At 68.6% G+C, this 222,978-nt stretch carries 211 protein-coding genes, 2 tRNA genes and 1 pseudogene (2 of these 214 running past the window's edge); 78 read left to right on the top strand and 136 right to left on the bottom strand.

Annotated features, from left to right (window positions below):
* The 5 genes from OVA30_RS10825 to OVA30_RS10805 all read right to left on the bottom strand — a co-directional run.
* Window positions 1–70 carry the 5' portion of a PepSY-associated TM helix domain-containing protein gene (locus tag OVA30_RS10825; protein WP_268175433.1) on the bottom strand. 1,313 nt of this gene lie to the left of the window's left edge, so only the first 70 of its 1,383 coding nucleotides appear in the window; its start codon is at window positions 68–70; its stop codon lies beyond the left edge, outside the window.
* 39 nt (window positions 71–109) lie between these two features.
* Window positions 110–478, bottom strand: coding sequence for a hypothetical protein (locus OVA30_RS10820; RefSeq protein WP_135298629.1), 369 nt, complete (start codon window positions 476–478; stop codon window positions 110–112).
* 179 nt (window positions 479–657) lie between these two features.
* Complete coding sequence (locus OVA30_RS10815; protein WP_003599498.1) at window positions 658–1,065, bottom strand: hypothetical protein; 408 nt, start codon at window positions 1,063–1,065, stop codon at window positions 658–660.
* A gap of 171 nt (window positions 1,066–1,236) precedes the next feature.
* Window positions 1,237–1,896 carry a 3-oxoacid CoA-transferase subunit B gene (locus tag OVA30_RS10810; protein WP_082291547.1) on the bottom strand — a complete coding sequence of 220 codons (660 nt, stop codon included), beginning with the start codon at window positions 1,894–1,896 and terminating at the stop codon, window positions 1,237–1,239.
* Window positions 1,897–2,004: 108 nt separating this feature from the next.
* Window positions 2,005–2,742 carry a CoA transferase subunit A gene (locus OVA30_RS10805; RefSeq protein WP_012254252.1) on the bottom strand — a complete coding sequence of 246 codons (738 nt, stop codon included), beginning with the start codon at window positions 2,740–2,742 and terminating at the stop codon, window positions 2,005–2,007.
* A 385-nt stretch (window positions 2,743–3,127) separates the two neighbouring features.
* On the opposite strand from OVA30_RS10805, the gene OVA30_RS10800 reads away from it, so the two are divergent.
* The gene (locus OVA30_RS10800) at window positions 3,128–5,026 is read left to right on the top strand and encodes an AsmA family protein (protein ID WP_268175432.1); all 1,899 of its coding nucleotides are present in this window, start codon (window positions 3,128–3,130) and stop codon (window positions 5,024–5,026) included.
* Window positions 5,027–5,065: 39 nt separating this feature from the next.
* On the opposite strand, the gene OVA30_RS10795 is transcribed toward OVA30_RS10800, so the two are convergent.
* Complete coding sequence (locus tag OVA30_RS10795) at window positions 5,066–6,322, bottom strand: D-alanyl-D-alanine carboxypeptidase family protein (protein WP_442786096.1); 1,257 nt, start codon at window positions 6,320–6,322, stop codon at window positions 5,066–5,068.
* Window positions 6,323–6,491: 169 nt separating this feature from the next.
* On the opposite strand from OVA30_RS10795, the gene OVA30_RS10790 reads away from it, so the two are divergent.
* From OVA30_RS10790 to OVA30_RS10765, 6 genes are all read left to right on the top strand, one after another.
* The gene (locus OVA30_RS10790; protein WP_268175431.1) at window positions 6,492–6,881 is read left to right on the top strand and encodes a hypothetical protein; all 390 of its coding nucleotides are present in this window, start codon (window positions 6,492–6,494) and stop codon (window positions 6,879–6,881) included.
* A gap of 95 nt (window positions 6,882–6,976) precedes the next feature.
* Window positions 6,977–8,131 (top strand): ribonuclease D, encoded by a 1,155-nt coding sequence (rnd, locus tag OVA30_RS10785; protein ID WP_015951340.1) that lies wholly within the window; start codon window positions 6,977–6,979, stop codon window positions 8,129–8,131.
* Between the two features lie 161 nt (window positions 8,132–8,292).
* The gene (locus OVA30_RS10780) at window positions 8,293–8,580 is read left to right on the top strand and encodes a hypothetical protein (RefSeq protein ID WP_003599487.1); all 288 of its coding nucleotides are present in this window, start codon (window positions 8,293–8,295) and stop codon (window positions 8,578–8,580) included.
* Window positions 8,581–8,629: 49 nt separating this feature from the next.
* Window positions 8,630–9,556, top strand: a complete 927-nt coding sequence (locus OVA30_RS10775; RefSeq protein WP_268175430.1) for a DNA-3-methyladenine glycosylase family protein — start codon at window positions 8,630–8,632, stop codon at window positions 9,554–9,556.
* The gene (locus OVA30_RS10770; protein WP_268175429.1) at window positions 9,553–9,990 is read left to right on the top strand and encodes a GNAT family N-acetyltransferase; all 438 of its coding nucleotides are present in this window, start codon (window positions 9,553–9,555) and stop codon (window positions 9,988–9,990) included. Before OVA30_RS10775 ends, OVA30_RS10770 begins: the two co-directional genes overlap by 4 nt.
* 56 nt (window positions 9,991–10,046) lie before the next feature.
* A complete protein-coding gene (locus OVA30_RS10765) occupies window positions 10,047–10,265 on the top strand; it encodes a hypothetical protein (protein WP_015951337.1) in 219 nt (72 codons plus the stop codon).
* A gap of 15 nt (window positions 10,266–10,280) precedes the next feature.
* Here the strand turns inward: OVA30_RS10765 and OVA30_RS10760 are convergent, their stop codons facing one another.
* The 3 genes from OVA30_RS10760 to OVA30_RS10750 form a co-directional block, all read right to left on the bottom strand.
* Window positions 10,281–11,195, bottom strand: a complete 915-nt coding sequence (locus OVA30_RS10760; protein WP_268175428.1) for a metallophosphoesterase — start codon at window positions 11,193–11,195, stop codon at window positions 10,281–10,283.
* Window positions 11,196–11,232: 37 nt separating this feature from the next.
* On the bottom strand, window positions 11,233–11,448 hold the full coding sequence (locus tag OVA30_RS10755) for a hypothetical protein (RefSeq protein ID WP_003599477.1): 216 nt from the start codon (window positions 11,446–11,448) through the stop codon (window positions 11,233–11,235).
* A gap of 346 nt (window positions 11,449–11,794) precedes the next feature.
* Window positions 11,795–13,186 carry an aminotransferase gene (locus OVA30_RS10750; protein ID WP_268175427.1) on the bottom strand — a complete coding sequence of 464 codons (1,392 nt, stop codon included), beginning with the start codon at window positions 13,184–13,186 and terminating at the stop codon, window positions 11,795–11,797.
* A 122-nt stretch (window positions 13,187–13,308) separates the two neighbouring features.
* Between OVA30_RS10750 and OVA30_RS10745 the strand changes: the two genes are divergently transcribed.
* Window positions 13,309–13,848 carry a hypothetical protein gene (locus OVA30_RS10745; RefSeq protein ID WP_012254242.1) on the top strand — a complete coding sequence of 180 codons (540 nt, stop codon included), beginning with the start codon at window positions 13,309–13,311 and terminating at the stop codon, window positions 13,846–13,848.
* Window positions 13,849–13,947: 99 nt separating this feature from the next.
* Here OVA30_RS10745 and OVA30_RS10740 read toward each other — a convergent pair whose 3' ends face one another.
* A complete protein-coding gene (locus OVA30_RS10740; protein WP_003599472.1) occupies window positions 13,948–14,310 on the bottom strand; it encodes a hypothetical protein in 363 nt (120 codons plus the stop codon).
* A 459-nt stretch (window positions 14,311–14,769) separates the two neighbouring features.
* A complete protein-coding gene (locus OVA30_RS10735; protein ID WP_003599470.1) occupies window positions 14,770–15,573 on the bottom strand; it encodes a response regulator in 804 nt (267 codons plus the stop codon).
* 179 nt (window positions 15,574–15,752) lie between these two features.
* Here OVA30_RS10735 and OVA30_RS10730 point away from each other — a divergent pair, with 179 nt between their 5' ends.
* Window positions 15,753–15,974: a NepR family anti-sigma factor gene (locus tag OVA30_RS10730; RefSeq protein ID WP_268175426.1), complete on the top strand. Its 222-nt coding sequence runs from the start codon at window positions 15,753–15,755 to the stop codon at window positions 15,972–15,974.
* Between the two features lie 78 nt (window positions 15,975–16,052).
* Here the strand turns inward: OVA30_RS10730 and OVA30_RS10725 are convergent, their stop codons facing one another.
* Window positions 16,053–16,229, bottom strand: a complete 177-nt coding sequence (locus tag OVA30_RS10725; RefSeq protein WP_003599466.1) for a DUF1328 domain-containing protein — start codon at window positions 16,227–16,229, stop codon at window positions 16,053–16,055.
* A gap of 699 nt (window positions 16,230–16,928) precedes the next feature.
* Between OVA30_RS10725 and OVA30_RS10720 the strand changes: the two genes are divergently transcribed.
* Both OVA30_RS10720 and OVA30_RS10715 read left to right on the top strand, forming a co-directional pair.
* Window positions 16,929–17,960 carry a DUF2865 domain-containing protein gene (locus OVA30_RS10720; protein WP_268175425.1) on the top strand — a complete coding sequence of 344 codons (1,032 nt, stop codon included), beginning with the start codon at window positions 16,929–16,931 and terminating at the stop codon, window positions 17,958–17,960.
* 79 nt (window positions 17,961–18,039) lie between these two features.
* Complete coding sequence (locus OVA30_RS10715) at window positions 18,040–18,972, top strand: MBL fold metallo-hydrolase (protein WP_268175424.1); 933 nt, start codon at window positions 18,040–18,042, stop codon at window positions 18,970–18,972.
* A gap of 19 nt (window positions 18,973–18,991) precedes the next feature.
* On the opposite strand, the gene OVA30_RS10710 is transcribed toward OVA30_RS10715, so the two are convergent.
* Window positions 18,992–19,771 carry a DUF1499 domain-containing protein gene (locus OVA30_RS10710; RefSeq protein WP_003599460.1) on the bottom strand — a complete coding sequence of 260 codons (780 nt, stop codon included), beginning with the start codon at window positions 19,769–19,771 and terminating at the stop codon, window positions 18,992–18,994.
* Window positions 19,772–19,895: 124 nt separating this feature from the next.
* Here OVA30_RS10710 and OVA30_RS10705 point away from each other — a divergent pair, with 124 nt between their 5' ends.
* A complete protein-coding gene (locus OVA30_RS10705) occupies window positions 19,896–20,369 on the top strand; it encodes a MarR family winged helix-turn-helix transcriptional regulator (RefSeq protein ID WP_268177482.1) in 474 nt (157 codons plus the stop codon).
* A gap of 122 nt (window positions 20,370–20,491) precedes the next feature.
* Here the strand turns inward: OVA30_RS10705 and OVA30_RS10700 are convergent, their stop codons facing one another.
* Both OVA30_RS10700 and OVA30_RS25945 read right to left on the bottom strand, forming a co-directional pair.
* Window positions 20,492–20,680: a general stress protein gene (locus OVA30_RS10700; RefSeq protein ID WP_012254235.1), complete on the bottom strand. Its 189-nt coding sequence runs from the start codon at window positions 20,678–20,680 to the stop codon at window positions 20,492–20,494.
* Between the two features lie 264 nt (window positions 20,681–20,944).
* Entirely contained in the window at window positions 20,945–21,091 is a 147-nt protein-coding gene (locus tag OVA30_RS25945; RefSeq protein WP_326493613.1) for a hypothetical protein, read from the bottom strand.
* Between the two features lie 183 nt (window positions 21,092–21,274).
* On the opposite strand from OVA30_RS25945, the gene OVA30_RS10690 reads away from it, so the two are divergent.
* Window positions 21,275–21,724, top strand: coding sequence for a Crp/Fnr family transcriptional regulator (locus OVA30_RS10690; protein WP_015951328.1), 450 nt, complete (start codon window positions 21,275–21,277; stop codon window positions 21,722–21,724).
* Window positions 21,725–21,769: 45 nt separating this feature from the next.
* Here OVA30_RS10690 and OVA30_RS10685 read toward each other — a convergent pair whose 3' ends face one another.
* On the bottom strand, window positions 21,770–22,030 hold the full coding sequence (locus OVA30_RS10685) for a hypothetical protein (RefSeq protein ID WP_012254233.1): 261 nt from the start codon (window positions 22,028–22,030) through the stop codon (window positions 21,770–21,772).
* An 82-nt stretch (window positions 22,031–22,112) separates the two neighbouring features.
* On the bottom strand, window positions 22,113–22,556 hold the full coding sequence (locus tag OVA30_RS10680) for a VOC family protein (RefSeq protein ID WP_015823188.1): 444 nt from the start codon (window positions 22,554–22,556) through the stop codon (window positions 22,113–22,115).
* A gap of 186 nt (window positions 22,557–22,742) precedes the next feature.
* On the opposite strand from OVA30_RS10680, the gene OVA30_RS10675 reads away from it, so the two are divergent.
* The 5 genes from OVA30_RS10675 to OVA30_RS10655 all read left to right on the top strand — a co-directional run bounded on the left by OVA30_RS10675 (window position 22,743) and on the right by OVA30_RS10655 (window position 28,150).
* A complete protein-coding gene (locus OVA30_RS10675; protein WP_003599448.1) occupies window positions 22,743–23,420 on the top strand; it encodes a L,D-transpeptidase in 678 nt (225 codons plus the stop codon).
* 236 nt (window positions 23,421–23,656) lie between these two features.
* On the top strand, window positions 23,657–23,809 hold the full coding sequence (locus OVA30_RS10670) for a DUF3096 domain-containing protein (RefSeq protein ID WP_003599447.1): 153 nt from the start codon (window positions 23,657–23,659) through the stop codon (window positions 23,807–23,809).
* A gap of 217 nt (window positions 23,810–24,026) precedes the next feature.
* Window positions 24,027–26,693 (top strand): pyruvate, phosphate dikinase, encoded by a 2,667-nt coding sequence (ppdK, locus tag OVA30_RS10665; protein ID WP_012254231.1) that lies wholly within the window; start codon window positions 24,027–24,029, stop codon window positions 26,691–26,693.
* 187 nt (window positions 26,694–26,880) lie between these two features.
* On the top strand, window positions 26,881–27,138 hold the full coding sequence (locus tag OVA30_RS10660; RefSeq protein WP_012254230.1) for a hypothetical protein: 258 nt from the start codon (window positions 26,881–26,883) through the stop codon (window positions 27,136–27,138).
* Window positions 27,139–27,244: 106 nt separating this feature from the next.
* Window positions 27,245–28,150, top strand: coding sequence for a cell wall hydrolase (locus tag OVA30_RS10655; RefSeq protein WP_012254229.1), 906 nt, complete (start codon window positions 27,245–27,247; stop codon window positions 28,148–28,150).
* Window positions 28,151–28,323: 173 nt separating this feature from the next.
* On the opposite strand, the gene OVA30_RS10650 is transcribed toward OVA30_RS10655, so the two are convergent.
* The 3 genes from OVA30_RS10650 to OVA30_RS10640 all read right to left on the bottom strand — a co-directional run bounded on the left by OVA30_RS10650 (window position 28,324) and on the right by OVA30_RS10640 (window position 32,007).
* Entirely contained in the window at window positions 28,324–29,595 is a 1,272-nt protein-coding gene (locus tag OVA30_RS10650; protein ID WP_268175422.1) for a hypothetical protein, read from the bottom strand.
* Window positions 29,592–31,223, bottom strand: coding sequence for an alpha-D-glucose phosphate-specific phosphoglucomutase (locus OVA30_RS10645; protein ID WP_268175421.1), 1,632 nt, complete (start codon window positions 31,221–31,223; stop codon window positions 29,592–29,594). The genes OVA30_RS10650 and OVA30_RS10645 overlap by 4 nt, the downstream gene beginning before the upstream one ends.
* Before the next feature lie 103 nt (window positions 31,224–31,326).
* Window positions 31,327–32,007, bottom strand: coding sequence for an MgtC/SapB family protein (locus tag OVA30_RS10640; protein WP_015823181.1), 681 nt, complete (start codon window positions 32,005–32,007; stop codon window positions 31,327–31,329).
* A gap of 141 nt (window positions 32,008–32,148) precedes the next feature.
* Between OVA30_RS10640 and lgt the strand changes: the two genes are divergently transcribed.
* From lgt to OVA30_RS10615, 5 genes are all read left to right on the top strand, one after another.
* Window positions 32,149–33,039 (top strand): prolipoprotein diacylglyceryl transferase, encoded by an 891-nt coding sequence (lgt, locus tag OVA30_RS10635; RefSeq protein ID WP_012254225.1) that lies wholly within the window; start codon window positions 32,149–32,151, stop codon window positions 33,037–33,039.
* 2 nt (window positions 33,040–33,041) lie between these two features.
* The gene (locus tag OVA30_RS10630; RefSeq protein ID WP_268175420.1) at window positions 33,042–34,127 is read left to right on the top strand and encodes a class I SAM-dependent methyltransferase; all 1,086 of its coding nucleotides are present in this window, start codon (window positions 33,042–33,044) and stop codon (window positions 34,125–34,127) included.
* A gap of 40 nt (window positions 34,128–34,167) precedes the next feature.
* Entirely contained in the window at window positions 34,168–34,935 is a 768-nt protein-coding gene (gene pgeF / locus OVA30_RS10625; protein ID WP_182567929.1) for a peptidoglycan editing factor PgeF, read from the top strand.
* A gap of 396 nt (window positions 34,936–35,331) precedes the next feature.
* Window positions 35,332–36,204, top strand: coding sequence for an outer membrane protein (locus OVA30_RS10620; RefSeq protein WP_003605905.1), 873 nt, complete (start codon window positions 35,332–35,334; stop codon window positions 36,202–36,204).
* A gap of 328 nt (window positions 36,205–36,532) precedes the next feature.
* Window positions 36,533–37,261: a DUF2076 domain-containing protein gene (locus OVA30_RS10615; protein WP_268175419.1), complete on the top strand. Its 729-nt coding sequence runs from the start codon at window positions 36,533–36,535 to the stop codon at window positions 37,259–37,261.
* 79 nt (window positions 37,262–37,340) lie between these two features.
* Here OVA30_RS10615 and OVA30_RS10610 read toward each other — a convergent pair whose 3' ends face one another.
* Window positions 37,341–38,063, bottom strand: coding sequence for a L,D-transpeptidase (locus OVA30_RS10610; protein ID WP_268175418.1), 723 nt, complete (start codon window positions 38,061–38,063; stop codon window positions 37,341–37,343).
* Between the two features lie 229 nt (window positions 38,064–38,292).
* On the opposite strand from OVA30_RS10610, the gene OVA30_RS10605 reads away from it, so the two are divergent.
* The 4 genes from OVA30_RS10605 to moaD all read left to right on the top strand — a co-directional run bounded on the left by OVA30_RS10605 (window position 38,293) and on the right by moaD (window position 42,153).
* A complete protein-coding gene (locus OVA30_RS10605; protein WP_003600613.1) occupies window positions 38,293–39,018 on the top strand; it encodes a protein phosphatase CheZ in 726 nt (241 codons plus the stop codon).
* 95 nt (window positions 39,019–39,113) lie between these two features.
* Window positions 39,114–41,162, top strand: coding sequence for an excinuclease ABC subunit UvrC (gene uvrC, locus OVA30_RS10600; RefSeq protein WP_268175417.1), 2,049 nt, complete (start codon window positions 39,114–39,116; stop codon window positions 41,160–41,162).
* Between the two features lie 85 nt (window positions 41,163–41,247).
* Window positions 41,248–41,847, top strand: a complete 600-nt coding sequence (gene pgsA / locus OVA30_RS10595; protein WP_015951316.1) for a CDP-diacylglycerol--glycerol-3-phosphate 3-phosphatidyltransferase — start codon at window positions 41,248–41,250, stop codon at window positions 41,845–41,847.
* A gap of 54 nt (window positions 41,848–41,901) precedes the next feature.
* Window positions 41,902–42,153 carry a molybdopterin converting factor subunit 1 gene (moaD, locus tag OVA30_RS10590; RefSeq protein ID WP_268175416.1) on the top strand — a complete coding sequence of 84 codons (252 nt, stop codon included), beginning with the start codon at window positions 41,902–41,904 and terminating at the stop codon, window positions 42,151–42,153.
* 121 nt (window positions 42,154–42,274) lie between these two features.
* Here moaD and OVA30_RS10585 read toward each other — a convergent pair whose 3' ends face one another.
* Window positions 42,275–43,204: a metal ABC transporter substrate-binding protein gene (locus OVA30_RS10585; RefSeq protein WP_060770285.1), complete on the bottom strand. Its 930-nt coding sequence runs from the start codon at window positions 43,202–43,204 to the stop codon at window positions 42,275–42,277.
* A gap of 272 nt (window positions 43,205–43,476) precedes the next feature.
* Here OVA30_RS10585 and OVA30_RS10580 point away from each other — a divergent pair, with 272 nt between their 5' ends.
* The 4 genes from OVA30_RS10580 (at window position 43,477) to OVA30_RS10565 (ending at window position 47,804) form a co-directional block, all read left to right on the top strand.
* The gene (locus OVA30_RS10580; protein ID WP_268175415.1) at window positions 43,477–45,270 is read left to right on the top strand and encodes an ABC transporter ATP-binding protein; all 1,794 of its coding nucleotides are present in this window, start codon (window positions 43,477–43,479) and stop codon (window positions 45,268–45,270) included.
* 96 nt (window positions 45,271–45,366) lie between these two features.
* Window positions 45,367–46,407 (top strand): aldose epimerase family protein, encoded by a 1,041-nt coding sequence (locus tag OVA30_RS10575; protein WP_268175414.1) that lies wholly within the window; start codon window positions 45,367–45,369, stop codon window positions 46,405–46,407.
* 87 nt (window positions 46,408–46,494) lie between these two features.
* Window positions 46,495–47,055, top strand: coding sequence for a GbsR/MarR family transcriptional regulator (locus tag OVA30_RS10570; RefSeq protein ID WP_268175413.1), 561 nt, complete (start codon window positions 46,495–46,497; stop codon window positions 47,053–47,055).
* Window positions 47,056–47,108: 53 nt separating this feature from the next.
* Window positions 47,109–47,804 (top strand): DUF4166 domain-containing protein, encoded by a 696-nt coding sequence (locus OVA30_RS10565; RefSeq protein WP_268175412.1) that lies wholly within the window; start codon window positions 47,109–47,111, stop codon window positions 47,802–47,804.
* An 8-nt stretch (window positions 47,805–47,812) separates the two neighbouring features.
* Here OVA30_RS10565 and rsfS read toward each other — a convergent pair whose 3' ends face one another.
* The 4 genes from rsfS to proB form a co-directional block, all read right to left on the bottom strand.
* Window positions 47,813–48,115, bottom strand: a complete 303-nt coding sequence (gene rsfS, locus OVA30_RS10560) for a ribosome silencing factor (RefSeq protein WP_003600601.1) — start codon at window positions 48,113–48,115, stop codon at window positions 47,813–47,815.
* 443 nt (window positions 48,116–48,558) lie between these two features.
* Window positions 48,559–49,116: a nicotinate-nucleotide adenylyltransferase gene (locus OVA30_RS10555; protein WP_442786095.1), complete on the bottom strand. Its 558-nt coding sequence runs from the start codon at window positions 49,114–49,116 to the stop codon at window positions 48,559–48,561.
* A gap of 55 nt (window positions 49,117–49,171) precedes the next feature.
* Window positions 49,172–50,470, bottom strand: coding sequence for a glutamate-5-semialdehyde dehydrogenase (locus OVA30_RS10550; protein ID WP_268175411.1), 1,299 nt, complete (start codon window positions 50,468–50,470; stop codon window positions 49,172–49,174).
* A gap of 124 nt (window positions 50,471–50,594) precedes the next feature.
* Window positions 50,595–51,728, bottom strand: coding sequence for a glutamate 5-kinase (proB, locus tag OVA30_RS10545; protein ID WP_003600598.1), 1,134 nt, complete (start codon window positions 51,726–51,728; stop codon window positions 50,595–50,597).
* 272 nt (window positions 51,729–52,000) lie between these two features.
* On the opposite strand from proB, the gene OVA30_RS10540 reads away from it, so the two are divergent.
* Window positions 52,001–52,375, top strand: a complete 375-nt coding sequence (locus OVA30_RS10540) for a response regulator (RefSeq protein WP_253388373.1) — start codon at window positions 52,001–52,003, stop codon at window positions 52,373–52,375.
* An 86-nt stretch (window positions 52,376–52,461) separates the two neighbouring features.
* On the opposite strand, the gene OVA30_RS10535 is transcribed toward OVA30_RS10540, so the two are convergent.
* The 3 genes from OVA30_RS10535 to ftsE form a co-directional block, all read right to left on the bottom strand.
* The gene (locus OVA30_RS10535; RefSeq protein WP_268175410.1) at window positions 52,462–53,166 is read right to left on the bottom strand and encodes a YdcF family protein; all 705 of its coding nucleotides are present in this window, start codon (window positions 53,164–53,166) and stop codon (window positions 52,462–52,464) included.
* A 241-nt stretch (window positions 53,167–53,407) separates the two neighbouring features.
* Complete coding sequence (locus tag OVA30_RS10530; protein ID WP_268175409.1) at window positions 53,408–54,388, bottom strand: cell division protein FtsX; 981 nt, start codon at window positions 54,386–54,388, stop codon at window positions 53,408–53,410.
* The gene (gene ftsE, locus OVA30_RS10525) at window positions 54,385–55,146 is read right to left on the bottom strand and encodes a cell division ATP-binding protein FtsE (protein ID WP_268175408.1); all 762 of its coding nucleotides are present in this window, start codon (window positions 55,144–55,146) and stop codon (window positions 54,385–54,387) included. Before ftsE ends, OVA30_RS10530 begins: the two co-directional genes overlap by 4 nt.
* Before the next feature lie 109 nt (window positions 55,147–55,255).
* On the opposite strand from ftsE, the gene OVA30_RS10520 reads away from it, so the two are divergent.
* The gene (locus tag OVA30_RS10520) at window positions 55,256–56,011 is read left to right on the top strand and encodes a DUF3426 domain-containing protein (protein WP_268175407.1); all 756 of its coding nucleotides are present in this window, start codon (window positions 55,256–55,258) and stop codon (window positions 56,009–56,011) included.
* 16 nt (window positions 56,012–56,027) lie between these two features.
* Here the strand turns inward: OVA30_RS10520 and OVA30_RS10515 are convergent, their stop codons facing one another.
* Together OVA30_RS10515 and OVA30_RS10510 are read right to left on the bottom strand one after the other, a co-directional pair.
* On the bottom strand, window positions 56,028–56,357 hold the full coding sequence (locus tag OVA30_RS10515) for a type II toxin-antitoxin system RelE/ParE family toxin (RefSeq protein WP_268175406.1): 330 nt from the start codon (window positions 56,355–56,357) through the stop codon (window positions 56,028–56,030).
* Window positions 56,344–56,634 (bottom strand): ribbon-helix-helix domain-containing protein, encoded by a 291-nt coding sequence (locus OVA30_RS10510; RefSeq protein ID WP_268175405.1) that lies wholly within the window; start codon window positions 56,632–56,634, stop codon window positions 56,344–56,346. Before OVA30_RS10510 ends, OVA30_RS10515 begins: the two co-directional genes overlap by 14 nt.
* A gap of 217 nt (window positions 56,635–56,851) precedes the next feature.
* Between OVA30_RS10510 and hpt the strand changes: the two genes are divergently transcribed.
* The gene (hpt, locus tag OVA30_RS10505) at window positions 56,852–57,421 is read left to right on the top strand and encodes a hypoxanthine phosphoribosyltransferase (RefSeq protein ID WP_003600590.1); all 570 of its coding nucleotides are present in this window, start codon (window positions 56,852–56,854) and stop codon (window positions 57,419–57,421) included.
* A gap of 163 nt (window positions 57,422–57,584) precedes the next feature.
* On the top strand, window positions 57,585–57,950 hold the full coding sequence (locus tag OVA30_RS10500) for a response regulator (protein WP_003600588.1): 366 nt from the start codon (window positions 57,585–57,587) through the stop codon (window positions 57,948–57,950).
* Window positions 57,951–58,110: 160 nt separating this feature from the next.
* Here the strand turns inward: OVA30_RS10500 and OVA30_RS10495 are convergent, their stop codons facing one another.
* Complete coding sequence (locus tag OVA30_RS10495; RefSeq protein WP_003600585.1) at window positions 58,111–58,626, bottom strand: TspO/MBR family protein; 516 nt, start codon at window positions 58,624–58,626, stop codon at window positions 58,111–58,113.
* Window positions 58,627–58,723: 97 nt separating this feature from the next.
* Between OVA30_RS10495 and OVA30_RS10490 the strand changes: the two genes are divergently transcribed.
* Together OVA30_RS10490 and OVA30_RS10485 are read left to right on the top strand one after the other, a co-directional pair.
* Window positions 58,724–59,941, top strand: coding sequence for a trans-sulfuration enzyme family protein (locus OVA30_RS10490; RefSeq protein WP_268175404.1), 1,218 nt, complete (start codon window positions 58,724–58,726; stop codon window positions 59,939–59,941).
* Window positions 59,942–60,030: 89 nt separating this feature from the next.
* Window positions 60,031–60,498, top strand: a complete 468-nt coding sequence (locus OVA30_RS10485) for a hypothetical protein (RefSeq protein ID WP_268175403.1) — start codon at window positions 60,031–60,033, stop codon at window positions 60,496–60,498.
* Window positions 60,499–60,589: 91 nt separating this feature from the next.
* Here OVA30_RS10485 and mdoH read toward each other — a convergent pair whose 3' ends face one another.
* Complete coding sequence (gene mdoH, locus OVA30_RS10480) at window positions 60,590–62,521, bottom strand: glucans biosynthesis glucosyltransferase MdoH (protein ID WP_268175402.1); 1,932 nt, start codon at window positions 62,519–62,521, stop codon at window positions 60,590–60,592.
* 34 nt (window positions 62,522–62,555) lie between these two features.
* Here mdoH and OVA30_RS10475 point away from each other — a divergent pair, with 34 nt between their 5' ends.
* From OVA30_RS10475 to OVA30_RS10465, 3 genes are all read left to right on the top strand, one after another.
* Window positions 62,556–64,232, top strand: coding sequence for a glucan biosynthesis protein G (locus tag OVA30_RS10475; RefSeq protein WP_268175401.1), 1,677 nt, complete (start codon window positions 62,556–62,558; stop codon window positions 64,230–64,232).
* Between the two features lie 68 nt (window positions 64,233–64,300).
* Complete coding sequence (locus OVA30_RS10470; RefSeq protein ID WP_268175400.1) at window positions 64,301–64,945, top strand: PRC-barrel domain-containing protein; 645 nt, start codon at window positions 64,301–64,303, stop codon at window positions 64,943–64,945.
* A gap of 43 nt (window positions 64,946–64,988) precedes the next feature.
* A complete protein-coding gene (locus OVA30_RS10465; RefSeq protein ID WP_268175399.1) occupies window positions 64,989–65,225 on the top strand; it encodes a hypothetical protein in 237 nt (78 codons plus the stop codon).
* A gap of 165 nt (window positions 65,226–65,390) precedes the next feature.
* Here the strand turns inward: OVA30_RS10465 and OVA30_RS10460 are convergent, their stop codons facing one another.
* Genes OVA30_RS10460 through OVA30_RS10450 form a run of 3 tightly spaced genes read right to left on the bottom strand, consistent with a single transcriptional unit; the run spans window position 65,391 to window position 67,599 of the window.
* Window positions 65,391–66,218, bottom strand: coding sequence for an extracellular solute-binding protein (locus OVA30_RS10460; RefSeq protein ID WP_268175398.1), 828 nt, complete (start codon window positions 66,216–66,218; stop codon window positions 65,391–65,393).
* Window positions 66,191–66,907 carry an ABC transporter ATP-binding protein gene (locus OVA30_RS10455; RefSeq protein ID WP_268175397.1) on the bottom strand — a complete coding sequence of 239 codons (717 nt, stop codon included), beginning with the start codon at window positions 66,905–66,907 and terminating at the stop codon, window positions 66,191–66,193. The genes OVA30_RS10460 and OVA30_RS10455 overlap by 28 nt, the downstream gene beginning before the upstream one ends.
* A complete protein-coding gene (locus tag OVA30_RS10450; RefSeq protein ID WP_268175396.1) occupies window positions 66,904–67,599 on the bottom strand; it encodes an ABC transporter permease in 696 nt (231 codons plus the stop codon). Before OVA30_RS10450 ends, OVA30_RS10455 begins: the two co-directional genes overlap by 4 nt.
* Before the next feature lie 125 nt (window positions 67,600–67,724).
* Between OVA30_RS10450 and OVA30_RS10445 the strand changes: the two genes are divergently transcribed.
* On the top strand, window positions 67,725–68,765 hold the full coding sequence (locus tag OVA30_RS10445; RefSeq protein WP_268175395.1) for a substrate-binding domain-containing protein: 1,041 nt from the start codon (window positions 67,725–67,727) through the stop codon (window positions 68,763–68,765).
* Between the two features lie 55 nt (window positions 68,766–68,820).
* Here OVA30_RS10445 and OVA30_RS10440 read toward each other — a convergent pair whose 3' ends face one another.
* From OVA30_RS10440 to OVA30_RS10425, 4 genes are read right to left on the bottom strand one after another with little or no spacing between them, the layout of a single operon-like run.
* Window positions 68,821–70,071: a molybdopterin molybdotransferase MoeA gene (locus tag OVA30_RS10440; protein ID WP_268175394.1), complete on the bottom strand. Its 1,251-nt coding sequence runs from the start codon at window positions 70,069–70,071 to the stop codon at window positions 68,821–68,823.
* 3 nt (window positions 70,072–70,074) lie between these two features.
* The gene (gene mobB / locus OVA30_RS10435; protein WP_268175393.1) at window positions 70,075–70,611 is read right to left on the bottom strand and encodes a molybdopterin-guanine dinucleotide biosynthesis protein B; all 537 of its coding nucleotides are present in this window, start codon (window positions 70,609–70,611) and stop codon (window positions 70,075–70,077) included.
* Window positions 70,608–72,584, bottom strand: a complete 1,977-nt coding sequence (locus tag OVA30_RS10430; RefSeq protein WP_268175392.1) for a molybdopterin biosynthesis protein — start codon at window positions 72,582–72,584, stop codon at window positions 70,608–70,610. The genes mobB and OVA30_RS10430 overlap by 4 nt, the downstream gene beginning before the upstream one ends.
* Window positions 72,581–73,666, bottom strand: a complete 1,086-nt coding sequence (locus OVA30_RS10425; RefSeq protein WP_268175391.1) for a molybdopterin-binding protein — start codon at window positions 73,664–73,666, stop codon at window positions 72,581–72,583. Before OVA30_RS10425 ends, OVA30_RS10430 begins: the two co-directional genes overlap by 4 nt.
* Window positions 73,667–73,890: 224 nt before the next feature.
* On the opposite strand from OVA30_RS10425, the gene OVA30_RS10420 reads away from it, so the two are divergent.
* Complete coding sequence (locus tag OVA30_RS10420; RefSeq protein ID WP_268175390.1) at window positions 73,891–75,207, top strand: c-type cytochrome; 1,317 nt, start codon at window positions 73,891–73,893, stop codon at window positions 75,205–75,207.
* 27 nt (window positions 75,208–75,234) lie between these two features.
* Here OVA30_RS10420 and OVA30_RS10415 read toward each other — a convergent pair whose 3' ends face one another.
* The 11 genes from OVA30_RS10415 to OVA30_RS10365 all read right to left on the bottom strand — a co-directional run bounded on the left by OVA30_RS10415 (window position 75,235) and on the right by OVA30_RS10365 (window position 88,365).
* Window positions 75,235–75,408, bottom strand: a complete 174-nt coding sequence (locus OVA30_RS10415; protein ID WP_003606929.1) for a metallothionein — start codon at window positions 75,406–75,408, stop codon at window positions 75,235–75,237.
* Between the two features lie 154 nt (window positions 75,409–75,562).
* Window positions 75,563–77,431, bottom strand: coding sequence for a response regulator (locus OVA30_RS10410; RefSeq protein WP_268175389.1), 1,869 nt, complete (start codon window positions 77,429–77,431; stop codon window positions 75,563–75,565).
* The gene (locus tag OVA30_RS10405) at window positions 77,428–79,161 is read right to left on the bottom strand and encodes a response regulator (RefSeq protein ID WP_268175388.1); all 1,734 of its coding nucleotides are present in this window, start codon (window positions 79,159–79,161) and stop codon (window positions 77,428–77,430) included. Before OVA30_RS10405 ends, OVA30_RS10410 begins: the two co-directional genes overlap by 4 nt.
* A complete protein-coding gene (gene cheB / locus OVA30_RS10400) occupies window positions 79,158–80,216 on the bottom strand; it encodes a chemotaxis-specific protein-glutamate methyltransferase CheB (protein ID WP_015823145.1) in 1,059 nt (352 codons plus the stop codon). The genes OVA30_RS10405 and cheB overlap by 4 nt, the downstream gene beginning before the upstream one ends.
* Before the next feature lie 23 nt (window positions 80,217–80,239).
* Window positions 80,240–82,486, bottom strand: coding sequence for a hybrid sensor histidine kinase/response regulator (locus tag OVA30_RS10395; RefSeq protein ID WP_268175387.1), 2,247 nt, complete (start codon window positions 82,484–82,486; stop codon window positions 80,240–80,242).
* A gap of 24 nt (window positions 82,487–82,510) precedes the next feature.
* Window positions 82,511–84,259 (bottom strand): methyl-accepting chemotaxis protein, encoded by a 1,749-nt coding sequence (locus OVA30_RS10390; RefSeq protein ID WP_015823143.1) that lies wholly within the window; start codon window positions 84,257–84,259, stop codon window positions 82,511–82,513.
* Between the two features lie 81 nt (window positions 84,260–84,340).
* On the bottom strand, window positions 84,341–84,898 hold the full coding sequence (locus OVA30_RS10385) for a chemotaxis protein CheW (RefSeq protein WP_268175386.1): 558 nt from the start codon (window positions 84,896–84,898) through the stop codon (window positions 84,341–84,343).
* Window positions 84,895–86,358, bottom strand: a complete 1,464-nt coding sequence (locus OVA30_RS10380) for a CheR family methyltransferase (RefSeq protein ID WP_268175385.1) — start codon at window positions 86,356–86,358, stop codon at window positions 84,895–84,897. Before OVA30_RS10380 ends, OVA30_RS10385 begins: the two co-directional genes overlap by 4 nt.
* Before the next feature lie 11 nt (window positions 86,359–86,369).
* A complete protein-coding gene (locus tag OVA30_RS10375; RefSeq protein ID WP_268175384.1) occupies window positions 86,370–86,870 on the bottom strand; it encodes a chemotaxis protein CheW in 501 nt (166 codons plus the stop codon).
* A 138-nt stretch (window positions 86,871–87,008) separates the two neighbouring features.
* On the bottom strand, window positions 87,009–87,497 hold the full coding sequence (locus tag OVA30_RS10370; RefSeq protein WP_003600250.1) for a MucR family transcriptional regulator: 489 nt from the start codon (window positions 87,495–87,497) through the stop codon (window positions 87,009–87,011).
* A 571-nt stretch (window positions 87,498–88,068) separates the two neighbouring features.
* Window positions 88,069–88,365, bottom strand: a complete 297-nt coding sequence (locus tag OVA30_RS10365) for a hypothetical protein (RefSeq protein ID WP_268175383.1) — start codon at window positions 88,363–88,365, stop codon at window positions 88,069–88,071.
* 226 nt (window positions 88,366–88,591) lie between these two features.
* Here OVA30_RS10365 and OVA30_RS10360 point away from each other — a divergent pair, with 226 nt between their 5' ends.
* The 7 genes from OVA30_RS10360 (at window position 88,592) to OVA30_RS10330 (ending at window position 98,202) form a co-directional block, all read left to right on the top strand.
* Complete coding sequence (locus tag OVA30_RS10360; protein WP_268175382.1) at window positions 88,592–90,322, top strand: efflux RND transporter periplasmic adaptor subunit; 1,731 nt, start codon at window positions 88,592–88,594, stop codon at window positions 90,320–90,322.
* A gap of 113 nt (window positions 90,323–90,435) precedes the next feature.
* Window positions 90,436–93,612 carry an efflux RND transporter permease subunit gene (locus tag OVA30_RS10355; protein WP_268175381.1) on the top strand — a complete coding sequence of 1,059 codons (3,177 nt, stop codon included), beginning with the start codon at window positions 90,436–90,438 and terminating at the stop codon, window positions 93,610–93,612.
* 26 nt (window positions 93,613–93,638) lie between these two features.
* Entirely contained in the window at window positions 93,639–94,016 is a 378-nt protein-coding gene (locus OVA30_RS10350; protein ID WP_056459242.1) for a hypothetical protein, read from the top strand.
* A 29-nt stretch (window positions 94,017–94,045) separates the two neighbouring features.
* Window positions 94,046–94,432: a CopM family metallochaperone gene (copM, locus tag OVA30_RS10345; protein WP_268175380.1), complete on the top strand. Its 387-nt coding sequence runs from the start codon at window positions 94,046–94,048 to the stop codon at window positions 94,430–94,432.
* An 840-nt stretch (window positions 94,433–95,272) separates the two neighbouring features.
* The gene (locus OVA30_RS10340) at window positions 95,273–95,584 is read left to right on the top strand and encodes a hypothetical protein (protein WP_003600258.1); all 312 of its coding nucleotides are present in this window, start codon (window positions 95,273–95,275) and stop codon (window positions 95,582–95,584) included.
* Between the two features lie 296 nt (window positions 95,585–95,880).
* On the top strand, window positions 95,881–96,624 hold the full coding sequence (locus OVA30_RS10335; protein ID WP_268175379.1) for a carbonic anhydrase: 744 nt from the start codon (window positions 95,881–95,883) through the stop codon (window positions 96,622–96,624).
* A gap of 9 nt (window positions 96,625–96,633) precedes the next feature.
* Window positions 96,634–98,202, top strand: a complete 1,569-nt coding sequence (locus OVA30_RS10330) for a SulP family inorganic anion transporter (protein ID WP_268175378.1) — start codon at window positions 96,634–96,636, stop codon at window positions 98,200–98,202.
* Window positions 98,203–98,349: 147 nt separating this feature from the next.
* On the opposite strand, the gene hflX is transcribed toward OVA30_RS10330, so the two are convergent.
* The 8 genes from hflX to dusB form a co-directional block, all read right to left on the bottom strand.
* Window positions 98,350–99,765 carry a GTPase HflX gene (hflX, locus tag OVA30_RS10325; RefSeq protein WP_012254173.1) on the bottom strand — a complete coding sequence of 472 codons (1,416 nt, stop codon included), beginning with the start codon at window positions 99,763–99,765 and terminating at the stop codon, window positions 98,350–98,352.
* Between the two features lie 97 nt (window positions 99,766–99,862).
* On the bottom strand, window positions 99,863–100,117 hold the full coding sequence (gene hfq / locus OVA30_RS10320; RefSeq protein WP_003600267.1) for an RNA chaperone Hfq: 255 nt from the start codon (window positions 100,115–100,117) through the stop codon (window positions 99,863–99,865).
* Between the two features lie 307 nt (window positions 100,118–100,424).
* Window positions 100,425–101,795: a nitrogen assimilation response regulator NtrX gene (ntrX, locus tag OVA30_RS10315; RefSeq protein ID WP_003600268.1), complete on the bottom strand. Its 1,371-nt coding sequence runs from the start codon at window positions 101,793–101,795 to the stop codon at window positions 100,425–100,427.
* Window positions 101,792–104,191 carry a sensor histidine kinase NtrY-like gene (locus OVA30_RS10310; RefSeq protein ID WP_043766269.1) on the bottom strand — a complete coding sequence of 800 codons (2,400 nt, stop codon included), beginning with the start codon at window positions 104,189–104,191 and terminating at the stop codon, window positions 101,792–101,794. Before OVA30_RS10310 ends, ntrX begins: the two co-directional genes overlap by 4 nt.
* A 63-nt stretch (window positions 104,192–104,254) precedes the next feature.
* Complete coding sequence (locus tag OVA30_RS10305) at window positions 104,255–105,892, bottom strand: DEAD/DEAH box helicase (RefSeq protein WP_253396433.1); 1,638 nt, start codon at window positions 105,890–105,892, stop codon at window positions 104,255–104,257.
* Between the two features lie 127 nt (window positions 105,893–106,019).
* Entirely contained in the window at window positions 106,020–107,492 is a 1,473-nt protein-coding gene (ntrC, locus tag OVA30_RS10300; RefSeq protein WP_003600273.1) for a nitrogen regulation protein NR(I), read from the bottom strand.
* A 10-nt stretch (window positions 107,493–107,502) separates the two neighbouring features.
* Window positions 107,503–108,636: a two-component system sensor histidine kinase NtrB gene (locus OVA30_RS10295; RefSeq protein ID WP_003600275.1), complete on the bottom strand. Its 1,134-nt coding sequence runs from the start codon at window positions 108,634–108,636 to the stop codon at window positions 107,503–107,505.
* Entirely contained in the window at window positions 108,636–109,664 is a 1,029-nt protein-coding gene (gene dusB / locus OVA30_RS10290) for a tRNA dihydrouridine synthase DusB (protein ID WP_268175377.1), read from the bottom strand. The genes OVA30_RS10295 and dusB overlap by 1 nt, the downstream gene beginning before the upstream one ends.
* A gap of 127 nt (window positions 109,665–109,791) precedes the next feature.
* On the opposite strand from dusB, the gene OVA30_RS10285 reads away from it, so the two are divergent.
* Window positions 109,792–111,126 (top strand): bifunctional 2-C-methyl-D-erythritol 4-phosphate cytidylyltransferase/2-C-methyl-D-erythritol 2,4-cyclodiphosphate synthase, encoded by a 1,335-nt coding sequence (locus tag OVA30_RS10285; protein ID WP_268175376.1) that lies wholly within the window; start codon window positions 109,792–109,794, stop codon window positions 111,124–111,126.
* Complete coding sequence (locus OVA30_RS10280) at window positions 111,123–111,650, top strand: CinA family protein (RefSeq protein WP_268175375.1); 528 nt, start codon at window positions 111,123–111,125, stop codon at window positions 111,648–111,650. The genes OVA30_RS10285 and OVA30_RS10280 overlap by 4 nt, the downstream gene beginning before the upstream one ends.
* Window positions 111,651–111,798: 148 nt before the next feature.
* Here the strand turns inward: OVA30_RS10280 and OVA30_RS10275 are convergent, their stop codons facing one another.
* From OVA30_RS10275 to OVA30_RS10265, 3 genes are read right to left on the bottom strand one after another with little or no spacing between them, the layout of a single operon-like run.
* Complete coding sequence (locus tag OVA30_RS10275) at window positions 111,799–114,042, bottom strand: xanthine dehydrogenase family protein molybdopterin-binding subunit (protein ID WP_268175374.1); 2,244 nt, start codon at window positions 114,040–114,042, stop codon at window positions 111,799–111,801.
* Window positions 114,035–115,084: an FAD binding domain-containing protein gene (locus OVA30_RS10270; RefSeq protein ID WP_268175373.1), complete on the bottom strand. Its 1,050-nt coding sequence runs from the start codon at window positions 115,082–115,084 to the stop codon at window positions 114,035–114,037. The genes OVA30_RS10275 and OVA30_RS10270 overlap by 8 nt, the downstream gene beginning before the upstream one ends.
* Window positions 115,081–115,578: a (2Fe-2S)-binding protein gene (locus tag OVA30_RS10265; protein WP_268175372.1), complete on the bottom strand. Its 498-nt coding sequence runs from the start codon at window positions 115,576–115,578 to the stop codon at window positions 115,081–115,083. The genes OVA30_RS10270 and OVA30_RS10265 overlap by 4 nt, the downstream gene beginning before the upstream one ends.
* Before the next feature lie 889 nt (window positions 115,579–116,467).
* Here OVA30_RS10265 and OVA30_RS10260 point away from each other — a divergent pair.
* The 3 genes from OVA30_RS10260 (at window position 116,468) to OVA30_RS10250 (ending at window position 120,910) form a co-directional block, all read left to right on the top strand.
* Entirely contained in the window at window positions 116,468–118,255 is a 1,788-nt protein-coding gene (locus OVA30_RS10260; RefSeq protein ID WP_268175371.1) for an ABC transporter ATP-binding protein, read from the top strand.
* Window positions 118,252–118,590, top strand: coding sequence for a low molecular weight protein tyrosine phosphatase family protein (locus OVA30_RS10255; protein ID WP_268175370.1), 339 nt, complete (start codon window positions 118,252–118,254; stop codon window positions 118,588–118,590). The genes OVA30_RS10260 and OVA30_RS10255 overlap by 4 nt, the downstream gene beginning before the upstream one ends.
* 166 nt (window positions 118,591–118,756) lie before the next feature.
* Window positions 118,757–120,910, top strand: coding sequence for a tetratricopeptide repeat protein (locus tag OVA30_RS10250; RefSeq protein ID WP_268175369.1), 2,154 nt, complete (start codon window positions 118,757–118,759; stop codon window positions 120,908–120,910).
* 190 nt (window positions 120,911–121,100) lie between these two features.
* On the opposite strand, the gene OVA30_RS10245 is transcribed toward OVA30_RS10250, so the two are convergent.
* Window positions 121,101–121,751 (bottom strand): acetyltransferase, encoded by a 651-nt coding sequence (locus OVA30_RS10245; protein ID WP_268175368.1) that lies wholly within the window; start codon window positions 121,749–121,751, stop codon window positions 121,101–121,103.
* A 406-nt stretch (window positions 121,752–122,157) separates the two neighbouring features.
* Here OVA30_RS10245 and OVA30_RS10240 point away from each other — a divergent pair, with 406 nt between their 5' ends.
* A complete protein-coding gene (locus OVA30_RS10240; protein WP_268175367.1) occupies window positions 122,158–123,306 on the top strand; it encodes an aromatic ring-hydroxylating oxygenase subunit alpha in 1,149 nt (382 codons plus the stop codon).
* Here the strand turns inward: OVA30_RS10240 and OVA30_RS10235 are convergent.
* The 5 genes from OVA30_RS10235 to OVA30_RS10215 all read right to left on the bottom strand — a co-directional run bounded on the left by OVA30_RS10235 (window position 123,235) and on the right by OVA30_RS10215 (window position 127,571).
* Window positions 123,235–123,996: an SDR family NAD(P)-dependent oxidoreductase gene (locus OVA30_RS10235; RefSeq protein ID WP_268175366.1), complete on the bottom strand. Its 762-nt coding sequence runs from the start codon at window positions 123,994–123,996 to the stop codon at window positions 123,235–123,237. The two genes, OVA30_RS10240 and OVA30_RS10235, sit on opposite strands and share 72 nt — an antisense overlap.
* Window positions 123,993–125,039, bottom strand: a complete 1,047-nt coding sequence (locus OVA30_RS10230; RefSeq protein WP_268175365.1) for a ketoacyl-ACP synthase III — start codon at window positions 125,037–125,039, stop codon at window positions 123,993–123,995. Before OVA30_RS10230 ends, OVA30_RS10235 begins: the two co-directional genes overlap by 4 nt.
* Window positions 125,040–125,273 carry an acyl carrier protein gene (locus OVA30_RS10225; RefSeq protein ID WP_003597417.1) on the bottom strand — a complete coding sequence of 78 codons (234 nt, stop codon included), beginning with the start codon at window positions 125,271–125,273 and terminating at the stop codon, window positions 125,040–125,042.
* A gap of 19 nt (window positions 125,274–125,292) precedes the next feature.
* Window positions 125,293–126,333, bottom strand: a complete 1,041-nt coding sequence (locus OVA30_RS10220) for a 3-oxoacyl-ACP synthase III family protein (protein WP_268175364.1) — start codon at window positions 126,331–126,333, stop codon at window positions 125,293–125,295.
* A 206-nt stretch (window positions 126,334–126,539) separates the two neighbouring features.
* Window positions 126,540–127,571 (bottom strand): ornithine cyclodeaminase, encoded by a 1,032-nt coding sequence (locus OVA30_RS10215; RefSeq protein WP_268175363.1) that lies wholly within the window; start codon window positions 127,569–127,571, stop codon window positions 126,540–126,542.
* Window positions 127,572–127,701: 130 nt separating this feature from the next.
* Here OVA30_RS10215 and OVA30_RS10210 point away from each other — a divergent pair, with 130 nt between their 5' ends.
* On the top strand, window positions 127,702–128,127 hold the full coding sequence (locus tag OVA30_RS10210) for an Lrp/AsnC family transcriptional regulator (protein ID WP_268175362.1): 426 nt from the start codon (window positions 127,702–127,704) through the stop codon (window positions 128,125–128,127).
* An 84-nt stretch (window positions 128,128–128,211) separates the two neighbouring features.
* Here the strand turns inward: OVA30_RS10210 and OVA30_RS10205 are convergent, their stop codons facing one another.
* The 3 genes from OVA30_RS10205 to OVA30_RS10195 form a co-directional block, all read right to left on the bottom strand.
* Window positions 128,212–128,670: a type II toxin-antitoxin system RatA family toxin gene (locus OVA30_RS10205; RefSeq protein WP_003597433.1), complete on the bottom strand. Its 459-nt coding sequence runs from the start codon at window positions 128,668–128,670 to the stop codon at window positions 128,212–128,214.
* A gap of 6 nt (window positions 128,671–128,676) precedes the next feature.
* On the bottom strand, window positions 128,677–129,696 hold the full coding sequence (lipA, locus tag OVA30_RS10200) for a lipoyl synthase (RefSeq protein WP_268175361.1): 1,020 nt from the start codon (window positions 129,694–129,696) through the stop codon (window positions 128,677–128,679).
* Between the two features lie 133 nt (window positions 129,697–129,829).
* A complete protein-coding gene (locus tag OVA30_RS10195; protein ID WP_268175360.1) occupies window positions 129,830–130,567 on the bottom strand; it encodes a cell wall hydrolase in 738 nt (245 codons plus the stop codon).
* 210 nt (window positions 130,568–130,777) lie between these two features.
* Here OVA30_RS10195 and OVA30_RS10190 point away from each other — a divergent pair, with 210 nt between their 5' ends.
* Window positions 130,778–130,993 carry a hypothetical protein gene (locus tag OVA30_RS10190; RefSeq protein WP_326493612.1) on the top strand — a complete coding sequence of 72 codons (216 nt, stop codon included), beginning with the start codon at window positions 130,778–130,780 and terminating at the stop codon, window positions 130,991–130,993.
* A 21-nt stretch (window positions 130,994–131,014) separates the two neighbouring features.
* Entirely contained in the window at window positions 131,015–132,361 is a 1,347-nt protein-coding gene (locus OVA30_RS10185; RefSeq protein WP_268175358.1) for a PQQ-dependent sugar dehydrogenase, read from the top strand.
* A gap of 166 nt (window positions 132,362–132,527) precedes the next feature.
* Here the strand turns inward: OVA30_RS10185 and OVA30_RS10180 are convergent, their stop codons facing one another.
* The 3 genes from OVA30_RS10180 to OVA30_RS10170 form a co-directional block, all read right to left on the bottom strand.
* Window positions 132,528–133,163, bottom strand: coding sequence for a L,D-transpeptidase (locus tag OVA30_RS10180; protein ID WP_268175357.1), 636 nt, complete (start codon window positions 133,161–133,163; stop codon window positions 132,528–132,530).
* 87 nt (window positions 133,164–133,250) lie between these two features.
* Window positions 133,251–133,511 (bottom strand): hypothetical protein, encoded by a 261-nt coding sequence (locus tag OVA30_RS10175; RefSeq protein ID WP_268175356.1) that lies wholly within the window; start codon window positions 133,509–133,511, stop codon window positions 133,251–133,253.
* Between the two features lie 117 nt (window positions 133,512–133,628).
* Window positions 133,629–134,132 (bottom strand): 1,3-beta-glucanase, encoded by a 504-nt coding sequence (locus OVA30_RS10170; RefSeq protein ID WP_253396394.1) that lies wholly within the window; start codon window positions 134,130–134,132, stop codon window positions 133,629–133,631.
* A 285-nt stretch (window positions 134,133–134,417) separates the two neighbouring features.
* Here OVA30_RS10170 and OVA30_RS10165 point away from each other — a divergent pair, with 285 nt between their 5' ends.
* On the top strand, window positions 134,418–134,930 hold the full coding sequence (locus OVA30_RS10165; protein ID WP_056118924.1) for a hypothetical protein: 513 nt from the start codon (window positions 134,418–134,420) through the stop codon (window positions 134,928–134,930).
* Window positions 134,931–135,026: 96 nt separating this feature from the next.
* Here the strand turns inward: OVA30_RS10165 and OVA30_RS10160 are convergent, their stop codons facing one another.
* The 8 genes from OVA30_RS10160 to eno all read right to left on the bottom strand — a co-directional run bounded on the left by OVA30_RS10160 (window position 135,027) and on the right by eno (window position 143,294).
* Window positions 135,027–135,179: a hypothetical protein gene (locus OVA30_RS10160; protein WP_012753140.1), complete on the bottom strand. Its 153-nt coding sequence runs from the start codon at window positions 135,177–135,179 to the stop codon at window positions 135,027–135,029.
* A gap of 262 nt (window positions 135,180–135,441) precedes the next feature.
* Window positions 135,442–136,881 carry a dihydrolipoyl dehydrogenase gene (gene lpdA, locus OVA30_RS10155; protein ID WP_147018635.1) on the bottom strand — a complete coding sequence of 480 codons (1,440 nt, stop codon included), beginning with the start codon at window positions 136,879–136,881 and terminating at the stop codon, window positions 135,442–135,444.
* Between the two features lie 161 nt (window positions 136,882–137,042).
* A complete protein-coding gene (locus tag OVA30_RS10150) occupies window positions 137,043–138,455 on the bottom strand; it encodes a pyruvate dehydrogenase complex dihydrolipoamide acetyltransferase (protein WP_268175355.1) in 1,413 nt (470 codons plus the stop codon).
* A 33-nt stretch (window positions 138,456–138,488) separates the two neighbouring features.
* On the bottom strand, window positions 138,489–138,767 hold the full coding sequence (locus OVA30_RS10145; protein WP_003597452.1) for a DUF5076 domain-containing protein: 279 nt from the start codon (window positions 138,765–138,767) through the stop codon (window positions 138,489–138,491).
* Window positions 138,768–138,777: 10 nt separating this feature from the next.
* Window positions 138,778–140,226: a pyruvate dehydrogenase complex E1 component subunit beta gene (locus tag OVA30_RS10140; protein WP_268175354.1), complete on the bottom strand. Its 1,449-nt coding sequence runs from the start codon at window positions 140,224–140,226 to the stop codon at window positions 138,778–138,780.
* A gap of 106 nt (window positions 140,227–140,332) precedes the next feature.
* Window positions 140,333–141,382: a pyruvate dehydrogenase (acetyl-transferring) E1 component subunit alpha gene (gene pdhA, locus OVA30_RS10135; protein ID WP_003597457.1), complete on the bottom strand. Its 1,050-nt coding sequence runs from the start codon at window positions 141,380–141,382 to the stop codon at window positions 140,333–140,335.
* 175 nt (window positions 141,383–141,557) lie between these two features.
* Window positions 141,558–141,869 (bottom strand): FtsB family cell division protein, encoded by a 312-nt coding sequence (locus tag OVA30_RS10130; RefSeq protein ID WP_003597459.1) that lies wholly within the window; start codon window positions 141,867–141,869, stop codon window positions 141,558–141,560.
* A gap of 135 nt (window positions 141,870–142,004) precedes the next feature.
* A complete protein-coding gene (eno, locus tag OVA30_RS10125) occupies window positions 142,005–143,294 on the bottom strand; it encodes a phosphopyruvate hydratase (protein ID WP_015951248.1) in 1,290 nt (429 codons plus the stop codon).
* Window positions 143,295–143,586: 292 nt separating this feature from the next.
* On the opposite strand from eno, the gene queF reads away from it, so the two are divergent.
* Window positions 143,587–144,048, top strand: coding sequence for a preQ(1) synthase (gene queF / locus OVA30_RS10120; RefSeq protein ID WP_268175353.1), 462 nt, complete (start codon window positions 143,587–143,589; stop codon window positions 144,046–144,048).
* 329 nt (window positions 144,049–144,377) lie between these two features.
* On the opposite strand, the gene OVA30_RS10115 is transcribed toward queF, so the two are convergent.
* From OVA30_RS10115 to OVA30_RS10100, 4 genes are all read right to left on the bottom strand, one after another.
* Complete coding sequence (locus OVA30_RS10115) at window positions 144,378–144,689, bottom strand: hypothetical protein (protein ID WP_003597468.1); 312 nt, start codon at window positions 144,687–144,689, stop codon at window positions 144,378–144,380.
* Window positions 144,690–144,865: 176 nt separating this feature from the next.
* Entirely contained in the window at window positions 144,866–145,714 is an 849-nt protein-coding gene (gene kdsA / locus OVA30_RS10110; protein WP_268175352.1) for a 3-deoxy-8-phosphooctulonate synthase, read from the bottom strand.
* 10 nt (window positions 145,715–145,724) lie between these two features.
* On the bottom strand, window positions 145,725–146,213 hold the full coding sequence (locus tag OVA30_RS10105) for a hypothetical protein (RefSeq protein WP_268175351.1): 489 nt from the start codon (window positions 146,211–146,213) through the stop codon (window positions 145,725–145,727).
* A gap of 28 nt (window positions 146,214–146,241) precedes the next feature.
* Complete coding sequence (locus OVA30_RS10100) at window positions 146,242–148,083, bottom strand: chloride channel protein (RefSeq protein ID WP_268175350.1); 1,842 nt, start codon at window positions 148,081–148,083, stop codon at window positions 146,242–146,244.
* Window positions 148,084–148,231: 148 nt separating this feature from the next.
* Here OVA30_RS10100 and OVA30_RS10095 point away from each other — a divergent pair.
* Window positions 148,232–148,308, top strand: a tRNA-His gene (locus OVA30_RS10095).
* Window positions 148,309–148,471: 163 nt separating this feature from the next.
* Here OVA30_RS10095 and OVA30_RS10090 read toward each other — a convergent pair.
* A complete protein-coding gene (locus tag OVA30_RS10090) occupies window positions 148,472–148,723 on the bottom strand; it encodes a hypothetical protein (RefSeq protein ID WP_004446489.1) in 252 nt (83 codons plus the stop codon).
* An 88-nt stretch (window positions 148,724–148,811) separates the two neighbouring features.
* On the opposite strand from OVA30_RS10090, the gene OVA30_RS10085 reads away from it, so the two are divergent.
* Complete coding sequence (locus OVA30_RS10085; protein WP_012254137.1) at window positions 148,812–149,483, top strand: spermidine synthase; 672 nt, start codon at window positions 148,812–148,814, stop codon at window positions 149,481–149,483.
* Window positions 149,484–149,672: 189 nt separating this feature from the next.
* On the opposite strand, the gene OVA30_RS10080 is transcribed toward OVA30_RS10085, so the two are convergent.
* The 3 genes from OVA30_RS10080 to OVA30_RS10070 all read right to left on the bottom strand — a co-directional run bounded on the left by OVA30_RS10080 (window position 149,673) and on the right by OVA30_RS10070 (window position 154,217).
* Entirely contained in the window at window positions 149,673–150,182 is a 510-nt protein-coding gene (locus OVA30_RS10080) for a ferritin-like domain-containing protein (protein ID WP_004446487.1), read from the bottom strand.
* A gap of 78 nt (window positions 150,183–150,260) precedes the next feature.
* The gene (locus OVA30_RS10075; RefSeq protein WP_012254135.1) at window positions 150,261–151,118 is read right to left on the bottom strand and encodes a manganese catalase family protein; all 858 of its coding nucleotides are present in this window, start codon (window positions 151,116–151,118) and stop codon (window positions 150,261–150,263) included.
* 234 nt (window positions 151,119–151,352) lie between these two features.
* Window positions 151,353–154,217 (bottom strand): EAL domain-containing protein, encoded by a 2,865-nt coding sequence (locus OVA30_RS10070; RefSeq protein ID WP_268175349.1) that lies wholly within the window; start codon window positions 154,215–154,217, stop codon window positions 151,353–151,355.
* 183 nt (window positions 154,218–154,400) lie between these two features.
* Here OVA30_RS10070 and OVA30_RS10065 point away from each other — a divergent pair, with 183 nt between their 5' ends.
* The gene (locus OVA30_RS10065) at window positions 154,401–154,772 is read left to right on the top strand and encodes a hypothetical protein (protein WP_268175348.1); all 372 of its coding nucleotides are present in this window, start codon (window positions 154,401–154,403) and stop codon (window positions 154,770–154,772) included.
* Between the two features lie 168 nt (window positions 154,773–154,940).
* Complete coding sequence (locus OVA30_RS10060; RefSeq protein WP_268175347.1) at window positions 154,941–155,999, top strand: cytochrome-c peroxidase; 1,059 nt, start codon at window positions 154,941–154,943, stop codon at window positions 155,997–155,999.
* Window positions 156,000–156,023: 24 nt separating this feature from the next.
* Here the strand turns inward: OVA30_RS10060 and OVA30_RS10055 are convergent, their stop codons facing one another.
* Window positions 156,024–157,550 (bottom strand): carbohydrate porin, encoded by a 1,527-nt coding sequence (locus OVA30_RS10055; protein ID WP_268175346.1) that lies wholly within the window; start codon window positions 157,548–157,550, stop codon window positions 156,024–156,026.
* 162 nt (window positions 157,551–157,712) lie between these two features.
* Window positions 157,713–159,602, bottom strand: coding sequence for a sigma 54-interacting transcriptional regulator (locus OVA30_RS10050; RefSeq protein WP_268175345.1), 1,890 nt, complete (start codon window positions 159,600–159,602; stop codon window positions 157,713–157,715).
* A 288-nt stretch (window positions 159,603–159,890) separates the two neighbouring features.
* Here OVA30_RS10050 and cynS point away from each other — a divergent pair, with 288 nt between their 5' ends.
* The gene (cynS, locus tag OVA30_RS10045; protein WP_004446477.1) at window positions 159,891–160,379 is read left to right on the top strand and encodes a cyanase; all 489 of its coding nucleotides are present in this window, start codon (window positions 159,891–159,893) and stop codon (window positions 160,377–160,379) included.
* A 101-nt stretch (window positions 160,380–160,480) separates the two neighbouring features.
* Here the strand turns inward: cynS and OVA30_RS10040 are convergent, their stop codons facing one another.
* The 16 genes from OVA30_RS10040 to OVA30_RS09965 form a co-directional block, all read right to left on the bottom strand.
* On the bottom strand, window positions 160,481–160,750 hold the full coding sequence (locus OVA30_RS10040) for a hypothetical protein (RefSeq protein WP_253396371.1): 270 nt from the start codon (window positions 160,748–160,750) through the stop codon (window positions 160,481–160,483).
* Between the two features lie 160 nt (window positions 160,751–160,910).
* A complete protein-coding gene (locus OVA30_RS10035; RefSeq protein WP_253396369.1) occupies window positions 160,911–161,171 on the bottom strand; it encodes a hypothetical protein in 261 nt (86 codons plus the stop codon).
* 471 nt (window positions 161,172–161,642) lie between these two features.
* Entirely contained in the window at window positions 161,643–166,028 is a 4,386-nt protein-coding gene (locus OVA30_RS10030) for a translocation/assembly module TamB domain-containing protein (protein WP_268175344.1), read from the bottom strand.
* The gene (locus OVA30_RS10025; RefSeq protein WP_268175343.1) at window positions 166,029–168,014 is read right to left on the bottom strand and encodes an autotransporter assembly complex protein TamA; all 1,986 of its coding nucleotides are present in this window, start codon (window positions 168,012–168,014) and stop codon (window positions 166,029–166,031) included.
* 208 nt (window positions 168,015–168,222) lie between these two features.
* A complete protein-coding gene (locus tag OVA30_RS10020) occupies window positions 168,223–168,927 on the bottom strand; it encodes a sensor histidine kinase (RefSeq protein WP_056118876.1) in 705 nt (234 codons plus the stop codon).
* A 51-nt stretch (window positions 168,928–168,978) separates the two neighbouring features.
* The gene (locus OVA30_RS10015; RefSeq protein ID WP_268175342.1) at window positions 168,979–169,713 is read right to left on the bottom strand and encodes a Crp/Fnr family transcriptional regulator; all 735 of its coding nucleotides are present in this window, start codon (window positions 169,711–169,713) and stop codon (window positions 168,979–168,981) included.
* A 285-nt stretch (window positions 169,714–169,998) separates the two neighbouring features.
* Window positions 169,999–170,082 (bottom strand) — tRNA-Tyr (locus tag OVA30_RS10010).
* A gap of 89 nt (window positions 170,083–170,171) precedes the next feature.
* Entirely contained in the window at window positions 170,172–172,007 is a 1,836-nt protein-coding gene (gene recJ / locus OVA30_RS10005) for a single-stranded-DNA-specific exonuclease RecJ (RefSeq protein WP_268175341.1), read from the bottom strand.
* Between the two features lie 94 nt (window positions 172,008–172,101).
* Window positions 172,102–173,502 (bottom strand): NAD(P)(+) transhydrogenase (Re/Si-specific) subunit beta, encoded by a 1,401-nt coding sequence (locus tag OVA30_RS10000; RefSeq protein WP_004446456.1) that lies wholly within the window; start codon window positions 173,500–173,502, stop codon window positions 172,102–172,104.
* 4 nt (window positions 173,503–173,506) lie between these two features.
* A complete protein-coding gene (locus OVA30_RS09995; RefSeq protein ID WP_004446455.1) occupies window positions 173,507–173,959 on the bottom strand; it encodes a proton-translocating transhydrogenase family protein in 453 nt (150 codons plus the stop codon).
* Window positions 173,960–173,980: 21 nt separating this feature from the next.
* Window positions 173,981–175,120 carry a Re/Si-specific NAD(P)(+) transhydrogenase subunit alpha gene (locus tag OVA30_RS09990; protein ID WP_015823086.1) on the bottom strand — a complete coding sequence of 380 codons (1,140 nt, stop codon included), beginning with the start codon at window positions 175,118–175,120 and terminating at the stop codon, window positions 173,981–173,983.
* Window positions 175,121–175,231: 111 nt separating this feature from the next.
* Entirely contained in the window at window positions 175,232–175,525 is a 294-nt protein-coding gene (locus tag OVA30_RS09985; RefSeq protein WP_004446452.1) for an aa3-type cytochrome c oxidase subunit IV, read from the bottom strand.
* A 112-nt stretch (window positions 175,526–175,637) separates the two neighbouring features.
* The gene (locus OVA30_RS09980; protein ID WP_015823085.1) at window positions 175,638–177,008 is read right to left on the bottom strand and encodes an ABC1 kinase family protein; all 1,371 of its coding nucleotides are present in this window, start codon (window positions 177,006–177,008) and stop codon (window positions 175,638–175,640) included.
* A 92-nt stretch (window positions 177,009–177,100) separates the two neighbouring features.
* A complete protein-coding gene (locus OVA30_RS09975) occupies window positions 177,101–177,514 on the bottom strand; it encodes a type II toxin-antitoxin system death-on-curing family toxin (RefSeq protein ID WP_253396355.1) in 414 nt (137 codons plus the stop codon).
* Window positions 177,511–177,936 (bottom strand): hypothetical protein, encoded by a 426-nt coding sequence (locus tag OVA30_RS09970; RefSeq protein WP_182567389.1) that lies wholly within the window; start codon window positions 177,934–177,936, stop codon window positions 177,511–177,513. The genes OVA30_RS09975 and OVA30_RS09970 overlap by 4 nt, the downstream gene beginning before the upstream one ends.
* Before the next feature lie 78 nt (window positions 177,937–178,014).
* A complete protein-coding gene (locus tag OVA30_RS09965; protein WP_268175340.1) occupies window positions 178,015–179,892 on the bottom strand; it encodes a M3 family oligoendopeptidase in 1,878 nt (625 codons plus the stop codon).
* Between the two features lie 328 nt (window positions 179,893–180,220).
* Here OVA30_RS09965 and OVA30_RS09960 point away from each other — a divergent pair, with 328 nt between their 5' ends.
* The 3 genes from OVA30_RS09960 to OVA30_RS09950 all read left to right on the top strand — a co-directional run bounded on the left by OVA30_RS09960 (window position 180,221) and on the right by OVA30_RS09950 (window position 185,619).
* On the top strand, window positions 180,221–181,711 hold the full coding sequence (locus OVA30_RS09960) for a sigma-54-dependent transcriptional regulator (protein ID WP_004446447.1): 1,491 nt from the start codon (window positions 180,221–180,223) through the stop codon (window positions 181,709–181,711).
* Window positions 181,712–181,956: 245 nt separating this feature from the next.
* Window positions 181,957–183,903: a L,D-transpeptidase family protein gene (locus OVA30_RS09955; protein WP_268175339.1), complete on the top strand. Its 1,947-nt coding sequence runs from the start codon at window positions 181,957–181,959 to the stop codon at window positions 183,901–183,903.
* Between the two features lie 225 nt (window positions 183,904–184,128).
* On the top strand, window positions 184,129–185,619 hold the full coding sequence (locus OVA30_RS09950; RefSeq protein ID WP_268175338.1) for a DUF882 domain-containing protein: 1,491 nt from the start codon (window positions 184,129–184,131) through the stop codon (window positions 185,617–185,619).
* 221 nt (window positions 185,620–185,840) lie between these two features.
* On the opposite strand, the gene OVA30_RS09945 is transcribed toward OVA30_RS09950, so the two are convergent.
* The 3 genes from OVA30_RS09945 to OVA30_RS09935 form a co-directional block, all read right to left on the bottom strand.
* Window positions 185,841–186,107 carry a DUF2312 domain-containing protein gene (locus OVA30_RS09945; protein ID WP_268175337.1) on the bottom strand — a complete coding sequence of 89 codons (267 nt, stop codon included), beginning with the start codon at window positions 186,105–186,107 and terminating at the stop codon, window positions 185,841–185,843.
* Between the two features lie 104 nt (window positions 186,108–186,211).
* A complete protein-coding gene (locus tag OVA30_RS09940; protein ID WP_015823079.1) occupies window positions 186,212–186,532 on the bottom strand; it encodes a DUF1244 domain-containing protein in 321 nt (106 codons plus the stop codon).
* Window positions 186,533–186,590: 58 nt separating this feature from the next.
* On the bottom strand, window positions 186,591–187,364 hold the full coding sequence (locus OVA30_RS09935; protein WP_268175336.1) for an N-formylglutamate amidohydrolase: 774 nt from the start codon (window positions 187,362–187,364) through the stop codon (window positions 186,591–186,593).
* Window positions 187,365–187,591: 227 nt separating this feature from the next.
* On the opposite strand from OVA30_RS09935, the gene OVA30_RS09930 reads away from it, so the two are divergent.
* Both OVA30_RS09930 and OVA30_RS09925 read left to right on the top strand, forming a co-directional pair.
* Window positions 187,592–188,905, top strand: coding sequence for a glycerate kinase type-2 family protein (locus OVA30_RS09930; RefSeq protein ID WP_268175335.1), 1,314 nt, complete (start codon window positions 187,592–187,594; stop codon window positions 188,903–188,905).
* Between the two features lie 52 nt (window positions 188,906–188,957).
* A complete protein-coding gene (locus OVA30_RS09925; protein ID WP_003601862.1) occupies window positions 188,958–189,413 on the top strand; it encodes a DUF1036 domain-containing protein in 456 nt (151 codons plus the stop codon).
* A 326-nt stretch (window positions 189,414–189,739) separates the two neighbouring features.
* Here OVA30_RS09925 and OVA30_RS09920 read toward each other — a convergent pair whose 3' ends face one another.
* Window positions 189,740–190,597: an outer membrane protein gene (locus OVA30_RS09920; RefSeq protein WP_003601863.1), complete on the bottom strand. Its 858-nt coding sequence runs from the start codon at window positions 190,595–190,597 to the stop codon at window positions 189,740–189,742.
* A gap of 367 nt (window positions 190,598–190,964) precedes the next feature.
* Between OVA30_RS09920 and pyk the strand changes: the two genes are divergently transcribed.
* Window positions 190,965–192,401: a pyruvate kinase gene (gene pyk / locus OVA30_RS09915; RefSeq protein WP_003601864.1), complete on the top strand. Its 1,437-nt coding sequence runs from the start codon at window positions 190,965–190,967 to the stop codon at window positions 192,399–192,401.
* A 51-nt stretch (window positions 192,402–192,452) separates the two neighbouring features.
* Here the strand turns inward: pyk and OVA30_RS09910 are convergent, their stop codons facing one another.
* The 17 genes and pseudogenes from OVA30_RS09910 to OVA30_RS09830 form a co-directional block, all read right to left on the bottom strand.
* The gene (locus tag OVA30_RS09910; RefSeq protein WP_268175334.1) at window positions 192,453–193,448 is read right to left on the bottom strand and encodes an alpha/beta fold hydrolase; all 996 of its coding nucleotides are present in this window, start codon (window positions 193,446–193,448) and stop codon (window positions 192,453–192,455) included.
* Between the two features lie 10 nt (window positions 193,449–193,458).
* Window positions 193,459–194,067 (bottom strand): tetratricopeptide repeat protein, encoded by a 609-nt coding sequence (locus tag OVA30_RS09905; RefSeq protein ID WP_268175333.1) that lies wholly within the window; start codon window positions 194,065–194,067, stop codon window positions 193,459–193,461.
* Window positions 194,068–194,144: 77 nt separating this feature from the next.
* On the bottom strand, window positions 194,145–194,270 hold the full coding sequence (ykgO, locus tag OVA30_RS09900; RefSeq protein ID WP_003601867.1) for a type B 50S ribosomal protein L36: 126 nt from the start codon (window positions 194,268–194,270) through the stop codon (window positions 194,145–194,147).
* Window positions 194,271–194,422: 152 nt separating this feature from the next.
* Window positions 194,423–195,769 (bottom strand): HlyD family type I secretion periplasmic adaptor subunit, encoded by a 1,347-nt coding sequence (locus OVA30_RS09895; protein WP_076643572.1) that lies wholly within the window; start codon window positions 195,767–195,769, stop codon window positions 194,423–194,425.
* Window positions 195,769–197,517 carry a type I secretion system permease/ATPase gene (locus OVA30_RS09890; RefSeq protein ID WP_003601869.1) on the bottom strand — a complete coding sequence of 583 codons (1,749 nt, stop codon included), beginning with the start codon at window positions 197,515–197,517 and terminating at the stop codon, window positions 195,769–195,771. The genes OVA30_RS09895 and OVA30_RS09890 overlap by 1 nt, the downstream gene beginning before the upstream one ends.
* Window positions 197,518–197,914: 397 nt before the next feature.
* Window positions 197,915–199,024: a photosynthetic reaction center cytochrome PufC gene (gene pufC, locus OVA30_RS09885; protein WP_268175332.1), complete on the bottom strand. Its 1,110-nt coding sequence runs from the start codon at window positions 199,022–199,024 to the stop codon at window positions 197,915–197,917.
* A gap of 7 nt (window positions 199,025–199,031) precedes the next feature.
* Window positions 199,032–199,997 (bottom strand): annotated as a pseudogene (gene pufM, locus OVA30_RS09880) (photosynthetic reaction center subunit M); the annotation flags it as partial.
* Window positions 199,998–200,119: 122 nt separating this feature from the next.
* Entirely contained in the window at window positions 200,120–200,944 is an 825-nt protein-coding gene (gene pufL, locus OVA30_RS09875; RefSeq protein ID WP_003601872.1) for a photosynthetic reaction center subunit L, read from the bottom strand.
* Window positions 200,945–201,019: 75 nt separating this feature from the next.
* Window positions 201,020–201,208 (bottom strand): light-harvesting antenna LH1, alpha subunit, encoded by a 189-nt coding sequence (gene pufA / locus OVA30_RS09870; RefSeq protein ID WP_003601873.1) that lies wholly within the window; start codon window positions 201,206–201,208, stop codon window positions 201,020–201,022.
* An 11-nt stretch (window positions 201,209–201,219) separates the two neighbouring features.
* Window positions 201,220–201,450 (bottom strand): light-harvesting antenna LH1, beta subunit, encoded by a 231-nt coding sequence (pufB, locus tag OVA30_RS09865; protein WP_003601874.1) that lies wholly within the window; start codon window positions 201,448–201,450, stop codon window positions 201,220–201,222.
* Between the two features lie 169 nt (window positions 201,451–201,619).
* A complete protein-coding gene (locus tag OVA30_RS09860; RefSeq protein ID WP_268175331.1) occupies window positions 201,620–201,853 on the bottom strand; it encodes a hypothetical protein in 234 nt (77 codons plus the stop codon).
* A 71-nt stretch (window positions 201,854–201,924) separates the two neighbouring features.
* Window positions 201,925–203,391, bottom strand: coding sequence for a chlorophyllide a reductase subunit Z (bchZ, locus tag OVA30_RS09855; protein WP_268175330.1), 1,467 nt, complete (start codon window positions 203,389–203,391; stop codon window positions 201,925–201,927).
* The gene (bchY, locus tag OVA30_RS09850; RefSeq protein WP_268175329.1) at window positions 203,391–204,917 is read right to left on the bottom strand and encodes a chlorophyllide a reductase subunit Y; all 1,527 of its coding nucleotides are present in this window, start codon (window positions 204,915–204,917) and stop codon (window positions 203,391–203,393) included. The genes bchZ and bchY overlap by 1 nt, the downstream gene beginning before the upstream one ends.
* Before the next feature lie 3 nt (window positions 204,918–204,920).
* Complete coding sequence (locus tag OVA30_RS09845) at window positions 204,921–205,925, bottom strand: chlorophyllide a reductase iron protein subunit X (RefSeq protein WP_268175328.1); 1,005 nt, start codon at window positions 205,923–205,925, stop codon at window positions 204,921–204,923.
* Window positions 205,922–206,860, bottom strand: a complete 939-nt coding sequence (gene bchC / locus OVA30_RS09840; RefSeq protein ID WP_268175327.1) for a chlorophyll synthesis pathway protein BchC — start codon at window positions 206,858–206,860, stop codon at window positions 205,922–205,924. The genes OVA30_RS09845 and bchC overlap by 4 nt, the downstream gene beginning before the upstream one ends.
* A gap of 100 nt (window positions 206,861–206,960) precedes the next feature.
* Window positions 206,961–208,106, bottom strand: a complete 1,146-nt coding sequence (locus OVA30_RS09835) for a methyltransferase (RefSeq protein ID WP_268177480.1) — start codon at window positions 208,104–208,106, stop codon at window positions 206,961–206,963.
* 21 nt (window positions 208,107–208,127) lie between these two features.
* Entirely contained in the window at window positions 208,128–208,994 is an 867-nt protein-coding gene (locus OVA30_RS09830) for a polyprenyl synthetase family protein (protein ID WP_268175326.1), read from the bottom strand.
* Window positions 208,995–209,099: 105 nt separating this feature from the next.
* Between OVA30_RS09830 and crtD the strand changes: the two genes are divergently transcribed.
* Entirely contained in the window at window positions 209,100–210,599 is a 1,500-nt protein-coding gene (gene crtD, locus OVA30_RS09825; protein WP_268175325.1) for a 1-hydroxycarotenoid 3,4-desaturase CrtD, read from the top strand.
* Window positions 210,596–211,495, top strand: a complete 900-nt coding sequence (locus OVA30_RS09820) for a carotenoid 1,2-hydratase (protein ID WP_268175324.1) — start codon at window positions 210,596–210,598, stop codon at window positions 211,493–211,495. Before crtD ends, OVA30_RS09820 begins: the two co-directional genes overlap by 4 nt.
* 6 nt (window positions 211,496–211,501) lie before the next feature.
* On the opposite strand, the gene OVA30_RS09815 is transcribed toward OVA30_RS09820, so the two are convergent.
* Window positions 211,502–212,122, bottom strand: coding sequence for a septation protein A (locus OVA30_RS09815; protein WP_015823064.1), 621 nt, complete (start codon window positions 212,120–212,122; stop codon window positions 211,502–211,504).
* A gap of 142 nt (window positions 212,123–212,264) precedes the next feature.
* Window positions 212,265–213,731 (bottom strand): signal recognition particle-docking protein FtsY, encoded by a 1,467-nt coding sequence (gene ftsY, locus OVA30_RS09810; protein WP_182567371.1) that lies wholly within the window; start codon window positions 213,729–213,731, stop codon window positions 212,265–212,267.
* A gap of 73 nt (window positions 213,732–213,804) precedes the next feature.
* On the opposite strand from ftsY, the gene OVA30_RS09805 reads away from it, so the two are divergent.
* Entirely contained in the window at window positions 213,805–214,524 is a 720-nt protein-coding gene (locus tag OVA30_RS09805; protein WP_268175323.1) for an RluA family pseudouridine synthase, read from the top strand.
* A 40-nt stretch (window positions 214,525–214,564) separates the two neighbouring features.
* Here OVA30_RS09805 and mtaB read toward each other — a convergent pair whose 3' ends face one another.
* Both mtaB and dapF read right to left on the bottom strand, forming a co-directional pair.
* On the bottom strand, window positions 214,565–215,797 hold the full coding sequence (mtaB, locus tag OVA30_RS09800) for a tRNA (N(6)-L-threonylcarbamoyladenosine(37)-C(2))-methylthiotransferase MtaB (protein ID WP_268175322.1): 1,233 nt from the start codon (window positions 215,795–215,797) through the stop codon (window positions 214,565–214,567).
* Window positions 215,794–216,684: a diaminopimelate epimerase gene (dapF, locus tag OVA30_RS09795; RefSeq protein ID WP_268175321.1), complete on the bottom strand. Its 891-nt coding sequence runs from the start codon at window positions 216,682–216,684 to the stop codon at window positions 215,794–215,796. The genes mtaB and dapF overlap by 4 nt, the downstream gene beginning before the upstream one ends.
* A 196-nt stretch (window positions 216,685–216,880) precedes the next feature.
* Between dapF and OVA30_RS09790 the strand changes: the two genes are divergently transcribed.
* On the top strand, window positions 216,881–217,642 hold the full coding sequence (locus OVA30_RS09790) for a GyrI-like domain-containing protein (RefSeq protein WP_268175320.1): 762 nt from the start codon (window positions 216,881–216,883) through the stop codon (window positions 217,640–217,642).
* A gap of 49 nt (window positions 217,643–217,691) precedes the next feature.
* Window positions 217,692–218,456, top strand: coding sequence for an endonuclease III domain-containing protein (locus OVA30_RS09785; protein ID WP_442786093.1), 765 nt, complete (start codon window positions 217,692–217,694; stop codon window positions 218,454–218,456).
* 31 nt (window positions 218,457–218,487) lie between these two features.
* Here OVA30_RS09785 and OVA30_RS09775 read toward each other — a convergent pair whose 3' ends face one another.
* Window positions 218,488–219,603 (bottom strand): SPL family radical SAM protein, encoded by a 1,116-nt coding sequence (locus tag OVA30_RS09775; protein WP_268175318.1) that lies wholly within the window; start codon window positions 219,601–219,603, stop codon window positions 218,488–218,490.
* A gap of 104 nt (window positions 219,604–219,707) precedes the next feature.
* Here OVA30_RS09775 and OVA30_RS09770 point away from each other — a divergent pair, with 104 nt between their 5' ends.
* Entirely contained in the window at window positions 219,708–219,980 is a 273-nt protein-coding gene (locus OVA30_RS09770; RefSeq protein WP_268175317.1) for a hypothetical protein, read from the top strand.
* A gap of 94 nt (window positions 219,981–220,074) precedes the next feature.
* Window positions 220,075–220,404: a YnfA family protein gene (locus OVA30_RS09765; RefSeq protein ID WP_268175316.1), complete on the top strand. Its 330-nt coding sequence runs from the start codon at window positions 220,075–220,077 to the stop codon at window positions 220,402–220,404.
* 21 nt (window positions 220,405–220,425) lie between these two features.
* On the opposite strand, the gene glgB is transcribed toward OVA30_RS09765, so the two are convergent.
* Together glgB and treS are read right to left on the bottom strand one after the other, a co-directional pair.
* The gene (gene glgB, locus OVA30_RS09760) at window positions 220,426–222,780 is read right to left on the bottom strand and encodes a 1,4-alpha-glucan branching protein GlgB (RefSeq protein WP_012254087.1); all 2,355 of its coding nucleotides are present in this window, start codon (window positions 222,778–222,780) and stop codon (window positions 220,426–220,428) included.
* 62 nt (window positions 222,781–222,842) lie between these two features.
* Window positions 222,843–222,978, bottom strand: partial view of a maltose alpha-D-glucosyltransferase gene (treS, locus tag OVA30_RS09755; RefSeq protein ID WP_268175315.1) — the 3' portion only. Its footprint extends 3,131 nt past the window's final position; the window shows 136 of its 3,267 coding nt (coding positions 3,132–3,267); its start codon lies beyond the right edge, outside the window; the stop codon is at window positions 222,843–222,845.

Genomic DNA, 222,978 nt, shown 5'->3' with positions numbered 1-222,978 from the left:
CCGCATCGCGCGAGACGCGCAAAGCCGCCGCGGCGGTGAAACCGGCGGTGCCCGACAGGGTGGGAGGCATGGGTTCGAAATCCGCGTCTGAGGGATCGGAGCGATCGTCTCAGGCGGCGGGCGGACCTCGGGGGCTGGTGCCCTGATCGGGCGGTGCGCGGGCGCGGATCGTCGCCGCGGCGCGCCACGGCAGGGGGGCGGCGCGGGGCGGCCAGATGGCGGTTGCGGAGGCGGCCTGCGCCGGCGGGAGGAAATGGGCTGCCTGGACTTGCGTGCAGCAGGCGTGATGGCCGCAGGGCTGCTCGTCGTCGGCCGGCGTGCCGGAGGCGGTAAGATGCTCCGCGCAGAGAATGCCGCCGTCGAGGCGCGGCAGGGCGGGCGCGAGAGCCGCGAGGAAAGCCTGGAAGACAAGCGCGTAGAGCGCGATCACCCCGATGATCGCGCGGCCGTGCACGGATCGGTGCGGGCGCTCGCGCATGGCCATGCTTCTAGAGCATCACCCCGAAAGGTGGCTACCGGCTTTCAGAAGAAGATGATGCAAAACAAGAGCCCGGTGCATCGTGCCGGATCCGATATCCGGCACGATGCTCTGGGCGGTGCCGCCGCGCCCGGTCAACGTGGACACGCGCGGATGACGCGCGTCCTGCGGCGGCGGAATCAGGCCGGCATGCCGGCCGGCTCGAACAGGAAGTCATCGACGGAAGGGATCGTCACCGCGAGGCTCGCGCCGTAGCTCGCCTTCGACAGGCGCCAAGGCCGCTCGGCGCGGGCGCGGATCGCCTCGGAGGGACGCAGGCGGCGCAGCGCGCCGTCCTCGTCCATCTCCTCGATCGTCAGGAAGCCGTAGACCTGCAGGCGCGAGGCGATGAGCTTGGTCTCGCGGTCGCCCGCCGGAACCCGCAGGCTGCCCGTGGCATAGACCGCATCCATCAGGTTGCGCTGATCGCTCCTCGAGCGGCTGCGGGGAGGCTCGCCCGCTCCGAATGCCGCGTTGATGGCGCCCTGCCGCGCGGCCGCAGGCCGACGGAAGGGAATGACGTTGTCCGTTCCCGGAACGCTACGCATACACAGGTACCTTCGTATCGCGGAAAGCTCCCCGACCGGCGCGCTCTCACGGCGCCGTCCGGTCGATGCGAAGCTTTCGACGATCCCGATTAATGCCTGCTTAGCCATGCCCGGCCGAGGAGCGCGGAAGGCGTCCCGAAACGGGCCGCCTCCCCTGCCGGCCCTCGCGCCTCAGTTCAGGGCGACGGTGAACGCACCTTCGGTCTTGGCGCGGATCTCGTCCTCGGTGACGCCGTCGGCGAGTTCGACCAGGGTCATGCCGCCATCGCCCTTCTTGTCGATGGTGAAGACGCCGAGATCGGTGATGACCATGTCGACCACGGCGGTGCCGGTCAGCGGCAGGTCGCAGGCCTTCAGGAGCTTTGCGCTCTCCGAGCCGTCCTTGCCCTTGGCGACGTGCTCCATCACCACGACGACCTTCTTGACGCCGGCGACAAGATCCATCGCCCCGCCCATCCCCTTCACCATCTTGCCGGGGATCATCCAGTTGGCGAGGTCGCCGTTCTGCGCCACCTGCATCGCGCCGAGGATCGACAGGTCGATATGCCCGCCGCGGATCATCCCGAACGAGTCGGCCGAGGAGAAGTAGCTCGTGGTCGGCAGCGCGGTGATGGTCTGCTTGCCGGCGTTGATGAGGTCGGGATCTTCCTCGCCCTCGTAGGGGAACGGCCCCATGCCGAGCATGCCGTTCTCGGATTGCAACTGCACCGACATGCCCTCGGGGATGTAGTTCGACACCAGCGTCGGAATGCCGATGCCGAGATTCACGTAGAAGCCGTCTTCCAGCTCCCGGGCGGCGCGCTCCGCCATCTGCTCACGGGTCCAGGCCATGGTCTTGACGTTCCCTCGTTTGGCGCATCCTCGGAACGACGATGCGCCGTCCGCCTCATGGGGCGGCGACGCGCCGTCGCGCTCGTGGCCTCTCGGCCGATGGTCGAATCAGATCTGGCCGCCGCCGGCCGCCGCCGCTTCCGGCTCCTTGCGCTTGCGCACGGTACGCTGCTCGATGCGCTTCTCGCGCACCGGCACGTGGAGGATGCGGCCGATGAAGATGCCCGGCGTGTGGATGTGGTCGGGGTCGATCTCACCCGGCTCGACGAGGTGTTCGACCTGCGCGACCGTCACCTCCGCGGCGGTGGCCATCATCGGATTGAAGTTGCGCGCCGTCTTCCGGTAGACGAGGTTGCCCTCGGTATCGCCCTTCCAGGCATGGACGATGGCCAGATCCGCGAACAGCCCGCGCTCCATCACATAGCTCTCGCCGTCGAATTCGCGCACTTCCTTGCCCTCGGCGACCTTGGTGCCGACGCCGGTCTTGGTGAAGAAGGCCGGGATGCCCGCGCCGCCTGCGCGGATGCGCTCGGCCAGCGTGCCTTGCGGGTTGAACTCGATCTCGAGTTCGCCGCCGAGATACTGGCGGGCGAATTCCTTGTTCTCGCCGACATAGGACGAGATCATCTTCTTCACCTGACGGGTGTCGAGCAGCTTGCCCAAGCCGACGCCGTCGATGCCGGCATTGTTGGAGATGACGGTGAGGTCCTTCACGCCCGAGGCCTGGATCGCGTCGATCAGCTCGTCCGGGATGCCGCACAGGCCGAAGCCGCCGGCCATGATCGTCATGCCGTCGCGCAGGAGGCCGGCGAGCGCCGCCTTCGGATCCGGATAGACCTTCTTCATCGACAGCGTCCCTTCCTTAGTCTTCCGCCAGGGCGGGCCATGATTCGTTGGCCACGATACAATGTCCGAGATTCGGTCCGAGATTCGGCGCCGGCCGCGCTCCCGATCGATGGCGATCGGGTGTGCAACGCGAAGCGGGCCCCGTCAAACCGGCGACGCATTTGCGCGCAATGCAAAAGCCCCGCGCCGTAACCGCTTGCCCGGTGGGCGAGGCTGCGGCCGATCCTCATCGAAGCCCGGCCCGCCCCATCCACTGCATTGCGGGCCGGTCTGACCCCGTTCGCGGGACAGGAGAACGGGAAACGGCTAAGGAGTCGGATCGCACGGCTCGCCACGCCGACGCGGTTCGGCCGAACCGATCCGCGTCGCCCGTCCACGGAGTGCAATGTCGCTGCGCCGCACCCTTTCCGCCCTTGGACTCGGACTCGTCGCTGCGGGGTTGGTGGCTGCCTGCCTGCCGTGGTCGATCGAGGCGCCCGGCACCGCCCGCTTCGTCAGCCGGGGCTTGCAGCAGGGCTGGGGCGTGGCGCTGGCGGCCCGGGGGCGCACGGAGGTCGTGCTGCTGCCCCTCCCCCGGATCGTTTTCGAGGATATCCGCCTGACCGAGGGCGATGCCGCCGGCCCGGTCCTGGCCGCGGGCGGAAACCTGTCGCTTCAGCTCGGACTTGCCGCGCTGCTCACCGGCCGAGTCGAGGTCGATTCACTGACGCTCGACGGGTCGGAGCTGGTGCTGCCGCAGGAAGCGGGGGATCCCCGCTGGTCCGCGGCGGCCGAGCGCCTGACCCACAGCATCGCCGGCGCGGACGGTGACCGGCCCCGGCGGATCATTCTCACCCGCTGCGCGCTCAAGGGCCGCGACCCGCGGGACGGGACGCTGCAGACGGCCCGCGACGTCGATCTCACGATCTCCTGGCCGGCCTGGAGCGAGAGCCTCGCGGTGAACGGGGGATTGCGCTGGAGCGACGGCAGTGCGCGGATCACGCTGACGGATCTGCGGCCCTACGCGCTCTTCTCCGGGGGCGAGAGCCCGTTCACCGCCGCCCTGACATGGCCCACGGGTTCCCTGAACGCCCAGGGCAATGGCAGCCTGCGCGACGGCCTCAAGGCCTCGGGCACCGGCAGCTTCCAGACCCGATCCCTGCATAAGACGCTGGCCCTGACCGGCGGGGGGCTCGCCTTGTCGCCCTTCGTCGAGGATTTCGCCGTGGAGGGCAGCTTCGAGGCGGCCGCCGGTCAGATCCAGTTTCCGAGCGTCACCGTGCGCAGCGACGGGAACGTGCTCGAGGGGGCAGGCTCGGCCACCTTCGGCCCGAAGCGCAACGCGGTGCAAGCCACGCTCGCCGCCGAAAACCTCAACCTCTCGCCGCTGCTCGCCGGCCTCCTGCGCCTGACGGGCTTCGATCGTGCCGCCGACGACGCGGCCAGGCACAGCCGGTCCCTCGACCTGCGTCCGTTCACCGGGGGCGACCTCGATCTGCGGATCTCCGCCGGCAATGCCCGGATCGGGCCGGTGCAACTGACGGACCTCGCCTCCAGCGTTCTCGTGCGCGAGGACGGCATCGAGGCATCGCTCGGCCGTGCCAACGTGCGGGGCGGTATGGTCAAGGGCCGGGTTTCCCTCGCCGCCGACGGGGGCGAGGCGGCCCCCACCCGCGTGAAGGCACAGGGCAGTTTCGACGGGCTCGATCTCGGAGCCCTGCTCGACGATCTCGGCCAGTCCCGCTGGGTGCTCGGGGCGACGCGGGGCAGTCTCGCGCTGGAGGGAGCCGGCCACGATGTCGATGCCCTGGCCCGTTCCGTATCCGGCCGGGTCGCGCTGGAGAGTGCGGACGGTGCCCTGTCCGGGCTCGACCTCGCCGACGTGGTCCATCGCGGCGGCGCGGTGGCGCCGGGGGCGCTGGCCCGGCGCAACGGCCGGACGCCCTTCGAGCATGCCGCCGTGACCCTGCTGTTCGCCGACGGCGTCGGCGAGATCGTCGAAGGAAGGCTCGCCTCCCGCACCCTCGGCGCGTCCCTGAACGGGCGCGTCGCCCTGGCCGACCGCCGCTTCCAGGCGCGGGCCGAGATCCTGTCGCGGGCAACCGCCTCCGCCGACGGGGCGTCACCGCCTGCCACGCTGTTCGAGATCGCCGGTCCCTGGGACGCCGTGAGCGTTCGGGCTAGCGCCGGGCCGCGTCCCACCGGGGACGAGGCACGCCAGCGTGCCGCCCCCGATTCCTTCCAGCGGCCCGGCGCCGATCTGCCCCTCGGCATCCGCGCCTACGTGCCGGCGACGGGGCCCTGACATCCGGACCGCTGAGGTCCGGGTGCCAGGGAGACGACCTCAGGAGTTGCCGCTGGCCGTGCCGGCTGTGGATGTGCTGCCGGAGCCGTTGCCGCCCTTGGCCTTCTCGAAGGCGCGGCGGACGAGGTCGGTGCCGACTTCCATCGCCGCGTCGAGGGCCCGCTGCGACAGGGTGCCGGCCTCCACCGTCTCGCCGGCATAGACCGGCTGCTCCAGGGCGAGGCTGTCGCCGCGGGTGACGCGCAGGCGGCCAACCTCGCGGCCCTGCGCCACGGGCGCGACGAGCGGCCCCTGGTAGACCACCTTGGCGGTCACCCGATCCGAGGTGCCGCGCGGCAGAAGCAGGCGCACCGGCTTGTTGGCCACCACCGGTACGGAGCCCTTCTCGCCGCCGAAGACCGAAACTTCGGCAACCGTCTCGTTCGCGGCGAAGACCTGCCGCGGCTCGAAGGCGCGGAACCCCCATTCCATCATCTTGCGGGCTTCCGCTGCGCGGTCACGCGCGGTCTTCAGGCCCGAGACCACCATGATCAGCCGCTGGCCGTTTTGCACCGCCGAGCCGGTGAGCGCGTAGCCCGACTCTTCGAGATAGCCGGTCTTCAACCCGTCGGCGCCGATATCGAGGGTCAGGAGCGGGTTGCGGTTCTGCTGCTTGATCTTGTTCCAGGTGAATTCACGCTCGGAATAGATCTTGTAGAATTCGGGGTAGGTGTCGATGAGGTGTTGGGCGATCCGCGCCATGTCGCGGGCGGTCACCTTCTGGTCGGGGGCCGAGTAGCCGGTCGCGTTGCGGAAGGTCGAGCGCGTCAGCCCGATCTCCTTGGCGCGCTGGTTCATCATCCCGGCGAAGGCGTCCTCGGTGCCCGCCATGTTCTCGGCGATGGTGATCGCCGCGTCGTTGCCCGACTGCACGATCAGCCCGCGCAGCAGGTCGGAGAGCTTGATGCGGCTGTTGACCTGCGCGAACATCGACGAGCCGCCGCCCCCGGCCCCGCCGCGGCGCCACGCGTCCTCGGTCACCGTGAATTCGGTGTCCATGGAGAGGCGCCCCTCCTTGATGGCGCGGAACACGATTTCCGCCGTCATCAGCTTGGCCATGCTCGCCGGGGAGAACGGTTCGTCGGCCGCCTTCTCGAACAGCACCGAGCCGGAATCGGCATCGATCAGGATCGCGTGCGCGGCCGCCGTCTGGAACGTCTGGGCGCGCGAGGGCGCCGGATGAAGGAACGCACTGACGATTGCGGCCAGCATTCCCGCGAGCGCCCAGCGCGCCGCTCGGAACCGTCTCTCACACATCCTGGCCTCTCCCACGATCCCGTTCGCCGCCCGCCCCAGATCAAGCGTGACCTTAGCCCGGATACAATTCGATTTCGAAGGCAAAGTTCGATTCCGTAACGCGTCATGACCGCGCCAAAGGGTCGTGCACATCCTTGTGGAAAACCAGGGGAAATCCCATATCAAGTCCATGGAATTTCGACGCTTTCACCCCAGTGACGCGCCCTCCTCCCGCTCCCGTCGCGCCCCTGCGCCGGCGTCGGACGATGGGGTGCAGGGCGCGTGGCGCACGCTGCCTCTCGAAGGCCGCTTCGAGGTCGTCTACGAGGACGCCCGCGGCGCTTGGACGACCCGCACGCTCGACGCGCGCGAGCTGAAGCTCGGGCTCGGCCGCACCCTGCTCGGCGGCACCGACCGGGCGCACGGGCTCTATCGCGGCCTGCGCGCCGACCGCATCCGACGGCTCACCGAGCCCGCCTCGGGCACGCGGATCGAAACCGGTATCCTGGATTGGCTGCTCACCCGCGCCGAGGCGCAGCGGAAGGCTCGGAGCACGCGCATCCCCCGCCGGGCGGCGTGAAGGAGCGAAGTTTTCGTCGTGAAGCGCAATCGCGTGGGGACAAGAGGCCCCTCGTCGTCTCGCGGTAACGCGCGTCCTTCGGTATAGCCGGTTCTATGGAACTGATCTCCGCAACGCAGGCTCTGTCCGACGCCTGCACCCAATTCGCCGCGCAGCCGTTCGTGACCGTCGATACGGAGTTCATGCGCGAGACGACCTACTATCCGAAGCTCTGCCTGATTCAGATGGCCGGGCCCGACGGATTCGCCTGCCTCGTCGATCCGCTTGCGAAAGATCTCGATCTCAAGCCGTTCTTCGATCTGATGGCCGATGAGAGCACCGTGAAGGTGTTCCATTCGGCTCGGCAGGATCTGGAGATCATCTGGCTGCTCGGCGGGCTGCTGCCGCAGCCGTTCTTCGACACGCAGGTCGCGGCCATGGTCTGCGGCTACGGCGACTCGGTCTCCTACGAGCAGCTGGTCAACGATGTCGCCAAGGCGCGTATCGACAAGTCCTCCCGCTTCACCGATTGGTCGCGGCGCCCCCTGTCCGAGGCGCAGCTCGCCTACGCCCTGTCGGACGTCACCCATCTCGTGACGATCTATCAGGTGCTCGCGGCCGAACTGCTGAGCACCGACCGCGGCCTGTGGCTCGACGAGGAGATGGCGGTCCTTACCTCGCCGGAGACCTATCAGGCCGAGCCCGCCCAAGCGTGGCGCCGGCTCTCGGGGCGGATGCGCAAGCCGCGCGAGATCGCCGTGCTGATGGAAGTGGCCGCGTGGCGCGAGGCGGAGGCCCAGAGCCGCAACGTGCCCCGCGGGCGCATCCTCAAGGACGAGGCGGTGATCGACATCGCCACCGCCGGGCCCCGCAGCGTCGAGGCCCTGGGGCGCCTGCGCACCATCCCGGCCGGCTTCGAGCGCTCGCGCACCGGCACCGAGATCCTCGCCGCGGTCGAGCGGGGTTTTGCCCGCGACCCCTCGCAGATCGCCGTGCCCGAGCGCAGCCGCTCCCGCGGTGGCGGCAACGGCGCGCTCATCGATCTTCTCAAGGTGCTGCTCAAGGCGGTGGCCGAGGCCGAGGGCGTGGCGCCCAAGATCATCGCCACCGTCGATGACCTCGAAGCACTCGCCGAGGACGACGCCGCGGATGTGGCCGTGCTCCAGGGCTGGCGCCGCTCCCTGTTCGGCGACAAGGCTCTGGCGCTCAAGCACGGGCGCATGGCGCTCTCGGTCGAGCGCGGCCGGGTCACCGTGCGCGAACTGCCGTAGCCGTTCACCGTCGCGGCCGACGGCGCCCCGATGTCCCGATGCAGGCTGGGAGAAGCGGGGAACTGTCATTGCAGCATCTTGGCGTTGGAACGCGGGTGCCGTAGTTCGGGATTAAGTGGCAAATCGTTTTGCCTCTCATTCCCGGCTGCTGACCCCACCCCATGTTCGAGCCGAACGAAGTCCTCCAGGTTCTGAGCGGACGCGGTGCCGTGTCCGCTCAGGGGATCGAGCCGGTCGCGGTCCGCTACAAGGTCGTCATCGAGCGCCGTAGCGGCATCGTCGTCGCCCATGGCAGCCTCACCGGCCGGCACGCGGCCCTGCACCCGCTCTGGATCACGCCGGATGCGACGCTTCACCTGAAGGATTCCCGGCGCTTGGCCGTGTCTCTCACCGACCTCGTGGGCGATACCGCGGAGTTCGAGAGCACCGAGCCGGTTGCGCCGGGCTGACGCCGGCCCAACAGTGGGGCCGAATTCCTGCCACGCTCCCCGCTGATCCATGACGTCTACCCCTTCGCCTGCGACCCGAGAGGACGGGGCCCGCTTCACGCTGGCCTGCCCCCAGCCCTACGATTGGCTGCATCTCGAACGCTTCTTCGCCGACCATGCGAGCCCCGGCGTCGAAGCCGTGACGCCCGGGCGCTATGCCCGCACCTTCGCCCTCGACGGGCACCGCGGCACCCTCGCCGTCACGACTGAGGCGAGCACTTTGTTGGTTCGTATCCGCGGCCTCGGCTCGGACGACGACCACGAGAACATCCTCGCGCGGGTGCGGGCGATGTTCGATCTCGACGCCGACCCGCGGGCGATCGCCGCCGGACTTGGCCGCGATCCGTTCACCGCCGCCCTCGTGGGGCGCCGGCCGGGTCTGCGGATGCCGGGCGCCTTCGATGGGTTCGAGCTGGCGGTCCGGGCGATCCTCGGCCAGCAGGTCTCGGTCGCGGCCGCGACACGTCTCGCCGGCCGCCTCGTTGCGGGTTTCGGCACGCCCCTCGACGCGGAGACGTGCGGGAACGAGCCGGGTCTCACCCACCTGTTTCCGACGCCGGAGCAGTTGGTGGACGCCGAGATCTCGCTCGTGCTCAACATGCCCCGCGCCCGCGGCCGGGCGATCCAGGGGCTTGCCGCGGCAATGCTCGCCACGCCGGATCTGTTCGCGCCCGGCGGCGAACTCGACGCGACGGTTGCCCGGCTGAAGGCCCTGCCCGGCATCGGGGATTGGACCGCGCATTACGTCGCCATGCGCGCTTCGGCCCAAGCCGACGCCTTTCCGGCGGGGGATGTCGGGCTGATGCGTGCCCTTGATGTTGGCGCCGGGCGGCCGAGCCGGCTGGCACTTCTCGACCGTGCGGCGGCCTGGCGGCCCTGGCGGGCCTATGCCGCGATCCATCTCTGGGCTGAGGATGCCGCGCGGAGGATGCCATGACGATCCGGGATCCCGCCGCCGCCGACGAGGCCGGATGGCGCCGGCTCTGGGCCGGCTATCTCGCCTTCTACGGTGAGACTCTGCCGGAGGCGGTCACCGCCGCGACCTGGGCGCGCATTCTCGATCCGGCCTCGCCGGTCTTCGCACGGCTGGCGGAACGGGACGGGTCGCTCGTCGGTATGACGGTCAACGTCCTGCACGAGGGGACGTGGAGTACGACGCCGGTCTGCTACCTGGAGGATCTGTTCGTCGCGCCCAAGATGCGCGGAGGCGGGATCGGACGGGCCCTGATCGCCGACCTCGTCGAGCGAGGCAAGGCGCGGGGCTGGTCGCGGCTCTACTGGCACACGCAAGCCGGGAACGCGCAGGCCCGGCGGCTCTATGAGCACTTTGTCGCGGCCGACGACTTCTGCCGCTACCGCCTCGTCCTGTAGGTGTTAACGCCGCGTTTACCATGACCGCGTCACGGTTGGGCTCAGCGGAGAGAGCGATGAACCGACGAGTCGGCCGTACTTTCGATGTCCTCAGCGAGGCGCAACTCGTGGCCGGGCGCACCGTCGCCCGCCGCGTCGCACCGGACGCGCTGGCGCCCCATGCCGGGCCTCGGCCGATCGCCCAGCTTCTCGACACCATCCAGCACGTCGCGGAAGCCGCGACTGGGGAGCGCAGCTTCCTGCATGTCGGCGCGGTGCCGCGTCGGAAGGGCTGAGGGGCGCGCAAGCCCTCAGGCCGCGGGTGGTTCGCCACCGAGTTCGATCAGGACGATTTCCGGCGGCACCCCGACGCGGATGCCGACCTGGCTGACGCCGAGGCCGCCGGAGATGATGAGGTGGCGCCCGTCCTCGACCACATGGCCGTAGGCGAAGCGCTGGCCGTAGCGGGAAGGCAGCACCGGCGAGTAGCCCCACACGCGGATCTGGCCGCCATGGGTGTGGCCCGAGAGCGTGAGAGAGACGCGGGAGGGCACGTTCACGAAGATGTCGGGCTCGTGCGCCATCAGGATCACCGGCGCCGCATCCGTCACCTGTGCCAGCGTGGCCGGAAGGTCGGCGAGGCTCTGACGGCTGCCGAGCGGGCGGAACGGCTCCTGATCCGCGAGCCCGGCGACCCAGAACGGCCGGCCGTCATGTGTCAGACGAATCGCGTCGTTCTCCAGCACCGGAATGCCGCGCGCTTCGAGCAGCCGCCGGATCTCGACGGGGCCCTTGCCCGCACGCATCGCCTCGGGATCGTCCCACCAATCGTGGTTGCCGAGGACGGCGTAGGTGCCGAGCGGTGCGCGTAGATCCTCGGCCAGCCGCGCGAAATCGGACAAGGGCACCCGGTGCCACGTCACCTTTCGGCCGGCCGGGTAATCGCCGAGCAGAAGGATCAGGTCGGGGGCGAGCGCGTTCGTCGCCGCCACGATCTCCGCCACACGGTCGAGCGGCATGTAGGGCTCGCAGACATGGATGTCGGCGAGCACCGCGATGCGCAGTCTATGTCCGGGGTCCCAACCCGGCGGCGTCAGGCCGTAGCGGGTCAGCGCGAGCCGGAACCGCGGTTCGACGATGAAGGCGTAGGCGCCCCCGGAGCCGAGCGTCAGCGCCGAGGCGCCGAATCCGCCGAGAACCTGCCTGCGGGTCGGGAGAATGAGCATGCCGCCAGAGCCGATGGCGTGGCGGCAGCGTCAAGCCTCAATCGACGGGCTCGTCCTCGTGAACGACGCGGACGGCGTTCCGGGCCTCAGCCTTGGCGCGGGCCGCTTTCATGGCAGCGCTGCTGACATGGACCGCGGCGGCAAGCGCCGGCAGAGCGACGGGGCGGAAATTCTCGCGATCCCCGGCCACGGTTACCGGGCGGGCGATGCCCGGCTCGGCCGCGAAGGTCGGGGTTCGGCTGGGGGCGTACATGGATCCTGTCCTGTTTGCGCGTCGGGACGGCCGGTTGGCGACCGCGTCGGCTCGATCGTTGGCCTCGCGAACATGGCGAGGACGACCCTTCAACACCCCGCTCGTGGCGAGATTGCGAAGATGCCGTCCGCCCTTTGATCGACCCAACTACATGAACGGCAGCTTAAGACTTCGGCTGAGCCTGAATTTCGCGCACGGCGACAAATCGGGCACGGCCTATGGTCGCTTTTCGGCCACGCGATAGTGCATTGCAACGTGGCCCATCTTGCAACGCCCTCCGTGGATTTACACCGGAAGAGCCGGTGACTTGAGCCGCCGTCCCGATACGCCGCTCATGATATGCGGCTCATGGGGCGGGCATCGGATCCAAACCCTCCTTCGCGATCCAAGCTGCGGTGCGATCCAGGGCGCGGGTCAGGCGTTCGAACAAGGTGTCGATTTCGTCGGGCTCGATCACCAGCGGCGGGCAAACGGCGATGCGGTCGCCGGCCAGGAAGCGCACGATCAGCCCCTCGTCCTGCGCGAAGGCGACGCAGCGCGCCGCCACCGCCGCCTTCGGCTCGAACTGACGCTTCGAGGGCTTGTCGGCCACGATCTCGAGGCCGCCGATCAGCCCCATGCCCCGCGCCTCGCCGACCAGCGGATGGTCGGCCAGCTGCGCCAGCGCCGCCTGGAAATGCGGCGCACGCTCCCCGGCACGCTCGACGATACGGTCGCGCCGGTAGATGTGCAGCGCGCGGTTGGCCACGGCGCAGGCGACGGGATGCCCGGAATAGGTGGTGCCGTGGCCGAAGCCGCCGAGCTTGACGCTCTCGTCGAGCATCGCCCGGTAGAGCGGCTCGTCGATGCTGATGCCGCCGAGCGGGAGGTAGCCGGAGGTCAGCGCCTTGGCGAAGGAGAGGGTGTTTGGGCGCATGCCGAGCGCCTCGCTGCCGAACCAGGTGCCGAGCCGGCCGAAGCCGCAGATCACCTCGTCGGCGACGAGGCGTATGTCGTAGCGGTCGAGCACTGCCTGGATCGCCGGGAAATAGCCGGCCGGCGGCACGATGGCTCCGCCCGCCCCCATCACCGGCTCGGCGAAGAAGGCGGCCACGGTGTCGGGATCCTCGGCCAGGATCTGCGCTTCGAGTTCCGCCGCGAGACGCTGCGAATAGGCCTCCTCGGTCTCGCCCGCCTCGGCGCCGCGGTAATGGTGCGGGCAGGCGGTGTGGAGGAAGCCGTCGATCGGCAGGTCCCAGTCGGCATGGTTGGCGGGAAGGCCGGTGAGCGAAGCCGTCGCCACGGTGACGCCGTGATAGCCCTTCCTGCGGGCGATGATCTTCTTCTTGCGCGGGCGCCCCAGCGCGTTGTTCATGTACCAGAGAAGCTTGACCTGTGCGTCGTTGGCCTCGGAGCCCGAAGACGTGAAGAAGATCTTCGAGGTCGGGACCGGCATCAGCTCCTTGAGCGTCTCGGCCAGCTCGATCGCCGGATCGTGGCTGCGGCCCGAGAACAGGTGGGCGAAGGGCAGCCGGCCCATCTGCTCGGCCGCGGCCTCGACCAACTCCTCGTTGCCGTAGCCCAGGGCCGTGCACCACAGCCCGGCCATGCCTTCGAGATAGGGGCGCCCGTCCGTGTCGTAGACCCAGACGCCGTGGCCTCGCTCCAGCACCAGCGGGCCGGTCTCCCGGAAGGTGGAAAGATTGGTATAGGGATGGATCAGGGTCTCGACGTCGCGGGCGGCGATGTTCGACAGCATGATGCGGCAGCCGGAAGTCTTCGCCGACGGGGCGCGCCGGCAACCTCGCCACACTAACGGCCGCAATCTCCCTCAGGAAGGCGCCGTTCGCCTCATCGATTGACACAACCGACCCGCTCGCGATGCTCGATCCGGCCACCATCGTCGCCGTGCCCGCTCCGGGCCGCGCCTGCGGCCCCTGCACCCTGTGCTGCAAGGTCTACGACGTACCCGCCGTCGAGAGCCCGGCAGGGCGGTGGTGCCGGCATGTCCGCTCCGGCGGCGGCTGCGGCATCCATGCCGAGCGGCCCGACCATTGCCGGGCATTCCACTGCCTCTGGATGACGGAAACCTGGATCGGCCCCGAATGGCGTCCGGACCGGGCCAAGATGGTGCTCAGCCTCGACCCCGTGACCCGCTTCCTCAACGTGCAGGTCGATCCCGGTCAGGCGGGAGCCTGGAAGCGCGCGCCATATCACGACCAATTGCGGCGCTGGGCTGCGGCCTCGCTGCCGCTGCAGCGCTACGTGCTCGTCCACGTCAACAAGGTGACGACGGTCGTCCTGCCGGATCGGGACGTGGCCCTCGGCACCTTCGGGCCCGGCGACCGGTTGGTCGGCCGCGAACGCATGACGCCGGCGGGAATGACCGCCGACGTGGAGAAAGTCTCGCAGTTGGCTTGAAGCAGGCGGTCGCTCAAGCACGCGAACTTACAGCCCACCGGAAACTCGAAGCCGTCGCGGCTTGGACCGGTCCGTCATGTCCGTTCCGCGGATAGCGCGTCAGGTCATGCAGCGGCCGGGGACCATGCGGCGCGCCTCCGGCCCGACGAGCGAGCTGAGCGGGGCCTCGCAGCCCTCCCGCGTCAGGCGACGGGGCTTGGCCGGCAACTCTTCCTGAGCGGAGCGGGTCGGCATCGACTCCGAACGCGTGGACGGGCGGGGCGCCGTCGCCACATGGATCGGGGTCAGAGCGGTGGAATAGGGACGCATGCCCGGAAGCGGCGTGGCCGGCGCCTCGTAGGCGACGCGCGGAGCCGTCGGGGCTCCCATCGCATCGGCTTCCTGCCGGACCACCGGCAGAAGCAGCAGGGTCATGATCGCAGCGGGAACACTCACACCGAGGGCGAAGCCGGTCCGAAGCATCTTTGCGATCTCCGATGGGAGCTTGACAGGTTGTCATCACAACGCTGCTTTCAGATCTTCGGTTCCTTCACTGTCCCGCTTCGGATCACATCAGTATTTTCATCTTCATCGGCGCGTCCGCTCCCGCAATGCAGCGGATGGAGGGAGAGGGTGAGCGCCGCAAGGTCGTGTTAAAAAAGCACCTGTGGATGAAAAATCTGCGGGGTCCGGAGCCAAATTCGGAACCTGGCGGATGGTCATTCGTTAGAGAATCACCCGGCCACTCTGGTCCTCCCCGCATTCCCCTTGTGCATCGGCCGGAACCTTTTCACGGGTCGGACAATGGTCCGGCCCGTTTTTTCTTGCGCATTTGCATCGAGCCGGCTGCCCGCGGACATTCTCGCCGCGGCGCCCATCGCGCATGAAAAAAGGCGCCAGCCTCTCGGCCGGCGCCCTCGGTCGCTGTTCTGAAGTTTTAGCTCAGGCGTTATGCGCCTCGCGACGGCGCGCGCTCTGCTGGAAGAACAAAGCCTGGCTGATGACGGCCGACACGTTGGCGGGCTGGAACGGCTTGGCAATGAGGAAGGCCGGCTCGGGGCGCTCTCCCGTGAGGAAGCGCTCGGGATAGGCCGTGATAAAGATCACCGGCACCTCGAAGGTCTTCAGCAGATCGTTGACCGCATCCAGACCCGACGAGCCGTCGGCGAGCTGAATGTCGGCGAGGATCAGGCCGGGGCGCTTGCTCTCGGAGGCGATCTTGACCGCCTCGGTGCGGGTGCGCGCCACGCCGATGACATTGTGGCCGAGGCCTTCGACCAGGGCTTCCAGATCCATGGCGATCAGCGGCTCGTCCTCGATGATGAGGATTTCGGTGGCCATGTCGGCGGCGAGCTCGCGGCCCGCCTCGTCCACGAGATCGCGCACCTTGGACACGTCCACATCGAGGATCACGCCCGCATCCTCCTCCGAAAAGCCTTCGAGGCACGAGAGCAGGAACGCCTGCCGGGGAAGCGGCGTGATCTGGCCGAGCCGAACTTCGGCCGGCAAATCGTGCTGCACCTGATCGCTGTGGCCGTTCACGGACAGCGAATTCCAGATCCGCGTGAAGACGCGGAAGAGGTCGGCCTTGACGTTCGTGCTGCGGCCGAGGGTCTCGGGCTCGTTGACCAGCGTCTCGAGGGTGGCCGCGACGTAGGCATCGCCCGCCACCTGACTGCCCGTGAGCGCGCGCGCATAACGGCGCAGATACGGAAGGTGCTGCACGACCAGTTGTGCTGTGGACATGAGTTCCCCTGAGCCTCTTCGCTCTTCGTTTGTCGCTGCGCCCCTAACGCGGGGGCTCGACGTCCGTTCCTGGCCCATGCGGAACCCTAACCGCATGTCGGCGTTGCTGCTGCAGCCATGACTCATGTCAAGCTGCAAGACAATCGCGGCAGATGTGGCGCCAAGGGGATCTTGAACGCATGAATGAGAACGAGCCGGCCGGCGCGTTCCCTTCCGGGGACCGGCCCACTCGAGGGCGTGGCGACAATGGTTTGAATGACCAGACGCAGAGGCGCATCGGAAGCCATCTGCGCACCCTCTACGATTCCGTCGTGCAGCAGCCGATTCCGAATCGCTTTCGCGATCTCATCGCACGGCTTGAGGACGAACCCGCCAATCCGGACGATCCGGCGAGCGCCTGATCGGTCATCTTTGTTTTCGTCAGTGGTGCGAGCCGCTCCCGCTGCTGGGTGCGGCTCGTTTGTCGTAGTCGCGGACGGCTACAAGGTCGGCGAACGACCGCGCATCAGGCCGATCACGGCCGAGATCGCGAACAGGACGATCGCAACGAAGAAGACGAGCTTTGCGGCCTCCATGGCCGTACCGGCGATGCCGCCGAAGCCCAGCAGGGCCGCGACGAGGGCAACCACCAGGAACGTTACAGCCCAACCGAGCATGTCGAACTTCCTTCCAAAGAACTGGCGCGGCCCGTGCCGCGGCCTCTTGGAAGCAATAACGCCAAGTTTTCGCCGCAGGTTCCTTTTGCGTTTCCAAGGCTGTGAACACTTTTTTACCGGGTGCCTGCGACCGTGCTACGCCCCTGGAACCGACTGGCAAATTCGGCAGTTCGTCACCATCTCACCCCTAGACGATCAGACGACAATCAGACTTGATGATGTGAAGGAGGCCCCCAGCGTGCCCGCACAGAAAAAGACACTCGTCCCCGGTATCGCTCAAGCGAAAGCCGTTCTGGAGGCCGCTGCACGGCTCGTCTCGGCCCTCTCACCGCAGCCGGTTCTCCAGCCCATTCCCGTTCGCGTGAAGTCTGTTCACCGCCGCTGAACGGCCGGTTTTCATCGACCCGAATGCTGTCGATCCAAGCGCCGTCCCACCGGGCGGCGCTTTTTTCATGCCATTAGGCTGTCCACAGAGGCGGTGCCTGCCGATGGGCGGCGTCGTTCGCCCTGCGGATCGAAAGAGGGTGCCGCCGCAAGGCTTTGCGGTCTGGCTAATTTTCAGCCGGCGGATGCCGCCGGTCCTGCGTGGTTTGCCGACATTGTCCTCCCCGCAAGCAGCCGACTAGCTGGATCTCGGGCGAAACGCCCGGCCGGTCTCGTCTTCGTGGCGAACGCGCCAGATCGACGGGGGCGGCAACGATGGGGTTCGGCAAGCGTGCACCCGGCGCATGGATGGACAAGAGCAGTGCCGGCACAGCACAAGGGCGGCCGCGCCGCAGTCTCGTCGCCACCGCGCTGGTAGGCCTGCTGATCGGCTTTGGGACGATCAGCGCGACGACGATGGTGCGGGCCTCGGAGCGCGGCCTGCTCGGCGGGCTGTTCGAGACGATCTTCGGAGCAGCGAGCCCCGGGCCGGCGACAATCGCAAAACCGGCGCCGAAGGCACCCCGGCGCTACGCGTCGCTCCCCGATCCACGGCGCATCGCCGGACATCGCTTCGTGCAGCGGACGCCGCGCCTGGATGCGCGTTCGACGCCCATTCGCACCCGAGCGAGGGCAGCCTCTCCGGCCTCCTTCGCGACGGGGACGCGGACCGTCTGCATGCGCCGTTGCGACGGCTACGTCTTCCCCCTCGGCCGCTTGCATGCGCGGGCCGACCTTCCCGTTCATGCGGCGGCCTGCGCCGCGGCCTGTCCGAATGCCCCGACAGAAGTGCTCACCCTCGCGCCGGGGCGGGCCGAACTCGAGCGGTCCGTTGCCCTCGACGGCCGACCCTATCTGCGTGCCGCCACGGCCAACCTCTATCGCCGCACCCGCGTCGAGAACTGCTCCTGTCAGCCGCCTGGTACCGCGGCGCTGTTGATGCCGTTGGCCGAGGACCGAACCCTGCGCCCCGGCGACGTTGTCGCGTCGGAGGAGGGAGCGGATCTCGTCGCGGGCCTCTTCCGCGCCGGGCCGGCGCTCGTCGATTACCGCGTCGCCACCTTGAGCCGGCACCATCGCAACGCCATCGAGGATCGCGTCGGCGCCCTGCGCCGCGATGCGGCGAAAGCGGCGTTTCGTGAGGCTCTAGACGCGAAGGGGAACGGCTCGCGGCGCCTGCGGGTCGCCGAAGCGCAAATCCCAACGCTTCCGGCTGACGGGGCTTCCGCTGGTTTCGCGCCGGTCGTTTCGCGTGGCGAAGGGTTCGCGACGGTCCGCGTGGTGTCACCGTCACCGTTCGGGCATTGATCGCTGGGCTCGACGAGTTGGCGAATGTGCCGGGCTGTCGTAGGCGGACGGCATCCTCGTCGTATCGAAGCCGTCGTCTATGAGTGAATCGTCCGCGGACGCGCAGGCCCCCTCCCCCGGTTTCGAGAGCACGTTGCCCGTCTCGGGGCGGACGGAGGCTTTGAGCCCCCTCGTGCGGCGGCGGATCTGCCCCAATGGCGGCCCGTTCACCGCGAGCGGAACCTGCTCCTACATCGTCGGGCGCGGCCGGGTCGCGGTGATCGATCCGGGGCCGGCGGATGCCGGGCATGTCGAGGGCTTGCTCGCCTCGCTCGACGGCGAGGAGGTGGCGGCGATCGTCGTCACCCACACCCACCGCGACCATTCTCCGGGGGCGCGTCTCCTGCAAGCGCGGACAGGCGCACCGATCGTCGGCTGCGGCCCGCATCGGGCCGCACGGCAGCTCGCCGAGAACGAGCTACCCATCCTCGATGCCAGCGCCGACCGTGAGCATCGGCCCGACCGGGAATTGGCTGATGGGGAGAGCCTGACCGGCGAGGGTTGGACTCTGACCGCCGTCGCGACGCCCGGCCACACCATGAATCACCTCGCCTTCGCCTTGCCCGAGGAGAACGTGCTGTTCTCCGGCGATCACGTCATGGCGTGGTCGACCTCGATCGTCGCGCCGCCCGACGGGTCGATGCGGGCCTACATGGAATCGCTGGAGCGGCTGCGGGAGCGGGGCGAGACGCTGTACTGGCCGGGCCACGGTGGACCCGTGCGCGATCCGCGCCGCTTCGTGCGCGGCCTTGCCGCCCACCGCCGCCAGCGCGAGGCGGCGATCCGCGCCCGGCTGGCCGCGGGTGATCGCGACATCGCAACCATTGTCGGCACCGTCTACCAGGGGCTCGCACCGCACCTGCGGGGTGCCGCCGCCCTCTCGGTCTTCGCCCATCTCGAGGATCTGGTGGAGCGGGGCCTCGCGGTCACCGACGGCCCGCCCCTGCTCGACGGAGCGTTCCGCCCCGCCTGAGCCCCGCTTCTTAGAAGCGCTATTTCAGGGCGATGGCGAGGTTGGCGACCTCGTCGAGATAGGAGCGGATGCGATCGGCATTGTCGCCGAAGTCACGGTCGCCGATCCGGGAGGCCGAACGCACGTCGATGCGCGCGCCGTCGGCCCGCGGGTGCACCCGCACGGTGATGTCGGCGGGCAGGTTCAGAATCCGGGTGCGAGCCACGGCCTCGATGCGGCCGTTGCCGATCCGCCCGCCGGGCCGGATCGCCTCAACGATTTGCCACTTGCGGTTCACCGCCGCCTTGCGGGCGAGTTCGAAGGCTTCGTCGGCCTCCACGTCGAGGGTGAGGGGCGCGATCTGCGGATAGGCCGCCCGCTGTGCCTCTCGGGCGGCAGGGCCGGGTTCGGTCGGGTAGCGGCCTTCGCGGGCGGCGAAGGCAAGGCGCGAGCGTGAGAAGGCGGGCGGGCGCTCGGTGTCCGTCGTCACATCGGTGAGCGCCGGCAGGCGCACGCCTTTGAGCGCGGCATAGGCCGGATAGGCCAGGACCAGGCTCGCCACGAACAGGCCGCCGACGGCGGCACCGAGCCCGCCCGCGCCTTCCCGCCAGACCCGTGCCATCGCGAACAGCGCCAGCGCCACCGCGATGACGGAGAGCGCGACCCCGCTTCCCAGCACGGCGAGGGCCGCTGACGGCTCCGCCGAAGGGCTGCGCACGATCAGCACCGCCATGCCGGTCACGATCAGGGAGAACAGCGCGAGCGTTCGCGCGTAGCGGCCGGCCCGGGTCACCGGTTCATCGAGAAGCTGACGGCGCATGGCCCCGGAGACGAATGAGTTGGAGAAGAAGACGAGGATAACCTGTCCGGCAGTCTACAGGTTGGGGGTGGGGCGCGCCACTCGGCTATCGGGGGTGCATCCCTCTGCTACAAGCTGGACGGACATGTCCGAGCGTCAAGACCGCCCCGCATCGAACGCCGAACCCGTCGATCCGCTTCGGGTCTGGTTTCGCTTCATTCGTCTCAGCCGGCGGGTCACCGCCGCGGTCGCCACCGAGTTGCGGGAACTCGGCCTGTCGATCCCGCAATTCGACGTGCTCTCGACCTTAAGCGAGCGGGAGGGGCTGACGCAGCAGGAGTTGGCCGCCCGGCTCTACGTCACGAAGGGCAACGTCTCCGGCCTTATCGATCGTCTTGTCGAGGCCGGTCTCGTCGAGCGCCGCCCGATTCCTGGCGATCGCCGTTCCCACGCCCTTCACCTCACCGAGGCCGGCGCTAAGGTTGCTGACCGTGGGATCGCGGCGCAGGCTGATTATGTCGCACGCACCCTGGGCCAGCTCGACGAAACCGATCTTCGCGCGTTCGAGGATCTCGTCGTCAAATGGCGTGAATTGGCGCGCGCAGACGCAGCGTCTTGAAAGTTCGCAACCGCTCAAAAAAACAGACGCCCTCAGCGCCTGTGGAATAGAAATATAGTTCTTGTTCTGAGAAGGCTGGGCGGTCGGACGCGGACCCCGCGCCCGTCACCGCCTCAGCCGGGTTAAGCCTCGCCGGTGCGACCGGTCGATTGACCACCCTTGCGGCCGGCCGAAGAGGCCAGTTCACGATCTTGCGAGAACGACCGCTTGTCCGCCGGGACGGAACGACCGCCCTTACTGGCGATCTCGCGCTGCCGTTCGATATTCATGGAAGCGAAACCTCGCTTCGAGGTGGAATTACCAGATGCCATCAGCGCCTCCTCAGGCTAACTCTTCACACCCCTCTCAACCATCATCCCACTCGATTGTTCCTTGGCTGTATCGACGGCCGGGTCCGGGGAAACCCCTGTTTCGTCCAGACGTTAGCTGGGCTCACGCCAGCAGCTCGCGCTGACTTGCGAGCGCGTTTCCACAGGCCATCCACAGCCGAGAGGAACACGGATGACGAACCGATATATGGTAAAGCCTTCACTTGCAGCCAAGTCTGCTGCGGCTTCGGGAAGCAAGGGCGACCCTCAGCCGAACAGGACGCCGATGCCGGCCATGCCGGCGCCCGAGGACTGTCCGACGCCGACCACGCATGAGGAGCCCGTGGATTCGCCGCAGCCCAATGCGAGCGTGAAGCGGGAGGCGCCGGGGCCCAGTGAGATCGGTCTTTCCACGAAACGCTGATCGGTGCCTGCGGCATTATGATGCCGGTCGCAAGAACGATGACGAGGTCGTGTCGGATCTCGTTTTCAGAGACTTCAGAAGGGCAAGCAGACCGCGACTTTGACACGGTTCGCAGGTGCGTCTACCCGCGGCCCTTTCCGCCTGCCGCCCAGGGGGCGCATCGGAGTGAGTCCATGACCCTCGACACCGAGGTGATGTCCCTACGGCAGGTGCCGTTGTTCCGCGAGGTGGAGACGTCCCGCCTCAAGCTCCTCGCTTTCACCAGCGAGCGGGTCCATTTCGAGGCGGGGCAGGCCTTCTTCGCGCGCGGTGAGGCGGCGGACGCGGCCTATCTCATCCTCGAAGGGTCGGCGGCGGTGTCGATCGACGGCCCGTTCGGCCCGGTCCGTCTCGCCCTGCTCGGCCCCAACGCTCTCGTCGGCGAGATGGGGATTCTGGCCGATCAGCCGCGCTCGGCGACCGTCACCGCCGACATGGCGACGACGGCTTTGCGGATCGACCGCGACGTCTTCATCGAATTGCTCGCGCAATTTCCGCAGATCAGCATCGCCGTCATGCGCGAACTCGCCCTGCGCCTGGAGCAGACCAATCAGCGGCTGGCCGAGCGCGTCGGCAACGCCTGAGGCAATCGAAGACGTAAGCTTATCGAGACTGTGCGGCGTGGACGGTCAGCGATACTTCCAGCCCCATTGGCCGTAGATCGGATAACCCCGTCGGCGCGCCTCGTATTCAGCACCCGGATCGTTCGGCCGGTACCCGTTGCGATAGGCGTAGGGGCTCGGCTCGATGTAGTCGGGATTCTGGAGTTCCTGCCGGAGGTAGCCGTCGCCCTCGCCCGATGACCCGCCGCCGGGGCCGAAGGCGAAGGCCGGACCGGCCGAGAGGATCGACGCGGACAGGGCCAGCGTCGTGATCGTCAGGCGTCGCATCGCTCGCTCCATCGTCGTTCTACGCCCCTCACGACGGATCAACGATCGGCCGTCATCGCCGGTTGCGCCATCGATGCTGCATTCACGGCGTCGGATAGGTGATGAACTCCAAGAGCGAGCCGTCCGGATCACGGAAGTAGACGCTCACGCCCTGCCCTGCCGCGCCGTTGCGCTCCACCGGCCCGAGTTCGATTGCAACGCCGTGGGCGGCGAGATGCGCCATCGCGTCCTCGATCGAGCCCGACCAGCGGAAGCACAGATCGCTTCCGCCGGGCATGACCGGCTCGCGCGCCCGCGGCGTGCCGATTTGACCGGGGCCATGCACGTTGAGCTGCACGCCGCCGAACCGGAACACCACGCCTTGGCCGAACGGGATCACTTCGGCCCGCAACACATCCCGGTAGAAGGCTGTCGAGCGCTCCCAGTCGGAGACGTGGATGACGCAATGGTCGAGATGGATCGCCGGCGCGAGCGTCGTGACGTCGGTGCCCGCTTCCGCAACGAGTTCGGTCTCGGTCTCGGGCATCGTGCCCCTCCTCACGCGATCTTGCGCGGGAGATAACGCGGCCTGGACCTGAGGCGAGACGACCTCACGGCAACGTTCCTCCGCCAATGCGGCCTCGAAGTCACACCCGATCCGCTCAAGGGCGGGTAGTCATGGCGCATGATCTGTAACGCCAACCCGCCCCCGCCGGCGGCGACAGGAGCCGCCATGGCAGCCCCCCGAACCGCCGATAGGACGGCGCGCAGCACCCGCCGGGTCGTGCTCGCCGCGCTCTGCCTCATTCCGCTGGCCGCCTGCCAATCCTCGAAGCCGGGCCCGATGGCCGGCGGCGACGACGACGCGGCCTGGTACATCGGCACGATGCCCGACAAGCCGTTCGACGTGCCGCTGGTCGACCGGTCGCGCATCGATCCGAAGTACCGCCGTCAGGAAGTGGCCTATAGCGGTCCCGAGGCGCCGGGCACGATCGTCGTCGATATCGACAAGCGTCATCTCGCCCTGGTGCAGGAGGGCGGCACGGCGCTTCAATACGGCGTCGGCGTCGGCAAGGCGGGCTTCTCCTGGAAGGGCGACGCCCGCATCGGCCGCAAGGGCGTCTGGCCGGATTGGAGCCCGACCACGACGATGGTCTCGCTCAATCCGGGCATCGAGCGCTCGCGCAAGGGCGGCATCGACAACCCGCTCGGCGCGCGCGCGCTCTACCTCTACCAGGGCAACCGCGACACGATGTTCCGCATCCACGGCACCAACGAACCGTGGAGCATCGGCGAGCAGATGTCATCGGGCTGCGTGCGCATGCTCAACGAGGACATCGTCGATCTCTTCGAGCGCGTCCCCGTCGGCGCCCGTGTGGTGGTGAAGCGCAGCAGCAAGTATCGCGCCTGAGGACGCCCTCGCGTCGAAGAGCCGACGCGCGCATCCCGCCCAAGCCGGTCGGCCTCCTTGTGGGGCGCGGCCGCGTGCGGGATCAGAACGGCCGACGGTAAGCCGGGTGGTTCATCCGTGGCACTGGCCGGGGTGCGAACCGTCAGGGACCGCCCTGCGCGATCCCCGGTCAAGGAACTCGAACCGGGGCCGAAGCGTCTTTCGGGTGCGGTCAAGCTTGGCCGTGGAGTGTTCTCATGACCATCACCGTGTCGAACCTGCAGCCGATCATCGCGATCCTGGCGGGCATCCTCATCCTGATCGCGCCGCGGCTCCTCAACTACATCGTGGCGGTCTACCTGATTGTCGTCGGGTTGATCGGCCTGGGTGTGCTGCGTCATTTTTCCTGAACCGACGCGACTGCGACGCAGCGCGATACGCAGCGCTGGGCGCGCTTGCGCTGGGGCACCGTCCTGTGACGCGCGTCGTTTCGTTCCTGACAGCGCCCGCACATCGTCACTCCCCGCCGCGGGGCGACGCGAAGCTAATCCTTGCACTGCGACATGAGATGCGCCACGCCCGCGTGAACGGCGCTAGGGTCGCCAAATCCGTCCAGCGGAGAGCCTGATGACGAAATGGGTCTATTCCTTCGGTGACGGCAAGGCCGAAGGTGAGGCAGCGATGCGCAACCTCCTCGGCGGCAAGGGCGCGAACCTCGCCGAGATGTCCAATCTCGGCCTTCCGGTTCCCCCCGGCTTCACCATCACGACCGAGGTCTGCACCTACTATTACCAGCATGGCGAGACCTACCCGGCCGAGCTCACCGACGCGGTGAAGGAAGCCTTGGAGAAGGTCGGCACGCTGACTGGCCGCCGCTTCGGCGATGCGGAAAAGCCGCTGCTCGTCTCGGTCCGCTCCGGCGCGCGGGCCTCGATGCCGGGCATGATGGACACGGTGCTCAATCTTGGCCTCAACGACGCCACCGTCGAGGCCCTGGCCAAGGATGCCGACGACGAGCGCTTCGCCTACGATTCCTACCGCCGCTTCATCACGATGTACTCGAACGTCGTGCTCGGCGTGGAGCACCACGCCTTCGAGGAGGCGCTGGAGCACTACAAGGAGCAGAAGGGTCTCACCCTCGACACCGACCTGAAGGCTGACGACTGGAAGCACCTGATTGGCGTCTACAAGAAGATCGTCCGCGACGAGCACGGTTCCGAGTTCCCGCAAGGAGCGGAGGACCAGCTCTGGGGCGCGATCGGCGCCGTGTTCGATTCCTGGATGATCCCGCGGGCCAAGAAGTACCGCGAGCTGAACCAGATTCCCGAGAGCTGGGGCACGGCGGTCAACGTCCAGGCCATGGTGTTCGGCAATATGGGCGACACCTCGGCCACCGGCGTCGCCTTCACCCGCAACCCCTCGACCGGCGAGAGCGCGCTCTACGGCGAGTTCCTCATCAACGCCCAGGGTGAGGATGTGGTGGCGGGCATCCGCACGCCGCAGGACATCACCGAGAAGGCCCGCATCGAGGCCAAGTCCGATAAGCCGTCGATGGAAAAGGCGATGCCTGAGAGCTTCGCCGAGCTGACGCGGATCTACGGGATCCTCGAGAAGCACTACCGCGACATGCAGGACATGGAGTTCACCATCGAGCGGGGTAAGCTCTGGATGCTCCAGACCCGCAACGGCAAGCGCACCGCCAAGGCGGCCCTGCGCATCGCCGTCGAACTCGCGGGCGAGGGCCTGATTTCGAAGGAAGAGGCGATCAAGCGCATCGAGCCCGGCGCGCTCGATCAGCTCCTGCACCCCACGATCGACCCGGATGCCGAGCGGACGGTGATCGCCACCGGCCTGCCCGCCTCGCCGGGCGCGGCGGTCGGCGAGATCGTCTTCAACTCGGAGGAGGCGGAGGCCGCCAAGAAGGCCGAGCGCAAGTGTATCCTCGTGCGCATCGAGACCTCCCCGGAGGACATCCACGGCATGCACGCCGCCGAGGGCATCCTCACCACGCGCGGCGGCATGACCAGCCACGCGGCGGTGGTCGCCCGCGGCATGGGCAAGCCCTGCGTCTCCGGCGTCGGCTCGATCCGGATCGACTACAAGGCCAAGACCCTGACCGTCGGCGGCGTGACCCTGAAGGCGGGTGACGTCATCACCGTCGACGGCTCGACCGGCCAGGTGATCCAGGGCGAGGTCAAGATGCTCCAGCCGGAGCTGTCGGGCGACTTCGCCGCCCTGATGGAGTGGGCGGATGCGGTGCGGACCATGAAGGTGCGCACCAACGCCGACACCCCGGCCGACGCCCGCGCCGCCCGCAAGTTCGGCGCGGAAGGGATCGGCCTGTGCCGGACCGAGCACATGTTCTTCGAGGGCGACCGGATCGTGGCGGTGCGCGAGATGATCCTCGCCGACGACACGGAAGGCCGTCGGGCGGCACTCGCCAAGATCCTGCCCTACCAGCGCCAGGACTTCGTCGAGCTGTTCACGATCATGTCGGGCCTGCCCGTCACGATCCGCCTGCTCGATCCGCCGCTGCACGAGTTCCTGCCGCACACCGACGAGGAAATCCGCGAGGTGATGTCGGCCACCGGCATCAGCGAGGACAAGATCCGCAACCGCATCCGCGAACTCTCCGAGCACAACCCGATGCTCGGCTTCCGCGGCTGCCGCCTCGCCATCGCCTTCCCCGAAATCGCCGAGATGCAGGCCCGCGCGATCTTCGAGGCCGCGGTACAGGCCGCCAAGGATACCGGCGCCCCGGTGACGTCGGAGGTGATGGTGCCGCTGGTGTTCACGCGGATGGAGTTCGACATCGTCAAGGCCCGCATCGACGCCATGGCCAAGGCCGTGACCGAGGAGACCGGCGCGACGCTCGAGTATCAGGTCGGCACGATGATCGAGCTGCCGCGCGCGGCGCTGATGGCCGGCGAGATCGCCGAGACGGCGGAGTTCTTCTCCTTCGGCACCAACGATCTCACCCAGACCGCGCTCGGCATCTCCCGCGACGACGCCGCGACCTTCCTTGGCCCCTACACCCAGAAGGGTATTCTCTCGGTCGATCCGTTCGTATCGATCGATCAGGAGGGCGTGGGCGAACTGGTGAAGATCGGCGCCGAGCGCGGTCGTAAGACCCGCGAAGGCCTCAAGCTCGGCATCTGCGGCGAGCACGGCGGTGATCCGGCCTCGATTGCCTTCTGCCAGGAGGTCGGGCTCGATTACGTCTCCTGCTCGCCGTTCCGCGTGCCGATCGCCCGCCTCGCCGCGGCGCAGGCGGCCCTCGGCAAAGACGCCTAAGACGACGCATGACGACCCCGCGGGCATGACCCGCGGGGGCCTTTCCGGGCGGCGGGCCAAGCTTCGCAATAATTTTGCGGACAGCCCGCTGAACCCGTGTCGCACGGGCACGTTACCTGCTAGCGGGAGTCCATAGCGCGGAGAGCGCCTCGGTCTTCCGGCCAGGGCACCCGCGGGACTTCAAGCTATGTCGCATCCCGACTCTCCCTCAGCCCTCCTCGATCATCGCGCCATCGTTCCCGGTCACCGGGCGATGCAGGCGGCCTATCTCTGGATCATCGCGACGCTGACCGCGGCGGCGGGTGTCACAGGGCTCGTCTACCTCGAGGCCGACCGTAACGGCCGCGAGGCGGGCCGGATGATCGTCGCCGCCCAGAACGGCAGCAGCTACGCCGCGATCCTCGTCCACGGCATGGCCCAGCGTCACGGCCGTCCGACACCTTAACCGTCCGGCAACCACGTTCGCGATTAAACTCTCCTCATGAGGAACGGTCGCCCCGGCTTGGTCTAAGCTGAGGCCTCCGGCCGCTCGTGAGTGTGGAGTATCGGCGGTGCGTACGAGGCGCGTTCGAGGCCTGGGGATAGGCCCCCGCTGGATCGTCTCGGCCGTGGTGCCGTGGATGCTGGCGAGCGGCCTGCTGGTTTCCTTCACCGCCACCGCGGGCACCGATGCCACGCTTCGGCCCGCCCAGCTCTCGGAGCGGGATGTCACCGCGACCGGCGCGCTCGTGGCGTCCACCGCCTGGAGCCCGGACGTCATCGATGCGGGTCTCGTGGCGCCCGGCGCCTCCCATGAATCCGAGCCCGGAGAAGACGGCCTCCCCGCGCTCGCCGACTCGGATGGCGCCACCCCCGCCACGCCCCGCGCCGTCGCCCTGTCGTCGGTCACACCCGCGCCCGCCGACGCGACCCCGATCGAGGTCGCGGCGGCGAACCTCGCCCTACCCGGCTTCTCGGCCCGTCTCGATCGCGGCCCTTCCGCCCTCGATCCGCAGATGACGGCGCCGGAGGCCAAGTCCCATTATGCCGACCTGATCGATCCGAATGCGATGGACCGCGAGCAGCGCTGCCTCGCCGAAGCCGTCTACTTCGAGGCGCGCAGCGAGCCCGAGGAGGGGCAGGCCGCCGTCGCGCAGGTCATTCTAAACCGCGTCAAGAGCGGGCTCTACCCGTCCTCGGTCTGCGGTGTCGTCTACCAGAACCGCCACCGCTTCATGGGGTGCCAGTTCTCCTTCGCCTGCGAGGGCAAGGCTTTGCGCATCACCGACGCGGAATCCTGGCGCAGCGCGACCCGTGTCGCCAGCGCGGTGATCGACGGCCGCACCTATGTCAGCGAGGTCGGCGGCGCGACCCACTATCACGCCGATTACGTCCGCCCCGGCTGGTCGCGCCGGCTCAAGCGCAAGGACATGATCGGCCGGCATATTTTTTATCAGCTGAAGCCGAACCAGACCTGATGGTGTCTCAAAACGTCATCCCATCGACGACCTCATCCTGAGGTGCCGCCTGAGCGGCCTCGCAGGATGTTCCAGAGGTCGCGCGAATGCTGGAGGATCCTTCGAGGCTCCGCTTCGCTCTGCACCTCAGGATGAGGGATGGATTGGAAAGAGGTGATCACGCCAAGATTGGCTCACCGCCCCTGCCTCAGATAGTTTGCGCCGCCGATTATCAGCAGCTTGTCCGAACCCCGGTCGGGCGCGAACAGGCTCAGCGCTTCAGTAGTCCCAGCATCGTCCGTCAGAGTCAGCCGGTAACCCGAGACCGTGTAGCGGCCGTTGCGCACCGGCCGTCGGCTGTGGCCGGCGACCACGGTGCCGCCGTCCATCGAGCCGCCGGTCGAGGAGAAGCCGACACCGCCTTCGCGGGTGAAGCGGCCATCCGGCGTCAGGGCAAGCGAGTGCGTGCCGCCGACCGAGCCCATCGCGCCGCTCGATCCGAACGTGTGGCTCCACGTGCCGTCGAAGCGGTACCCGTCCGCGAAGGGCGGCACCGCGACGTAGGTGTCGCCGCCGATGGTCAGCGCCTCCTTGGTGCGGGAGAACGCTTCGCCGGAGCGCGTGACGCGCCCGAACCCGTCCTCCACCTCGACCCGCTCGATGCGGTTGGCCGAGAACCAGCCGCCCTTCAGCGCGTAGGTGCCGCAGGTGGCGGGCTCGGCCCGGCAATGGGCCGCCATGTCGCCGTCGCGCGGAAGCTCCGTGGTGTAGAGGCCGCCCTTGTCGAACAGCAGCGTGTCTTGGTCGGCAGTGAAGTCCATCCCGCCGAAGGCGTTTGGGCGGAGCTGCGTCTTGGTGCGCGTGTAGAGCCCGTCGAGGCCGCCATCCCCCCGGACGGGTGCCAGAACGAGGCCGCGGTCGTCCTTGGCCGGACGGTAGGAGCCTACCAGCGCCTCGAACCCCTCGCGGATTGGGTTCTGCTGCTCGCGTTCGAGCTGGAGGGTGAGGAGCATCAGAAAATGCTCGCTCGTCCGGGTGGCGATCCCGATATGCCAGGCCGCCATGCGCAGGCCGTCGGTCGTGCGGCAGCAGCGCTGCTCGACGCGGATGCGGTGCCCGTCGAGGGTTTCGCCGGCCTTCGCCGTGAGCGGCTTCTCGCCGGGCGGGATCTGCTTGAGGCTGCGGACGAAGGCGCTGAACGTCTCGTCGAACCGGCCCGAGGCCGGCTTCGGCTTGGCGACGATCAGGAGCGCGGCGCCCTTGCGCCCGCGCGGCGCGGTCGGCTCGAAGAGGCGTTCGAACACGAGGCCGTCGCCGGCCTCCCGGCGTGTCCAGCCCTCGAACATGACGGGCAGCTCGAAGCGGGACGACCCGAGGGTCACTTCGGCGGCGCGGGCGGGGAGACCTGCCGCGAACAGCAGGGCGAGGCCGAGCCCCGCCCCGCCTGCGCGGCCGCGTCGCGTCACGTCACGACGCTCGGCTCCGCCCGGCCGGTGATCGCCTCGATGCCGGCCAGTTCCCGCGCCACCGCGACGACGGGTCCGAGCACATCGGCTACCGGCAGCTCAAGCCGGTCGGGGGCGGCTTCGTAGCGTTCGATATAGACACGCAGGGTCGCCCCGGCGGTGCCGGTGCCCGAGAGGCGGTAGACGATGCGCGCATCCTCCGCGAAGGTGACGCGAACGCCCTGCGCCTCCGTCACCGAGCCGTCGACCAGATCGACGTAGCGGAAATCGTCCGCCGCCTTCACGGTGAGGCCGCCGATCCGGGTGCCGGGCAGCGAGCCGATCTTGGCGCGAAGCCCGTCCATCAGCCGGTTGGCGGCGCCGGAATCGATCTCTTCGTAATCGTGGCGTGTGTAGTAGTCGCGGCCGAACTCGGCCCAGTGCGCCCGCACCAGCTCCTGCGCCGGCTTACCGGTCGCGGCCAGGATGTTGAGCCAGAGCAGCACCGCCCACAGCCCGTCCTTCTCGCGCACATGGTTCGAGCCGGTGCCGGCGCTCTCCTCGCCGCACAGGGTGATGCGGCCGGCATCCAGCAGGTTGCCGAAGAACTTCCAGCCGGTCGGCGTCTCGAACGCCTCGATCTTGAGCGCGGCGGCAACGCGGTCCACGGCGCGGCTCGTCGGCATCGAGCGGGCGACGCCCGCGAGGCCCGCGGCATAGCCCGGTGCGCGGTGGGCGTGTGCGGCGAGGATGGCGAGGCTGTCGCTCGGCGTCACGAACAGGCCGGGCGCCACGATCATGTTGCGATCGCCGTCACCGTCGGAGGCCGCCCCGAAATCCGGCGCGTCGGGCCCGTGCATCAGCTCGAACAGTTCGTGGGCGTGAACCGGGTTCGGATCAGGGTGGTGTCCGCCGAAATCGGGCTTGGGCTCGCCGTTGACGACCGTGCCCGGCGCCGCGCCCAGCGCCCCCTCCAGGATCGCCTTTGCGTAGGGGCCGGTCACCGCCGAGAGCGCGTCGAAACGCATCCGGAAGCCCGAGGCGAACATCTTCGACAGAGCGTCGAAGTCGAACAGCGTGCGCATCAGCTCGGCATAGTCGGCGACCGGGTCGATCACCTCCACCGTCATCCCGTCGATCTCGCTGGTGCCGATCCGGCCGAGGTCGAGATCGGGTGCGTCGGAGATGCGGTAATCACCGATCGCCTTGGTGCGCGCGAAGATCGCTTCGGTGACGCTCTCCGGGGCCGGGCCGCCGTTGCTGCCGTTGAACTTGATGCCGAAATCGCCCTCCGGCCCACCGGGATTGTGGCTCGCCGACAGTACGATGCCGCCGACCGCGCCGTGCTTGCGGATGACGCAGGAGGCGGCCGGGGTCGAGAGCAGGCCGTTCTGCCCCACCAGCACCCGCCCGAAGCCGTTGGCCGCGGCGATCTTGAGGGCGATCTGGACAACCTGTTCGTTGAAGAAGCGCCCGTCGCCGCCGATCACCAGGGTCGCGCCCTTCCGGTCGGGGATGCAGTCGATGATCGCCTGGACGAAGTTCTGGACGTAGTGCGGCTGCCGGAAGACGGGCACCTTCTTGCGTAGGCCCGAGGTGCCCGGCTTCTGGTCCGGATAGGGGCTGGTGGGAACCCGCTTCGACGCCATGGTTCGCTCGATTCTCGTGGAAGACACACTGCGCACGTCGTAGCGCGGTTTGCCGGTTCGTATAGGGTTGCGGCGCCGATTTCAGTATCGTCGGACGCGGCGATCAGCCGTCGGAGCCGAGGCGGACCTTTACCACGGCCGGATTTTCGCGCAGGCGCTCGGCGATGGCCGCGACGCTCGTCTGCGAGAGCCGGACAAAGGCGATCGTCACCTCCTCCAGCCCCTCCTCCGCGCCGGGGCGCACCACGAACTGGCGCACTCGCGAGGCCCGCTCGCCGGTGGCGTCCTGCAGCGTGTCGATCGAGAGGCTGCCGGCTTTCACGGTGAGTTGGAGCGTGTGGGTGCGCATCCGGTCGCGCCAGCTCTCCTCGATCGGCTTCACGCCCGCGAGGATGCCGACGACGAGGATCGTCGCCGCGATGCCCGCCACGTAGAGGCCGCCGCCGACCGCGAGGCCGATCGCTGCGACCGCCCACAGGCTCGCGGCGGTGGTCAGCCCCTTCACCACTTCGCCGCGCAGGAGGATCGTGCCCGCGCCGAGAAAACCGATGCCGGAGACGACCTGCGCGGCGATGCGCGAGGGGTCGAGGGTCACGTTCTTCTGTCCGAGCACGTCGGAGAAGCCGAAGGCCGAGACGATCATGAAGAGGCAGGCGCCGACGCAGACCAGCATGTGCGTGCGCAGGCCCGCGGCCCAGAGCAGCCGCTCCCGCTCGAAGCCGATCACGCTGCCCATGGCGCCTGCGAGCACGAGGCGCGCCACCATCTCCGCGTTGCCGAGCATCGCTCCTCCCGATTCAGGCGTGCCACGGAGATTGCGCCCGGTGCTCTCGTCACGCAACGCGAGCCCCCGCCTTGACGCCTCGCCGGGCGCGGGTCCAATGCGGCGCGCATTCCAGAACCGTCAGCCGCTCGTGGGCCGTCGATGCCGCCGCTTCTCGCCCTCCCCTTCCCGGCCATCGATCCGGTCGCGGTCTCGATCGGACCGGTCGAGATCAAGTGGTACGCCCTGTCCTACATCGCGGGGCTCGTCGGCGGCTGGTTCTATGCGCGCCGGCTCGTCGCCGCGGATTCACTCTGGGGCGTGGTCAGGCGCCCGACGCTCGCCGACATCGACGACCTGATCGTCTGGGTTGCGCTCGGCGTCGTGCTCGGCGGGCGGATCGGCTACGTGCTGTTCTACAACCTGCCGCTCTATCTCGATCACCCGATGGAGATCCTGGCGATCCGCAACGGCGGCATGTCGTTCCACGGCGGGTTCCTCGGGGCGATCCTGGCGCTGCTGCTCTTCGCGCGGTCGCGCGGGCTCAACGGCTACACCATGCTCGACATTGCCGCGGTGGTGGTGCCGGTGGGCCTGTTCTTCGGGCGCATCGCCAACTTCGTGAATGGCGAGCTGTGGGGCCGCGCCGCGCCGGACTTCCCCTACGCCGTCGTCTTCCCCACCGGGGGCGACGTGCCGCGCTACCCGAGCCAGCTCTTCGAGGCCGCCACGGAAGGCTTGCTGCTGTTCGTCGTCATGGCGCTCGCCGTGCGCCGCTTCGGCTTCCGCAAGCCGGGGCTGCTCGGCGGCATCTTCGTCCTCGGCTACGCGCTGGCGCGGACCTTCTGCGAGTTCTTCCGCGAGCCGGACCGGCAGCTTGGCTTCCTGTTCGGACAGGACGTCAACGCGCTCGGCGGCGGCGTGACCATGGGGATGCTGCTCTGCGTGCCGATGGCGCTGGTCGGGCTCGTCTACATCGTCCTCGCTGCCCGCGGGGTGACACGACCCCGGAAGACGGGGCCGGAGATCCAGGCCGAAGCGGGACAGATCTGAGCGTGAGCCCCGAGGCGACGCCGTTGCTGGCGATCCTGGCGCGGGAGATCCGCGCGAGTGGGCCGCTCGGCCTCGACCGTTATATGGCGCTCTGCCTCGGGCATCCGCTTCACGGCTACTACGCCACGCGCGATCCCTTCGGCCGGGGCGGCGATTTCGTCACCGCGCCGGAGATCAGCCAGATGTTCGGCGAACTCGTCGGCGCCTGGGCCGCCGCGGTGCTGGCGATGATGCCGACGACGGGCGTGCGTCCCTGCCTCGTCGAGCTCGGACCCGGTCGCGGCACGCTGATGGCCGATGCGTTGCGGGCCCTGCGCGCGGCCGGCAGCGACTTCGAACTGCACCTCGTCGAGACCAGCCCGGTGTTGCGCCGGCTCCAGGCGGAACGGCTCGCCGACGCCGCGCCGACCTTCCACGACTCGGTGGCGAGCCTGCCGGACGCGCCGCTCCTCGTCATCGCCAACGAGTTCTTCGACGCTCTTCCCGCCCGTCAGTTCGTTCGGACGGAGCTTGGATGGTGCGAGCGCCGCGTCGGCCTCACGCCGGACGGCGACGCCCTGGCCTTCGGCCTCGACCCGGAGCCCGATCCGCGCCTCACCGCGGAAGCGCCGGCGGGCGCGGTGCTGACCCTGCCAAGCCAGGGGCTCGCCGTGATGCGCGATCTCGCCCGCCGTTTCGTCGCGCGGGGCGGCGCCCTCCTCGCGATCGATTACGGGCACGACCGGCCCGGCTTCGGCGACACGTTCCAGGCGGTGGCCGGCCACCGCTTCGCCGACCCGCTCGCCCGGCCCGGCGAGGCCGACCTGACGCTGCACGTCGATTTCGGCGCGCTGGCCCGCGCGGCCGCCGCGGAAGGCGCCGCCCTGCACGGCCCCGTGACGCAGCGCGACTTCCTGCTGGGGCTCGGCCTCGCGATGCGCGCCGAGCGGCTGAAGGCGCGCGCGACGCCGGATCAGGCGCAGGCGATCGACGCCGCCGTCCTCCGCCTGACCGATCCGGACCCGCGCGGCATGGGCGCCCTGTTCAAGGTGCTCTGCGCCAGCCACCCCGCGCTTGGACCGCTTCCGGCGCTCCCGCCCCCGTCCTGAGCTCTCCTGCCTGAGCCCTCCTGAAAGAGCCTGCGAGACCATGTTCATCGAAGCGCCCGAGCTCAGCTCGCACTCTTACATCCGGCACGCCTTCTTCACCCGGCAGGGCGGCGTCTCGGAAGGGCTCTACGCCTCGCTGAACGGGGGGATCGGCTCGAACGACGATCCGGCACGGGTCGCCGAGAACCGGGCGCGGATGTGCGCGCAGCTCGGGCTCCCGCGCGAGAACCTCGTCAGCCTCTACCAAGTGCATTCCGCCGAGGTCGTGACCGTTGAGGCGCCCTTCCCTCTGGCCGAGCGTCCGAAGGCGGACGCCATGGTCACGCGGGTGCCCGGCCTCGCGCTCGGCATCGCCACGGCCGATTGCGGTCCGATCCTGTTCGCCGATCCGGAGAATCGCGTCGTCGGCGCGGCCCATGCCGGCTGGAAGGGCGCGCTCGGCGGTGTCGTCGAGGCGACGGTCGCAGCCATGGAAGCGCTCGGCGCCGAACGCCGCAGCATCGTCGCCGTCCTCGGGCCGACGATCGCCCAAGCCTCCTACGAGGTCGGCCTGGACTTCATGGAGCGCTTCCGGGCCGAGGTGCCCGATTGCGAGACGTTCTTCGAGGAAGGGCGGCCGGGCCACGCGCAGTTCGATCTACCGGGCTTCATACTCGAGCGGTTGGCCCAGGCCGGTATCGGCGAGGCGACCGCGCTCGGCTTGTGCACCTATGCCGATCCCGAGCGGTTCTACAGTTTTCGTCGCACCACGCACCGTAACGAACCAGATTACGGGCGCCTCATCTCGGCGATCGCCTTGACGCCATGAGGGTTTTCCTCGGGATCTCACAAAAGTCGTTGCATCCGTGCAACGCTGGTTGTGCAGGTGTCTACGTTCGGGCTTTTGTGCGCGGAAGCACTCGCATCCCGCACTGCATCCATCGTAAGCCTCTTCCCGTCGCGGAACGCCGTGGTTGCATCCCTGCGACAATCTGTACGGAAGCGTAGCCAAAAAAAGCTCGGCCGTATGTGAACCTTGGCCGTTCGGCAGCGTTTCCCGAATGGAACGACGGCGGACGAAGACCACCGCCACAAAGGGGCCGCCTTCGAGACGGTCGGCGTGGTCAAGCCGCAACAGCATCTTCCGAGATGCTGGCATAGATACGGGGCACCGTGCCGCCTCGCTTCTTCGGAAGCATCGGTACAGTCAGAGAGGACCAGAGTAATGAAATCCTTCCTTCGCGCCGGCACGGCCATCGCCGGCATCGCCTTCGCCGGTTCGGCGCTCGCCGCCGACCTCCCGCGCCGCGCGGCTCCGCCGCCGGTGTTCCAGCCGGTGCCGGTGTTCACCTGGACGGGCTTCTACGCCGGTTTCAACGCCGGTTACGGCTTCGGCACCCAGGATGACCGCGTCCCGACCGTGATCGGCGTCGGCCCGGCCTCCCTGCTCGTGCCCCCGGGCACCACCGCCGTGGTCGCGTTCAGCAACCGTGAGTCCAACGAAGGCTTCGTCGGCGGCGGTCAGATCGGCTACAACTACCAGTTCACCCCGGGCTCCGGTGTCGTGATCGGTGTCGAGGCCGACGCCCAGTACGCCGATTTCGGCCGTGACCGGAACCGCTTCCTCTCGACCAGCCCGCTGGCCGCCCAGCAGGTGTTCAACCCGGGTGGTCTGTCCGGCCTCGACTTCTTCGGCACCGTCCGCGGTCGCCTCGGCTACGCCTTCGACCGCACCCTCGTGTACGGCACCGGCGGCTTCGCCTACGGCTCCGGCGGCGGTCGTGAGTTCGGCACCGGCGTGTCGAGCAACGACTTCCAGACCGGCTGGGCCGCCGGTGGTGGTATCGAGTACGCTCTCCCGACCGACTCGTTCCTGAACTTCTTCAAGTCGTCGGCCGTGACGCTGAAGGTCGAAGGTCTGTACGTGAACCTCGACCGCGGCACCGGTGGCCGTGGCGCCTTCGCGACGGACAACCAGGGCCGTACGGTCTCCATCGGCAGCCCGGGCACCGTGCTCGTCAGCGGTGGCCAGCAGGTCCGCGACACCGAGTTCGCCGTCGTCCGCGCCGGCCTGAACTACAAGTTCGGCTCGTACTAGTATCTGGATCTCCGGCGGTCCCTCACCGGACCGCCGGACCTCCTTTGAAAAAGCCCGGCTTCGCGCCGGGCTTTTTTTATGGCCGTTCGGCGCACCGTCGCGAATGCCGGTCGGCCGTTCGCGCGCGGGTAATCGACGCGAGACCCCTGACAAAAGCTCGGCTGGTCCCCATCTCCTAGAGCGCATTCGGACGAAGTGGTCACCGGTTCGTCGATCGAGTGCGCGTCGAAACGAAGACCTAGAGACGACGGCCTGATGCGATCAGGTCGGATACGGCTCTAGCCGCCGCGCGGTCACGATGCCGTCGGCGCCTCAGGGAGACGGCTCCATGAACAGCGAAGAACGCGACATCATCAACGGCATCTTCCAGCGGCTCGAACAGGCGTCCGGACAGGCCCGCGACGCCGATGCGGAGCGCTTCATCGCCGAGAAGCTTCGCAACCAGCCTTACGCGCCCTACGCCATGGCGCAGCTCATCTACGTGCAGGAAGAGGCGATCAAGAGCCTCAACCAGCAGCTTGAACAGGCCCGCGAGCAGGCTCAGTCTCAGCCGGCCGGCGGCGGTGGGTTCCTGTCGAGCATCTTCGGCGGCGGACAGCGTTCCGAGCCGCAGCGTCCCGGCGGACAGGCTTGGGGCCAGCAGGGCGGCTACGGCCAGCAAGGCGGGTATGGTGGTCCGCAGGGCGGCCCGCAGCAGGGCTATGGTGGCGCTCCGCAGGGCGGACCCTGGGGCGGCCAGCCTCAGCAGCCCGCACGCGGCGGCGGCTTCCTGGCGACCGCCCTTCCGATGGCGGCGGGCGCAGCGGGCGGCATGCTGCTCGGCAGCGCGCTCTCTAACGCATTCGCCGGCGGCCACTCCCAGCTCGGCAGCGCCTCGGCGGCGGGCTTGACCGGCGGTGAGACGGGTGGCGGCATGTTTGGTGGCGGCGGCGATCAGGATCTCGGGTCGGCGCTCGGCGGCAGCGATGGCGGCTTCCAGGACGCCTCGTTCGGCGGCGGTGGCGGCGATGATTTCGGCGGCGACCTCGGTGATGGCGGCGACGACGACTGGGCCTGATCTCGCCCGCACGTCCTGAATGTTTGCAAAGCCCGGCGCCGTTCCCACGGCGCCGGGCTTCTGCTTTTGTAAGTTGACGTCAGATGACCTCGACGCGGGTGCCGACCGGCGTGCGCTCGTAGAGGTCGATCACGTCCTCGTTCATCATGCGGATGCAGCCCGAGGACACGTTCTGCCCGATCGTGTGCGGCTCGTTGGTGCCGTGGATGCGGTAGAGCGAGGTGCCGAGATACATCGCGCGCGCACCGAGCGGGTTTTCCGGGCCGCCCACCATATGCCGCGGAAGGTCGGGGCGGCGCCGCAGCATCTCGGCCGGCGGCGTCCAATCCGGCCATTCCCGCTTGGCCGAGATCGTCTTCGCCCCGGTCCAGACGAAGCCCGGTCGCCCGACGCCGATGCCGTAGCGGATCGCCTGTCCGGCCGGCTGGATCAGGTAGAGATACTTCGCGTTCGTATCGATCACGATCTGTCCGGCCCGCCCCGGCCCGTCATAGGCGACGACCTGCCGGGCAAAGCGCGGATCGACCGCTCGCGCGATCATACCTTCCTCAGGTCCCTGCCCGGTCGCCGGCCCGGTCGGCAGCGCCGCGAACCGGGCGCGCGGCTGCACGACCGCCACCGGGCGGGGCTCGCCGAGAGCGCCGTAGCCGTCGACAGCGGGGCGCCGGGCCGGGCCGCGCCCGTCCCCCGTCATCAGGAACTCGATGAAGCCGCCGCCGTAGCGGCCCGGCTCCGCCTGCGCCATCGCGCTCGAACCCATCAGCGCCAGCGCCGCCAGCGCCACGCCCCACTTCGCCCGCATCCCCGACTCCCGCCCTGCCCAAGTGATGCGGCAAGTCTTTTCCGGGTTGTGCCTGCGGGCGATGAACGGACGTGGTGAATCATCCGCTCCGGGGCTTGCGCCCCCGCTAAGTCCAAGTCGTCGTCAACGAGCCGTAAATGCCGCCGTTCCCCTGAAAACTTTCAGCAAATCGAAACGACTGCACGGGATTGTGTCAGGCAAGTTTTTACCTCGAAGGCCTGTCCGACCGATGATCACCAAGCGCTACCGCATCGAGGAAAGCCTGGGCTTGCCCGTTCCGGCGGCCGGTATCTCTGCGGCTCCGGCGGAGTCAGCTCCGAATCCGCGGCTCGACGAAATCCTGACGGCGATCAACGACCTGCGTCGCATCACGCAGGCCAGTGCCGGCGAAACCATCGAGGCCTGCCGCCGCGAACTCGGCGAGGCGTTCGCCATGCGCCACGAACTCGAAGTGATGAAGGAAGCGATCACCCGCACCAAGGGCGAGATCGCGAGCCTCCACCGCTCCGAGACCACGGGCAAGGGCATGCGCCGCGTCGCCGGCGAACTCGATGCGGTGGTTGAATCGACCGAGCAGGCCACTTCGACGATCCTCGGCAGCATCGAGCGGATCGAGACCAACGCCAACATGATGCGCGGCCTACGTCTGACCAAGGCGGCGCAGGAGAATGTCGACGGCATCCTCGACAACGTCATCTCGGCCTATGAGGCCTGCAACTTCCAGGATCTCACCGGTCAGCGCATCAGCAAGATCGTCAACGTGCTGAAGTTCGTCGAGGAGCATCTCGACCGCGTCATCGAGGCCTGGAGCGGGCTCGAAGGCTTCCGCGACCTGCTCGCGGTCGAGACGGCCGCTGTCGATGAGAACGACGAGAGCTCGCTCCTCAACGGACCGAAGCTTCAGGACGATCCCGGCCACGTCGATCAGTCGGACATCGACGCCCTGTTCGACTGACGCTCCCCGTCGCAGGGCGATCGCGCGAAGCGATTGTCCTGGCTCAGGCCGCCGCGGCCCTTTCAACCGGAATCGCCGCGGCTTACATCGGGGCCATGAGCCGCGCGACCCGATCCGCCTTCGACGACGTCCCGCCCGACGGGTTCGACGAGGACGAGACCGAGGCTGCCTCCCTCGACGAGGCGCCCGAGATCGACTTCGATTTCGAGCCCGGTGCCGTCCAGGCGGGCACCGAGATCATCCGCCGGTTCTGGTCGACCCTGCCGAACTCGCCGGGCGTGTACCGGATGTTCGACGCCAAGGGCGACGTGCTCTACGTCGGCAAGGCCAAGAACCTGAAGGCCCGCGTCGGCTCCTACGCCCGCGGTCAGGCGCATTCGAACCGCATCGCCCGCATGATCGCCCAGACGGCGGCGATGGAGTTCGTCACGACGGCGACCGAGACGGAAGCGCTGCTGCTGGAGGCCAACCTCATCAAGCAGTTGAAGCCGCGCTTCAACGTGCTGATGCGCGACGACAAGTCGTTCCCCTACATCCTGCTGACCAGCGACGGGCCGGCGCCGCAGATCGTCAAGCATCGCGGCGCGCGCCGCCGCAAGGGTAATTACTACGGCCCCTTCGCCAATGTCTGGGCGGTCAACCGCACGGTGAACGCGCTCCAGCGCGCCTTCCTAATGCGGACTTGCTCGGACAGCTATTACGAGAACCGCACCCGGCCCTGCCTGCTCTACCAAATCAAGCGCTGCTCCGGTCCCTGCACCGGCGAAATTGCCCTCGAGGACTATAGCGCGCTCGCCGACAGCGCCCGCGCCTTCCTCTCGGGCAAGTCGAACGCGGTGAAGGACCGGATGCGCGAGGAGATGCAGCGCGCCTCCGAGGCGCTCGAATTCGAGCGTGCCGCGCGCTTCCGCGACCGCATCGCCGCGCTCTCGGCGATCCAGGGCGTGCAGGGGGTGAACACCCAAGGGGTCGAGGAGGCCGACGTGTTCGCCATCGACGAGCAGGCGGGCCAGTTCTGCATCGAGGTGTTCTTCTTCCGCAACTTCCAGAACTGGGGCAACCGCGCCTACTTCCCGAAGGCCGACCGCTCGATGAGCGCGGACGAGGTGTTGGCCTCGTTCATCTCGCAGTTCTACGACGACAAGCCCTCTCCGAAACTCGTCCTCGTCAGCCACACGATCGAGGATGCCGAACTCGTGGCCGCCGCCCTGTCGAGCCGGGTTGAGCACCGTGTCGAGGTCCACCAGCCGCAGCGGGGCGAGCGCAAGAACCTCGTCGATTACGCGCAACGCAACGCCAAGGAGGCGCTCGGACGCCGGCTCGCCGACACCGCGTCACAGGGCAAGTTGCTGACGGCTTTGGGCCAAGCCTTCGGCCTCGACAAACCGCCGCGCCGAGTCGAGGTCTACGACAACTCGCACATTTCCGGCACGGCCGCGGTCGGCGGTATGATCGTCGCCGGACCGACCGGCTTCATGAAGACGCATTACCGCACCTTCAACATCAAGTCGGAGGAGCTGAGCCCCGGCGACGATTTCGGGATGATGCGCGAGGTGCTGACCCGCCGCTTCAAGCGGCTGGCCAAGGAGGCGCCGCGCACCCCGCGGGAGGGCGAGGCCGGCGAACTGCAGGCCCCGGAGCAGGCCGTGCCGGCGGTGGCCGAGGTGCAAGACGATCCCGATGCCTTCCCCGCCTGGCCCGACCTCGTTCTGATCGACGGCGGCGCCGGACAGCTGGAGGCCGCCCGCGCCTCGCTCGCCGAGATCGGCGTGACCGGCGTGCCGTTGGTCGGCATCGCCAAGGGCCGCGACCGCGACGCGGGCCGCGAGACGTTCTTCGTGCCCGGCCGCAGCCCGTTCAAGCTGCCGCCGCGCGATCCCGTGCTCTATTTCGTGCAGCGCCTGCGCGACGAGGCCCACCGTTTCGCCATCGGCACCCACCGGGCCCGGCGCAAGCGCGAGATGACGAAAAACCCGCTCGACGAGATTGCCGGGATCGGCCCCACTCGCAAGCGCGCGCTGCTGCACCATTTCGGCACGGTGAAAGCCATCGAACGCGCCGCCTTGGAGGATCTCGCCAAGGCGCCGGGCGTGAACGCCGCCACCGCGCGGGCGGTCTACGACTTCTTCCATGCCAATGCTTGAGCCGAGCCCCGTGCCGAGAGAGCCCGCACCCGATGCAGCGACGCCGCGGTTGACGCCCCCCGCCGCCCGTGATTTCACCCCGGCGATGAACGCCGTCCTCCCCCGACGCCGGTCGCAGGCCTGGACGCTCGCGAACTGCCTCACCTACGGCCGCCTCGTCGCGGTGCCGGTCGTCGTCGTCCTGCTGTTCTGGCCGGACGAGTTCGCCGCGCGCTGGACCGCCTTCGGCGTGTTCGTGGCCGCCGCGATCACCGACTATCTCGACGGCTACGTCGCCCGCGCCTGGGCGCAGAGTTCGGCGCTCGGGCGGATGCTCGATCCGATCGCCGACAAGCTCCTCGTTGCCGCCCTCCTCCTGATGCTGGCGGCCGACCGCACCATCGCCGGCATGTCGCTTTGGGCGGCGATCGTCATTCTGTGCCGCGAGGTGCTGGTCTCCGGCCTGCGCGAGTACCTGGCGGAGCTGAAGGTCGGCCTGCCGGTCAGCCGCATCGCCAAGTGGAAGACGACGGTCCAGCTCATCGCCCTCGGCTTCCTCGTCGCCGGCCCGGCCGGCGAGGCCGTCCTTCCCGGCAGCCTCACCGCCGGCATCGTCCTGCTCTGGCTCGCCGCGGCCCTCACGCTCTACACCGGCTGGGACTACATGAGGGCCGGGATCCGGCACGTGATCGACGATCCGCGCTGATTGATTTGGGATTCTTTGGCGCGGCACTGCGAGGCGCCGCCGGGGATGAATGCGATGAAGCTCGTCTACTTCGCCTGGGTGCGCGAGCGCGTCGGCAAGCCCGAGGAGACGGTGGACCCGCCCGAGGACGTCGCCACCGTCGCCGACCTGATCGGCTGGCTGAAGACGCGGGGCGAGGAATACGCCTACGCCTTCGAGAACGAGGGCGTGGTGCGTGCAGCCATCGACCGGGTCCATGCCAAGCCCGGCAGCACCATCGCCGGAGCGCAGGAGATTGCCTTCTTCCCGCCGATGACCGGCGGCTGAGACAGGGCCGCGGCATTAAAAGGACGGTTCGACCAATCTCTGGGACGCCGGGCAAGAGGAGCGAGCGGCCCGCCCGCCCATTCTGGCGCCAGCCTGATCCCCGGACGGACGCGATCCCCCGTCAGCTCAGCGCGTCCCGGAACGCGCTGAGATTGGCGCGCATCATCTCCAGATAGCCGGGGGCCGGTCCCCCCGGCGCGCTCAGCGCGTCGGAGTAGATCCGCCCGCCGACCTTGGCGCCGCTCTCGCGGGCGATCTGCTGCATCAGTCGCGGGTCGGCGATGCTCTCCACGAACACCGCCGGCACCTTGTCCCGGCGGATCTGGCGGATGATGCGGGCGACATCCTTCGGGCCGGCCTCGCTATCCGTGGAGATGCCCTGCGGCGCCAGGAAGCGCATGCCGTAGGCGGCGCTGAAATAGCCGAAGGAATCGTGCGTGGTGATGATGCGCCGCCGCTCCTCCGGGATTGCACCCAAAGCTGCGCGGATCTCCGCGTCCAGCGCGTCGAGCTTCTGCGTGTAGGCGGCGGCGTTCGCGGCATAGAGCGAGGCGTGATCCGGGTCGGCGGCGCTGAGGCCGTCGCGGATGTTGGCGACGTAGAGCTTGGCGTTCGCCACGTTCTGCCAGGCATGCGGATCGGGGTGGTCGCCGTGATCGTGTCCGTGATCTTCGGCGTGATCGTGGTCGTGGCTGCCCGCGACCGTCTTCACCCCCTTGGAGGCGACGGTGACCGGCGCCTTGGTGCCTGAAGCCTTGATCAGCCGCTCCATCCAGCCCTCGAAGCCGAGGCCGTTGACGACGACGAGATTCGCCTCGGCCAGCTTGCGGGCGTCGCCCGGCGTGGGGGAGTAGCCGTGAGCGTCGGCATCCGGCCCGACGAGGCTCGTCACGGCGACCTGCTCGCCGCCGACCTGCGCCACCAGGTCGGCCAGGATCGAGAAGGTCGCCACCGCCTTCAGCCGCGCGCCGTCCGCCGCGGCCATCGACGGCGCGAGGCCGAGCCACACCAGAACAACGATCGCGACGCCGCGCCCCACGCCCAAACCCATACCGCAACTCCTCCGCTCGGTCGCGGTGATAATGTAACATTATCACATCGCCAAGGGCTGGGTTGCGATTGTTCAGCGGAGAACGGGCAGGGTTGCCAATCCGGAGAAGCTTCCCTGGAGCAGACCGGGTGCGCACTGCCACCGGCACCAGGGCGAGTATGGCGCGGCGGCCGGTTTCGCGGCGGGCTACCGCCTGCGCTTGATCCACGGCCCTTACGGCTGCAAACACCGCGGGCCCCGGCGTTCCGCCGGGGTCAGCACAGACACGGTACATGATGGCGCGCCGGCCGCTCCTGAGAGGCGACACCCTTCCCCTGCTCGGGCGGCTCTGGCGGGAGTGGCTCGCCCCGCACCGCGCCACGCTCGCGGTGGTGCTCGTGCTCATCACCGTCGTCGGTGTGGCGACGGGGCTCTACCCCGCCCTCATCAAGGCCGCCTTCGACGCGTTCGACCGCAAGGACGTGAGCGCCCTCGCCTATGGCCCGCTCATCGTCATCGCGGTCACCTCCGCGCGCGGCTTCGCACTGTTCGGCCAGACGGTGCTGACCAACCGGGTCGTCACCCGCGTCGAGGCCGACATGCAGGCCGCGCTCTACGCCCACCTGATCGATGCCGACCTCGCCCAGCTCGGTCGCGAGAGCCCGGCGGCCTTCACCCAGCGCTTCACCACCGACTTCGCCTTCATCAAGGAGGCGCTGACCCGCATCTCAACCGTGCTGCTGCGCGATGTGGCGATGCTGGCCGCCCTGGTGATCGCACTGGTCTGGATGGACCCGCTGCTGACGCTCGCCGCCGCAGTCACGGCGCCTCTTGTCGCCGGCCCGGTCAACCGGATCGGCAAGCGGCTGCGCCAGGTCTCGACCACGACCCAGGAGCAGATGGGCGCCACGGCGAGCCTCATCACCGAGAGCCTGCAGGGCGCCCGCGTCGCCAAGACCTACGCCCTCGAAGGCTATCTCAAGGACCGCGCGGCGCAGGCGTTGGACGAGGTGCGCCGCCTCAAGATGAAGGCGGCCAACGCGCGCGGACGGCTCGACCCGCTGATGGAGATCGGCGGCGGTCTCGCGGTGGCGGGCGTGCTGGTGCTGGTGGGCCAGCGGGTGATGTCGGGCGACCGCACCGTCGGCGATTTCACCGGCTACGTCGCCGCGCTCCTGCTTGCAGCGCAGCCGGCCCGGGCGCTCGGCACCCTCAACGCCATCCTGCAGGAGGCGGCGGCGGCGCTGACGCGCTACTTCGCCCTGATGGACGAGCAGCCGACGATCCGCGAATCCACATCGGCCCGTCCGCTCACGGTGTCACGGGGCGAGATCCGCTTCGAGAACGTGCATTTCCGCTACCGGGCCGACGCGCCCGCCCTCGAGGGCATCGACCTCGTGGTGCCGGCGGGCTCGACCACGGCGCTCGTCGGGCGCTCCGGCTCCGGCAAATCCTCGCTGCTCAACCTCGTCCCCCGGCTTCAGGACGTGACGGCGGGCCGGGTTCTCATCGACGGCACCGATGTGCGCGACGTGACCATCGCCTCCCTGCGCGCGGCGATCGCGGTGGTGTCACAGGAAGTGGTTCTGTTCGACGACACCGTCGCGGCCAATATCGGCTTCGGCCGACCCGGCGCGACGCAGGACGAGATCGAGGCAGCGGCGCGGGCCGCGGCGGCCCATGGCTTCATCACGCGTCTGGGCGAGGGCTACGCATTCCGGGTCGGGCCGGGCGGCGGCCGGCTCTCGGGCGGTGAGCGCCAACGCATCTCGCTGGCCCGCGCCTTCCTCAAGAATGCGCCGATCCTGCTCCTCGACGAGGCGACCTCCGCCCTCGATTCCGAATCCGAGCATCTCGTGCAGGAGGCGCTGGAGCGGCTGATGCGCGGGCGCACGACACTGGTGATCGCCCACCGCCTCTCGACCGTGCGCGAGGCGAACCGCATCGCGGTGCTGGACGCAGGCCGGGTGATCGAACTCGGGCGCCACGACGAGCTGGTGGCCGCGAGCGGGACCTATGCCCGCCTGCACCGGCTGCAATTGTCGGACGACTCGGGCGTATCGAAAGCCCAGGCGGCCCCGGTCTGAAAGTGCCAGCATGAAATCGGCCGGCGCGAATCGATCGGCCTCATGCCACCCGCGCGGCCTCTCGCGCGTAGTTCCCGGTCACGACGGGAGCCAGAGATGCGGTCAGAGCCATTCGGAACGACGCGGGCGGGTGAGCGCGTCACGCGGCACACCCTCATGCGCGATGATCTGCGGGTTCAGGTGATCGATTACGGCGCGATCGTCACCAGCATCGAGGTGCCGGACCGCGAGGGACGCCGCGCCAACGTCGTCCTCGCCCTCGATACGGTGGAGGGCTACGAGACGGTGAGCCCACATTTCGGGGCGATTGCCGGGCGTTACGCCAACCGCATCGCCAAGGGGCGCTTCACCCTCGACGGCACCCCCTTCGAACTGCCGATCAACGAGCCGCCCAATTCCATGCATGGCGGCCCCGAGGGTTTCGCCAAGCGCCTCTGGCAGATGATGGAGGCGGACGAAACACGGGTCGTGCTGAGGCGGCGCAGCCCCGACGGCGAGGAGGGCTTTCCGGGCAATCTCGACGTCGAGGTCGTCTACAGCCTGCCCGAGCCCGGAACGTTGCGCATCGATTACCGCGCCGAGACCGACCGGCCGACGGTGCTGAACCTGACCAATCACAGCTATTTCAACCTCGCCGGCGAGGGCACGGGCGACGTGATGGACCATGTCGTGCAGATCGACGCCGACGCCTACACCCCGACGGACGCAACGCAGATCCCAACCGGAATCATCGCGCCGGTTGCCGGCACGCCCCTCGATTTCCGCGAGCCGACGCCGCTCGGTGCGCGCATTCGGCAGGGTGACGAGCAGATCGTGATCGCGGGCGGCTACGACCATACCTTCGCTCTGCGCGAACCCGCCGGCACGCTGCGCCGGGCAGCCTCCTGCTTCTGTCCGGCCAGCGGGCGGCGCCTCGACGTCGCGACGACCCAACCGGCGCTGCAGCTCTATAGCGGCAACAATCTCGACGGCTCGCTGGTCGGCCCGTCCGGTCGCACCTACCGCTCGGGCGACGGCGTCTGCTTCGAGACGCAAGGGTTTCCCGATGCGCCGAACCACCCGAACTTTCCGAGCGCGGTCCTGAGGCCGGGAGAGGTCTTCACCTCGATCAGCACCTACCGGTTCTCGGTCGGCTGAGCGGACGAGCCCGTCACAAAGCGAGGACCGAGACGAGCCTGAACCGGGGCGCTTGACATCCCTCTCGTTTGGTCTGAAATTTCTGTCATGACAGAGGCTTCAGATCAGCCGCAAACCCTCGCGCCTGCGGTGGAGCGGTTCATCCTCCACTGGGGGGATCTCGGCGGGCAATGGGGCGTGAACCGCTCCGTCGCTCAGATCCACGCCCTGCTCTACCTCTCCGACAAGCCGCTCGCGGCGGAGGACATCGCGGGTACGCTCGGCATCGCCCGCTCGAACGTCTCGAACTCGCTGAAGGAACTGGCGGGCTGGAGCCTGATCCGGCGGGTGCCGGTGCTGGGCGAGCGGCGGGATTTCTTCGTCGCCGAGACGGACCTGTGGGAGATGGTCACCCGCATCGCCGCCGGCCGCAAGGAGCGGGAGATCGACCCGGCGCTCAAGGCCCTGCGGGAATGCGTAGCCGAGGCGGAAGGCGATCCGCGGGTCGGGGCCGTGGCCGGGCGGCGGCTCAAGGCGATGCTCGACTTCACTCAGACGCTCGACGGCTGGTACGCGCAGATGCTGCACGTGCCCCACAACACCCTGGCCAAGCTGATCCGGCTCGGCGGACGCATCGTCCGCTACCTGCCCGTGAAGTCCGAGGCCTGATCCCCTGCCGGCCGGGCGTCCGGCGTCCGGGGGAGTGTCTGAGGAGGCCCTTGATGCGTGCCGCCGGCAAAGCCGCCATTTCGAACGCAGCCCCGGTCCGCCCGGCGGAACTGCTCGACCTGCGTTTTCGCGCGCTGGTGCCGGAGGCGGATTGGGCGCGGCTGCCCCCTGCCGTGCGGCGGCGCTTCTCCAAGCGGCTCGGCGAGGGCGAAAGTGCGGTCTATGCCGGGCGGGTGGTCGAGACCCAACTGACCCGGCTCGGCTGGCTGCTCGCCCAGATCTTGCGCCTCGTCGGCGCACCGCTGCCGACAGCTCGGATCGCCAACATGCCGAGTGTGGTCGCCGTCACCCAGGACGGCGCCGGCAACGGCCAGATCTGGACGCGGCTCTACGCCCGCGGCTCAGGCTTCCCGCAGGCGATCCACTCGGCCAAGCGCTTCCGGGGACCGACGGGTCTGGAGGAGCGGGTCGGCGCCGGGCTCGGCATGAGTCTGCGGGTTCTGGTGGAGAATCGGGCGCTCGTGTTTCGCAGCGAGCGCTATTTCATCGATCTTCCGGGCTTCCGGCTCATCCTGCCGCGATGGCTGACGCCGGGCACCCTGACGGTCAGCCACGACGCCACCGGCGCCCGCGCCTTCCGGTTCGTTCTGGAAATCCGTCACGCTTGGCTCGGCCGGCTGCTACGCCAAGAGGCGGAGTTCTCCGACCAAGTCGATGCGCGCGACGAGGTGACCGCCGCGCCGCCCTGATCGGGGTTTCAGCCGGCTAGAAGCGCGCCCGACGGCCGGTCGGCGCCCCAGATCTTCTCGAGGTTGTAGAAGCCGCGGACTTCGGGGCGGAAGATGTGGACGAGGATATCGCCCGCATCGATCAGCACCCAGTCGCAGGCCGGCATGCCCTCGACGCGGGCGTTGCCGAAGCCCTTGGCCTTCATCTCTTGGATGATCTTGTCGGCGATCGAGCCGACATGGCGCTGCGAGCGGCCGGACGCGATGATCATCGTATCGGCGAGCGAGGTCTTGCCCGCGAGGTCGATCTCGACGGTCTCCTCAGCCTTCATCTCATCGAGGCATCCGAGGGCCAGGGCCTTCAGCGCGTCGGAGGAGGCAGGCTCGGCATCGGAGCTGACACCGACGTGTGGAATGTGTGCGGACAGGGTCTCGGTTCCTGAAGATCAATTCGCGGCGATCCCGCCACGCGCTGAAATTGGCCGCTTTCGGCCCACTTTTCAAGCGGAAGAAGCGCCCTAAGCCTCGTGTGCCGCGATTGGGGAGGCAAAACGCGGCGTCGCGCGCCCATCTCATAGACGCTTTTGCCACCGATCGAAGGACGGCCACGCTGCGAGCGGGCGCCGTACGGCGAGCGCGGATTCGGCCCGGCGCGACACTGTAACCGGTGGCTTTCAAACGGATGCGACCGTCCCCTTCTGGGTGTCGTAGGCCGCGGTGACGGCGCGCTTCGACGTCATGGCGTCGGCAGGAACTCGGTCGGCAGGAGGCCCGGTTACCGCGTGCGCAGAGCGGTGGAGGATAAGGCGGAGCGCGGGCCGTGGAGGAAGGTCCAGGCCGGCGTGGGGCGGATCGCCAGGGTGGGAGCGTCCGCCTCCGGAATTCGGGCCGACGCGAACGCCTGCGCCGCCCGCGCCGACGGCACCGTGAGCGTGTAACCGGGACGGTCGATTACCGCGACGGGCATCAGCGATAGGATCTCGTCGAAACGGCGCCAGCGATGGAAGGTGCCGAGCGAATCCGCACCCATGATCCACACGAAGTGAAGAGCGGGTTGGCGCTGGACCAGCCAGCGCAGCGTATCGGCGGTGTAGCGACTGCCGATCCCCCCCTCGAAGCCGGTGACTGCGATGCGCGGATCGGTGGCGAGCGCCCGCGCCTGCGCCACCCGCTCATCCAGCGGAGCGAGCACGCCATGGTCCTTGAGCGGGTTGCCGGGCGTGACCAGCCACCAGACCCGGTCGAGCCGAAGGCGCCGCAGGGCGGTGCGACTCACATGCAGGTGCCCCGCATGCGCCGGGTTGAACGAACCGCCGTAGAGGCCGATCCGCATGCCGGGCGCGGCCGGCGGTAGCCTGTGATCGCGCAGAGGAACCGCCGTCAGCGCGTCACGGCCGCGTCTGGCCGCTGCCGTGGACCCGGTACTTGAAGGTGGTGAGCTGCTCGACGCCGACCGGGCCGCGGGCATGCATCCGCCCGGTGGCGATGCCGATCTCGGCGCCGAAGCCGAACTCGCCGCCATCGGCGAACTGCGTCGAGGCGTTGTGGGTCACGATCGCCGAATCGACTTCGTTGAGGAAGCGCGCGGCGGCATCGGTGTCGTCGGTGATGATCGCGTCGGTGTGGTGCGAGCCGTTGGCCTCGATATGAGCGATCGCCGCATCGAGCCCATCGACCACCTTCGCGGAGATGATCGCGTCGAGATACTCGGTGCGCCAATCCGCGTCGGTCGCCGCGCTCACCCGCGGGTCGGCGGCTTGCGTCGCCGCGTCGCCGCGCACGGCACAACCGGATTCGAGCAGCGCCTCGACCAGCGGCTTGAGGTGGGTCTCGGCGACCGCCGCATCGACGAGCAGCGTCTCGGCGGCGCCGCAGATGCCGGTGCGCCGCATCTTGCTGTTGAGGAGCAGGCTGCGCGCCATGCCGAGATCGGCGCCTTCGGCCACGTAGACGTGGCAGATGCCGTCGAGATGGGCGAAGACCGGGACCTTGGCTTCGGCCTGGACGCGCTCCACGAGGCTGCGCCCGCCGCGAGGCACGATCACGTCGACGCAGCCGCCGAGGCCGGTAAGCATCAGACCGACCGCGGCCCGGTCGCGGGTCGGGACGAGCTGGATTGCATCCGCAGGCAGGCCGGCGCGGGCGAGCCCCTCGCTCATTGCCGCCGCGATGGCGGTCGCGGTGCGGTGCGAATCCGAGCCCGCGCGCAGGATCGCGGCGTTGCCGGCCTTGAGGCAGAGCGCGCCGGCATCCGCCGTCACGTTGGGGCGGCTCTCGAAGATGACGCCGACGACGCCGAGCGGCACCGAGATGCGCTCGATCAGGAGGCCGTTCGGCCGCTCGAAGGCAGCGAGCTGGCGTCCGACCGGATCGGCCAGGCCCGCGACCTTTTCCACGGCTTCGGCGATCGCAGCGACCCGGACCTCGTCCAGGGTCAGGCGGTCGATGATCGCGTTCGTGAGGCCCGCGGCCTGCGCGGCGGAGACGTCCCGCGCGTTCTCGCGCAGGATCGCCGGGGCGCTGGCGCGGATCTGCTCGGCGATGGCCCGCAGGCCCAGATCCTTGGTCTGCGCCGGCGCGAGCGCCATGGCCCGGCCGGCGGCGCGGGCGCGCCGGCCGATGCCGGCCATCAGCGTCTCGAGGTCGTCGGCGTCCGCGAGATCGGACTTGAGATTCAGGACAGGCACGCTCGTGCTTCCCGTCTGGCACCGCTGGGGCGGCGCGATTGCGCATTTGAATGCATATGCACCCTCCCGCGCCCCTTTGCACATCGCCTTGGGGTTGAACAAGCGTCGATGTTAAGTTGCCGCGTCAGGCCCCGATCATTGCAAGGTCGTCGCGGTGGATCATTTCCGTCCGTCCGGCCTGGACCGAGGCGGCGGCGATCTCGCGGCTGGAGCGGCCAATGATGGCGGCGGCGTCCGCACTGTCATAGGCCACGAGCCCCCGCCCGAGGATGCGCCCCTCGGGTCCGCGGATCAGCACGGTGTCGCCCTTGGCGAAGCTCCCCTCGATGGCGGTGACGCCCACCGGCAGCAGGCTCGCCCCGCCCTGAAGCGCGCGGGCGGCGCCGGCATCAACGACGAGGGTGCCGGAGGCGTCCAGCGAGCCCGCGATCCAGGTCTTGCGCGCGGCGGTGGGGGTCGAGCCCGACAGGAACCACGAGCAGCGTCCGCCCTCGCGGACCACGCGCAGCGGGTTCTTTCCGCGCCCGTCGGCGATGACCATGTGGGTGCCGCCGCTGGCGGCGATCTTGGCCGCCTCGACTTTGGTGCGCATGCCGCCGCGGGACAGATCGGAAGCGGGCCCCCCGGCCATCGCCTCGATCTCCGGGGTCACCCGCTCGATCACCGGCAGGTGGCGCGCCTGCGGGTCGGTGTGGGGCGGCGCGGTGTAGAGGCCGTCGATGTCGGAGAACAGCACCAGCACATCGGCGCCGATCATGGTGGCAACCCGCGCCGCCAGCCGGTCGTTGTCGCCGTAGCGGATCTCGGCGGTCGCCACCGTGTCGTTCTCGTTGACGACCGGGACCGCGCGCACTTCGAGGAGTTTTTGCACGGTCGCGCGGGCATTGAGGTAGCGGCGGCGCTCCTCGGTGTCCTTGGGCGTCACCAGCACCTGTCCCGCGACGATGTCGTGGTGACCGAGCGCCTCGGTCCAGTACCGGGCGAGCGCGATCTGGCCCACCGCCGCCGACGCTTGGCTCTCCTCCAGGCGCAGCGCACCGGGCGGAAGGCCCAGCACCGTGCGCCCGAGCGCGATGGCGCCGGAGGAGACGACGACGACATCGACGCCGCGACCATGCAGGTCGGCGATGTCCTCGGCGAGAGCGGCGAGCCACGCGTGACGCAGGCGTCCCCGCGCGCGATCCACGAGGAGGGCTGAGCCGACCTTCACGACGACGCGGCGGAAATCTTCGAGAGCGGGAGGGAGAAGCGCGGTCATGCGACAGTCGTTACGGGGAGCCTGGCGAGTGCCGGTGTCGAAGACGGTTCCTGTGCATCAAACGTCCGGTCCTGGCCAGATCCTTGCTGCAGATCAGCCGTCCGCCAAATTCGGGCCTGCACAATTTCTAGGTGATTTTTCGCGAACGAGTGATACGCCAGGCAAACTAGCCCATGTTAATCATGTGGTCTGGAATGATGGTGCCGAGGGGTGGCCTCACGCGAAGCTCGCGTGCATCTCGACGCGCTAAAAAAATCGGAGGAAGTGCCCCCGTGCCGGTCAGTGCCCTCCTGAACCGCCGCATTCTGGTCGTCGAGGACGATTATTTCTGGGCCGATGAGTTGCGCCATGGCTTGGAGAAGGCCGGGGCCGTCGTCCACGGTCCGGTCGCCAGCGTCGAAGCGGCCCTGGATATCCTCGACCCCGCCATCGTTGTGGACGGGGCGATTCTCGATCTCGGGCTCAGGGGCGCGCGCGCCTACGACGTCGCCGAGCGGCTGATCGCCCGACGCACACCCTTCGTGTTCGTGACGGGCTACGACGCCGGCGCCATTCCGGAGGCGTACGCCGCCGTACCACGGTTCGAGAAGCCGGTGACGTTCGATACGATCTTGAGGGCGTTGAGCGCGCTGATGCCGCCCGCCTGACCCCCGGCTTTTCGGCCATGGCAGCGGCATAGCAGGCCTGAATCGTCGGCACGCCGTGCCGGCCATGGGCGGGGCTGCCGCGCCGGTCAGTTCGCCTCGCGCAGCAGCCGTTCGGCCACGACCTTCACCGGCTGGCGGCGCCCGATCAGCACGGCGAAGCGTGACTGCTCCGGGTCGGACTCGAAGCGGGTCCGTCCCCAGGCGACCAGGAATTTGAGATATTCGGCCCCGAGCAGACGGGTCACCGCCGGATCCGCCCACCAGCGGCTGACATCGAGCCCATCGGAGACGACGGGATAGGGGATCAGCGTCTCGCCGTCCTTCAGGGCATGGCGCAGCTCCACCAGGGTGCGCGGCATGTGGTAGTTCGACGTCACGACCACGACGGTGGCGAAGCTGTGGCGCCGCATCCAGCGCCGGGTCTCGATGGCGTTGCCGATGGTGTTGCGCGCCCGGTAATCGAGATCGACGCAGCAGGTGATCCAGTGTTCCTGTGACGGGTTGAGGCGCACGATCTCGTCGCGGGTGGTGCGCTCGTTGACGCCGGAGATCAGCAGCCGCCTGCCATGGCCTTCCGCAAGCAGGTCGATGGCATCGCCGACCCGTTGCGAGCCCCCGGTCATGGCGACGATGCCGTCAACGCCGTCCAGACCCGGCCGGTCGGTCCGCTCGACCACCGCGACGAAGGCGAGGAAGCCGCCCGCCAGTGCGAGCAGGCCGAGCAGGGAAAGACCGACGAAGGCCCGAAGGAGCCGGATGCCGCGCCCCGGCCGCGCAGGGGCCTCATTCATTCGAGCTGCGCAGGGCTGCGACGAGGCGTGGGCCGACAGGTCCGCTACCCAGGACCATCCGAGCGCCTCGCGGTGGGACTCCGAGGTAGATTCGTTTGGGAGCCGGCCCGGGCCGGCCGCCTGTCGGCGGGGCACTCGCGGAAGCATGACGGACGGAACAGGGGCTCATGAACGATGTCGATGCCGGGACTCTCGGTTCCCAATGGTTGTCGAAACGTTAACGGGTTCGATCGAGCTGATTCTATCGGAGGAACCGGCGCACGGTGAACCGCGACACGGCCGCCGTGACGAGGGACGCGATCACGCCGATGAGCACGATGATGGCGTAACCCTGCCAGCCGATCTGGAACGTCCCGAACAGCGCCTCGATCTCCTCGCCCGCTGGTCCCGAGCGCCACATCCGCGCGAACAAGCCGGCGAGTGCGCAGGTCAGAAGTGCGGCGCCGGCACCCAACGCCCCTCCCCTCAAACCTAAGCGGAAGAAGCGGCTCTGGAAGGCCTTGGCGATGTAGTCGTCGTCGGCGCCCACGAAGTGCAGCACCTCGACCACTTCGCGGTTGCCGGCCATGGCGCCGCGGGTCGCGAAGACCACGGCGAGCCCGGTGGCGAACAGGACGAGGAGGACGATGCCGATGCCGATGCCGGCGAAGGTGTTGGCCATAGTCGAGAGGCGCTGAAGCCAGAGCGCGTGGTCGTCAAGGCTCGCCACGCCCGGAAGCGCCTCGGTGAGTGCGGCGCGTAAAGCGGTCAGGTCGGGGCTCCGGTCGCTCGCGAGCGTCAGCGCGATCAGGCGTGGAACGGGCAGGTCCGACATGTCGAGACCGCTTCCGAGCCAGGGTTCGAGCAGCCGCTCGGATTCCGCCTTGGAGAAGATGCGCGCCCCGACGATGCCCGGTGCGGCGCGTGAGAGGCTTTCGGCCCGCTTCACGTCCGCCTCGATGTCGCGCCCGGCTCCGGGCCGGATCTGTACCGTCACCTCCTGCGCGACGCTGCCCTGCCACTGGCTGGCGCTGGAGACGGCGATCTCCGCCGCACCCGCGCAGAGTGCCGCGAGGAAGGTGAGGATGGCGATGACCGCCGCAAGCGCCCGGCTCGCGGCGGAATCGGTCGGCACCAGGGGCGCGTTGCGGCGTAGGTTGGCCGGAAGCGGCGCCTCGGACGCGGAGGCCGCCGCTTTCGCCGCGGCCGTGCCGCTCCGGGCGGGGGAGCGCACCTCGTTCATGGCCCTTCCACCCGCAGCCGCCCGTCGGCGAGCACCATGCGGCGCGCCTCGACGAGATCCATCAAGCCGTAATCGTGGGTGGCGATCACCACGGAGGTGCCGAGCCGATTCAACTCCATGAACAGCCGCAGCAGGCGCCGGGCGAGGCTCGGATCGACGTTGCCGGTGGGCTCGTCGGCCAGCAGCAGTTCCGGCCGCGCGATCAGGGCCCGCGCGATCGCCGCGCGCTGCTTCTCGCCGCCCGACAGCAGCGGCGGCAGGACGTGCATGCGCTCGCCCAGGCCGACCCAGCGCAGCAATTCGACGACCTCCGCCCGGTAGCTCGCCTCCGCGCGCTCCTGCACGCGCAGGGGCAGCGCCACGTTCTCGTAGGTCGTCAGGTGATCGAGCAGGCGGAAATCCTGGAACACCACGCCCATGCGGCGGCGCAGGCCCGTGAGCGCGTCGTTGGAGATCCCGCTCACCTCCCGGCCGAACACCGAGACGATGCCGCGGGTCGGGCGCACCGAGAGCAGGATCAGGCGCAGCAGCGTCGTCTTGCCCGCCCCGGACGGTCCGGTGAGGAACTGAAAGGAATGCGGCGCGATCTCGAAGCTCACATCGGACAGCACCTCCGGCCCGAGGCCGTAGCGCATGCCGACGCTCTCGAACCGGACGACGGGCTCCTCCGCGCCGGACAGGAGGCTGCCCGTTTTGATCCCAGCCGACAAGGCCCGCTCACTCCACGCTTCGCACGCGACACAGCACGCCTGTGCCATACCCGGCTTCACCGCCGGTTAACCCTACTCGGTGAGAACGTTTGTGTCCTTTTCGAGAGCGCGGCAACCCGCTGCCGGGACCCGACACCGACGCGGCTTACCCCATCCCATGCTGATCGTCTGCCCGGCCTGCGCCAGCGAGTATCGCATCGATGCCGACCGCGTCGGCACCAGCGGGCGCTCGGTGCGCTGCGCGGCCTGCCGCGAGACATGGTTCATCTCGTCCGACGAGGTGGTGGCCGCGATGTTCGACGAAATGTCGGCGGCCGAGGAGCCCGGGACCAACGCCGCTCCGCCATCTCCGGAGCCGCCGCCAACCGAAGCACCGGCCGACGAACCCGTGCCGCGTCCGCGGCCGAGCACCGGGAAGGCCGCCAAACGGAGCAAGCCGAAACGCAAGGCCCGGCGCCTCTCTCCGGCGCTTGCCGCCTGCCTCGTCCTTGCCGCCGCCCTACCGTTGGCGCTCCTCGGGCGCGCCAGCGTCGTGCGGGCGATGCCGCAGACGGCGGGGCTGTTCGCCCGCGTCGGCCTGCCGGTGAATTTGCGCGGCATCGATCTTATCGACATCGCCGCGTTTCAGGTCGCTGCCGACGGCAGCAACCCCGCCCGGCTCGTCGTGGAGGGGGATCTCGTGGCGGTTGCCCGGGACCGCGTCGCCGTGCCGGCGATCGAGGTCGAGGTCCGCGACGCCGGGGGACAGTCGCTCTATCGCTGGACCGTTCCGGGACCGCGCGCGGCCCTGGAGCCCGGCGAGCGGGCGCGGTTCAAGGCGAGCCTCTCGGCTCCCCCGGAGAAGGGCCGGCAGGTCGAGGTCCGCTTTTCGGACGATGCCGCCGTCGGCGCGGGAGCCGTTGAGAGCCATTAGAAACTCGTTGCGGGGTTCAGTCGTCGCCGTCCGGTGCGTGGCCGCGATACAGAGCCTCGAAATCCCGGCCGCCGTAGAAGACGTTGACGACGCGCACCCTGTCGGCCTCGACCCGGTAGGCGATAACGGCCGAATGTTCGAACGGCACCGTGCGCAGGCCGGGCTCCAGATCATCGCGAGGACGGCCGCCATGCGGCGCATCGCCGATCCGGTCGCACCGTTCAAGGAGCCGATTCAGGAAGCGGTCGGCAATCTCGGGGCTGAGGCTGGCCTCGTAGACCCATCGGTAGATTCGGAGAAGGTCGGCCTCTGCCTCGTTCCGGTAGGTAACCTCAAGGCGCTTCATTCCGCTGCGCCTCGACGGTTGCGGCGTGGAGTGCCTTGAGGCGCGCCCGGACGTCCTCGCCGGTGAGGTCGGGCCGCGGATCATCCAGCGAGCGGCGGATGCGGGCACGGATGACGTCGAGGCGCTCGGCATCCTCCTGACGCTGGCGCTGCCAGAGCCGCACCGCCGCACGCAGCACCTCGCTGGTCGAGGCGTACTCGCCGGCGGCGACACTCTCCCGCACAACCCGAAGCTGTTCGGGCGTCATCGTAATGCTGATCTTTTCAGCCGACGGCATTTCGGATTCCCCAGTTTGCGCGGGGACAGAGTAGCATAAAATCCGACTGCCCGCGCACGGCGAAGCCCGGATACATCGCGTCGATCTATCAACGGGTGTCCTCGTTCCGTCGACCTTGCAGCGCTGGCGGAGCCCGCTGCGCATGGTATGGTGCGGCGTGGCATGACCGAGGGCGGTTCGTGCCGTTGGAACATTCCGCGAAACCATCACGAGCCGCATGAGCAACGCATCGAAACGCGTCCGCGTCCTGTTCGACGAGGCGGCGATCGCCAAGCGCAACGACGAGTTGGCCGACGAGATCGTCGCGGCCAAGCCCGAGAACCTGCTCGTCGTCGCGGTGCTCAAGGGCAGCTTCATGTTCGCCGCCGACCTGCTGCGGTCGCTCCACCGGGCTGGGCTCTCGCCGCAGGTCGAGTTCGTGCATCTCTCCAGCTACCGCAACTCCACCGTCTCCTCGGGCCAAGTCGAGATCCTGCGCGACGTTCAGAGCGAGGTGCGCGGGCGTGACGTGCTGCTCGTCGACGACATCCTCGAATCCGGCCGCACCGTCGTCTTCGCCAAGGATCTGTTGATGGCCCGCGGCGCCAAGCGCGTGCTGACCGCGGTGCTCTTGGAGAAGCCGGGCAAGCGTGCCGTGACGATCGACGCGGATTTCGTCGGTTTCACCTGCCCGGACGTGTTCGTCGTCGGCTACGGCATGGACGCCGCCCACGCCTTCCGCCAGCTCCCCTTCGTCGGCCTGGTCGACTACGACAGCAGCGACGCGGATCTGTTCGGCGGCACCTGACCATCAATCCCGGTCAGGCAAATTCCTGATAAGAACGCGAGACTTGCTTGAAATCGGCCGCCGATGGAACTCTGTCGGCGCATGAGGCTTGACAGGCCGCACTTCCCAGCGGTCACTCGGGCGCGACGATCCACATCGAAGGAACGGTAGAGGACGCCCGACCATGGCGCGCATCCTGCTCGTGGATGACGAGGATACGGTTCGCGGCTTCCTCAAGCGCGGGCTGGAGTTGGACGGTCACACCGTCGTCACGGCCATCGACGGCAGCGACGGCCTCGATCGCCTGTCGGAGGCCGGCGGCGGCTTCGACCTGATGTTGACCGATATTCGGATGCCGCTGATGGACGGCATCGCTTTGTCGCTCGCGGCCAAGCGCGACTATCCCGATCTCACGATCCTGCTGATGACGGGCTTTGCCGACCAGCGCGAACGCGCCCGCGGCCTCGATGCCATCGTCACCGACGTGCTGACCAAGCCCTTCTCCCTGGCCGACCTGCGCTCCACGGTGACGCGGGCGCTGGCGGCCTAACGCATCGTCTCGCTGTCGAAAGCCGGCCACCGCCTTTCGGGACGATGCACGACAACCCGATCCGACCCGATTGCATCGGACCGGCGTCTCTCGATCGTGGGTTTGAGGCGCCGCGTTTCGTCGAGCCGGCGACCCCTTCGTCGGGATGCGCCCTCGAGCCTCAGTTCATCTGCCAGATCGTTCCGTTGAGCAGGCAGGCAAACGCCACCCAGGCGGCGTAGGGCACGAGCAGCCACGCCGCGGCCCGGTCGAAGCGCCAGGAGAGGCGGATCGTCCACAGAATCATCACGAGCATGGCGAGCGCGACGATCAGCGCGAGGCCGAGTTGGTGGGCGGCGAAGAAGACCGGTGTCCAGGCCGCATTGAGGACGAGCTGGGCGCCGAAGGCGGCGAGTGCCAGCCACCATGCCTTCCGGGCCGGCCCCGGCACCGGGCGCGCGCCGAGCAGCCGCCAGAGCGAGACGGCGATCAGGGTGTAGAGGACGGTCCAAGCCAGCGGAAACACCCAGTTCGGCGGGTTGAAGGCCGGCTTGCGGATCGTCGTGTACCACTCCTCGATATTGGCGCCGGTCGAGAGCGACCCCACCGCCGTCACCAGGAGGACGGGGAGGATCGCGGCGGCAAGCCGCGGGATCGGCGGCAGGGCCGGCCGCTCGGGGATGTCCAGTGCGCTCATGCGCTGTGCAATGCTCCGTCGCTCATTTCTTCGCCTTGCCCGGTCCGGCGGATTCGCTCAAGCCGACATTGCGATCCGACCTCGAGCGAGGAAACCCATGAGCCGGTCCAACGCGCCTCACGGCACTTCCGATGCAGCCCCCTCGGAGGCGCTGTCGCCCGCGGAATGGCAGCCGGCGACGCTGGCCGCGCAGGCGCTCGGCCGGATCGATCCGGTGACGCGGGCGGTGGTGCCGCCGCTTCATCTCTCCACCACCTATCTGCGCGACGCCGACAACGCCTACAGCTCCGGTTTCGTCTACGCGCGGCCCGACAACGCCACGACGCGCGAGGCGGAGGACGTGATCGCCGCGCTCGAACTGGCGGAAGCGGGCGCTCTGCTGTTCGGCTCCGGCATGGCGGCGGCGTCGGCCGTGTTCTGCGCTCTGGAGCGCGGCGACCACGTGATCGCGCCTGAAGTCATGTATTGGGGGCTGCGTCGCTGGCTGCGGCAGGAGGCGCCGCGCCTCGACCTCGCGGTCGATTTCGTGCCGATGGACGACCCCGAAGCCGTGCGTGCCGCGATCCGGCCCGGCAAGACCCGTCTCGTCTGGATCGAGACGCCGGGCAACCCGCTCTGCACGGTCGCCGACATCGCCCGCATCGCCGAGATCGCCCACGCCGCCGGGGCGCGGGTCGCCGTGGACTCGACCGCCGCGAGCCCGATCCTGACGCGGCCGCTGACGCTCGGGGCCGACATCGTGATGCATTCGGCCACCAAGATCCTGAACGGCCATTCCGATGTGGTGGCCGGCGTCCTGGCCGGGGCGCGGAAAGATGCGTTCTGGGATCGTCTCGTGGCGATCCGCGGCGGCTGGGGGGCGATCCTCGGCCCGTTCGAAGCGTACCTGCTGATGCGGGGCTTGCGCACGCTGCCCTTGCGCGCCGCCGCCCAGAGCGCCGGGGCGCTCCACCTCGCGCAGCGTCTCTCCGCGCATCCGCTCGTGAGTGCGGTGCTCTATCCAGGGCTGCCCGACCACCCCGGCCACGCAGTTGCCGCGCGTCAGATGACGGGTGGGTTCGGCTACATGCTCTCGATCCGCGTGGCCGGCGGCGAGGCGGCGGCGATCGAGACCGCCGCACGGGTGGCTCTGTGGAAGCGGGCCACCTCGCTCGGCGGCGTGGAGAGCCTCATCGAGCACCGCGCCTCCGTCGAGGGGTCGGGCACCCCCTGCCCGCCCGACCTGTTGCGCCTCTCCACCGGCATCGAAGATCCGGACGACCTGCTTCGCGATCTCGACGCCGCTCTGAGGGGCGCGCATCGGCCGACCGAGTGACGCAGTTCCGAATTGTGTGAAGGCGCGTGGCTGTTGCAGGGCTCCGTGCGTTGTCGGGTCTACGAGCCCCCAACGGGACGCAAACCGCCATGATGAACCGTACGCCCCTCCTCCTTGCCGCGCTGTCCCTCGGCCTTGTCTGCGGCGCAGCGCGGGCCGAGGATGGACCGCCGAAGCTCGACGTCGCGGCGACCTGCCAATCCGCACAGCGGGTGCAGAAGACGCTCAGCGACAATGTCAGCGCGGATGCCTGCCTCAATTCCGAGCGCGGCGCCGAGCGGGATCTGAAGAAGCGCTGGAGCGAGTTTCCGGCCGCGGCCAGGACGCAATGCACGCAGCAATTCCAGGCCGGTGGCTTCCCGTCCTATGTCGAACTGCTGACCTGCCTTGAACTGGCGAGCGGCGCGGTCCCGACACAGCCCGCTCTCGACTCTGCCGGGAAGTCCGATGGCGGCGGTGCAGCCAGCCGCGGCGACAGGACGGGTGGGAGCACCCTCACCCGCGAGCCCGCGCCCACCCAGCGCACCAACCCGATCGAGGTGCTCGAGGGCAAGTAGCCCAGCGGCTTATCCGCGCCGACCTATGAGCGTATGAGCGCCGAGGGCTGCGCCCTCACGCCGAAGCCGAATTCCCTGCGGCGCGGAAGGCTCAGCGCAGAGTCGGCGCGCTCGCCTCGTCGATGGTCACGGGGAGCCACGGGGATGGCGCGGCCGTGATCGCCGCCGGCTCGGCACCGGCGGTGCGGCTCTGGTGCAATTCGAGCAGTTCCGGTGCCGGGCGCGTGTCGTCTTCGGTGAGGAAGAGGCCGCGCGCCTTCGAGCCGAGGCCGAGGCGGGTGCTGCTGGTGAGCACGCTCTGGAACGGGCTCGTCAGCAGGGCGAGCGCGACCGGCGCCATCCACACGGCGAGCCAGGAATTGCCGAAGGCGAGCAGCACCGCGAGCGCCCCGCCCGCCGCGACCGCGTCGCTTTGAAGGCGGAAAGCCTCACGCCACGGCACGCTGCGATCGTCGCGGGACTGCGTGTCCCAGCGGACCACTCGCCCGAACAGGGTCGTCACCACGGCACCCGCCGCGAACAGTGCCATCACCGGCCAGAGCAAGACCCAGATCGCCTGTTCGAGCGCCGCGCTGACCAGCAGCGAGCGGGTGCCGCCGAAATCCGCCCGGCGCCGGGCCGAGGCGAGGACGTAGCCGAGGCTCAGGAGCTTCGGCAGCGCCATCACCGCGATGACGAGGGTCGCGAGCGCCCAGGCCGCTGCGTTGCCGCCGTCGAGGCCGTAGCCGATCAGCCCGAGTTCGCCGGAGCGCACCGCCTGCCATGTGCCGAGCGCGAGGAAAGCGATCCAGAGCGGATAGACGCAGTAGCCGAGGATACCCACGCCGAGATGCCAGCGGCTCGCACCGAGCAGCCCCTTCATCGGCAGCACGCGGAGATGCTGCAAGTTGCCCTGGCACCAGCGCCGCTCGCGCCCGAGCAGGTCGATGAGGTTGGTGGGCATCTCCTCCCAAGTGCCGCCCATCTCCGGCAGCAGGCGCACGTCCCAGCCGGCGCGGCGCAGCAGCGCCCCCTCGACGATGTCGTGGCAGAGGATCTCGCCGCCCAAAGGCGGCTTGCCGGAGAGGACCGGAAGCTCGGCGTTGTTGGCGAACGCCTCGATGCGCAGGATTGCGTTGTGGCCCCAGTAGGAGCCGTCCGGCCCCTGCCACGTCTCGAGGCAGCGCAAGGAGAGCGGCGCGTAGAGGCGCACGGCGAATTGCTGGATGCGCGCGAACAGCGTGTCGCGGCCGGCAGCGTAGGAAACGGTCTGGATCAGGCCGGTGCGCGGGTTCTCCTCCATCAGCCGGGCGAGCCGGCGCATGGCGGCGCCGGTCATCAGGCTGTCGGCGTCGAGCACGATCATGAAGTCGTATTCGTGCCCGTAGGTGGTGCAGAACTCGGCGATGTTGCCCGCCTTGCGGCCGGAATTGTCGGCGCGGCGGCGGTAGCGGATGCGCGGCATGCCGCGGCCCTCGCGCTGGCTCCAGGGCTGGATGCGGGCGAATTCGTGCTCCTCGACCGCGCTGATGGCGCCCTCGCGGGTATCGGAGAGGACGAAGATGTCGATGTCCGAACCGTCGCCGCCCTCGCGCTGGAGCGAGCGGGCCATGACCCGGATCGCGGAGAACACCGCGAGCGGGTCCTCGGCATGGATCGCCACCACTGCCGCCGTGCGGCTGAGGCCCGTGGGACGGGTCGAAATCGTCGCGGCGCGGCGCTCCAGCGCGGACAGGGCGCGGTCGCCCATCAGCGCGGCGATGAGCCCGTAGAGATACTGCCACGCGGTGAAGCTCTGCCACGCCATCAGCACGACGAAGAGCCCGAGCACGGCGCGCCCGAGCCACGTCTCCGGCACGCCGTAGGCCGCGAGCGCCAAGGCGGCGATGACCGCGGCGGTGGCGAGCGTCGGCCCCGCCAGCGCGAGGCGACGCAGGCGGAACGAGGCCGGTCGCGGCGCGGGGCCCGCGCCCCTCGGCCGGGCTTCACCCCCGGCCCCCGCCTCGACGGAGCGTTCAGCCTGCGGCAAGTCTGGGCTGGACATGATCGGCGTCGATACTCGCGGGAGGAATGAACGGATGGCAGGACCGTCGGACGCGGACAACGAGGCGCCCGAAGAAATCGACATTTCGCGGCGCGCCATCGTCCGTGGCGCTTTTCGAGGTGCTCTTGCCGGTACGGCCGGCTTGAGCATTCCTGGCCTCTTCGACCTGAATGCCGCCAGAACGATGGCTCAAACGGTGCCAAACGCCTCACCCCCAGCGCCCCTTGATGCACGTCCGGTCACGTTCGAGGCGGTGGCGGCACGGGCCGAGCGGCTGGCGGCGCAGGTTTATGCGCCGCAGAACTCCCCCCTACCGCCGGAACTGGCCGCGCTCGACTACGACGCCTTCCAGGCGATCCGCTTCCGATCCGAGGCGACGGTCCCGCTCGGGCCCCGCTTCTCGCTGCAGCCGTTCCACCGCGGCAACCTGCACGCCAAGCGGGTGGAGATCTTTCTGCAATCGCCCGAGGGCGTGCGCCCCTTCGGCTACGATCCGGACCTGTTCGATCTCGGACCGGCCTTGCAGGGCCGCCGCTATCCCGCCTCGCTCGGCTATGCCGGCTTTCGCATCGCCCACGGGTTCGATGCGGGTCAGCCGCAGGCCCACGAGGAATTCTTGGTCTTCCTCGGTGCCTCCTATTTCCGCATCCGCGGCCGGGGGCAGATCTACGGCCTCTCGGCCCGCGGCATCGCCGTGAATACGGGATTGCCGCAGGGCGAGGAGTTTCCCGATTTCACCAGCTTCTGGATCGAGGCGCCGCAGGGCGACGCGGCGTCGATCACGATTTTCGCGCTGCTCGACGGTCCGAGCCTGACGGGCGCCTACCACTTTGCCGTCACGCCGGGCGATCCGTCCCATGTCGCGGTCGAAGCCGCGCTGTTTCCGCGCCGGCCGATCGCGGCGCTCGGCCTTGCGCCGCTCACCAGCATGTTCCTGTTCGGCGAGAACGGGCCGAGCGTACGCCGCGCCGAGCCGTTCGACGACTTCCGCCCGCAGGTGCACGATTCGGATGGGCTCGTGGTGCAGACGCCCGGCGACCGGTTGTGGCGGCCCCTCGTCAACGGCCGGCCCGCGCCGCAGATCTCGTCGTTCCGCGCCGCCCCGCTCGAAGGCTTCGGGCTGCTGCAGCGGGAACGGCACTTTGCCGCCTATCTCGACGTGCAGGCGCAGCACGAGGACCGGCCGGGCCTGTGGGTGACGCCGCAGGACGGCTTCGGCGCGGGCGCGGTGCGGCTGTTCGAGATCCCCTCGCGCACGGAGGCAACCGACAACATCGTCGCCGCCTTCGTACCGGAGGCGCCCGTCGCGGCGGGCAAGACTCTGCGGCTCGCCTATTCCCTCGTCACGGTCGGCGCCGAGCCGGCGCCGGCCCTCGCTCCGCCGCTCGCCCGTGTGGTTTCGACCCGCGTCGGCTCGGCCGAGCGCCTGAGGCCGACCGATCCGCCCTCGCCGCAGCGGCGCCTCTACGCCATCGACTTCGAGGGGCCGGGCCTGCCCGACGACCCGAAGGCGGCCATCGACGTGGCGCTCTCGGCGAGTGCAGGCGCGCTGGTCGAGCCCTATGCCGAGCGGGTGCCGCAGACCGGTGGTTGGCGCGTCTACGCCGAGTTCCGGCCGCCCGATCCGTGGCCCGCGGGGGACGTCGTGCTGCGCGCCCGCCTCTCGCATGCGGGACGTGTCATCACCGAGACGTGGGACGGCGTCGCCTGACGCGGATGAACTGGGCAGGGTCGCCGGCCGTTAACGGGGCACCAGCACGTCCGAACCCGGAGTCAGGGATGCGTCCCAACTTGTCCAGCGTCCCGCGATCCGCGCTCGCCGCCCTTGCCCTCTCACTCGCGGTTGCCCCGCTCCCTGCCCTCGCCGAGACGGCGCCGGCTGGGCCGGAGGCCGCCCGCTTCATCGAACGGCCCGAGGTGGGCACGATGCGCGGCTCGAAGGTGATCGGCGTCGCCGTGGTCGGCGCGGACCATGTCCGGGTCGGCAAGATCGAGGACGTGCTCGTGGACGGCACCGGCCGCATCCAGGCGGTGGTAATCGGCGTCGGCGGCTTCCTCGGCGTCGGCGAAAAATACGTCGCGGTGCCCTTCGACCAGCTCGCCTGGAATTTCGAGGACGTGTCGCTCACCGGCGGGACGTCCTCGGTGGTGACGCCGGACAACGCACCGAGCGAGAAGGCCGCCGACAAGGCCAGTGCGGAGACGATGCCGGGTTCGAACGTGTCCCCCGAGGTGCTGGGCGCGGTGCAGAACCAGCATAGCGGCCGCGTCACCGAGTCGACCGGTTCGGTCGAGCCGAAGCGGCCGAGTTCCACGCCCGCGACGGTGCTCGTGGGCCATGACCTGATCCACGCCGAAGTGCGCCTGACCAAGGCACAGCTCAACGACGCGCCGGCCTTCCAGTTCGAGAAGGCGAAGCAGTAACCGCCCCCGCCCGGGCGGCCTGAATCCTTGGAGTTTGCGTATCATGAGACACGCCGCCCTCGCCCTGACGGTCTGGTTCGCCGGACTTCATGCGGCCCTCGCCCAGGCGACCAACCCCGCGCCGCCGATTCCGGAATCGGGGCCGGCCGGCTCCAGTTCGGGCGCGGCGACGTCCGCGGCCACCGATTTCAACTGGGTCTGGGTGAGCGTGCTGATCGCGCTCGCGGTGCTGGCCCTGTGGATGTTCGCCCGCAAGCGTCAGTCCGGCCCGCCGCGGTAGAAAAGGGACCGCCGCGACCTTCTTTCCAACTCTTTTCCTCAACCTGAGGTGGCGCAAAGCGTAGCCCTCGAAGGCTCCTCCGGTCGCCGAACGGGAACGAGAGGATCCTTCGAGGCCGCTGCGCGGCACCTCAGGATGAGGCGGTGCAGGGGATGTGGGCGGTCGTCAGCCCTTCTTCGCGCTCGGGAAGAACAGCGGCTCGCCGTTGATCTTGTAATCGGCGATTGCCCGCTGTCCCTCGGGCGAGACCAGCCAGTCGATGAAGGCTTGGCCCTCCTTCACCTTCACGGTGGGGTGCTTCTCCGGGTTCACCAGCATCACGCCGTAGGGGTTGAACAGGCGCTTGTCGCCCTCGACGAGGATGGTCAGGTCGCCCCGGTTCTTGAATGAGAGCCACGTGCCGCGATCAGCCAGGATGTAGGCGCCGAGCGACGAGGCGGTGTTGAGCGCCGGACCCATTCCCTGTCCGACGTCGCGATACCAGTCGCCGCGGACCGCCGGGAGATCGACGCCGGCCTCCTTCCAGCTCCGCAACTCGGCGCTGTGGGTGCCGGAACGGTCGCCGCGCGAGACGAAGGGCGCTTGTCCCGCCGCGATGGCCTTGAAGGCGTCGTCCACCCCCTTGCCGCGGATGCCGGCCGGGTCGGCCTTCGGGCCGATCAGCACGAAGTCGTTGTACATCACGTCCTGCCGCCCCTTGGCGAAGCCCTCGGCGACGAACTTGTCCTCGGCCGGGCGGTCGTGGACGAGCACGACGTCGGCGTCGCCCCGGCGTGCCGCGTCGAGGGCTTGGCCGGTGCCGAGCGCCACCACCTTCACCTCGATCCCGCTCTTCTGCTTGAACAGCGGCAGGATGTGCTTGAAGAGGCCCGATTGCTCGGTCGAGGTCGTGGAGGCGACGACGATCGAGGCGGGCTCCGCCCGCAGCGGCGAGGCCGTGCCGAGGGCGGCCAGGAGCGAGAGGGTCAGGAAGCCGCGGCGAAGGAGGTCCAAGGCAGTTCTCCGGTGAGGTAGGCCCGCGCTTCGGGTGTGCGGGGTGAGAAGAGGACGGATCGGGTCGGGCCCCGCTCCACGGCGCGGCCGGCGGCGAGCACCGTGGTCTCGTCGGCGAGCCGGGCGACCTGCCCGAGATTGTGCGAGACGAGGAGCACGGTGGTGCCGGTCTGCGCCATCTCGGTGATCAGGCTCTCGACGGTCTCGGTCGCGGCTGGATCGAGGCTCGCGGTCGGTTCGTCGAGGAGCAGGAGGTCGGGCCGCATCGCCCAGGCGCGGGCGAGCGCGAGGCGCTGCTGCTCGCCGCCCGAGAAGCGCGTCGCCGCGTCGTTGGCCCGCTCCGACAGGCCGACGCGGGCGAGCGCCGCCGCGATCCGCTCGGCGCGCTCCCGGCGGGACAGCTGCAGCGCGACCAGTCCGAGGGCGACGTTGGCGGAAGCACTCGCCCGCACCAGAGCGGGACGCTGGAACACGAAGGCGCGGCGGCCGGGCGTGAGGCGCACCGTGCCGCTATCCGGCCGCAACAGGCCGTCGATCACCCGCAGGGTCACGCTCTTGCCCGCCCCGTTGGGGCCGATCAGCGCGGTGATGCCGTGCGCGGCGACGTCGAGGTCGAGACGGTCGAGGATCACCCGGCCGCCGAGCGCCAGGCTGACGCCTTCGAGATGGATGGCGGGCGCGGCGCTCATCCGTAGGCCCTCGCGACATGGGAGCGCAGGAGCGCGGCGGTGGCGTTCACCGCCAGCACGAGGCTCATCAGCACGAGGCCGAGCGCCAAGGCGAGGCTGAGGTCGCCCTTCTGCGTCTCCAGCGAGATCGCCGTCGTCATGGTGCGGGTATGCCCGTCGATATTGCCGCCGACGACGAGCACCGCGCCGATTTCCGAGATCGCCCGGCCGAAGGCGGCCAGCGCCGCCGTGACCAGCGAGAAGCGTGCGTCGTAGATCAGCACCCCCGCTCGCTGCGGTGCGGAGAGGTGAAGGGAGCGCAGTTGCTCGCCCAGATGGGCCTCGGCGTCGGCGATGACCTGACGCGTCAGCGCCGCGACGAGCGGCGTCGCCAGCACCGCCTGCGCCGCCACCATCGCAGCGGGGGTGAAGAGCAGGCCGAACGCCCCGAAGGGGCCCGAACGGGAAAGGGCGAGATAGAGGATCAGCCCGACGATCACCGGCGGCAGGCCCATGAACGTGTTGAGAAGCCCGACCACGGCGCCGCGCCCCGGAAATCGCGCCACCGCAATCAGCGCTCCGAGCGGAATGCCGAGCACAAGCCCGACTCCCACCGCGGTGACGCTGACGCGCAAGGACAGCCACGCGATCGCCAGGACATCCCGGTCGAGCGTCCACAGGCGCGAGAACGTCTCCTGAAGGGTTTGGCTCAAGGGGCTCGGCTCGAAGAGATCACCGCATCCGCACCCGGAGCGCACCTGAGGTGCATCCGGGGCTGCGCAGCGCAATCCGGGATGATACGCCAGCTGACGCAAGATCAATAGGAAAGGCCTTGCATATGGCTGTCGTGGACGGGCGGGCTGCGGCTTCGGTTGCCTCCGGGTGGGACGGGCTCCGCGTACGGCTGCATGTCGAGGGCCGCTGCGAAGGTGCATCCGACTTCGCGCTGCGCGGCGCGTACCAGCTTCTCGAAGCGCTCGGGCGGACCGGCTCGCTCCAGGGCGCGGCCGAGGCGCTCTCGATCTCCTACCGCTCGGCTTGGGGGCAACTCGAAGCGCTGGAACAGGCTCTCGGCCAGCCCGTCGTGGTGAAGACCAAGGGGCACGGCAGCAGCCTCACGCCTCTCGGGGTCGCGCTGCTGACGTTGCTTCAAGCGTCGCAGACGCGCCTCGCCCCGGCCCTGGCAGCGGAGGAGATGGCGCTGACGGACGGCCTGCGGCGGCTTCTGGAGCCGTCCGATGCACGTATCCGTCTCGCGGCGAGCCACGATCCTCTGCTGCTGGAGGCGATCGAGGCGCGGCGCGAGATCGACCTGATGGTCGCCGGCAGCCTCGACGCCCTGGCGCGGCTGTATGACGAGTCAGTCGATGCCGCGGGGTTCCATTACGGCTCGGACGGCCCGCCGCCAGCACCCTTCGGCGCCGTGTTCGACCGGCGCGACCTCGTCGTCATCCCCCTGTTCCGCCGGGAACAGGGCCTGATGCGGGCCGCCGGCAACCCGCTCGACTTGGGAAGTGTCGCCGACATCGCCGCGCGGCGGGCGCGCTTCGTCAACCGGCAACGGGGTGCCGGCACCCGAATCTGGTTCGAACGGCTCTGCGCCGAGGCGGGCATCGACCTCGCGCGCATCGTCGGCCATCAGACCGAGGAATTCACGCATCAGGCGGTGGCGGCCCTGATCGCCACCGGCGCGGCCGATGTCGGCATGGGCACCCGCGTGGTCGCCGAGCGCTTCGCCTTGGATTTCCAGCCCGTGGGTTGGGAGACGTATTTCCTCGCGATCCGCACGACGATCGATACGGAACGGCTCGGGGCGCTCCGCGAGGATCTCTGCAGCCGCGCCGGACGGACGCCCGGCTATGCGCCACCCCTCGGGTGACTCTTGCTCGCGATCGGCGGCTCAGCCTCGCCGATCAGGTCGAATGGCGAGACCCTTACCACAGCAAGACGTGCGGATAATACGCCAGCGAATCGCCGGGGCTCACACCGGTCGCGTCGTCGGGCAACTCCACGAGGCCGTCGCTTTCGGTGAGCGACGTCAGCACGCCCGCCCCGTCGCGCGGGAATTTTTGCGCTTCCAGGTCGCCCTCGCCGCTGCGGACGAGACTGACGCGGACGAATTCGCGGCGGCCCGCCTTCTTGCGGTAGCTGAAGCCCGCCCGTACCGGCCAGGATAGGGGCGGCTCGTAGCGTGCGCCGCCGAGCCGGGCGAGCAGGGGCCGCACCACGAAGAGCAGCGTGATGTAGACCGCGACCGGATTGCCCGGCAACCCGACGAAGGGCGTCCCGGCAACCAGCCCCACCGCGACCGGACGGCCGGGCTTGATCGCCAGCCGCCAGAGCATCAGCCGGCCCTGGGCATCGACGGCGGTCTTCACATGGTCCTCCTCGCCGGTCGAGACGCCGCCGGAGGTGAGGATCAGGTCGTGGTCCCGCGCCGCCTCGGCGAGGCGGGCCGGCAGGGTGACGGGATCGTCGCGCAGGATGCCGAGGTCGTCCACCGCGACGCCGAGCCGAGTCAGCAGGGTCACGAGCAGCACGCGGTTGGAATCGTGGATCGCGCCGGGGCGGAGCGGAGCGCCGGGCTCGGTCAGCTCGTCGCCGGTCGAGAACACGGCGACCCGCAGCCGGCGGCGCACGGCAATCTGCGCATGGCCGGTCGCGGCGGCCAGCGCCTGATCCTGCGGGCGCAGGCGCCGCCCGGCGGGGATCGCGAGCCCGCCCGCCGCCAGATCCTCGCCCGCCGGCCGTGCGTTGGCGCCGGGCTTCAGCCCCGCTGGCAGGACGACCCGGTCGCCCTCGCGGCGCACATCCTCCTGCATGAACACGGTGTCGGCGCCGGGCGGCATCGGCGCGCCGGTGAAGATGCGGATCGCGGTGCCCGAGGGCAGCTCTCCAGCCGCCGCGCCGGCCGCGAGCCGGCCGCTGACCGGCAGGACCGTCTCGGTCCCTGCCTCGAGGTCGGCGAAGCGCACGGCGTATCCGTCGACCGCGGCGTTGGCGAAGGGCGGCAGGTCGTGACCTGCAAAGACATCCTCGGCGGCGATCCGCCCGTCGGCGAGGCCGAGCGGTATGGTCTCCGTGCCGGCGACCACGGGGAAGCGTTCGGCGATCATCGCCACCGCGTCCTCGATCCGCATCGGCTTGCCCCCGAAGGCGAAGCAGTCGTCGGTGAGCTGTGCCATGGCTCAGAGTCTTTCCAGCCGGGCGAGCACGGTTTCAAGAGCCTCGGCGCGCGCGGTCACGAGATCGGCGATGGCCTCGACGTCGTCGAGCCCGACTACCGGCACCGCCGCCTGCGGGAAGGGAATGTCGCTGGCGATGCCGACGATGCGCGGGTCGTCTCCGTGCAGGGGCGGACGGCCGTTGGCCGCGCGGAACACTTCGAGCTTGGGATGCGCCTCGCGCTTGAAGCCCTCGACCAAAGCGAGACCGGTCGGCGTCAGCCGGCGCAGCAATTCGGGCAGGGTCGCCTCCGCGCCCTCTTGGACCTCGCGGATCTGCGCCCATCGCCGGGCGGAGGACACGATCACTTCGCTCGCCCCGGCCTGCCGGTGGACGAAGGAATCCTTGCCCGGATGATCGATGTCGAAGGCGTGGTGGGCGTGTTTGAGGGTCGCGACCCGCACCCCGCGGGCAACGAGCACGGGGATGAGGCGGGCGAGCAGCGTGGTCTTGCCCGCTCCGCTCCAACCCGCGAGGCCGATGACGCGCAGGTCGCTCACGATTCGCCTCCGCCGGGTTTGAACCCGAGTTCGTTCAGGGCTGCATCCGCCGCGCGTGTTCTGAGCAGCGCCAGGAAGGCGGCGAGCGCGGGCTTCTCGCGGTCCGCCTCGCGGTAGGCGAAGTCGTAATGCTCCTGTGCCAGCGGCAGGAAGCCGAGGCCGTAGGCCGTTGCGACACTCGCGATCGCGACACCCCAATCGGCCCGGCCCTGCGCCACCGCCGCCGCGACGGCGTTGTGCGAGCGCGGCTGGTTCCAGAAGCCGGCCGGCCGGGCCGCACCGATCAGGCCATCGATGAGGAGCCGGGTGCCGGAGCCGGCATTGCGGTTGACCATCACTGCGTCAGGGTCGGCGAGCGCCGCGTTCACCGCGTCGGCGGCGCTTCGGCCCTCGAAGCGGGCATCGTTCTTACGGAACACCACACCCTGGAGCCGGCGCCAGCCGAGGGCGAGTGTCATGCCGGGTTCGAGGAAGGGCGCGTTGTAGCGGCCGGTCTCGGGGTCGAGCAGGTGCATGGCGGCCAGATCGCATTCGCCCCGGCGCAGGGCCGCGAGCCCCCCGGCCGAGCCGACCCACACGGTGCGAGCGCGAAAGCCCCGCTCGGCCAGCAGCCCGACCACCCGGTCGAGCCCGATGCAGTGGCTGCCGATGATGGTGAGGTCCGGCGGCCGCACGCCGGCCCCGAGGCGCACCACCGAGACCGTCTCGCCCGCCTCGACGCCCGAGCGCGCGGCGGGCACGGCGAAGAAGCCGTCGGCCTGCGAGAAGGCGGTGACGGAGCCGGAGCCTTTCGGCAGCGGCAGGGCGACCAAGCCGTCCGCCGCCTGAGCGAGCGAGGCCATCACGAATTCGGTTCGGCCGAGTTCGGAGGTCAGCCGCTGCGGCAGGCGCGCCGACACCGCCTCCTCCTCCCGCGGCGGCAGGCCGGCGAGCGCGCGTACCAGCGGCACCACGAATTCGTGGAAGGTGAACATCGCCGAGGTCGGGAAGCCCGGTAGCACCACCACCGCCTTGCCCTCGGCGACGGCGAGGCAGAGCGGCTTGCCGGGTTTCAGCGCGACGCCGTGGACGAGGATGCCGGGCGGGCCCAGCCGCGACAGGATGCGGTGCGAGACATCGCCCGCGCCCTTCGAGGTGCCCCCGGAGAGCACGACGAGGTCGCTTTGGGTCAGCGCATCGCGCAAGGCACCATCGAGCGCCGCTTCGTCATCACGGACGATGCCGAGCGGCACGGGCTCGCCGCCGTTCTCGGCGACCGAGGCCGCGACGATGGCGCCGTTGGAATCGTAGATGGCGCCCGGTCGCAGTTCGCCGCCCGGCGCGACCAACTCGTCGCCCGTCGAGAGTACGGCAACGCGGGGGCGGCGCACCACCGCGATCTCGGCAAGCCCGCAGGCGGCGAGCATGCCGATCTCGCGGGCGGTCACCACTGCCCCCTTGCGCAGGACGGTTTCGCCCGAGGCCATGTCGGCGCCGGCATAGCCGACGAACTGCCCCGGCCGGACCGGGCCCGTCACGTCGATGGCGAGAGTGTCTTCGAAGAACTCGGTCTGCTCGACCATCACCACGGCGTCGGCCCCGCGCGGGATCATGCCGCCGGTGGCGATCGGTGTCGCGGTGCCGGCGGCGACCGAACCTGTCGGGGCGATGCCGCAGGCCAGGATCTCGCGGTTGAGGGCGAGCCGGCGGGGCCGCGCAGCGTTGGCGCCTTCGGTGTCGGCGGCGCGCAGCGCAAAGCCGTCCACCAAGGCGCGGTCGAAGGGGGGCACGTCGATCGGCGAGGCAATATCGCCGGCGAGCACCCGCCCGAGCGCTTGGGCCAGCGGAACGGTCTCCGGTGGAAGCGCCGCGTGGGGAAGTGCCGCGCGGAAGGCCGCGTGCGCGTCCTCGCGGCTCATCACCGTCAGGAACTGCTCCTGCCGGGCGGCCGCGGCGAGGCGCTGGGTAAAATCCGTCTCGCGATCCGCGCTCATAGCGGCACCACCTCGACCACACTGCCGACCGGGTAGCCCTCCCGCTCCGGCGGCACCAGCACGAATCCGTCCGCTTCGATCAACCGGCGCAGGGCGAGATCGGCTCCGCCGAGGGGGGCGATGTCCGGCCCCTGGACGCGAACGAAGACGATTTCGGCAAGCCCGACGGTCGAGGTGATCTTGCGCGAGATCGGTCCCATCCGCGGCGCCGGTTCGACGGCGCCGGTCAGTGCGGCGATCAGCGGTCTGCCGAGCGCCAGGATGACCGCGAGCGCCGCGTCGGGCCGGCCGGGCAGGAGCAGGACCGGGCATTCCCCGGCCTCGCCGATCCCCGCCGTCTCGCCGGGTCGCAGGGCGAGGCCGTGAGCAACCACACGTCCGGCTTGCGCCAGTCCCTCGGCGCTGCGATCGCTGCGCCCGAAACCGGTGCCGCCGAGGACGAACACCGCATCCGCCCCCTCGGCCGCGATGGCGCGGGCGATCCGTTCGGGTTCATCCGGCACGGTCACCGTTTCGGTGAGGCCGCCCGCCCGCGCGATCACGGCGCTGAGCGTCGGCGACAGGAGGTCCGGCGCCCCCGTCACCACGAGGCGAAGCCGGGCTTCGCGGATCGCGACTTCGATAAACCCCGCGGCCGCGAGGCCGAGAAGGTGGCGCGGCTCGATCCGCTCGCCCGCCGTCAGGAGAGCGTCACCTTCGGAAAAATCCTCGCCCACGGCGCGGGTGCCCTCGCCCGGACCGATTTCCGCCACGGCACTGCGGTGCTCCAACCCCTCGGCGGCCAGGATCGCGTCGGTGCCGGGCGGCAGGCGCTCGCCGGCTTCGACCCAGGCGGGGGCGCGTGGCAGCATCACCGGCGCGTAGGGTGAGGCACCGCCGATCTGCGCGGCTTCCACCGCGAAGCCGTCGCGCAGGGCGGTGAGCCCGGCCGGGATGTCATGGGGAACCGTGAGCGATGTCGCCGCGATGTGCCCGGCCGCTCGAACCAGCGGCACCGATCGCGGCGCGACCGGGTTCGCGCAACGCAGCAGCAGGGCGAGCGCGTCGGCGAGCGGTGTCAGGGCGGCGGAGGCTGCGCGCATCGTTCAAGCGTCCGCGCGCGCCGGCAATGCGGCGGGCTGAGCGGCAAGAATGCGTGAGGCTCCGTCCTGTCTCATCACCGCGAGCGATGCGCCATCGCCGGGCGCGGATCAAGGTTCGGCATCTCGCCCCTCCTGCGCCTGAGACACAAACCCTCACCTTCGGTGGGCGGACGGCATCCCGACCGGTCGCGTATGGTCCTCCGGGGAAACGGAGTTGGATAACGATGCCGATTCGGGCGACGCGGATTCTCGGTCTGATCGCGGCCCTCCTGCTCGCCTCGCCCGCGGTGGCGCAGATGCGCGGCCATGGCGGGCCGGTTCGTGCGCTTGCCGTGACGGGCGACGGCCGCCTTGCGGTCTCCGGTGGGTTCGATCAGGCGGCGATCGTCTGGGGTCTCGAAACCGGCGCGGCGTTGAGCGTCCTGCGCTTTCACGACGGCGCGGTGAACGCCGTGGCGGCTCTTCCCGATGGGCGCTTCGCCAGCGCCTCGGAGGATGGGCGCATCGCCCTGTGGCGGTTGGGACAGGCCGAGCCGGACTGCGTACTCGCGGGACATGCCGGCCCCATTGCCGGGCTCGCCGTCTCGCCCGACGGGACCATGCTGGCGTCCGCCGCCTGGGACGGCACCGCGCGGATCTGGCCGCTGGCGGGTGGGCCGGCGCGGATTCTCGAAGGACACAAGGGCAACGTCAATGCCGTCGCCTTCCTGCCGGACGGGCGTCCCGTCACGGCCGGCGCCGATGCGAGTGTGCGGATCTGGACGCCGCAAGGGGAGACGGTTCTGACCGCGACGCTGCCGAGCGCGCTCAGCGCGTTGGCCGTCACCACGGACGGCGAGATCGCAGCGGCGGGGGCGGATGCCACGGTGCGGTTCCTTGCGAGCGATGGGCAGGTGCGTTCAGAGGTCGAACTCGGCCCTGCCCCGGTGATCGCGCTGGCGCCCGCGCCCGACGGCACCCGGATCGCCGCGGCGAGCGCGGGCGGCACCGTCGCGATGATCGAGCGGGCGAGCGGAAAGATCCTGTTCACGCTGGTCGGGCCGGGCCTGCCGGTCTGGTCGGTGGCGTGGCGGCCGGATGGGAGCGAACTCGTCACCGGCGGCGGCGACCGCCTCGTGCGGCGCTGGAACGCGGCGACCGGCGAGCCGATCGGCCCTCTCGCCATGCCCCGGCCCGCGGACGCGCTCGCCGCGTTTCACGGCGAGCGGGGCGCGGAGGTGTTCCGCGCCTGCGTCGCCTGCCACACCTTGGCGCCCGACGACGCGCCCCGTGCCGGCCCGACGCTTGCCGGCCTGTTCGGCCGGCGCATCGCGACGGTTTCGGGCTACCGCTACTCGGAGGCTCTGAAGGGCATGGACATCGTCTGGACGCCGGAGACGGTCGCCCGCCTGTTCGAAGTCGGGCCGACACGCTTCACCCCCGGCACCCGGATGCCGGAGCAGACCATCAACAGCGCTGAGGACCGCGATGCGCTGATGCGCTTCCTCGCCAAGGCAACGGAGAGACAGCCGACGGGGACGCCGCCGACCGGGCCGAACTGAGCGGCGCCCGGTCGGGCCTTCGACGGATCAGCCGTGGCAGCTGCAGCCGGCGTGGTCGCAGCCGGCATGATCGGGATGACCTTCGGCGCACTCGTCGCAGCAGAAGGCCTTCTCGTCGCGCTTCACCGCCTTGGTGACCGAGACCACGCACACGCAGTCCGGGCAGGCACACTTCACCATATCGACGTCGACGCTCGCCATCGGGGTCATCCTTTTCGAGACGATTCTTTCCGCGCCTCGAAGCAGCGTGGCGCACAATCATCTTCCTGCGCGCGGATGCGGAGCGCAATCCATGCGCGCACGGGATCGGCGGATGTGGCGCCAATGTGTCAGGTGTCGCGGGCGGGTGCCCCGATCAGGCCGTGGTGTCGAGAAGCTGCGAGACCCGTGCCGCGAGTTCGGCGGAGGCGAACGGCTTTGTCATCACCGGCAGATCCTCGGGGATCTGCACGGCCTCCGCATGGCCCGTCAGCAGAAGGACCGGCACGCCGGAGAAACGCTCGCGGATCGCGGCGGCGAGCTCGACCCCGGTCATGCCGGGCATGGCGAGGTCGGCCACCACGAGATCGAAGCGCTCGCCCTTCTCCATCAAGTCCAACGCCGTGTGCCCGTCCGCGGCCTCGGTTTCGCTGTAGCCGAAATCGCTGAGGAAGGAGGCGGTGACGTGCCTCACCTCCTCGTCGTCGTCGACCACGAGGATGCGGGCCGGACTGGCCGCCGTCACCACCGCCGGGGTCGCCGGCTCTTCGATGCCCTGGGCGGCGCTCTCGGCGCGCGGGAGCGCGAGTTCGATCCGGGTGCCCTGACCGACTTCGCTGGTGATGCGTAGCCGCCCGCCCGCCTGCTGGGCGAGGCCGAACACCATGGCGAGGCCGAGGCCGGTGCCCTGCCCGACCGCCTTGGTGGTGAAGAACGGCTCGCAAACCCGTTCTAGAATTTCCGGCGGGATGCCCGTGCCCTCGTCGGCGACCGAGACGACCGCGTAGGTGCCGGGCTTGAGATCGGGATCGTCGGAAATCTCGGCGCGGCGGGTCGAGATGGTGACGGTGCCGCCGTCCGGCATCGCGTCGCGGGCGTTGATGCAGAGGTTGAGCACCGCGAGTTCGAGCTGGTCGGGATCGACCAGGGCGAAGGGCATGTCGGGCTCGAGATCCCGCACGACGCTCACATGGCTGCCGAGGCTGGAGCCGAACAGCGCGCTCATCCCCTCGATCAGCGCGTTCGGGTCCACGGGCCGCGCATGGGCATCGTTGGAGCGGCTGAAGCTCAGGAGCCGCTTGGTCAGCGCCGAGCCGCGTTGCGCGGCGCCGGTGGCGTTGTCCACGAGGCGCTTGACCCGGGGCTGGTCGGCGATCTTGGGGCCGACGAGTTCGAGGCTGCCGAGGATCGCGGTGAGCAGGTTGTTGAAGTCGTGGGCGATGCCGCCGGCCAGCGTGCCGAGCGCCTGCATCTTGTCGGATTGGCGCAGCCGCGCCTCCAGGCTCTTCTGCTCGGTCACGTCCCGCTCGATCGTGGCGAGATGCGTGACCTCGCCGGCGCCGCCGCGGATCGGCACCCGGATGACGTGCGACCAGCGCTCGGCGCCGAGCGCGCCGCGGGCGATCACCGTCGAGCCCGCTTCCCCGGCCGCGACCGCACGGCGGTCGGCGGCCTCTGCCTCGTGGGCCTGGGGCGTATCGGCGATCTCGACCTCGGTGCGGCCGAGGCAGGCCTTGACTGTGCCGCCGACGAGGCTCGCCTTGCGCGCGTTCAGGCGCACGAAGCGTCCCGAGGCGTCCTTGAAGGAGATCGCCTCCTCGGCGTGATCCAGAAGGCCGCGTAGCAGGGCCCGCTCGGTGGCGAGATCGCGGCCGAGGCGGTGGCGTTCATAGGCGTTGCGCACCGTGGCGCGCAGCAGCGTCGGGTCCCAGGGCTTGGCGACGTAGCCGATGATGCCGCCGCGATTGAGCGCCGCGATCACCGCGGAGATGTCGGCGTAGCCGGTGAGCAGGATGGCCTGCGCCTCGTGGAAACTGCGCGCCTCGGCCAGCAGCGCGTCGCCGGTCATGCCGGGCATGCGCTGGTCGGAGACGACGACCGCGATGTCCGGGTCGGCGCGGAGGATGTCGAGCGCCTCTTCGGGCTTGGCCGAGGTGAGCACCCGGTACTCGTCCTCGAACAGGTCCTCCAGAGCGATCAGGATGTCCGGCTCGTCATCGACGGCCAGAATCGTGCCTTTGCTCATACCGGTGCCGGTTGCCTCGGAATTCCGATGACGAAGCTCGCGCCGCCGCCCGGCGCCGTCTCGACGATCAGCGAGCCGCTATGCGCCTGAACGACGCTGTAGGCAATCGCCAAGCCGAGTCCGGTGCCCGATCCGACCGGCTTCGTCGTGAAGAAAGGCTCGAAGATCTTTTCGCGTAATTCTTCGGGAATACCGGGCCCGGTGTCGCTGATGCGGATCATGTCGGTCTCGGCATCCGAATAGGTCGCCACCGTGATCGTCCCGTCGCCGTGGATTGCATCCGCTGCATTGCCGAGGATGTTCATGACGACCTGATTCAACAGGGCGGGCGTGCAGGAAATCTCGGCCCGTCCCGAGAAGTCGCGGGTCACCGTGATTCGGGTGCCGAGCTTATGCTGGATCAGCGCCAGTACCGTCTCGATCGCTTCCGGCACGTTGACGAGGCCGCGCTCGCCCTCGTCGAGCCGCGAGAACTTCCGCAGATTGAGAACGAGATCCTGGATTCGGGTCAGGCCGAGACGCATCGAGCCAACTCGGTCGCGCGCCTTCATCAGCGCCCGCTGCCCCTCCGGCGCGTCGGGCGGCGGCAAATCACCGAGCAGGCCTTCCACCGTGCCCTGGTGGGCGAGGATGAAGGCGAGCGGGTTGTTGATCTCGTGCGCGATGCCGGCGACCAGCTCGCCGAGCGAGGCCATCTTCGCCGCCTGGACCAGCTTGGCCTGCGCCTCCGTCAGCTTGCGGTTGGCGTCCTCCAGATCCCGGTTGGCCTGTCCGAGGGCGTCGGCGAGGGCGGCGCGGGCGGCGGCCGCCTCGGCCTCGGCGCGGGCGCGTTCCACCGCCCGCTCGCGGTCGCCGAACTCGCCGGAGATGCGGCGGTTGTCCTCTTCAAGCAGGCGGCGGCGGACGAGGCCGCGCACCCGCATCGCCAGGACCTCGCCGTCGGCCTTCGAGACCACGTCGTCGGCGCCCGCGGCGAAGGCGGCGACCAGAAGGCTCTTGTCCGGCTTGTCGCCGGCCATGCCGACGAGGGGGAAGGCGTTGCCGCCGCCCTCCGGCGCCTTCATGCGGCGCTCGGCGATCTCGGTGCAGAGCGCGATGCCGTCATAGGCGCTGCCGACGAGGTCGAGGGTCACGCAGTCGAACCCGGCGCCGGGCTCGTCGAGGGCGGCAAGCGCCCCCGAGCGGTCGGCCGCGGCGACGACGGTGTGGCCTTCCTGGGTCAGCAGGCCGGTGAAGAAGGCGCGGTAGGTGGCGCTGCCATCGACGATCAGCACCCGGCCGCGGCGGAACGCGGCGCCGGACGGCCCCTCCGTCGCGGAGCTCTTGCGCTCGCGCAGGAGGGCGCGGATGCGCAGCACCAGCAGGTCGCGATCGGCCGATTTCTCGACATAGGCGTCGGCGCCGCTCTCGAAGCCGTGGCGCTCGCCGTTGCGGGCGCTGGTGAGCATCACCACCGGCAGCGCCCGTGTGCGCAGCGACAGCCGCATCTGCCGGGTGAACTCGTCGCCGTTCATGCCGGGAAGGTGGTGGTCGGCGACGACGAGATCGGGAAGGTCGGTGTTGAGCAGATCGAGCGCGGCCTCGGCGGTGGCGCAGCGCTGCACCGAAAAGCCCTGGCCTTCGAGCTGGAGCCGCAATTCGAGCGCCTGGGTCTCCGAATCCTCGACCAGCAGCAGGCGGTGGCCGGGTGGGGCGGACGACGCGGCGGCGGGCGATGCGCTCGCGGTCATGCTGGCTTCCTCTGCGCGAGCCGCACGAGATGGGGCGCCACTTGATCGACGGGGAGCACGCGGGACGCCGCGTTGAGGCGCACCGCCGCCGCGGGCATGCCGTAGACGACGGCGCTGCTCTCGTGTTCGGCCACCGTGGCGGCGCCGGCCTTGCGCATATCGAGAAGGCCCTGCGCCCCGTCCTCGCCCATGCCGGTGAGCAGCACGCCGATGCCCTGCGCGCCGGCCTGCCGGGCGACGGAGCGGAACAGCACGGTCGCGGCCGGGCGCTGGCCGCCGACGGGGGCGCCGTCGCTTACCCGCAGCGTGCCGTTCGTTCCGAGTTCGAGATGACGATCGCCGGGGGCGACGTAGACATGGCCGGCCTGCATCGTCTGACCGTCCCGCGCCACCCCGACGGCGAGCGGCACGACGCCGTCGAGCCAACTCGCAAAGCCGTCCATGAAGGCGGCGCCCATGTGCTGAACCAGCAGGATCGGGAGCGGGAAATCCGCCGACAGGCCGCCGATCACCTTGGCGAGCGCCGGCGGGCCGCCGGTCGAGGCAGCCACGGCCAGTACGTTCGGTGCGGCCTCCGACTCCGAGGGGACGCCCAGTTCGGGCATGGGAGCGGTCTTGCGCGCGTTCCACTCCGCCCCGATCGGACGGCGGCGGATGACCGGGACCGCGGCCATGATGCGCAACTGCGTACAGATCTGGCCTGCGACCGCCTCGTAGCCGTCATTGGTCGTAGCCACCGGCTTCTCGACCACAGAGAGCGCGCCGGCCCGGAGTGCGTTCATCGAGATCTTGAGCGAGGAATCCTCGACCGAATCGGCGATCACCACGATCGGCGTCGGCCGGCTCGCCATGATCCGTCGGGTCGTCTCCAGCCCGTCGATACCGGGCAGGCGGATATCCATGGAGATGACGTCCGGGCGCACGGTCTCGATCGCCGCGAGCGCCGCCTCGCCGGATTCCACCGCGCCGGCCAGTTCCAGCCGCGGATCACGGGCGATGATGTGGGTGAGGAGAATTCGCACCACGAGCGAATCCTCGACAACCAGCACGCGCACGCGCGGATTCGCAGCCCCTCTGTTCACAGCAACTGACCGATGGTGTCCAAAAGTTCGCGCTGATCGAATTTCTGCTTGGTGAGGTAGGCGTCGGCGCCGAGTTCCAATCCCCGGGCGACGTCTTCCTCGTCGCCGCGCGACGTCATCAGCACGATGGGCAGACGCGCGAAATCTTCCTCGGCCCGCAAAGCCTCGACGAGGCCGAAACCGGTGAGGCGCGGCATCTCGACGTCGGCGACCACGAGATCGACCGGCTCGATGCGCGCGCGCAGACGGTCGAGCGCCTCCTGCCCGTCGACGCAGACGATCACGCGGTAGCCCGCCGCTTCCAAGATGCTCTTCTCCAAAGTGCGGGTGGTGATCGAGTCGTCCACGACAAGAATCGTCGAACGTCGCGTTTCCGGGATCGTTCCGCTGCCGTCCCCAAGTCCTTTGGACGGGGACCGGGCGGCGCGCGGGCCGGCGCGGCCGAGTCGGTCGATGAGTCCGTCGGGATCGAGGACGAGCGCGGGCGTATCGGTGCCGAGGATCACCGTGCCGGTGACGAGGGCGGGATCGCTGCCGATCGGCGGCGCGGGCAGGACGAGGAGTGTGCGCACCTCCTCCAGGCGATCGACCGCGAGCAGGCAGCGCCCCCGCGTGCCGCGCAGACGCACGATCGGGATCGTCGCGCTCTCCGGACGGGCGATGCCGAGGCCGAGCAGATCGCCGAGTTCGGCGAGCGGCAGCGTCAGGGTCTCGCCGCCCTCCCCCGCCACCTGCGCCACCGGCCGGCCCCCCACCGTGGACAGGGCCGAGGCATCGAGCCGCGAGAGCGCTTCCGCGGCACCGCTCGGCAGGGCGAAGCGGGTGCCACCGGCCGTGACGATCAGAACCGGCCGCCGCGCGGCCGAGAGCGGCAGGGTGAGGATCAGCGACGTGCCGTGCGGATGACGGCGGACGAGCTGCACCTGTCCGTGCAGGGAGCGGGCGACCTCGGCCACCACCGACAGGCCCATGCCGCGGCCCGACAGGGCATCGACCGCCCCGGCGGTGGAGAAGCCCGGCTCGAACGGCAGCGCGAGCAGCCCATCCGGATCGAGCCTTTCGCCCGGCGCGATCAACCCGCGGGCGCGACCCGTCGTCTCGATCGCCGCGAGGTCGGGCCCACGGCCATCGTCGTGAATGCCGAGGACGAGGCGGCCGCCCTGCGCCTCGACGGTGAGCCCGATCGAAAGGGAGGCGGGCTTGCCCTGGCGCTGCCGGCTCTCAGGACTCTCCGCCCCGTGGCTCAGCGCGTTGCGCAGGGCATGCAGCACTGGATCCTTGAGCGCCTGAAGCATCGCCCGATCGACCGGCAGGTCGAGACCGCGCGTCGTGACCTCGACCTCCTGTCCCTCGGAGCGGGCCATGTCGCGCACCGCGCGGGCAAGGCCACCGAACACCGTCTCGGCCGGCACCAGCGCGAGGCGCTCGGTTTCCTCGCGCAGGCGGCGCGCGGCGGTCTCGACGGACAGGATGACGGTCTTGTGCCCCTGCGCGAGGTCGGAGGCTTCGCGCGACAAGGCGGCCAGTCCGGTCTCGATCTCGGCGAGCGCCCGGCGCAAAGCCGCAACCTCCGTCTCTTCGGCCCCGCCGGGGACCGTATCCGGAACGCGGCGGGCGGCCTCCGTGCGGCGGCGCAGGGCCCCCGCATTCGCCGAGAGCCGCACGATGCGCTCGGCGACGGCCCCCTGCCCCGGCAGCGCGGCCCAGAGCCCGTAGCTCGCCCGCGTCAGGGCTTCGACGGCCGAGGCCGGCACGCGAAGAACGGCCTGTGAAGGCTCGGCGGCCGGTTCGGTCGTGGCAGCCGGAGCGGGCGTTGGCGCGGGTGTCGGTGCGACCGGCGGCGAATCCGACTCGGGCCGAGCCGGCTCCGAAGCGGCGGACTTGGGGTCGAGGCAGGCATTCAGCGCGGCCAGCGCATCCTCGGGCATGCTCGCCTGCCCTGTCGCCGTTGCGGCGACGTAGGCCTCGATTCGGTCGAGGGCGAGATGGGTCGCGGCCCGCGCCGTGCGGTCGAGCGGGCGCTGTCCGGCGCTGATGCGCTCGAACAGAGCTTCGAGCTGGTGCGAGACCGCCTCCACGGGAGGCAGGTCGACGGCGCGGGCGGCGCCCTTCAGGCTGTGGGCGCGACGGAACACGTCGTGCCAATCGACCGGCCCCTCCGCCGCGAGGGCGGCGCGGATCGCGTCGAGATGCTCGCGGTGCTCGATCTCGAAGGCGGCGAGAAGCTGCTGGCGGATGTCCATGCGGCGGGACGCTCGGCCGGACCGTTAAAGCCGGTAGCGCTCGGCCAGAGCCATCAGCCCCTGTGCCAGCTCGGTCAGGTTGGCCGAGGCGGTTTCGACCTCGCGGGTGCCGGCGGCCGTCTGCTGGCTCGCCTGCCGGATGTTCTGCAACGCGCCCATCACCTGCTCGATGCCGAGCTGCTGCTGGTTGGTCGAGGCCACGATCTGCTGGAAGGTCTGCACGCCTTCCTCCACCCGCGCCGCCATCTCCTCGATGGTGCGGACCGTCGAATCGGTGCGGTTCTTGCCGGCGGCGGCGCGTTTGACCGCCTCCTCGGTGAGCATGACCGAGGCGTTGATGCCGCGCTGGATCTCCCCGAGGATGCCGCGCACCTGCGCGGTCGCGCCCTTCGCTTGGTCGGCCAGCAGCTTCATCTCGGAGGCGACGATGGCGAAGCTGCGCCCGCTCTCGCCCGCCGCCGCCGCCTCGATGGCGGCGTTGAGGGCGAGCAGGTGGGTGCGCTCCGAGATGTCGTTCACCGTGACGATAATCTCGCCGATGGCCTGCGTCTTCTCGCTGAGGGCGACGATGTTGCCGGCGACCGCCTCGCCCTGCTCACGGATCGAATCCATCGCCTTGGCGGTGTCGGTGGCGGCGCGCAGGCCCGAACGCGCGGTCTGCGCCGCGGCCTGGGCGGTGGCGATAACTTCGGTGGCGCGCTTCGAGATCTGCGCCCCCGAATGGGTGATCTCGTCCACGGTCGCCGCGGTTTCCTGGACGGCGGCGAACTGCTCCTCGACGCTGGCCGCCTGCTCCTGGGCGGAGGCGCGGATCTCGGCCGCCGCGGCGTTGAGGTCGGCGGTGGCGGCGCGGTTGGTCCGGGCAAGGTCGGACAATCCGGCCACCATCCGGTTCAGCGTGTCGCCGAGCCGCCCGATCTCGTCGTTGCCGGAGCGGTTCAGACGCCCCGTGAGGTCGCCGTCACCGATCTGCGCGACGAAGCGCATCACGTCCTCCAGCGGGCGGACCACTGCGCGACTGATCAGCACCGTCACCAGGATGGAGAGCAGGATCGAGGCAGCGACTGTGATCGCGACGGAGATCACGCTGTTGCGATAGATGTCGCTGACGCTGCGCTGGCCGGCACTGATGACGCCGTCGAGGGCGGTGCGGGCGTTGGAGATGCTGCGCAGCAAGCCATCGTGCAGCCGGTTGACGTCCTCGTTTTTCGCCTCGACCGTAGCGATGTCGCGGGCATCCACCGCGCGGAGCTGCTGCTCGCTGGCATTGCGGACTTGGCGGAACGCCTCGCTCGTCTCGGTGAAGACGGCTCCGAGGCGGCTCCACGCCACGACGCGATCCGCGGAGAGCGCGGCGGATTGGTACTCCTTCACCTCGCCGGTGATGGTGTTGAGGAGCCGTTCCAGCTCCGCCACATTCTGGCGCCAGCTTCCCAGGAAATCGTCCGAGCGGCCCGAGGTCGGCGCGGTGTTTCCCTGTGCCTGCGTCAGAACGGCGATCACGGCGTTGCGGCGCACCAGACCCATATTGCGCGCGACGTTGCCGAGGTCGTCGAGCTGACGAAGCACGCCGACGTCGCGCGTCACGATGAGGTCGGTCATGTCGCGCACGCTGCCGATCTGGCGCAGCGCGTAGGCCCCCAGAAGCGCCACGATCAGGCTCGCCGCCACGAAGCCGAGGAGGATGCGTTTTCCGATCGAGATCGACACGGGCGACATGACTCCGGCAGGCGGCGCGGGGAGAGGGTTCGGGTTCTCGGGGCCGCCCCCCATCGCGGACGGCTCCAAGCTTGTGTTTTGACGCGCGCCCCACCGAAGCGGCGTCCGGTTCGGCGTTAAGAGCGCTCGCGACGATCAGGTCGTGAAGCGGGCGAGCAGGGCCGGGATATCGATGAGGGAGAAGTCCTCGGGGATTCTGCCCGTCCTGTCTGAGCCGGGCGGTGCATAGCCCGAAAGCGGCCCACGTCCCAGACTTTCCGACTCCAGGGTCGGCCGAGCCAGCGTGGTTTCGATTTGCGCGATGCCGAGGACGCGATCGACGGCGAGCGCGACCGGCGGCTCCTGCGCGCGCAGGCGCACCACGTGTCCGCCTTCATCGGTCTCCGCGCGGTCGAGCCCAAGGCAGGCGGCGAGGTCGAGGACACTGACGATCACCCCCGACACCGCGGTGATGCCTCGGAGCGCCGGCGGCGCACCCGGCAGCGCGGTGCAGGGCCGCTCGGGCGTGACGCCCGCGACCGCGGTGAGCGGCAGGCCGTAGCGCTCCGCCCCGCAGGCGCAGACGAGATAGGGCGCGGTCTCGATCGTCCGCTCCTGCCCCATCGTTCGGGCAGCGAGCGCTGCGGCGCGGGCATCGAGCAACGCGGCGGCGCGCGCTTCGGCATCGGCCCCGGCGGTCACTCCGATCTTCATGCGTCTCGGCCCGTGATTCCGGCCAGGGCACGGCGTGCGCTCTCGGCCAAGCGTGCGGCGCTCACTCCGTCTCCCTCCGGCAGGATCGTTTCGGGCGGCAGTCCTTGCGCGAGGCGCAGGGCGTTGTCGAGGGCGCGGGCGGCCTCGCCCCGGCGTCCGACGCGAGCGAGCAGCAAACCGAGCTGGAAATGGGCCATGACGAAGCCGCGGTCGAGGAACAGTGCCCCCCGCAGGGCCCGCTCGGCTTCACGCTCCCGCCCGAGATCGAGGGCGAGCAGGCCTTCGTAGTAACGCAAGGGCGAATCGGTGGCGTAGCCGTCGATCTCTTCGTGCAATCGGCGCCAGGCCCGCGCGGTCTCGCCCGCATCGGCCAGCACGCGAATCTCGGCCAGGAGATCGCCCGGCGACAGCGGATGCGCGATCGCGGGCGGCGCCGGTCTCGGGATCGGCACCGGCAGGGCCGGCGCCGCGGCGGCGGGAGCGGGAGCGGGTTCCGGCGGCGGCGCGACCAGGATCGGCGCCAGATCCGGAAGCGCGGACACGAGCACAGGGGGCGGCGGGGGCACCGGCGTGTCGATCGGGCGGTAGGCGACCGTTCCCGGCAAGGCCACGGGCTGCAGCCATTGCGAGAAGGTCGGATTGGGCTCGGCATGCCCGATCAGGAGCCAGCCCTGCGGGTTGAGCCGCTCGCCGAGCGCCCGCACGATGCGGGTGACATGGTCGGTGCTGAAATAGATCAGGACGTTGCGGCACAGGATCAGGTCGAAGCCCCCCTGTGTCCGGTCGCTCCCGTCGATCAGGGTCAGGAGGTTCTGCCGCTCGAAGCGGACCATGCGGCGAAACGCCGGCCGCAAGGCGTAGCCGCCATGCGGCAAGCCCGGCCGGGCGGGGGTGCGGCGAAACCAGCGTGCGCGCTCCTCCGTGTCCAGGGTGCGCAGAGCCCAGGGGCCGAACTCCGCCTCGCGTGCGACGGCGAGCGCCCCGGCGCTGAGATCGGTGCCGAGGATCGTCACGGACCAGTCGGCAAGGGCTTCGCCGAGAAGGTCGTGCACGAGGATGGCGAGGGAATAGGGCTCGGCCCCCGTGGAGCAGCCGGCACTCCAGATCCGCAGACGGCGGATCTCGCCGCGCGCCTCGATCAATTCCGGAAGAATCGTCTTGCGCAGGGCCGCGAATTGCTCGGCGTAGCGAAAGAAGAAGGTCTCGCCGATGGTAATCTCGGCTTCAAGTGCAGCCCATTCTTCCCGGCCGGCCGCGCCGTCGAGCAGGGAAGAGTAGGCGGCGCAGTCGGCGACCCCACGACTGCGCATCCGCTTGCGCAGACGGTCGTAGAGCAGGTCGTCCTTGTCTTCGTAATAGTTGTGCCCGGTCCGGGCGATCACCCGATCCTTCAGAGCCGGGAATCCGGGATCCACCGTCGCGCTCGCGACGCGTCGGGACCGCTCGACGGGGGCCGTCACGACCTTTGTCCTCAGACGGCTCGCGCCCCCTCGGGCTCGAACCGGGCGAGCCGCGTCGTCGCCTGCCGGGTCAGCGCGTCGAGACGGGTCCGCTCTTCGAGGGTCAGGATGCGGTCGAGGGCGAGGAGGTGCACGAGTTTGTCGCCCATCGCGAATTCGCCGACGACGCAGCCGTTGAGGCTGCGGGCGGATTCGACCGGCCGCAGAGATTCCTCCTCGACCTGAACGAGATCGAGCGCCCGATCGACGAGAAAGGCGATGCCGCCGCCGCGGGCCAGCAAGACGTGCCGGTAGGGATCACGACCGCCGCCCGCGTCGCGAAGCGCGAACAGGGCGGCGAGATCGATGACGGGCACCGGCTCGCCCGCCAGATTGAGAAAACCCGCGAGCGGACCGCCCGCGGCCGGCGGCGCGTGCAGGCGCGGCAGCGGGAGGATCTCGCGGATCTCGGCCTGCGGCAACGCACAGGTCGTCCCGGCGATGTCGAGCAGTAGGGTGGGCAAACGCGCCATCGCATGTCCTTGGGGCGGTTCGCCGCCGGAGCGGATGACGGAACCGCTCGTCACCTCGTTCATGCGGTTGACGCTCGCCGAACGCAAAGGTTTCACGAACGACCGGTCCGGCCGTTCGTTCCTGCGGCGAGCGCCGTATCAGGCGACCTTCTGGCGCGAACGCGACTTCGTCGCCGGCTCGGGCGCGGGGGCCTCTTCCTCGATTCGACCACCCGGCCGGCCGAGACCGATCGACTTCGCGAGGGCGGAGCGCTGCGCGGCGTAGTTCGGCGCAACCATCGGATAGTCGTTCGGCAGGCCGTAGCGCTGGCGATACGAGTACGGATCGAGGCCGTGGGTGCCGAGATGGCGCTTCAGCGTCTTGTACGGCTTGCCGTCGATGAAGCTGATGATCGCATCCGGCGTGACCGACTTGCGGACCTGCCCGGAGGACGGCTTCTCGATCACTTCCTCGGCGGGAGCGGCCACGGCCTCAGGGCTGCTGAGGGTCGTCAGCGCCGTATGAACGCTGATGATCAGGCCCGGAAGCTCGGAAGCGGGGACTGAGTTGTTCGACACATAAGACGAGACGATGTCGCTCGCCAGTTCGACGAAATCGTTGAACGATTTCTGGTTTTCTTCTGTCATTCTGCTTGTCCGTTCCGTAGGCCCCCGGGCGCCAAAATCATACGTGATGCGCACCGATGCAAGAGAAGAATTCAAAAAACTACGCCAGGCTTGTGGGTATTAAGGACGGCACACTCAAGTCCAGCGTTGCCATTGAAGCGTAGAACGTTAAATGGAAGGCGGGCTCGCACGGTCCCGTGGTGTGTCATAGCTCAACTTTTCCGGCCCCGACCCGGAGCGTTACGGCAGCCGGAACGTCCTATAAGCGACGGACGGATCGAGAGTTTCGGCGCGACGTCCGCACTACGCACAACGGAGCGGAAGGACGATGCCGCACCGCACTCGCACCCCCGGCCAACCCGCGAGACGCGGGACGGGAAACGAGTGACGCGTCGGCGCCTTAAGCACTCATATTCTTCGCTATACAACCTATGCGAGACGATCCGTCGCGCCGTCATCAAGCCTCGATTTGTATCGCGAAGTCCATTGAAGTCAGCGGTTTCAGGCGGGGGATGCCGTTCTTGTGAACATGGCGGTCGCTGCTCTCTTCGCCCGCCGGCCTCTGTTGACGGCGGCGCGTCCATGCTACGGGTCAAGCACAATGAAGTCCGCTCGTCCCATAGCGCTCTGGCTGGCGGCGGTGATCGTCATGATCGCCGCGGCGCTGATGCCGTCCGGCGCCCGCGCGCACAGTGCCCATGGTCAAGACGTGCGTGAGCAAGGCGTGCACGATCACGTCGCTCAGGCGCCTGACCTCGCGATGGCCGGATCGGACCTCCGGCTCGCCGCTCCGGCATTGATCGTTCGAGCGGACGCGATACCGGTGATCGAGCAATCCCGGATGGCCTGCGCCTGCCCGGCTTGCGCGGCCGGCGGTGTTTGCGGCCATGCGCCGTCGTCCTGCTGCGCCACCGGGCTCGCCCCGTCACCGGTTCCGGATCTTCCGCCGGCCGGCGCGCAGGCCTGTGCCCCTACGCGCGATGGACCGCGTCTGTCGGGCATCGTGCCCGAGGCGCAGATCGAACCCCCCGAACCCTCGTCTGACACTCGATCCCCACCCGGTACGCTCCGTGCCGGGTGATGTCGTTGCTCATCCGGCGAAGGTTTCGTTCCCCATGACCATCCGTCTCGCGGCGGCGCTTCGGGCGCTGGCTGTCTCGCTCGCGCTTGCTGCCGCATCGGCAGCGGGCAGCGTCGCCCTGGCCCATGAGGGTCACAGCCACGGCGTCGAGGCGCCGGCCCTCCCCGCACAGACCACACCGCGGGCCGAAGCGGCCTCGGCCACCTTCGAACTCGTGGCGGTGGCGTCCGGCGACCGGATACGATTCTATCTCGATCGCTTCACCAGCAACGAGCCGGTGAACGGCGCCGAAATCACAATCGAGACGCCAGACGGCCCGGCCGAAACGCGGGCCGTCGGCGACGGCGTCTACGAGATCGCGGCCCCGTGGCTCGCCCGCGGTCAGCGATACGATCTGCTCGCCACCGTGACCGCCGGCGGTACGACGGACGTGCTGGCCCTCGATCTGCAGCTGCCGGAGCCGGCGGCGGCAGCGATGCCGGTCCAGGCCGAGGCGTCGGCGTGGCTCGCCAATCTCCGCCGTCATCTCACCCATCAGGGGCCGATCGGTGCGGCCGCGGGCGGATTCCTGCTCGGGCTCGCCGTCATCATGCTGGTGCGCTCGCGCCGGGCCCTCCCCGCCTTCGCGGTTCTCGCCCTGACCCTGACGCTGCTCCTCGGCACCGCCGCCCTCGCCCATGAGGGACATGATCACCAGAAAAATGGGCCCGGCGAAGGCGAGGCCGCTTCGGTCCAGGGTGCGGCGCTCACCGCGCCCACGGCCGTGTCCGTCGAGCGCGCCCGGCGCCTGCCGGGCGGCGCGGTGTTCGTCCCGAAATCGACGCAGCGCCTGCTCGCTTTGCGCACCGGCGTCACCGGCATCGCCGACCATCGCCGCACCGTCGAATTGCCGGGGCGCGTCATCGCCGATCCCAATGCCAGCGGCGTGGTGCAATCGTCGGTCGGCGGCCGCCTCGCCCCCCCGCCCGGCGGCTTCCCGAATCTCGGCACGCGGGTCCGCAAGGGTGAGGTGCTCGCCACCGTCACGCCGCCGGTCCAGGCGGTCGATCTCTCCGACATGCGCCAGACCCAAGGCGATCTCGACCAGCAGATCGCCATCACCACCCGCAAGGTCGCCCGCTACGAGCGCCTCGCCACGACCGGCGCGGTGGCGCAGACGGCTCTGGAGGACGCCCGCGCCGAGCTCACCGGCTTGAAGGACCGCCGCGCCGCCCTCGACACGATTCGCCGCGCGCCCGAAGAGCTGATCGCCCCGGTGGACGGCCTGGTCGCCGAGCGGGCGGCGGTGGCCGGTCAGATGGCGGCGGCGGGCACAATGGTGTTCCGCATCGTCGATCCGGACAAGCTCTACGTCGAGGCGCTGAGCTTCGTCGGCCTGGAGCCCGGCGCCGCCGCGACCGCACGGCTGCCCGACGGGCGCACGCTGGCGCTGGCATCCCGCGGCGCCGGCCTCGCCGACCGCAACCAAGCGGTGCCGGTGCAGTTCGCGATCACCGGAAACGCTGAGGGTGTCCGGCTTGGTCAGTTCGTGACCGTGATGGCGCCGACTGGCGAGACCATCGGCGGATTGGCCGTGCCCCGGGCGGGGATCGTCCGCACCGAGAGCGGCGCGGTGGTCTACGAGCACGTCTCCGCCGAGCGGTTCGAGCCGCGGCCCGTGCGGGTCGAGCCGCTGGATGCCGAGCAGGTGATCCTGGCCGGCGGCCTCGGCGCCGGCCGGCGCGTCGTGGTGCAGGGCGCCGAACTGCTCGATCAGGTCCGCTAGAGCATCGTCCCGGATACAGAATTCGGGACGATGCTCTAGCCTGTTGTTTTGCATCAACTTTTTCCGAAAGCCGGCAACCACCTTTCGGGATGATGCTCTGGGGACGCCTCGCCATGTTCGCCCTTCTCGTCCGCGGCGCCCTGCTCAACCGGGTGCTGGTCCTGGCGCTCTGTCTCGGCCTGGTGCTGGCCGGCGGCCTCGCGCTCACGCGCCTGCCCGTCGATGTGCTGCCCGATCTCAACCGTCCCACTGTCACGGTGATGACGGAGGCCGAGGGCTACGCCCCGCCGGAGGTGGAGCAACTCGTCACCTATCCGATCGAGACGCGGATGAACGGCCTGCCCGGCGTCACCCGTGTTCGCTCGGTGTCGAGTGCCGGGCTCTCCATCGTCACCGTCGAATTCGGCTGGGACACCGACCTCTACCGCGACCGCCAGTTCGTGGCCGAACGCCTCGCCCTGGTGCGCTCCGAGCTGCCGGCGGGCGTCGTCCCACAGATGGGCCCGGTCGCCTCGATCATGGGCGGCATCCTGCTCGTTGCCGTCACGAGCGAGACGTCGAGCCCGATGGAGGTCCGCGAGACGGCCGACTTCATCCTGCGCCCGCGCCTGCTGTCGATTCCCGGCGTCGCGCAGGTGATCCCCATCGGCGGCGAGGTGCGCCAGTTCCGCGTCAGCCCCAATCCGGCGGCGATGCGGGCGCTCGGCGTCAGCAACGAGGCCCTCGTCACCGCTTTGTCCGGCTTCGGTACCAATGCCGGCGGCGGGTTTGCCGACGCCAACGCCCGCGAGATCCTGATTCGCAATATCGGCCGCACCCTGAGCCTGGAGGACCTACGCAACCTCGTGATCCCGACCGGCCCGCAGGGTGCGACCGCGGCGGCCGACCTGCCCGGCACCGGCAACCCGGCGATCGAGGGCCGGGTCTATCTGCGCCAGATCGCCGAGGTCGCGTTCGCGGCGCGGCCCAAGCGCGGCGATGGTGGTTATCGCGGCGAACCGGCGGTGATCCTCTCGGTCGAGAAGCAGCCCGGTATCGATACAGTGCGCCTGACGCGTGACGTCGAGGCGGCGCTGAAGGAGGTCGCGCCCACCCTGCCGAAGGGCATGGATGCTCAGAAAATCCTGTTCCGGCAGGCGGACTTCATCGAAACCTCGCTCGCCAATGTCGAGCGGGTGCTGATGGAGGCGGTCGCTGTGGTGGCCGTGGTGCTGTTCGCCTTCCTGATGAACGCGCGCACGACGCTGATCTCGCTCACCGCGATTCCGGTCTCGATCCTGGCCACGGCCCTGGTGTTCTGGGCGCTCGGCTTCTCGATCAACACCATGACGCTGGGTGGACTCGCCATCGCCATCGGCGAACTGGTCGACGACGCCGTGGTCGATGTCGAGAACATCTTCCGCCGGCTGCGCGAGAACCGGGCCGAGGGCTCGCCCCGCAGCGTGTTTGACGTGGTGGTGGCCGCCTCCAGCGAGGTGCGTTCCGGCATCGTCTATGCCACCGCGATCATCGTGCTCGTCTTCGTGCCGCTGTTCGCGCTCTCCGGCATCGAGGGCCGGCTCTTCGCCCCGCTCGGCCAAGCCTATATCGTCGCGATACTGGCGAGCCTGCTCGTCTCCGTGACCCTGACGCCGGTTCTCGCCTCCTGGCTGCTGCCGGGCATGAAGAGTCTGACCGAGCGCGAACCGCTCCTGGTGCGGCGGCTCAAGGCCGGCAACGCGGCGCTGCTCAAGGTCGCGCTGGCTCATCCGCGGGTGCTGATGGCCGGCATCGCCCTCTGCGTCGTCGCGGCGGGTATCGCGGCCGCGCATTTGCCGCGCGCCTTCCTGCCGACCTTCAACGAGGGTTCGCTCACCATCAACGTGACGTTCCGCCCCGGCATCTCGCTCGCCGCGAGCAGCCGCGTCGGCGCCATCGCCGAACGGCTGGTGCTCGACGTGCCGGAAGTCGCCACCGTCGGGCGCCGCACCGGCCGCGCCGAACTCGACGAGCACGCGGAAGGCGTCCACTCCTCCGATCTCGAAGTGCGGCTGAAGGCCAGCCGCCCCCGCGAGGCGGTGATTGCCGAGATCCGCGAGCGGCTCGCGGTTCTGCCGGTGACGGTCAATGTCGGCCAGCCGATCTCGCACCGGCTCGACCATATGCTCTCGGGCGTGCGCGCCGAGATCGCTCTGAAGCTGTTCGGCGACGACCTCGACAGCCTGCGCGCCGCGGCCGAGGGCGTCCGCGAGCGGATTGCAGCGTCGGTGCCCGGCGTCACCGATCTTCAGGTCGAGCGGCAGGTGCGCATCCCGCAGCTCGACATCCGGGTCGATTACGGCCGCGCCGCGCTCTACGGCGTCTCGCCCTCGACTGTGGTCGAGACCATCGCCCGGCTCGCCAACGGTCGCACCCTCTCGACCATCGCCGACGGGCCGCGCCGCTTCGACGTCACCCTGCGCCTGCCCGAGGCCCGGCGCAGCCCGCAGGCGCTGGGCGACCTCCTGATCGAGACGCCGTCGGGCTGGGTGCCGGCCCGCGAGATCGCTGATATCCGCGAGACCGACGGGCCGAACCAGATCCTGCGCGAGAACGGCCGGCGGCGCATCGTGGTGCAGGCCAATTCCGATGGCCGCACCGATATGGCGGCCATCATCGCCGGCATCCGCCGCGTGCTCGACGAGACGCGGCTGCCCGAGGGCGTGAGCGCCCGGCTGGAGGGCAGCTACGAGGCGCAAGGCGAGGCCGCGCGCACCATCGGCGGGCTCAGCCTCGTGTCGCTGGCCCTCGTCTTCGCCCTGCTGCACGGGCGCTACCGCTCGGTGCCGCTGGTCCTGATCGTCATGGGCAACGTGCCGCTGGCGCTGATCGGCAGCGTTCTGGCGCTCTGGATCGCTGACCTGCCGCTGTCGGTCGCCTCGATGATCGGCTTCGTCACGCTCACCGGCATCGTCGCCCGCAACGGCATCCTCAAGATCAGCCACATGCTGAACCTCGCCCGCGACGAAGGGCTGGCCCTCGGCCCTGCCCTCGTCACCCGGGCGAGCCTGGAGCGGATGACGCCGGTGCTGATGACGGCTTTGTCGGCCGGCATCGCCCTGGTGCCGCTGCTGATCGACGGCACGGCGCCGGGTAAGGAGATCCTGCACCCCGTCGCCGTGACGATCTTCGGCGGCCTGATGAGCGCGACCCTGCTCGACGCCGTGCTCACCCCTGTCCTCGTCCTGAGGTTCGGGCGGGGCGCCTTCGCCCGGCTTCATGCCCCGGCCGGAGCCGACGCGCTGCACGCACCCGTGCGTGAAGCCTTTTGAACCAACCGCATTCAAGGAGACGATCGATGAACCGCGCGATGTCCTGCGCCGTGCTGGCGCTGACCCTGCTGGCCGCACCCGCGAGCGCTCAGCGCGACCACGACCATCCGGCCGGCCCCCATGGCGGCCGGGTCGAGGATGCGGGCCCGTGGCACGCCGAACTCGTGACGCGAGCCGAGACCGTCTCGGTCTACCTCACCGACGGCGACGGCAAGCCCCTGCCGGCCGAGGGGTTCAAAGCAGTCGCCATCCTCAAATCCGGCGCCAAGGCCGCCCGCGTCTTGCTCAGCCCCGAGGGCAACCGGCTGGCCGGCAAGGCCGAAGCCGCCCTGGGGGAGCGTCCCAGTGGCGCGGTGCGCATCACCGGACCGGGCGGCGTCACCGCCAGCGCCCGCTTTGACTGATTACCGTCCGCGACCCAGGAGCCTTCCCGATGTCGAAAACAATCCCCGCGGTTCTCGTCGCCTGCATTTTGGCCGGCACGGCCCTCGCCCAGGATCCGCACCACCATCACGGGCAGGCTCAACCGGACCCGAAGGCCGCGGCGAAGGATAGTGCAGCGACCAAGGCGTTTCGCGACGCCGATGCCCGCATGCACCGCGAGATGGACATCCGCTACACCAACGACGTCGATCTCGATTTCGTGCGCGGGATGATCCCGCACCATCGCGGCGCGGTCGAGATGGCGAAGATCGCGCTCGAACACTCGAAGGATCCCGAGATCCGCAAGCTCGCCGAAGACATCGTGAAGGCGCAGGATACGGAAATCGCGCAGATGGAAGCCTTCCTCAAGCGCAAGCAGGCCACCGATCACCGCTGAGAGGCTGTTGCCGATCTCCTCCGGAGATCATGACGGTTCTATCGGTTGAACCGCTCGGCTTCGAAGCACGGCGCAGCGCTTCCCCGCTCGACCGATGCCACAGCATCGACCCTGCGGGGTGCTTCGAGGCCGAGCATTCGTGCGGGACCTCAATGTGAGGGCCGACGAAAGCACTGACTCATTGTGGCGCAACGATCGCCGGAGCCGGAGCGGTGCTTGGAGAAGCAGCACCTGTATCAAGACCGAGCAATCACACCTAATAAAAACGACTTGTATTGGTCTGATTTGAAGGCGCCTGTCTTGTTTGAAGACATTTGGATCGACGGACGATCGATCAAGCGCAAGTGCTGATATCGTCGTCCGCTCTTCGAAAATGATCCTCGCCGGCACGTCTGCTCTTTGCCGCTCACCGCCCTGCTCCGATGGAAGGCTGGTCGCTCCAAGTCCGCCATTCCGATCCGGCTGTCCGACGACTACTGGGTCCACTCGCGATGGAGGTCGCGGCCCTCGTTCGGGCGCTACGCCGTCCCGCAGGTTCGCTGACCTTGATGATCACCTGCTGCTCTTCTCGTCGATGTACGATCAGGGTCGTTCACCGAAGTGCAGTCCAATTTAATCCTCACCAATCGCAATCAATTTTCATCCCTCAATCACGTCTAGTTTATCGGCGAAAGGTGCCGTTGCGCACCAAGCAATCGATCCGCCAGGATTAAATCAAAAGTATATCTTCGTGATAAAACGCACTTTCAAAATATAATTCACGGAATTACTGTCTTCTTGCGACACCTGAAGAAGACGAAAAAAAGTTCGCCACTCAGGGATTACGAGAGGATGTTCAATATGAAGCGGATTGTGACACTCGGTCTCCTGGCGGCTGCGGCCGTTGCTTTGCCGCTCACGGCGCAGGCGCAGGACGGTGGAAACGGCAGCCGCCAGCAGGCCGGCGGCGGTTTCATGAGCAGCTACGTGGACGATCCCTACCATGACCCCCGTTCGCTCCACTCGCAGCGTGCGGGCTCGGGCCAGATCCTCGGCGCGCCGATGCTGAGCGAGAACGCCGGCGCCAAGGGTGGCGACATTCGCCCCGCCGCCCGTCTCGGCGCCGTGCAGACGCATTGGTCCGCCGGCACCGCGCCGCGCCGCGCGCGCTAACCAAGGCTTGTCCGCCGGCGGCGCTCGAACCGCGCTGCCGGCCACGTCCTCACCACCCGATATCCGGCCGCCCCGATTCGGGCCGCCCGAATCTCCCGGACGACACCGTACCGGCTCACACGTCGTCGCAGCCTTTGCGACAGCGCAGGCAGCCTTGTGCCTGCCGGAGGCGCCGGCATCACCGCGTCTCGCCCGATCAGACTTCGCGGATCGACAGGCGTGATGCGCGTGTCATCCGGCCAGCATCTCATGCGTCCCGGCGTGTCGGCTCACGCGTGGTGACAGCGGGGTTTGACGTGGACGGCATCATCCAAGGTCTGTCGAACTTCCGGGGAACGGTCTTTCCGGGCCAGCAGCAGATGTATCAGCGGCTGGTGCGCGACGGTCAGCAGCCCAAGACGCTCATGATCGCCTGCGCCGATTCCCGCGTCTCGCCCGAGCACATCACGCAGTCTGGTCCGGGCGATCTGTTCGTATGCCGGAATGCCGGCAACATCGTCCCGCCCTTCTCGCAGCAGAACGGCGGCGTGTCCTCCGCGATCGAGTACGCGGTCGTCGCCCTCGGCGTGCTGGACATCGTGATCTGCGGTCATTCCGATTGCGGCGCCATGAAGGGCCTCATGAATCCCGAGGCGCTGGGCAACATGCCCAACGTGGCGGCGTGGCTGCGCCACAGCCATGCGGCGAAACAGATCGTCTGCGAGGCCTATCCCGAGGGCATGGAACCGAAGGAGCGCCACCGCGCCGTCGCCCTCGAGAACGTCGTTGTGCAGCTCAACCATCTGCGCACCCACCCGAGCGTGGCGACAGCTCTGGCTCGCGGCAAGCTGCGCCTGCACGGCTGGTTCTTCGAAATCGAGAGCGGCCATGTGCTCGCCTATTGCGGCGAGCGCAGCCGCTTCATCCCCATCGACGAAGCCACGGGCGTCCCCGTCGCCCAGGCTTCGGCCTCGCGGATCGCCACACCGGAATTCGCCGGCCCCCATGCTGGTCCCCATGCCAGCCCCGAACCCATCCCCCACGCTATCGCAGCGGAGTAGATTTTTGCTATGCGCGCCTCGCTCGCCCGGCTGATGCCATCGACCATCGGCCGGGATCTTCCGGCCTCCTTCGTCGTCTTCCTCGTGGCGATGCCCCTCTGCATGGGCATCGCCATGGCCTCCGGTGTGCCCGCCGAGCGCGGCCTCATCACCGGCATCATCGGCGGTATCGTCGTCGGCTTCCTCGCTGGCTCGCCGCTTCAAGTCAGCGGCCCGGCCGCGGGCCTTGCCGTCATCGTGTTCGAGTTCGTGCGTGAGCACGGCATCGACGCGCTCGGGCCGGTCCTTGTCGCGGCGGGCGCCATCCAGCTTCTCGCCGGGGCGCTCCGTGTCGGCGGCTGGTTCAGGGCGATCTCGCCGGCGGTCGTGCACGGCATGCTCGCCGGCATCGGCATCCTGATCGTGCTGGCACAGATCCACGTGTTGACCGACGCCCTGCCCAAGGCCAGCGGCCTCGACAACCTCGTCGCCATCCCCGCCGCGTTCTTCAACTTCGTCTCCGGTCCGGACGGCAACCGCCCCGGCGCCGTGATCGTCGGCCTTGCCACCATCGTTGCGATGATCGGCTGGGAGAAGATCCGTCCGGCCAAGCTCAAGCTGATTCCCGGTGCGCTCATGGGCGTGCTGGCCGGCACCGTCGTGGCGGTCGTCGGCACCATGGACGTCAAACGCGTCGAGGTGCCGGAGAACATCTTCTCCGCCGTGACCATGCCGGGAATGGGCGACTGGAGCCGCTTGGCCGAGCCGGCGATGATCCTGATGGCGGTCACCCTCGCGGTAATCGCCAGCGCGGAGAGCCTGCTCTCGGCGGCGGCGGTGGACCGGATGCATGACGGCCCGCGCACGCAGTACAACCGCGAACTCGGGGCGCAGGGCATCGGCAACATCCTCTGCGGCCTCGCGGGCGGCCTGCCGATGACCGGGGTGATCGTCCGGTCCTCGGCCAACGTCCAGGCCGGTGCGGCGACGCGCGCCTCCACCATCCTGCACGGGAGCTGGATCCTCGCCTTCCTGCTGGTTCTGCCGATGGTGCTGAAGGTCGTGCCGACCGCCTCCCTCGCCGGCATCCTCGTGGTGACGGGCTGGCGCCTCGTGAGCCCCGCCCACGCCTTCCACCTGCACGAGCGTTACGGCCTGCCCACCGCCGCGATCTGGCTCGCGACCATGGTGATGGTCGTCGCGACCGACCTGTTGACCGGTGTTCTCACGGGCCTCGCGCTCAGCCTGCTCCAGGTGATCCCGCACTACCTGCGTGGTCCGCTCAAGATCGAGGGCGGCGCGTCGCAGACCGTGCAGGGCGGAGCGGTTCAGGGCGTGCCGGAACTGCGGCTCTCGGGCTCGGCCACCTTCCTCCAGCTGCCGCATCTCAATGCGGCGCTGGAGCGGACGCCGGAAGGTTCGCCGATCCGTCTCGCAGCACAGGATCTACGCCACGTCGATCACACCTGCCTAGAGATGATGCGGGAATGGGCGACGCGGCGGGCCAAGACCGGGTCCAGGGTCGAGGTCGTCGGCGGCGGCGCGAGCGGCCTGCACCATAGCCTCGCGATGGTCGCCCACGCCGCGCCGAAGGACTGACGGCAAGCGCAAAGGCTTCGACCCGAAAGCTAGCAACCGGCTTTCGGGTCGAAGATCCGGAACGAGAAAAGGCCGGTCCCGCCCATCGCGGTACCGGCCTTTTCGTTTTCTCTTCGCAGCGCTGCTACCCGCAAGCGGGCGAAGCCCTTACGCGGCCGGAGAACTCTGCGGACCGCCGACGCGCTGGGCCGCCTCGAACCGGTTGAGGAAGCGGGGCTCCTTCTCCGGGGCGATGCGGATCGTCAGCGCGATCGCGCCGCCGGTCTCGGATTGGCGGTCGAGAACCTCGGCGTTCTCGTAGAGCCAGTTGAGCGCAGCGCCGTCCTCGGGCGGAAGCGTCACCGCGAAGGTCGAGCGCGCCCGCGCCACCTGCCCCTCGATCCGCTCGGTGAGTTCCGGAAGACCTTCCCCCGTCAGCGCCGAGACGAGAATCGGTGCCGGCCCGGCGCCGCGATGCGCGGCGCTGAGATTGAGCAGACGGGTGCGCTCGCCCTCGTCGAGGAGGTCGGCCTTGTTCCACACCTCGATGATCCGCTCCGCATCCGCCTCGATCCCGAGTTCGCGCAGCACGCCCTCGACATCCTCGGCCTGGGCCTGGGTGTCGCCATGCGAGACGTCGCGCACATGGAGCAGGATGTCCGCCTCGATCACGTCTTCCAGCGTGGCGCGGAAGGCGGCGATCAGGGAGGTCGGCAGGTCGGAGATGAAGCCCACCGTGTCGGAGAGAATCACCGTCTCGCCGTGCGGCAGCTTGGTCGCCCGCGCGGTCGGGTCGAGGGTGGCGAACAGCATGTCCTGCGCCCGCACCTCGGCCTTGGTCAGGGCGTTGAACAGGGTCGACTTGCCGGCATTGGTGTAGCCGACCAGCGCCACGATCGGATACGGCACCCGCGCGCGGCTCTTGCGGTGGAGGCCGCGGGTGCGGGTCACGGCTTCGAGGTCGCGCTCGATCCGGGTCATCCGCTCTTGGATCATCCGCCGATCGGCCTCGATCTGGGTCTCACCGGGGCCGCCGAGGAAGCCGAAGCCGCCGCGCTGCCGCTCCAAGTGAGTCCAAGACCGCACGAGGCGGGACTTCTGATAGGCGAGATGGGCGTGCTCGACCTGAAGCGTACCCTCGCGGGTCGAGGCGCGCCGGCCGAAGATCTCGAGGATCAGGCCGGTTCGATCAATGACCTTGGCGCCCCAAGCCTTTTCGAGGTTGCGCTGCTGCACCGGCGAGAGCGCGCAATCCATCACCACGAGGCCGATCTCCTCGGCCTTGATGAGCCCGGCAATCTCCTCGACCCGGCCCTTGCCGAGGTAAGTCGAGGGACGCGGGCGCTGGATATGCACCGAGATCGCCCGGGTGACGTCGAGTTCGATGGCGGCCGCCAATCCGACCGCTTCGTCGAGCCGCGCCTCGTCGGAGCGCACGGTCTCCGTCTGTCCGGGGGCGAGCCGCTGAGCGGCGCGTGTGAGATAGGGACCGAGAACCAGCGTGCGGGTCGCGGCGGCGATCTCGCCCTCGGGGGCGGCCTTCGCCTGCAGGCGTGCTTCGCCGGGCGGAAGGATTTCAGTCATGGCGTCTCCGTGTCATCGTTCCCTTATGTCGGAACGATGACGCCATTTTACATCCGCTGGCTTCCGCAAATGACGGGAACCGGCCCGCTTCGCGCGCTCAGGCCTTTTCAGGCGCCGTTTCGTCCGGCTCGAACAGTTGCACCGGATGGCCCGGCATGATCGTCGAGATTGCGTGCTTGTACACGAGCTGCGAGTGTCCGTCCCTGCGAAGAAGAACGCAGAAGTTGTCGAACCACGTCACGACACCTTGAAGCTTGACGCCATTGACGAGGAAGATCGTCAGCGGGATCTTGTTCTTGCGGACATGATTCAGGAACGTGTCCTGGAGGTTCTGAGCGCGCTCGCCCGCCATTTCTTTTTATCCTTAGTTTCGAGACCCGCGCCACGGATCAGCACGATCCCGTGGCTGAAGCGCGGGGCGGCGCTCTCACGTGTTGGGACCGCTTTGCCGGGCCATTTCTATTACAGGGCGAAGCTTGCCGCGATGCAAGAGGCCCCCCGCAGCGCAAAGCGTCAATATCCACCCCTTGCAACTGCTCCCACCGCTCATTCGCCCACCGAGCCTGCGGCGGCCGATTGAACGTCGGTCACAACACGCCCGGCGCGCCGCCGTGCCCGGGGGCAGGCGATCGACGAGCGGGCGTTTCGCGAGGAACGTCTTACGGGCCGATGCCGAGCGACTTCAGCTTCCGGTGGAGGGCCGAGCGCTCCATGCCGATGAATTCGGCCGTGCGGGAGATGTTGCCGGAGAAGCGTGCGATCTGCGCGATGAGATATTCCCGCTCGAAGATCTCGCGGGCCTCGCGCAGGGCCAGGCTCATCAGCTTCTCGCCGCCCGCACCGGTCGGCGTCGTCGGCACCAGTGCGCCGATCTCGGTCGGCAGCATCTCGGAGGTGACGTCCTGATCCGGATCGCTCTGGGTCAGGATCATCAGCCGCTCGACGTTGTTGCGCAGCTGGCGGACGTTGCCGGGCCAGTCGTGCGACTGGAGCACCGCCATCGCATCCTCGGCGATGCGCCGCCGCGGCAGACCGGTGGCGGCCGAGATCTGCTCCATGAAGAAGGTGATGAGCTCCGGCACGTCCTCACGCCGCTCGGCTAGCGAGGGAATGCGGATCGGCACCACCGAGAGGCGGTGGAACAGATCCTCGCGGAAGCGCCCGGCGGCGATTTCCTCAGTCAGATCGCGGGACGACGAGGAGATGATGCGCACATCGACATGGACGCGGGCCGTGCCGCCGACGCGCTGGAAGTTCTGATCGACGAGGACGCGCAGAATCCGGCTCTGCGTTTCCTTCGGCATGTCGGCGACTTCGTCGATGTAGAGCGAGCCGCCATGCGCCTCCTCGAGGGCGCCGACGCGCCGCACCCGGCCCTCGCCGCCCTCGACGCCGAACAGCTCGGCTTCCATCGTTTCCGGCGTGATCGTCGCCGCGTTGATGACGACGAAGGGCCCGCTCGCCCGCGAGGAGGCGGCGTGCAGGGTGCGCGCCGAGAGTTCCTTGCCCGCGCCCGGCGCCCCCGAGATCATCACGCGGGCGTTGGTCGGCGCCACACGCTCGATGGTCTGGCGGAGCTGGTTGACCGCGACCGATCCGCCGACGATGCGGCTGGCTTGGCCCGAGCGGACCTTGAGGTCGCGCACCTCGCGCTTGAGGCGCGAGGCTTCGAGCGCCCGCTCGGCGACGAGGATCAGGCGGTCGGCCTTGAACGGCTTCTCGATGAAGTCGTAGGCGCCCGATTTGATCGCCGCCACCGCGGTCTCGATGTTGCCGTGGCCCGAGATCATCACCACCGGCAGGTCCGGGTGGCCCGCCTTGATGAGGTCGAGCACCTGCAAGCCGTCGAGGCGCGAGCCCTGGAGCCAGATGTCGAGGAAGACGAGGTGGGGCCGGCGCGATTCGATCGCCGCCAGCGCCTCGTCGGATCCGGCCGCGGTTCGGGTGCGATGCCCCTCGTCGTCCAGGATACCCGCGACCAGATCGCGGATGTCGGCCTCGTCGTCGACGATCAGGATGTCGGCGCTCATGGCTGCACCTCCGCGACGCGTCGCGCTTCCATGGCGTCCTCCGTATTCTTATCCATCGTTGTCCTGTCACGCGCGCCCGGTGCCGCGGAGCGATCCCGCTCCTGTCCCGCACCGGTCCCGGAATTCCGTTCGTCCGGCCGTCCGACTTCCCGCGGCAGCCGCATGCGGACCTGTCCGCCGCGCCCCTCCGGGTTGTCGTTCAGCTCGATCCCCCCGCCATGCTCTTCGAGCACCTTGGAAACGATCGCGAGTCCGAGGCCGGTCCCGCCCTCGCGGGTCGTCATATAGGGTTCGAGCAAGCGCTGGCGCCCCTCTGCCGGAAAGCCTTTTCCGTTATCGGTGACTTCGATCACCACGAAGACCTCTTCGACCACCAGCGTCAGGGCGACCCGGCCCTTGCCGCCATCGGCCGTCAGCACGTCCTCCGGCACCGCCTGAACCGCCTCGACGGCGTTCTTGAGGATGTTGGTGAGCGCCTGGGAGAACAGCCGCACGTCGAAGGCGGCGACGACGCGGCCCTTCTCGTCGGCACCGACCGTTTCGAAGGGGAAATCGAGGTCGGGATGCGCCATGCGCAGCATGAACAGGTTCTGGCGCGCGATCTCGGCCAGATCCTGCTGCGTAATCGCGGGCTTCGGCATCCGGGCGAAGGAGGAGAACTCGTCCACCATCCGCTTGATCTCGTCCACCTGCCGCACGATCGTGGCGGTGCACTGCTCAAACACGTCCTTGTCGGTCGTGATCACTTTTCCGTACTTGCGCCGGATGCGCTCGGCCGAGAGCTGGATCGGGGTCAGCGGGTTCTTGATCTCGTGGGCGATGCGGCGGGCCACGTCCGCCCAGGCGGAGGTGCGCTGCGCCGTGACGAGATCGGTGATGTCGTCGAGCGTCACGACGTAGCCGCGCGCCTCGCCCTGCGCCTGCTCGCTGGTGACGCGGACGGCAATCGTGCGCTCGCGGCCGCCGCGCACGAGCTGGATCTGCTGCTGCAGGGCGCGGTGACGTCCCTCCGCTTCCGGGAATAAAGCGGCGATCTCCGGCACGACATTCGTCAAAGGCTGCCCGACGAGCTCCTTGGCCGTGAGGCCCAGCGTCCGCTCCGCGCCCGGATTGGCGATGGTGATGACGCCGTCGGCATCGACGCCGAGCACGCCGGGCGAAACGCCCGACAGCACGGCCTCGGTGAAGCGGCGGCGGCGGTCGATCAGGTCGTTGGCCGCGCGCAGGCCATCGTGCTGGCGGCGCAGCTCCTGCGTCATCGTGTTGAAGCTCTCGCCGAGATGGGCGAGGTCGCCGTCGGATTTCCGCGCCGGGACGCGGGCGTAGAAATTGCCCGCGGCAACCTCGTCGGCGGCGTTGATGAGCCGGCGGATCGGGGCGACGAAACGGTTGGCGAAGTTCAGCCCGAACCAGACCGCCGAGAGCAGCGTGATCAGGGCGATCAGGATGAAGACCGAGGCGAAGGCGATCTGCACGTAGCGGCGCAGCTCGTCGAAAGTCAGGTACTCGGCCGCCGCGGCGCGGGCGACACCGGGAAAGTCGATGGCGAGCTGGCTCACCTCGCGCTGCACCAGCAGCACGGCGTTGTCGTAGGCCGGCATCCGCATCAGGGCGGCGAAGACCCGGCCCTCGTTCGGCAGCAGACAGATCGGGTCGCTCGACTTCGCCGCGTCCTCGAAGGCGGCGGCCGAGGGCAGCCGCGTCTGCTTGAGCACGTCGATATTGGCGCGCGCCACCACCTCGTTCGGCCCGCGCATGATCTTGACGATCGGCAGGCCGAGCGCCTGGGCGCGCGTGGTCATGAAGCCCTCGAACCACTCGCGGTTCACATCGAAATTCGGCCGCGCCCGCGTCAGGTCGTCGGCGAAGATGCGGATTTCGCGGGCGAGCGATTGGCAGTGATTCTCCTGATAGGCGTCCGCGACCTGCACCGATTTCAGCACCACGTCGCGGACGCGGTCGGTGAAGCCGAGCGACAGGCCGACATCGATCGTCACCGAGGCGACGATGGCGAGCAGGATCGTCGGCAGGATCGCGATTAGGCTGAACAGGCCGACGATGCGGGTGTGCAGCCGCGCCACCGAGGCGTGGGTGCGCCGGGCATGCAGGAAGACCCGCGCCTCCCAGGCGATCACGACGACCAGCGCGAGAACGAGCGCCGCGTTGACCGAGAGCAAGGCCACGCCGGTCGTCGGCGTCCGCGTGATCTGGATGATGCCGGCGAGGATGAGGAAGGTGACCGAGGCCGAGATCAGGGCCGTGAGCACCACTGCCGCACCGATCCAGCCCGGCCCGCGCGGCGGCGAATCGAACCGGCGCGCGACCGCCTCGGCGCCGTCCTCGGGGGACGGGGCATCGGACGGCACGTTTTCAGAACGTCGCGACAGCAGCGGCATCACTGATGCGGGGCCACATCAGTGTGGCGAAATTAATACGAATCAGCCCGGATGAGGATCCGATCAGGCCGCCAGGGTGCCCCAGCGGCGCAGGTCGCGGAACCGTCGCCCGTCGGAAAAACGCACCGTCACGCTTTCGGAGAGTCGGCCGGCGGCCTCGACCCGGAGGGTCTCCGGCCGTTCCAACTCGTCGGCCCGTTCCAGGGCTGCGGCGACCGACATCGGCACCGGATCGGCGCCGCCGAATGCGCGCCACCATTGCACCGCCTTCTCGCGGGCATGGCCGGAATGTTCGAGACAGACCTCGACCCGGTAGCCGCCGCCCCGCCAACGCAGGGCGACTTCGAGCCGGTCCGGACCGGAGCCGCCGGGACCGCGGTCGAGGCGCCAGCCGGTCACCTCGCGCCAGGGGCAGATCGATTCGGACAGGATCGGCATGGCGTCCTCCGCGCTCGCGGCGTGGGGTGCCTCCTCGTCCTCCGGTTCGGGCTCCACCCAGCAGGCCTCGCAGGTGCTGGCGTTGAGGGCGATCAGCGCGCCGCAGCCGGGGCAGGGTTTGGCCCGCGCCATTCCCAACGCCGCCGGCCCGAGCGCGACGCTGCGGGCGGTCACCGCGTCCACGGGGCCGTGCATCCGCACCAGTCCGGCATAATCGAGCACAATCGCATCCGACTTGCCCGGCGCCCGGCGCAGGGCCCGGCCGACCTGCTGCACGTAGAGCCCGGCCGATTGAGTCGGGCGCAGCAGGGCGATGAGATCGACTTCCGGCACGTTGAAGCCGGTGGAGAGCACGCCGACCGAGACGAGGCAGCGGATCTTTCCGGCGCGGAAGTCGCGCACCATCCGGTCTCGCTCGCGCTTGCCGGTCTCGGCCGTGACGGTCTCGCAGGTGATTCCTTCCGCACGGATCGCGTCGCGCACGGAGGCCGCGTGCGCGAGCCCGGCGCAGAAGGCGAGCCACGCCCGCCGCTCGCGGCCATAGCCCACCATCTCCTCGACCGCCGCGCGGGTGATCCATTCGCGGTTGACCGCCGCCTCCAGCGCGGAGGGGATGTAGTCGCCACCGCGCTTCGGCACCCCCGATACGTCGAGGGCGAGCGCGGTCGCCTTGCAGACCAGCGGCGCCAGAAAGCCCTGGTGGATCAGGTCGCCGACCAGCGATTCGTAGACGATCCGCTCGAACACCCGGCCCTCACCCTCGTCGAGCCGGCCGGTATCGAGCCGGTAGGGCGTGGCGGTGAAGCCCGCGACCTTGAGATCCGGGTTGCCGGCCCGCGCCGCCGCGAGGAAGCGGCCGTAGCCAGTCTCGCTGGCGCGCGGCACGAGATGGGCCTCGTCGATCACGATGAGGTCGATGGCGCCGAACAATTCGGCCCGGTCACGCACGGATTGGATCGAGCAGAAGGTGACCTGCGCGTGAACGTCCCGCCGGCCGACGCCGGCGGAAAAGATGCCGGCAGGCGCCCCAGGCCAGTACGCCAGCAACTCGCCGTGGTTCTGCACGACGAGTTCGCGGACATGGGTGAGGACGCAGATCCGCGCCCCCGGTGCCCGATCCAGCCATTCGCGGATCAGCGCGGCGATGACGAGCGCCTTGCCGGCACCGGTCGGCAGCACGACGAGGCCGGGCCCGCCGCCCTGGTCCCAATGACAATCGAGCGCGTCGAGGGCGGCGCGCTGGTACTCGCGAAGGCGCAGCATGGCGCGCCTTTAGCGAAGCGCGGCCGTGGAGAACAGAGGAGAAACGCGAAAGTCCGCTTCCGCAGGCCGCCGCTGGATCGCCAGCGTCAGGCGAAGCGATCCAAGCGACGTCCCCGGATGGAGCGCGTCACCGCGACGTCCGAAACACCTGCAGATCGAGATCCCGCACCTTCTTGCGCAGGGTGTTGCGGTTGACGCCCAGCAGCTCGGCCGCGCGGATCTGGTTGCCGCGGGTGGCCGCCAGTGCCGCGCCGATCAGCGGACCTTCGATCTCGCGCAGGATGCGGTGGTAGAGGCCGGGCGGGGGAAGCGTGTCGCGATACCCCGAAAAATAGTCGGCGAGGTGCCGCTCGACCGCCCCGGAGAGCGTCTCGCTGTCGGAGGCTCCGTTCGCGTTCTTGCGGGCCGCGCCGTTGCCGTTGGCCGCGGGCTGGGCGAGCGGCAGGGTGTCGAGTTCCGCCTCGATGACCGGGCCGGTGATGGTCTCCTGCGGATAGAGCGCGGCCAGCCGGCGAACGAGGTTTTCCAGCTCGCGCACGTTGCCGGGCCAACGATAGCGCTTCAGCCGCTCCATCGCGTCGGCGTCGAGGGTCTTTCGGGTCAGGCCCTCGCGCTCCACCAGGACGAAGAAGTGGCGGATCAGGTCCGGCACGTCTTCCGAGCGCTCGCGCAGCGCCGGCAGGCGTAGCGGCACGACGTTGAGGCGGAAGAACAGGTCCTCTCGGAAGATGCCCTGCTGGATCGAGACGCGCAGATCCTTGTTGGTCGCGGCGATGATGCGGACGTTGGTCTTGATCGGCACGCGCCCGCCGACGGTGGTGTACTCGCCCTGCTGAAGCACGCGCAGCAGCCGGGTCTGTGCCTCCATCGGCATGTCGCCGATCTCGTCGAGGAACAGCGTGCCGCCCTCCGCCTGCTCGAACCGGCCGGCCGAGCGCGAGAGTGCTCCGGTGAAGGCGCCCTTCTCGTGGCCGAACAGCTCCGATTCGATCAGGTCGCGGGGAATCGCCGCCATGTTCACGGGCACGAACGGCCCGGTGCGGCGGCGGCCGTAATCGTGCAGCGCGCGGGCAACCAACTCCTTGCCGGTGCCGGACTCGCCCGTGATCATCACGGTGAGATCGGTCGGCATCAGGCGGGCGAGTGCCCGGTAGATCTCCTGCATGGCCGGCGAGCGGCCGACCAACGGGATGTCCTCGTTCTCCGGCCCGGCGCCGGGGGCGGGCGTCCCGCGGGGGCGTGACAGCGCCCGGCCGACGATCGCAATCAGCTCCTTCAGGTCGAAAGGCTTGGGCAGGTACTCGTAGGCGCCGCGCTCGGAGGCGCGAATCGCGGTCATGAAGGTGTTCTGCGCGCTCATCACGATGATCGGCAGTTCCGGCCGAACGCGCTTGATGCGCGGCAGCAGGTCGAACACGTTCTCGTCCGGCATCATCACATCGGTGATGACGAGGTCGCCCTCGCCCTGAGCGACCCAGCGCCAGAGCGTCGAGCAGTTCGAGGTGGTGCGAACCTCGTAGCCGGCCCGGGACAGGGCCTGGTTGAGCACGGTGCGGATCGCGGCGTCGTCGTCCGCGACGATAATGTGGCCGTTGGGCATGGCTCTCGACTCAGCGCTCCGCGGCCGATTCACGCCCGTCGCGGGCGCTCGACATGGGAAGGAGGATCCGGAAGGCGGTGCGGCGGGGTACGGGATCGCATTCGACGATGCCCCCGTGGTCGCCGACGATCTTGGCCACCAATGCAAGTCCGAGGCCGGAGCCCTGCACCTTGGTGGTGACGAAGGGGTCGAACAGGTCCGACAGCATGTCGGGCGGAATGCCCGGCCCATTGTCGCGCACCGCCACTTCGATCGGCAGGCTGACGCGCTCGCGCGAACCGGGGATCTGAAGGCGCAGGCCGGTGCGGAAGGCGGTCGAGAGGGTGATTTCACCCTCGACCGTGTCCGTGCCGATCGCCTCGGCCGCGTTCTTCACGAGGTTCAGGATCACCTGGATTAACTGGTCCCTGTTGCCGAGGACGGGCGGCAGCGAGGGATCGTAGTTCTCGACGAAGCGGATGTGACGGGCAAAGCCCGACTGGGCCGAGCGCTTCACCTGATCGAGCACGCCGTGAACGTTGACGGGGCCGCGCTCCACCGGCCGCTCGTCGCCGAACAGCTCCATCCGCTCGACGATGCGCACGATCCGGTCCGACTCGTCGCAGATCAGGCGGGTCAGAAGCCGGTCCTCCTCGTCGCTCTCCTGTTCGAGGAGCTGCGCCGCGCCGCGGATGCCGGCGAGCGGGTTCTTGATCTCGTGAGCGAGCATCGCGCCGAGCGCCACCATCGAGCGCGCGGCGCCGCGATGGGTGAGCTGCCGGTTCATCTTGTCGGCGATGGTGCGCTCTTGGAGCATCAGCACCACGGAATCGTCCTCGTCGCGCAGGGGCGTGGCAAAGACATCGACGCTGCGCTCGGTCCCCGAGCGGGGCTGGACCAGCTCGACCCGGTATTCCGACACGGAGGAGCGGCGGCGGCGCACCTCGGTGACCAGCGCGATGATCGGCGAGGAGAACGGGATGATGTCGCGCAGCCGTCCCCGCAGCATCAGCCGGGCCGAGGCGTCGAAGAACAGCTCGGCGGCGTGGTTGACCCGCAGGATCCGCTCATCAGGCCCGATGGTGAGGACCGGCAGCGGCAGCGAGTTCAGCACCGCCTCGGCCGGCGGCAGGGATTCGGGGGCGGGCTCGTCGGAAAAGGGCATCAGGCTGCCTCGCCGAGGGGCGTGGTCGCCGTCCCGGCCGGTTCGAGGAACGCGCGTTGCAGGAGGCGGAGCGCCTCCGCCGGATCATGTGTGGTGACGAGGCGGCGCCGGTCGTCCAGGGTCAGTCCGCCGGCGGCATCGGCATAGGCCGCGAGATGCTTGCGGGCATGGCGTACGCCCATCGCCGCGCCGTAGAGCGCGATCAGCCCCTGGTAATGCTCGGCCGCGACCGCCGCCCGCTGCTCAGCCGAGAGCGGCGCAGCCACGCGCCCGGCGAGCCCGGCAGCAATCTCGCCGACGAGCCAGGGACGCCCGACCGCCGCGCGCCCGACCATCACGCCCGCCGCACCGGATTGGCTGAGGCAGGCGCTGGCCTCCTCCAGGCCGGTGATGTCGCCGTTGGCGATGACGGGGATGCGCACCGCCTCGACCACGGGACGGATCGCCGACCAATCGGCCCGGCCCTTGTAGAATTGCTGCCGGGTGCGGCCGTGAACCGTTACGCCGTCGAGCCCGAGGGCTTCGGCGCGCCGTGCCAGCTCGGCGGCGTTGAGGCTCGCGTGATCCCAGCCGAGCCGCATCTTCACGGTGACGGGCACATCGACTGCGCCGCGCACCGCCGCGAGGAGCCGCGCGGCGTGATCAAGGTCGCGCATCAGCGCCGAGCCCGATTCGCCGCCGGTCACGGTCTTGGCCGGGCAGCCCATGTTGATGTCGATGGCATCGGCGCCGTTCGCCACGGCGATGCGGGCCGCCTCGGCCATCGGTTCAGGCGTGCAGCCGGCGAGCTGCACCACATGCGGGTCCACCCCAGCACCCTCGGCCCGGACCTGCGATTCGGCGTCACCCTTCGCCAGCTCGGCCGCCGCGACCATTTCGGAGACCACGGCACTGGCACCGAGCCGCTGGGCGAGACGCCGCATATGGAGATCGGTGACGCCCGATAGCGGTGCCAGCAGGACCGGCGGGCTATCCGCCCCCCGATCGTCCGCCCCGCGTAGCGCGCTCAAATAATGGTCACGTGTCATTGTGCCCAATAAGTAGCCAAACGGCTGGCAGACGCAAGCGCCTGCGGCGTTTGCCTTCGCGCATCTTGCCGCATAAGGACGCGGCGATCCCCATCCATCCCCAGATGATTTCCATTCGAGGCCCAGCATGTCCGACCAAGCCGCGCGGCCGCCCGGGCAGGAGCCGGGGAATAAATCGGTGGCGGCGGTTGTGGTGGCGGCCGGCAAGGGCCTGCGTGTCGGCGGCGACTTACCCAAGCAATATCGCCGCGTCGGCGGCCGGGCCGTCCTGACGCGGACGCTTGCGGCGCTGGCGCAATCGCCCCGCATCACCCGCATCCAGCCGGTGATCGCGCCGGATGCGCAGGACTTCTATCGCGAATGCCTCGCCGATCTCGAGCCGGCCCATCGTGAAAAGCTCGCCGAGCCGGTGCCGGGCGGGGCGACGCGCCAGCAATCGGTGGCGGCCGGGCTCGAAGGGCTCGCCCGCTTAGGCGCGCCCGATCTCGTGCTCATCCACGACGCGGCGCGGCCCTTCGTGGACGAGGCGCTGATCGCCCGCGCGGTCGCGGCCGGCTCCGAGCACGGCGCATCGGTGCCGGGCATCGCGGTCTCCGACACGATCAAGCTCGTGGAAGAGATCGCGCCGGGTATCGGCCGCGTCCACGAGACCCCGGCGCGCGAAAATCTCCGCGCAGTGCAGACGCCGCAGAGCTTCGGTTTCGGTCTGCTTCTCGACGCGCATCGCCGGGCGGTGACCGAGGGCCGCGACGGCTTCACCGATGACGGGGCGCTCGCCGAATGGGCCGGGCTGCCGGTCGTGGTGTTCGAGGGCGACGCCCGCAACCGCAAGATCACCCAGGCCGCGGACCTGATCGAGGCCGACCGGGCATTCTCCGGACGGGCTTTCTCTGAACCTGCGGCCGCGATATCGGATGACACCATGACCACTTACGTGACCCGCCTCGGCACCGGCTTCGACGTCCACGCCTTCACGGAGGGCGACCATGTCTGGCTCGGCGGCGTGAAGATCCCCGCCGACCGCGGCGTGCTCGCCCATTCCGACGGCGACGTGGCGCTGCACGCCCTCACCGACGCGCTGCTCGGCGCCATCGCCGACGGCGATATCGGCACGCACTTCCCGCCCTCGGACGAGAAGTGGCGCGGCGCGGCCTCCGACCAGTTCCTGGCCCATGCCTGCGAGCTGGTGCGGGCGCGCGGCGGCAAGATCGACCATCTCGACATCACGGTGCTGGCGGAAGCCCCGCGCATCGGCCAGCACCGCGAGGCGATCCGCGCGCGCATCGCCGAGATCGCGGGCGTGCCGCTCTCCTCGGTATCGATCAAGGCGACCACAACCGAGAAGCTCGGCTTCGTCGGTCGGGCCGAGGGCCTCGCCGCCCAGGCCGCCGCGACGGTGCGGCTGCCGGAGGTCTGCGCCGAGCTGGAGACCGAGGCGGAGACCAACGAGCGCCGTTCGTGATCGAAGACGCCGCGTTGCTGGCCCGCGCCGAGGCGCTGGTGCGGGCCTATGCGGCGGCAGGCCAACGCATCGCGACCGCCGAGTCCTGCACCGGCGGTCTCGTGGCCGGGCTGCTCACGGCGGTGCCCGGTTCCTCGGCGGTGGTGGAGCGCGGGTTCGTCACCTATTCCAACGAGGCGAAGGCCGAGTCGATCGGCGTGCCGATGGATCTCATCGCGGCGCACGGCGCGGTGAGCGAGCCGGTGGCCCGCGCCATGGCGGAAGGCGCGCTCGCCGCGTCACACGCGGACGTGGCGGTCTCGGTCACCGGCATTGCCGGGCCGGGCGGCGGTAGCGACGCCAAGCCGGTCGGCCTCGTGCATTTCGGGCTCGCCGTTAAGGACGGCCCCACCCGCCACGCCGAGCGGCGTTTTGGCGATCTAGGCCGGGCCGAGATCCGGCGGTTGTCGGTGGCGGAGGCGCTGACGCTTCTGGAGGAAGCCGTTGGCCTCCGGCCTGGCACTCCATCAGACACAGATCTCTGAGCGCAGTTATCCAACCCTGATCCTCATCCTGAGGTGCGCCGCGAAGCGGAGCCTCGAAGGATCCTCCAGGGATCGCGCGGGATCTGGAGGATCCTTCGAGGCCGCATCGCGGCACCTCAGGATGAGGGCGGTGTCTTGGAAGCGCCGATCATCCCAGCAACCGGTCCAGCGTGATCGGCGTCTTGCGCACCCTGATCCCCGTGGCGTGATAGACCGCGTTGGCGATGGCGCCCGCCGTGCCGGTGATACCGATCTCGCCGACGCCCTTGACGCCGAGCGGGTTCACGTGCGGGTCGTGCTCGTCCACGAGGATCGCCTCGATCAACGGCACGTCGGCGTTCACGGGCACGTGGTACTCCCCGAGATTGGCGTTCATCACCCGGCCCGAACGGGGATCGACCACGGCGTTTTCGTGGAGCGCGAAGGACACGCCCCAGATCATGCCGCCGTAATACTGGCTCCTGACGAGGCGCGGATTGACGATTCGGCCGGCGGCGAACGCGCCGACGAGGCGGCTGACGCGGATCTGGCCGAGATCGGGATCGACGCTGACTTCGGCGAAGACCGCGCCGTGGGCGTGCATCGCGTAGGCCTCGCGCGCCGCCGGATCGGGAGCGCCCTGCCCTTGCGCCGAGATCGATGCGCGGCCGGCCCGGTTCAGGATCTCGGTGAACGACTCGCTGCGTCCCTCGTCGTCCCGTCGCACCAGCCGGCCGCCGCGAGCGTAGACGCCGGCATTGCCGGCGCCATAGAGGGCCGAGCGCTCGTTGTTGGTCGCGAGGTCGGCAAGCTGCGCCAGCACCGCGGCAGCGGCGGAATGGATCGCCGTGCCGGCTGTGGCGGTGTGGGCCGAGCCGCCGGCGATGCCGGCATTCGGCAAGTCCGACGTGCCGCTCTGGAAATCGAGCTGTGCAAGGTCGATCCCGAGGCCGTCGGCGGCGATCTGCGCCAGCGCGGTCCAGGCGCCCTGCCCCATGTCGTGGGCGCCGAGCGCGACTGTGCCGGTGCCGTCGGCGCGAATCTCGGCCCGCGCCTCCGCCTGCATCATCAGGGCCGGGAACAGGGCCGTGCCCATGCCGTAGCCGACGAGGCGCCCGGCGGAATCGCGCATCGATCGAGGCGCCGGAGCGCGCTTGTCCCAGCCGAAGCGGGCAGCACCTTGCGCATAGCATTCGCGCAGGGCCTTGGAGGAAAACGGCCGGCCCGAGATCGGCTCATCCTCGGCGTAGTTCCTCACGCGAAATTCGAGCGGGTCGAGGCCGCAGGCCTCCGCCATCTCATCGATCGCGCCCTCCAGGGCGACGCTGCCCGAAGCCTCGCCGGGCGCGCGCATGAAAAGCGGCGTGCCGGTATCGACCCGCACGCCGGAATGACGCGTCGAGACCGCGGGCGCGGCGTAGAGGTAGCGGGAGATGGCGCTGGCCGGCTCGTAGAAGTCGTCGAACCGGCTCGTCGCCGTCAGCGTGTGGTGGTCGAGGGCAGTGAGCGCTCCATCAGCATCGGTGCCGAGTCGCAGCGTCTGCCGCGTCTCGGCGCGGTGGCCGACGGGGCCGAACATCTGCTCCCGACGCAGCACGAGCTTCACCGGCCGGCCGACGAGTTTGGCTGCCATCACGCCGAGAATCTGCGGCCCGGAGAGAAAACCCTTCGAGCCGAAGCCGCCGCCGAGAAAGGGAGAGCGGACGAGGATGTTCTTCGGGTTGAGCCCGAACAGGCCGGCAAGCCGCATCTTGGCCATGGCGAGCCCTTGGCTCGGCGTGTCAACGGTGAGCCGGTCACCGTCCCACTGCGCCACGATGGCGTGGGGTTCGAGCGCGTTGTGATACTGCGTCGGTGTCTCGTAGGTCGCCTCGACCCGGCGCTCGGCCTGTCCCAGCCCGGCCTCGACATCGCCGCGCGACACGATCGCCTTGTCTCCGGCACCGACGCCCTCGGGCTCCTGCGGATCCCCGGCATCGAGCCCGATGCGTGGCGACTCCACCTCGTAGCGCGGGGCCAGCAGCTCAGCCCCCTCGGTCGCAGCCTCCAGCGTCTCGGCGATCACCACGGCGATCGGCTGGTGCGCGTAGCGGACGCGGTCGTTCTGCAGCAGATCGAGCCGGAACATGAAGGGATTGTCCTTCGCGTCCGGGTCCTGGGCGAGCCGCGGCGCGTTGGCGCCCGTCATCACCTCGACCACGCCGGGATGGGCCTCGGCCGCCGCAACGTCGAGATGGGCCACCCGGCCGCGGGCAATGCGGCTCACCGCCACCACCGCGTGGAGCAAGCCTTCCGGCCGGTTGTCGGCGGCGTAGGTCGCCTGCCCGGTGACCTTCAGAAGGCCGTCGCGGCGGGTGAGCGGCTGGCCGATACTCGACCCGTGCCGGGCCTGCTCGTAGGCGATGTCAGGCATGGAGCGCGTCTCCGGAGAAGGCGGAGGCCGGAAGCGCCGGCATGCGCTCCGGGGTGCCGGCGGCGGCAAGGGTCAGCGTTCGCACGATCAGTCGGCGGGCCAGCTCGATCTTGTAGGCGTTGTCGCCGGACGGCAGAGCCTCTGCCAGGGCCGCATCCGCCGCCTCACGAAAACTCCGCTCGCTCAGTTCCGCGCCGGCCAGCACCGCCTCGGCGGCGCGGGCGCGCCAGGGCTTGAGCGCGACGCCGCCCAGCGCGATCCGCGCCTCGTCGATCCGCCCGCCATCGAGCCGCAGCGAGGCCGCGGCCGAGACCACGGCGAAGGCGTAGGAGGTGCGGTCGCGGACCTTGAGGTAGCGGGAATGCCGGGCAAAACCCGCGGCGTCCGCCGGCAGGCGCAGGGCGACGATGAGGTCGCCGGGTTCGAGCACCGTCTCCCGGTCCGGCCGGTCGTCCGGCAAACGGTAGAGTGCGTCGAGCGGCACCTCGCGGGCGCCGGCTCTGCCCTCGATCTCGACGGTGGCGTCGAGTGAGACCAACGGGACGCAGAAGTCGGAGGGGTGGGTGGCGATGCAGTGCTCACTCCAGCCGAGCACGGCGTGGAGCCGCGTCTCGCCGCCGCGCGCCTCACAGCCGGCGCCGGGATCGCGTTTGTTGCAGGCGCTGGCCGGGTCATAGAAGTAGGGGCAGCGGGTCCGCTGCAGCAGGTTACCAGCCACGGTCGCCGCATTGCGCAGTTGCGCCGAGGCCCCCGAGAGAAGGGCTTCCGCCACGGCGGGGTGCGCTTTCGAGACGTGCGGATCGTAGGCGAGGTCGCTGTTGCGCACGAGCGCACCGATGCGGACGCCCCCATCCGGCAAGTGCTCGATCCGGTCGAGGCCGGGCAGATGTGTGACATCCACAAGGCGGCCGGGGCGGGTGATGCCGCCTTTCATCAGATCGAGCAGGTTGGTGCCGGCCGCGAGATAGGCCGCGCCCGGTTCGGCAGCTGCGGCGACGGCTTCGGCGACGCTGCCGGGGCGGACATAGTCGAAGCGGTTCACGCAGCCTCTCCCTGATCGACGCCGGCACTGCGGGCCTGGGCGTCGAGCACGGCCTCGGTGATGCCGACATAGGCGCCGCAACGGCAGAGATTGCCGCTCATGCCCTCGCGCACCCGCTCGGGATCGTCGCCGGCATGGCCCTCGCGGATCAGCCCGACGGCGCTCATGATCTGCCCCGGCGTGCAGAAGCCGCACTGGAAGCCGTCATGCTCGATGAAGGCGGCCTGGACCGGGTGAAGCTGCTCGCCCGCCGCCAAGCCCTCAATGGTCAGAACCTCGGCCCCGTCCAGGCTCACGGCGAGCGCAAGGCAGGAATTGATCCGCCTCCCGTTCAGCAGAACGGTGCAGGCGCCGCATTGGCCCCGGTCGCAGCCCTTTTTCGAGCCGGTGAGGCCGAGCCGTTCACGAAGGAGATCGAGGAGAGTGACGCGCGGATCGTCGAGTTCGATCGCGCGCGGTTCACCGTTGACGGTCAGCGTCAGACGAAACGTCATGCGGAGACGGCTCCCGGGGCTCGCATCCTGTCTGGAAGCGTTTCAATTAGCCCGGCCGTTACGCGTGACCAGGGGATGCGACGGAACCGACCGTCACGCCCGCCTCAGCAAACTCGATGCCACTCACCTTCGTCGGGGCGCCGCAGCAGCGAGCGGCCTAGGTCGGCCTGCCCGGCGCATGGGCGCTCAGGCGGAACAGCGCGGCGATGGTCGATTGGCCGGCGCCCGACAGACCCGTCATCCGCGCGATGGCCGGACGCTGTCCCATTTGCGACCAACGTCTCTTACGCGGTTGCAGCGGCTGCCAAGTCAGGGCCTGCCAGGTCGGGTTCGACGGGGGCCTGCGGATAGCGTCATCGTCACTCCAACTCGTCATCTCGAGCGGTTCCCTCGGTGATGACGAAGCGCCTTTGGCGCTGGTGGCGGCCTGCTTGCTGTGCGCTGTCTTCGTATCGACTTTGACGCCCACGGGATCTGCTGTGCCATTCCGGGCCAAGAATGCCGCGAGACAGGTTGAGACGCAAAGCGCGAAGTTGTCGGTATAACGGACCAGTGGAACGCGCCTTCACGGACTTCGACGGTGCCGCTCTCAGCCAAGTGATACGCTTGAGCGGACCTGTATCAGACGTTGCGAATCGGAAACCCCTTCGGTATCGGTCGAACCGGTCGCGTTCGAACAGGGAGACGCAGCATGGTTGTCGGCATCGTCTTCCGTCGTGCAGGAATCGCTGTAGCGCCTGCCGGAATCGCTTAGGCGCATTCCCCCGCCGCCCGGCCTGACGGCCCCCGCGGCTCACGCACCCTCCCCGATCTGACCTCGCCGGACCGCGCGATCCAATCCGCGGCGCCCGCGTCTTTCGGAGCCGACGCTTCATCGTCGGGCACTGCCATGTCCCTGTCTTCTCCCAGGCGCGCGGACGTTGTCCGCCGCGTCCTTGCCTTCGTCGTCCGCGGCTGGCGCCGGCGCCTCGGCCTCGTCTCCGCCCTCGTGACTGCGATCACGCTCGCCACGCTGGCCGACGTGATGCTGCCGCTCTATGCCGGGCGCCTCGTCGATGCCCTCGCCGGTGCCGAGCGCCAAGCCGCCCTGCAGGCCGCACTGCCGGCTTTCGCCATCATGACCGCGCTGAGCCTCGCGACGGTGCTGTTGCGCCATGTCGCCTGGAGCCTCGTGGTGCCGCTGACGCTCGGCACGATGTCCGACATCGCGAGCCAGAGCTTCGCGCGCGTCCAGCGCTTCTCGACCGAGTGGCACGCCAACACCTTCTCCGGCTCCACCGTGCGCAAGATCTCGCGGGGGATGTGGGCGCTCGACGGACTCAACGACGTTCTGCTGCTCTCGATCCTGCCCTCCGTCGTCGTGCTCGTGGGCACGACCGTGGTGCTCGGCCTGCATTGGCCGGCGATGGGCGCGGTGATCGGGCTCGGCACGCTCGCCTATGTCGGCACCGCCGTGTTCCTGGCGACGCGGGTGATCGCCCCTGCGGCGACGCTCTCGAACGCCCTCGACACACGGCTCGGCGGCGCGCTCAGTGACACGATCGGCAACAACGCGGTGGTGAAGGCGTTCGGCGCCGAGGCGCGGGAGGACGAGCGGCTCGCGCGCGTCCTGTCGAAGTGGCGGCGGCGCACCCGGCGCACCTGGATGATCGTGACGTGGAGTGGCACCCTTCAGCTCGGGCTGCTGCTGGCCTTCCGCAGCGCCATCGTCGCCACGGCCCTGTGGCTGTGGTGGCAGGGTCAGGCGACCCCCGGCGAAGTTGCCTACGTGCTCACCACCTACTTCGTGGTGCACGGCTATCTCCGCGACATCGGCGGGCACATCAACCACCTGCAACGCTCGGTCAACGAGATGGAGGAACTGGTTGCGCTCGAATCCGAGCCCGTGGGCGTCGCCGACCGTCCGGGCGCGGTGCCGCTCGCTGTGACCGGCGGCGCGATCCGCTTCGACGCGGTGCGCTTCCACTACGGCACCCACGGCACGCCACTCTATGACGGGCTGTCGGTGACGATTCCCGCCGGCCAGCGCGTCGGCCTCGTTGGGCGTTCCGGATCGGGCAAGACGACCTTCGTCAAGCTGATCCAGCGGCTCTACGACGTGAGCGGCGGGCACGTGCTCATCGACGGGCAGGATGTGGCGGGCGCCACGCAGGCGAGCCTGCGGGCGCAGGTCGCCATCGTCCCGCAGGAGCCGGTGCTGTTCCACCGCTCGCTCGCCGAGAACATCGCCTATGCCCGGCCCGGCGCCTCGCCCGAAGAGATTGAGCGGGCGGCGCGGCTGGCCAACGCGCACGACTTCATCGCACGGCTGCCGAAGGGCTACGCCACGCTGGTGGGCGAGCGCGGCGTCAAGCTCTCCGGCGGCGAGCGGCAGCGGGTGGCCCTGGCCCGCGCCTTCCTCGCGGATGCGCCGATCCTGATCCTGGACGAGGCGACGTCCAGCCTCGATTCGGAATCGGAGGCACTGGTGCAGGAGGCGATGGAGCGGCTGATGCGCGGGCGCACCGCGCTCGTCATCGCCCACCGTCTCTCGACGGTGCGTGCCCTCGACCGCATCCTCGTGTTCGACCGGGGGCGCGTCGTCGAGGACGGGGCGCACGCCGCGCTGATCCGGCGCCCGAACGGGGCCTACCGCGCCCTGTTTGAGCGGCAATCGGACATGGCGGAGAACGCGTGAGGATCCTGTTCGTCTGCGGCCGGGCGCGCGCCCGCAGCCCGACCGCGGAGCAGGTGTTTTTGCGATGGCCCGGCCTGGAGACGGCCTCGGCAGGTGTCTCGGACGACGCGGACGAGCCCGTGGAGGCCGATCACCTCGCCTGGGCCGAGATCATCGTGGTGATGGAGCGCGCGCATCGGCGAAAGCTGATGCGCCGCTTCGGGCCGGCGCTCCGGCATGCCCGGATCGTCTGCCTCGATGTGCGCGATGACTACGCCTTCATGGAGCCGGCGCTGGTGCGCATGCTCGAAGCGCGGGCGGGGCGGCTCCTGCCGCCTGGAAGCAAGCCCGGTTGAGTCTCGCTTACCGAATCCGCGCCGCGCTTTCGTCGCCGGAGCGCGAACATGAGGGGCGGAGGCCCAGGGCCTGGGTCGGTCTCGCGACAGCGTGGACGAGAGCCGATGTTAACAATTTGTTGAGCATAAAGTCTCTACCCTCCTGCCTTCTCAAGGAGCGTCGGGCATGCGCGAACATCGCAAATCGCGGACGATCGAGCACGCTCACGCCGCGGATTCGGTCGAGCGCACCCTCGCCAAGGCCATCGCCCACCGTACCGCCGGACGTTATGATAAAGCCCGCCGCAACCTTCAGCGCGCGCTGGACGTGGCGCCGCATCACGCGGGCACGCACCACGAACTCGGCCTCCTCACCAGCAAAGCGGACGGACCCGGACCGGCGGTCCCGCATTTCGTCGCCGCCTTGAGGGCTGAGCCCGAGCAGCCGCGCTATTGGCTCGCTCTGGCCGTGACGCTCCTCGTGCTGAACCGGCTCGACGAGGCGCGTGCCCTGATGCTGCAATTCCGGAGTCGGGGCATCGCCGACGATGCATCGCGCGCGATCCTCAAGGATTTCGCCGACCATGCCTTCGCGCGGGGACAGGAGCGCTACAGCGCAGGCGACCTCGCCGCCGCGGAGACCCTAGCCGACCTCGTCATCGGCCTCGACGAAACCCACGCCAACGCGACCCATCTCGCGGGCGCGATCGCCGCGGGAAAGGGCCGACACCAGCAGGCGTTCGACCTGTTCAGCATCGCGATCTACCGCGAGCCCGAGAACGCGGGCTATTTCAGCAGCCTCGGTGCCGTTCTGATCGCGATGGGCGACTACACCGGCGCCGTCTCGGCACTGGAGCGGGCGGTCGCCCTCAATCCCGACCTCGCGATCGCGCATTCGAACCTGTCCGGTGTCTATCAGCGCGTCAGCCATCACAGCGCGGCCGTGACCCATGCGCGGCGTGCCGTTGCGCTCGATCCCGGCCTCTCCAACGCGCACAACAATCTCGGTTGCAGCCTGAAGAGTCTCGGCCACTTGCCCGAGGCGCTCGCGAGTTTCGACCGGGCGCTCGCGACCGATCCGACGCATATCACCGCCCATTCCAACCGGCTGTTCACCAAGCTCTATGCCGAGGGCGTTCCGCACGCCGACTACGCGGCCGACGCGCGCAGCTTCGGCGCACGCTTCGCCGATCCGCTGCTGCGCCGGCGCCCCTTCGCCAACGATCGTGATCCCGACCGCCGCCTGCGAATCGGATTCGTTTCGGGCGACCTCTGCACCCACGCCGTCGCCCGCTTCATCGAGCCATTCCTGCGCCACCTGGATCGGACGCAGTTCGAGGCGCGCGCCTACATGACCCAGGCAGCGGAAGACGCGGTTTCGGCCCGCCTGCGGACTCTGTTCGATGGTTGGCACAACATCACCGGCCTCAACGACGACGAGGCCGCCGACCTCATCGAGTCGGAGAAGATCGACATCCTCGTCGACCTGTCCGGCCACAGCGCCGGCCACCGGCTGCTCGTTTTCGCCCGCAAGCCGGCGCCGGTTCAGGTCACGTGGATGGGCCACCCGGCGACCACGGGCCTGCGCGCCATAGATTACCGCCTGACCGATGCCCGTCTCGACGTGCCCGGCCAGACGGAGAGCCTGCACACGGAGACGGTGTGGTGGCTGCCGGGCGTCTCCGCCACCTACGAGGCGCATCACGACATCGCGCCCGTGCGCGAGCGACCGCCCTTCGAAGACAACGGCTTCGTCACCTTCGGTGTCATGAACCGCTTCGAGAAAATCAGCGACGGCGCCTTCAAGACCTGGGCCGCCATCCTGGAAGCGCTTCCCGACGCGCGCCTGTTCATGGTCGTGGCCGATGTCGAAACGGCCGTCATTCGGGAACAGGTCGATGCACGCCTGTCGACGGCCGGGATACCGCTCGACCGGGTGCGGCTCCATCCCCGCGTCACGACGACATATTTCGACCTTTACCACGAGTTCGACATCGCCCTCGATTCGTTTCCCTACAATGGTGGGACGACGAGTTGCGACACGCTCTGCATGGGCGTCCCCTTCATCGCGCTGCGGGGCAGCCAGGCGGTGTCGCGGGTCGGTTCATCGCTGCTGGAGGCGATCGGACTGGAAGAACTCGTGGGCGACACGCCTGAGGATTATGCGACCCGCGCCCTGGAACTCGCACGCGATCCGGATCGCCTGCGCGCCATCCGCACGAACCTGCGCGAGCGCATGTTCGCCGGTCCGGTCATGGACCATGCGCGCTTCGCGAGGGACATGGGCGACGCGTTCCGCTCCATGTGGAAGGGCTGGCTCGAGACGCACCACTCCGCGTGAGCCCGGTGCGGTCTTGATGCTTTTGCGTGGATAATTTTGTTAACCAGCGCTTAAGCGGGGGAATTGGAAGGCGGCCACAAGTCTTATTCAGTGCAAGATGCCAAGAATCAAGAAATTTCTCGCGCAAGAATTGATTTGATCAAAACTCGCTCTGTCCGAAATTTTTTGGATTTCGAATTTCCGCTGCCACTCAGCTTTTGGGCCTCATCGAAAGCAGCTTGGCGGGAGCGGCGAACACCGTCATGTTCGGTTTAACCGAGCGGACCACGATCGAGCCTGCCCCGATCGTCGCACCATCGCCGATCGTCACCTTCGGCAACAGCCGTGCCCCCGAACCGATCAGGACATCCTTGCCAATCCGCACATAGCCCGTGACATCGACCATCGAACTCAGCGTCGTGAACTCGCCGCACATGCTGTCATGGCCAAAGCCCGAATAATTGTTCAGCGTCACGAAGCGCTCGATACGGGTGTCGGGCAGCGCCATGGTATAGGGGCATAGGATGACGCCCTCCCCAATCGACGCCGTGCGCACGACGGTTGCGGTCGGATGGCGCAACGTCGCGAAACGGGCGCCACGCGTCTGAAGCAACTCGACGACGCGGCGTTTCTTGGCAGGCACACCCAGCGCGACCACGAACAGATCGCCCGGTGCCGGCGTGTAGTCCTGCAGGCCTGCAAGTCGGGGTAGGTCGTAGCCGGGTAGCTCCTGGACCACGTCATCGATATACCCGGCGAGGGGAGGCAGCGTCCCCGCCGCGTGGCAGTCTCCCGCCCAGAAGTACACTTCCCGCCCGAATCCGCCGGCACCGACTAGAATAAGGCGTTCCCGCGCTGCCATTTTGCCGGTCTTTCCTTGTCTTTATGTGTTTTGCCCCGCAACTTGAGGGGAAAACGTCTGCATGCTGAGCTAATTTGGTATGTCGGTATTGCATTTCACCGCACTGACGGGCCTTCTCTCAGCTCTTCAACATGGCGCGACTTGGTGTGCTGCTTTACATGAGCCGCTGACCATCCTAATCCGATATCCCACTTCCTTTCGCCGCTACGAACTTGAGCGGTGCTGAAGCGGAAAATTCTCTCGGCATGGTCGCGGCCCAACCTCGCAAGAGAGGCGAGACTGACGAGGAAGTTGTAAGAGTGCCTCACAAAACTCGCGACCACCGATCGTCTCCGTTCTGAGCACGGCAGCGCAGCGGGAGTTTTGTGAGAGACACTAAGAAGGCCGGCTCGAAAACGAAACGCCCATGCTGCCTTGCGCAAATTACTACCGTCCCGAGATCCTTGCCGACGAACTGGACACTCTGTTCGATCCACTCTGGCAATTCGGAGCCCTGGCAGGAGAACTCGCCGCGGATCGCGATTTCGTCTGCGTCGATTACAAGAACACGGCGACCGTCCTGCAGAACTTCCGCGGCGAGATCCGGGCATTCGCCAATGTGTGCAGCCATCGGTTCAACCGCATCCAGCCGGGCGAGCGCGGCAACCGGCCGCTGATGTGTGCCTATCATGGCTGGAGCTTCGACAGCACCGGTTTCCCGCACGGCATGCCGCGCCGCGACGGATTCGCGCTTGATGATCGCGAGCGGTTATGCCTGACCGGTTACGAAATCGAGATGTGTGGGATTTTCGTATTTTTCCGCAAGCGGAGCGGCGGACCGTCTCTGCGCGAGTATCTGGGCGCATTCTATCCACTGCTTGAGCAGATTGGATCCTATTTCGGGCCGGAAATTGATACTGGAACAATTTCACACGCGGCCAATTGGAAGCTGCTCGTCGAGAACGTTCTTGAATGCTACCATTGCTCGGTCGTCCATCAGGACACGTTCGTGAAAACGCTCGGGATTGGCAGAGCAGGCATCGAGCAGGAACGGTTCGACGGACCGCATTCCAGTAGCCACTTCCCGCGCACCGCGACGGCCGGAGAGGCCCGGCGGCAGAAGGCGCTCGCCTATCTCGACACCCGCGCCTTCACCCACGACTCGTTTTTCCACATTCACATCTTTCCCAACCTGTTCATCTCATCGACGCAGGGTCTGTCTTTTTATGTCGGCCACGCTTTGCCTCTGTCGGCGACGGAAACCGGACTGCGCTTTCGGCTATTCGAACCGAAGCTCGACCTGACCCGCGCGCAGCGCGCGGCACAGGATCTGATCAACCAGTCGGGCAAGGCGCTGGGTCGTGCGGTGATCGACGAGGACCGAGCGATCCTGGAAAATGTCCAGCGGGGCGTCGAATTGTCGGAGAAGCCCGGTGTGATCGGTCGCGACGAAATCCGGATCGCCGCGTTCATGCGCGCCTACACGCACCTCATGGGTGGCGGCTCACTTAGCGGTATACCCCCCATCGACGACCATGTTGCTGCCGGTGATCCAGCGCGAAGCATCGCTGAGTAGAAACATCGCAGCATGGGCGATATCGTCGGGCCGGCCAAAGCCGAGCATGTGCAGCGCCTCGTAGTTCCGCACCATTTCGCTGCCGACCGATTCGGTGAAATCACGGTGCATCGCCGTCTGGATCCCGCCGGCAACGATGGAATTCACCCGGATGCGACGGTCGGCCATTTCCGAAGCCAGCGCGCGCACCATGCCGTCCACCGCGGCTTTGGCAGCCGAATAGGCACTCATGCCGGGGCGCCCGCGCATCGACGACACCGACGACATGAACACCAGAGACCCGCCATCCACCACGACGTCCTTCTTCGCCGCCGCCCGCGCGACGCCGAAAGCGCCGCGGACGCCCGCCGCGAAGACATCGTCGAGATGGCGGTTCTTGGTGGCCCGCGCCGGAAGGATCAACGCCGTGCCCGCAGAATGGAAAATGCCGAAGAAACGACCGTGCTGCTTGGCGATCCCTTGAACGAGGTCCGCAGTCACCTCGGCATCGCTCAGATCGGCGGAATGGCTGGAATGGCCGTCGCCCGCGAGCAGGGCAGCGGTTGCAGCCAGCCGTTCGGTGCTGCGGCCAATCAGAGCCACCCGCGCTCCGGCCTCCGCGAGCCGCACCGCCGTATGCTGACCGATTCCCGATGAGGCTCCAGTGATGAGGAAGTCACGTCCCTCGAAGGCTTCGCGGGAAAAGATCACAGCGAAATCGTCTCGCAGCAGCGGAGCGGGCCGATCCGCATCGAGGCCGCTGCCCACGAGTAGCCGACCCCGAAGCCGAACAGGGCGACGCGGCAATCGCCTGTCATCAACGCATCCGCCCGGTCGGTCGTCATGAGCAGCGGCAGGGTCGCGCTGCTAGTGTTGCCGTAACGGTCGATGTTGATCGGCACCTTCTCCGGCGGCAGCTTCGCCTTCTTTGCGAGGTGGCGGATCATGAACGCGTTCGCCTGATGCAGGAGGAACATGTCGTAATCCTCGATGCCCTCGCCCGCAGCGGCCATGGTGTCTCTGATCAGCGACGGCACAGCCTTGAGCGTGAAATTGAACACCTCACCGCCATCCATGAACAGCTTGTCGAGGGGATGGCCCTCCAATCGGCCGGTGGCCTCGCGCTTGCGGAATGCACCCCCGGGGACGATGAGGTTGTCGGCCCCCTGACCGTCGGTACCGAGGATGAACCAAGCGGGATCGGCGTCGGGAACGGTCGCTTCGATCGCGGTCACGGTTCCGGCATCGCCGAACAGAAGGGCGGTGCCGCGGTCATCAGCATCGTTCATGATGCTGCTAGTGTCGCCGACGGCGAGGAGTATCCGCTTGGCCGCCCCGGTCTGGACCATCATCATCGCCATCCAGAGGCCGTAGGGATAGCCCGAGCAGCCCAGCGACACGTCGAAGGCGACAATGCCGGTGCGCAGGCCGAGCCGATGCTGCAGCACGCAGGATGTCGCCGGCAGCCGGTAATCCGGCGTCTGCGAGACGAAGATGATGCCATCAACGCTACCGCGTTCCCAGCCGAGGCGATCGAGCAAGCATTCGGCGGCGGCGGCGCACAAGTCGGAGGTCGTGGTGCCGTCCTCGACCCAATAGCGGGTCCTGACGCCGGTCATCTTGACCACCTCGTGGACCTTGTCGCCGAAACGATCGAGGAAGTCCTCGTTCTCGATTCGACGCGAGGGCAGACAGGAGACGACCCCGGCGATTCGGGATCCCGACGTGCGCGCGGTCTGCCCGCTCGATGCCATTTACGCCTCGCTCTCGGTCTGGCGTGCTGCAATCAAGCGCTCGATATCGCCGACCGTCTCGCACGCAGCGAGGGCCGTGGCGTTGACCGCCTTGTCATACTGCTCATCGATCAGGGCAATGGTGGAGACCACAGCCAGCGAGTCCCACGACGTGCTCTCCAGGCGCAGGTCGGCCGTCACTTGGTCCGGCTCGACCTCCAGGATCTCCGCGAGTTCTTCGTAAAAGCCGCTCATTGTCATTCCTTCATGAAGCTCAGCAGACGATCGAAGCCCCGGCCCACGAGAGTCCGACGCCGAACCCGATCACGACGAGGCGGCGACCGGGTGCCATTTGCCCTTTATCCCGCAGGTTTGCCAGGACGAAGGGGATGGTCGACGACACCGTGTTGCCGATGTCCTCGTGGTGATGCGGCACCCTTTCGGCGGGGAGGCCCATCTTGCGCTGCAGCGCGTTCAACATAAGCTTGTTCGCTTGATGAAGGACGACGTGATCCACATCCGACTGAGTAACGCCGCTTGTTTCCAGCAGACGCGCAAAGGTGCGTGGCACCTCCCGCAAGGAAAAGCTCATCACGTTGGCACCATTCATGTACAGGTGCTCACGCGAACGAACATTCCCGTGTGAATCCGCTTCTGCCAGAGCAGTATCCGGCCCCCGAGGCGTGCGAAAGCCCCCCGCTTCGACGATCAGATCCTTTCCACCCGCGCCATCGGTGCCGAACACAAACGGGCCGATCACGGACTCGTTGCTCGCGGTGATCAGTGTCGCTGCGGAACCGTCACCGAACAAGGTTCGGACGCTCTTGTCGCCCTCATGGATGAACTTGGAATAGGTGTCGGCCGTCAGCAGAAGCACGTTGCGCGCTGCGCCCGCCGCGATCAGCCCGGTTGCCAAGGCAAGACCGTAGACGAAACCGGAACACCCGAGATTCACGTCGAGCGCGCCGACATGCCGACCCAGGCCGAGCCGGTCTTGGAGGAGGCAGGCCGTGGTCGGCAGCAGATAGTCGGGCGCCTGGGTGCAGAGAATGAGGAAGTCGATGTCCTCGCGCACGCAATCGCCCGCAGCAAACAACTTCTCGGCGGCATGAAAGGCCAAGTCGCCTGCCGTCTCGTACTCCGCAGCCACGCGACGTTCGCGGATGCCGGTCTTTTCGAGAATCTTTTCGGACGACCAATCGGGATAGAGTTCGGCGAGATGTTCGTTCGTGAGGACGCGCTCGGGGAGATGCGTCGCGATTGCGGCAATACGCGCGCCGACGGTCCGGCCTTCGGATTGAATGGCAGAAATCATCGACCTACGACGAAAATTGCACAGTCCTCACTCCGAGAATCTTTGGCCTATCAGCATGATGGCGTCTTATTCTCCGAAGGAGGTATCATACAGAACCACGTGGCTTGTGCCGAGCTTGTGCGCGGGTCTTCGCCTTACGCAACCTGAACCCCGGTTTTTCCCGGAGGTTGATGGTGATGTTGCCTCGGTCTCGCAGAACGTGCCGCTTACGCCGCTTGCTCGAACCCGACGCCCGGTGAAAAGACCGACCCGAACAGATCCTTCGGGTCCTTCGGCTCGGGGATGAGGTCAAGGCCCGGTCCGGGGCCGGCGATGTCCCTTAGGCAGCGCAGGGCCGAAAAGTCTTCCAGCGCGAAACCGACCGAGTCGAACAGGGTGATCTCGTTCCGGTCGACGCGGCCCGGCGCGTCGCCGCGCAGCACGCGCCACAATTCGGTGACGGGATAGTCCGCGGGCATCTGCTGGATCTCGCCCTCGAGGCGCGATTGCGGCTCGTATTCCACGATCGTGCGGGCACGTGCCACGATGTCGACGTGCAACTCGGTCTTGCCGGGGCAATCGCCGCCGATGGCGTTGAGATGCTGGCCCGGCTCGACGAGGCCGGGGGTGAGGATCGTGGCGCGGGTCTTATCGGCGGTCGCCGTGGTCACGATGTCGGCGCCCGCCACTGCCTCAGCGATGGAGTGGGCACAGACGAGTCGCAATCCATGGCCATCGAGGTTGGCCCGCGCCTTCACCATCGCCGCTGGATCGACGTCGAACAGCCGGATCTCGCTGATGCCGAGTGCCAGCTTGAAAGCGAGGGCCTGGAACTCGGCCTGCGCGCCGGTGCCGATCAGCGCCATGGAGCGGCTCTCGGGCCGTGCGAGACGGGAGGCCGCGAGTGCCGAGGTCGCCGCCGTGCGCAGGGCCGTCAGCAGGCTCATCTCGCAGATTAGCAGCGGATAACCTGTTGCCACGTCGGCGAGCATGCCGAAGGCGACGACCGTCTGCTTGCCGAGGCGGGTGTTGCCGGGATGACCGTTGACGAACTTGAAGCTGTAGAGCTGCGCGTCCGCGATCGGCATCAGCTCGATCACCCCGCCGACCGAGTGGCTCGCAAGACGCGGGGCGAGATCGAATTCGGGCCAGCGCAGGAAATCGGCGCGCAATTCGTCGATGAGACGACGCAGGATCGGTTCCGGTCCCTCCCGGCGTAGCAGAGCCGCCATTTCGCCACTACCAATATAACGCGTCACGTTCGTCTCCCGAATCTTGCGTGGCGCAAGCATGGCTGAGACGAGCGGACAATCGACAGCCGCTGAAATGCGCGATCGGGACAGACAATCAACCGATCTGCTAAGCTCGGCTGCTCGAAGTGGAAAGACCATGCTCGACGCGACCGATCGTCAGCTCATCGCTCTGCTGCGCACCGAGGCGCGGATGCCGGTGGCCAAGCTCGCCGCGGCGCTCGGCGTCACGCGGGCGACGGTGCGGGCCCGGCTCGACCGTTTGGTGACGTCCGGAATCATCACCGGCTTCACCGTCACGGTGCGGGAGGTGGAGCCCGGAGGCGTGCGGGCGGTGACACTGATCGAGGTGGATGGGCGCCATGCCGAGAGCGTGATCCGCCGCCTGTCCGGCCTTCCGGAGATCCGGGCGCTTCACACCACCAATGGCCGCTGGGATATCGTCGCCGAGATCGAGGTGCCGACGCTCGGCGATTTCGATGCCCTGCTGCGCACGATTCGTCAGTTCGAGGGGATCGCCAATTCCGAGACCAGCATCCTGCTCGCGGCCCGGAAGGGCGGATGAGCCAAGAGCCTCTTATGAAACGTCCGGTCACGCATCGTTCTCGGCCCGGCGACGAAAGCGCGGCAGGAACGCTGCCAGAGCCGTTTAAGCCGGCACGCCGTAGATCGCGGTGGCGCGGCCCTCGAACGCATCGGTGAACTTGCGGAAGGCGCGGTCGAACATCGTGCCCATGAGAAGACCCAGGGTCCGGCTCTTGAACTCGTAGGTGATGAAGAAATCGACCTCGCAGCCGCCGCCCTCGGCATCGCGGAAGGACCAGCGGTTCTCCAGATGCCTGAACGGACCATCGATATATTCGGCGACGATCTTGCGGTTCTCGCGATCGAGACTCACGCGGGTGGTGAAGCGCTCGCGGATCGCCTTGTAGCCGACGCCCATCTCCGCGACCCGGACCGTCGTGCCGTTCGGCCCCTCCGCGTCGCGCAGCACCCGCAGCGATTCGCAGAGCGGCAGGAACTCGGGATAGCGCTCGATATCGGCGACGAGGTCATACATCTGCGTCGCTGAGTGACGCACTTTCCTCGTGATGCGGAAGGATGGCATTCGGGCTCAGGCGTTGACGGCGCGGATGCTGGCAGCCACCGGCGCGGGTCCGAGCTTGGCCAGACGAGCCACCTTCAGCCGGGCGAAATCCTCGCCGGCGTGATGCGACGAGCGCGTGAGCGGCGTCGCCGAGACCAGCAGGAAGCCCTTGGCATAGGCCGTGGTCTCGTAGGCTTTGAACTCGTCCGGCGGCACGAAGCGCACGACCTCATGGTGCTTGCGGGTCGGTTGCAGATATTGGCCGATGGTGAGGAAGTCGACCTCCGCCGAACGCAGATCGTCCATGAGTTGCACGACCTCGTTCCGTTCCTCGCCGAGGCCGACCATGATGCCGGACTTGGTGAAGATCGTCGGATCGAGCTCCTTCACCCGCTGCAGCAGGCGCACCGAGTGGAAGTAGCGGGCACCGGGCCGCACGGTCACGTACTTGCCGGGCACGGTCTCCATATTGTGGTTGAACACGTCGGGCTTGGCCGCGACCACGACTTCCAGGGCGCCGGGCTTGCGCAGGAAGTCGGGCGTCAGGATCTCGACGGTGGTGCCGGGGCTCGCACGGCGGATCGCGGCGATGGTGCGCGAGAAATGCTCGGCGCCGCCATCCTTGAGGTCGTCGCGATCGACCGAGGTGACGACGACGTGGTGCAATCCGAGCTTGGCCACCGCCTCCGCGACCTTCTCCGGCTCGGCCTCATCGAGCGCCGCCGGCAGACCCGTGCGCACGTTGCAGAACGAACAGGCGCGGGTGCAGGTGTCACCCATGATCATGAAGGTGGCGTGCCGCTTTTCCCAGCACTCGCCGATATTGGGGCAGCCCGCCTCCTCGCAGACCGTGACGAGGTTGTTGGCGCGGACGATGTCCTTGGTCTCGGCCCAGAGCTTCGAGCCCGGTGCCTTCACCCGGATCCAGTCCGGCTTGCGCTGGATGGCGGTGTCCGGCCGGTGCGCTTTCTCCGGATGGCGCGGACGCGCCGGCGCATCCAGCTTCGGCCGGGTGTCTTTGTTCAGGAGATCGAGGACAACGGCCATGGCGATGCGGGGTGAGCCTCACGGGAGCCGGACCGGGCAACCCGGCCGCATCCCTGACTTAAGGCCTTGCGGTGCCTGCGCATAGGGCGGGGGCGACAACCCGCCCCGGCCGTAACCCCGTCGAAGAGCCGTTTTAATGCTTGTCGCGGGCAGGCGCCGAGGCGTAGCGGGCCGGGCCGGGGATGCGCAGCTCGGGGGCCGTCGGGGCGGTGTACTCGGCGGTCAAGGTCGGCTGGACGCGGCCGGTGAGCGGAAGGCCGATCATGCCCGAATTCGCGGCGGCGACCTGAAGCGGCATCAGGCGGCCGGTGGCCGTCTGCACCACGGCACGGGGCTGGACCGCCGGGAGGTAACCTTCGCGGTCGCTCTTCTCGTAGAAGACGTTGCCGCCGGCCGCGACGACGTAGTGCATGTTGTTGTACGGGAACTTGTAGCCCGCGGTGTGGAAGTGCAGGGCCGGCCCCACCCCGTCGTGGCGCTTGCCGGAGAGCAGCGCGTCGGCGACCCGCTCCAGCCGCGGCCGGTCCTGGTCACGGACGGGCTTCGACAGCACGCCGTTGGCGAATTGCCGCTTCTGACCGACGACTTCGCAGATCCGGCCGGGATAGGCCGGCGCGTCGAGGCGGTTCATCACCACCGTGCCGACGGCGAGCAGCCCTTCCTCGTCGCTGCGGTTCGACTCGAAATACATCGCCCGGGCGAGGCATTCCTTGTCGGCAGGGGTCGGCGGCTGCACGACCTTGGCGTTCATCGCGATCGAGCCGGTAGTCAGCTCAGCCTGATGCGGAAGCAGACCGCATCCCCCAAGACCCGAACCGGTCAGCGCTAGCCCAGAAAGGCAGAGGAGACGGAGGGTCCGGTCGGCTCGCATGCAGGCTCCTGAAGGCTGACGACGTTGGTAACCAAGCTGGACCATTCCGCCCACAGGTGCAAAGAAACTGTTAAGCCTGGGCATCGAAACCGGGGTGGTGTGTCGTTTGGCACACGCCTACACTTCCGCGCTCACACGCGACCGGCATTGAACGGAGTCGCGACCTTGGGCGTTGACGGCGTTGGATCAGCGTCAGCGAAGGGCCGGGCCATGATGGAAACGCGTTCGGAAACGCCCGCCGCTTTCGAAGAGCGGATGCGCGTAGAGGCGGTCGCGGCCGGACGCACCGCGCTTGAGGCCTCGCTCCAACGCTTCACCCAGGAGCAGCGCGATGCCTTCTGGAACGCGATCGGTCTCTACTATGCGAGCCGTCGCCATCCGGGCGCCGACGCGGCGGCCGTGCCACCGGCTGCCACGGCCGCCTGATCGGTCCTCGCGGAGTTTTCGATGCGCACTTCTGCCAAGGTCGGCCTTGCCGCACTCGCTGTCGTGCTGCTCGGTGGGGCGGCCTTCCTGCGTTTCGTCGTCTATCCGGAATCCGCCGCGCTCGACGTGGCGGCGAGCAGCGGGGCGAGTCCGGCCCTGCCGGCGCCGAACCCGACGCTGATGCCGACGGTCAACATCGCCCGTGTGGCGCGTTGGGCGGAGGGCGCCAAGCCGAACGCCGCGGAGGGCCTGGGTGTCGCCGCCTTCGCCCCCGGGCTCGACCATCCGCGTTGGCCCGTGGTGCTGCCCAATGGCGACGTGCTCATCGCCGAGAGCCAGGCACCGAAATCCGGCGATCACTCGACCAGTGTCACTGATTGGGTGGCTGACAAGGTGAAGAGCCTCGCCGGAGCCGGCGGCGCGAGTCCGGACCGTATCGTGCTCCTGCGCGATCGGGACGGGGACGGCGTCGCCGAGGAGCGCCACGTCTTCCTCAAGGGGCTTGCCTCGCCCTTCGGCATGGCGCTGGTCGGCTATGATCTCTACGTGGCCAATGCCGACGCGCTGGTCCGCGTGCCCTACGCCGAGGGCCAGACCGAGATCACGGTGACCCCTGAAAAGGTCGTCGACCTGCCCGCCGGCATCAATCACCATTGGACCAAGAACGTGGTCGCGAGCCGGGACGGACAAAAGCTTTTCATCACCGTCGGCTCGAACAGCAATGTCGGCGAGAACGGCCTCGACATCGAGAAGGGCCGCGCTGCGATCTGGGAATACACGATCGCCTCCAAGGCGATGCGGGAATACGCCACCGGCCTGCGCAACCCCAACGGTCTCGCCTTCGAGCCGGGGACGGGCGCCCTGTGGACCGCGGTGAACGAGCGCGACGAGATCGGCAGCGATCTCGTGCCGGACTACATCACCCGCGTGAAGGAGGGCGCCTTCTATGGCTGGCCGTGGAGCTACTGGGGTCAGCACGTGGACGAACGGGTGCAGCCGCCGCAGCCGGAGAAGGTGAAGCAGGCGATCGCACCCGACTACGCCGTCGGCACCCACACGGCCTCGCTGGGCATCGCTTTCGCGAACGGGTCGAGACTGCCGGATGCCTGGAAGAGCGGTCTCTTCGTTGCTCAGCACGGGTCCTGGAACCGTCGGCCGAAGAGCGGCTACAAGGTGATCTACGTGCCCTTCGAGGACAGCCAGCCAGCCGGCGCCACGGTCGATGTGCTGACCGGCTTCCTCAACGCCGACGAGAAGGCCCAGGGGCGGCCCGTCGGCGTGGCCATCGACAAGGCCGGCGCGCTTCTCGTGACAGACAATGTCGGCAATGCGGTGTGGCGGGTGACCGGCGCCGCAGCGTCGAACTGATCGACGGCCGGCACCTTCCGGCCTGACCGACCCGCGACGACGCGCTTCATCCGCTCGTCAGCGCGAGACGCCGGAAGAGCAACACCGACGGGCCGAGGATCGCCGACCTCACGCAACGGCGTGTGGCGGGATCATCCGGCTGTCGGCGGATTAGGTTTTCTGGCCCTCAATACAGATCGCCGTACCCGACGCCCGAACCATATCCCTCGTCGAACACATCCGGGTAGCGGCGCCGCACGGGCGCGTAGGCCTCATCCTCCCAGGTCCGGCCGCGGGAGCGCACGGCAACCACACCGTTATCGCCGTCATAGCCGCGCCCGGCTGAACGCGCTCTGCCGGGGCGCTGGGTCTCGGCGACCGGGGCGTCGCCGACGCTGCCCTCGATGACGACGCGGGTGTTGGCCATCTTCTGCTGCTTCACCAGGGTGAAGAGCGTCGCGGCGTTGCGTTGCGAGAGGCGGACGCAGCCATGCGAGGCGGCGCGGCCAAGGCGGCGAGTGTGCGTGGTGCCGTGGATCGCGTGGCCGACCTGCGTGAAGAAGATCGCGTGCGGCATCGGCGCGTTGTCCCACTCGCGGGAGAAATGCGTCTTCTCCATGCGGAACGGGCGATGGCTGCCGTTCGGCGTATCGTGGCCCGCCACCCCGGTCGAGACCGGCCAATCGTAGCGCGGTGAACCATCGACCACCACGCTCATCCGCTGCGCATCCTGGTCGATGGCGATGAGAAGGTCGGCCTGCGCCGCCGGTGACGCGGCGACGCAGGCGAGGCTCGCGAGAATCGTGAGGAAAGACAGGCGCATATCGGTCATCCCGGACAACGTTCCTTCGAAGATGCGCCCCACCGTCCCCGCTTCAAGCGGTGCGTCTTACCGCCACGCCTCAAATCGCTACCCATGTGGCCGTCTGTTACGGACAAAACCGCGCGAGATGAGGCGGCTGTTCTCACGGTCCTGCCGCGCGGCCTCCATCAAATCGGACAAGGCGTCGGTGATCGCGCAGCGCAGCGCGATGCCCGCGTCGCCATCCGTGCTGTTGAGATACGCCTGGGCAATCTCCTCCACGGGGCAGGAGGCGGCTCGCTCCTGTCCGAGATCGGTCGCGGGTGTGAACGTGCCTCGGCTCCGCTCGGCAGTCTGAGGCTTGGGCATCGTCTTTCTCCGACTCGGCATGAGAACGAAGATAGAACATACCGAATTGGTTAACGAGACCTTACTGGGACCGGCTCGGACTGTGGACATCGCGGCCGGGTCCCACCCTCCATGCCGTCAGCGCAGGCCAGAGCCGGAGAGCGGATCGAAATAAGCATCGGTCGGTCTGCGGGAGAAGCCTCCGCCTCCGGCGATGCCGGCACCCGCGGGCGCACCCCCTCCCCCGCCCGATCCGGGATTAGCGGCCACGTCGTCGAGGGGGCGACGTCCGAGGGCTCCCGCCCCGCCGCCGGTCGAACGCAATCCGGACCCGCCGACGGCGGTCGAGGCCGCGCCGCCGAAGCTCAAACCTCCCGCGTTGCTGCCGGACGGTGTGGATGCGCCGAGGCCCGACGCACGGGAGGCGCCGCCGAAACTCAACCCGCCGGGATTGGCAAGCGCCATGGTCGGACTCGGTGACGCGACCGTGGCGACCGACGACGTCGGGCCGAAGGGAAGGCCTGGCGCGGTGAAGCCGGAGGGCAATCCAGCGCCGCCGGATGTCTGGGCAAGAGCCGGCATGCCGCCGAGTCCGACGCCCGAGGCCACGAGGCCAACCCACACGGTGCGCATCATGGTCATGGTGGATTCCCGCTTTCGCGCCGGCCCTCGTCCGCGTGTGCAACCAACGCCACCCGGGTGTCACGGTTGCTGCGCGTTGCGAGCCCTACGGAACCACCACCGCCGGCTCACCGCACCACGGACGGCGAAGCGGAGATCGTGCCAGGGACGCCAAGATGACGCCGACGCGATCCTTGGGTGTAGGCCGAGGCAACCTTCGCGGAACGGAGGTGTTGGCGTTCGAGCATCGGCGCCTCGCGCTGGTCCGCTCGTGTCACACGCAATCTGAAAGAACCGGGGGAAACCATGTCCGTATCGCGACGCCGTGAGGAGCGGCTGCTGGATGCCGGTGAGACCGAGTTGGTGAAGCGCTCGCATCACCCCGAGCTAGATGCGGAAGACGACAAGGCCCTGCCCGACTTGATCCGCCTGCTCCGCGAACGCCGCGACCGCGCCCGCGATGTGTCGCGCCGCCAAAGGCGCGAGCTGCGTGGCAAGGCCGCCCCGTCCGGAGCGAACCCGGCCTCCGACAATTCCGGCACCCGCGAGAAGGCGGCTTTGCTCGCCGCGGCCGTGAAGCGTGTCAGCAAGGAGCATGAGCGCCGCCGCATCGCCGACGCCCGCGGTCGGACGGTCTCCGGGGCCCGCCGTGCCCTCGCTCTGAAACGCGCGGCCGGAAACCCAGCCGACGGCCGACCATCTTCCCGCACCGCAAACGAGGGCATGAATCCGGTCCCGAACGAGCGGAATGCCCCCTCGGGCGCGGTGAACCAGGAAGGTCAGGAAATCGCCATGCGCCGCGGCGGCGGCCCGCGCTGAGCGAACGACCCTGTCCGACCGAAGCAAAACGGGCGTGAGCGCTGAGGCGGTCACGCCCTTTTCTTATGGGAGGGGCTCCGGCGCGCCTGGCGACGCCTATTCGTGCTCTTCCCGGAAGACGAGGTAGCTCAACGGCCCTGCACTCAAAAACAGCAGCAGAAGAGTGACGTAGAGGTGGACGCGCAGCGTGGTGAGCGCAGCGTAGATGGCTCCGAGTCCGAGGCCGAGCAGAAGAACTCGTAGGATCATGAGGGGGGTGAGCTTCCGCATCCAGAATGCATGATCTCTGGTATACGGCACGCCTCTGCCTCAGAAGTTCGTCCGAACGGATTCATCCGTCATTCTTAACGAATATCCACCGGGAAATTCTTTGCGCCCGCGCCGCACGCTGCCAGGCCGAACGCGCGTGGAAGCCCGTGCAAAACGAAGTGGGCGCGCAGGGCCGGGGCAACGAGCCCGATCCTGCACGCCGATCGATGGTTTTAACTTCGCGAGGAGCGATCGCTCGGGGTCAGGTGTGGATCACCCGGCCATACGCATCGAGCACGCTCTCATGCATCATCTCGGAGAGTGTCGGATGCGGGAACACCGTGTGCATCAGCTCTTCTTCGGTCGATTCCAGGGTCATCGCGACGACGTAGCCCTGGATCAGCTCGGTGACTTCGGCACCGATCATGTGGGCGCCGAGCAACTGGCCGGTCTTTGCATCAAAGATCGTCTTGACGAGACCGTCCGGCTCGCCGAGCGCGATCGCCTTGCCGTTGCCCGCGAAGGGGAAGCGGCCGACCTTGATCGAGAGGCCGAGCTCCTTCGCCTTCCCCTCGGTGACGCCCACGCTGGCGATCTGCGGCTGGCAATAGGTGCAGCCCGGGATCTTGGCCTTGTCCATCGGGTGGGTGTGCAGGCCCTTGATGGTCTCGACGCAGATGACGCCCTCGTGCTCGGCCTTGTGGGCCAGCATCGGCGGGCCGGCCACATCGCCGATGGCGTAGACGCCCGGCACGTTGGTGCGTCCGAGCCCGTCGGTCACGACGACGCCGCGCTCGATCTTCACCCCGACCTTCTCGAGACCCAGATTCTCGATATTGCCGACGACGCCGACGGCCGAGATCAGCTTCTCGGCGGTGAGCTGCTGCGTCTTGCCCTTGTCGTCCTCGACCGTTGCGGTGACCGAGTCGGCGCCCTTCTCGACCTTCGTCACCTTGGCGCTGGTGAGGATCTTGATGCCCTGTTTCTCGAAACGCTTGCGGGCGAGACCGGCGATCTCCGCATCCTCGACCGGCAGGATCTGCGGCAGCAGCTCGATGACCGTCACGTCGGCGCCCATCGTGCGGTAGAACGAGGCGAACTCGATGCCGATGGCGCCCGAGCCCATCACCAGCAGGCTCTTGGGCATCTTCTCCGGGACCATCGCCTCGTAATAGGTCCAGATCTGCTTCTTGTCGGGCTCGATGCCGGGCAGAACGCGCGGGCGGGCGCCGGTCGCGACGATGATGTGCTTGGCCGCGTAGGTGCCCGCACCCTTGGCGCCCTTCGGCGGCTCGGCGCGCTTGGTCTCCTTGACCGTGACCTTGCCGGGCTCGTTGCCCTTGGCGCCGGACTCAATCGAGGCCTCGCCCCAGATCACATCGACCTTGTTCTTCTTCAGCAGCATGCCGACGCCGCCGTTGAGCCGGCCCGACACCCCGCGCGAGCGCTTGACGATCGCTGCCGCGTCGAAGCTGACCTCCTTGGCGGAGAGACCGTAATCGGAGGCGTGCTGCATGTAGTGGTAGATCTCGGCCGAGCGCAGCAGGGCCTTGGTGGGAATGCAGCCCCAGTTCAGACAGATGCCGCCGAGATGCTCGCGGTCGACCACGGCGGTCTTGAAACCGAGCTGTGCTGAGCGGATCGCGGCCACGTAGCCGCCGGGCCCCGCGCCGATGATGAGGACGTCATAGGTTTCGGACATCAAGACCTCCTGCTCCCCTCCCGCTTGTGGGGAGGGGGTGAGAGTGAGGGTCGGGCGGCTCGGCCGGCGGTGACGGACGGATCACGAGAGCAGTCGGCTCGCGCCGATTCGCCATCCCGCTCGCCCCGCGCAGCGGGGGCGACGGTTCGGCTCGACGGCCCTTAGACGAGCATTCCCATCGGGTTTTCGATCAGCCCCTTGAAGGCGGCGATCAGCTCGGCGCCGAGCGCGCCGTCCAGGACGCGGTGATCGCAGGAGAGGGTCGCTGTCATCACCTGGGCAACGGTCGGCTGCCCGTCCTTCACCACGACGCGCTTCTCGCCCGCGCCGACCGCGAGGATGCTCGATTGCGGCGGGTTGATCACAGCCGTGAAGTGCTTGATGCCGAACATGCCAAGGTTCGACACCGAGGTGACGCCGCCCTGGTACTCCTCTGGCTTCAGCTTCTTGGCGCGCGCGCGGCCTGCGAAATCCTTCATCTCGTTGGAGATGGTGGAGAGCGTCTTCTGGTCGGCCTTGCGGATCACCGGGGTGAACAGGCCGCCATCGATCGCCACCGCGACGCCGACCTCGGCGTGCTTGAAGCGCAGGATGCGGTCCTCCGCCCAGACGGCGTTGGCGGCGGGGACGCGGGTGAGCGCGAGGCCCATCGCCTTAATGACGAAGTCGTTCACCGAGAGCTTGAACAGCGGCTTGCCGTCCTTGTCCTTGCCGGCCGAGCCGTTGAGCGTTTCGCGCAGCTTCATCAGCGCATCGAGTTCGCAATCGACGGTGAGGTAGAAGTGCGGCGCGACCTGCATGGCCTCGGTGAGGCGCTTGGCGATCGTCTTGCGCATGCCGTCGAGCGGCACTTCCTCGAAGCTGCCCTTCTCGTAGAAGCCCTTGACCTGATCGAGGCTGAGCCCGGCCGGGGCGCCGCCCCCAGCGGCCGCCTTCGGCGCGGATTTCTCGGGCGCCGGAGCACTTTTGGCCTCCGACTTGGTCTCGGGCTTGGCCGCCGCACCGGCCTTCGCCGTGCCGTTCTCGATCACCGCCTGTACGTCGCGCTGGATCACGCGGCCATGCGGACCCGAGCCCTTCACCGCCGAGAGATCGACGCCTTCCTGCTTCGCGATACGGCGCGCGAGCGGCGAGGCGAAGACGCGATCGCCGGAGCCTGCCGGCTGCGCCGCGCCGTTCGGCTTGGCACCTTCGGGCACCTGATCGACGCGCGCGTAGGAGGCGTGGGAGCCATTGGGCGCGGCGTTCTGGTCGGGCGTGCCCTTCGGCTCGACGGGGGCGGTCTTCGCCTCGGCACCACCCTTGGGCGCCTGGACGCTGCCCGGATCCTCGCCTTCTTCGGCGATCAGCGCGATCAGCTCGTTGACCGGAACGTCGGCAGTGCCTTCGGCCACAAGAATCTTGGCGAGCACGCCCTCATCGACCGCCTCGACCTCCATGGTGGCCTTGTCGGTCTCGATCTCGGCGATGACGTCGCCGGACTTGACGGCGTCGCCCTCCTTCTTGAGCCACTTGGCGAGGTTGCCCTTCTCCATGGTCGGGGAGAGCGCGGGCATCAGGACGTTGATCGGCATCGTATCGTTCCCGAGCGGCCTTGAGAGGAAGGGTCAGTTGAGGGCGTTGTTGGGATCGAGGCTTTCCGCCTCCCACCCGGCACGGATGCGCTCGAAGGCTTCCTCCTCCGAGGTGTCCGTTTCCATCGCGTAGGCGCGGGCGGCTTGCCGCGCGAGGTCGATGAGCAGGCGGCCCCAGGTCGCCGGGTCGTCGAAGGCCCGCCGGAGCGCCACGCTCACGGCGCCATCGACGATGGAGGCGCGCACGATCTCGATCCCGCCCTGTTCCAGGGCGTCGGGCGGGATCTCAAGTTCTTCGAATGTTTCCGACATTTACCTGTATTTATTTGTAGCAGACGCTTTTGACCGCCTCGATGACATCAGCCACGCTGGGCAGGGCGAGCTTCTCGAGATTGGCCGCGTAGGGCATCGGCACGTCCTTGCCGGTGACCCGCAGGACGGGCGCATCGAGATAGTCGAAGGCATCGACCATCAGGCGGGCGACGATCTCGGCGCCGACACCCGATTGCGGGAAGCCTTCTTCCACGCAGACGCAGCGGCCGGTCTTCTTCACCGATTCCACCACGGTGGCGCTGTCCATCGGGCGGATCGTGCGCAGGTCGATCACCTCCGCCTCGATGCCCTCCTCGGCCAGCGCCTGGGCCGCCTTAAGGGCGTAGGTCATGCCGATCGAGAAGGAGACGATGGTGACGTCCTTGCCCGGACGGTGGACGCGCGCCTTGCCGATCGGCAGGACGAAATCCTCGATCTCCGGAACCGGGAAGGACTGACCGTAGAGAATCTCGTTCTCGAGGAAGATCACCGGGTTGGGGTCGCGGATCGCCGCCTTGAGCAGGCCCTTGGCGTCGGAAGCGGTGTAGGGCGCGATCACCTTCAGGCCCGGTACGTTCGAGTACCACGCGGCGTAGTCGTGGCTGTGCTGGGCGCCGACGCGGGCGGCCGCGCCGTTGGGGCCGCGGAACACGATCGGGCAACCGAGCTGGCCGCCGGACATGTAGAGCGTCTTGGCCGCCGAGTTGATGATGTGATCGATCGCCTGCATGGCGAAGTTAAAGGTCATGAACTCGACGATGGGCTTGAGGCCCATGAAGGCCGCACCGACGCCGATGCCGGCAAAGCCGTGCTCGGTGATCGGCGTATCGACCACGCGGCGCGCGCCGAACTCCTGAAGCAGGCCTTGCGTGATCTTGTAGGCGCCCTGGTACTCGGCGACCTCCTCGCCCATCACGAGGACCTTGTCGTCCTTGCGCATCTCCTCGGCCATGGCGTCGCGTAGGGCTTCGCGCACGGTCGTGGTCTTCATCGGAGAGTCGGCCGGGAACTCCTCCATCACCGGGTCCGGCGCCTTGTTGGTGACGATCGCGGGCGAGGCCGGGGCCTTCTGCGCATCGTCGCCGGTCTTGGCGGTGGCGGCCGAGCTGTCGGCCATGCCCTCGGCCTGCATGTCGGGGGTCGGAGCCGGCGTACCGCCAGCGGCGCCGTCCGGCTTGGCCTTGCCGCCGCTTGCGGCCGCCGCGGCCACGTCCTCGCCCTCTTCGGCGATGATCGCGATCGGCGTGTTCACGGCAACGTTCTCGGTGCCGTCGGCAACGAGGATCTTGGCGAGGACGCCCTCGTCGATCGCCTCGACCTCCATCGTCGCCTTATCGGTTTCGATCTCGGCCAGGATATCGCCGGCCTTGACCGGATCGCCCTCCTTTTTCAGCCATTTGGCGAGCTTTCCCTCCTCCATGGTCGGAGAAAGGGCGGGCATCAGGATGTCGGTCGCCATATGCGCTGCTCTATCGATCCGGGTGCGTCGACGGTCGGGCGTGTTTTTATCAAACGCGTCGCTGAGAACCCCCCGGGCCGAGACGGCGCGGGGGGCAGGGACACATTCAGGCGCGGGCTTCGAGAAGGATGTCGGTCCAGAGTTCCGACGGATCGGGCTCGGGATCGTGGGTCGCGAAATCCGCCGACTCGTTGACGATCTCGCGGACCTTGGCGTCGATGCTCTTCAGCTCCGCCTCGGGCACGCCGTGCGCCTCGAGCAGACGCTTGCGCACCATCTCGATCGGATCGTGCTCGTCGCGCATCTTCGAGACCTCGTCCTTGGTCCGGTACTTGGCCGGATCGGACATCGAGTGACCGCGATAGCGGTAGGTCTGCATCTCGAGGATGTAGGGGCCCTCGCCCGAACGGGCGTGGTTAATGGCCCGCGCCGCGGCTTCGCGAACCGTGCGCACATCCATGCCGTCCACCTGCTCGCCGGGGATGCCGAACGACAGGCCGCGCTTCGAGAAGTCCGTCTGCGCCGAGGCGCGGGCCACCGACGTGCCCATGGCGTAGCGGTTGTTCTCGATCACGTAGACCACCGGCAGCTTCCACAGAGCCGCCATGTTGAAGCTCTCGTAGACCTGGCCCTGGTTGGCCGCGCCGTCGCCCATATAGGTGAAGCTGACCTTGCCGTTCTTGAGATAGGCGTCGGCGAAGGCGAGGCCGGTGCCGAGCGCGACCTGCGCGCCGACGATGCCGTGGCCGCCGAAGAACTGCTTCTCGCGGCTGAACATGTGCATCGAGCCGCCCTTGCCGCGGGAATAGCCTCCGCGGCGTCCGGTCAACTCGGCCATCACGCCCTTGGGGTCCATGCCGCAGGCGAGCATGTGGCCGTGGTCGCGATAGCCGGTGATGTTCTGGTCACCGTCCTCACCGGCCATCTGCATGCCGACGACCACAGCTTCCTGGCCGATATAGAGGTGACAGAAGCCGCCGATCAGACCCATGCCGTAGAGCTGACCCGCCTTCTCCTCGAAGCGACGGATACTCAACATCTCGCGGTAGGCGTGAAGGTCTTCGTCCTTCGTGAACTGCGGAATATTCGGTGCCGGCCGATGTTGCGGCGCGTCTGTTTCCGCCGCAGGTTTCCCCGCCTCGCTGCCCGCACCCATCGGTGTCCTCCCGCAATCGCGTTGTTGCAGAGGGTTCTAGGGCAGCGAATTACGGAAATCGAGGGGCGGGCTGACAGCCATCAAATGCTGTTACCGTCACGGTTGCATCGGAGGATAAATCGGAAGGACAGTGCAAATGAATATTTATCGCGTTTAGTCTTGCGGAAATAAAAATTTATGGACCGATGATAACGAGGTCATTGGCGTGGACGCGGCCGAGCACGACGCGGGCCCGCTCTTCCAGAAGGTCGCGGTCGATCTGTTCGCTCCGCAGCAGCGAGACCCGGTGCTCCCAGGTCGCCCGCTCGGCCTTGGCGGCGTTCAATTCCTGGGTGAGCCCGTAGGCCTCGACCTTGAGGACGCGCTTGGCTTCGAGGCCGCGGCTGCCGCTTTCCGCTTGATGCACGAAGTAGCCCACGACGAGAGCCGAGACCGTCCAGAGGACGGCGGGGACGACGATGGCGCGGACGCGGCGACGAATGACCATGGCAACTCGGAGCTTCGCCCGAACAAGGTGAAGAAAGCGTTTCCGCGCGGCGCAATCGCGCGCCCTCGGTCTCCACAAACGAAAAACGCGCGGCGGGCCGTTTAGGCCTGCCGCGCGTCGATCTTTCAGAAGCGATCAGCGCCCGGCGAGCTGGCGGATCGCGCTGCGGCCGGCGTAGAGCGCCTGGGCACCGAGGCCCTCCTCGATGCGGATGAGCTGGTTGTACTTGGCCAGTCTGTCCGAGCGGGCGAGCGAGCCGGTCTTGATCTGCCCGCAATTCGTCGCGACCGCGAGGTCGGCGATGGTGGAATCCTCGGTCTCGCCGGAGCGGTGCGACATCACCGCGGTGTAGCCGGCGCGCTGGGCCATATCGACCGCGGCCAGGGTCTCGGTGAGCGAGCCGATCTGGTTGACCTTCACGAGAATCGAGTTGGCCGTTCCCGTCTCGATACCGCGGGCGAGCCGCTCGACATTGGTGACGAACAGGTCGTCGCCGACGAGCTGCACACGGCTGCCGATCCGGTCGGTGAGGAGCTTCCAGCCGTCCCAATCATCCTCGGACATGCCGTCCTCGATGGAGAGAATCGGATAGGCCTCGGTCAGCTTGGCGAGGTAATCGACCTGTTGCTCGATCGAGCGGGTCTGGCCCTCGCCCTCGTAGCGGTAGGCGCCGTCCTTGAAGAACTCGGTCGCGGCGCAGTCGAGCGCCAGCACGACATCGCTGCCGGGCTTGAACCCGGCGGCGTTGATCGATTCCATGACGAAATCGAGCGCGGCCTCGGCCGACGGCAGGTTCGGGGCGAAGCCGCCCTCGTCGCCGACATTCGTGTTGTGGCCGGCCTTCTTCAGGGCGCTCTTGAGGGTGTGGAAGATCTCGGCGCCCATCCGCACCGCGTCGGAGAGCGAGGTGGCGCCGACCGGCATCACCATGAATTCCTGGAAGTCGATCGGGTTGTCGGCGTGGGCCCCGCCGTTGACGATGTTCATCATCGGCACCGGGAGCACCCGGCCCTGCACGCCGCCGACGTAGCGGTAGAGCGGCAGGCCGGCGGTCTCGGCCGCAGCCTTGGCGACCGCGAGCGAGACGCCGAGGATGGCGTTGGCGCCGAGCCGTGCCTTGTTGGGGGTGCCGTCGAGCGCGATCATCGCCTCATCGACGGCGACCTGATCCTCGGCATCCATGCCGCCGATCGCGTCGAGAATTTCGCTCTGCACCGCGTCGACGGCCTTGAGCACGCCCTTGCCGTTGTAGCGGCTCTTGTCGCCGTCCCGCAGCTCGACCGCCTCGTGGGCGCCGGTGGAGGCGCCGGAGGGGACGGCGGCGCGGCCGAAAGAGCCGTCCTCCAGAAGGACATCGACCTCGACGGTGGGGTTGCCACGGCTGTCGAGAATCTCGCGGGCGGCGATATTGGTGATCGCGGTCATGAGCGCTCCTTGGCGGCGCGTCGCGGCGGGGTCGTCTCGCGGATGCCGTCGAGGCCCGCGCGTCCTGCGACGCTCTGCGTTGCGGGCTTATCCGCCAACCTCGGGATACGGGCAAGCACCCGGCCGGCTCCGAGGGTCAAACACATTTCACAAAATCCGTCCGGCGCCACAATTTTTCTGGGCGGCACAGTTTCCGGGACCGGTCCTCGGTCCGGTTCGGTTGATCGGGGAGAATCCCTGGCATTCTCCCGGCGCCATAGGCGCCAGGGGTGTTGCCGGGTTATAGGCCCCCATGGATTCGATCGAGACCCACGCCAAGCAACTCGGGCAGCAGACGCCGCTGCCGGCCTCGCCCGAGGCCGCACAGCTCGACCGCGTGCCCAACCCTCATGCCGACGCCGATTACCTCGCCCGCTTCACCGCGCCGGAATTCACCTCGCTCTGCCCGGTGACGGGCCAGCCGGATTTCGCGACGCTCGTCATCGACTACGTGCCGGACCGTTGGCTCGTAGAGTCGAAATCGCTGAAGCTCTACCTCGGCGCCTTCCGCAACCACGGCGCCTTCCACGAGGATTGCACCGTCGGCATCGGACGGCGGCTCGTCGCCTTGCTCGAACCGCGCTGGCTGCGCATCGGCGGCTACTGGTATCCGCGCGGCGGCATTCCGATCGACGTGTTCTGGCAGACGGGTGAGCCCCTGAAATCGGTCTGGCTGCCGGACCAGGGTGTCGCGCCCTATCGCGGCCGGGGCTGAGCCACTGCGCCTCCGCCGTCAGTGCTGCTCGGCGAGCACGCGGACGGTGCGCGCGATGAAGCGCTCCTGGGCCTCGGTCGGCCCGCCATGGATGACGGCGACCTTCCAGCATCCACTGCAGATCATCGCGCTTGGAGGCGCCGAGCTTGTGCCGCAGAAGCGGCGCGAGGTGATCGACAGCGGTGTTGGCGTCAGCGGCGGGTGTACAATCCCGGCCTGTCTTTCGATTCTCGTTCGCCGCGGATTCTCGTGCGATCTCGGGCATGCTCGCGCACGAAAAAGGCGGCCGGTTGCCCGGCCGCCTCTTCGCATCGGTGGAGGCTTAGGCCTCAGTAGCCGTAGTCGTAGTAGCCGCCGCCGTAGGCCGGACGACCGTAGTAGCTGTCGCGGGCATAGGCGTCGCGCGCCGCGCCGGCAGCGATCGCGCCGGCTGCGAGACCCGCAATGCCGAGGCCCACGGCCGCGCCGGTGCCAATGCCACGGCGGCGACCGCCGTAATAGGCGCGCGGGCCGTAGCCGCCGCCATGATAATGACCGTAATGGTGGCCGTAGCCGCGGCCGTAGGGGCGCGCATCGGCGGATGTGGCGGTGAGCGTACCGACGGAGATCAGGGCGGCGGTCACAAGGGCAAGCTTACGCATAGCGTCCTTTCCAATCCAGAAGCATCTTTGCGGTCAAACACCCGAGCTTTGCCGGAAGTTCCCGCGGGCTCCGATCAGGATCGAAGCCTCACGCGGAGCCGCGTTGTTCTCGATTGCAGTCGAATATCGCCCAGGTTGCCTGAATGGAATCTGAAGCCGGTGCGTTCGCGCCGGCCTTACGCCTTGGCGAGACGGTCGAACGCCATGAGGGTCTCGATCAAAGCGGGCAGATCGGCCAAGGCCACCATGTTCGGCCCGTCGGAGGGCGCGCGGTTGGGATCGGGATGGGTCTCGATAAACACGCCCGCCACGCCGACCGCCACCGCGGCGCGGGCGAGCACCGCGACGAACTCCCTCTGCCCGCCGGAGGTGGTGCCCTGCCCGCCCGGCTGCTGCACCGAGTGCGTTGCATCGAACACCACCGGTGCGCCGCCGGTGACGCGAGCCATGATCGGCAGCGAGCGCATGTCGGAGACGAGCGTGTTGTAGCCGAAGGAGGCGCCGCGCTCGGTGACGATGACGTTGGGGTTGCCGGCCTCGGTCACCTTGGCCGCGACATGGGCCATATCCCAGGGCGCGAGGAACTGCCCCTTCTTGACGTTGACTGCCCGCCCGGTGGCGGCGGCGGCGAGCAGGAGGTCGGTCTGGCGGCAGAGGAAGGCCGGGATCTGCAGGATGTCGACGGCTTGCGCCGCCCGCGCACAATGCTCGGCCTCGTGCACGTCGGTGAGCACGGGAAGCCCGAGGCTCTCGCGGATCTCGGCAAAGACCGGAAGCGCCTCGTCGAGGCCGACGCCCCGGGCGGTGCGGCCGGAGGTTCGGTTGGCCTTGTCGAAGGACGACTTGAACACGAGGCCGATGCCGAGCTTGGCCGCCATCTCCTTGAGAGCGGCAGCGATTTCGAGGGCGTGATTTCGCCCTTCGAGCTGGCACGGGCCGGCGATCAGCGCCAGCGGCAGATGGTTGGCGAAGGCGACGCCGCCGGTCTGGACGACGGAACCGGAAGTCTGTGCGGTCTCGGGCATGGCGCCCGCTCTAGCCCGGCGAGGCCGCGCGGGAAAGACCGCGGCGGGGCCGGTCCGCCGCCAGGCGGCACAGGCTGCCGACACCGAAGCCGTCCGGCCGGTCGCCGGGATCGCAGCGGACCACCGCGCCGCCGACGCGGCCGAGCTGCGGCGCGCCGGTGAGCAGGCTGTCCTGGTGCAGGCGCTGGGCAAGCGTCTCGACGGAATCGGCCGATGCTCCGGCCAGTACCCGCGCGGCGAGCCCGATCAGCACGAAGAACCCGCGCGGCGGCTCGCGGAGATTCGAGCGGAATGCGAGCCGCCGCGGCGTGTCGCAATCGAGGCTCATCCGGTCCGCGTCGGCGGCGCGGAACACGACGGTGGCGCCGCTGCGTCCGGCCAGGGCAACACCCGTTCCCCGGATCAACCGCACGGTCAGCCCATCGCAGGAATCCGCTTGCGCCGCCGTGCCGAGGGCGAAAACGAGGGCGAGGCCGGCGAAAAGGGCGCGCAGGGTCATGCCGCGATCCATAGCACGGGCGCGCCGCTCAAGCCGCTTCCCCGAGCATGGCGCGTCGTTGCCGGTCCAGCTCTTCGCTGTAGCGCTTCAGCGTGTGGCTCTCGGTCAGCAACCCGATCACGCGGCGGCTTTGCCGATCGCTGAGCACGGCGAGTTCTTCGCTCTCGGCCTCGTCGAACGCTTCCGCCGCCTGCTTGACGGTCATGTCGGCGAGCAGAAACGATCCTGGGTAACGCACGACGTCGGCGAGGTGCGGCGTCTCGCCACCATTCTCGGCCGCACGCGCATGGGCCTCCGGCACGAGGACGATCCCGGCATAGCGATCGTGCTCGTCCACCACGACCACGCGCGACGGCGAGCCGAGGGGATGTGCGCGCAGGAACGTCGCCATCGGCGTGTCGAGGGGCACCGGCCGAATGTCCTTGCGCATCATCCGCCCGACCGTCAGGGAGCGCATCCAGCCGACATCGTGGGCGCTGCGGATGCTCTCGCCGCGCAGGTGGAAGCGCCACGTGGCGAAGGAGTAGCCGAAGGTCTTCCGCACCGTGAGCGAGGAGGCGATCACCGAGGCGAGCACGAGCCCGGTCACGGGGAAGCTGCCCGTCATCTCAAGAGCGAGAAAGGTCATGGTGAGCGGGCCGCCGACGATGGCGACGGCGAAGGCGCTCATGCCGATCACGGCATAGCCGACCGGCGCGAGGCCGAACCCCTCGAAGCCGGGCCAGACCAGCGGCGCCAGCCCGGCGAACAGCCGGCCGACCAGCGCGCCGAGGAACAACGAGGCGAAGAACAGGCCGCCGCGGAAGCCCGATCCGATCGACATCGCGGAGGCTGCGGCCTTGGCAACGATGAGGCCGGCGAGCGCGCCGAGCCCCGCCGCCTCGGGCGCGAGGGTGATGTGGAGCGCGCCGTGCCCGGCCGAGAGCACCTGAGGGGTCGTCGCGAGCGCGAGCCCGCCGACGCACAGGCCACCGAGAACGGGCCGCAGGGGTGCGGGCAGGCGCGAGGCGCGAAAGCCGTGCTCCACCAGCGTTACGCCCCGCATCAGCAGCACCGCGAGGCCGGCGCAGACGAGACCGAGCACGAGACACGGCAGCGTATCGCCCGCCCCCAAAGCCGTATTCTTGGCCAGCGCCAGAGCGCCGACATCGACCAAAGCCGGCTGGGGCGCGAGCGCCCGGGCCACGAGGCTGCCGCACAGCGCCGCGACGACGACGGGGGCGAGCGTCGCGATGGTGTAGGTGCCGATGATGAGTTCAAACGCGTAAAAGGCGCCGGTCAGCGGCGAGCCGAACGCGGCGGCAATGGCGGCTGCCGAGCCGCAGCCGACCAGGGTGCGCAGGTCCGAACGCCGCATCTCGAAGGCGATGCCGAGCCGCGAGGCGATCCCCGATGCGACCTGGGTGTAGCCGGCCTCAAGCCCGACCGAGGCGCCGCAGCCGTTTGAGATCACGTTCTGTGCCGCCACATCGAGGGAGCCGCGCAGCGACATCCGCCCGCCGTGCAGGGCATTGGCCTCGATTGGATCGACCACTGCGCGCTTGGCCTTGCCGCGCCCCCTCGTCGCGATCAGGAGCAGCAGGCCGAGGATCGCGCCGCCGAGCGCCGGAGCCAGGAACGGGGCCCCCATCAGCCCGTCGGTCGGAAGATCCGTCAGGCTGCTGAGGCGCTGGCCCGCGGGAAGCCGATAGAGGATTTCGCGCAGGAACTGGCTGGCGCCGCTCATGGCGACGACGACGAGCCCCCCGACGCATCCCGTGACGGCCGCGAGCCCCACCAGGGCAATCTCGTTCCCCCGCACCCAGGCCCGCAGCCGCACCGGTGCCTGGACGAGCGGGGCGGCGGTGGGCGGAGACGGAGACGGGCTCATCGCACTCGCGGAGGCTGGGTCCGGATCGCAGGCCATAGCGGCCATGCGCTCGCCGTCTAGCATCGGTGGATCGATGGTGCGAACCGCGAAGAGGCGCATTCAAGACGCTTGAAATGCCGCGAGCCTCGGGATAAGTCCCCCCTCACGTGCCGCCGTAGCTCAGTTGGTTAGAGCACTAGATTGTGGATCTAGGGGTCCCCCGTTCGAGCCGGGGCGGTGGTACCATCGAATTTCGTATGGTTGGGAAGGGGTTGGCGCTGAGCCAGCCCCTTCTTCGTTTGGGCCCGGCCGATCCGCCGGCACTTGCGAGCCGGTCGGATCCTCTTGCGAGACAAGCCGGGCTTCCCCTGCCGCTACGAGCCAGCGCGCAGGGGGCAGCGCCATGGCATCAGGTGGCGATCACCGGCTTCGCGATCGGCGAGCGCGTGAGCTGCTGGATTTCACGCGGTGCCCGGCCGGCCTTCTGCGCGATTTCCGCTTCCTGCTCGGCGATGAGTTGACGCGCCGGCTCGTCGCCGTCGAGCCCGCCGAGGATTTCCATCGGGACACGCCGGTTCGAGGCGCGTGTGCCGTCCTCAAAGACAACGTCGAAGAGAACGAAGCCGCGCTGCTGCGGCAGAGATTTGGTGCGTTTAGACATGCCCGCTGATAGGCGGCCTTCAGCGGAAAGAGCAATGGCGACGGACGCATGCGGGGTCGCACCCGGCGCCCGGCCGGGAAAGGCAGCGATGAACGAGTGGGTGCACCTCGAAACCAGCGACGTGCCCGGCGGCGGCAAGAGCCTCGCCCTGATGCAGCGCGGCGGTGAATTCTCCATCGTCGTCGGCAACATCGAACTGATGAACAGCACGCGGGGCACCTCGGAGGAGGCGCTGGCCTCGCTGACCTGCGCCCGGCTGACGGGCCGGCCAGCGCCGCGCATCCTGATCGGCGGCCTCGGCATGGGCTTCACCCTTCGCGCCGCTTTGCGGGAGTTGGGACCGGACGCGCGCATCGTCGTCGCCGAACTCGTGCCGGCGGTGGCCGCCTGGGCACGCGGACCGCTCGCTTCCATCTTCGCTGGCTGCCTCGACGATCCGCGCGTCGAACTGCGCGAGACGGACGTGACCCGCCTGATCCAGTCCGAGGCCGCCGGGTGGGATGCGATCCTCTTGGATGTGGATAACGGCCCCGAGGGTCTGCTGCGGCGCGCGAACAACCGGCTCTACGACGAGTGGGGCCTGAAGCGGGCGCAATGGGCGCTCAAGCCCGGCGGCACGCTCGGGGTGTGGTCGGGGACGCCGGACCGGAAGTTCAAGGCGCGGCTTCAGCGGCTCGGTTTCGCCGTCGAGGAGGTTCGCCGGCCAGCCAGCGGTTCGAGCGGTCCCCGCCATGTCATCTGGCTCGCAACGCAGCCCTGACCTTCGGTGCGCTGCTGGCGCGGAACGGCCGGGCCATGCGCTTCAGCCCGCCTCATTGTGAGCGTGTCCCACGGGTTCGATCTCGCACGGATGTTGGACCCGTGAGAATCGCGCACCGGGCCAGAATCGTTCGGCCCGGTGCGTGATGTCGTGTCGCTCGACGATGCGAATGCCGAGCTCGGCTGCGGATCAGCGGTCCGCCTTCTCGCCCGCGATGGTGAGATCGACGTAACGCTTCGTCGTCGGGCCGATCAGTTCGCGTACCCGGCGCGCCATCGCCTCTTCCTCCTGCAGCGATTGGCGGAAGCCCGTCAGGCTACCGCCCTGCCCGGCCGCCTCGCCGATGGTCAGCAGCGATTCGTAGGCCGCGATCTCGAAGTTCTCAAAGGCGTGGTTGGCGTAGGTGTTCTTCAGGATCTCATCCTGTGCCGGCGTGTGGCCCAGCGCCATCATGTTGCCGACGAAGCCGAGGATGCCTTCCTTGATCGCCGAGGGGCTGTCGCCGAGCGATTGAAGAGCCTCCTCCAGGCGGGTGCGCTGGCCGTGCGTCTCCTCGATGTGGCGGCGCAGTGCCTCTTCCATCTCAGGGTAGCGGGTGAGCCGTTCCACCTGACGCTCCATGATCTGCAGGGCCTGCATTTCGAGAGCGTGGGTGTTCTTGAGTGCGGTGACGTAGATTTCGCGCGTGTCGAGGGCCATCGTCGGCGTCTCCTGTTCGAACGGTGCGGGGTGAAGCGCAAAAGGATCGCCCGGCCGCAGAGGCAGCCGGGCGATGGGTCAGCCGATCTGTTGCGTCTCGGCGCCGCTGTCGGGGCGAGCGGGGCCGAGCACGGGCTCCTGACCCATGGGCTCGTTCTGGAAGACGCTGAAATTGCCCTTGCCGTCGATCGAGGGGCCGGCCGTCCAGCGGCCTTCCGGCGGCGGAGCACCGTCACGGTTCGTGGCAAAGAAGCTGTAGTTGAACTTCTGGTTCTCTTCCGATTGCGGGAAGCTGTTCGGGATCGGCAGGGCTCCCTCGGTGCCGCCAAGCTCCTCGATGACCGCGAGCCATTGCTGCTGGTGCATCGTGTCGCGGGCGATGAGGAAGCTCCACATGTCCTTCATGCCGGGATCGTTGGTCGCGTTGGACAGGCGCACCGCCAAGGTCCGGCCGGTCGCCTCGGCGGCGACGTTGCAATACATGTCCGCGGCGATGTTTCCGCTGGCATAGATGTGGTTCATGTCGAACGGCACGCCGTCGGAATTGCCGGGGAAGGCGGCCATCCCTGAGGAGAGCAGGTGCTTGTGCAGCATCCCCTCGGCGATGTGGCGCGGGTTTTCGCCACCCATCACAGCGCCGACGATGGCATCGGCCGCTCCGGCTTCCTGAACCTTGGTCGGTGCGTTTTCGAGATTCATTGCGACGGCTGTTGCCAGCATCTCGATATGGCCGATCTCCTCCGTCGCGGTGTGGAGCAGCATGTCGCGGTACTTGGTGTTGGGCGCGCGATTACCCCAAGCCTGGAAGAAGTACTGCATGCAGACGCGGATCTCGCCTTCGACGCCACCGATCGCCTGCTGTAGCATCCGGGCATAGATCGGATCCGGGCTATCGACCCGCACTGGGTATTGAAGCTTCTTGTCGAAATAGTACATCGGCTAACTTCCTCGGCACACAGATCACACAGCCGTGCACGGCCAAGTCTTTCGACTGGCTGCGCTTCGGCTCTTGTGTCGGGGAAATCGCCAACTGCGCGCTTTGTTCAGCGGAAACTCACGCCGATCGTGTCGCACTCATATGTTGTGCTGATATAGCACAATGCATAATCGCAGTGAGGTAACCTATAGCCTCGTGAGAGTGGCCGGGCCCGCGGCCGGTCGCGTCGCCGTTCAGGCTGCGTTGCGGCCGAGTGCCGTGACCAATTCACGGATCGTGGCTGAGGGGACGGGGCGGCTGAACAGGTAGCCCTGACCCTCGTCGCATCCTTCGAGCCGAAGCTGCTCGAGTTGGGCCTCGGTCTCGATGCCCTCCGCCGTGGTCGTGATGCCGAGGCTGCGGCCGAGGCCGACCACGGAGCGCACGATCAGCCGCGAGTTGCCCGGCGCGGCGAGGTTACGCACGAAGGACTGGTCGATCTTGATCTTGTCGAACGGGAAGCTCTGCAGGTAGCTCAACGACGAGAAGCCGGTACCGAAATCGTCCATCGCCACCCGCACACCGAGGCGCTTCAGGGTGTGGAGCGTCGCCAGCGTCGTCACGCTGTCGTTGAGCAGGACCGACTCGGTGATTTCCAGTTCTAGCCGGTGCGCCGGCAACCCGCTCGCGGCGAGCGCATCCATCACCGCCCGGACGACCGCCGCGTTCTTGAATTGCGCGGCGGAGACATTGACGGCGACGCGGATGTTAGAGGGCCAGGTCGCGGCCTCGCTGCAAGCCTTGCGCAGCACCCATTCGCCGATCTCGCCAATGGTGCCCGTCTCCTCCGCCAGGGGAATGAAATCCGCGGGAGAGACATAGCCGCGCTCGGGATGGCGCCAGCGCAGCAGCGCCTCGCAACTGGCGATGCGCTGCCGGTCGAGCTTGACGATCGGCTGGAACACGAGCTCGAACTCGCCGTTGCCGACGGCCTTCTTGAGATCGCTTTCGAGAGCCCGGCGCTTGCGCAGTTCGACGTCCATTTCCTCGTCGAAGAACGCCCAGCAGCCCCGTCCGGTGGCCTTGGCGCGGTAGAGCGCGAGATCGGCGCTCTTCAGCAGCTTCTCCGGGCTCGTTCCGTGTTCCGGTGCGAGCGAGATGCCGATGCTGAGCCCGACCGTCACGGTGTGTCCGTCGAGCAGGAAGGGCTGCTGGAACGCCGCGATCAGGCGCTTGGCCAGGGCGCTCGCATCCCGCCGCGCATGCGTGCCGGCCTGGACGCCGGCCTGGACGATGGCGAACTCGTCGCCGCCGAGACGCGCCACGAGATCGGTGTCGCGCAGACAGCCTTGCAGCCGTTCCGCAACGCTGCGCAGCAACCCATCGCCAATGGGATGGCCGAGGGTGTCGTTGACTTCCTTGAACCGGTCGAGATCGAGGCAAAGCGTGGCGAACCCGGCACCGGCCCCATCGTCGAGACGCGCGGCGGCCTCTTCCAGGCGCTCGCCGAACACCATGCGGTTGGCGAGCCCCGTCAGCGCGTCCTTGCGCGCCATGGTGATAATCCGCGCTTCCGCCTCGTAGCGCTGGGTGACGTCCTCGTAGGTGGCGATCCAACCACCTTCCGCCGTCGGCTGCTGCTTCAGCGCGACGATGCAGTCCGTCCGGATCGGGCAACACAGTGAGGCGCTCAACCCGCGTTGGAGCAGGGCCTCCTGTTCGACGAGGAGATCGATCGCGCGGCCATTATCGGACGAGGCTTCGACGAGACGGGCCACGTCGCGGATGCTCATGCCGGGCCGCAACGCGGCGGCATCGACGCCGAACATGTCGCAGAAGCGGCGATTGTAGACGAGGAGGCCGCCCTCTGCGTCGTAGAGGCAAAGCCCCTGGAGCATGTTGCTGAGAGCCGCGTCGAGCTGTGCATTGCTGCGCTTGAGCTGATCCTCCTGCTCCTTCAGCAGGGACACGTCGCTGCAGACGGCAACGAAGCCGCCCTCGCGTGTGGGACTGCGGCTGATGCGCAGCCAGCGCCCGTCGGCGGTGTGCGTCTCGGCGGTCAGGGTGGCGTGGCCGGGCATGGCGAGCAGGGCATCGGCGACGGCGGAACCGCGCGAGTCCGAGAGCGGGCGATGGCCGGGTTCGGCCTGATCGATCCCGAGCAAAGCGGCCGCCCGCGCGTTCGCGAGCACGATGCGGCCCGCGGCATCGACGACGACGATGCCTTCGATCGACCCCTGCACCGCGTCGGCGAGCAGGCCTTGGGCGGAGCGGCGCTGCGCGACCTCCTCCTGCATCATCGCCGCGATGTTATCGCGCATGACTGCCATGGCGCGAAGCAAAGCGCCGAACTCGTCGTCCCCGCCCTCGGGCACGCGCACAGTCAACTCACCGGCGGCGACGCGGCTCGCGACCGTCGAGGCGTCGGCCACCGGCCGAACGATCTGCCGCAACAGGAGCAAGGCGACGATGCCCGAAAGAACGATCGCGAGTGAGGTCGCGAAGATGCTGAGCCGCACGTCGCGGGCCACGTCCGCGCGGGCCGTCTGCCGATAGGAGAAGCCGTCCCCGGCGGTGAAGTTGATCAGCAGGTCGATATGCTGCTCGGCCACCGCCGCGTGGGCATCGAGCGCCTGCCAGACATCCGTCGTCTGTTGATCGGGGCCGAACTCTCTCCGGGCGGCGAGCCAGTGTGCGACGGCGTCCTTGGCGGCGGCGGCCTCCCGCGTCGCACGCTCCGACTGGGCCCGATCCGCGGCGATCTCCAGATCTTCCTCGAACGATTGCGTCAGCGCCTCGATCCGCGCTTCGAGCGTCCGCCGCTCGGCGCTATCGCCCGCGAGGCGGGCTCGGGCCACCGCAGCCTGGAGCATCGCGAGGTCGGTCGCGGCAGCCCGGGCGTAATTGATCGCCATCAGAGAGCGATCGTAGGTTTTGTCGACCAGCGCACCGGTCGTCATGATGCCGAAGGCGGCGTAGCCGCCGAGCGCCGCCGTGATCGCGCTCAGCATCAGGAAGGCGAGGAAGATCCGGCCGCGAATCGTGCGACCACCGCGCAGCACGGCCCCGACGGCGGTGCGCCCGAGCGAAAAGCCAAAGGGTCGGCGTGGAAGACTCATCGGGCAAACGCTCGCTTCTCGCAGCCAGCATGTCCGACAATCGTTAAGGTAATCTGCGACGTCAGCGATTTCGGTAGTGTATCCCTCGAATTCGGAGATGACGTTAAGGCGAACGCAACTTCATGGATGCTCATCTGAAACGAACGAGTGCGCGGGGGCGTCCTCGAAGTAGAGGAGACGGGCATGATGGATGCGTGCGGGATGAGAACTGCGCCCACGCCGCGGCGTACAGGTTCAGTCCTGTTGCTCACATCCCTCATCGCATCCGGAACGGCGCTCGCGCTGGCGGGCGATACGGCGTCCCACCGCGTGACGCAGAAGGGGCGGTCCTTCGCCCCGGGGGCGATTTCCCTTCGGGCCGGCGAAGGCCTCGCGATCGTGAACGACGACGGTGAACTCGTCCATCACGCCTATCTCGAGAATCCGGACTTCAGCTTCGACACCGGAGAGCAGATTCCGGGAAGCAAAACCGTCGTCTTCTTCCCGAAGCCGGGGCAGTTCACGATCCTGTGCGGCATTCATCCGAAAATGAAGCTCGCGGTCTCGGTGAAGTAAAGAAGCGCAATTCATCTTATGGTTGTATGAGATAGAGATGTTTTCCTGGCTATCGATCCTCACCATCTCAGGATCTGAGCGGGCAGGCGCCAGTCACGCCAATATTAAGCCAATGCCTTAACTGAAATTAAAGCCAAAGCCCCGAAGGTCGAACCTGTCGAGGTTCGAATGGCTTGGAAATTCGTGGGGGGCGTCGCAGCCCTCCTAACGATCCTGATGGGAAGCTTGGCGATCGCGACGAACGGCGAGCCCGATCGTTCGGCTGTGCTCGCTGAATACCGCCGTCCGGCCGAGATTCCCTTCCCCGACGACAACCCGTATCGGGCCGCAAAGGCCGAACTCGGCCGCGCGCTGTTCTTCGAGCCTGCTCTCTCACGGGACAGCGACCGCACCTGCGCCACCTGTCACGTCCCAGGGCAGGATTGGACCGATACGACGCCGCGTGCCCTGCGCAGCGACGGCGGCTTCATGGATTTCCGGACGCCGACGCTGCTCAACGTCGCCTGGACCGAAACGATCTACGGTTGGGATGGCAAGTTCCGCGGACTCGAAGCGGTGGCCCGCACGCCGCTGACCGCGCCGGGCAACATGAACATGCCGCCCGAGGAGATGGTCCGTCGCCTCTCGGCGGATCCGAAATATGTCGTCGCCTTCGCTGATGCGTTCCCTGGACCGACCCCGGACGGTGGGCCGATCTCTCAGGAGCGGATCGAACAGGCACTCGCCACCTTCCAGCGCCTGATCGTCTCCGGTCGCGCACCCTTCGACCGCTGGGTCGAGGGTGATGCGCGCGCGCTGGGCCCAGCCGCGAAGCGCGGCTTCGATCTGTTCAACGACAGGGCCAACTGCGCCGCCTGCCATTCGGGCTGGAACTTCACGGACGGCTCGTTCCACGACATCGGCGTCGCCACGGACGGTGCGATCGGCCGCGGGCGGTTCTTCCCGAACTCGACGGCCCTGCGCCACGCCTTCAAGACGCCGACCCTGCGCAACGTCGCGCGGCGCCCGCCCTACATGCATGACGGCTCGCTGGCGACGTTGTCCGAGGTGATCGACCTCTATGACCGCGGCGGCATCGATCGGCCGAGCCGGTCCCGCGACATCCGTCCGCTTCATATGACGGCGCAGGAGAAGGCCGACCTCATCGCCTTCCTGGAAACCCTCAACGACGACGGCGCCGAGGGGCCCGCCTACCAGCCGATCGGAGCCGAGCCACCGCGGCCGTAAGGGATGCCGAGGCCGGCGCGTCCGTCAGTAGTTGATGGTTGCACGCAGGCCCAAAACCGTGGCGTTGCGCAGGCGGCGCCCGCGCTCGTCGGCCACGCCGCCGCCGGGCCGCATGACGTATTGGAGATCCGGCTGAAGGGTGAAGCCGGACACCAGCTCTGCCTGATAGGTCGCCTCGAACACGGTCTCGCTGCTGCGCAGCGGGCCCGATCCGGCCCCGAAAACGCGCTGGTCGCGGTCGAAGGCGCGGGCGGCCGCGCTGATGCGGGAATGGATCACCCCGAGGCCCAGCGTATCGTTGGGGCGGCCCTCGAACAGGCCTCGATAGGCCACGCCGGCATCGACGTAGAGATCGATCAGGTTGCGGTTCGTCGGCACGGCGGAGACCCGCAGGAACGCCGAGGCACCCTCGTTCACCGTGCCGGGTTCGCGATAGATCGTCTGGTCGAGCATCGCGTAGAGCCCCGCATTGCCGCGAAAGCGCCGGGCGATACCGCTCGCCTCGGGATCGGCCAGCAGTCGCCCCCGGACTTCGTCGAGGCGGGGGCTGTCGAACCGGCCGAAATGGTACCAGCCGCCCAGGGTCGCCGTGCCGGGCAGCCGCTCGGCGCCGGGCAGGCTGGGATAGGCATAGGCCACCTCGCCGATCAGCAGTGCCGGATCGTTGACGCGGAAACTCGTGCCGCTGCGGTTGCGCCGCTCCGGATCGGTCTCGTCGCCGACCGGTGTGCCCGCCGGGTCGCCGTTGAACAGCCCGCCCTGCAGCGAGAGTTCGGCGGTCGGCTCGTATTTCAGGCGGATGGCGGGCGTGGCCAGCGGATAGATCGGCCCGCCACTCGGCAACACGACCGCGCCGATATTCGGCCAGCCGAATCCGGCATTGATGAACACCACCGCCGATTGCGCGATGGCGAACTCTGTATCGGCCGAGACTTGCCCGACCTTCACCGAGAGCCGGTCGTCGAAGAAACGCTGCTCGATCCACAACTCGAACAGCCTCGTTGAGGGCAAAGCCTCGATGCCGCTGACCGTCGTGAGGTTGTTGACGAAGCGCCGCGACAGGCCGTGACCGTGGATCTGGAAGAAGTCGGTATGAAAGCGGGCGCCGCTCCAGCCGGCGAGCTGATCGAGATCGATGTCGAGCGAGGTATCGAGGCGACCGCCGAAAGTCGTCCCGCGCCGTAGCCCGCCGGAGGCGCTGGAAAACCCCTCGCCGATATAGGTGAGGACGTAGGTGACGCCCCGCGCCGCCAGCGCAGCGCGCATGCCGAACGGGTCGCCGTAGGGGCCGAGCACGTCCTGGATCGAGCCCTCGTTCGTCACCGAGACCTGATCCGACGTTCGCGATTGCGCGATCGCGGTCTGCGGGTCGCCGCCTGCGCCCGTCAGCGGAAGGCCGAGCGGTATGGGTAAGGGGAGCGACGGCAGCGATTGGGCACCAGCCGGGACCGAGGCGATGCAGAGCGGAGCGGACAGGGCGAGGACCGCGACGCCGCTCGCGAGGAGCCGGCGCGTTCGGGCCGCGCGGCGGCGTGTCGTTTCCGCTCTCACGTCATTGCTCGGCTCGACACACAGGCGTGTTTCCGTCAGGCGGCGATCCCCCGTCGAGGGGCGGCCGGGCCGGGCCATATCGGATGATAGCTAAGCAGGCGCAAATGACAGCTCTGCGAAGCGCCGCCCTTACCGGGGTCGTTCGATGGGGATCACCGAGCGTCAGAGCGGTTCGATCCCCAGCACCTTCATCCGCGAGCGCAACGTCGTCGGCTTGAGACCGAGCAGCTCGGCCGCACCGCCGGCACCGAAGACCTTTCCGCCACTGATGTGAAGCGCCGCCTCGATCTCGCTGCGGGCACGCGCGCGGCGCTCCTCTTCGGATAGCGGCCGGCCGAGATCCGCCGGACGCTCCGGCGCAGGCGTGACGGGACCGGTACTGCGGGTTTCCGGCAGATCGAAGCGCAGGCGCCCGCGCTCGGCGAGAATCGCGGCGCGCTCAATCACGTTCTCCAGCTCGCGCACATTGCCCGGCCAATCGTAGCGGGACAGGCGGCGGGCGTCGGCCTCAGTCAAGCGCAGATCCGTCCGGTTGAGCCGCCGCGCGGCGGCCTTCAGGACGTGCTGCGCGATCAGCGGCACGTCCTCGCGGCGTTCCCGCAGGGGCGCGGAGGTCAGGGGGAACACGTTGAGGCGGAAGTAGAGATCCTCGCGAAAACGCCCGCGGCGCACCTCTTCCTTCAGGTCGCGGTTGGTCGCGGCGATCAGCCGGATATCGACGGCGCGGGTGCGCTCCTCGCCGACCCGCTCGAACTGCCGCTCTTGCAGGACGCGCAGCAGCTTGCCCTGGAGGTCCAGCGGGATCTCCCCGACCTCGTCGAGGAACAGCGTGCCGCCGTCGGCAAGTTCGAACCGCCCGATCCGGTCGCGCAGCGCCCCGGTGAAGGCGCCCTTGGCGTGGCCGAAGAACTCGCTCTCGAACAGGTCGCGCGGGATCGCTGCGCAGTTCACGCGGATCAGCGGCCGCTCGCGGCGGCGGCTCGCCTCGTGGATGGCCCGGGCGATCAACTCCTTCCCGGTGCCGGATTCGCCGGTGACGAGGACGGTAGCGTCGGTACCCGCCACCACGTCGATCTGGCGCAGCAACGCCTCCATGACCGGGCTACGCCCGATGATGCCCTGATGGTGGCTCTCGGCGCGAATTTCCTCCTTCAGGTAGGCGTTCTCCTGCTCCAGGCGCTCACGCAGGGAATCGACTTCGGCGAGTGCGGCCCGCAACCGGTCCTCGTCCTCACGGCGCTGGCTAACATCGCGAAACACGATCACCGCGCCGAGCAATTGCCCACCCTCGCGGATCGGCGTCGAGGTGTACTCAACGGGGAAACAGGTGCCGTCCTTGCGCCAGAACACCTCGCCATCGACCTGATGCACGGCCCCGTCGCGGAAGGCCGCGTAGATCGGGCAGTCGTGATGCGGGTAATGCGCACCGCCCGCGTGGGTATGGTGGACGGTGGCGTGCATGTCCTTGCCGACGAGATCGGCCGAGGCCCATCCCAGCATCCGCTCCGCGGCCGGGTTGACGAAGGTGGTGATCCCGTCCGCGTTGACGCCGTAGATCCCCTCCCCCGCCGCGCGCAGGATCAGCCGATTGCCGCGCTCGATGTCGCGAAAGATGCGCTCCATGCGCTGCCATTCGGGCAGGCCGGCGCGCATGTGCGCCTCGGCCTCCCGGTCGACGCGGCGGCGCTCGCGCTCATCGAGATCGAAGAGGGTGACGAGAAGCCGCGTCGGCTCGCCCGAGAGCACGCAGCCGGCATATTCGAGGCGCAGCGCCTTGCCGGCGCCGTGGCGCGGCGTGAGTCCTTGTGTCCACCAATGCCCTTCGGCGAGGACGGCCTGGGTGAACACCACGAGCGCAGGCCGCTGGTCGGGGTGCAGGGCGCTCACCGGCATCGCCCGCAGGGCCGCGCGGTCGTGGCCGAGCAACCGGGCGGCCGCCGCGTTGGCGTCGTCGATGCGGTCTGTGAGGGGCTCGAACACCAGCATCGCCTCGCGATTCTCGTCGAAGGCGAGGCCGTAGACCGATGACGCTTCCAGCGCAGTTGGCGACACGACGAAATCTCGCAGTCTTCCTACGACATCGCGTCATAGACGAAATTTCGTAGATTTGCGATGCGGGAAAAAGAGATTGATTGGCAATGGTTTACAGGGCCGCATTGGCCTGGCACGCCGCTTGCGGTTCAAGTCCGCAACGACGCGGCTCGGCTCCGGGCCCGTCATCCGAGTGCCGCCCGGTCCGCTCAAGCGGGTCGAGACGGTCCGGCCGTTCGGACGCTGCGCCCCCAGGCATCCGAACGGCCACCCCATCGCAGCCGGCCCTCGGCCGGAAGGGAGACAAGCATGAAGCGCGAAGACCTCACCGAGAAGCTTCTCGACATCAAGCGCGAGAAGGGCTGGACCTGGAAGTACATCCAGGACGAGATCGGAGGCATCTCCCCGATCCTGATCACCGCCGCCTGCATGGGCCAGATGAAGCTGCCGAAGGCGCAGGCCAAGAAGGCCGCCGAGCTGTTCGGCCTGAGCCAGGCCGAGGAGCGGATGCTGAACGAGGCCCCCTATCGCGGCTCGATCCCGCAGATGCCGCCGACCGACCCGCTGATCTACCGCTTCTACGAACTGGTGATGGTCTACGGCACCACGTGGAAGGAGCTGATCCAAGAGGAATTCGGCGACGGCATCATGTCGGCGATCGACTTCAACATGACCATGGAGCGCGAGCCCAACAACAAGGGCGATCGGGTGAAGATGAACCTCTCGGGCAAGTTCCTGCCTTACAAGTATTACGGCAACGAGGACGGCGTGCCGGAATACGGCTTCAAGGAGCCGTAGGAGCCCTCCGGTTCAGAAAAGCCCGGTGCCATGACGGCGCCGGGCTTCGCTTCGTCCCAGAGGGCTTCGGTCGGATCGAGATCGCCCTCGCCTGATCCGGCTCAGCAGCCGACACAAATGTCCTTCATGAGGAAACTGTCCTTGAACTGAGGTTCAGGCTTCTGCCCGGCCTCGCCGCTTGTCGGCGAGCTAAAAACCTGCGGGCGGGGGATGACTCTTCCGGTCGGCGCGACGTGCGGGGCTGTGATCGTCGTCTCCGGGCCGCCGCCCGTCCCGGTCTGCGCCGGATGATTCATCGCATTCGCGGCCGTGGACGCGAGCAGGCAGATCCCGCCGACGAGTGCGATTTTCAAAGATGTCGTTCCAGTCACGCTTCATCTCCCTTTTCGATTGCGGATCCTTTTCGTTGCTTATGGATCCTTCTTATGTCGCGGCGCCTCTTGTGAATATGCGCCGCCGCACGCCGCGCTCGACTGACCTTCGACTGAAATCAATCCGCCGCGACCTTCCTCCAATCGCATCGCGATGCGTTCAGCGTGTTCCGGGGAGATAACAGATCAGCGGGTTCGCTCTACGGCCGCCGCTCTGATAGCTCTTGGCGTGACCGATCGAGCCGGTCATGTCCTGCGTCGGGTTTCCGCCGGGACGTTTCACGACGATGTCGCAGTACATCCGATTGGGATCGCCGGGGCCTTGGAGATCCATCGTGCGCCGAGCCAGCGCCGACGTCGGCAGGAAGACAGGCGTAACGGCAACAAGCAGAACCAGTACGCGGTTTAATCCACGAAACAACAAATTTCTCCTGTCTTGCAGAGAACGGCCCAAACAAGAGGCGCATTGCTTAAATATAAATCTGATAGTGGAAGCCAAGTGCGTAAGAACACATCTGTGATGCTGCAATAAATTTGCACAGAGCCGAAATTTTAATCGGGAATGAATCTATTACTTAAACGTACTGCACGAACAACGGCAGACAGTTCGCCGGACAATACGGTCCCAACCATCCGATATGGCTTGGTCACCGGCCCGCCCCGAAAGAACGCTTTGGGGCACATCCGGCGGTTTCCAGTCGGCCGCGAACGGCTGCGTACCGCCCCTCACCGCTGCTCATGGGGTTGAGCGGACCGTGTCGCGATCCAGGCAGGTCATGGCCGGGCGAGACAGAGGCGAGGCCAGCCGCCGACTTCTTCGGTCCGGTCGCCCTGCTGCAGCATGACCCCGACGGGCGCGAGGGAGGCGACGGGCTCGGCGCCTGCTAGCGCGTCACCACTCCCACTCGGCGCCGACGCCGACCGAGGTGCGGCCGTCGCTGCCGGCCTCGCCGTTCAGCTTGATCCGCCGCGTCACGTCGTAGTTGATCGTGGCGGCGGTGTCGGCAGGCTTGGCGCCGGCCTTCACGCCCACGCTGATGCGGTCGTTGATGTAGCGCGAGGCGCCGACCGCTGGGCCGCCGCTCGCGCCCGTCGAGACATCGAGGCTGTCGAGGCCGAGCCCCTTGCGGGCCGCCTCGAACACGTCGGGCCCCCCTGCCCCGCCGGAGAGTTGCGCCACCGCCTGGGCCAGTTGCAGCGCCTGGAACGCCGAGAGCCCGGCCGCCGCCTTCTTGAACAGGATGCGCGAGAGGATCTCGTCCTGCGGCAAGCTGGGATCGGAGGAGAGCGCGAAGGCGGGCTGCGCCGCGGGGCCGGTGACCGCGACGCGGGCGGTGACGTCGGCGGCCTTGGTCTCGGCGGCGAAGTCGAGGTCGGGCTGGGCGATGTCGCCTGCGAAGAACACCCGGCCGCGGGTGAAGTCGAGGCGCTGGCCGCCGAGGCTGAACACGCCGCGGCGCAGGGAGAAGTCGCCGTTGGCCTGCGGATCGCGCGAGGAGCCGGTGACATGCAACTCGCCGCCGAGTTCCGCGTCGATGCCGCGCCCGCGCACGAAGATGCGGCTCGGCGCGCTCACGATCACGTCGAGACCGGCATCGAAGGGCGGGGCCGCCTTCTTCCGGCGGCCGGCCGCCTCGATCTGCGCCCTGCGCTCGGCCCGCTTGGCGAGGCGCTCGCGCACCTCAGGCGTCACGTTGACCCGGCGGATGCCCGGCAGCGGCTGCACCGTGGCGGGCAGGCGGTCAGGCACGGACACGTCGATCGAGACGACATCGACCCGGCCCTTGATGGTCGGCTTGCGGGCAAGCGGTCCCGACAGGGCGAGGTTGAGGCTCGACACTGCCGTCATCAGCGGGCTCGAGACCAGTTCGGCCCGGTCGGCGGTGATGCGAAGCGTGCCGGGAAAGCCGGAGGCCGGCTCGACGGCGACGCGCCCGTCCACGGAGAGGCGCCCGCCATTGCGGGTCGCTGCGGTCAGCCGCTCGATGACGATGGTGTCGCCGCGGCCCGTCACCCGGCCCTGGATATCGGTGATGCGGATGCCGTTGATCGGATCGGTGAGGCTGCCGCCCGAAAGCGTCGCCGAGCCTTCCACCTTCGGCGCCGCGACCGTGCCGGTCACGCCCGCATCGAGCACGATGCGGCCGGCAACCCGCTGCCCGCTCGCACTCAGCATCGAGTTGGCGAGCGCCGCGTCGAGGGTGCCGCGGGCGCGGAGACTCAGCCCGCCGCCGGCCTCGACCGGCACGGTGCCCGTCACGGTCACGTCGGCGCCGCGCCCGGCGGAAACCCGCCCATCGATGCTGGCCGCGCCATCAGTGAGCCGGCCGCTCGCCCGCGCGGTGATCGGCGGCAGACCGGCCTTGCGGGTTTCGGGGGTCACGAGGCCGGCAACGGTGAGGGCGTAGCGCCCTTCCGGCCGCGCGGCGGGTCCATGCAGGTCAGCCTCGCCCTCCAGCGTGCCGGAGAGCGCGAGGCTCGGGCTCGCGATCCGCGCAAGCGACAGCGGCAGGGCACGAATGCCGAGCTTGAGATCGAGATCGGACCCCGCCCGCCCCTGCACGCTGACACGGCCGGAGCCGGCGGCGACCACTAGATTCTCGATCAGCGCCGAGCCATCATCAAGGGTGATCGCGGCGGGGCCGGCCAGCGCCAGACGGTCGCCGCCGCGCTGCGCCGAGAACCGCGCGATCTCGATCCGCGTGCGCTCGGCCGGGATCAGCCGCGCGGCACCATCGAGGGCGAAGCCGCGGGCCTGTGCGGTGAGGGTGATGTCGCTTGCCGCCGCGGTGCCGTTGGCGGTGAGCCGCACCGTATCGATGCTTTGGCCAACTGCTACGAGCCGCGCGACGTCGGCATGGCCGTCGATGACCGGATGGGCCCGCAGGTCGCGGCCGGTGAGATCCGCGTCGAGCTTGGCAAGACCGAACGTGTCGTAGCGCAGGCTCGAACCGGTGGCGCGGACCGTCGCGTCCTGGCGCCCGCCCGCGCGGGAAAGGCTCACCGCCGCGTCGAGGCTGCCGCCCATGGGGGCAAGCGCGAGCGGCGACAGGTCGCCGAGATCGCCGGCCCGGACCGTCAGGGCGCCCTCGGCGAGGAGGCTGTCGGCGTTCACGATCGCCTGCCCGTCCGCCGCGACGGAGCCGAGGGCGAAGGCGAGCCGGTCGAGGGCGTAGTCGCTCCGGTTCGGCCGGGCGATGTGGGCCTCGGCCCGCAGCGGCTTTCCGGCGATGTCGCCGGTCATGCGCAGGGTGCCGTCGAGGGCATCGCGCAGGTCGTTCAGCGCCGCATCAAAGCGCAGATCCCGGATCGGACGCCCGTTGGCCGTCACCTCCGGTGCGCGGAGCGCGGCGGTGACGGCCGGCTTGAGCAGGGAGCCCGTCAGCCGCGCATCGGCGCTCGCCGGCCCGGATAGGCGCTCATCGAAGGCAGAGAGGTTCTTGAGATCGACGCGGGCGGCGACGTCTGCGGTCTTCGCGTTCGCCTGTCCCTGGAGGGTGGCGACGAGCCCCGCGCCCTGGAAGCGCAGGCGCTCGAAACCGTAGCCGTCATAGGTCTGCGAGACGCGTCCCGTCAGCGTCGGAGCGCGGCCGACGAGCCGGTCGGCAGTCGCCTCGCCGAGCACGAGACCGCCGCCGCGCAGGTCGAGGTCGGCGGAGAGCGCCTTGCGGGCGGGATCACCGCTCAGGATCGCCTTGGCATCGAGACGGCCGGCGAGGGTCCGGCCTGCGATGCCTGAGAAGGCGCCGACATCGGACAAAGCCGCCTCGAGCGTGCCGGCCAGCGTGTTCTGCCCGATCCGTCCGGCATAGGCGGCGCGGGCCGTATCGGATTCGACGGTCAGGGTCGTGACGTCCAAGACGCCGTCCGAGCCGGCGGCGGCGCGCAGGGTCAGCTTGGCCCGGCTGCCGACAGCGCGGCGCAGGGCCGGATCGGGGAGGCGAAGTCCCTCCACGGCGGCATCGGCGGTGATGGTGAAGCGCTGCGCCTTGTCGGCGCCGGTCGGCTCGACGTTCAGAACGGCATCGACCCGCTCCAGGCTCGATTCGCTGGTGCGCAGGCCGGCCGCCTTGAGATTGCCCTTCACCCGCGGCGCCGAGAGCGGCCCCTTCAGGCTGCCGTCGAAGACGAGGGTGTCCAACTCGGCATCCGCTGCCTTGGTGACGCCGCCCTCGGTCGGGACCGCGCGGGCCGAAATCGTGAAATCCGCCACCCGGTCGGCGGTGAGGGTGCCGCCGATCGCGAGCCGTGCGGTGCGCGAGGCGAGGTCGAGCCGGTCGATGCGGAACGACCCCGTATCGGAGAAGGCCATGCCGCCGTCGAGCTTGGTCTCGCCCGAGAAGATCGCCGCGGCCGGGCCCGGCACGAGGCCCTCGATGCGCGAGGTCAGGTCGAGGCTCAAGCGCCGGTCGGACCCGATGCGCGAGAGGCGCGCGCCGCCCTTCGCACCGATCTCCGGGCCGGCGTCGAAGTCGAGTCGGGCGTTGAAGGAATCGAGGGTGCCGCGACCATCGAGGTCGAAGTTGATCGGCGGCGTGCCGGGGAGGTTCGCCGCCTTCGAGAGGAGCCCGCCCTCCGGCTCGACGAGGCTGGCTTTCACCTCAAGGCGCTCGCCCTTAGGCACGAACAGGAGGCGGGCGATGAAGCGCCCGGCCGCGTCGAGGCGGCGGAAATCCGCGCTGACATCGAGTCCTTCGGACGGGTTGCCGAGCGTGGCCTTGCCCTCACCCGCGAGCCGTGCCGGCTGGCCGGCGACGCTCTCGCCCAGCACCAGTTCGGCTAGCGCGAAGCTCTTGATCTCGACCTTCACCGGCAGGTCCGGCAGCAGGCTGCCATCGGGCTCGGCCTCGGCCGGCGTCGGGCCTGGCACCGGCTTGCGCAGCACTTCGAGACGGCCAATCTCCAAGGTGTCGACTTCGAGCCGGCCGGACAGCAGGGCGAGGCGCCGCCAGACCAGGCGGGCGCGGTCGAGCTTCAGCCACGGGCCGTCGGAATCGCTGATGACCACGTCGCGGATCGTGGCGTCCGAGGACAGGGCGCCATCGACGGCGCCGATCGTGACCTGCGACGAGGGCGTCGAGAGCGCCTTCGACAGGAGGCCGCCGAGCACGGTCTTCTCGCCATCGGCGGCGCGGGTGCCATCGGTGGTGATGAAGGCGGCGAAGATCAGTGCGATCGACAGGAATGCGGCCGCAACCGCCGCTCGGCCGTAGGCTCGGCTCCGCCCCTCGCCCGCAGGCAGGCTGCGCCGGTGTCGTCCGCGAGCAGAGAACGCCATTCAGAACGCCTGTCCGAGACTGATATACAGGGCGGCCGGCAGCTCGCGGTTTCCCTTGATCCGGTCGAGCGGGAAAGCGAGGTCGGCGCGGATCGGACCGATGCCGGTGTAGTAGCGCAGGCCGATGCCCGCCGCCTTGCGGATACGCTCATCGAAATCCGGCAGCGTCGAGGCGAAGGCGGTGCCCGCGTCGAAGAAGGGTACGATGCCGATCGTGTCGGTGATCTTGATGCGGGCCTCGATCGAAGCCTCCAGCAAACTGCGCCCGCCGATCGGCAGATTGAACGGGCCGCGAGGCCCCAGCGTGCGGAAGGCAAAGCCGCGGACCGAGCCGCCGCCACCGGCAAAGAAACGGAAATTGTCGGGGATCTCGTCGAGCCGCGCGCCCGAAACCGAGCCGAAGCCGACACGCCCGGCGAGCACGTATTTCGCCTCGTCATCGAGCGCGTAGTAGGTCGAGCCCTGGGCCTTCGCGACGAAGATGCCGGGATCCGAGCCGAGGAAGCCGGGATAGGGCGCGGCCGAGGCGATCACCCGGAAACCCTCGGTGGGGTCGAGCAGGCTGTCGGTCGAGTCGTAGGTCACCGAGAGCGGCACGCCGATCAGCCGGTAATCGACGGTGCCGATGGCATCCTTCGAGCGGCCGACCTGTCCGTCGAGGCCGATCTGGGCCGAGAACGTGTCGGAGAAGCGGTGGCGGACCGCGACCGAGGCCCCGGCCGCGTCCACGAAGTAGCTCTGCTGCACCTCGCGGGTCACGAAGAGGTTCGCCAGCAGGTCGTTGCGGGTGCCGCCGAGCGCCGGCTTCACGAAGGTCGCCGAGAGGCGTCCGCCAAGGCCGGTCGTGTCGATGCCGGCGAGCTTTCGCTGGGTCGCGAACGGATCGTAGCCGAGGCCGAGATAGTAGATGTCGGCATCGAGCCGCAGCATCTCGCCGCCGCCCCAGAGGTTGCGGTTGGCATAGTAGGCGCGCACGCCCGGCCCATCGACGGTGGAGTAGCGCGCCGAGACGCCGATGAGGTTGCGCTCGCGCTCGCTCACCTCGACGAAGATCGGCAGGTTGCCCTGCGCATCGAGGCTCTCGTCCTCGCGCACGCGGACCGCGCCGAGGCCCTCGATGCGAGCGACGGAGCGACGGATGTCGGAGACCGCCTTCGGCGAGTAGGGATCGCCGGGCTCGGAATAGATGAACGAGCGGATCACCGCCGGGTCGATGCCGTCGGTCGCCTTCACCGACACCTCGCCGAGGCCCGCCATCGGTCCGGGATCGATGGTGAAGGTCACGTCCATGACGTGCGCCGCATCGTCGACGACGGGATCACGCGTCACGGCCTTGGCGAAGGGGTGGCCAAGAGCGCGGAAGCGATCGACGATTTTCGCCTCGCGGGCGAGCACAGTCGCCGAGCGGGCCGGAACGTCGTCGCCGGTCCGGGTGAAGCGCTCGGGCAGTACCTCCTCCGACAACGGCCGGCCGCGGGGGTCGAGGACGGTGACGGTGCGCAGGGTGTAGGCGGGACCGAGATCGACCGCGATCTTGACCGGCACCAGCGTGCGCGCGCGCGCGTTCTCGGCGACACGTGCGGCGGCAACCAGCGAGGCCTCGCCGCCGACCGGCACTCCGTCGATGCGGATCGAAACGGTGCCCTGATAATAGCCGTAACCGGAGAGCACATCGGTCAGGCGGCGCAGATCCGCTTCGGCGCGCCGCACCAGCCCCTCGCCGTCCGGCGGCGCCTCCTGGCGCAGGCGGTAGAGGGTCGAGGTGTCCTGCAGAGCCCGCAGGATATCCGAATCGTCGGTGCCGGTGAACCGCAGGCTATAGGGCAGTGCCGTCGCGCTCGGGGCCGGCGGCTCCTCTTCCGAGCCGAACAAGCCGAACAGGTCGAAGGCGGCCGCCGGACGCGGCAGAAGGACCAGGGTCGCGACACTCAGAAGAACGCCACCAAAGACCGGCGAACGCAGCAGGCAGTTCATCCGGACATGCATTCGCTGGGCGGGGTCCGTGGCTCGTGACGGGCGATGCCTCCAAAAAGCATCCAGATGTTAAGTACCCGTCGATCCCTTGCGCCGCTACCCCGGCCCTGCTTGGCACAGTGCATGATCGAGGAATGGTGAGCGGACAACGCACCGGTGTACCCGGCGGGCCGCAGTTCGGGCGGTCGCCTTGATCCGCAACGCGTTCGCGGACGCGGTGCTACTCTTCGTCTTCGACGACAGTGATCTGAGTGGGCAGCGGCAGGCTGATCGTGCAGCGCAGTCCCTGCGGCTCGAACGAGAGGGTCGTCTCGGCCTTCAACTCATAACGAAGGCTGCGTGTGAGCACTTCGGTGCCGAAGCCACAGTGAGACGGCACCGGTGGGAGGTTCGCGAGACCGCTTTCTTCCCAGACAAAGGTCAGTTGCGGGCGAGTTCCGGACGGCTCGGTCGGCGGCGACAGCGTCCAGCTCACGTGGATGCGGCCGTGCGGCACCGTCAGGGCGCCATGCTCGACGGCATTCACGGCCAGTTCGTGGATGGCCATGGCGAGCACCTCCGCGGCGCCTGGGCGCAGAAGGAGGCTCGGACCGGAAATCGCGACCTGCTCACCCTCACGCGCCAGATGGACCAGTAGTTCGTCCGCGACGAGGGAATGCAGGGTGATCCCTTCGGGTACGCTGCGCATCAGCGCATTGAGCACGTGGGCGAGCGCGTCGAGCCGCCCATCGAGATGGGCGACATAGGTCTCCACCGAGTCGCTGGTCTCGGCGGAGCGACGGATGATCGCCCGCAGCATGGACAGCGTGTTGCGCACCTTGTGGCGCAGCTCCGCGGGCAAGCCCGTCTCATCGAGGAAGCGGCGCAGGCGCCGATTCTCGGCCTCCAGCTCCTCAATACGTGCGTCGCGCGGATCCTGGTTCATGACTTAGCCGTTCGCTGACCTCGTTGAGATGAATCGGCCAACGGCCGATCTTTAATCCTCATCCGTATTCAATGGATTGCGCTCGTAATGCAGATAAGCCGGGTCGAAGAGCGAAGTGGCTTGGAGTGCCGAAAAGTCTGGTATCGTCAATTGTCGACCACGCAGGCGGATCAAGCCCGCCGCCCGCAATTCTTTGAGGGTGCGATTGATGTGGACGGTCGAAAGCCCCATCGCATCCCCGAGATCGGCCTGGGTGATCGGGAATTCGCAACTCGTGTCGTTCGTCAGTCCGACGGCGCGCAGGCGCAGGAACAGTTCGCAGAACAGATGCCCGAGCCGCTCAGTCGCCAGCCGCTGACCGAGGCTGACGGTCCATTCGCGCTGAGTCGCAGCCGTCACGAGCATTTCCCACCACAACGCCTCCGCCACGCGCGGGAACTGCTGGGCGAGCTCCCGTATGGCGGTTTCCGAAATCTCGGCGAGCACCACCGAGGTCAGCGTGCCGAGCGAGTGGTCCATCTTCCGCAGAACGAAGACATGCGGATCGCAGAGATCACCGGGCAGGAAGATCGAGATGACCTGACGGCGCCCGTCCTCGAGCTGCTTGTAGCGGCAGGCCCAGCCTTCGAGCACGACGTTGACGTGACGCGGCCAGTCGCCATCACGGACCACGTCCTCACGCGGTCCGAGTCTTCGTGTCGGCTGAGCAATCTTCTCCAACGCCTGCTTCTCTTCGGAAGTGAGGCGGATGAAGTTTTCCAGCTTGCGGACGAGCGGGTTTGCCACTGGGTTTCCTTGGCCTAATCGCCACAACCTAGCGCTCTGAAAATCTGGCGGAACTAACGCACGTTAATTTTGCGCGGGAAAGCGTTAAGCTGTGAACAGAATCGTGGCGTATGGCTAAGGCGAAAGGTCAGTACGCCGGCGCTTCAGCTTGCTTCGTAGGAGTCGCTCAGGTCGCTTGCAGCCGCCACGATCAGCCGAAACAGACGTAATTTTTTAGCAAGCGTCGCAGGCCGAAAAACTCGGCACCAGACGACATAAACGGCTGCAATCGTGCAACGTGGAGTTTGGTGGGGGAAGTAGGACTCGAACCTACGAAGCTTACGCAGCGGATTTACAGTCCGCCCCCTTTGCCGCTCGGGACATTCCCCCAAACCGGGTCACCGCGTGTCGTTCGCGGCGGGCGAGGCCCTTATGATTAGGGCGCGATCGGGTGTCAACCGATCTGCCCGGCCCAATTTCTATCCACAGGGCGCCACGTCGCAGATTCGCACCTGGGCCCGCTCCGCCCCGCGCCAGCGGTCGCACGACAGCGTTCCTGCGACGTGGAAGCTCCGGCCGATTCCGCCGAGCAGGGCGACGCCCAACGGACCCTGCGCGGCACGGAAGGCGATCGCGCCGACCGCTTGCCCGTCACCGCTGACGAGGCGGGCGCGGACATGCCCGTTGCCGACGATCCCGGCATCGACGATGCGGTGGCGGGGCAAGGCCATCACCGGCTCGGGCGCCCCCTGCCCGAACGGGCCGGCCCGCTGAATCAAGCGCACCAGTTCGGCGGTCGCGCCTCCGGCACTCACGGTGCCGTCGATCAGCAGCGCCTCGGCGGCCCGGGCCCGGCCGACTGCCTCGACGAGATCGTGGGTGAGGCTCTCCCCGAAGGCGGCGAGGCCTCCGGGCGGGAGGGTCACGCCCGCGGCCATGGCATGCCCGCCGCCCTTGACCGCGAGGCCCGCCTCGACCGCGCCGCGCACGGCACCGCCGAGATCCGCACCGACGACCGAACGGCCGGAGCCGACGGCGCTGCCATCGGGCTTGATCGCGAAGGCGAAGGCCGGCCGGCCGAACCGCTCCTTGAGGCGGGCGGCGATGAGGCCGACGATGCCGGGATGCCATTCGGGCGAGGCGGCGATCAGGACCGGACGGTCCGGATCGCGGGTCAGATGGGCATCCATCTCCGCCTCGGCCTCGGCGACCGCCTGCGCCTCGATGGCCTGCCGCTCACGGTTGAGCCGATCGAGTTCGTCGGCGATGCGACGGGCCTCCATCGGGTCGGCGGTGGTGAGCAGCCGCGCGCCGAGACCGGCACCGCCGATCCGCCCACCGGCATTGATGCGCGGCCCGACGAGAAAGCCGAGATGCCACGCTTCCGGCGGTTCGCTCAGTCCGGCCGCGTCGAGTAGCGCCGCCAGTCCCGGACGCCCACGTCCGCGCATCACCGCAAGCCCCTGGACGACGAAGGCCCGGTTGAGACCGGTGAGCGGCACCACGTCGGCGACGGTGGCAAGCGCCACGAGATCGAGGAAATCGGTGAGGCGCGGCTCGGCGGATGTTGCGAAGACGCCGTCCCGCCGCAGCCGACGGGCCAGCGCAACGAGGGTCATGAAGACCACGCCCGCCGCACAGAGATGGCCGAGGCCGGACAGGTCGTCGAGACGGTTCGGATTGACCAGGGCCCGCGTCTGCGGAAGCTCCTCCGGCGCGCCGTGGTGGTCGAGCACGATCACGTCGAGGCCTAGCGCCGCGGCCGCGGCCAGCGGCTCGTGGCCGGCGGTGCCGCAATCGACACAGACGAGCAGGCCCGCGCCCTCCTCCCGCAGGGTCGTGACGGCGCCGACATTGGGGCCGTACCCTTCCGTAATGCGGTCGGGGATGTGGATGCGCACCGGCACGCCGAGCGCCCGGAGATAGTCGGCGAGCAGGGCCGCGCTCGACGCGCCGTCGACGTCGTAATCGCCGAAGATCGCCACCGCTTCGCGGGCGCGCACGGCATGGGCCAGCCGCTCGACCGCCGCTTCCATATCTACGAGCACCGACGGGTCCGGCATCAGGTCGCGCAGGCGCGGGGCGAGATAGGCGTCCGCCTCCGCCGGCCGCACGCCGCGCCCGACGAGGACGCGCGCGAGCAGATCGGGCAGGCCATAGGCCTGCGTCATCGTCACGGCGAGCGCTTGGAGGCCGGGATCGCCGCAGCGCTCGCGCCACGGCCGCCCGAGCGCCGAGGCGGTGACGTCGAGGAACGGACGCGGGAGGTCCGAGGACGGATCGATGAGCATGGCGGCGGTCACGGCGCCGACCATAGTCGTTTCCGCGGCCGAAGACTGCGCCCCGCAAACGACAGCGGGGCGGACGATTGCTCGCCCGCCCCGCCGCGCTGCCCGTCGTTTGGACGGGTCAGAGGTTCTTGACGATCGAGTCGACGACCTTCTTGGCGTCTCCGAACAGCATCATCGTGTTGTCGCGGAAGAACACCTCGTTCTCGACGCCGGCATAGCCCGAGCCCATGCCGCGCTTGATGAAGAGGACGGTCTTGGCCTTCTCCACGTCGAGGATCGGCATGCCGTAGATCGGCGAGGCCTTGTCGGTCTTGGCGGCCGGGTTGGTGACGTCGTTGGCGCCGATCACGAAGGCCACGTCGGCCTGCGGGAACTCGCCGTTGATGTCTTCCAGCTCGAACACCTCGTCATAGGGCACGTTGGCTTCGGCCAGGAGCACGTTCATGTGCCCCGGCATGCGGCCCGCCACCGGGTGGATGGCGTACTTCACCTCCACACCTTCCTTCTTCAGCAGGTCCACCATCTCGCGAAGGCTGTGCTGAGCCTGGGCAACCGCCATGCCGTAGCCCGGCACGATGATGACGCGCTCGGCGTTCTTCATGATGTAGGCCGCGTCGTCGGCCGAACCCTGCTTGACGGGGCGCGTCTCGACCTGGCCGCCACCGGCCGCCGCAGCGGAATCACCGCCGAAGCCGCCGAGGATGACCGAGATGAACGACCGGTTCATCGCCTTGCACATGATGTAGGACAGGATCGCGCCCGAGGAGCCGACCAGCGAACCCGTGATGATGAGCGCGAGGTTGCCCAGGGTGAAGCCGATGCCGGCCGCCGCCCAGCCCGAGTAGGAGTTCAGCATCGAGACGACGACGGGCATGTCCGCGCCGCCGATCGGGATGATGAGCAGCCCGCCGAGGGTGAAGGACAGGAGCACGATCAGCCAGAAGACCAGCTTGCTCTCGTTGCCGATGAACACGGCAATCAGCACCACCAGGGCGATGCCCAGCGCGATGTTGATGGCGTGCCGCTGCGGCAGCATGATCGGCTTGCCGGACATGCGCCCGTCGAGCTTGGCGAAGGCGATGACCGAACCGGTGAAGGTGATCGCGCCGATCGCCGCGCCCAGCGCCATCTCGAACAGCGACTCCTTGTGGATGTGGCCGTTCTCGAGGATGCCGACTGCCTGTGGGGCGTAGAGCGTCGCTGCCGCACCCGCCACGGCGGCGAGGCCGACGAGCGAGTGGAAAGCCGCGACGAGCTGCGGCATCGCCGTCATCGGCACCCGCTTGGCGATCACGGCGCCGGCGCCGCCACCGATCCCGAGGCCGAGCAGCACCAGGATCCAGGCGCCGAGTCCCGCCGGCGGATGACCGACCAGGGTCGTGAGCACGGCAAGCGCCATGCCGATCATGCCGTACAGGTTACCCTGTCGCGACGTGGTGGGGTGCGAGAGCCCCCGCAGCGCCATGATGAACAGGACGCCGGCGACGATGTAGAGAAGGGATGAGACGTTTTCCGACATCGCCTCAGGCCTTCTTCTTGTACATGCCGAGCATGCGCTGGGTCACGAGGAAGCCGCCGAAGATGTTCACGGAGGCGAGGACGATACCGATGAAGCCGAAGAAACGGGCCCAGCCGGTGCCCTTCTCGATGAGCGGCACGCCGGCCGCCAGGAGCGCGCCGACGATGATGACCGACGAGATCGCGTTGGTCACCGACATCAGCGGCGTGTGCAGGGCCGGGGTCACCGACCAGACGACGTAATAGCCGACGAAGATCGCGAGGACGAATATCGCGAGCTGGAACACCGTGGGATCGACGGCGCCATGGGTGGCGGCGGCGATGCCGTGCCCGAGCGAGTCGGCGATCGACTGCGCCTGGGCGGCGTTCTGATGGGCGATGTCAGCCGCGGCGCGCGCGGCCGAGGCAGCGGCCTGGGCCTGCTCTGCAGGTGAGACGGGCGGAAGGGGGGTTGCCATGGTGAGATCCTCCGCGACCGATCAGGCTTTGGGCTGAAAGTTGGGGTGGACCACCTGACCGTCGCGGGTCAGATTGGTGGCCTTGACGAGTTCGTCGTCCCACTGCACCGCCAGCGCCTTCGACTCCTTGTCGATCAGGGTCTCGACGAAGGCGTAGAGGTTGCGGGCGTAGAGGCTCGACGCCGTGGCCGCGAGGCGGCCCGGCACGTTGACGTGGCCGACGATCTTCACGCCGTTGCCGACGGTGACGATCTCACCCGCCTTGGCACCGGCGACGTTGCCGCCGCGCTCGACCGCGAGGTCGACGAGCACCGAACCGGGCTTCATCGAAGCAACCATCTCCTCGGAGACGAGCTTCGGCGCGGGCCGGCCGGGGATCAGCGCCGTGGTGATGACGATGTCCTGCTTGGCGATGTGGCCCTTGACCAGCTCCGCCTGCTTCTTCTGGTACTCGGCCGACATCTCCTTGGCGTAGCCGCCGGAGGTCTCGGCCTGCTTGAACTCGTCGTCCTCGACGGCGACGAACTTGGCGCCGAGCGATTCGACCTGTTCCTTGGTGGCGGGCCGCACGTCAGTGGCGGTCACCACGGCACCCATGCGGCGGGCGGTGGCGATGGCCTGGAGGCCGGCGACGCCGACGCCCATGATGAAGATACGCGCGGCCGGAACGGTGCCGGCGGCGGTCATCATCATCGGCAGGGAGCGGCCGTACTCGGCGGCGCCATCGACCACGGCGCGGTAGCCGGCGAGGTTCGCCTGCGAGGAGAGGACGTCCATCACCTGCGCGCGGGTGATGCGAGGCATCAGCTCCATGGCGAAGGTGTTGACGCCCGCCTCGGCGGCGGCCTTCAACTCGTCCTCGTGTCCGTAGGGGTCCATGATCGCGATGACCGTGGCGCCCTTCTGGATCTTGCCCAGTTCCTCGGCGTTGGGACGGCGGACCTTCAGGACGAGGTCGGCGCCGGAGAGAGCCTCATCGGCGCTCCCGGCGATCTTGGCGCCGGCGGCTTCGTACTCGCCATCGGGAACGCCGGCCTTGGCGCCGGCCCCCGATTGCACGACGACATCGGACCCCAGACTTATGAACTTCTTGACCGTTTCTGGGACGGCCGCGACCCGTGGTTCTATCGGGTCCGTCTCCGTCAAGACGGCAATACGCATCAGTTGCTCCCGTTCTTACAGCCGCCTTTCGGCGTGCCGGTATCCGAGCTTGCTGGGAAGTTCAGATCTGGAAAGGGCCGACGCGAGGGGTCGGCCCGGAAGTCTCGATCCTCAGCTGAGGAAGAGAATCGCGAGGAGTGCGGCGAAAACGAAGGCTTGGGCCTTCCAGCCGATGGCGGGGACGAAGGCACCGACGGCCGCGGCCACCCAGGAGACCAGCACGCCGATGATCGCGGTCACCCACGCTTCGTGCACGCCGCCGATGGCGAGAGCCGTCACCCAGCACAACACCGTGACGGTACCGATTTCGACGAAGCGGACGAAGCCCCGATAGGTCTGCTCGTGGGTCTTCTCGTCCATCGCCGGGCTGTAGTGCAGGCCGGTGAGGGTCTTCGTGTCCGCCATTGCGCGCCCGTTCCCTGGTATCGTTTTGCTTGTCACGCGCGGATTTAGCGCAACGCTTATCCGCGAGCAATCAGCTTGACGCTCAGGTACACATGTCGTGAGCCGGCTTTTGTCACACCGGATCGGGCAATCCGACCGCGGCCAGCGCCGCCCCCTGCCGCTCGGAAAGCGTGTCGAGCGAGAAGCGCTCGATCTCGGCTTCGAACAGTTGGTGGTAATTCAGTTCGGAGCGCAGGTGCAGGAACACCGCGCCGAGCCCGACCGCGGCCCGATCCATGAACACGAATTCCTGCGGAACCGTGACCGGGCCCTTCTCCTTCAGCGCCTGATGCACGGAAAACGCCTCGCGCCGTCCGTAGGCGCCGGGATCGATCCCGTCGGCGACGGTGCGGGTGCGATCCTCCAAGAGCGGGCCGTAGATGAAGCGGGCCCAGATGTTGAGGATGTCGATGGTTTCGTTGTCGAGCTTCTTGAAGCCCCAGACTTCGTAGGCGTGGACAACCCGCGCGCGATCGTCTTCCAGTAGGCCGCGGTAGAGATCGACCACACCGCCGACGAAGCGGGGATGGAAGATGCGCACGCAGCCATAATCGAGCAGGTTGATGCCCTGCGCTTCGCCGCCCTCGGAGAAGACGGTGTAATTGCCGAGATGCGGATCGCCGTGGATCACGGCTGCGCGGCTGAAGGGATGCCACCAAGCCCGGAACATCGCCTGAGCGAGTCGGTTGCGGATCTCGATCGGGCTCTGGGTGAAGTTCAGGATCTTCTCGCCGTCGAGCCAGCCGAGGGTGAGAAGCCGCTTCGTCGACAGATCGGAATGCACCGCGGGCACCCGCACGGAATCGATGTCCTTGAGCACGTCGCCATAAAGGGCCGCGTGCTTGGCCTCGCGGCCGTAATCGAGTTCCTCGCGCACCCGCGCACCGATTTCCTTGGCGATCTCGGAGGTGTCGAGCCAGGAATTCATGCGCCGGTGGAGCGCGAAGGCGACCTGAAGCTGCTTGAGGTCCGCCTCGACCGCCGACTGCATGTCGGGATACTGGAGCTTACAGGCGAGCGGGGCGCCATCGCGTGACTGAGCGCGGTGGACCTGCCCGAGCGAGGCGGCGGCGGCCGGCTTGAGATCGAAGCTGCCGAAGCGGCTCTGCCAGTCGGCGCCGAGTTCGGCCATCATTCGGCGCTTGACGAAGGCCGCGCCCATCGGAGGCGCGTCGGCCTGGAGTTTCTGCAGTTCGGCCGCATACTCCGGCGGAAGCAGGTCCGGCACGGTGGCGAGCAGTTGCGCCACCTTCATGATCGGCCCCTTGAGGCCACCGAGCGCCTGGGCCAGAGCCGCCGCGTTGTTCAGGCTCGCGCCGTCCTTGCCGCCGAACAGGCGTGCGGCCGCCATCCGCGCGGCCACCCCTCCGACATTGGCGCCGACGCTGGCGTAGCGGCTCGCGCGGGCGGTGAAGCGGTTGGCTTCGCGGTCGGTCTCGGCCATGGATTCGGATCGATTCCTATCGGGATTCGACCGGAGATAGGCGCTGCCCGGTCGCGCGCCCAGGGCGCTGGGACGGCGCGCCGCGGGCCTCGCTACGCTTTCGGCCAGTTATCGCGAATCCAGCGGGTCAGGCCGGATTCATCGATCTCGCCCGCGGCGAGACCGAGGATGATGGCTGTCGCCTCTGCCGGGTCCGGCTCGAAGGGGATGTCGTTCAGCAACAGGAACCCCATCATCGCCATGAAACCTGCCCGCTTGTTGCCATCCATGAAGGGGTGATTACGGACGACGCCGAAGGCGTAGGCAGCCGCTAGTTCGGCAAGTTCTGCTTGCTCGTATCGCCAACGGTTGATCGGCCGCCCGACGGCCGACTCGAGAGCCCCCCGATCGCGAAGACCCACCGCTCCGCCGAAGATCCGAAGCTGACGGGCGTGGGCGTCCTCCACGTCCTCGACCGTCAGCCATTCGGGCTCAGTACCGTCCGATACCTCAAGATCTGCGCTCACTTCGCCAACTCGGTCAGAGTTGACCGGTAGCGGACCATGACATCTTCCATGATCTTGGCGACCTTGTCCCGATGGCCGCCATCCGGCTCCGCAGGAAGCTCCCAAATCGTACCGGATTTCACGAACCGTGCTTTCCGCACGCGTCCACGGCGCTTCTCGCCACGAGCATCCCGGGCAATCCGAAACCCGCGGGCCGTCAGAAGATCACCGATCAGCGCCCCAGCCGACTGAATCGCATAATTCCGAATGCCGGGATCGAGCTTTTCGATGATCGGCTCGATCTCCCAAACGGCCGCCTGGACCGCTGGGATCTCGAGCCTGCTGAGCAACTCATATTGTGGGAGCATCTCCGCACGGCTCAGAACGTCCTTGATAGGCCGGGCATCCGGCCGCTCGAAAAATGCAGCGTGACTGGCATTCATGTGAACCTCCCGATGAAAGCACACATGTAGCCCGCAACGCAATATTTGGTCAACGTTGCGCTGTGCCACGTAGCTAGGTCAATTGTGTTCCATCGCCTCCAGCTCTGCGATCATCCCCTCGATCATCCCGAGCCCGATCTGCCAGAAGCCGGGATCGCTGGCGTCGAGTCCGAACGGCTTCAGCAACTCGCCGTAGGGCTTCGAGCCGCCAGCCGAGAGCAGGGCGAAGTAGCGCTCGACGAAGCCGGGCTCGGCGCGGGCGTAGACGCCGTAGAGCGAGTTCACGAGACAATCGCCGAACGCGTAGGCGTAGACGTAGAACGGCGAGTGGATGAAGTGCGGGATGTAGGCCCAGAACGGCTCATAGCCTTTATCGAGGGTGATCGCCGGGCCGAGGCTCTCGGACTGCACCGACATCCAGAGCTCGTTGATCTGCTCAGCCGTCAGCTCGCCCTTGGCGCGGGCGAGGTGGACCTTCCGCTCGAACGAGTAGAACGCGATCTGGCGCACCACCGTGTTGATCATGTCCTCGACCTTGGCCGCGAGCATCGCCCGGCGCTGGGTCGGGTCCGTGGTCTGGCCCAGCAGCCGCTGGAAGGTCAGCATCTCGCCGAACACGCTCGCGGTCTCGGCCAGCGTCAGCGGGGTCGGCGCCATCAGCGCGCCGTTGGGGGCGGCGAGCACCTGATGCACGCCGTGGCCGAGTTCGTGCGCGAGAGTCATCACGTCGCGCGGCTTGCCCTGGTAATTCACCAGCACGTAGGGGTGAGCCGAGGGCACGGTCGGATGCGCGAAGGCGCCGGGTGCCTTGCCGGGCCGGGTCGGCGCATCGATCCAGCGACCGTCGAAAAACTTTTTGGCGATGCCGGCCATATCTGGTGAGAAGGCGTCGTAGGCCTCCAGCACCGTGTCACGGGCCTGCGCCCAGGGAATCGTGCGCTGCTCGACCTTCGGCAGCGGCGCGTTGCGGTCCCAGTAGGGCAGCGCCTCGACACCGAACCACTTGGCCTTGAGCCGGTAATAGCGGTGCGAGAGACGCGGATAGGCCGCGCGCACGGCCTCGACCATGGCGGCCACGACCTCCGGCTCGACGCGATTCGAGAGGTGGCGGGCATCGGCCACGTCCTTGAAGCCGCGCCAGCGGTCGGAGATTTCCTTGTCCTTGGCCAGCGTGTTGGTGATCAGCGTGAAGATGCGCAGATTCGCCCGCAGGGTCTCGCCGAGTGCCTGCGCCGCCTCCTGGCGCACCGCCCCGTCCGAATCGACGAGCTTGTTGAGTGCCGGCTCCAGCGTCAGACGCTCGCCCTGGACCGAGAAGCGGAGCGAGGCGATCGTTTCGTTGAACAGCCGGTCCCAGGCGGCGTTCGAAGTCACCGACTTGTCGAGGAACAGCTTCTCCGTGCGGTCGTCGAGCTGGTGCGGCTTCTCGCGCCGCAGATCCTCGATCCAGGGGCGGTAATGGGCCAGCGGCCCGTCCGCCATCGCCGCGTCGAGCACCGCATCCTCGACGCGGTTCAATTCCAGGCCGAAGAACAGCAGGTCACCCGAGGCCGTGGTCAGCCGCTCGCGGGTGTCGCCGTAGAACTTGGCGCGGGTCTCGTCCGTCGTATCGCCGGAATAGACGAGACCGGCATAGGACATCAGCCGCCCCATCAGATCCTCGATCCGCTCGAAGGTCTGCACCGCCTCGCCGAGGACGGACGAGGCATCCGGCCCCGCCGCGATCTCGGCGATCCGGCCCGCATAACGTTCGGCGAAGGCCCGGCTCTCGGCCTCGGCCCGGTCGAGATCCTCGCGGAAGGCCGGCGCGTCCATGCTCGGATAGAGGTCGGTGAGGTCCCATTCCGGCAGCACGCCGAGATCGGCCGCCTGGATCGCGCTGCGCACCGCCGCGAGTTCCTCAGCCTCTCTCGGCAAGTCCGGCGACAGGGCGGCGAAAACGGCTCGGCTCGACATGATGTGCTGTTTCCTCGACATGGTGGACCGCCGCTTCGGCATCGGGCGCGCCAGCGCGGTCAGGGGCAGATATCGAGCGCAGGACCGTCGCGATCAACCGCGCTCCGCAATCTGGGGCGCATGACCGCCTACGGAAGGTGCCCCTGGACGCGCGGTCACGTCGATAGGAGCGCCGTGCGGGCTAAATTCGAGCGTCGTTAAGCGGCGCTTTACGCTCTTGGGCGACCCTGTGCCTCGAAACGAAACAGCCGCCGCCATGCGCCGCCGGTCTCCGCTGGGAGGCCGGGTCGGCCCGCGGCCGGTTTGAGCGGAAAGCGAGGCGCCCCGCATGTCGACCACCGTTCTCATCATCGACGACGATCCCGTGCAGCGTCGCCTCGCCGAGGCAATGGTGCGCCGCCTCGGTTTCCAGGCACAGATTGCGGAGAACGGCCATGACGGGTTGAACCTCCTGCGCAGCGGCGAGAGCGTCGATGTCGTGCTGCTCGATCTCGTCATGCCCGGTGGCATGGACGGGCTGAGCGTGCTGGCCGAGATGCGCAAGAGCGGCATCGATACCCCCGTCATCGTGCAGACCTCGAACGGCTCCATCGACGCGGTGGTGAACGCCATGCGGGCGGGTGCCGTCGATTTCGTGGTCAAGCCGGCCGGTGCCGAGCGGCTCCAGGTCTCGATCAAGAACGCCCTGCGGGTCGATCAGCTCGAGGAGGAGGTGCGCCGGATGCGCCGTCGCGCCTCGGGCGCGCTGGGCTTCAAGGATCTCGCCTCGAAGAGCCCGGACATGGAGCGGGTGATTCGGCTGGCCGAACGGTCGGCGAAATCGAACATTCCCGTCCTGATCGAGGGCGAGTCAGGCGTTGGCAAGGAAGTGCTGGCGCGCGCGATCCAAGGCTCGGGCGACCGGCGCGGCAAGGCCTTCGTCACCGTCAATTGCGGGGCGATCCCCGAGAACCTCGTCGAATCGACCCTGTTCGGTCACGAGAAGGGCGCCTTCACCGGCGCCACGGAGAAGCATGTCGGCAAGTTCGTCGAGGCCTCAGGGGGCACCCTGTTCCTCGACGAGATCGGCGAGCTGCCCCTCGACGCACAGGTGAAGCTGCTGCGGGCGCTGCAGGAGGGCGAGGTCGATCCCGTCGGCGGCAAGCGCGCCGTGCGCGTCGATATCCGCCTGATCTCGGCCACCAACCGCTCGCTGCTCGACCTCGTGAAACAGGGCAAGTTCCGCGAGGATCTCTATTACCGCCTCAACGTCTTCCCCATGACGCTGCCGCCGCTGCGGGCGCGGCGCGAGGACATTCCGGATCTCGTCCGCTCGTTCTGCGCGCGGTTCGCGGCGGAAGAAGGCAAACGCCTGCGCGGCATCACGGCCGAGGCGATGGCATTGCTCTCGCGTTATCCCTGGCCCGGCAACGTACGCCAGCTCGAGAATGCGCTGTTCCGTGCGGTCGTGCTCGCCGACGGTGATGAGCTGACGGTTGCCGAGTTTCCGCAGATCGCGGCGCAGGTCGAGGGCTTCGACGTCCGCATCCCGCCGCTGCCGACGCAGGCCGCCCTGCCCGCGGGCGGCCTCGAGCCGGTGCGGGAGATCGTCCGCGTCGAGGTGCGCGATCCCCACGCCATGTCGCTCGTCGTCGAGGACACCGGCGACATGAAGACGATGGAAGCCGTCGAGGCGGAGGTGATCCGCTTCGCCCTGCAATTCTACCGCGGCCGAATGTCCGAAGTCTCCCGCCGCCTCGGAATCGGCCGATCGACCCTCTACCGCAAACTCAAGGAGCTCGGCCTCGACGACGAGGAGCGTTCCGAGGACGCCGCCTGAGGCCGACAGTCGTTCAAAGCACCGTCCCGAAAGGCAGTCGCCGGCTTTCGGGACAATGCGAAAACAAGAGGCAAACGCATCGTCCTCGATCCGATATCAAGGACGATGCGCGTGCCGCGGCTGTTCGCCTTCAGGTTCCGGCCTGGCTGCGGCATGTGGTCGTGTGGTTGCGCACGGCCGTGCTTCGGCCGATGATCTTTAAGCAGAGCTGCGGCAGTCTCGGCCGTATCCAGGGAGTTGCCGACATGCGCGCTGCATCGGAAGCCGGAACGGGCATCGTGCGGACCCTGTCCGTTGCGCTGGCGGCCCTCCTCGCTTTCAGCCAAGCCCCGGCCCGTGCCGAGGAAGCGCCTGCCGCGACGGAGTCCGGCGTCGTTATCCGTAAGGCCGCTGTCGACGTTGCCAACGAGCCGGTGGTCACGCCCGACGCCTCCAACGGCGCGGCACCGGCCGCCGATGCGCCTCCGCCCCCCGCAGAGCCGGCGCCCGCGCCCGCGGCCGAAGGGCCACCGGCCCCGGTCGCGCCGAGCGAGCCGCTTCCGGCGGCGGTTTATGCGCGCCTCAACGACACCGCGCCGCTGCTGCAACGCCTGACCGGCAAGGACCGCGAGGCGATCCAGGCCTTCTACGCGCTCGGCAACTTCAAGCCGGTCTGGATCGAGAACCGCGCCTTCACCGCCGCCGCCAACGCGGCCATCGCCCGCCTGCGTGAAGCGGGCGAGGATGGGCTCGATCCGAACGCCTATCCCGTTCCGGTGGTGGGCAAACTCAGCCGCCCGGACACGGATGCGGAAATTGCCGAGGCCGACCTCAAGCTCTCGGCCGCGCTCGCCCTTTACGCCCGCGACGCCCGCGGCGGGCGGATGAACCCGGCCGCGATCTCAAGGCTCATCACGCCCACCCTCGACCTGCCGCCGGCCGACACGGTTCTGACCCGTCTTGCCGCTTCGGGCGCGGGGGCCGGCGACGTACTGCAGGGCTACAATCCGCGCCAGCCCGGCTATCTCGCCCTGAAGAAGCGCCTCGCCGGCCTGCGTGCCGGGCGGACGCAAGGGGCGCCGAGCGTCAAGCTTCCCGACGGGCCGGTGCTCAAGCTCGGGATGAGCGACCCCCGGGTGCCGTTGCTGCGCAGCCGCTTCGGTCTCGACGCGAGCGCCGCCGGCACCCTCGATTCGGCGCCCGGCGAGGCGGATGCCTACGACCGCGCCGTTGCCGATGCCGTCAAGAACTTCCAGCGCAGCCGTGGCCTGCCGGCGAACGGAACGCTCACCCGCGCCACCGTCGCGGCGCTCGCCAATTCGAGCGTGCCGAAGACGAGCGCGAGCGAGGCCGATATCCTCGTCAACATGGAGCGCTGGCGCTGGCTGCCGCCCGAACTCGGGCCGAACTACGTCTTCGTCAACGTGCCCGAATTCAAGCTGAAGGTGTTTCGCGACGGGCAGATGCGCGACGAAACTCGCGTGATCGTCGGCAAGCCGACGAGCCCGACGCCGACCTTCTCGGGGATGATGGAATACGCCGTCGTCAACCCGTCCTGGTACGTGCCGCCCTCGATCCTGAAGCAGATGCTGGCCTCGGGCCGCACCGCCGGGTTCGAGGTGGTGCGCCGGGGCGGCAACATTTCCCTGCGTCAGCCGCCGGGCGAGCGGAACGCGCTTGGCTTCATCAAGTTCATGTTCCCCAACCAGCACGCGGTCTACCTGCACGACACGCCGAACCGCTCGCTGTTCTCCGCCTCGACCCGAGCCTTCAGCCACGGCTGCGTGCGCGTGGACGACCCGTTCCGCTTCGCCGACGCGGTGCTGCCGAGCTGGACGCAGGAGCGCCTCAAGAAGCTGATCGGCAAGGGCGAGCGGACGCTGCGCCTGCCCGAGAAGCTGCCGGTGCACCTCGCCTACTTCACGGCGGAAGTGGACGATCTCGGCTCATACCGCACCCTGCCGGACCTCTATGGCTATGATGGGCCGATGAAGGTCGCGTTGGGGCTCGCCGCCCGCTCGGAGGCCATGGCGAAAGCGCCCGCGAAGGAGAAGCGCGCAAGTGCCGAGGCCGCCCGCTCGGCCCCGCGCCAAGCCGTGGCGCGCGAGGCGGTGCGCAGCGAGCGCCGCGCCGCCCCCCGCCGTTCGTCGGACATGTTCGGCGAGCCGGAGAGCGCCCCCACCTACGCCTATCCGCCGCGCAGCTATTGGTAGGCCGGCGGTCGCGTTTCGCCCCCCGTGAGTCATCGACGGCGTCGTTCTGCCTGGGACAGCGATTACGCTTGAATCTTGCGAGGCACTTTTTTGCCACGGTTGGTCCGTAGCCATCTCTGAAAGACGGTGAGCAGCACGGGCCCCGACGACCCGCCTTTCCGGTCCTCGGTCATCCTTGCGCCTCGCGGCATCGCCGATGCCGCGCCGTTTCGTGGGGTGAGGACCATGCTGCGCACGATCCAGGACCGCCTGTCCTCGAACCGCACTTCGCCCTCCCCGCGCCTGAAGCGCCTCGCCTCCGCCGCCGGTGCGATGGCCGCCCTGCTCGTCGCTGGCACGGTCGAGACCCAGGACGCGGTCGCCAACGGCGACACCCGCAGCCTCTCCATGGTGCACGAGCACACCGGGGAGACGCTGAACGTCACCTTCAAGCGCGATGGACGCTACGACCGCGCCGCCCTCGACCAGATCAACTGGCTGATGCGCGACTGGCGCGAGAACGAATCGGTCAAGATGGACCCGCGCCTGTTCGACGTGGTGTGGGAGGCGCAGCGCTCCGTCGGCTCGACCGCGCCGCTGCGCATCGTCTGCGGCTACCGCAGCCCGAAGACCAACGGCATGCTGCGTCGCCGCTCCTCGGGCGTCGCCGACACCAGCCAGCACATGCTCGGCAAGGCCATGGATTTCTTCATGACCGACGCCTCGATCGACCAGATCCGCGCGGTCGGCATGCGGATGCAGCGCGGCGGCGTCGGTTGGTATCCCCGCTCCGGCTCGCCCTTCGTGCATCTCGATGTGGGCTCGGTGCGCTCCTGGCCGCGCATGAGCCACGACCAGCTTGCGCGCCTGTTCCCGGACGGAAAGACCGTCCACCTTCCCGCCAACGGCAAGCCGCTCGCCCGCTACGAGGAGGCTCGCGCCGAGATCCTGTCCCGCGGCGGCACGGTGCTGGGCTACACCGCACTCGCCAGCGCCGACGAGGTCGGCGAGGGGCCGGGGCTCAAGGGCTTCTTCGCCTCGCTCTTCGGCGGAAACGGCGGGACGGACGCGCCGCCGGCCGCGCTCGCCAGCGCCGCCATGCCGTCCAAGGCTCGGGCCAAGCCGAGCATCGCGGTCGCCCGCGCCGATCCGACCGATGGAACCGGGGCGATGGCCTATGCCGCGCCCGCGGCCTCCGAGGCCCTGCGCGCGACGAGCCTGCGCCGGGACGGCGCCTCGGCGAAGGAATTGCTGACCGGCGAGGCGGATCAGGCGGTGGTCGCACCGCTGCCGCCGCGGCGTCCCTCGGAATTCGCCGTCGTCGCCACCGCTCTCACCATTCCGCTGCCGCCGCAGCGCCCGGTGCAGCTCGCCTCCCTCAACGGCGAGGGCCTGGGCGGCATGGTTCACGTGGCGCAGGCGGGGAACGAGACGGCCAACGAGGCGGAGGAGCCGACCATTGTCGAGGCGCGTCTGGTGCCGGCGGATGCCGACCCGCGCGAGCAAGTCCGCAGCCTGTTCTTCGCCGCGGTTCAGGGCGTGTCGGAGCCGGCCGCGCCGACCGCTCTCGTCCGCATGGCGCTGGCGCGTCCGCGTCCCGACGAGGCGCTGCCCGCTGAGGCCCTGCACATCCCCTCGGTCGAGGCTCTGAGCGGGCGTTTCTCGGCCGAACCTCTCGCGCTGTCCGCCACCCGCTTCACCGGGTCCGCGACGCAGGGTCCGGTCCACGGCCGCTGACGTCGGAGGCGCCCGCAGCCCGTTCGGGGGAACCCAGTCCAGGCCCCCGATGCTGCTCGACGAGCACCCGCTTTCCATTCACGCCCTTCATCCTGATATGCGCGCGTCAGCGGGCCTCGAAGGATCTTCCAGAGATCACGCGAAAGCTGGAGGATCCTTCGAGGCCGCTGCGCGGCACCTCAGGATGAAGTCTCGTTAGGACTGACGTGGCTTCGGTGGCGCTACGCCATGCCGAGTGCCTGGAGGTAGAGCTCGAGGATCGCCTCCTCCTCTTGGCGCTCGTCGTGGTCGCGCTTGCGCAAAGAAATGATCTTGCGAAGCACCTTCACATCAAAGCCGTTGGCCTTGGCTTCGGCGTAGACATCCTTGATGTCGCCCGCGATGCCGGCCTTCTCCTCTTCGAGACGCTCGATGCGCTCGATGATGCTCTTGAGCTGGTCGGCGGCGACCGAGGACGGGTCGACGGCGGGGACAGGCGAGGCGGCCATGGCAGCGCTCCTTCACGCGAGGGGTGGCGTGCGTCCGAAGACCCACGCCGGATGCCTGGGGATTACGGCATCAACCTTACCTGCTCGTTGATGCCGGCGCCCCCTCAGTGACCGCTGGTCTGAGCCGCCGAGAAGCCTGCCTGCTGCTCGGGGCTCGCCTCGGTCTGGTGCTTCTGCTTCCACTCCTCGTAGGGCATGCCGTAGACGTGCTCCCGGCTCTGATCCTTCGAGACAGCAAGGCCGCGCTCGTCGGCCGCGTCCTTCAGCCAGTTCGACAGGCAGTTGCGGCAGAAGCCGGCGAGATTCATCAGGTCGATGTTCTGCACATCGGTGCGGTTGCGCAGATGCGACACGAGGCGGCGGAACACGGCCGCCTCCAGCTCGGTCTGCGTGGCGGGATCGATTCCGGTCATGGGCTCGGTCATGGGGGCGGCTTTCGCTGTCGAGGGGATCACGCAGAGGTCGCCCTGCGATCCTCTCCCGTCAAGCGGGCGGACGCAGCATCGGCCTCAGGATGCGGGCGAAGCGCTGCGCCCATTCTTCCTGGCCCTCGGGCCCGCCGATCAGATCCTGGCGGATCTCGATCAGTGCGTTGGGCAGGCCGCGGACGGTGGCGTGCCGGTCGATCGTGTCGCCGGGCAGGCCCCCATCGTAGGGCTGGTTGTCGCCGACGCAGAGGCCTGCCGGATCGGCCTTGAGCGCCTCGATCAGCAGGCGGCTCAGCCCCGCGTCCTGATCGTAGAGGATGCCGACCTGCCAGGGTCGGGCGATGGTGCGCCAGAACGGCGTGAAGCTATGGATCGTCACGAACATCGGACGCACGCCTGCGGCCTCCGACCGGCCGACTGCCTCGTCCACGGCGCGGTCGAACGGCACGTAGAAGCGCCGGATCCGTTCGGCGATGCCGGCCGCATCGATCCGGGCGTTGCCGGGCACGATCGCGCCGTCGGAGAGCCGCATCACCAGGGTCGGATCGCGCCGGCCCCGGTTCGGATCGATGATGAGCCGCGAAAACTGCGTCAGCACCGCCGGAACCCCGAGCCGGGCGGCGAGCCGGCGCGTCACCTCAGCGGCCCCGATGTCGTAGGCGATGTGGCGAGAGAATTCGGCTTCCGGCACGCCGAGCCGGCCGAGATCCTCCGGCACCGCGTTGGAAGCGTGTTCGCAGACGAGCAGGAGGCCCAGGGACGCATCGCCCTCGATGCGCTCGATCGGGTGTTCGGGGCGGGTTTTGGTCTCGGTTTCAAGGGAGAGCATGGCGCTTATCTGGGCCGCCGCGGCGAGATCGAAAGGGGCGCGGCTCTCACCGCCGACCCGCCATGCGCAGGGCGCTACGTAAAACGACGAGCAAGGATGGTGCCGGGGTCAAAAAGAATGCTCCGGCGCCCGAAAGTTTTGTGAAACCGCGAAGGCTTGCCGACACGGCAGCGCTCGGGCAAGCAAACGCACAAACAAGAACCGTCAAGACCCGCGCGAGGACGCCCATGACCGCCCCTGCCCCGACCGATCCGGCCCACGCGGAGCGTCGCGCCCTCCTCTCGTCGATCCTCGATGAGGCGATTGCCGCCGCCCATCCGCGCAAGTGCCTCGTCGGGCACCTGCCGGCCCCGACGCCGGGGCGGCTGATCATTCTCGGTGCGGGCAAGGCCGGTGGCAGCATGGCCGCGGTGGCGAGCAAATTTTACCGCCAGGAGCACGGGGTGCCGGAGGACCGGATCGTCGGTCTCGCCGTGGCCCGGCACGGTTACGGCGAGGAGGCCCCCGGCATCCGCATGGTCGAGGCCGGCCATCCGGTTCCCGATGCGGCCGGCATCGAGGCGACCAAGGAAGCCCTCGCCATCGCCGCGAGCGCGGGCCCGGACGATGAGGTTCTGGTGCTGCTCTCCGGCGGCGGCTCGGCGAACTGGATCGCGCCTGCCGGCAACCTGACGCTCGCGGAGAAGCAGGCGATCACCAAGGCGCTGCTGCGCTCAGGGGCGCCGATCAACGAGATCAACGCCGTGCGCAAGCACCTCTCGCGCATCAAGGGCGGCCGGCTCGCGATGGCGGCACGCAACGCGAAGTCGATTCTGACCCTCGCCATCTCCGACGTGCCGCATGACGATCCATCCGTGATCGCGTCCGGCCCGACCGTGCCCGATCCTTCGACCCTGGCCGATGCCCGCGCGATCTGCGAACGCCGCGGCATCAGCCTGCCCGAATCCGCGCTCGCCCTGCTGAACGATCCGGCCAACGAGACGCCGAAGGCGGGCGATCCGGCTTTCGCCCGGGCCGAGTACCGCATCATCGCCCGGCCGATCGACGCCCTCGAAGCGGCGGCCGAGGCTGCCCGGCGCGCCGGCTACGAGCCGGTGATGCTGGGCTCCGATCTCGAGGGCGAGGCCCGCGAGGTCGCGGCCGAACATGCCCGGCTGGCGCTGGAGGCGCGGCAGGCGGGGCGTCGCGTCGCCCTGATCTCCGGCGGCGAACTCACCGTCACCATTCGCGGCGAGGGTGATGGCGGCCCCAATCAGGAATATGCGCTGGCGCTCGCCATCGCGCTCGACGGAGCCGAGGGCATCGCCGGCATCGCCGCCGATACCGACGGCACCGATGGCGGACGCGGTGCGGCGACCGACCCTGCGGGCGGCTTGGTTGACGCCACGACGCTGACCCGCGCCGAGGCTGCAGGGCTCGATCCGAAAGCGATGCTGCTCGACAACGATTCGACGCGATTCTTCGCGACAATCGGCGATCTCGTTCAGCCGGGCCCCACTCGGACCAATGTCAACGATTGCCGCGTCATCCTCGTCGGTTGAGTTCCTGACAGCATCGTCCCAAAAGGCGGCCACCGGCTTTTGGAAGAAGACGATGCAGAAACTAGCGAGAGCGCGCTCGCGGCGCAGGGCCGTCCTCGGGCTCTGCCTCGGCGCCTCCGCGCTCCTCCCCCTCCCCGCTTCGGCCGATCTGCGCCTGTGCAACCAGACCGCCAGCAAGGTCGGCGTGACCCTGGGCTACCGGGATGCGCAGGGTTGGGTGACGGAAGGTTGGTGGGATCTCAAGCCGCGTAATTGCGAGACCCTGCTCAAGGGCTCGCTGGCCGCGCAGTTCTATTATCTCTACGCCGTCGATTACAGTCGCGGCGGCGAGTGGAGCGGGCGCGCCATGATGTGCACCCGCGACACCGCCTTCACCATCCGCGGTGTCGAGGATTGCCTGGCCCGCGGCTTCGACCGCAACGGCTTCATCGAGGTCGATACCGGCCAGCAGCGGAACTGGACGATCCAGCTCTCCGATCCGGGCCAACCGCTGGCCGGCGGCCCGTAGAGACGCCCGCTCGCCGCGATTCGCGGAGCGATCGCGCAGGCCACTTCGATCTGTATCTGTGCTGTTGAACGCGGTCATTGAGGCGTTGCCCCGTGCGGGAGTGACGTCTCGCGGCGTCGCGGCTCGCATGTCGGCGCCGAACTTTCCGCAAAGCATGGAACGGGCGCCCTGCCATCGGCAACGTCGGCAGTGCAATCGAGTTACGGCGATCCGGACGAATGAAGAGCGTCGTCCTCCGCAGCCACATCCGATCAGAGCTGCCCAAGCGAAAACGGGCGCCTCGTGGAGGCGCCCGTTGAACGTTCTCAGTCTCTGAGGCTCGAGATTTAGAGGCCGCTGAACTTGTAGTTGAAGCCGGCGCGGATCAGGCTGCCCTCGGTGGCGAAGCGCGCGGTGTAGGAGCCGGCCGGGACCGGCGCGGTCTGGTTGATCAGCACGTTGCGGCTGCCGAGATCGTAGCGGATGTACTCCGCCTTGATCGTCACGTCGGACTTGATGCCGAGCCAGCGACCGACCGAGAAGTAGTTCAGGAAGCTGTCGACCGGGATCGCGTACTCGATGCCGCCGCCGTAGTTGTAGCCGGTCTCGAAGATCTTGCGACCGCCGCCGGTGTACTGGAGGACGGTGGCGCCCGGGTTGAAGAAGTCCGCGCCGTAGCTGACGTGGCCGAACGCGAGACCGCCGGTGCCGTAGACGAAGAACCGGTCGAAGGCGTAGCCGAGCTTGCCGTTGACGGTGCCGAGGAAGTCCAGGCTCTGCGTGTAGACGCTGGCGTTGCCGATGGTGGGGTTCGGCGCGCCGTAGAAGCCCGTGCGCTTGTCGAGGTCGAGCCAGGTGGCGTCGAAGGCCAGACCGGCCACGAAGCCGCCGCCCGGCGTGAACTGATGGTTGTAGCCGAAGCCGCCGCCGATGCGGGAGAAGCCATCGACCTCGCTCTTGAGGGAGGCGGGGCGACGGGCGAGCGTCACGTTGCTGGCGGTGAACGGATCGTTGCCGCGGGTCTGGATGTTCGGGTTGTCGGTGAACGCGTAACCCGTGTGCAGGCCGGCGTAGAAGCCGGTCCAGGTGAAGACCGGGACGGGCGCGAAAGCGATCGGCGGAGCCTCACGGCGCGGCAGATCGGCGGCGAGCGCGGCGGTGCTCACGAGTGCCGCGGTGCCGCCCAGGAGGAGAGCTCTGATCACGATGGGTCCGCCTTCGAAGAATGCTGATTTCGAGGGCTAAGCTACCAGCGAGACGGCCAAGCTGCCTATGACTTTCCAGCAACACGCAGCGTCGATAACGCCAGAGTTGCGTTGTGCGGCGCGTAAACGCTTAGATCTCGGAAAGTTGAACAACAGACAGTGGCGAGGCAAAGAAAAAGTTCCCGTATCAGCCTTCGGGTTGAAATGCGTGGATGCTCCGGCCTTGACCTCGCGGGCAAGGGGATGCTTCTGGCCGCCAAGCCCCCGTCCGGCCATCGGCGCCCGCCCGCGCGCCACCCATCCGCCGGGCCGTTCCCGCACGCGATCGCCGCGCCCCGCGGGTCCAGCGGGTATGATGGAGGCCCCTTTGAAGCGCTCGCGCCGCACCAAGATCGTCGCCACCCTCGGCCCGGCATCCGATACGCCGGAGATGATCGAGAAGCTGTTCCACGCCGGTGCGGACGTGTTCCGCATCAACATGAGCCATCTGGCTCGCGAGAAACTGCCCGAACGCATCGAGGTGATTCGCACCATCGAGCGCGAGGCCAAGCGCCCCATCGGCATCCTCGTCGACCTCCAGGGCCCGAAGCTGCGGCTCGGCACCTTCGTGGGCGACGCGGCTGTGCTGGAGAACGGCCAGACCTTCGTGCTCGATTCGGATCCGACGCCGGGCGATACCGACCGCGTCTTCCTTCCCCATCCCGAGATCCTGTCGGCGCTGGAGCCCAGCCACGGCATCCTGATCGACGACGGCAAGCTTCGTCTCATCGTCACCGAGGTGAGCGAGGGGCGTGCCGTCACCCGCGTCGAGGTCGGCGGGCGCATCTCGAATCGCAAGGGCGTGTCGCTGCCCCACACCGTGCTGCCGGTGCCGGCGATGACCGAGAAGGATCGCGGTGATCTGGAGGCGGGCCTCGCGGCCGGCGCCGACTGGATCGCGGTGTCCTTCGTGCAGCGCCCGGAAGACGTGGCGGAGGTCAAGAAGGTCGCCGCCGGGCGCGCCCTGGTGATGGCCAAGATCGAGAAGCCGCAGGCGCTCACCCGCCTCGACGAGATCATCGAGATCTCCGACGGCATCATGGTCGCCCGCGGCGACCTCGGCGTCGAGATGCCGCTCGAACAGGTGCCGGGCGTGCAGAAGCGCATCACCCGCGTCGCCCGCCGGCTCGGCAAGCCGGTCGTCGTCGCGACGCAGATGCTCGAATCGATGATCACCTCGCCGGTGCCGACCCGCGCCGAGGTGTCGGACGTGGCCACCGCCGTCTACGAGGGCGCGGATGCGGTGATGCTCTCGGCCGAGAGCGCCGCCGGCGACTTTCCGGTCGAGGCGATCGGCACCATGAACCGCATCGCCGAGCAGGTGGAGCGCGACGCGCTCTACTGGTCGATCCTGATGGCGCAGCGTTCCGAGCCGGAGCCGACGGCCTCCGACGCCATCGCGGCCGCTGCCCACCAGATCGTCGAGGCGCTGAGCCTGCGCTCGATCATGGCCTGGACCCATTCCGGTTCGACGGTGCTGCGGCTGGCGCGCGCCCGGCCCAATGCCAGCGTCATCGCGCTGACGCCGAAGCGCGAGACGGCGCGGCGCCTCACCATGGCCTGGGGCGTGCACCCGATCGTCACCAAGGATGCCAGCGACGTGGACGACATGGCCTTCCGCGCCGCGAAGTTCGCGGTGCGCGAGCGCTTCGCCGAGATCGGCGACCGGGTGATCATCGTGGCCGGCGTGCCGTTCGGCATTCCGGGGGCGACCAACATGGTGCGCATCGCCTTCGTCACCCGCGAGCACGCCGAGCGGGCCTGACACATCGCCCCGGATATCGGATCCGGGTGGACGCTTGATCGCGCGGAAGCTCTACCGCGCGATCGTCGCCGCCAACGCCTCGACCTCGCGCACGAGCGTGTCCGGGGCGGTGTAGGTCAGCATATGTCCGGCGCCCGGCAGCACCACGCGCCGGGCGTGCGGCATCGCCCGACTCAGCGGATCGGTCTGCAAGCGGGTTTGGACGACGGGATCGGCCTCGCCGGCCACGATCACGGTGGGCACGGCGATGGTTTCGTAGCGCGGCGCCTGCTCGGCGAGCGCGGCGGGAAGTCCGGCGAGATCCCGGATGTTGGCCAGCGCCGGACCCGGTCGGAGAATCAGTGGCGCCCGGCTCGCCGCGAGGTAGTTCTCGATTGGTGCTTCCGGCTTGAAGACGCTTCGCGCAACCGAGGGCAGGTAGGACAGGCCGATCGGGACCGCGACGGTCTGGGTGAGCAGCCATGTCACCGGTGGCGTCAACGCGATCCGCACCCACCAAGGCAGCGGGTGCGACGGAAGCGGCATGGCCACGGGTGCCACGAGGACGAGGCCTGCCACCTGCTCGGGCCGGTCGAGGGCCATCCGCAGCGCGAGCGCGCCGGACCAGGAATGACCGAGCAGGATGGCCGGCCCGGTGCCGAGTCGGTCGAGGGCCTGTCCCAGCGCCCTCCCCTGGAAGGCCGGTGAGGCGGCGTCCGCGCCGCTGATTCGGTCGCTGTTGCCGTAGCCCGGCCGATCGAAGGCGATGACGCGAAAGCCGGATCGGGCGAGGTGCCGGCCAACGCCCTCCATCGGGTCATAGGCGTTCGCCGAGGCGCCGTGGAGCAGGACAACCGTGCCTCGCGCCCCCGTCTCCGGCCCGTCCTCCAGATAGGCGATCCGGCCGCCCTCGATCTTGACGCTTCGGTCGGCGGCCGGATAGCGCGCCTCGACGCGCCACGCGATCAGCCGCGTTGCCACGGCCGCGCAGAGCAGCAGCAGTGCGACGAGACCGATGGCCGTTGCCAGCAGGCCTACGGCGAGGCGGAGAGGTTCAGCGAGGCTCACGGGACGCGAATCAGAGGTCGCGACCCTGCACCTCGGGTGTCAGACGCTCGATCGCCTTCTTGAGCACGTCCCATTGCGGGTAGAGCGCCTCCGCGCGGCGGAAGGCGTCGAGGGCCCGGCCCTTGTCGTCCTGGGCGAGGTAGAGCTTGCCGAGCGCGGCCCAGGCCTCGAAATGGCGGGGCTCCAGCACAAGTGCGCGCTGCAGGTCGGCGATGGCGGTCGCGGTGTCGGACAGGCGCCAGAACAGGGTCGCGCGCCGGCTCCAGCCCTCGGACCAGTTCGGCTCCAGGGCGACGGAGCGGTCCATCAGTTCGACGGCGAGCGGCAGGTCGTTGCCGCTCATCGCCTGCCTGGCACGATCGGACAGCAGGTCGGCCGTGGCGCTGCCGGAGCGGCCGAGACGACGCTCGATCAAGGTGGCGACGGCCTTGGCCTCGGTCTCGTCCTCGGCCTGCTTGAGGCGGGTGTAGAGATCGTCGAGGCTGACTGGCGGATGCGCCTTGCGCTCCTTCTCCGGCCGCGCCTTGTCGGCTGCCGCGAGGCTGGCGGTGGCCGTGCTGCCTGTGAGCGCGAGGCCGAGGCAAAGGGCGGTCAGGAGGGGGGTGCGGCGAGCGTCCATAGGTCCGGAGCTTCCACCCCGAACCCGGCTCCCGTCAACGCGCTTCGGTGCCGCGTGCCAATCGCGGCACCGAGGACTCAGCCCTGGCGGGCCTTGAAGCGCTTCTGGGTCTTGTTGATGACGTAGACGCGGCCCTTGCGGCGCACGAGCTGGTTATCGCGGTGACGGCCGCGCAGCGACTTGAGCGAGTTGCGAATCTTCATCGGTCTCACATCGGCACGGATTCGAGACCGGCCGCCTGTTGTTCATGTGTCTCGAAGGAACGGAGCGCCACGGGGACGCTCCGGCGATGACATCAGCGACATCGCGGGGAGGCGGTCGCCTTATCAGACAACCCGCCCGTGAGGCAAGATTGTCAGCGCTCCCGCCACGCTTTTGCAATCTGATCGGTGAGCGGCTTGGTGAGATAGGACAGGACGGAGCGCTCGCCGATCTGAGTGAAGGACTCGACCGGCATGCCCGGCACCAGCCGCAGGCCCTTCAGACGCTCCTTCTGATCCTCGCGGATGCGGATTCGCGCCGTGTAGTAGCTCTGTCCGGTTTTCACATCCTGGGTCACGTCGGCCGAGACGCGGACCACCTCGCCGTCGATTTCCGGCGTCGTGCGCGTGTTGAAGGCGGCAAAGCGCAACACCGCCTTCTGTCCCACCCGGACGTTGTCGATGTCCTGCGGCTGCACCCGCACCTCGACGAGGAGCTGATCGGAGGCCGGCACGATCAGCATCGCCGGTTCGCTCGGGGTCACGAGCCCGCCCACCGTGTGCACGCTCATCTGGTGCACGAAGCCGTCCTGCGGCGCGCGCAGTTCGACCCGCTTGAGCTGGTCTTCCGCCGCCACACGCTTCTCGCGCAACTCCGACCACTTGCCGCGGATCTCGGCGAGGTCCTTTCCGACCTCGGTGCGCATCTCGCTGTCGATCTGGATGATCTGCAGCTCGGTCTCGGCGATCTTGCCACGGGCCGAGGCCGTCGAGGCGACGAGCTGGCCGCGCTCGCCTTCGAGCCGAGCGGCGTCGCGCTCCAGGGCGGTGACGCGCGAGAGCGGCACGAGGTTCTTGGCGTAGAGGTCGCGCACGCCGCCGAGTTCGTGGCCGATCAGGTTGATCTCGCGGTCCTTGGCTGCGGCCTGCTTGGTGAGCCCGGCAATCTCCTGGCGGAGTTGCTCGACGCGCTCGCGCAACTGCGCCCTCTGACCCTCGCGGCCGGCAACGCGAGAGGCGAACAGGCGCGATTCGCCGTCGATCAGCCGGGCGACGCTCGGATCGTCGTTGATGCGGGAAACGAGGTCGGGCGGGAAGGTGATCGTCTTGAGCCCGTCGCGCTCAGCTTCGTCGCGGGCGCCCCGCGCTGACAGCTCGTCCATGGCCTTGAGCACGATGTCGAGGTTGGCCCGGGTCTGGGTTTCATCGAGGCGGATCAGCACGTCGCCGGCCGCAACCCGCTGGCCCTCGCGCGCGAGGAGCTGGCCGACGACACCGCCGGTGGGGTGTTGCACCTTCTTCACGTCTGTCTCGACCACGAGCTGGCCCGGCGCGATCACCGCGGCCGAGATCTCGGTGAAGGTGGCCCAGCCGCCGACGCCGAGGACAAGGGCGGCGGAGAGGCCGATCGCGACGGTGAGGTGGCTGCGGATTGAGCCGTGGGCGACCGGACGCGGCAGTGCCGGGGGGAGAACGTCGAGGGGGGCCAGGGTCGTGGACATCAGGCACTCTCACGGATCGAGGGCACGGCGGGCTCGGCGGCGGCCGGAATGGGGGCCGGCGCCGGGCGCAGCACGCGCTTGAGGATCTCGTCCTTGGGCCCGAAGGCCTGGACGCGGCCATCGGCCATCATCAGGATCAGGTCGAGGCCGGCAAGCGCGCTCGGCCGGTGGGCGACGACGACGCAGATGCCGCCGCGCTGCCGCACGCCGAGGATCGCCTGCGTCAGGGCGTTCTCACCTTCGGCATCGAGATTGGCGTTGGGCTCGTCGAGCACCACGAGGAAGGGCTCGCGGTAGAGCGCGCGGGCGAGCCCGACGCGCTGGCGCTGCCCGGCGGACAGACCCGCGCCGCCCTCGCCGATGCGGGTGTCGTAGCCTTCCGGCAGCCGCAGGATCAGCTCGTGGACCTCGGCGGCCTTAGCCGCCGCGATGATGGCCTCGGCCGGTGCGCCCGGCTCGAACCGGGCGATGTTCTCGGCCACGCTGCCGGCGAAGAGTTCGACCTCCTGCGGCAGGAAGCCGATATGCGGGCCGAGGTCGCCGCTCGTCCATTGATCCAGGGCGGCACCGTCGAACCGGACCTTTCCGCGGATCGGCGGCCAGACGCCGACAAGGGCTCGCACAAGGGAAGACTTGCCGGAGGCCGACGGGCCGATGATGCCGAGCCCCTGCCCCGCTCTGAGGCCGAAGCTCACATCCTGCACCACGAGCCGCGGGGTGCCGGGCGGGGCGATGCTGGCGCCCTCGACGGAGATGGTCTCGCTCGGCGCCGGCAGGGCGTGCGGACGCTCGGTTTGCGGCAGCCGGGCCAGCAGCTCCGACAGCCGATGCCAGCTCTGCCGCGCGGCGACGAAGCCCTTCCAGTTGGCGATGGTGAGTTCCGCGGGCGCGAGCGCACGGGAGACGAGGATCGAGCTCGCGATGATAACGCCGGCGCTGGCCTCGTTATGGATGACGAGCCAGGCGCCGAGCGCGAGCACGCCCGATTGCAGGGCCATGCGGAACACCTTGGAACCGGCGCCGTAGCCGCTGCCGGCATCCGACACGGCCTGATGCGCCTCCATATATTCGCGGTTGGCCCCGGCCCAGCGGGCGGCGAGCCGCTCCTGCATGCCCATGGCGGCGAGCACCTCGGCGTTGCGGCGGCCGGCTTCGGCCAGACCGTTGCGGCGCATGCCGTGGCCGGTCGCGGCCCGCGTCGGGCCCTTGCTGGCGCGGTCGGTCATGAAGGTCAAGGCGGCGAGAATGCCCATGCCGACGAGGGCGGCGACACCGATCAGCGGGTGAAACAGGAAGCAGATCAGCAGATAGACCGGCATCCAGGGCAGATCGAAGAAGGCGGAAGGACCGGAACCGGACAGGAACGCGCGGAGCTGATCGAGGTCGCGCAGGGGCAGAAGGCCATCGCCCTGGGTCGTGCCTTTGAGCGGCGCGCGCACCACGAGATCGAACACCCGCCCGCTCAGGGCCTCGTCGAGGGCAGCGCCGACACGGGCGAGGATCCGGCCGCGGAGGGCTTCAAGCACGCCCTGGAACGCATAAAGCACGAGGGCGAGGGCCGCGAGGCCGATCAGGGTCGGCACCGAACGGCTCGGGATCACCCGGTCGTAGACCTCAAGCATGAAGAACGAACCGGTGAGATAGAGAATGTTCACCAGCCCGCTCATCACGGCCACGCCGATGAAGGCCGTCTTGCATCGCGCCAGAGCGGCGGCGATTTCGTTCTTTTCGTGCCTAACGTTCACCATCGTACCCCTTGATAGCCCGCGGTCTGGATTTGCCGCCATTCCGACCGCTGCGCGACCCGTGCCAAGTGAGCGTCTTGAAAGTTAAAAATGCGACCAAATTTCAGCATAGGTGCTCTCATCAGAACGGATTACACCTTTGGGCCTACGGGCATATTGAATACATTCTTAAATTTTATCATCGGCGACAGATTGACCAAATGTGGCCGGTATTAATATTCCGCAAGGTCAGATCATGTTCCGGCTCAATATTTGCCGCGCTCGAAAGCGAATTCAAATAGCGTAACTCGTCCCGGAGCGGATATCCGGCAAGGTCCACGGAACGAAAAAACCGCCGGTTCGATGGACCGGCGGCGTTTCGTTTCCCGATACGCTAAACTTTGTACGGAGCGGCAACTTGCTATTGTGGTGGTGACGCGGGTGCCTCCGGTATTGGCTCGGGCGTTTCCGGAGTCGGCGGCACGGCCACCATCTCGGCGGTGGTCCGTGCCAGTTCCGGATAGCTGTCGATAACGTGCGCACCCGCCAGCGGCTTGCTCTGGCCATTGTGGCATGTGGCGCAGTTCAGCTTCGGTGCGTCCCCGGTCGGACCGAGGCGGTTGGCCGGGAAGGTCGTCGTCAGCGGCTCGATGTAGTTGCCGTTGAGATCGCGCACCATCCGAATCGCGTGCCAGGCCAGCGTGCGCTGCGGCGTGCTCTGCGACCAGTTCGAGACCGCCCGGGTGTTGTGGCAGTAGGTGCAGTTCACGCCGAGCGACGACGACATGTGCATCATCAGGCCGTAGGTCCGCTCGGCGGCCTGGATCGGCTTGCCCTTGCTCTCCGGCAGCGCCGTCGTCGCGTTGACGCGGATGAGGTTCTCGTCGGCGTCCTTCTTGCCGAAGAACTCGCTCAGCGTGTCGTAGGGCAGCGAGGCGAGGCCGACGGAGGGCGAGGCCATGTTCTGCCCGTTGTTGCGGGCGATGAAGCCGGTCTTGTAGTTCGGCCCCGGATTCTGGAACCAGATCTGTGCCGGCACGGGTTTTCCACGGTGGCAGGTGTAGCAGTTCACCCCCGCCTCGCCGACATGCTTCTCCTTCCAGGTGGTGTTGATGTGCTGCACCATCTGGATCATCCGCCGGGCGACCTGCTTCTGATAGAGGCTGTCGTCGGCCATGTTCTCGGTGTTGTGGCAGTAGGTGCAGCCCTGCTCCGGGCTGACCCACTCCGTCATCGAGACCATCAGGCGGTTGAATTCCTCGACGCTCAGATCCTTCAGAACCTTCACGTTCTCGTAGATCGCGCCGGCCTTCTCGGTGCCGGCCTCGACCGGCTCGGCCGGGGCTGGCGGGATGTTGGCGGCCTTCAGTGCCGCCGCGCCGGCCTTGGTCTGGATCTGATCCATGCCCGTGCCGCGGAAGCCGTGCTGCTGGGCGAGGATCGGCGGCCTGGTCCAGCCCGCCGTGCCGAACTGGGCGATGGTGAGAAACAGGGCGACGACCGCGCCCGCGACGACGAGCAGAGTCTTCATGGTGCCCCCCCGGCGTCGCGAGCGGGTCGGTGATCGGCCCGTAGATCTGCGGGTAGGACGGCGCGACGCCGTGCTTGACCGCCCAGAGGTACCAATTGTCCACCACCGTGCCGGTCAGCAGAATACCGATGCCGCCGGTGATCGTCGTCAGCACCGCGAACCACCACGCCCAGCGGTGGACCGATTCCATCGTGGCGTTGAAGCCCATGGTCCAGCGCCAGAACAGGGCGGCACGCTCGGTGGCGGTGCCGCGGTCCACGATCTGGTCGATCTCGCGCTCCGCGCCGTAGCGGCTGGTGGCGAGAATCGTGCCCCCGTGCATGGCGAAAAGCAGCGTCGACCCATAAAGGAAGACGATCGAGAGCATGTGGAACGGGTTGTAGAACAGGTTGCCGTAGCGCAGCGAGAATGCGGCGGTCCAATCGAGGTGGGGGAAGATGCCGAAGGGCACCGCCTCGCTCCACGAGCCCATCAGAAGCGGGCGGATGAAGCCGAGCACGAGGTAGAGCCAGATCGCCGAGGCGAAGGCCCAGGGCACGTGCGTGCCCATGCCGAGCGCGCGGGCGCGGCGATACATCCGCACCCACCACAGCAGGATCGAGGCGGTGAGGAAGAAGCCGGCGATCAGCCACCAGCCGCCCTCATTGAGCGGAGGCAGCACCTTGAGGCCGTATTTCGGCAGCGGCGGCTCGAGTGCGAGCCAGGGGAGCTGGCGGACGAACTGGATCGGGTCCCAGTTCACGCTGGCCCACATGTTGAGGCCGATGATCTCGAAGGCGATCAGGCCGCAGGCGAAGGACAAAGCTCCGAGATAGCCGCCGTAGATCGGCCCGACCTGGCTGTTGCCGATCAGCCCGAACAGGTAGCTGTTGAACGGCTTGCCGATGCGGGCGTCGGACGAAATCGGGATGCCGTGTTCCGGCTCGACCGGGCGGACCTGCACCTGCGTGAAGATGTTCTGATAATAGGCCACGGCGGCTTCCTCCCTGGACCCGCGGTCGTTCGAGGCTCACGCCGTCGGCGGAGACCCCCGAGCCCCGAAGATCGAACCTGCGCTTCAGGCCGGCCGGCGCGGATGCCGGGCGGCGATCCGGTTCACCGCCACACGGGCAGGTTGAGCCACCAGCCCCACCATTCCGGCCACCCTTGCGTCCAGAAGGGCCCCGAGATGACGATGCAGACTGCGCTCCAGAATCCGGCAGAGAGCGCGAGGAACAGGCCGAGCCGGTGGATGCCCAGCGTGCCGATCGAGTAACCGATCGTGTCGCGGAAATAGGTGTCCTCATGCTCGGGCGTCTTCACCGTCTCGCCCTTGGCGGGATTGGTCGAGGACAGGATCAGCGAACCGTGCAGCGCCAGCGCGAAAGTCGTCGTGAAGAAGAACGTCACGGCGAGCATGTGCGCGGGATTGTAGTGGAAGTGCAGATACTGGTAGCCGGTGTTCGACACCCAATCGAGATGGGAGAGGATGCCGTAGGGGAAGCCGTAGCCCCAGGCGCCCATCAGGAACGGGCGGATCACCACCAGCGAGACATAGGCGAAGATCGCCACCGCGAAGGCGAATGGCACGTGGTAGCCGATGCCGAGCTTGCGGCAGATCTCGACCTCGCGCAGCGCCCAGGAGACGAACGACCCGATCGCGCAGAAGGTAATGATCTGCCACAGGCCCCCTTCCTTCAGGGGCGCCAGCGCCAGCCCGTATTTCAGGTCGGGCGGCGCGATGTTGATCTGCCAGATGTTCCAGGTCGGGCCGATGGCCGCGCCGTAGAGGATCAGTGCGGTGCCGAGCACCGAGAAGAAGATCGTCGTGACGCCGAAGAAGCCGACGTAGAACGGCCCCACCCAGAAGTCGAACAGGTCTCCGCCCAGCAGAGTGCCGCCGCGGACCCGGTATTTGCGCTCGAAGCTCAGCATCGCCATGGCGGAAATCCCCGCGGTGAGGACGAAGGATGCCGGGGCGGACCCGAAAGAGCCTGCCCGCGGCAGAACCGGCGGTCAGGCCGGCATCGTCGGGAGGACGAGGCTGTGAGCGGCGGCCGCCTTCGCGTCCTTCGGGCCTTCCAGCCAGTTGAACCGGTCGGTGCTGAGCAGGATGAAGTGGATCAGCAGCGCCAGGACGAACAGGAAGGTGAAAAGCGCGACGAGGGTGCGCCGGGGATCGAACAGAAGCCAGATCTTGTGCATCGCGCGTCTCCTCAGCCGATCATCGACACAAGGCCGTGGGCGGCGTTGGTCACACCGTCGAGCAGGGCGTAGCCCTTCGGCCCGGGCAACCAGGGGCGCCACAGCCAGACGAGAATGTGGGCGACCACGGCGATGGCCGTGAAAATGATGAAGCTCGTCAGGAAGATCGCATGAAATTCCTTGGCTTCGGGTTCCGTCAGCCCGGACAGGCTGCTCGGTCTTTCCATGATACCGTTCGCCATCGATCGAACCTCCGCTGGTTATGCCGCGCGTTGACAGGCGTGGCGGGTGTCGCCGTGACCCGATGACATCACGGCGCAGGGATCCCCCGTGTCACCGCACGGAAGTTCTGAGGCGCTGGCGCATCGTCGCGAAGGCAGTTGCCGGTTCGCGAAGCGACGCGCGGGGCCCCTAGCCCATGAAGGCAAACGGGATCGCCGAGACGGCCATGGCCTTGGCCTCACCGAAGACGGAACGGCGCAACGGCGGCAGGCCGCGCCGCGGCGCGGTGCCCGGTCGGAAACGCTGCACCAGGGCGGCGGCGAGGAAGAACGGGTAGGTCGCGGCGAGGATGATCCGGAACTGGACCGCCTCGCTGTGCAGCCGCGACGACGCGGGCATCGATCGTTGCATGACCACTCCCATGACTTGGTGCTCCGCATTCTGTCCGGCTCCGCGAGGGGCCGGAGGGTGAAGGGGATGGAGGAGACCGGCGCTCATGCGGCGCTCCCCGAGACGAGGTCGCCCTGCGCCCGCTCGACATGTGCCGCGGCGACGCGCTCGGCCGCGACCCGGCGCGCGGCCCGCTCGGCAGCGTCGCGCAGGCGTTTGGCGGCGGAAATCCGGGTGAGAACGGGATGGGCCTCGACCAGCGCGTCGAGCCGGGTGCGGGCCGCTTCGTCCCAGGGCAGTTCGCGATGCGTCCGGGCGGGCGTCGCCTCCACCGCATCCATGTCGCGCGCGAGCGGCAGGATGTGGAAGAGCATGTCGAACAGGGCGTTGCAGACTTCCTGAACGAGGTAGGTCGCGCCGGCATAGCCCATGAACGGCGTGCCGGTGTGCCGCCGGATGATCGCGCCGGGGAACGAGGCGGGCACGTAGATCGCCCGCCCGCCGGCCTCGGCGAGGTACATGCGCTCGTTGAAGGAGCCGAACAGGACGAGGGGCGGGTTCGTCTTGATTGCCTCGCGCACCGCCGCGTTGTCGGGCTTCGTGCCCGCGCTGCGGCTGACGGCGAAGTGGCAGGGCAGACCCATCTCCTCTTCGAGGAAGTGGCGCACGCCGCGAGCGTAGGTCTCGGTCGCGACGATGCCGAAGCTCGCGGTGCCGAAGAAGTCCTGCGTCACCGAACGCCACAGGTCCCAGACCGGCTTGATCGTGGTGTGGCGCTCGCGCTCGATGAACGGTTCGGGGTCGAGCCCCAGGATCTCGCCGAGCGTGCGCAGGAACTTGGTGGTCGAGAGCACCCCGATCGGCGCCTGGAGATAGGGGCGCTCCAGGCTCTCGCAGAGCAGGCGGCCGAACTCGCGGTAGAGGCAGATATTCGCATCCGCGTTGACGAGCTTGGGCACGTCGGCGAGGTGCGAGCCGAGCGGGAAGGTGAGGTTCACCTCGGCGCCGATCCCCTCCACGAGGCGGCGGATCTCGGCGAGGTCCGAGGCCATGTTGAAAGTGCCGTAGGCCGGGCCGATGATGTTGACCCGCGGCTTCTCCCCGGCCTTGCGCTCGGGCCGGGCCGGAATCCCCTTCTTGGCGAAGCGCCGGGCGCCGTATTCCTGCCAGAGCCAGCTCATCGCCCGGTCGGCGGATTGCCACTGGTCCTCGTCGATGGTGCGCGGCAGGAAGCGCTGGAGCCCGGTGCCCTCCGGAGTGACACCGCCGCCGATCATCTCGGCGATCGAGCCCGTCACCACGACGCTGGGCTGGCCGGGATCGAGCGTGGCATGCGCCCGCTTCATCGCGCCCTCGGTCCCGTGGCGGCCGAGTTCTTCCTCCGCCAAGCCGGTGACGACGATCGGCAGTTCGTGCGGCGGCAGGGCGTCGGTGTAGTGCAGCACCGAGGTGACCGGCAGGTTCTCGCAGCCAACGGGGCCGTCGATGACCACCTGCAGGCCCTTGATCGCCGTGAAGACGTAGACGGCGCCCCAGTAGCCGCCGGCGCGGTCGTGATCGATGACGAGCATCAGACCATCTCCCCGATCGGCTTCAGGGGAGCCGCTGCCTTCGGCGCGGTCTTGAGCACCGGCACCTCCTGCCAGATGCCGGCGGCGTGGCCGGTGCCGACGCCCTCGAAGAAGGCGCGCATGACGTCGAAGCGCGGCCGGTTGGCGAGGGCGGCGTTGACGACCTTCGCCAGAGAGCCGGCTCCGGCCGCGCCCATCAGCGGGCGCGCTGAGATCAGGTTGGTGAAGTACAGCGCCGGCGTGCCGGCCTCCTTGGCCTTCTGCACCACCGGCGTCGTGCCGATGGCGAGATCCGGCCGGAACGCTTCGAACGCGGCGAGATCGTCTTCCAGCGAGGCGCGGTAGCGGACGCTGACGCCGCGCTCTTCCAGCCAGACCCGGTCCGGCTCGGACCAGGGCGTGCGCGGGCAGGCGGTGCCGACATAGGGCACCTCGGCGCCGCTCTCGAGGAGGAGGCGGGCGACCAGAAGTTCCGAGCCCTCGTAACCCGAGAGCGTGATGCGCCCGCGGATCGGCGCCGCCGCCAGCGCCCCCCGGATCGCCGGCAGAAGCCGGTTCTGCGCCGCCGCGATTCTGTCCCGTGGTACGTCGCAGGCCTTGCCGATGGCCGCCAACCAGTCGGCGGTGCCGTCATGCCCGACGGGGGCGGAGCCGATCACCGGCCGCCCGGCCGCCTCGAACTCGCGCACGCTCGCGGTGTAGAACGGATGGATCGCCGCCACCGCCGCGGCGTCGAGGGCGCCGTAGAGTTCGCGCCATTCCCGCGTCGGCACGACCGGGCCGGCGCTGAGGCCGAGCGGTTCGAGGAGCGCGCCGATCACCACGGGATCGGCCGGGAACATCTCGCCCAGAAGCGCGACGGACGGACGCTCCGAGCGGCCTCCGCGCGGCGCCTGAACCGGGCCGGTCTCCGCCTCGCTGCGGGCGAATTTGAGCATCGCGCCGGCCAGCACGTCCTTGGCCTCGGCATGGGTCGGCACGCCGAAGCCCGGCACGTCGATGCCGATGACGCGCACGCCATCGATCTGCTTCGGCAGCAGGCGCAGCGGCACGCCCGACGCGGTGGGGACGCAGAGGTTGATGACGACGATCGCGTCGTAATCTTGCGGATTGGCCGAGGCGTAGACCGCCTCGCGGATGTCCTCGAACAGCTTGCCGGTGACGAGCGTCTCGGAGTTGAACGGCACGTAGCCGACGCTCCGGCGCGCACCGTAGAAATGCGAGGTGAAGGTCAGCCCGTAGACGCAGCAGGCCGAGCCCGACAGGATCGTCATCGTGCGCCGCATGCGCAGGCCGACGCGCAGGGAGCCGAAGGCCGGGCACATGCTCTGCGGTTGATCGTGCGGCCCCGCCGGGTAGTCCTTGCGGTACTGCTCCAGCGTTCCGGACAGGCCGGCCGCTTCGGCAGCCGCGCGCATCGCGTCCTTGCCGGCATGGCAGCCGAGCCCGTCGCCCTGCGTCGCGGCGAGATCGATGCCCTCGGGGCGGCGGGCGCGGAGCGCGGTGATGTCGAGGCTGACCGCCATGGCTCAGACCTCGTCGTAGACGACTTCGAGGGACGGCTTGGTGAGGCTGGTTCGCCCGCACATGTCCTCGATGGTGGCCGGCTCCAGCACCACGTTGCGTCCCGTGGCTTCGCTGGAGAACAGGCCGAGCAGCGCGTCCTGGCTCAGCGGCGTCGGCTGGTGCGGTGCGGCGTCCGCCACGTTCTTCGAGAGGTCGGCGAAAAGCGAGCCCCAGCGCCCGTCGGGCTTGCCGATGATCTCGTAATTCGCGCTCTTGCGGCGGATGTCGTCATCGGCCGGGATCGAGGCCAGCACCGGAATGCCAGCCGCGTCCGCAAAGGCCTGCGCTTCGCCCGTGCCGTCATCCTTGTTGATGACGAGACCGCCGACGCCGACATTGCCGCCCATCTTGCGGAAGTATTCGACCGCCGAGCAGACGTTGTTGGCGACGTAGAGCGATTGCAGGTCGTTGGAGCCGACGACGATGACCTTCTGGCACATGTCGCGGGCGATCGGCAGGCCGAAACCGCCGCAGACCACGTCGCCGAGGAAGTCGAGCAGGACGTAGTCGAAGCCCCATTCGTGGAAGCCGAGCTTCTCCAGCAGCTCGAAGCCATGGATGATCCCGCGCCCGCCGCAGCCGCGGCCGACCTCCGGCCCGCCGAGTTCCATCGCGTAGACTCCGTCGCGCTTGAAGCAGACATCGCCGATCGCGACCGCCTCGCCTGCGAGCTTCTTCTTCGTCGAGGTCTCGATGATGGTCGGGCAGGCGCGCCCGCCGAACAGGAGCGAGGTCGTATCGCTCTTCGGGTCGCAGCCGATCAGCAGCACCTTCTTGCCCTGCTGGGCCATCATGTAGCTGAGATTGGCCAGGGTGAACGACTTGCCGATGCCGCCCTTGCCGTAGATCGCGATGATCTGCGTCTCGCGCTTGATCTCGCCGGTCGCGACCGGATCGGGCTCGATGGCGGCCTCGGCCCGCAGCGTCGTCGCGGCGTCCAGCGCCGCCTTGCTGAGCTGTAGGTTCATGAGCAGGCCCTCCAATCGAGGATCATCTTCAGGCAGGCCGGATCGGCGAAAGCGGTGCGGTAGGCCTCCTCCGCTCCCGTGGCGGGCACCCGGTGGGTGATGAGACCGTCGAGCGACAGGCGTCCGGCCTCGATCAGGGCCCGGACCGCCGCGAGATCGCCCGGCCGCCACTCCGCCGAAACCCGGATGCGGGCCTCACGCAGGAAGGCGGGCGGAAAGGCGAAGGCGAGAGGCGTTTCGTAGAAGCCGGCCAGTACGATCTCGCCGCCGGGCGCGAGGCGGCCGATCAGCGTGTCGAGCAGGCTCGAATCGCCGCTGACGTCGGTGATGGTGGCGTAATCACGCGCCGGATCGTCGTCGGGCGCGAGCACGGAATAACCGAAGTCACCCGCAGCCCGCAGCGTCTCGCGCTCCCACACCACGGGCTCGCCGCCGACCAGCACCGTCAGCCGCGCGAGCAGCCGGCCGAGCACGCCGTGGCCGACGATCAGACTGCGCTTGCCGGGCACGATGCCGGACAGGGCGTGGTAAGCGGTCGCCGCCAGGGCGATGAGGCAGGCCCGGTTGCCGAGCGCGGCATCGACCGGGACGAGGCGGGAGGCCGGGGCGATCAGGTGCGAGGCCGCGCCGCCGAACAGACCGTTGACCGCGCCGAAGCAGCGGGCGCCCGGCACGAACACGGTTTGCCCGACGCGCAGGCCACTGCCGGCCTCGGTCTCGACCACCGTGCCGACCGACTCATAGCCGGGCACCAGCGGATACCCCATGCCGGGAAAGGGCGGCATCCGGCCGGACCAGAGCAGGCGCTCGGTCCCCGTGCTGATACCGCTCCAGGAGACGGCAACGGTCGCGTCGCCCTGCGTCGCCTGGGTGAGCGCGAGCCGGCTGAGCGCCAAGTGCTCCGGTCGTTCAAGGACGACGGCCAACGCTTCCATCTCCCTGCCTCCCCGTTGCTGATTGCGACTCCGCAGATGGCTGAACCGCTTGATGTCATCCTAGATGGACGTAAATTTGCGTCAAGTAAACTTTACACTCTTAGCGCCGCTTTGCGGTGATCAATCGCGCCAGCAGGGGGCGCCGCGTGGGGCGCTCGCGGATTTCACTAAAGCCGGCCTGGGTCAGCATGGCCGTTAACTCGTCCGCCGTGCGGGGCCGGCCGCTGCCCATGGCCAGGAGATAGAAGCCGAAATACGCGTCCCCCACCGGCTCCGCGCCGGACGTGCCGGCCATCGGCTCGGCGATCGCCAGAAGGCCGCCGGGCGGCAGTGCCGCGTAGGCCGCGCGCAGGAGCGCCAGGGCGACTGCGTCGTCGTGATCGTGGACGACCCGCACCAGGGTGATCGCGTCGGCGCCCTCCGGCAGGGAGGCGCCGAGAAAGCTCCGGCCGAGGCAGGTGACGCGGTTCCCGAGGCCTTCGGCGGCGAGCCGGGCGCCTGCCCGTTCCGCGACCGGCGGGAGATCGAGCAGGCGCAGGGCCAGCCCCGGATGGCGGCGGGCGGCCTGCGCGAGGAACACGCCCTCCCCGCCCCCGACATCCATGAGACACGCACGATCGCCGAGCGGCAGTGCGTCGAGCACGTCGTCGGCGATCAGCTCCTGCGAGGCCGCCATCAAGCCGCTATAGGCCGCAACCGAATCCGGGCCGAGCCGCGCCGCCTCGCCGGCTTCGGCATAGGGCCAGTAGCGCCCTAGCCGTGTCGGCCCCGCTTCCCCCCGCAACAGGGCGACGGGATCGGCCAGATCGGCGTAGAGCATCGCGTGGTGCTCAATCATCGCCGCGACCGAGGGATTGCCGATCAGCGCCGCGCCGAGATCGGCCAGGGCGAATCGTCCGTCCGGCAGCCGCGTGATCAGGTCGAGCGAGGCGGCGGCCTTGAGCAGGGTCAGGGCGCGATCCGTGGACAGATCGAGCTGCCGGGCGAGGGCGTCGGGGGCGAGCGGGCCGTCGCGCAACAGCGTGAACAGGTCGAGCCGGACGCAGGCGAACAGCACCTGCGCGTAGACGAAGCCGGCGCACAGATCGAACAACGCCCTGGTGTTACGCCGCGCAATCCCGCGGGTGAGCGGAAACCCCGCCGCCCAGCGCTGGAAGCCGGAGCTGGCGACCGTTCGGTTGCGGAAGGCGAGCCAGCGCTCGCGCCAGCCGCCGCGCCTCTCCGGCGCGGGTCCGGCCTCGGTCATCGCGGCGGGCAAGGCCGGCCCTCACGCCATCGCACGCAGGGAGGCGGGCATGAACAGCCGGGTCTGCGCCTCGATCTCGGTGCGCATGGCGTCTTGTCCGCGGCAGGGGGGAATCACGTCGATCGCCTCCTGCGTAAGGTGCTTCAGGCGCTCTAGGGCACCGCCCATCCCGAGCAGGGCCGCCGCGTTCGGACGCCCTAGGGTGGCGTCGCGGCCGGCGGGCTTGCCGATCTCCTCCTGGCGGCAGGCGACGTCGCGCAGATCGTCGGCGACCTGATAAGCTGCCCCGAGGCATTCGCCGAGCAGGCGCCAGGGCAGCGGCGGCGCTCCCGCGGCGGCGGCACCGGCCACCGTGGCCGCGGCGAACAGCGCGCCGGTCTTGGCCTGCTGGTACTCGACCAGATCCACGTAAGGCTCGGATTCCCATGCCTGACCCGCGACGATGCCGGAGGGCGAGCCGGCGGCGTGGGCGATCAGCCCGACGAGGCCCGCGAGGCGCGTGGGCGAGCGGACCACGCCGCGTGCCAGCGTCTCGAAGGCGGCGACGATCAGGGCGTCGCCCGTGAGCACCGCGAGCGGCACGCCGAAGGCCGCATGGACCGAGGGCTTCTGGCGGCGCGTCGGCGCGTCGTCGAAGCACGGCAGGTCGTCGTGGACGAGAGAGGCGCAGTGCAGGAGTTCGATCGCCGCGGCGGCCGCCTCGGAGGTGGCGGGCTCGTCGTCGCCGCAGGCGAGCGCGACGGCGAGGCAGAGCCGCGGGCGGATGCGGTGGCCGCCGGGAAAGACCGCGTAGCGGATCGCTTCCGCCAGCAGAGGGGGCGCACCCGGCGCCTCCGCATGCGAAACCGCATTGTCGAGCACCGTCTCGATCCGCCGGCCGACGTCCATGCCGTCCTCCCGATGTCAGGCTGACTTGCCTTGCGTTTATGTCAACTATACTTGACACTGTTGACGTCGCGGATCAACGGTGATGCGAGGCGGAGCGCATTTTCGGTGGCAGAAAAAAGCGTCATCGTGATCGGAGCCGGCATCGGCGGGCTCGCGGCGGCGCTGAGCCTCGCCGCCTCCGGCCACAACGTCACCGTCCTGGAGCGCGCCGCGCGTGTCGGCGGCAAGATGCGCTCGCTCGCCGTGGATGGGGTGCCAGTCGAGGCGGGCCCCACCGTCTTCACCATGCGCTGGGTGTTCGAGGAGTTGTTCGCCGAGGCCGGCGCCGACCTCGGGTCGGAGATGCGGCTGCGGCCGGCCGCCCTGCTGGCCCGCCATGCCTGGAACGCGCACGAGCGGCTCGACCTGTTCGCGGATATCGACACCTCGGCAGCGGCGATTGGCGCCTTCGCCGGCGCGCGCGAGGCGGAGGGCTATCGCCGGTTCTGCGCCCGTGCCGCCGAGGTCTACCGCACGCTGGAAGGGCCGTTCATCCGCGCCGACCGGCCGAGCCCCATCGATCTCGCCCAGCGCGTCGGCCTTTCGGGGATCGGTAGCCTCTGGCGTATCCAGCCCTTCGCGACCCTGTGGTCGGCGCTCGGCGAGTATTTCCGCGATCCGCGCCTGCACCAACTCTTCGGGCGCTACGCCACCTATTGCGGCGCCTCGCCGTTCGAGGCGCCCGCCACGCTGATGCTGGTCGCGCATGTGGAGCAGGCGGGCGTCTGGACCGTCGAGGGCGGCTTGAGCCGGCTCGCGCGAGGGGTCGCGGATCTGGCCGAACGCCGCGGCGCGAAGCTGCGCACCGGCGCGGATGTGGCGCGCATCCTGACCGAGCGCGGCCGCGTCGCGGGGGTCGAACTCGTCGGCGGCGAGCGCATCGCCACCGACGCTGTGATCGCCAACGCCGACGTGGCGGCCCTCGGCGGCGGCCTGCTCGGGCGCGATGCGGCGGCGGCCGGCGACCGATTGCCGCCCCGCGAACGCTCGCTCTCGGCGCTCACCATCTGCACGACGGCGCGGGCGAAGGGCTTCGACCTCGCGCACCACAGCGTCTTCTTCTCGTCCGATTACCGGGCGGAGTTCGACGCGATCCTGCGCGGCCGCCGCCTGCCGCCGGACCCGACCGTCTACGTCTGCGCGCAGGACCGGGACGGCGACGGCGGTTCGGCCCCTGACGGGCCGGAACGCCTGCTCCTTCTCGTCAATGCCCCCGCCGATGGCGGGGAGCGTCACTTCACTCCCACGGAGATCGCCGCATGCGAGACGACCATCCTTCGCAAGCTTTCGGCCTGCGGACTCACGCTGGAGCCGACGGGACCGGGGACGATCACGACCCCGCAGGATTTCGCGGGCCTGTTTCCGGGGACGGGCGGGGCGCTCTACGGCCGGGCCTCACACGGCTGGACGGCGACCTTCAAGCGGCCGGGGGCGCGGACGCGGGTGCCGGGGCTCTATCTGGCCGGGGGCAGCGTGCATCCGGGGCCGGGCGTGCCGATGGCAGCGCAGTCGGGCCGGCTCGCGGCGGCGGCACTGCGCGCGGACCTTGCTTCGACGGGGCGGTGACGCGCGGGGGCTATGTCTGGTGGTACGTCGATGCCGTGAGCGAGGACGGGCGCCAGGGGCTCACCGTGATCGCCTTCATCGGCAGCGTGTTCTCGCCCTACTATGCCTGGGATGCGGCGCGCGACCCGTTCGCCCACTGCGCCGTCAACGTCGTGCTCTACGGCGAGCGCGGCAACCGCTTCGCCATGACCGAGCGCAACGCCGGGTCGCTGGCGCGGGATGCGACGAGCTTCAGCCTCGGGCCGTCCTCCCTCGAATGGGACGGCAGCGTGCTGACGATCCGCCTCGACGAGCGATCTTCGCCGGTCCCGCGGGCGGTAAGGGGCACGGTGCGGGTGCGGCCGCGGGCGCTGACGGCGCAGCCCTTCACCCTCGACACGCACGGCCTGCACCGCTGGTGGCCGATGGCGCCGGATTGCGAGGTTGAGGCCGCGTTTACCGCGCCCGCCCTCTCCTGGCGCGGCAGCGGCTATCACGACACCAATGACGGCGACGGCGCCCTCGAAGACGCTTTCACGGACTGGACTTGGTGCCGCGCACCGCTCAAGCGCGGTTCGGCCATCCTCTACGACGTGCGCCGGACCGATGGCAGCGGACAGAACCTGACGCTGCGCTTCGACGCCGACGGCACCCGCCGCGAGATGCGCCCGCCGCTTGCCGCCGGCCTGCCGCCCACCGGCCTGTGGCGGATGCCGCGCACGACCCGCAGCGACGACGGCTGCGCCCAGGTGATCCGTACCTTCGAGGACACGCCGTTCTATGCCCGCTCGCTGCTCGCCTCGACCCTCGACGGCGAGGCGGTGCAGCCCGTGCACGAGAGCCTTTCACTCAGGCGCTTCCGCAACCCGCTGGTGCGGCTGATGCTGCCGTTCCGGATGCCGCGGCGGATCGGCTGAGACTAGTCAGCTGGCGTTCGCCTCGGCCTCGTCCTTGCGCTCATAGCGCAGCAGCAGCGGCGTCTGGGCCAGGGCGAAGGCGACCGTGAGCGGCATGATGCCGAACACCTTGAAGCTGACCCAGAAATCCTCGGTCTGCGTGCGCCAGACGACCTCGTTGACGACCGCGAGCGCGAGAAAGAACAGGCCCCAGCGGAAGGTGAGCTTGCGCCAGCCCACGTCGGTGAGCGCGAACATGCTGTCGAGCACGACTGAGAGCAGCGACTTGTTGAAGGCGAGGCCGCCGAGCAGGACGAGGCCGAACAGCGTGTTCACGATGGTCGGCTTCATCATGATGAAGGTCTTGTCCTGCAGCACCAGCGTCAGGCCGCCGAACACGAGCACGACGACACCGGAAACGAGCGGCATGATCGGCAGCCGCCGCAGCAGGGCGAAGTGCACGGCGAGCGCGATCATGGTGGCGACGATGAACACGCCGGTCGCCACGAACAGCTTGCTCTCGGCCGCCACGCCGAAGCGCTCGGCATAGGCGTTGCCGAGGAAGAAGACCGTCAGCGGGCCTACTTCCAGCGCCAGCTTGAGGAGCGGCGGCAGGTGCCGGCGCGGCGGAACGCTCTCGACCTTCATGCGGACACTCTCACGATGCTCCTAGAGCGCATTCCGACGAAGTGGTCTCCGATTCGTCGAAAGAATGCGCGTCAAAACGAAGACCTAGAGGCGCTGACCGGATGCAATCAGGTCGGATGCGGCTCTAGGGGCAGGCAATCGGCTACTCCTTGGGAAGGCCGGTGATCGCCCGGGCAAAGTCCCGCGCGGCGAACGGCTCCAAGTCTTCCACGCCCTCGCCGACCCCGATGAAGTGCACGGGCAGGCCGAACTTCGTGGCGAGCGCCACCAGAATACCGCCCCGTGCCGTTCCGTCGAGCTTGGTCATCACGAGGCCCGACACGGGTGCGGCCTGCGAGAACAACTCGACCTGGCTCAACGCGTTCTGCCCGACGGTGGCGTCGAGCACCAGCAGGGTGGCATGCGGTGCCTCCGGATCGAGCTTGCGGATGACCCGGACGATCTTTTCCAGCTCCGCCATTAGCCCGGCCTTGTTCTGCAAGCGGCCGGCGGTGTCGATCAGGAGCACGTCGGTGCCGTTCTCCCGCGCCTCCTTGAACGCGTCGAAGGCGAGCCCGGCCGCATCCGAGCCCTGCGCCCGGCTGATGACCGGCGTGCCGGTGCGATCGCCCCACACCCGCAACTGCTCGATTGCCGCCGCGCGGAACGTATCGCCGGCCGCCAGCATGACGCTGCGCCCCTCGGCCTTGAACTTGAGCGAGAGCTTGCCGATCGTCGTCGTCTTGCCGGCGCCGTTCACGCCGACCGTCAGGATCACGTAGGGCTTCTTGGCCGAATCGATCTCGATCGGCAGCGCCACCGGCTCCAGCGCCCGCTCGATCTCGGTAGCGAGGATGGCGCGCACCTCGTCGGGCGAGATGCCCTTCTCGTAGCGGCCCTTGCCGACCGCCTCCGACATACGTGTCGCAGTCTCCACGCCGAAATCGGCCTGGATCAGCGCGTCTTCCAGATCCTCAAGGGTCGTCGCATCGAGCTTGCGCTTGGTGAACAGGCCCGTCACCCGGTCCGACAGTGCGGAGGAGGTGCGCCGCATTCCGGCGGTCAGGCGCGACCACCAGCCCTGCTTCTCGCTGCCCTCGACCGCGCCGGACACCGCATCGCTCGCGAGTGCCGCCGCGGAATCGACCGGCTGGATATCGACCTCGACCGGCGGTTCGGATTCGGCCGCGGGTGCAGGCGTCTCCTCCTCGCTGCCGGTCAGGCGCGACCACCAGTTCCGCTTCTCAGCCGTCTCGGTGGGGGCGGGCGCCGGTTCGCTCTCGGCAGAAATCTCGTCGGGCTGCGGTGCTTCGCCGGATGGCGGCTGCGGCTCGGGCTGGAGGTCGGCGCCCTCCAGTTCATCGGGGATGCGATTCTTGTCGGGATCGTCCGGCGCGGGCTCGCTCACCGCCGGCGGCACGTGGGCGACGTCGTCCGCCGCGGTGGTGAAGACCGGTTGCCCCTCGGATGCGGAGGCGGGCGACAGCGGATCCGGCGTGGCCGATTCCCCGGCCGGCGTTTCCTCGGCCGCTGCGTCCTCGGCCGGCACCGGCTCGGGGGACTTGGATTCGGGCGCGCCCTTTCGCCCGAACAGGCGTCCGAACCAGCCGGGCTTCTCGTCGTCGCTCATCCGCGTCCCTTGTTCAAAATCTTGCCCTGCTCAAACCTTGCCCGCGACGATCCGACATTCTAGCCCGTGGAGCATGAACGCGCGTGTTTCAGTGTCGGATCGCACCGTCGGACCGGAGATAGGGCCTCCGCTCCTCTACCGCGATGCCTTGATGCTCGTCATCGACAAGCCAGCGGGTTTGCCGGTGCATCCGGGCCCGAAGGGTGGGCCGACGCTGACCGACCATCTCGACGCCCTGCGCTTCGGCCTGCCGCGCCGCCCGGAAGCCGCGCACCGGCTCGACCGTGACACGTCGGGCTGCCTCGTGCTCGGCCGACACGCCAAAGCCTTGGCGCGTTTGAACCGCCTGTTCGCCGACGGCAAGGTCGATAAGACCTATTGGGCGCTGGTCGAAGGCGGCCCCGAGGCGATGGAAGGGCGTATCGACCTCCCGCTGGCCAAACGTTCGGACGATCCGCGCAGTTGGTGGATGAAGACCGATCCGGCCGGTGCACCCTCGCTGACGCTCTACCGGGTTCTCGGTCGGAGTGAGGGATTATCCTGGCTCGAACTGAAGCCGGTCACGGGACGGACCCACCAATTGCGGGTTCACTGCGCGGCGATGGGCTGGCCGATCCGCGGCGACGCGATCTACGGGAGCGCGGGACGGGACGGGCCGGGCTTGCAACTCCATGCGCGGGGTTTGAGCCTGCCGCTCTATCCGAAGCGTGAGGCGATTGCCGTCGAGGCGCCGGCGCCCGCGCATATGCGGGCAGGGCTCGAGGCGTGCGGAATGACCGCTTCCGCCCCGTAGATCCCGCTCCGGCCGGGGAACACAGATGGGCGGGTCTCGTTCAGGCCGCGAGCAGAGCCTGCCCGTCATGCCCGGTAACGGTGATCTCGCGAATCTCTCCGGCGGGCACCGGCCCGGAAAAACGCACGAGCGAGAACGCCTCCGTCCGGCCGGTATCGCCCCGTTCGGTCAGAACGCGGCGGCGGGCGCCGACTTCGCCGTCGAGGTGGCGGGCGAGAGCCGCCGCACCGGCTTCGCGCAGCCGGGCGGCCCGCGCGCGGACCACGTCGCCCGGCACCGCAGGCATCCGCGCGGCGGGCGTGTCGGGGCGCGGCGAATAGGGGAAGACGTGCAGATGCGTCAGCCCGCATTCGGCCACGAGGTCGAGGGAGCGGGCGAATTGCGCCTCGGTCTCGGTGGGAAACCCGGCGATCAGGTCGGCGCCGAAGACGAGGCCGGGCCGCAGGTCGCGCAGGGTTTCGCACAGGCGGATCGCGTCGGCACGCGAATGGCGCCGCTTCATCCGCTTGAGGATCAGGTCGTCGCCCGCCTGGAGCGAGAGGTGGACATGCGGCATCAGCCGCGGCTCCTCGGCGAAGGCAGCGATCAGCTCGGCATCGGCCTCCACCGAATCGATCGAAGAGAGGCGCAGCCGCACGAGATCCGGCACCTCGGCGAGAATCGTGCGAACGAGGCGCCCGAGGCTCAACTCGGAATCGAGGTCGCGACCATAGGCCGTGAGATCGACGCCGGTCAGCACCACCTCGCGCCCGCCATGCTCGACGATGCGGCGCACCTGCGCCACCGCCTCGGCGAGCGGCACGGAGCGGGAATTGCCGCGCCCAAACGGAATGACGCAGAAGGTGCAGCGGTGGTCGCAGCCGTTCTGCACCGGCACGAAGGCGCGGGTATGCCCGCTCATGGTGGTGATGTGCGTCGGCTCGGCCGTGCGGACGGCCATGATGTCTTCAGGCGCCGGCGCGGTGCCGCTCTGCCAGCTCTCCCGCCTCAGCTTGGACGCGTTGCCGACGAGGCGCGCCACCTCCGGCATCGCGGCGTAGCTTGCGCGCTCGACCTCGGCGCCGCAGCCGGTCACGACGATCTCGGCGCCGGGCCGTTCGCGGGAAAGCCGGCGGATTGCCTTGCGCGCCTGCCGCCCGGCCTCGGCCGTGACGGCGCAGGTGTTGACGACGACGAGGTCGCGCCCCTCGGCGCCAGGCTCGGCATGGCCGCGCAGCACCTCGGATTCGACGGTGTTGAGCCGGCAGCCAAAAGTGAGCGTCTCGACGCTCACCCGTCGATCCCGGCGAACAGGTCGGGCGAGAACGTGCCTTCGCCTTCGAGATAGACGGGGCCGGTCATCAGCACGTGGTCGTCGGCGCGCCACTCGATCGAGAGTTCCCCGCCGGGCAACGCCACGCGGGCAGCCCGACCGATCATGCGCAGGCGCGAGGCGGCCACGACCGTGGCGCAGGCGGCCGTGCCACAGGCGAGCGTCAGCCCCGCGCCGCGCTCCCAGACGCGCAGCTTGATCGTGTCGCGGCCCGTCACCTCGGCGATGGAGATGTTGGCCCGCTCGGGGAAGATCGGGTGGGCCTCGAGCAGCGGCCCGATGCGGCCGAGATCGTAGCTGTCGGGATCGCGCTCGACGAAGAAGATCGCGTGCGGGTTGCCCATGCTGACGGCGGCGGGCGAATGCAGGATCGGATCGTCGATCGGCCCGACCTGAAGCTCGATGCGGCGGGTATCGAGAAACGGTTCGGCGAGCGGGATCTCGTCCCAGCGCAGGCGCGGCTGACCCATATCGACGGTGAAGGAGCGCTCGGTGATGCGCTTGACCGCGACCAGTCCGGCCTTCGTCTCCAGCGTCAGGGCACCGTTCTCGGCAGGCCGCGCCATGGCCGGATCGTCGAGCAGCGCGTAGCCGACGCAGCGGGTGCCGTTGCCGCAAGCGCCCGATTCCGAGCCGTCGGTGTTGTAGATGCGCATGAAGGCATCGGTGCCGGGCGTCACGGGATCGTGCACGACCATGAGCTGGTCGAAGCGCGAATGCACGTCGGCCGCGATGGCGCGGGCCTCGGCCGCGGTCACCCGGACCGCAGTTCCGCGCAGGTCGAGCACGACGATGGCGTTGCCGGCGCCGTGCATCTTCAGGAAGCGGCGATTTGCGAGAGGGCTCACGAGAGGGCTCCAAGAGGGCTCATTGGACCTCTGACGACCTTGTCTGCGGAAATGCGGGGGTGGCGCGGCGTATATGGCAAAAGCCGCCAGCCTGCGAGTCGGGAACGAAGAGCCGCAACGTCGCGCCGCAACGGTCTCGCGCGGGGCGTGTTTCGGCCCTACCCTGTTCGAACCGGCCAATCGGAGCGTCACCACCTTGACCCGTCTCGCCACCCTCGCCGCGGGCCTCCTCGCTCTCGTCCCTTCGTTGACGACTGCGTCGCTCGCCCAGAACGCGCCGCCCCCCACCAACGCGCCCTCCCCTGCCGAGGCGAACCCACTGCCGACCACGACCGTGCCGGACACCACGAAATCCGGCCCCGATCCGGCAGCGCCCGCACCTCAGCAGGTCCCGATCCCGCGCCCGGCCCAAGCCGGCGCGGCCCAGGCGGTCACGCCTCCGCCTTCGGCGCTGCCGACCCTCGTGACGGTTCCGGGCGAACCGAACGACGTCGATGAGGTGACGCTTCCGGCCAAACCCGTGGCGATCCTTGCGGGCGAGACCAAGTGGGAAGAGGCGCGGGCCAACCTGCGCAAAGCCTACAAGACCATCGGCGAGACGCTGGCCAAGCTGAACCTCAAGCAAGCGGGCCGGCCGATCGCCCTGTTCACCAAGACCGAGGATGACGGCTTCCAGTACGAGGCGATGATCCCGATCGAGGCTGCACCCGCGCAGGGCGCGGAGGGCGGCGACGTCAAGTTCGGCTCGAACCCGAGCGGCAAGGCCCTGCGGTTCAAGCATAGCGGCAGTTACGAGGAGATCGACGGCACCTACGAGACGCTGATCGCCTATCTCGACGCCAAGGAAATCGCGGTCCAAGACCGCTTCCTCGAAGAATACGTCACCGACCTCGGCGAGGGTGCGGACGACAAACTCGACATCAACATCTACGCGCTGCCGAAGGAGCCGGCGAAGTAGGGTTGTCGCGGGCCGGGAACCGCCGAATCCCTTCGCGGATTCGGCTTCCATGACGCTTTTCCCCGACACAGCCCTCCCGGCGGCAGCCCGCCATCGCCGCCGCGAGGCACCGGCCGCCGCGTCCGAAGCCCTGAAGGACAAGGCGCTGAAGATCCACCGCCGGCTGTGCGGCGTCTACGAGTGCCCGATCCCGTATTTCCACAGCCTCGATCCGCTGTCGGAGCTGATCTCCTCGCTGCTCTCGCATCGAACCCGCAACGCCGATTCAGGACGCGCCTTCAAGGCGCTGCGGGCGCGCTGGCCCGATTGGACGGAGATCGAGGCGGCATCGGTCGAGGAGATCGAAGCGACGATCCACGGCGTCACCTGGCCGGAGCTGAAGGCTCCGCGCATCAAGGCGGTGCTCGCCGCGGTACAGGAGCGGGTCGGTGCACTCACCCTCGACTTCCTGGGGGATATGAGCGTCGATGAGGCGCGCGGCTGGCTCGAAGCGATCCCCGGCATCGGGCCGAAGACGAGTGCCGCGGTGCTATCGTTCTCGACGCTGCGGATGCCCGCCCTGCCGGTGGACAGCCACCATCACCGCGTTGCCCAGCGCACCGGGCTGATCGGTGCTAAGGTCGATGTCGGGCCGAGCCACGCGGTGCTGCGGGCACAGCTTCCGGACGATTGGTCAGCGCAGAAGCTCTACGACAATCACGAGGTGCTGATGCTGCACGGCCAGCGCGTCTGCTTCCACCGCTCGCCGGCCTGCGGACGCTGCGTGCTGCTCGATATCTGTCCGACGGGTCAGGCGAGGAAGGCCGTGGGCTGACGCTTTATCCAGTCGCGCGTGTCAGCCTCTCTCACGTCCAATAGAGGATGCGCGCCGTCGGCAGGCGTTCGGCGATCCGCCCGGTAAGATGAGCGCGCATCGCCTTCATGAGATCGTTCGGAAACACGTATTTCACCGAGCCGAACTTGGTGAGCTTGCGGGTGCGCTCCGCCTCGCGCATCGGCAGGTCGGAACCCGGATACCATCTCTCGAGCACCGTCTTCGAGCCCGGCGTGAAGCGGTGGGTGATGAGTTCGACCGTCAGATCGGGCGCGGCCACACCGGACAACGCCTCGGCCGCGTCGCGCAGCAGGGCGTCGTAGGCGTCCGGCCATCCCTCGACGGGTAGTATCGGCGCGATGGTGAGGCCAACGGGATAGCCGGCCCGGGCGACGGCACCCATGGCAGCGAGCCGCTCGCTGAGCGGAGCGGTGCCGCCTTCGTAATGCGCCGCCGCGGCCGCGTTGACCGAGAAGCGGATGCGGGTGCGGCCGTGATGCGGCAGGTCGAGGAGCGGTTCGACCGCGGCGAACTTCGTCGTGAAGCGCAGTTGCACCGGCGCGTCCCAGGCGCCGAAATGACGGATCGCCGCCGAGAGCGAGCCGGTGAGATGCTCGATCCCGAGCGGATCGGTGTAGCAGGACGCCTCGAAGGTCGTGCCCTCGGCCGCCCGCGCCTCCGAAGCGCTGGTGACGCCGCCCTGCCCCAGATAGTTTTCGAGATTGCCGAGGATCGCGTCGAGGTTGGCGTAGACGCGTGTCACCGGCGGCCCCGAAAGCGAGCCGGCGAGATAGCAGTACTGGCAATGCGCCGGACAGCCTTCCGCGAGATCGAAGCGCCAGTCGGCGCTCGGCGGAATCGGTTGGAGCTTCAACTTCGTCGGCGGTGCGGTGACGATGGCGAGCGTGGCCTTGGCCTGGGCATAGGCCCGGCGCGGGTTCTCGTCGTCGCGCAAGCCGGTGAGCCGGTTGCTCTTCAGGCGCTCGATCGGGAGACCCAGGTCTTCCGCCTGCGCGACCATCTGCCGGCCATGGGGGTGTTCGAGGGCGGCCGGGGTCACCAGCACCCGGCGCGGATGCCAGAGACGCGCGGAGCGGGGCCGCGCCACGGGCCGGGCATCGGCCTCCTCGGTCAAAACAAGGGTCATGCCGCACCAACCCTCAACCTGTGCCGAAGGTCCGGGGATGCGTCCTTTCGGAACCCTGGAAGGCCTCGGGCGCTGTTTTCGCGCGAAGATCTTGTGAGGTGTCGATGTCGGAGCTGGAGACGAAACGCGCCGCGATTGCCGACCTTCTCGCCCGGATCGAAGGCCTCGATCCGCGAAATGTCGAGGCTCTCGATCGGCGGGTGGATGCCGTGGTGGACGGCTTCGATCCCGGGGCGCCGGAGCCGTCCGATCCGGCCAGGGCCGACCTGCACCGTCTGCTCAGATCGTACCGCAACCTTCGCGATCTCCCCGCCGACCGCAACAACGTGCAGCTTGCCGAGAAGGGCGAGGTGTTCGCGCCAGAGGACGACGCCTGACGCGCGCTCCGGCGCCGTGATGCGTCGGAAAACTGGGCCGGATGACCGGTTTCGATGACTTGGCAAGGAGCTCGGCCCGCGCCAAGCGTCGCCGATGACCAAGACCCTTCTCGCTTATTCCGGAGCCGCGTTGGCTGAGATCGCCGGCTGCTTCGCCTTCTGGGCGTGGCTGCGGCTCGATCGGTCGGTCTGGTGGGTCGCGCCGGGGCTCGTTTCGCTCGCCCTGTTCGCTTGGCTGCTCACGCTCGTCGAGAGCGAGGCGGCCGGGCGGACCTATGCCGCCTATGGCGGCATCTACATTGCCGCCTCGATCCTCTGGCTCTGGGGCGTCGAGGGACATCGCCCCGACCGCTGGGATCTTGCTGGCGGGGCGATCTGCCTCGCCGGCACGGCGGTGATCCTGTTCGGCCCCCGGAGCGGCTGAACCGCTCCGGGGTCGAGGAGATCAGCCCTCGCGAATCAGGATCAGGGTCGAGAGCGGCGGCAGTGTCAGGCTCAGCGAGTGCGGCTGGCCGTGGCTCTGTTCAGCCTGGCTCTGCACACCGCCCATATTGCCGACATTCGAGCCGCCATAGCGCTCGGCATCCGAATTGATCGCCTCGCGGTAGAAACCGGCCGTCGGCACGCCGACGCGGTAGCCCTCACGCGGCACCGGCGTGAAGTTCGACACGACGATGGCGACCTCGCCCTCTGCCTTGCCCTTGCGCGCCCAGGCGATGACCGAGTTGTCGGAATCGTCCGCCACCAGCCACTGGAAGCCGCTGGCCTCGACGTCGCGCGAATAGAGCGCCGGGGTCGAGGTGTAGACGTGGTTGAGGTCGCGGATCAGATCCTTCACGCCGCCGTGCAGGGGATCGTCGAGCAGGTGCCAGTCGAGCGACTGGTTGTGGTTCCACTCGCGCTCCTGGCCGAACTCGCCGCCCATGAAGAGCAGCTTCTTGCCGGGATGCCCCCACATGAAGCCGAAATAGGCGCGCAGATTGGCAAACTTCTGCCAGCGGTCGCCCGGCATCTTGCCGAGCAGCGAGCCCTTCCCGTGCACCACTTCGTCGTGGGAGAGCGGCAGCACGAAGTTTTCCGAGAAGGCGTAGAGCAGGCCGAAGGTCAGGTTGTGGTGGTGGTAACGCCGGTGGATCGGATCCTCCGACATGTATTTCAGGGTGTCGTGCATCCACCCCATGTTCCACTTGAAGCCGAAGCCGAGACCGCCGGTGTAGGTCGGGTGCGACACGCCCGGCCACGAAGTCGATTCCTCGGCCACCGTGATGGTGCCCGGCGCGTGGCTGTAGGTGGCCTCGTTGGTCTTGCGCAGGAAGTTGATGGCGTCGAGATTCTCGTTGCCGCCATACTGGTTCGGAATCCACTCCCCCGCGCGGCGCGAGTAGTCGAGGTAGAGCATCGAGGCCACCGCATCCACGCGCAGGCCGTCGAGATGGTAGTGCTCAAGCCAGAAGCGGGCATTGGCCGTGAGGAAAGCGGACACCTCGACCCGGCCGAAATTGTAGATGTAGGTGCCCCAATCCTGGTGGAAGCCCTGGCGCGGATCGGCATGCTCGTAGAGATGCGTGCCGTCGAACAGGCCGAGTCCGTGGGCGTCGAGGGGGAAGTGCCCCGGCACCCAATCGAGCATCACGCCGATGCCGGCCGCATGCGCCGCATTGACGAAATCCACGAAGTCGTCGGGCGTGCCGAAGCGGCTGGTTGGCGCGAACAGCGAGACCGGTTGGTAGCCCCAGGAGCCGTCGAACGGGTACTCCGTGATCGGCAGAAGCTCGATATGCGTGAAGCCGAGGTCCTTCACGTACGGGATCAGCCGGTCGGACAGCTCCTTGTAGGTCAGGTAGCGGTTGCCCTCGTCCGGCACCCGCGCCCACGAGCCGAGATGGACCTCGTAGACCGACATGGCGGCGTGGCGCGGATCCTTCTCGCCGCGCGTGTCCATCCAGGCCGCATCGTTCCACTGCGGCTCGTTGAGACCCTGGAGCACCGAGGCCGTCTGCGGCGGATGCTGGGCGCGGAAGGCGACCGGATCGGCCTTCAACGGCAGCACGGAGCCGTCGGGGCCACGGATCTCGAACTTGTAGTTCTGGCCGGCCTTGAGACCCGGCACGAACAGCTCCCAGACGCCGCCGTTGAGCCACAGCCGCATCGGGTGGCGCCTGCCGTCCCAATCGTTGAAGTCGCCGACGACGCTGACGCGGCGGGCATTCGGCGCCCAGACCGCGAAGCGGAACCCGGCGATGCCGTCGAGCTCGCCCGCATGCGCACCGAGCACGCGGTAGACGAGGTTGCTGCCGATCAGGCGCAGGCCGTCGATCTCGCTCTGTTCGAGCGAGGGGCCGAAACCGTAGGGATCGTGACGGCGGGTGCTGGTGCCGTCCCAGGCCTCGACCTCGATCTCGTAGAGGGGTCGACCTTCGCTCTTCACGCTCGCGACGTAGAACCCATCGGGATGAACGCGTTCGAACGCGATGCTCTGCCCGCCCGTGACGAGGCGCGCTGCCTTCGCCTCCGGCAGGATCGCACGGACCTCCCACGTACCGGGCGCAACCTGATGCGGCCCGAGGACGCCGAACGCGTCGCCGTGATCGGCCGCCATCACCGCCGCAATGGCATCGGGATGGAGGTGGCCATCGCGCGCTTGCGAGGCGGAGCGGCCCACACGGGGAGCCCCCTCGCCGCCAAGCGCATCCGACGACCGGGGCGCGCGCGGCGCCTCGGTCGAGCCTGACCTGTTCGGGACGTTGGCGGCCGCCTGCCCCTCGTTACGAGCCGCGGCCTTCTCGTCCAGAGCCGTCATCCAATCACCTCTCTCGGAAGCGCTCCCGGGCCATCAAAGGGTGGCGCGCGGGAGCGCGCAGGTCACACCGAAGCGCGGTCGCGCTTGGCTTCATCCAGTATGTTGAGAACACCACGTGCTGGGATTTCGATCCAGTCGGGGCGGTTGTTCACTTCGTAATCGATCTCGTAGAGCGCCTTGGTCAGCAGGCTCAGACGC

This window comes from Methylorubrum sp. SL192, assembly GCF_026672325.1.
Lineage (GTDB): Bacteria > Pseudomonadota > Alphaproteobacteria > Rhizobiales > Beijerinckiaceae > Methylobacterium > Methylobacterium extorquens.
The sequence above is the reverse complement of the archived record's forward strand: the minus strand, read 5'-3'. Positions and strand labels throughout refer to the sequence as shown.

Excerpts from the sequence above, each read along its gene's own strand:
- OVA30_RS10820 (WP_135298629.1), bottom strand. The coding sequence starts at position 478 with ATGCGCGAGCGCCCGCACCGATCCGTGCACGGCCGCGCGATCATCGGG.
- OVA30_RS10815 (WP_003599498.1), bottom strand. The coding sequence starts at position 1,065 with ATGCGTAGCGTTCCGGGAACGGACAACGTCATTCCCTTCCGTCGGCCT.
- OVA30_RS10810 (WP_082291547.1), bottom strand. The coding sequence starts at position 1,896 with ATGGCCTGGACCCGTGAGCAGATGGCGGAGCGCGCCGCCCGGGAGCTG.
- OVA30_RS10805 (WP_012254252.1), bottom strand. The coding sequence starts at position 2,742 with ATGAAGAAGGTCTATCCGGATCCGAAGGCGGCGCTCGCCGGCCTCCTG.
- OVA30_RS10800 (WP_268175432.1), top strand. The coding sequence starts at position 3,128 with ATGTCGCTGCGCCGCACCCTTTCCGCCCTTGGACTCGGACTCGTCGCT.
- OVA30_RS10795 (WP_442786096.1), bottom strand. The coding sequence starts at position 6,322 with ATGTGTGAGAGACGGTTCCGAGCGGCGCGCTGGGCGCTCGCGGGAATG.
- OVA30_RS10790 (WP_268175431.1), top strand. The coding sequence starts at position 6,492 with ATGGAATTTCGACGCTTTCACCCCAGTGACGCGCCCTCCTCCCGCTCC.
- rnd (WP_015951340.1), top strand. The coding sequence starts at position 6,977 with ATGGAACTGATCTCCGCAACGCAGGCTCTGTCCGACGCCTGCACCCAA.
- OVA30_RS10780 (WP_003599487.1), top strand. The coding sequence starts at position 8,293 with ATGTTCGAGCCGAACGAAGTCCTCCAGGTTCTGAGCGGACGCGGTGCC.
- OVA30_RS10775 (WP_268175430.1), top strand. The coding sequence starts at position 8,630 with ATGACGTCTACCCCTTCGCCTGCGACCCGAGAGGACGGGGCCCGCTTC.
- OVA30_RS10770 (WP_268175429.1), top strand. The coding sequence starts at position 9,553 with ATGACGATCCGGGATCCCGCCGCCGCCGACGAGGCCGGATGGCGCCGG.
- OVA30_RS10765 (WP_015951337.1), top strand. The coding sequence starts at position 10,047 with ATGAACCGACGAGTCGGCCGTACTTTCGATGTCCTCAGCGAGGCGCAA.
- OVA30_RS10760 (WP_268175428.1), bottom strand. The coding sequence starts at position 11,195 with ATGCTCATTCTCCCGACCCGCAGGCAGGTTCTCGGCGGATTCGGCGCC.
- OVA30_RS10755 (WP_003599477.1), bottom strand. The coding sequence starts at position 11,448 with ATGTACGCCCCCAGCCGAACCCCGACCTTCGCGGCCGAGCCGGGCATC.
- OVA30_RS10750 (WP_268175427.1), bottom strand. The coding sequence starts at position 13,186 with ATGCTGTCGAACATCGCCGCCCGCGACGTCGAGACCCTGATCCATCCC.
- OVA30_RS10745 (WP_012254242.1), top strand. The coding sequence starts at position 13,309 with ATGCTCGATCCGGCCACCATCGTCGCCGTGCCCGCTCCGGGCCGCGCC.
- OVA30_RS10740 (WP_003599472.1), bottom strand. The coding sequence starts at position 14,310 with ATGCTTCGGACCGGCTTCGCCCTCGGTGTGAGTGTTCCCGCTGCGATC.
- OVA30_RS10735 (WP_003599470.1), bottom strand. The coding sequence starts at position 15,573 with ATGTCCACAGCACAACTGGTCGTGCAGCACCTTCCGTATCTGCGCCGT.
- OVA30_RS10730 (WP_268175426.1), top strand. The coding sequence starts at position 15,753 with ATGAATGAGAACGAGCCGGCCGGCGCGTTCCCTTCCGGGGACCGGCCC.
- OVA30_RS10725 (WP_003599466.1), bottom strand. The coding sequence starts at position 16,229 with ATGCTCGGTTGGGCTGTAACGTTCCTGGTGGTTGCCCTCGTCGCGGCC.
- OVA30_RS10720 (WP_268175425.1), top strand. The coding sequence starts at position 16,929 with ATGGGGTTCGGCAAGCGTGCACCCGGCGCATGGATGGACAAGAGCAGT.
- OVA30_RS10715 (WP_268175424.1), top strand. The coding sequence starts at position 18,040 with ATGAGTGAATCGTCCGCGGACGCGCAGGCCCCCTCCCCCGGTTTCGAG.
- OVA30_RS10710 (WP_003599460.1), bottom strand. The coding sequence starts at position 19,771 with ATGCGCCGTCAGCTTCTCGATGAACCGGTGACCCGGGCCGGCCGCTAC.
- OVA30_RS10705 (WP_268177482.1), top strand. The coding sequence starts at position 19,896 with ATGTCCGAGCGTCAAGACCGCCCCGCATCGAACGCCGAACCCGTCGAT.
- OVA30_RS10700 (WP_012254235.1), bottom strand. The coding sequence starts at position 20,680 with ATGGCATCTGGTAATTCCACCTCGAAGCGAGGTTTCGCTTCCATGAAT.
- OVA30_RS10690 (WP_015951328.1), top strand. The coding sequence starts at position 21,275 with ATGACCCTCGACACCGAGGTGATGTCCCTACGGCAGGTGCCGTTGTTC.
- OVA30_RS10685 (WP_012254233.1), bottom strand. The coding sequence starts at position 22,030 with ATGCGACGCCTGACGATCACGACGCTGGCCCTGTCCGCGTCGATCCTC.
- OVA30_RS10680 (WP_015823188.1), bottom strand. The coding sequence starts at position 22,556 with ATGCCCGAGACCGAGACCGAACTCGTTGCGGAAGCGGGCACCGACGTC.
- OVA30_RS10675 (WP_003599448.1), top strand. The coding sequence starts at position 22,743 with ATGGCAGCCCCCCGAACCGCCGATAGGACGGCGCGCAGCACCCGCCGG.
- OVA30_RS10670 (WP_003599447.1), top strand. The coding sequence starts at position 23,657 with ATGACCATCACCGTGTCGAACCTGCAGCCGATCATCGCGATCCTGGCG.
- ppdK (WP_012254231.1), top strand. The coding sequence starts at position 24,027 with ATGACGAAATGGGTCTATTCCTTCGGTGACGGCAAGGCCGAAGGTGAG.
- OVA30_RS10660 (WP_012254230.1), top strand. The coding sequence starts at position 26,881 with ATGTCGCATCCCGACTCTCCCTCAGCCCTCCTCGATCATCGCGCCATC.
- OVA30_RS10645 (WP_268175421.1), bottom strand. The coding sequence starts at position 31,223 with ATGGCGTCGAAGCGGGTTCCCACCAGCCCCTATCCGGACCAGAAGCCG.
- OVA30_RS10640 (WP_015823181.1), bottom strand. The coding sequence starts at position 32,007 with ATGCTCGGCAACGCGGAGATGGTGGCGCGCCTCGTGCTCGCAGGCGCC.
- lgt (WP_012254225.1), top strand. The coding sequence starts at position 32,149 with ATGCCGCCGCTTCTCGCCCTCCCCTTCCCGGCCATCGATCCGGTCGCG.
- pgeF (WP_182567929.1), top strand. The coding sequence starts at position 34,168 with ATGTTCATCGAAGCGCCCGAGCTCAGCTCGCACTCTTACATCCGGCAC.
- OVA30_RS10620 (WP_003605905.1), top strand. The coding sequence starts at position 35,332 with ATGAAATCCTTCCTTCGCGCCGGCACGGCCATCGCCGGCATCGCCTTC.
- OVA30_RS10615 (WP_268175419.1), top strand. The coding sequence starts at position 36,533 with ATGAACAGCGAAGAACGCGACATCATCAACGGCATCTTCCAGCGGCTC.
- OVA30_RS10610 (WP_268175418.1), bottom strand. The coding sequence starts at position 38,063 with ATGCGGGCGAAGTGGGGCGTGGCGCTGGCGGCGCTGGCGCTGATGGGT.
- OVA30_RS10605 (WP_003600613.1), top strand. The coding sequence starts at position 38,293 with ATGATCACCAAGCGCTACCGCATCGAGGAAAGCCTGGGCTTGCCCGTT.
- uvrC (WP_268175417.1), top strand. The coding sequence starts at position 39,114 with ATGAGCCGCGCGACCCGATCCGCCTTCGACGACGTCCCGCCCGACGGG.
- pgsA (WP_015951316.1), top strand. The coding sequence starts at position 41,248 with ATGAACGCCGTCCTCCCCCGACGCCGGTCGCAGGCCTGGACGCTCGCG.
- moaD (WP_268175416.1), top strand. The coding sequence starts at position 41,902 with ATGAAGCTCGTCTACTTCGCCTGGGTGCGCGAGCGCGTCGGCAAGCCC.
- OVA30_RS10585 (WP_060770285.1), bottom strand. The coding sequence starts at position 43,204 with ATGGGTTTGGGCGTGGGGCGCGGCGTCGCGATCGTTGTTCTGGTGTGG.
- OVA30_RS10580 (WP_268175415.1), top strand. The coding sequence starts at position 43,477 with ATGATGGCGCGCCGGCCGCTCCTGAGAGGCGACACCCTTCCCCTGCTC.
- OVA30_RS10575 (WP_268175414.1), top strand. The coding sequence starts at position 45,367 with ATGCGGTCAGAGCCATTCGGAACGACGCGGGCGGGTGAGCGCGTCACG.
- OVA30_RS10570 (WP_268175413.1), top strand. The coding sequence starts at position 46,495 with ATGACAGAGGCTTCAGATCAGCCGCAAACCCTCGCGCCTGCGGTGGAG.
- OVA30_RS10565 (WP_268175412.1), top strand. The coding sequence starts at position 47,109 with ATGCGTGCCGCCGGCAAAGCCGCCATTTCGAACGCAGCCCCGGTCCGC.
- rsfS (WP_003600601.1), bottom strand. The coding sequence starts at position 48,115 with ATGAAGGCTGAGGAGACCGTCGAGATCGACCTCGCGGGCAAGACCTCG.
- OVA30_RS10555 (WP_442786095.1), bottom strand. The coding sequence starts at position 49,116 with ATGCGGATCGGCCTCTACGGCGGTTCGTTCAACCCGGCGCATGCGGGG.
- proB (WP_003600598.1), bottom strand. The coding sequence starts at position 51,728 with ATGACCGCGCTTCTCCCTCCCGCTCTCGAAGATTTCCGCCGCGTCGTC.
- OVA30_RS10535 (WP_268175410.1), bottom strand. The coding sequence starts at position 53,166 with ATGAATGAGGCCCCTGCGCGGCCGGGGCGCGGCATCCGGCTCCTTCGG.
- OVA30_RS10530 (WP_268175409.1), bottom strand. The coding sequence starts at position 54,388 with ATGAACGAGGTGCGCTCCCCCGCCCGGAGCGGCACGGCCGCGGCGAAA.
- ftsE (WP_268175408.1), bottom strand. The coding sequence starts at position 55,146 with ATGGCACAGGCGTGCTGTGTCGCGTGCGAAGCGTGGAGTGAGCGGGCC.
- OVA30_RS10520 (WP_268175407.1), top strand. The coding sequence starts at position 55,256 with ATGCTGATCGTCTGCCCGGCCTGCGCCAGCGAGTATCGCATCGATGCC.
- OVA30_RS10515 (WP_268175406.1), bottom strand. The coding sequence starts at position 56,357 with ATGAAGCGCCTTGAGGTTACCTACCGGAACGAGGCAGAGGCCGACCTT.
- OVA30_RS10510 (WP_268175405.1), bottom strand. The coding sequence starts at position 56,634 with ATGCCGTCGGCTGAAAAGATCAGCATTACGATGACGCCCGAACAGCTT.
- hpt (WP_003600590.1), top strand. The coding sequence starts at position 56,852 with ATGAGCAACGCATCGAAACGCGTCCGCGTCCTGTTCGACGAGGCGGCG.
- OVA30_RS10500 (WP_003600588.1), top strand. The coding sequence starts at position 57,585 with ATGGCGCGCATCCTGCTCGTGGATGACGAGGATACGGTTCGCGGCTTC.
- OVA30_RS10495 (WP_003600585.1), bottom strand. The coding sequence starts at position 58,626 with ATGAGCGCACTGGACATCCCCGAGCGGCCGGCCCTGCCGCCGATCCCG.
- OVA30_RS10490 (WP_268175404.1), top strand. The coding sequence starts at position 58,724 with ATGAGCCGGTCCAACGCGCCTCACGGCACTTCCGATGCAGCCCCCTCG.
- OVA30_RS10485 (WP_268175403.1), top strand. The coding sequence starts at position 60,031 with ATGATGAACCGTACGCCCCTCCTCCTTGCCGCGCTGTCCCTCGGCCTT.
- mdoH (WP_268175402.1), bottom strand. The coding sequence starts at position 62,521 with ATGTCCAGCCCAGACTTGCCGCAGGCTGAACGCTCCGTCGAGGCGGGG.
- OVA30_RS10475 (WP_268175401.1), top strand. The coding sequence starts at position 62,556 with ATGGCAGGACCGTCGGACGCGGACAACGAGGCGCCCGAAGAAATCGAC.
- OVA30_RS10470 (WP_268175400.1), top strand. The coding sequence starts at position 64,301 with ATGCGTCCCAACTTGTCCAGCGTCCCGCGATCCGCGCTCGCCGCCCTT.
- OVA30_RS10465 (WP_268175399.1), top strand. The coding sequence starts at position 64,989 with ATGAGACACGCCGCCCTCGCCCTGACGGTCTGGTTCGCCGGACTTCAT.
- OVA30_RS10455 (WP_268175397.1), bottom strand. The coding sequence starts at position 66,907 with ATGAGCGCCGCGCCCGCCATCCATCTCGAAGGCGTCAGCCTGGCGCTC.
- OVA30_RS10445 (WP_268175395.1), top strand. The coding sequence starts at position 67,725 with ATGGCTGTCGTGGACGGGCGGGCTGCGGCTTCGGTTGCCTCCGGGTGG.
- OVA30_RS10440 (WP_268175394.1), bottom strand. The coding sequence starts at position 70,071 with ATGGCACAGCTCACCGACGACTGCTTCGCCTTCGGGGGCAAGCCGATG.
- OVA30_RS10430 (WP_268175392.1), bottom strand. The coding sequence starts at position 72,584 with ATGAGCGCGGATCGCGAGACGGATTTTACCCAGCGCCTCGCCGCGGCC.
- OVA30_RS10425 (WP_268175391.1), bottom strand. The coding sequence starts at position 73,666 with ATGCGCGCAGCCTCCGCCGCCCTGACACCGCTCGCCGACGCGCTCGCC.
- OVA30_RS10420 (WP_268175390.1), top strand. The coding sequence starts at position 73,891 with ATGCCGATTCGGGCGACGCGGATTCTCGGTCTGATCGCGGCCCTCCTG.
- OVA30_RS10415 (WP_003606929.1), bottom strand. The coding sequence starts at position 75,408 with ATGGCGAGCGTCGACGTCGATATGGTGAAGTGTGCCTGCCCGGACTGC.
- OVA30_RS10410 (WP_268175389.1), bottom strand. The coding sequence starts at position 77,431 with ATGAGCAAAGGCACGATTCTGGCCGTCGATGACGAGCCGGACATCCTG.
- OVA30_RS10405 (WP_268175388.1), bottom strand. The coding sequence starts at position 79,161 with ATGACCGCGAGCGCATCGCCCGCCGCCGCGTCGTCCGCCCCACCCGGC.
- OVA30_RS10395 (WP_268175387.1), bottom strand. The coding sequence starts at position 82,486 with ATGGACATCCGCCAGCAGCTTCTCGCCGCCTTCGAGATCGAGCACCGC.
- OVA30_RS10390 (WP_015823143.1), bottom strand. The coding sequence starts at position 84,259 with ATGGGGGGCGGCCCCGAGAACCCGAACCCTCTCCCCGCGCCGCCTGCC.
- OVA30_RS10385 (WP_268175386.1), bottom strand. The coding sequence starts at position 84,898 with ATGAAGATCGGAGTGACCGCCGGGGCCGATGCCGAAGCGCGCGCCGCC.
- OVA30_RS10375 (WP_268175384.1), bottom strand. The coding sequence starts at position 86,870 with ATGGCGCGTTTGCCCACCCTACTGCTCGACATCGCCGGGACGACCTGT.
- OVA30_RS10370 (WP_003600250.1), bottom strand. The coding sequence starts at position 87,497 with ATGACAGAAGAAAACCAGAAATCGTTCAACGATTTCGTCGAACTGGCG.
- OVA30_RS10365 (WP_268175383.1), bottom strand. The coding sequence starts at position 88,365 with ATGGCCGCAAACACCGCCGGCCGCGCAAGCCGGGCAGGCGCAGGCCAT.
- OVA30_RS10360 (WP_268175382.1), top strand. The coding sequence starts at position 88,592 with ATGACCATCCGTCTCGCGGCGGCGCTTCGGGCGCTGGCTGTCTCGCTC.
- OVA30_RS10355 (WP_268175381.1), top strand. The coding sequence starts at position 90,436 with ATGTTCGCCCTTCTCGTCCGCGGCGCCCTGCTCAACCGGGTGCTGGTC.
- OVA30_RS10350 (WP_056459242.1), top strand. The coding sequence starts at position 93,639 with ATGAACCGCGCGATGTCCTGCGCCGTGCTGGCGCTGACCCTGCTGGCC.
- copM (WP_268175380.1), top strand. The coding sequence starts at position 94,046 with ATGTCGAAAACAATCCCCGCGGTTCTCGTCGCCTGCATTTTGGCCGGC.
- OVA30_RS10340 (WP_003600258.1), top strand. The coding sequence starts at position 95,273 with ATGAAGCGGATTGTGACACTCGGTCTCCTGGCGGCTGCGGCCGTTGCT.
- OVA30_RS10330 (WP_268175378.1), top strand. The coding sequence starts at position 96,634 with ATGCGCGCCTCGCTCGCCCGGCTGATGCCATCGACCATCGGCCGGGAT.
- hflX (WP_012254173.1), bottom strand. The coding sequence starts at position 99,765 with ATGACTGAAATCCTTCCGCCCGGCGAAGCACGCCTGCAGGCGAAGGCC.
- hfq (WP_003600267.1), bottom strand. The coding sequence starts at position 100,117 with ATGGCGGGCGAGCGCGCTCAGAACCTCCAGGACACGTTCCTGAATCAT.
- ntrX (WP_003600268.1), bottom strand. The coding sequence starts at position 101,795 with ATGAGCGCCGACATCCTGATCGTCGACGACGAGGCCGACATCCGCGAT.
- OVA30_RS10310 (WP_043766269.1), bottom strand. The coding sequence starts at position 104,191 with ATGCCGCTGCTGTCGCGACGTTCTGAAAACGTGCCGTCCGATGCCCCG.
- OVA30_RS10305 (WP_253396433.1), bottom strand. The coding sequence starts at position 105,892 with ATGCTGCGCCTTCGCGAGTACCAGCGCGCCGCCCTCGACGCGCTCGAT.
- ntrC (WP_003600273.1), bottom strand. The coding sequence starts at position 107,492 with ATGCCCAACGGCCACATTATCGTCGCGGACGACGACGCCGCGATCCGC.
- OVA30_RS10295 (WP_003600275.1), bottom strand. The coding sequence starts at position 108,636 with ATGCCCTTTTCCGACGAGCCCGCCCCCGAATCCCTGCCGCCGGCCGAG.
- dusB (WP_268175377.1), bottom strand. The coding sequence starts at position 109,664 with ATGACACGTGACCATTATTTGAGCGCGCTACGCGGGGCGGACGATCGG.
- OVA30_RS10285 (WP_268175376.1), top strand. The coding sequence starts at position 109,792 with ATGTCCGACCAAGCCGCGCGGCCGCCCGGGCAGGAGCCGGGGAATAAA.
- OVA30_RS10275 (WP_268175374.1), bottom strand. The coding sequence starts at position 114,042 with ATGCCTGACATCGCCTACGAGCAGGCCCGGCACGGGTCGAGTATCGGC.
- OVA30_RS10265 (WP_268175372.1), bottom strand. The coding sequence starts at position 115,578 with ATGACGTTTCGTCTGACGCTGACCGTCAACGGTGAACCGCGCGCGATC.
- OVA30_RS10260 (WP_268175371.1), top strand. The coding sequence starts at position 116,468 with ATGTCCCTGTCTTCTCCCAGGCGCGCGGACGTTGTCCGCCGCGTCCTT.
- OVA30_RS10250 (WP_268175369.1), top strand. The coding sequence starts at position 118,757 with ATGCGCGAACATCGCAAATCGCGGACGATCGAGCACGCTCACGCCGCG.
- OVA30_RS10245 (WP_268175368.1), bottom strand. The coding sequence starts at position 121,751 with ATGGCAGCGCGGGAACGCCTTATTCTAGTCGGTGCCGGCGGATTCGGG.
- OVA30_RS10240 (WP_268175367.1), top strand. The coding sequence starts at position 122,158 with ATGCTGCCTTGCGCAAATTACTACCGTCCCGAGATCCTTGCCGACGAA.
- OVA30_RS10230 (WP_268175365.1), bottom strand. The coding sequence starts at position 125,039 with ATGGCATCGAGCGGGCAGACCGCGCGCACGTCGGGATCCCGAATCGCC.
- OVA30_RS10225 (WP_003597417.1), bottom strand. The coding sequence starts at position 125,273 with ATGAGCGGCTTTTACGAAGAACTCGCGGAGATCCTGGAGGTCGAGCCG.
- OVA30_RS10220 (WP_268175364.1), bottom strand. The coding sequence starts at position 126,333 with ATGATTTCTGCCATTCAATCCGAAGGCCGGACCGTCGGCGCGCGTATT.
- OVA30_RS10210 (WP_268175362.1), top strand. The coding sequence starts at position 127,702 with ATGCTCGACGCGACCGATCGTCAGCTCATCGCTCTGCTGCGCACCGAG.
- OVA30_RS10205 (WP_003597433.1), bottom strand. The coding sequence starts at position 128,670 with ATGCCATCCTTCCGCATCACGAGGAAAGTGCGTCACTCAGCGACGCAG.
- lipA (WP_268175361.1), bottom strand. The coding sequence starts at position 129,696 with ATGGCCGTTGTCCTCGATCTCCTGAACAAAGACACCCGGCCGAAGCTG.
- OVA30_RS10195 (WP_268175360.1), bottom strand. The coding sequence starts at position 130,567 with ATGCGAGCCGACCGGACCCTCCGTCTCCTCTGCCTTTCTGGGCTAGCG.
- OVA30_RS10190 (WP_326493612.1), top strand. The coding sequence starts at position 130,778 with ATGATGGAAACGCGTTCGGAAACGCCCGCCGCTTTCGAAGAGCGGATG.
- OVA30_RS10185 (WP_268175358.1), top strand. The coding sequence starts at position 131,015 with ATGCGCACTTCTGCCAAGGTCGGCCTTGCCGCACTCGCTGTCGTGCTG.
- OVA30_RS10180 (WP_268175357.1), bottom strand. The coding sequence starts at position 133,163 with ATGCGCCTGTCTTTCCTCACGATTCTCGCGAGCCTCGCCTGCGTCGCC.
- OVA30_RS10175 (WP_268175356.1), bottom strand. The coding sequence starts at position 133,511 with ATGCCCAAGCCTCAGACTGCCGAGCGGAGCCGAGGCACGTTCACACCC.
- OVA30_RS10170 (WP_253396394.1), bottom strand. The coding sequence starts at position 134,132 with ATGACCATGATGCGCACCGTGTGGGTTGGCCTCGTGGCCTCGGGCGTC.
- OVA30_RS10165 (WP_056118924.1), top strand. The coding sequence starts at position 134,418 with ATGTCCGTATCGCGACGCCGTGAGGAGCGGCTGCTGGATGCCGGTGAG.
- OVA30_RS10160 (WP_012753140.1), bottom strand. The coding sequence starts at position 135,179 with ATGATCCTACGAGTTCTTCTGCTCGGCCTCGGACTCGGAGCCATCTAC.
- lpdA (WP_147018635.1), bottom strand. The coding sequence starts at position 136,881 with ATGTCCGAAACCTATGACGTCCTCATCATCGGCGCGGGGCCCGGCGGC.
- OVA30_RS10150 (WP_268175355.1), bottom strand. The coding sequence starts at position 138,455 with ATGCCGATCAACGTCCTGATGCCCGCGCTCTCCCCGACCATGGAGAAG.
- OVA30_RS10145 (WP_003597452.1), bottom strand. The coding sequence starts at position 138,767 with ATGTCGGAAACATTCGAAGAACTTGAGATCCCGCCCGACGCCCTGGAA.
- OVA30_RS10140 (WP_268175354.1), bottom strand. The coding sequence starts at position 140,226 with ATGGCGACCGACATCCTGATGCCCGCCCTTTCTCCGACCATGGAGGAG.
- pdhA (WP_003597457.1), bottom strand. The coding sequence starts at position 141,382 with ATGGGTGCGGGCAGCGAGGCGGGGAAACCTGCGGCGGAAACAGACGCG.
- OVA30_RS10130 (WP_003597459.1), bottom strand. The coding sequence starts at position 141,869 with ATGGTCATTCGTCGCCGCGTCCGCGCCATCGTCGTCCCCGCCGTCCTC.
- eno (WP_015951248.1), bottom strand. The coding sequence starts at position 143,294 with ATGACCGCGATCACCAATATCGCCGCCCGCGAGATTCTCGACAGCCGT.
- queF (WP_268175353.1), top strand. The coding sequence starts at position 143,587 with ATGGATTCGATCGAGACCCACGCCAAGCAACTCGGGCAGCAGACGCCG.
- OVA30_RS10115 (WP_003597468.1), bottom strand. The coding sequence starts at position 144,689 with ATGCGTAAGCTTGCCCTTGTGACCGCCGCCCTGATCTCCGTCGGTACG.
- kdsA (WP_268175352.1), bottom strand. The coding sequence starts at position 145,714 with ATGCCCGAGACCGCACAGACTTCCGGTTCCGTCGTCCAGACCGGCGGC.
- OVA30_RS10105 (WP_268175351.1), bottom strand. The coding sequence starts at position 146,213 with ATGACCCTGCGCGCCCTTTTCGCCGGCCTCGCCCTCGTTTTCGCCCTC.
- OVA30_RS10100 (WP_268175350.1), bottom strand. The coding sequence starts at position 148,083 with ATGAGCCCGTCTCCGTCTCCGCCCACCGCCGCCCCGCTCGTCCAGGCA.
- OVA30_RS10090 (WP_004446489.1), bottom strand. The coding sequence starts at position 148,723 with ATGTCTAAACGCACCAAATCTCTGCCGCAGCAGCGCGGCTTCGTTCTC.
- OVA30_RS10085 (WP_012254137.1), top strand. The coding sequence starts at position 148,812 with ATGAACGAGTGGGTGCACCTCGAAACCAGCGACGTGCCCGGCGGCGGC.
- OVA30_RS10080 (WP_004446487.1), bottom strand. The coding sequence starts at position 150,182 with ATGGCCCTCGACACGCGCGAAATCTACGTCACCGCACTCAAGAACACC.
- OVA30_RS10075 (WP_012254135.1), bottom strand. The coding sequence starts at position 151,118 with ATGTACTATTTCGACAAGAAGCTTCAATACCCAGTGCGGGTCGATAGC.
- OVA30_RS10070 (WP_268175349.1), bottom strand. The coding sequence starts at position 154,217 with ATGAGTCTTCCACGCCGACCCTTTGGCTTTTCGCTCGGGCGCACCGCC.
- OVA30_RS10065 (WP_268175348.1), top strand. The coding sequence starts at position 154,401 with ATGATGGATGCGTGCGGGATGAGAACTGCGCCCACGCCGCGGCGTACA.
- OVA30_RS10060 (WP_268175347.1), top strand. The coding sequence starts at position 154,941 with ATGGCTTGGAAATTCGTGGGGGGCGTCGCAGCCCTCCTAACGATCCTG.
- cynS (WP_004446477.1), top strand. The coding sequence starts at position 159,891 with ATGAAGCGCGAAGACCTCACCGAGAAGCTTCTCGACATCAAGCGCGAG.
- OVA30_RS10030 (WP_268175344.1), bottom strand. The coding sequence starts at position 166,028 with ATGGCGTTCTCTGCTCGCGGACGACACCGGCGCAGCCTGCCTGCGGGC.
- OVA30_RS10025 (WP_268175343.1), bottom strand. The coding sequence starts at position 168,014 with ATGCATGTCCGGATGAACTGCCTGCTGCGTTCGCCGGTCTTTGGTGGC.
- OVA30_RS10020 (WP_056118876.1), bottom strand. The coding sequence starts at position 168,927 with ATGAACCAGGATCCGCGCGACGCACGTATTGAGGAGCTGGAGGCCGAG.
- recJ (WP_268175341.1), bottom strand. The coding sequence starts at position 172,007 with ATGGTCGGCGCCGTGACCGCCGCCATGCTCATCGATCCGTCCTCGGAC.
- OVA30_RS10000 (WP_004446456.1), bottom strand. The coding sequence starts at position 173,502 with ATGTCGGAAAACGTCTCATCCCTTCTCTACATCGTCGCCGGCGTCCTG.
- OVA30_RS09995 (WP_004446455.1), bottom strand. The coding sequence starts at position 173,959 with ATGGCAACCCCCCTTCCGCCCGTCTCACCTGCAGAGCAGGCCCAGGCC.
- OVA30_RS09990 (WP_015823086.1), bottom strand. The coding sequence starts at position 175,120 with ATGCGTATTGCCGTCTTGACGGAGACGGACCCGATAGAACCACGGGTC.
- OVA30_RS09985 (WP_004446452.1), bottom strand. The coding sequence starts at position 175,525 with ATGGCGGACACGAAGACCCTCACCGGCCTGCACTACAGCCCGGCGATG.
- OVA30_RS09980 (WP_015823085.1), bottom strand. The coding sequence starts at position 177,008 with ATGGCCGAGACCGACCGCGAAGCCAACCGCTTCACCGCCCGCGCGAGC.
- OVA30_RS09970 (WP_182567389.1), bottom strand. The coding sequence starts at position 177,936 with ATGAATGCCAGTCACGCTGCATTTTTCGAGCGGCCGGATGCCCGGCCT.
- OVA30_RS09965 (WP_268175340.1), bottom strand. The coding sequence starts at position 179,892 with ATGTCGAGCCGAGCCGTTTTCGCCGCCCTGTCGCCGGACTTGCCGAGA.
- OVA30_RS09960 (WP_004446447.1), top strand. The coding sequence starts at position 180,221 with ATGTCGACCACCGTTCTCATCATCGACGACGATCCCGTGCAGCGTCGC.
- OVA30_RS09955 (WP_268175339.1), top strand. The coding sequence starts at position 181,957 with ATGCGCGCTGCATCGGAAGCCGGAACGGGCATCGTGCGGACCCTGTCC.
- OVA30_RS09950 (WP_268175338.1), top strand. The coding sequence starts at position 184,129 with ATGCTGCGCACGATCCAGGACCGCCTGTCCTCGAACCGCACTTCGCCC.
- OVA30_RS09945 (WP_268175337.1), bottom strand. The coding sequence starts at position 186,107 with ATGGCCGCCTCGCCTGTCCCCGCCGTCGACCCGTCCTCGGTCGCCGCC.
- OVA30_RS09940 (WP_015823079.1), bottom strand. The coding sequence starts at position 186,532 with ATGACCGAGCCCATGACCGGAATCGATCCCGCCACGCAGACCGAGCTG.
- OVA30_RS09935 (WP_268175336.1), bottom strand. The coding sequence starts at position 187,364 with ATGCTCTCCCTTGAAACCGAGACCAAAACCCGCCCCGAACACCCGATC.
- OVA30_RS09930 (WP_268175335.1), top strand. The coding sequence starts at position 187,592 with ATGACCGCCCCTGCCCCGACCGATCCGGCCCACGCGGAGCGTCGCGCC.
- OVA30_RS09925 (WP_003601862.1), top strand. The coding sequence starts at position 188,958 with ATGCAGAAACTAGCGAGAGCGCGCTCGCGGCGCAGGGCCGTCCTCGGG.
- OVA30_RS09905 (WP_268175333.1), bottom strand. The coding sequence starts at position 194,067 with ATGGACGCTCGCCGCACCCCCCTCCTGACCGCCCTTTGCCTCGGCCTC.
- ykgO (WP_003601867.1), bottom strand. The coding sequence starts at position 194,270 with ATGAAGATTCGCAACTCGCTCAAGTCGCTGCGCGGCCGTCACCGCGAT.
- OVA30_RS09895 (WP_076643572.1), bottom strand. The coding sequence starts at position 195,769 with ATGTCCACGACCCTGGCCCCCCTCGACGTTCTCCCCCCGGCACTGCCG.
- OVA30_RS09890 (WP_003601869.1), bottom strand. The coding sequence starts at position 197,517 with ATGGTGAACGTTAGGCACGAAAAGAACGAAATCGCCGCCGCTCTGGCG.
- pufC (WP_268175332.1), bottom strand. The coding sequence starts at position 199,024 with ATGAAGACTCTGCTCGTCGTCGCGGGCGCGGTCGTCGCCCTGTTTCTC.
- pufL (WP_003601872.1), bottom strand. The coding sequence starts at position 200,944 with ATGGCGATGCTGAGCTTCGAGCGCAAATACCGGGTCCGCGGCGGCACT.
- pufA (WP_003601873.1), bottom strand. The coding sequence starts at position 201,208 with ATGCACAAGATCTGGCTTCTGTTCGATCCCCGGCGCACCCTCGTCGCG.
- pufB (WP_003601874.1), bottom strand. The coding sequence starts at position 201,450 with ATGGCGAACGGTATCATGGAAAGACCGAGCAGCCTGTCCGGGCTGACG.
- OVA30_RS09860 (WP_268175331.1), bottom strand. The coding sequence starts at position 201,853 with ATGGGAGTGGTCATGCAACGATCGATGCCCGCGTCGTCGCGGCTGCAC.
- bchZ (WP_268175330.1), bottom strand. The coding sequence starts at position 203,391 with ATGCTCGTCATCGATCACGACCGCGCCGGCGGCTACTGGGGCGCCGTC.
- bchY (WP_268175329.1), bottom strand. The coding sequence starts at position 204,917 with ATGGCGGTCAGCCTCGACATCACCGCGCTCCGCGCCCGCCGCCCCGAG.
- OVA30_RS09845 (WP_268175328.1), bottom strand. The coding sequence starts at position 205,925 with ATGAACCTACAGCTCAGCAAGGCGGCGCTGGACGCCGCGACGACGCTG.
- bchC (WP_268175327.1), bottom strand. The coding sequence starts at position 206,860 with ATGGAAGCGTTGGCCGTCGTCCTTGAACGACCGGAGCACTTGGCGCTC.
- OVA30_RS09835 (WP_268177480.1), bottom strand. The coding sequence starts at position 208,106 with ATGACCGAGGCCGGACCCGCGCCGGAGAGGCGCGGCGGCTGGCGCGAG.
- OVA30_RS09830 (WP_268175326.1), bottom strand. The coding sequence starts at position 208,994 with ATGGACGTCGGCCGGCGGATCGAGACGGTGCTCGACAATGCGGTTTCG.
- OVA30_RS09815 (WP_015823064.1), bottom strand. The coding sequence starts at position 212,122 with ATGAAGGTCGAGAGCGTTCCGCCGCGCCGGCACCTGCCGCCGCTCCTC.
- ftsY (WP_182567371.1), bottom strand. The coding sequence starts at position 213,731 with ATGAGCGACGACGAGAAGCCCGGCTGGTTCGGACGCCTGTTCGGGCGA.
- OVA30_RS09805 (WP_268175323.1), top strand. The coding sequence starts at position 213,805 with ATGAACGCGCGTGTTTCAGTGTCGGATCGCACCGTCGGACCGGAGATA.
- OVA30_RS09785 (WP_442786093.1), top strand. The coding sequence starts at position 217,692 with ATGACGCTTTTCCCCGACACAGCCCTCCCGGCGGCAGCCCGCCATCGC.
- OVA30_RS09775 (WP_268175318.1), bottom strand. The coding sequence starts at position 219,603 with ATGACCCTTGTTTTGACCGAGGAGGCCGATGCCCGGCCCGTGGCGCGG.
- OVA30_RS09770 (WP_268175317.1), top strand. The coding sequence starts at position 219,708 with ATGTCGGAGCTGGAGACGAAACGCGCCGCGATTGCCGACCTTCTCGCC.
- OVA30_RS09765 (WP_268175316.1), top strand. The coding sequence starts at position 220,075 with ATGACCAAGACCCTTCTCGCTTATTCCGGAGCCGCGTTGGCTGAGATC.
- glgB (WP_012254087.1), bottom strand. The coding sequence starts at position 222,780 with ATGACGGCTCTGGACGAGAAGGCCGCGGCTCGTAACGAGGGGCAGGCG.